Source organism: Pseudomonas sp. KH_017, from assembly GCF_057840285.1.
In genome coordinates, this window is sequence record NZ_CM174509.1 from 2,029,555 (window position 1) to 2,259,101 (window position 229,547).

The window sequence follows — 229,547 nt, forward strand, 5'->3', positions numbered from 1 at the left end:
AACACCTGGTTGATAAAGTCCTTGGACATGAACGCCGTATGGTCCTTGAACACCACCGGCACCGTCAGCTCGATACGCTTGCCGTTGAGCATCGCCACTTTGCTGTCGGGCTTGACCTTGAGGTAGACCCCGTCCTTGGCAATGGTGAACAGATTGGCGTAGTCGTCCCATTTCACCGTGGCGCCAAATTCCTCAAGACCCGCTTGCAGCGGCACCATGTCGGCGTGACCGCCATGGGCCTGGGCAGTGTTCGCCCAGAAAGGCAGGCCGAGGGTGCTCAAGGTGATGGCCAGGGCCAGGCGGGCAAGCGGAGTTCTTTTGGGCGACGCTTTGGGGCTGAACATGGGTGAATTCCTGGGGAAAAGCCGGGTACGGGCATTCCTGCACTTTGTTACAACCCGTCAATGGATGCTTTTGAATGCCTGCCAGATTTCTTTGGTTGCGTGCCGCAATCCAGCTTTCCTGACGAAATGCACCATGGCAAGGGGATAAAGTGCCCGATGTGGCGGCCGCAAACCATTGCTTCAAGTTAATAGGAAGCATTACTATTCACGCCCCGTCTCCACAGCACACCGCAATGACCCTCAAGCTGCCCCGCAGACACGGCTTTTTCGAGCATTACGAAGAGTTGGTTGGCACCTGGACCCGTCGCCTGAGAAATCGTCAGCAGGCCGAGGACCTGGCCCACGACACCTTCGTGCGGGTGCTTGAGTCCGATTCGGCGGTGGTGCAACAGCCCCGGGCGTATTTGCACCAGACCGCGCGCAACATCGCCGTGGATGGTTATCGGCGTGAGGACCGGCGGGGTGCCATGGAGTCCGAGGCGATTGATCTCAGTGAGTCGCCGACCGGCGACCCGGAGCATTTCATGCACGCGATCCAGTTGGCGGATTCCATCGAACGGGCGCTCACCGAGCTGCCGGTCAACTGCCGCAAGGTGTTTGTCTGGCAGAAAATCGAGGGTCTGACCCAGGCAGAAATCGCCGAACGCCTGGGGCTGTCCAAGAACATGGTGGAAAAGTATATGATCCGCACGCTTCGGCACCTGCGTGATCGCCTGGACGGGTTGCAGTCATGACCGACCGCGTCTTCTCCTCCCCAGCCAAACAGGAACTTCCATGATGGATACTCGTGATTGCGCGTGCGGGCAGACTGCGGTTCGCGATGACGCGGCGCAGTGGTTTGTGCGTTTGCAGGAGCCTGTTGCGGATGTCGAAATGCGGCGCCAGTTCCAGCTCTGGCTGGACCAGCACCCTCAACACCGAAACGAATTCGAAGTGCTCCAGGGTTTGTGGAGCGCCGCCGACCTGATGCCGGCGGCGCGTTTGCGTGCCCTGTGTGAAACCCCGCCAGCCCTGAAAAAGCGTCGTCCGGTGCTGCGTTACACGGTGGCCGCCAGCGTGCTCGCGGTAGCGCTTGGCCTGGGCCTGTTCAGCGGCTTCAATCATCCGGCGCCTTACACCGCCGAGTTTTCAACAGCCCTGAATGAGCGCCGCCATGTGGCGTTGCCGGACGGCTCGGTGGTGGATCTGGACAGCCGCAGCCGGATCCAGGTGCGCTTTGAAAAGGGCCAGCGCCACGTTGAGCTGAGCGAAGGCGAAGCGATGTTCAGCGTCGAGCACGACACCAGCCGACCATTCGTGGTCGCAGCGGGCAATGGCAAGGTCACGGTCACCGGCACCCGATTCGATGTACGCCATGGCGCCAGCGAAACCCGCGTGGTGGTGGAGCAAGGCACCGTCAAGGTTCAAGGACGCGATGCCGCCGATAACGATTTCATCAATTTGACGGCAGGCCTTGGTACCCACGTCGATGCCCAGGGCAAAGTTGCCGCCGCCTATGCCGTCAACCCGGCGGAAATGACTGCCTGGCGCAGCGGCAAACTGGTGTTCAACAACGCCAGCCTGGCCGATGTCGCCGAGCAGGTCTCGCGTTATCGCGAGAAGCCGCTAAAGGTCGCCAGCGCAGCGGTGGGCGATCTGCGCCTGACCAGCGTGTTCAAATCCGGCAACACCGATGCGCTGCTCAAGGCCTTGCCGAGCATCCTGCCGGTGGCCGTGCGCACCCTTGGCGATGGCAGCCAGGAAATAATTTCAAAATAAAATTCAGGTTTTTTTCGAGTTCATCGTCTTCCTGTTCAACTGCAACTGGTTTGCATTAACAAGCGCACACTCTTGCGATCCACAGGATTACGTTCGACGTGAAAAACTCCACCGCTAAAAACAACAAACTCCCCTGGTTGCCGCTGGCCCTCGCGCTGGCGGTCAATATTGCGCTGCCCCAGGCCTTCGCTGCCGACGGCATCCGCATCCCGGCGCAACCCTTGGGACAAGCCCTGAGTCAGTTGGGCCAGCAAACCTCGCTTCAGGTGTTCTTCAGCCCTGAACTGGTTGCCGGCAAGCAGGCCCCGGCGGTGGATGGCAACCTTTCTCCGGAAGACGCGCTGCGCCAGTTGCTGCAAGGCAGCGGCCTGCAATACCAGATCGATGAAGGTTCGGTGACGTTGATGCCGGCGCCCGCTTCGGCGGCCAACGGCCCATTGGAACTGGGCGTGACTGACATCAAGGTGGTCGGCGACTGGCTCGGTGATGCCGATGCCGCTGTGGTGCAGAACCACCCTGGCGCGCGGACGGTGGTGCGCCGCGAAGCCATGGTCGAGCAGGGCGCGATGAACGTCGGCGAGGTACTCAAACGTGTCCCGGGCGTGCAAGTGCAGGACGCCAACGGCACCGGGGGCAGCGACATTTCCCTCAACGTTGGCGTGCGCGGCCTGACTTCGCGCCTGTCGCCTCGCTCCACCGTGCTGATCGACGGCATCCCGGCGGCTTTCGCGCCTTACGGCCAGCCGCAACTGTCCATGGCGCCGATTTCCTCCGGCAACCTCGACAGCATCGACGTGGTACGCGGTGCCGGCTCCGTGCGTTACGGACCACAAAACGTCGGCGGCGTGATCAACTTCGTGACCCGCGCGATCCCGGAAAAAGCCTCGGCTGAAATCGGCACCACCCTGGAAACTTCGCAGCACGGTGGCTGGAAGCACATCGACACCGCGTTCATGGGCGGCACCGCTGACAACGGCATGGGCGTGGCGCTGTTGTACTCCGGAGTGAACGGCAACGGTTACCGTGAAAGCAACAACGGCAACGACATCGACGACGTGATCCTCAAGACCCATTGGGCGCCGACCGATGTCGACGATTTCAGCCTCAACTTCCACTACTACGACGCCAAGGCCGACATGCCCGGCGGCCTGACCCAGGCGCAGTACGACGCCGACCCGTTCCAGTCGGTGCGCGACCACGACAACTTCAGCGGCCGCCGCAAGGATGTGTCGTTCAAGTGGGCGCGGCAGATCGACGATCGCACACAGGCCGAAGTGCTGACCTACTACACCGACAGTTTCCGTGGCAGCACCATTGCCTCTCGTGACCTGAAGACACTCAATTCCTATCCGCGCAGCTACTACACCTACGGTATCGAACCACGGGTGTCCCACGTCTTCGATGTCGGCCCGACTACCCAGGAAGTCAGCGTCGGTTATCGCTACCTGAAAGAGGCCATGCACGAAGAGGCCAGTCGTGTGGCGCTGGTCAACAACGAGCCAGTGGTGCGTCCGGGGGCGGACGGCCATGTCTATCAGGACCGCACCGGTGGAACCGAGGCCAATTCGGTCTACGTCGACAACAAGATCGACGTTGGCAACTGGACCGTTACCCCGGGTATTCGCTTCGAGCACATCAGCACCGATTGGCACGACCGCCCGGTACTCGACACGGCCGGTAAACGGGTGCCGGAGAAAAAACGCAGCATCGAAAGCAACGAACCGCTGCCGGCCTTGAGCGTGATGTATCACATGTCCGATGCCTGGAAATTGTTCGCCAACTACGAAACCTCGTTCGGCGCGCTGCAGTATTTCCAGCTGGGGCAGGGCGGTATCGGTGATGAGCCCGCCAACGGCCTGGAGCCGGAAAAGGCCAAGACCTACGAAATCGGTACGCGCTACAACGATGACGTGTGGGGCGGGGAAGTGACGCTGTTCTACATCGACTTCGACGACGAACTGCAATACATCAGCAACGATGTGGGCTGGACCAACCTCGGCGCGACCAAGCACCAGGGTATCGAAACCTCTGTGCATTACGACATGGCCGCGCTGAACCCGATACTGGACGGCCTGACCGCCAACGCCGGCTTCACCTACACCCGTGCCACCTACGAAGGTGAGATCCCGGGCTTCAAGGGCCGTGACCTGCCGTTCTACTCCCGTCAGGTGGCCACCGCCGGCCTGCGTTACGACGTCAACCGCTGGACTTACAACCTCGATGCGTTCGCCCAGTCCAAGCAGCGTTCGCCGGGCACCGGCGTGAACGCCGATGGCAGCTTCAACGGCAACTACATCACCGAAGGCACCGCTGACGGCCAGTTCGGTGATATCCCGGGTTACGTGCTCTGGAACGCACGTGCCGGCTATGACTTCGGTCCGCAGGTGTCGAACCTGAAACTGGGGGCGGGGGTGAAGAACATCTTCGACAAGCAGTACTTCACCCGTTCCAGCGACAACAACTCGGGCATGTACGTCGGTGCGCCGCGCACGTTCTTTGTGCAGGCCAGTGTCGGGTTCTGATAGACCGAGACATTCGGCGTCCTGAGCGTTCCCGCAGATCTTTCGTTCATCTGCGGGACCTGTTGTGCCTTTACTCCGGGAGTTGGAATTCGGCAACGGGGGAAGGATTACCTGCCAGGTCTTCAGTTTTCAGACAAACCTTCATCGGGCCGCCTTTGACGTTAACCTTAAATACTCCAATTGACGGCTGCACTTCTTTGTATCCCCGTTCGTCGAGGCAGTCGGTTTCCCCGCTTGGACCTGCTTTGTATTGATATTTATAGGCGTCCAGATACGGATTGATCGGAAAGGCTCTGATCGCGTAGATGAATGGGGTGTTCGGATTCTGCCAGAAGGAATAAACAGGAATGACCTCGTTCGGTTCCTCCATCATCCACCGCCAGTGAATCCTGGCGTTACGCGCGTCCAATGGCCCCGGCACAACTGACTTCTGGTCTTGCCCCATGATGCACAACAGGTACATGCCCGCACCGTCTCGCAGCTCTTGACGCCACTCGTTCTGGCCATTCGTATTGCTTTTGAGTGCTTCGCTGTAGCCACTGGTTACCGCACATTCCTCGAGCGTGCGGGTGAACTTGTATCGGTAAAATGGGCGATCTACCTCGAACGTCTGGGTCCATAGCCACGGGATGACCTGCCCGGAAGAGTCACGTTCAAGCTTGATATGCCAGTTCGCAAGCGCAGTGGTGGCGAAAGTGAAGGCCGGGCCCAGGGGGCATGCTGCGTTTTGGCGATCGAATTGACCCTCGTCAAAGCACTCCAGCAATCCAATGGCCTGCGTCGCGTAGTTGGTGTCCGGCTTTTTGTTCACCTGGCCTTCGACCACTTCACAAGGGGCGCCACTACTGCAACGTGATTGCCCACTGCCTCGCGTCGTCGTGCCGATCACAGCCAGTATTTCGTTGTTGTAACGCCCCAGTAGCGGTGAACCTGAGATACCACTCACAACATCCAGGCAGCGGGAAACAATCTGGTCATGCCATGCCCAGGAACCTTCGATGATGCTTGCCGATTTTTCCTGTGGGCAGGCCATTCGTTGAACGTGGCTTGACTGGGGAGCACCGACGATCAATACATCGTCCTCTGCGGGCAGTTTACTTGCCAACTTCAATGGTCGTACACCATCACTTATCAGTTGGCCGATAGTCTGGTCTAGTTGGAGGATTGAAATATCCTGTCCGCGGATGGTACTCCAGTTAATTCGAATCACTTGATAGGGCTTGCTGGTTTCAATGGTGTCTTGAAAGTAATTGAAGATAACTTGTCCCGTAGTGTCGACGTTTTCCAGAACTTTGTTGGGATTAAGGTTCGTGCAGTGTCCGGAGGTCAGTACATAGGCCGGAGTGTCCAGCTCTTCGGCTGTCTGGCGGGTATCAATCAATGTGCCTGAGCAGGTCATACCGTAGTCGGTTACGACGCGGCCAATCGATTGCCAGTGATCGTACCGGCCTTTGTCATTGTTCAAGAGTTGCGCGTTTGAAAAATTTGGTGTGCCCTCACCCCAATCCGTATTGTTTTCCATAGAGCCAGTTGCCGAAGTGCTGGTGCTGGCAAGGGCGAAGATTAAGAAGAGTGTAGATTTATTGTTTTTCGGGTATTTCATATTGTTCATCCTGAGTTGGGTTTTTCAAACTCAGAGTGAACCAAAGTTGCTCGCGCCGTATACTTTGAAACTGTCAGGAGTTTTGTATTTTTCCAATCAATTAGTACTGGCTTGAAACCTTGGCGTGTTCAGACCTTCAACACCTTCCCGCCAATCGCCACCGCCACCAGCAACAGCGCCATCAAGGCAAAGGCAAAGCTCAAGCTGCTGCCATGGGCGACGAAGCCGATGACGGCGGGGCCTGCCAGGATGCCCGCATAACCCAAGGTGGTAATGGCCGGCACGGCGATGCTTTCGGGCATGACCGTCTGCTTGCCGACCGCGGTGTACAGCACCGGCACAATGTTCGAGCAACCGGCCCCCAGCAGCGCATAACCCACCAGCGCTGCCTCCCAACTTGGCGTGAACGTCGCCAGAAACAAGCCTGTGGCGGCTGTCAGCCCGCCGAACACAATCACCCGCGTCGCGCCCAGGCGTCGCACGATTTTGTCACCGGTCAAACGCCCGGCCGTCATGGTCAGGGCAAACGCCGCATAACCGAGCCCCGCATACGCCGTGTCGATACCACGTTCCTGCGTCAGGAACACCGCGCTCCAGTCCAGCGCCGCGCCTTCGGCGAGGAACACGATGAAGCACATGCCGCCGATGAACAGGACGATGCCATGGGGCACCGCAAAGGCCGGCCCCGAACTCTCGCTGCCGTAGGGCAACAGATGCGGTACGGCCTTGACCAGTGCGATCAGCAGCAACACGATCACCACCAGCGTGGCCCCCAGGGGTGAAATCCCCAGGCCAAGCAACCCGCTGACACCCGCCGCACCGACAATCCCGCCCAGGCTGAACAGGCCATGGAAACCCGACATCATGTTTTTGCCGCTGGCGCGCTCGACGATCACCGCTTGCAGGTTGACCGTCGAATCCACGGTGCCGAGCCCCGCGCCGAACATGAACAACGCGGCGATCAGCGCCGGAATCGACGACACCGTCGCCAACAGCGGCAGGGCGGTACAGATCAGCAGGGTCCCGCCGGCCGTCACCCTCCGGCAGCCGAAACGTGTGGACAGGATCCCGGCCAATGGCATCGCCAGGATCGAACCCACCCCCAGGCACAGCAGCAGCAAACCTAGGGTGCCTTCATCCAGTCCGGCCCGGGCCTTGGCGTAGGGCACCAGCGGCGCCCACGCGGCGATGCCGACCCCGGCGATGAAAAAGGCGATGCGCGTGGACATCTGTTCCAGGCGGCCGGGAACGAAGGTGGTCTGGCTGTTGAGGCTGGTCATAACAATCCTTGGCAAAAAACGTCGCGTCCTCAACGGACAGTGATCGGCCGGTGAGGGTTCGATCAGTGGCCGGAAAGTTTTACGGTCAAACAGGGCGACATCCTTGCACAGTGCCGCTGTTTTTCGCGATATGTTGAGCCATTCCAATGACACGCGGAGGGCGCCATGGCGCAGCGGTACGATGCACGGGGCAATATTTACATCGTGGTAGCGCCCGAAGAACTGCGCTGCCAGGGTATCGACTTGCCCGATCAGGCCAGCCAGGCAGCGCAAACCCTTGAAGCCTGGGCGCTAACCGCGATCGAGGCTTGCTGCAGCTGGGCTCCAGGCACTCAACCGTCCGGCAGCAAGGATCATCGCAGCGACGGTTTGCTGGTCGGGCCGTTTCAGTCGTCGCCTCCCTTTGATCTGTTGATCGTCAACACCGATGGCACCCTGGCCGAGCGCAGTGGCAACGGGCTGACGATTTTTTCCCAGGCCCTCAGCGATCAAGGGCTGTTGCCGAAGGATGAAGCCTGTCTGCTCAGGGTTCATCACGACAAGGCTGATACGCCTTCGCCGGGGCAGACTTCGGTTAAGGCCGCACAAGTCGAGGGCGTAATGGGTTTCTGGCTCGACCTGGGACAGCCCGGGTTCGGGCCGTCGGCGGTCAGTGCTGTCGGCGTTGAAACGATGCTGTTGAATGGTCGCGAACTCAGCCACGTTAAACAGTTGTCAGCACTCAATGGCGCATGGTCGCGCAGCCAGTTCGTGCGGGTCGGGAATCCCCATTGCGTGACGCTGGTGGAAAGCGCCGGGGATCTGCCAAGCAACGAGCAGATGCGCGAGCCGGCGCTGGGTGAGGGGCTGACGCGAATCGCCTACGCCATGCCGGTCGGTGCAGGCAAACCTTGTCCGGCGGGAATCAATCTGCAATGGGCAATGCGCTTGTCCGAAGGGCACATCGCCGCGCGGGTATTCGAGCGGGGCGAGGGGCCGACGGCATCGTCGGGGACCAGCGCCAGCGCGGTGGCCTGTGCGGCGTGGCGGGCAGGTTGGGTCAGCGCCGGGGAGGTGAAGGTGACGATGCCGGGTGGCACGGCGCCGATCTTGCTGGAAGAGGAGTTGGGGGAATTGAGTCGGGTCAGCCTGTTTGGTACGGCTCGGTTAATCGATTGACTTCAAAATAGCCTTCGCGAGCAAGCCCGCTCCCACATTTAACCGCGTTTGTCTGGACAACTCGGTCAATTGTGGGAGCGGGCTTGCTCGCGAAGAGGCCTGCCCCGTCAACACCAGACTCAGCTCAGCTCACTGAACTCCACCACCGGCATCGTCCGCTTCATCAACACCTTGCCATCGCGCACCGAGTACAGCGGCAACCCCTGGCTGCGGATCACCTCGTAATCACTCTCTGCCGACAGAATCAGCAGGTTCGCCGGCCGCCCGCGCTCCAGGCCATAGCGGTCGCCGAGGTTCATGGCTTTGGCGCTATTGTCCGTCACCAGGTCCAGCGCACTTTGCAGGTTGCGATAACCGAGCATGTGGCAGATGTGCAGGCCGGCTTCGAGCACCCGCAGAATGTTGCCATTGCCCAGCGGATACCACGGATCGACGATCGAATCCTGGCCGAAGCACACGTTCATGCCCGCCTCCAGCAACTCGTTGACCCGGGTCACGCCACGGCGTTTCGGGAAACTGTCGAAGCGACCTTGCAGGTGGATGCTTTCGGTGGGGCAGGAGACAAAGCTGATCCCCGAATGCCCGAGCAAGCGAAACAGTTTGGCGCAGTAGGCGTTGTCGTAGGAGCCCATGGCCGTGGTGTGGCTGGCCGTGACCCGCGAACCCATGTCGCGGCTGCGGGCCTCTTCGGCGAGCACTTCGAGGAAGCGTGAATGCGGGTCGTCGGTTTCGTCGCAATGCACGTCCACCAGGCAACCGCTGCGTTCGGCCAGGTCCATGAGGAACTTCACCGAGCTGACGCCCTGATCGCGGGTGTATTCGAAATGCGGAATGCCGCCTACCACGTCGGCGCCCATGCGGATGGCTTCTTCCATCAATTCGCGACCATTGCGGTAGGATTCGATGCCTTCCTGAGGGAATGCGACGATTTGCAGGTCGACCAGGTGCCGGCTTTCCTCGCGCACTTCGAGCATGGCCTTGAGCGCGGTCAGTTGCGGGTCGGTGACGTCGACGTGGGTGCGCACATGCTGGATGCCGTGGGCGGCGAGGGTCTGGATGGTTTTTTTCGCCCGGGCCTTGGTGTCTTCGTGGGTAATGGTCGCCTTGCGTTCGCCCCAGCACTCGATGCCTTCGAACAGCGTGCCGCTCATGTTCCAGCGCGGCTCGCCGGCGGTCAGGGTGGCGTCGAGGTGGATGTGCGGCTCGACAAAGGGCGGCACCACCAGTTTGCCGCCGGCATCCAGATCGCCAGGGCCCAGGGTCGGGGCTTCGATCTGACGGCCGATGCTGCTGATCAGGCCGTTTTCCAGGTACAACTCATGCAGGCCTTCCTGGTTGCGCAGACGGGCATTGATGATGTGCATCGGGCGAGTCCTTTTGGTGAATCGTGTAGGCAATATCCTTACGTTAGCTCGCCTGCGGCGAATCCCGCCAGTGACATTGATCACCACCGTTCAAATGTGGGAGCGGCGGTGCGGCGATCCGACTTGCTCGCGAAGGCGGTGTGACTGTCAGCATTGATGGTGACTGACACGGCCTCTTCGCGAGCAAGCCCGCTCCCACAGGGGATTGGGTTTGTTCAGGTAGATTGTTGCAGGGGTAAAAACCGCATAAGAGCGGCGACTACCGCTTCGGGCGCGTCTTCCTGAACCAGGTGACCGGCGTTGGGTATCGGATAAAACTGCGATCCGGGAATCATCTGCTGCAAGGTCCGCCCGCGTTCGATGGGAATCCACTGGTCGTCTTCACCCCAGAGAGTCTGCACCGGGCAGCGAATCGTCGGGTACAGGCCCTCGGCCTCGCAGGTATAGCGCTCGTCCATCTGTGCGATCTGCCGGTAGAACGCCGCTTGCCCCGGCTCCCCCAGCCACGGCTTCACGTACGGCGCGAGTTCGTGGTCCGGGATTTCCCGCTTGATCGCCCCGCGAATATAGGTCGGCACGATGGCGCGCTGGATGTAATCGGGCAGTCCGCTGAACGCCGCTTCATGCTGGCGCACATGCTGCACGAACGGCGAACCCCACGGCGTCAACGCCACCGGGTCGATCAGTGTCAGGCTGCGGTAATCCTTGCCATTGAGCAGGTGCGCGCGCAGCGCTGTGGCGCCGCCGAAGTCGTGGGCCACCACGTCGGGGCGATCCAGGCACCAGTGCTCCAGCAACTGCGCCAACAACCGGTTTTGCACACCCAGCGAGACATCGTCGTCGGGTTGTGCGGACTGCCCATAGCCCAGCAGATCGAAGTAGTAGACGCGGTGAGTGGCCGTGAAATACGGCGCGATCCGGTGCCACACGAAAGAAGAAAAGGGCGTGCCATGCACGAACACCAGCGGCGGGCCGTCGCCGCGCACGGCGTAGCGTACCTGATGTCCGTTGAAGTCGAAGACCTGATCCAGCGGCCAGTCAGTCATGGGCTTGTCCTCTTGGCGGGGGGAAGAGGCAAAAAGCATAGGCATAAAAAACCACCTATGAAGGTGGCTTACTTGATCGACTGACGAAACGCATTCCCTTGTGGGAGCGGGCTTGCTCGCGAAGGCGGTTTTTCTGGCACCTTGATGGTGACTGTGCCGACGCCTTCGCGAGCAAGCCCGCTCCCACAGGACGGCGGTTTATTCGCCGCGATAGATGCAACCGCTGGTGCAGGTCTCGTGGATACGGATCGCGCTGAGTTCCGGCAGCAGAGGCTTCAATTCCTGCCAGATAAACTTGGCCAACACTTCGCTGGTCGGGTTTTCCAGGCCGGGAATGTCGTTCAGGTAGTTGTGGTCCAGGCGCTCGTACAGCGGCTTGAAGATCGCCTTGATTTCCGAGAAGTCGCGGATCCAGCCGGTGTGCGGGTCGAGGTCGCCGCTCAGGTGGATTGCCACTTTGAACGAGTGACCGTGCAGACGCCCGCACTTGTGGCCGTCCGGTACGTGGGGCAGGCGGTGGGCGGATTCGAAAGTAAATTCCTTGAAGATTTCCACAGTGATTTCAGCTCTGTTCAGGTGGCGTTCGCCGCAGCGATTCGGGCAGGCGGCGAGTTTACCAGTTTGTCCTGACTAAAGGGTCAGCAAGCGCTCGCCGAGGCGACCGTTGGCGGCCAGTTCGAGGAATTCGTCGCCCAGGCGGCGGCTTTCGTCCATGGTCGTGCGCCAGTATTTCTGCCGGCTCGGGGCATCGCCCATGAAGCGCTTGAAGTCGTTACGGTCCGGCAGTTTACCGTAGGGCAGGCGCGCCAGGTATTCCTTCGACGGTGCCAGCAACAGCACATTCTGCAAGCGAGCCGGGCAGGCGCGGCGCCACGGCAGGGTCTTGTCGAACCAGCCGGGGATCACCCGGTCGGTGAAGTGCGGGTACAGCACGATGTCGTTGCCGCTGTAGGGCAGGTCCAGGTGGTAATCCAGCAGACCGCCGTCGCGGAAGGTGCCGGCGCCGGCGCCCGGCAGGTCACGCACGCCTTCCATCACCATCGGGATCGAGCCCGAAGCCAGCAGAGCCTGGCGCAAATTGCCGGCATTGAGGGCGACGAAGCGCGACGGGAAGTCATTCAAGGCATTGACCGGTGGCGCCAGGCGCGGGTCGTGGATGATCAGGCGTTCGAAGTGCCGTGCCAGCCGCGCCCGGCCGCGCAGGTTGTCGGCGATGACCGATGACAGGCCCAGCCCGAGGCGGCCGCGATGATCGTCGGCCAGCAGGCCGTGGCTTTTGACCACCATGATGTTCAGGCGGTAATCGTTGTTACTGAGGATCGAGGCATCGCGACCGTCGAGCAGATCATCGAGCATGCGCTGTGAGCTCTGGCTGATCTGCGCCATGGTCACGCCCTTGGCAAAGTGTTGCTCGGTGTACAGCTGCCCGAGACGCCGGATGCCCTCGGCGGCGTCCGGCAGGCAGGCGCTGGCGAAGCGCCAGGAACCTACTGATGCGCCAATCAGCGAGCGCTCCCGCGGTGCTGCCGGCAGCCACTCGCCGAACAGCGCCAGGTCCAGACCCTGAATCCCCAGCGCCTTCGGACCGCCGGCAGCGCCAGGCAGGGTGCCGACGTCGGCGGCGTTCAAGCCGTTGTCACGGATGCGCGCAAAGGCTCGTGGACCGGCCTTGAGGGTCAGGGAAGGGAACTTGATGTGGATGGCGGTCATTGCGCTCTCGATGTATGGCAAGCGGGGATTATGTGGGAGCGGGCTTGCTCGCGAAAGCGGCCTGACATTCAACAGAGATAGTGACTGGTAGGGCCCCTTCGCGGGCAAGTCGGATCGCCGCACCGCCGCTCCCACAGGGGGCTGGGGTGTCAGCAATGATGGCAATTCAGTTTCAATTAAGTTCAGCGGGTTAGGGTGGCTCGCCTGGACCCCGACACAACGCTGGAATAGCGCGACGCTGGTACCATTATGGCTTTCGAGAAGTTCACACCACTCGCACTGGGCATGGAATTAGACCCGGTCAGCGGGCAGTGACTCAAGGATCATCAGGATTGGTAATGAAGGTGTTTCTACTCAATCGATGTGTCGCACGCCGGATGGCGCTGCTGCTTCTGGCATTTTGCTCGGCAGTGATGGCCCGCGACCTGGATCAGGATGAAGCCCTGCGCCTGCGTCAACAGGGTGTGATCCTGCCGCTGGAGCAACTGCTGCTGCAGGCGATGGATCGCTACCCCGGTGCGAAACTGCTGGAAGCCGAGCTCGAAGAAAAACACGACGTCTACATTTATGAAGTCGAGTTGCTGACCCCTGAAGGCGTGGTCCGAGAATTGGGCATCGACGCCACCACCGGCCGTTTACTCAAAGACAAGGAAGACTGATCCATGCGTTTGCTGCTGGTGGAAGACCATGTGCCCCTGGCCGACGAACTGCTGGCCGGCCTCAACCGCCAGGGTTATGCGGTGGACTGGCTGGCCGATGGTCGCGATGCGGTGTATCAGGGCAGTACTGAACCTTACGACCTGATCATCCTCGACCTCGGTCTGCCGGGCGTGCCGGGGCTTGAGGTGCTGGCGCAATGGCGCGCGGCGGGTCTGGCCACGCCGGTGCTGATCCTGACGGCCCGGGATTCCTGGGCCGAACGCATCGAGGGCCTCAAGGCCGGCGCCGACGATTACCTGACCAAGCCATTCCATCCCGAAGAGCTGTTTTTGCGCATCCAGGCGTTGCTGCGCCGCTCCCATGGCCAGGTCAACCAGCCAACGCTCAAGGCCGCCGGGCTGCATCTGGACGAAGGTCGCCAGTGCGTTGTCCGCGACGGTGCAGACATTCAGCTGACCGCCGCGGAGTTTCGCCTGTTGCGTTATTTCATGCTGCACCCCGAGCAGATCCTCTCCAAAAGCCACCTCGCCGAACACCTCTACGACGGTGAAACCGAGCGCGATTCCAATGTGCTGGAAGTCCACGTCAACCACTTGCGCCGCAAGCTCGGCAAAAGTGTGATTGAAACCCGTCGCGGCCAGGGCTACCTGTTCGGCGGGCAAGCCCGGTGAGATCGATCCAGCGCCGCTTGAGCCTGGGCCTGATCAGCGTGATGGTGGTCGTTGGCCTGGTGCTGGCGCAAACCAGCCTGTGGCTGTTTGAAATGGGGTTGCAGCGCTACCTCGAAGCCGGGTTGCGCAATGACAGCGAGAACCTGCTGGCGGCACTGGTGCGCGGGCCGCAAGGCTTGCAACTGGATGAGCGACGTCTGTCACCGGCCTATCAGCGGCCGTTCTCCGGGCATTATTTCCGCATCGACTTCACCGACGGCCATTGGCGTTCCCGCTCCTTATGGGATCAGGAACTGCCGGCGCTCGATCACCCCGGTCTGCACGGCAACCTGCAACTGGGGCCGGAAGGGCAACAGTTGCTGGTGCTGCGCACGGACTATCGACGTTCGGGGTTGCCGATCTCCATCAGTGTTGCCGAGGATTACACGCCGATTCGTGAAAGCTTCCGGCGCATGCAACAGCTCGGGTTGGGCCTCGGTTTGACAGCGCTGTTGCTGGTTCTGCTGCTGCAACGGATCACCGTGCGCCGCGCCTTGCGTCCGCTGGAACAGGCCCGCGAGCAGATCGCGCAGTTGCAACAGGGCCAGCGCTCGCAACTCGATGATCAGGTGCCGGTGGAACTGGAGCCACTGGTGGCGCAGATCAATCACTTGCTGGCCCACACCGAGGACAGCCTCAAGCGCTCACGCAATGCCCTGGGCAACCTCGGCCACGCCTTGAAAACCCCGCTGGCGGTGCTGTTGAGCCTGGCTTCAAGCGAGCAACTCGACGCGCACCCGCAACTGCGCAAGACCCTCAAGGAACAACTGCAACAGGTCGAGCAACGGCTCAATCGCGAACTCAATCGTGCGCGGTTGTCCGGCGATGCGTTGCCGGGCGCACTGTTTGATTGCGATGGCGAACTCCCCGGGTTGCTGGCCACCCTGAACATGATCCATGGCGAACACCTTGCGCTGAGCTATCGCGCACCGGCCGGCCTGCAGTTGCCCTGGGATCGTGAAGACCTGCTGGAGCTGTTGGGCAACCTGCTGGATAACGCCTGTAAATGGGCGGATGCCGAAGTTCGCCTGAGTGTGGCTGAGACTGCAGAGGGCTTTGAACTCAGCGTGGAAGATGACGGCCCGGGCATTCCCGAAGAACGTCGCGATCAGGTGTTTGGCCGAGGTACGCGGCTGGATGAGCAAACCCATGGGCATGGTTTGGGGCTGGGTATCGTGCGTGACATCGTCGATAGCTGGGGCGGCAAACTGTCGTTGCTGGAAAGCGAGTGGGGCGGGTTGAAGGTTGTCATCGAGTTGCCTAAACACTGAGATCCACTGTGGGAGCGGCGGTGCGGCGATCCGACTTGCTCGCGAAGGCGTAGTGTCAGCCGATACTGTCATCGACTGATACACCGCCTTCGCGAGCAAGCCCGCTCCCACATAGAACCTCCCCCTGCTCAGGTGTGATGAATCTCCCGATCCTTGGTTTCCGGCAGGAAGAACGTGCCGAGAGCGGCCGTCATCACTGCGATGACAATGGGATACCACAGCCCGTAGTAGATATCCCCCGTGGCCGCCACCATGGCAAACGCCACCGTCGGCAGGAAGCCGCCAAACCAGCCGTTGCCGATGTGATAGGGCAGTGACATCGAGGTGTAGCGGATGCGCGCCGGGAACAGTTCCACCAGCCAGGCGGCAATGGGCCCGTAGACCATGGTCACGTAGATCACCAGGATGGTCAGGAGCAACAGCACCATCGGGTAGTTGGTCTTGGCCGGGTCGGCCTTCTCGGGGTAGCCGGCGTCCTTGAGGGCGGTGACGAGGGTGGCGGTAAAGGCGTCGTTTTTGGCCTTGAAGTCGGCGGCCGGCATGCCGGTGCCCTCGAAGCTCTCGATCACTTTCTCGCCGATGCGCACCTGCGCAACGGCGCCCGGCTCGGCGCTCACGTTCTTGTAGGGGATGGCCTTTTTGGCCAGCACGGTCTTGGCCAGGTCACAGGAACTGGTGAATTTGGCCTTGCCCACCGGGTCGAACTGGAACGAGCACTGGCCGGGATTGGCAACTACCGTGACCGGATTCTTCTCCTGCGCAATGAACACGTCCGGGCTACCGTACTGGGTCAACGCATGGAAGATCGGGAAATAGGTCACGGCCGCAAGGATGCAGCCAGCCATGATGATGCCTTTGCGCCCGATACGGTCGGACAGACTGCCGAAAATGACGAAGAACGGCGTACCGATCAGCAGCGAGCCAGCAATCAGTAGGTTGGCGGTCTGCGGGTCGATCTTCAACGTCTGCAACAGGAAGAACAGCGCATAGAACTGCCCGGTGTACCAGACCACCGCCTGGCCGGCGGTGCCGCCGAGCAGGGCCATGATCACGATCTTCAGGTTCTCCCAGCGTGCGAAGGATTCAGTCAGCGGCGCCTTGGAAGACTTGCCTTCGGCCTTCATTTTCACGAACACCGGCGACTCGTTGAGCTGCAGGCGGATGTACACCGAGATAATCAGCAGCAGGATCGACAGCAGGAATGGAATCCGCCAGCCCCAGGCCTCGAAGGCTTCGGTGCCCAGGGCGGTGCGGCAGGCGAGGATCACCAGCAGTGAAAGAAACAGGCCGAGGGTTGCTGTCGTCTGGATCCACGAGGTGAAAAAGCCGCGTTTGCCCTTGGGTGCATGTTCGGCCACGTAGGTCGCTGCGCCGCCGTACTCACCGCCCAGTGCCAGGCCCTGCAACAGGCGCAGGCTGATCAGAATGATCGGCGCGGCGACGCCGATGCTCGCATAGCCGGGCAGCAAACCCACCACAGCCGTGGAGATACCCATGATCACGATGGTGATGAGGAACGTGTGTTTGCGCCCGATCATGTCGCCCAGCCGACCGAACACGATGGCGCCGAAGGGCCGCACGGCGAAGCCTGCGGCGAAGGCGAGCAAGGCGAAGATGAAGGAGGTCGTCTCGTTGACGCCGGCGAAGAAGTGCTTGGCGATGATCGCCGCGAGGGAGCCGTACAGGTAGAAGTCATACCATTCGAACACGGTGCCCAGGGACGACGCGAAAATGACCTTGCGCTCCTCCCGGGTGAGGCCGCGGTTGGACGTGCTGCCCGTGGTTGCATTGTCGATTGCTGCCATGAGTATTCTCCGTCTTGCTCTTGTTGTAGGCCGGAGTTCCCACCAACACTTACCGTACCCAGGCCCTGGGGCTGATGTCGTCGGATTACGGGGCTTGCATTCAGGTTGACGCCAGAAAACGCTGCAAGGTTCCGTGAAGCATAATCACCTTGCGGTAGATATCCACTCGCGATCATTTGATTGAGCGGCGCGCAGAAACAAATGTGGGAGCGGGCTTGCTCGCGAATGCGGTGGGTCAGTCAGCAAAGATTGCGCCTGACACACCGCATTCGCGAGCAAGCCCGCTCCCACATGGGGATTTTGCAAGGCTTAAACGCGGAACTGATCCATCAAACTCTGCTGCTGGTTCGCCAGGCTGTTGATCTCCTCGGCCACGCGCTTTGCTCTTCGGCAGCACTGGAGATCGCAATCCACTGCACACTCAGAGTCCCCACGAGCTTTGACACCGAGCCGACTCTGCGGCAAAGTGCGCGCCCTCTAATAAAACCCATTCCTTTTATCCGCTGGCGGCTTTCGCAGACTGCCGGACGGACTCTTTCCGTTTGTCACGAGGTAACGAAATGAATGCAGTCATTGCCGCGGTCGGCATCATGCTGATCCTCAGCCTGTCCCGCGTGCATGTGGTGATCGCCCTGATCGTCGGTGCGCTGGTCGGTGGTTTGACCGGTGGCCTGGGGATCGAGGCGACGCTCAAGGCTTTCAACAGCGGCCTCGGTGGCGGGGCGACGGTGGCGTTGTCCTACGCCTTGCTCGGTGCTTTCGCCGTGGCCATTGCCAAGTCCGGCATGGCCCATGCGCTGGCCGACAAGGCCCTGGCGATGGTCGATCGCCAGCACGCCAGCGGCGGTGGCCAGGTCAAATGGCTGCTGATCGGCCTGCTCTGGGTCGTGGCCATCGCCTCGCAGAACATCTTGCCGATCCATATCGCGTTCATTCCGTTGCTGGTGCCGCCGCTTCTCTACGTGTTGACCAAGCTGCAACTGGACCGTCGCCTGATCGCCTGTGTCATGACCTTCGGTTTGATCACGCCCTACATGTTCCTGCCGGTGGGCTTCGGCAACATCTTCCTCAATGAGATCCTGCTGGCCAACGTCGCCCGCAGCGGTGTGGACATCAGCGGCATAAACGTGACCCACGCCATGGGCATTCCGGCCCTGGGCATGGTGGCGGGCCTGCTGATCGCGTTTGTCAGCTACCGCAAGAAGCGTGTCTACGACCTGGCGAAGATCGAACAAGTCGAGCAAGTGGCGGTGCAATACAACCCGCTGAGCCTGATGGTGGCCGGCGTGGCCATCGCGGCGGCGTTCATCATTCAGTTGTTGCTCGATTCGATGATCATCGGTGCACTGGTCGGCTTCCTGATCTTCTCGGTGTCGGGCATCGTCAAATGGCGCGACACCGACGACCTGTTCACCGAAGGCATGAAAATGATGGCGATGATCGGCTTCATCATGATCGCTGCCTCCGGGTTTGCCGAAGTGATGAAGGCCACCGGCGAGGTGCAGACGCTGGTCGAGTCGTCGGCGTCGTACATCGACCACAGCAAAGGCATTGGCGCCTTGCTGATGTTGCTGGTGGGGTTGCTGGTGACCATGGGCATCGGCTCGTCGTTTTCCACCGTGCCGATCCTGGCGGCGATCTTCGTGCCGCTGTGCGTGCAACTGGGCTTCAGCCCGCTGGCGATCGTGTGCATCGTCGGCACGGCCGGTGCCCTGGGCGACGCCGGTTCGCCGGCTTCGGACTCGACCCTGGGCCCGACCTCCGGCCTGAACATCGACGGCCAGCACCATCACATCTGGGACACCGTGGTCCCGACCTTCCTGCACTACAACCTGCCGCTGCTGGCGTTCGGCTGGGTGGCCGCGATGGTCCTGTAACCCCCGAAGCCCCTGTGGGAGCGGGCTTGCTCGCGAAGAGGGCGTGTCAGTCACTATAAATGTTGTCTGACACACCGCTTTCGCGAGCAAGCCCGCTCCCACAAGGGATCTTCTGCGGACCTGACGGCCGCGTTCAACTTTTGACCCGGCGTGCCGTTAAAGCTTTTAACCACGCCAACAAAATCAAAAGAGTGAACGTCATGCGCATGAGCCTCAAGGCCAAAGTCCTGTCCCTTGCCGTCCTCCCGGTGTTGCTGTTTGCGCTGGTCATCAGCCTGACCACGCTGTTCATTCTTCAGGATCAGGCGCGCAAGGAAGTCGAGCAGACCCGCGAGCGCCTGCTCGGCGATGCCAAGGCGACCCTGCAAAGCTACGTGGCCGTGGCCATGACCACGATCAAACCGCTCTACGACGCGGCCCCCCCTGGCGATGAGGCGGCGCGGGCCCAGGTGATCAAGCTGCTGTCGAGCATCACCTATGGCAAGGACGGCTACTTCTTCGGCTACGACTCCAACACCGTGCGCCTGTTCAAGGCCAACAGCCCCGAAGGCGTGGGCCAGAGCTTCAAGGACAACCGCGACCCGAACGGTGTCTACGTCAACCGCGACCTGGTGAAAGTCGCCAGGGACGGTACGCACTACCTGCAATACAGCTCGACATTGCCCGGCAATACCCAGGTGCTGGTGCCAAAGCTCGGTTACACCGAATACCTGCCGAAGTGGGACATGGCGGTCGGCACCTCGGTCAACCTCGACGGCATCGAAGCACAGGTGGCCGTGGTCGAGGCCAAGGTCCAGGAGCGCATGCAAGGCATGGTGCTGAGCATCGTCGGCGTGGCAGTCGTGGTGCTGTTGGTGATCGCTGCCGCCGGGATGTTGCTGGCCAACACCATTCTGCGTCCGCTGCATTTGATGAAAGCCAACCTCGACGACATCGCGGCGGGCGAGGGCGACCTGACCCGTCGCCTGACCATCACCAGCCAGGACGAACTCGGTGAACTGGCCGGCTCGTTCAACCGTTTCGTCGACAAGATCCACGGTTTGGTACGGCAGATCACCGAAATGACCTCGCAACTGACCGGGCTGGTGAATCAGGTGTCCGACCAGGCCAATCGCTCGGATCAGGCGATGGAACGTCAGCGCCATGAGACCGATCAGGTGGCCACGGCGATCAACCAAATGTCGGCGGCGGCCCAGGAAGTGGCCAAGAGCGCGCAGAACGCCGCGGTGGCAGCCCAGCAGACCGACGAAGAAGGGCAGGCGGCCAAGCGCGTGGTGGCCGGCAGCATCGAGAAGATCCATGCCCTGGTGGACGACATCCGCAGCAGCGGCGTGTCCCTCGACAGTCTGCAAAAAGACGTGTCGTCGATTGTCAGCGTGCTTGGGGTGATCCGCTCGATTGCCGAGCAGACCAACCTGCTGGCGCTCAACGCGGCCATCGAAGCCGCCCGCGCCGGGGAGGCCGGGCGCGGCTTTGCGGTGGTGGCCGATGAAGTGCGGGCGCTGGCCAGTCGCACGCAAATCAGCACCCAGGAAATCCAGGGCATGATCGACCGCTTGCAGGCCGGCACCCGGTCGGCGGTGGAGGCGATGCGTCGCTCCAGCGAGGCCGGCGACGGCACCTCGGCCCAGGCCAACGAGGCGGGGGCTTCGCTGGACGCAATGGCGCAGCTGATCGCGACCATCAATTCGATGAACGCGCAGATCGCCAGCGCCGCCGAAGAACAGACCGCCGTGGCCGAAGAGATCAACCGCAGCGTGCATCAGATTGCCGTGGCGGTGGACAGCGTCGCCGACGAAACCCAACTCGGCGCGCAGACTTCACGTAGCCTGGCCGACCTCGGTCAGCGTCTGGGCAGTCTGGTTGGACAGTTCCGTATCTGACGGTACAAATACGAAACCTGTGCTAGCTTGCTCGCGAAGAGAGAGTTGCGGTCGACAGTAATGTGACTGATACATCTTTCTCGTGAGCAGGCTCACTTCCCTACGGGGGTACGGCGTTCAATCCATGTTCTGTCCCGACAGGGCACTACGCCAAAGCATTCAACAAAAGAGTCGATCACCGTTTGTCTCCCCCCATACAGAACCCCAACTTGGCCACACCTTGTTGGTATCAGGTTCACCCTCAATGATGTCATCTGCCCCAATCCCGAGTTGAGTCTGGGCTCTTGAACGATTGCCCTGAAAGAAACTTTCTCGGGTAAAGGCCCTTGGATTTCTTTACTGCGCAGCTATGTTTTCAAGTGTTAAGTGCTCTGGTTGTTATAGCCAAATAGTATTGAATGGCTGTCAGATCTGACAGTTGTTGGAGTTGGCCGATTGGGTTTTTACTTTACAGGCGTAGAGAGGTAGCTGAAAAAATCTTTAGAAAAAAAACAGGGAGCTGACTATGAGGTTTTCTCGACTCTCATGTTTCATCCTGGTTGGCTGCTGTGTTGTTATTGTGGCACAGGCGCTAGATATACCAAGTTCAGTGGATTGGCGTACCAAGGGAGCTGTCACCAGAGTGAAGCAACTAGGGAGTTGTGGCTCTGGCTATGCTTTTTCAGCCGTGGGTGCCTTGGAGGGGGCATTGTTTTTGCAAACTGAAAAACTGGTTGAACTCTCTGAGCAGCAAATACTGGATTGTAGTGGTGAGCAAGGTAATCAGGGTTGTGATGGGGGGCTGATGGATTACACCTATGACTATGTTAAGAAAAACGGTATTCAGTCAGAGGAGTATTACCCTTACACAGGGGACGGTGGACGTTGTGATGCTGGCGTAATCAAGGCTGTTGCAGCAAATACGGTTACCTATTCGAATATACCTCAGGGCGACGAGGAGGCATTACGCCAGGCTGTAGCCAAAGGGCCCGTATCGGCGGCGATTGACGCTTCTGACAACTTTCAAAATTACGCTGGTGGAGTATTGGATGATGATAGTTGCGGTGAAGATGATTTGAATTACGCCGTGCTTGTTGTTGGTTATGGTACCGAAGATGGAGAGGATTATTGGCTGGTGAAAAACAGTAGGGGGCCAGATTGGGGGGAGGGCGGGTATATAAAGATGTCCAGAAACAAAGATAATCAGTGTGGCATTGCCTCTTACGCGTCATTCCCTGTCCTTGAAAAGCGGATAATTTATCAAGGACTCAAGTAGTGAACGAATAGGTAGCCAATCAGTTCCTGCAGTCGCGCTGCGCTTGCGCTGAGCGGCGTGACGATGATCGCGGCGTGGCAGTCGACCCCTTTAGCGAGATGTACGCGACATCCTTGCCAACTCCTACACTGAAAAGCACGGGCTGTATTTCATCGCCTTCCGACGACTACCTATTCAGGAGCAAACCCATGACTGACCGCATCTGTGATTGTCCAAAATGTAACTGCAAACTCGGTGAACATCCGATCGTGCGTCACGGCAAGCACTATTGCTGTGAAGCCTGTGCCAAGCATCACGAGCACGGCGAGGAGTGCGCTTCTCAAGGCTGCAAGTGTGCCCACTGAAAACCACGGCACACGCAAAAGTGGAGCCTAGTCTGGCTCCACTTCCAGCCTGAGACTGTCATCCTCCAGACGTTCGCTGTGGCGCACGGTGCCCTGCAAGCGCCGCCCTTCGACCCGCAGCACCAGGGTCCTGGCTTGCTCCAGATCTTCCGGCAGTGGCGCCGGGACGCGAATGGCGAAGCAGAATGGGTCATTTTCGACCTGTTCCAGCCCGATCCGGCACTCGGTGCTTTTGGTGATGCGGCCGGTCGGCGTGTCCAGACCGTAGTCCAGCTGCGCAGGGCTGTAGACGGGTGTTGCGCTCATGTCCCTTCCCCCCGAACCTGATGGTCAACGGATATTAGTTCGCCGGCCGCCACTTGACGTTTTCCACGCCGAATTTTTCAGCCATCGGCTTGCTGGTCTTTTGCACCTTCTCGCGTCCGAATCGGGGGATTCGCCCCACCCCCGCATCACAGCTCGCCCAATGCCAGGCTTCTGCGTTATCCAATTTTTCCAGGCGGATGATGAATGATTTCTGAGCGCCGTGGAGGGTGTACTCGATGACGAATAATTTTGCACTGTTCATAAAGCCCCGATTCCTCCCTGTTGTACATAAAAGGATCGCGTGCCATCAGGAAAATTCACTCGGATTGTCGGAAAGCGGTGGTTGCTGGCGACAAGTTCGACGCCCCGTTACCATGGAACCATCCCGCACCCCAATGAACATTGACCATGGCCCTCGCAGCCCCTCCCAACTTGAGTGATATCGATGTGCCGGTGCAACCGCTGGCTCGCACCTATCCGCGCGGGTTGTACATCGGGCCCCTTGAGCACGTCTGGGGCCAGTTGCTGTATGCGATGAACGGGGTGATGTGGGTCGAAACGTCCCATGAGGCACTGGTGGTGCCGCCGCAGCGGGCGGTGTGGTTGCCACCCGGTGTGCCCCACGGGATTCGCGTGGTGTCCGATCTGCAAATGCGCAATATCTACCTGCGACCTACTTTGGCGGCGACTCTGGATGACAGCGTTGAGGTGATCGAGGTCGGCGGCTTGCTGCGTGAATTGATCGTCGGCCTACTACCTCGTGTCACTGGCCATCGGTCTGGGCGTCGGTCTGCTCTACGGCGCCCTGGATTTTCGTTCCCCCGCACCCCCGGCCATCGCGCTGGTGGGCCTGCTCGGCATGCTCGCCGGCGAAAAGCTCTGGCCGATGGGGCGGGGGCTGGTGGCTGGCTGGATCTCCTGAACCCTTTTCGACTCGATGGATACGCCCATGAAAGCTCTGCAATTCGATAAAACCGGTGATCTCTCGGCCCTGCGCTACGTCGAGGTGCCTACGCCTGTGCCCGGCGCCGATGAAGTGCTGGTCCAGATCAAGGCCGCCGGCCTCAACCCCAGCGATGTGAAGAACGTGCTGGGGCGTTTTCCCTACACCACCTTGCCGCGGATTCCCGGTCGTGACTTTGCCGGGGTTGTCGTGGCCGGCCCGCAGGCGCTGATCGGTCAGGAAGTCTGGGGCACGGGCAAGGAACTGGGCTTTTTCGCCGACGGCTCCCACGCGCAATTCGTCAAGCTGCCAGCCAACGGCGTGGCGCTCAAACCCACGCATTTGAGCTTCGCCCAGGCCGCCAGCCTCGGCGTGCCGTACACCACGGCGTGGGATGCGCTGGAGCGCAGCCTGGTGACGGCCGAAACCCGATTGCTGGTCATCGGTGGCGGAGCGGTCGGCAGTGCCGCGCTGGCCTTGGCCAGGGTGCGCGGTGCCCGGGTGCTGGCGGCCGCGCGGCGTCCGGAGCAGGTCAAGGACTTGCAGGATCAGGGTTATCAGACCCTGCAACTGGATATACCCGAAGACCTCGGGGCTCAGGTCAACGCCGTGTATGCCGGCGGCGCCGACGTGATTTTCGACACCACCGGTTTCTGGCTGTCGGCCTCGGTACCCGCCCTGGCCGCGTTCGGCCGCATCGCGATCATTGCAGCACCCGTGGACGGACACGTGCAGTTGCCGGCCCTGGCGTTGTATCGCAAGGGTGGCTCGGTGGTGGGAATCAACTCGCTGCTGTACGGGGTGCAGGCGTGTGCGGCGATGCTCGAGCAGTTCGGCCGGTTCTTCGATCAGGACCTGTTGCCGTTGCCGCAGGGACTGTTCGAATCACCATTGGCTGAAGGACTGGAGCGCTATGCCGAAGTGAATCAAGGCAGCGGTGACAAGGTGATTCTGCTACCTTAACCCACCCCCTGTGGGAGCGGGCTTGCTCGCGAAGGCGTCGGCACTGTCAACATCCATGTGACAGGAATACCGCCTTCGCGAGCAAGCCCGCTCCCACAAAGTCCGTGGCTGTGCAACGCCTTGTGCGTGCCTCGCTCTGCTAGAATCGGCCCCATTGACCCAATGAGGTACCCCCTATGAGCGAGCCGATTCGCCTGACCCAATACAGCCACGGCGCCGGTTGCGGTTGCAAGATTTCCCCCCAGGTGTTGGAAGTGATCCTGGCCGGCAGCGGGGCGCAGAACCTCGACCCGAAGCTTTGGGTCGGCAACGCCTCGCGCGATGACGCGGCGGTGTATGCCATCGATGAGGAACGCGGCGTGGTCTCGACCACGGACTTTTTCATGCCGATCGTCGACGATCCCTTCGATTTCGGCCGAATTGCCGCCACCAACGCCATCAGCGACATCTACGCCATGGGCGGCGATCCCTTGATGGCGATTGCGATTCTGGGCTGGCCGGTGAACGTGCTGGCGCCGGAAGTTGCCCGGGAAGTGATACGCGGCGGGCGTTCGGTGTGTGACGCGGCGGGCATCCCGCTGGCAGGCGGGCACTCCATCGACGCACCAGAACCGATCTTTGGCCTGGCCGTCACCGGCCTGGTGGAAAAGCGCCACATGAAGCGCAACGACACCGCCACCGCCGGTTGCCTGCTGTATCTCACCAAGCCACTGGGTATCGGCATCCTTACCACCGCCGAGAAAAAGGGCAAGTTGCGTCATGCCGACATCGGCCTGGCCCGGGACTGGATGTGCACCCTGAACAAACCTGGTAGCCGTTTCGGCAAGCTCGACGGCGTGACCGCGATGACCGACGTCACCGGTTTCGGCCTGCTCGGGCACCTGGTGGAAATGGCCGACGGCAGCCAGCTCACGGCGCGCATTGAATATGACCGCGTACCGCGCCTGCCGGGGGTCGAGTATTACCTGGAACAGGGCTGCGTACCGGGCGGGACGCTGCGCAATTTCGACAGCTACGCCAGCAAGCTCGGACGCCTTCAGGAACTGCACAAACGCGTGCTCTGCGACCCGCAGACCAGCGGCGGCCTGCTGATTGCCGTGACGCCTGAAGGCAACGAGCAATTCCTCTCGGTGGCCGCCGAACTGGGCCTGAGCCTGGAACCGATCGGTGAACTGGTCGAGCGACAGAGCAACGCAGTCGAGGTGTTTTGATGTTCGTCGACTGCACTGATTACCGCGACATCTTCCTCAACGACCGGCCAATGATGGACGCCCGCGCGCCCGTCGAATTCAACAAAGGCGCGTTTCCCGGCGTGATCAACCTGCCGTTGATGAATGACCATGAACGCCAGCGGGTCGGCACCTGCTACAAGCAGCACGGCCAGCAAGCGGCCATCGTGCTGGGGCATCAACTGGTGTCGGGCGCGGTCAAGGCCGAACGCATCCAGGCCTGGGCCGATTTTGCCCGGGCGCATCCGGATGGCCTGCTGTATTGCTTTCGCGGCGGCCTGCGCTCGCAGATAGTCCAGCAATGGCTCAAGGACGAGGCCGGCATCGACTATCCACGGGTGGGCGGCGGCTACAAGGCCATGCGCACCTTCCTGCTGGACACCCTCGATCAAGCCGTGACCCAGTGCGATTTCGTCCTGTTGGGCGGGATGACCGGCACCGGCAAAACCGAGGTGCTCACGCAACTGGGCAACGCCGTGGACCTTGAAGGTCATGCCAACCATCGCGGCTCCAGTTTCGGTAAACGCGCCACGGGCCAACCCTCGAATATCGACTTCGAAAACCGCTTGGCCGTAGACGTGCTGAAAAAACGCGCCCGGGGCATCGAGCAGTTCGTATTGGAAGACGAAAGCCGTGCGGTGGGCAGTTGTGCGCTGCCGTTGCCGTTGTACCAGGGCATGCAGCAATTTCCGATGGTCTGGCTGGAAGACAGTCTGGAAGGGCGGGTCGAGCGGATCCTGCGCGATTACGTGGTGGATCTGTGCGCCGAATTCATCGACGTGCATGGCGATGACGGCTTTGCGTTGTTTTCCGAGCGCTTGCTGGCGAGCCTGAACAATGTGCAGAAACGCCTGGGCGGTGAACGTCATCGGCGCATGCTGGTTTTGATGGAGGATGCGTTGGCCGAGCAAGCCCGCAGTGGCGCGGTGGATCTGCACCGGGGCTGGATCGAAGGGCTGCTGAGTGAGTATTACGATCCGATGTACGCGTTTCAGCGGGAAAAGAAAGACGCACGGATCGAGTTTGCCGGGGAGCGGGGGGCGGTTCTCGAGTATCTGCGCGAGCGGGTGAATCAGAAGGGTTGAAGGTGCTTTTGCCGGCCCCTTCGTCGGAACGCCGCCCGGAGCAAGCCCGCTCCCACATTTAATCAGCGCTGGTCACAAAATTTGTGTTCGCTGGAGATCGAATGTGGGAGCGGGCTTGCTCGCGAAGAGGCCCGATCAAGTAACGCAAAACCTCAGGTCGGGCAGGTTTCAGCGCCATTATCCAGACCTTGCTTGTACACATGGCTCTGCAAACTGGCCTTGCCGTTGTGCCAGGTCAGGGTCAGCACATACAGCGAGTCGTAGTCGCTGGACTCCCAGTCATCGGTAATGGTCACTTTCTTGCCGGTGGCGTCGCCGGCCACCTTGTTGATCAGCTCCGGCAAGTAGCCGTGGGACCAGGCCGTGTAGATGACCGCGTTGTGATACTTGTCGTGGATCAGTTCATTCGCCAGGTCACTGGTGTCATTGGCGGAAAAATTGATGTTCACCGGCAGGCCCAGCTTGATGGCACTGGGGCTGATGGTCATCAGGGGGCGGATGTAACTGTAGGAATTGTCGAACTCGCCTTCCTCGACGTTACGGGTCGGGTTCGCCGCGAACACATAGTTGGCCTTGCCGAACTTTTCCGGCAGTAGCGTGGCCAGGTCGATGGCGCGGTTCAGTCCCTGGCAATTGAGCTGGCCCAGACCACCGTCGGGTTTTTCCCCGTGGCGCAGGAAAACCAGCGTCTGGGTGCCATCCATTGGGTGGGCGCGACTCAGGCCGGATTCCAGCGACAGGAACAACGCGCTGACCACCAAGAGGGCGGGCAATAAAAGGTAAGCGCGATGTTTGAAGCGTTTGGCAAAATTGAACAGATTCATGAGTAAAGGTGTCTTCAGCGCAATTCGGTTAAGGCTGACAAACCTTTACACCACGATTGTCCTGCGTCGGGTGTTTTCCATGTCATTGAAGCCGGTCCGTTTTCAAAGGGGTGGTGCTCAGAGTCCCCTGAACCCGTTTGGTTCGATTCCGGCCGAGTGCGCGGCAATTTACCGGTAACCTTCATGGGTTTGCAGCGAAGGTTATCGACAGGATGTTGCACAATTGTGGACACCCTACACCGGATGGCGTTGAAACAGTCGTGATCTCTTTTGATCTCGCCTATCAGCCAGATTAATGGCGTCAAGGGCTCGCTGACCCGATATCTACATTATGATCGTCGCTCTCAATGTCTTCGTGGATCCCGCCCATGACCGATCTGTCCGCATTCCCCATCACCCGCAAATGGCCTGCCCAGTACCCGGAGTGGATTCAGCTGTACTCCTTGCCGACCCCCAATGGCGTCAAGGTCTCGATCATGCTCGAAGAGATCGGCCTGCCGTATGAACCTCACCGGGTAGGTTTCGACACCAACGACCAGATGTCCCCGGAATTTCTTTCCCTCAATCCCAACAACAAGATCCCGGCGATCCTCGACCCCCACGGTCCGGACGACCAGCCGCTCGCGCTGTTCGAATCCGGAGCGATTCTGATCTACCTGGCCGACAAGAGCGGGCAACTGCTGGCCCAGGAATCGGCAGCGCGCTACGAAACGATCCAGTGGCTGATGTTCCAGATGGGCGGTATCGGTCCGATGTTCGGCCAGCTCGGGTTTTTCAACAAATTCGCCGGCAAGGACTACGAAGACAAGCGTCCCCGTGACCGCTACGTCGAGGAAAGCAAACGCCTGCTCAAGGTGCTGGATGGTCGCCTGCAAGGGCGCGACTGGATCATGGGCGAACGCTATACCATCGCCGACATCGCCACTTTCCCGTGGGTGCGCAACCTGATCGGTTTCTACGAGGCTGGCGATCTGGTAGGCATCCAGAACTTCCCTAACGTCACGCGGGTGCTGGAGCGTTTCCTGGCGCGGCCGGCGGTGGTGCGCGGGTTGCAGATTCCAAGTCCCGTTTCAGGTTGAACCCCATCCCCTGTGGGAGCGGGCTTGCTCGCGAAGGCGTAGTGTCAGGCGACATCTACAGTGACTGACACACCGCTTTCGCGAGCAAGCCCGCTCCCACAGTGGATCTGTGTTGCATGCAGGAATTGTTGCCCAGCCTGCAAGAGTTTGTTGATCACCCAGGGTTTGTGTCCCGCGCCGCGCAGGGCATAAGCTTCGCCTACCTGCGACTTTCGTCTCGTCCTCTGAAATTCAGGAATGCCCATGTCCAGTCAGTTCCCCGAAGCACGCCCACGCCGTCTGCGCCGCAATGCGAGCCTGCGCAGCCTGTTCCAGGAGACCGAGTTCAGCCTGAACGACCTGGTGCTGCCAATTTTCGTCGAAGAAGAAATCGACGAATTCGTGCCGATCAAAAGCATGCCGGGCGTGATGCGCATTCCCGAGTCGAAACTGGCTGGCGAGATCGAGCGCTACGCCCGTGCCGGGATCAAGTCGGTGATGACCTTCGGCGTGTCTCATCACCTGGACAGCAGCGGCAGCGACACCTGGCGCGATGACGGCCTGGTCTCGCGCATGTCGCGCATCGCCAAGGACGCGGTGCCGGAAATGATCGTGATGTCCGACACCTGTTTTTGCGAGTACACCGACCACGGCCATTGCGGCGTGCTGCACAACCATGAAGTCGACAACGACCAGACCCTGATCAACCTCGGCAGGCAAGCCGTCGCGGCGGCCCGTGCCGGTGCCGACGTGATCGCCCCGTCGGCGGCGATGGACGGGCAGGTCCAGGCGATTCGTCGGGCGCTCGACGCCGCCGGGTTTAGCCAGACGGCGATCATGGCCTATTCGACCAAATTCGCCTCGGCGCTCTATGGCCCGTTCCGCGAGGCGGGCGGCAGTGCGCTCAAGGGCGACCGTAAAAGCTACCAGATGAACCCGATGAACCGCCGCGAAGCGGTGCGCGAGTCGTTGCTCGACGAACAGGAAGGCGCCGATGCGCTGATGGTCAAGCCGGCCGGTGCGTACCTGGACATCATCCGCGACATCCGCGAAGCCTCGCGCCTGCCGCTGTCGGCCTATCAGGTGAGCGGTGAGTACGCGATGATCAAGTTTGCCGCCCAGGCCGGGGCCATCGATGAAGACCGTGTGGTGCGCGAGAGCCTGGGGGCGATCAAGCGGGCCGGGGCGGACCTGATCTTTACGTACTTTGCGATGGATCTGGCCTTGGCCGGGATCTAAGGACCACCGCATACCCCCTGTGGGAGCGGGCTTGCTCGCGAAAGCGGAGTGTCAGTGATAGATGCATTGACTGACACTCCGCTTTCGCGAGCAAGCCCGCTCCCACAAGGGATCTGTGTTGAATCAGGTCGCGCCAAAAAACGGCCGGATCCCGTGATCACGGAAATACCGTTCGATCACTTTCGGGTCCGAGCAGGTTTCGGCAATCGCCACATAGGTATCGGGCCGCAACAGATAAAATCCGTTGCGCCCCAGGCCCGCCGCTTCGAACGCCGGTCGCCAGTCGAACACATGCAGTGGCAGGTGGTGCTCGTGGCACCAGGCGATCATCTCGTCGCTGCTGTCGCCATAGACATGCACCTGCCAGGTCAGGCACTTGAGCGACTCGAAATTATCCCCCTCACCGTCATGGGCCCAGGGCAGGCGATCGCCACCATGCACGTGCCCGGCAACGCCCGTGCTCAGCGGCATTCCACGATAATTCAGGGTGATCTGCGACACCGTGCGAAACAGGAACTGGCGGGAGGTTTCGAACGAGGTCATTTTCGGTAACAAGAACGGGGCCAGGCGCGTACGCAGCAAATCGGCAATCGGTCCGTCGGCGGTGACGAAAGTGAAGACCCGGTCGGTGGTGGCCACCAGTTTGCGCGCAAACGCGATGCGCTCGGTTTCATAGGTGTCGAGCAGCCTGGCCTCGGCACCGCCGCTCAACACGGCCGCCAGTTTCCAGGCCAGGTTGATGGCGTCGCCAATCCCGGTGTTCATGCCCTGGCCGCCCGCCGGGCTGTGCACATGGGCGGCATCACCGAGCAAAAACGCCCGGTCCTTGCGGAAGTGATCCGCCACCCGGTGATGTACGCGGTAGGTCGAGAACCAGTTCAGTTGCTCGATCTGCACCTTCATATGTTCGATCGCCCGACTGCTGACGTCCTCGAAGCGCAGGGTCTCGGCGTGTTCGGCGCGCTCGTCCCGCACTGTGCCGATCAAGCGCGCGCGACCACTGCTGGCCAACGGGAATACGGCGAGGAAGTCTGCCTCGTCGAGATCCACATGCAGTTCGCCATTGAATGTCGGGCCGCTGGCCTGCACGTCGGCGACGTAGAAAATCTGCTGGTAGGTCCCGCCGGGAAATCCGGTATCCAGGATCTTGCGCACAATCGACCGGGCACCGTCGCACCCAGCCAGGTAACAGGCCTGGCAGATTTCCTGCTGGCCGTCGGGCAGGTGCAGCGTGGCCGTGATGCCGTCTGCGGTTTGCTCGAAGCCTGCCAGTTCAGTGTTGCGTTCCACCGTGATGCCGAAGGTTTCCAGGCGATCGATCAGCAGCCGTTCGTGTTCGTCCTGCGGGAAGATCTCGAGAAACGAGTAGGGCGTCAGGCCCTCACCGATCTGGGACAGGGGCAGGTGCGCCACGGGCTCACCCTTGACCCAGAAGTTGCCGGCCTTTACTTGATGGCCGTGTTGCACCACGGCGTCGTCCAGCCCGAGCTGGCGATACAACTCCAGCGTCCGTGCCTGGACGGCCAGTGCCCGGGACGTGGTGCCAGGGGCGGAGGTTTTGTCGACGATCCGCACGCGCACGCCCAGTTTGCTCAGCCACAACGCCAGGACCAGCCCGGTCGGGCCGGCGCCGATGATCAACACGTCGCTGCGGTGCATGAGCCTGTCCTCCTCCTCGCTGTGTGAATCAAGTATGGTCCAGTCGGGGAGGGCGGCAACCGTCGGACTGCCACGGACGTAGCCGCTGACCTGCCATTGGTCGTATGGTTGGCCCGGACAAACGGACTAGATGGAACGACATGCAAATCAGATTGATCACAAGCGTCGGCGTGTTGCTGGTATTGGCCGGTTGCGGCAGCCAGCGGACCCAGGAACCGGTGGCGCGCAGCCCGGCCGAAGTGAAGGCCGAGATTGTGCGTTTGCTGCCGGCCAAGGCTGCCGATCCCCAGGGTTGGGCCAGGGACATCCAGGTGGCGTTTATCGCGCAAGACATCTCGCCGACCACGCAAAACCTGTGCTCGGTGCTGGCGGTGACTGAACAGGAGTCGACCTTTCAGGTCAATCCGGGCGTACCGGGCCTGGGCAAGATCGCCCGCGACGAGATCGACCGTCGCGCCGCCAAGGCACACATTCCCGGCCTGCTGGTGAGCAGTGCGTTAAAGCTCGATTCGCCCAACGGCAAAAGCTACAGCAACCGCCTGAATGCCGCGCGCAGTGAAAAGGAGCTGAGCGCCATTTTCGACGACTTCATCGACATGGTACCGATGGGAAAAAAACTGTTCGGCGGCTTCAATCCGGTGCATACCGGCGGGCCGATGCAGGTCGGCATCGATTTTGCCGAGCAGCAGGCCAAGGGCTATCCGTACCCGGTGAAGGGCTCGATTCGCCATGAAGTGTTCACCCGGCGCGGCGGCATGTATTTCGGCATCGCGCATTTGCTCGGGTATCCGGTGAGTTACCCACAGCCGTTGTACCGCTTTGCGGACTTCAACGCGGGTTGGTACGCCAGCCGTAACGCCGCGTTCCAGAACGCAGTGAGCCGGGCTTCCGGTATCCCGTTGGCGCTGGATGGCGACCTGGTGCGCTACGGTTCGATCATGCCCGGTACCACGGAACTGGCCGTGCGTACCCTCGGCAAGCAACTGGACATGCGCAATCCGACGATCCGCGAGCAACTGGAAGAGGGGAAAACCCTGGCGTTCGAAGACAGCAAACTCTATCGACGGGTTTTCGAACTGGCCGAACGGGCCGAGGGCCGGCCGTTGCCCCGTGAAGTGTTGCCCGGGATCGTGCTGCAAAGCCCGAAAATCACCCGCAAACTCACCACCGCGTGGTTCGCCAAGCGGGTCGATGAGCGTTACCAGCGCTGCATGGTGCGGGCAGGGAAGTAATCGCGGTGCAAAAAAAAAGCATAAAAAACCCGGCGGGTGAGGCCGGGTTTTCCTTGAGTCCTGCGGTAAAGCACTGCATTCAGACAGCGCGGCTTTCGATCAGACGGTCCGAGCCACCTTCAGCGACGCGGTTTTGCAGCAGCTTGTCGGAACCACCTTCAGCAACACGTTTTTCCAGCAGGCGATCCGAACCACCTTCAGCCACACGATTCTCGATCAGGCGATCCGAACCACCTTCGGCCACACGGCTTTCAATCAGACGATCCGAGCCGCCTTCAGCGACCACAGGTTGAGCAGACGTAGCGGCGAAAGCGTTAACTGCGAAAACCGAGAAAGCGATGCTGAGGAGGGTCTGGCGTTTCATGATGGTGTGCTCCGGGGTGCTTATGGGTGGGTATGGAGCAGATGTTACGCCGGGGATTTTTTAAGAGAACTTCATTGACGTGATGGTGAACATCGACGGCAATGATAGGACCGACGACACACCCCTTGTGAGCGTGATGGGGCGATCGTCGGATGGCCGTGGTGTGGCGGGTGGCGGCTTCTACACTGGATAGCTGGCGCGTTCCTCTGCCGGGACGATTGATGAGGCACTGCAGAGATCGCGGTGTGCAAGGAGACGTTTATGTACCAGCTCTACGGTTATCAGAACTCTGGGGCGGCGGCCATCGAAGCCGCCCTTGAACTCTGTGATATTCCTTATCGCTTCATCGATGTCGAGGCATCCGCGGAGGCGGCCCAGGCGCTGGAGAAGCTCAATCCGCTCAAACAGATCCCGACCTTGCAGCTACCCGATGGCGGCACCCTGACCGAGAGTGCGGCGATCCTGATCCACCTCGGGCTGACCTTTTCCGCATCGGGATTGTTGCCGCAGGATCCCGCCGAGCGGGCCCAGGCCATTCGCGGCATGGCGTACATCGTCAGCAATTGCTATGCGGCCATCGGCATCATTGATTACCCCGAGCGCTGGCTGGCCGAGGCGGATGAGTCGTCCAGGCAGAACCTCATGGAGGGCGCCCGCCGGCGCCTGCACTGGAGTTGGGAGGTGTTTGCCGATCAGTTCTCGGGCGAGTTGTACCTGGGCAGCGAGAAGCCAGGGGCCCTGGATGTGCTGGCGGCGGTGATCTCGCGATGGGCGGGCAGCCGGGAACATTTGCGCAATGCCCGGCCGGGTTTTTTCGCCTGGCTGGAACGCATCGACCGCCACCCGGCACTGGCACCGGTGTTCGCCCGGCATTGGCCGGCCTGAATACACTACTCACCCTGTGGGAGCGGGCTTGCTCGCGAAGACGTAGTGTCAGTCAACATTAATGCTGCCTGACACTACGTCTTCGCGAGCAAGCCCGCTCCCACAGGGGATCCACGGCGTGTCGACTTATTCCCCGCGAATGTACTGTTCCAGCTGCTTGATCAGTTCCGCCTGTTCGGCAATGGCTTCCTTGACCAGGTCGCCGATCGACAGCAGGCCGATCAATTTGCCGCCTTCGACCACCGGCAAGTGACGCAGGCGTCTATCGGACATGATGCCCAGGCAGGTCTCCACGGTTTGATGGGTGTCAACGGTAATCACCGGCGATACCATGATGTCGCGCACCGGCGTGCCCACCGAAGAGCGGCCGTGCAGCACCAGTTTGCGCGCATAGTCCCGTTCGCTGATGATGCCCAGCACTTCATCATTCTCCACCACCAGCAAGGCGCCGACGTTTTTCTCGGCCATCTTCATCAGTGCTTCGAGCACCATGTGGTCGGGTTTGATCTGGTGCACTTCCTGGTTTTTCTGATCTTTGAGCTTGAGCAGTTGGGCGACGGTTTTCATGGTGGTTACTCGGGTGTTGTCGTTGTTCTTGAAGAATCGTAGACGCGAGCGTTCAGGGCAAGGGCGAATGCGGCAGATAACACGCAAAAAACGTCATTTGGCGGTTTTTCTTGGGTAAACCTCTCATTTAAGGCCAGCAAGCTACCTGTGGGAGCGGGCTTGCTCGCGAAAGCGGACTGTCAGCCAACAAGGATGTTGAATGTGCTGGCCCCTTCGCGAGCAAGTCGGATCGCCGCACCGCCGCTCCCACAGGGTCGGTGTCTGCCTGATAGACCGGCGACGAACGCGCTATCGCGACTGATGACGGGTAGAATCACCCTCTGAATCAGTTTCGAGGTTTGCAGTGGTGGATCTACAGCAGGGCTTCGTCCTGACCCGGCATTGGCGCGACACCCCGGCCGGTACGGAAGTCGAATTCTGGCTGGCGACCGACAGCGGTCCCCGGCGTATCCGCCTGCCTCATCAACCGTCGGTGGCATTCATCCCCGCCGTGCAGCGTCAGGCGGCCGAAAGCGTTTTGCATGACGAGAAGAACGTCGAACTCAGGCCCCTGGCCCTGCAGGACTTCGAACATCGCCCGGTCCTCGGTCTTTACTGCCAGCAACACGGCCAGTTGATGCGCCTGGAAACCGCGCTGCGCCGGGCCGGTGTCGAGGTGTTTGAAGCCGACGTGCGCCCGCCGGAACGCTACATGATGGAACGCTTCATCACCGCGCCGGTGCGCTTCAGTGGCACGCCGAATGCCGAGGGCCTGCTGCTCGACGCGCAGATGAAACCCGATCCGGACTACCGGCCGAGCCTGAAACTGGTGTCCCTGGACATCGAGACCACCGCTCAGGGCGAGTTGTATTCCATCGCCCTGGAAGGTTGCGGCGAGCGTCAGGTGTACATGCTCGGTCCACCCAATGGCGACGCTAGCCAGGTGGACTTCCAGCTCGAATACTGCGAGTCGCGGACCCTGTTGCTGAAAAAGCTCAACGAATGGTTTGCCCGGTTCGACCCCGACGCGATCATCGGCTGGAACGTCGTGCAGTTCGACTTGCGAGTGCTTCACGAACACGCCCGGCGCTTGGCGGTACCGTTGAAACTGGGGCGTGGCGGCGAGGAAATGCAGTGGCGTGAACACGGCAGCGGCAACCATTACTTCGCGTCAGCCGCTGGCCGCTTGATCATCGACGGTATCGAGGCCCTGCGTTCGGCGACCTGGAGTTTCCCCTCGTTCAGCCTGGAAAACGTCGCGCAAACCTTGCTCGGCGAGGGCAAGTCCATCGACACCCCGTACCAGCGCATGGACGAAATCAATCGCATGTTCGCCGAGGACAAACCGGCGCTGGCCAAATACAACCTCAAGGACTGCGAACTGGTCACGCGAATTTTCGCCAGGACCGAGCTACTCACCTTCCTGCTGGAGCGAGCCAGCGTCACCGGTTTGCCGGCCGATCGCATGGGTGGTTCGGTGGCGGCGTTCACGCACCTGTACATGCCGCTGATGCACCGTCAGGGTTTCGTAGCGCCGAACCTCGGTGGCAAGCCACCCGAAGCCAGCCCCGGCGGTTTTGTCATGGATTCGCAACCGGGACTCTACGAATCGGTGCTGGTGCTCGACTACAAAAGCCTCTATCCGTCGATCATCCGCACCTTCCTGATCGATCCCGTGGGGCTGATTGAAGGGCTCAAGCACCCGGACGACAGTGAGTCGGTGTCGGGTTTTCGTGGCGCGCGCTTTTCTCGCACCCGGCATTGCCTGCCATCCATCGTCGCCCGGGTGGCCGAAGGCCGGGAAACCGCCAAGCGCGAACACAACGCGCCGCTGTCCCAGGCGCTGAAGATCATCATGAACGCGTTCTACGGTGTGCTCGGCTCCAGCGGTTGTCGCTTCTTCGACACGCGCCTGGCGTCGTCCATCACCTTGCGCGGGCACGAAATCATGCTGCGCACCCGCCAGTTGATCGAGGCCCAGGGGCACGCGGTGATTTACGGTGACACCGATTCGACCTTCGTCTGGCTGCGTCGCGCCCATGGCCAGCAGGAAGCGGCGCAGATCGGCCAGGCGCTGGTGGCGCACGTCAATCAGTGGTGGCGTGAGCACGTGCAGCAGGAGTACGGCCTGCAAAGCGTTCTCGAATTGCAGTTCGAAACCCACTACAAGCGCTTTTTGATGCCGACCATTCGCGGCGCCGAAGAAGGCAGCAAAAAGCGCTACGCCGGACTGGTCACCCGTGACGATGGCCGCGACGAAATGGTCTACAAAGGCCTGGAAACCGTGCGCACCGACTGGTCGCTGCTGGCCCGGCAATTCCAGCAGGAGCTGTATTCGCGGATCTTCCTGCGCAAGCCCTACCAGGATTATGTGCGTGACTACGTGCGCAAGACCCTGGCCGGTGAGTTCGATGACCGGCTGATCTACCGCAAACGCCTGCGCCGCACCCTCGACGACTATCAGCGCAACGTACCACCCCATGTGCGCGCGGCGCGCCTGGCCGACGAGTACAACGACCGGCAGGGGCGCCCGCGCCAGTACCAGAATGGCGGCTGGATCAGCTACGTGATCACCGTTGCCGGCCCTGAGCCGCTGGAAGTGCGCAGCGCGCCCATCGACTACGACCACTACATCACCCGGCAGCTGCAACCGGTGGCGGACGCGATACTGCCGTTTGTCGACGACGACTTCTCAACCCTGGTTGGTGGGCAACTGGGCCTGTTTTGAGTCCATCAGCGACAGGGTCCAGTCATCCAGGATGCCGTGGAAGTACTGGTTCAGGGCTTGCTGGAAAAGGCTGTCGGCGTCGGTGACCTGGGAAAACAGGGTCATCGAGGAATGAAACTTCAGGTCGTCGGGATGGCCGAAAATCCCTGCCACCGAGCTCTCCCGGATGTTCAGCACTTCCTGGGTGCAGGTGCGTAGCCGGGCGCCCAGCAACGGATGCTCAAGGTAGGCCAGGGCTTCCTCCCGCGAGCGGATGGCAAAGCGGCGTGACATCTCGCTGTCGCCGAGCCCGGCAAACTGCGGAAAAATGAACCACATCCAGTGACTGCGCTTGTGTCCGTTGTTCAGCTCGTTTTGAACCCGGTCGAATACCGGGTCCTGAGCCTGGAGAAAGCGTTGCAGATTGAACGGGTCCAGGTGGTCGGTGCTTCTCATGGCGAAGCTCCCTGACAGACTGCGTTGACTCAGACCATGGCCAACGGCTGTTTGCGTTGTGGCGCGCGAAACACTTGGTCCAGCGCCTCCAGATCCCCGGGTTCAAGCTGCAATGTTGCGGCTTGGGTATTGAGCCGCACATGCTCGGGTTGGACCGCTTTGGGGATGGCGATCACTCCTTCCTGACGCAGTATCCATGCCAGTGCCACCTGTGCCGGTGCGACGCCGTGACGGACGGCCACCTGCTTGAGCGTGACGTCGAAGAGCATTTTACCGCCTTGGCCAATCGGGCAGTACGCCATGATCGGCAACTGTTGCTGTTGGCTCCAGGGTAATAAATCAAATTCTATGCCCCGTTGTGCCAGGTTGTAGAGCACCTGATTGGTGGCACAGGCCGGGGCGTCCAGTTCCAGCAAGTCGTCGAGGTCGAAATTGGACACGCCCCAACGACCGATCTTGCCGTCTTCGCGCAGGCGCTCGAAGGCTTCGACGGTTTCCTCCAGTGGATACTGGCCGCGCCAATGCAGCAGATACAGATCGATGTAATCGGTGCCAAGCCTGCGCAGGCTTCGCTCGCACGCCTGGGGAATGCCCTGGCGGCTGGCATTGTGCGGGTACACCTTGCTGACCAGAAAGACGCTGTCACGCTGGCCGGCGATGGCATCGCGGACCACTTCCTCGGCGCCGCCTTCGGCGTACATTTCCGCGGTGTCGATCAGGCTCATGCCCAGTTCGATGCCCTGGCGCAGTGCCGCGACTTCTTCCGTGTGCCGTGAACGGTCTTCGCCCATCTGCCAGGTCCCCTGGCCGATGACCGGGACCCTGGCGCCAGCCAGTTCAAGCGTGCGCATGCAAACCTCCTTTATGAATGCCGATGGTTGTTTCAGTGGGCAGCAGAATAGTCCATCGGTTCCGCCGCAGGCGGTGATCTCTTGAGCTGCAGCCTGCCGGTGATCGATTGCTCTGTGCCGATACTGCACTTTTTCGAAATGTCCGGCTCTATCCATGGCAGCCTGCGGCGATCCCCACCGCCGGCCCATGCCCAAGTCCAAGAACCCATGGCTCGAGTTTCACCCGCAATCACCACAAAAATCCGCCGTCATTGCCTGCTGCTGGCAGGTCTGTCGATGTTCTTCGTCACCGGATGCAGCCAACAGCAGGGCGGCGACATCATCAACCAGATGCGCGAAGGCAAACCCCAGGAGTTCCTGCAAACCAGCGTCGACCGCATGGCCACGCTGACCATGCGCGACAACCTCGACAGCCTTTACCTGCTGATGAGCAAGCTCTACCTGCGTAACCCCGATGAGCTGAAAAAATCCGGTTTCCTCGATGCCCGTACCGCCGGCAAGCAAGTGCGTATGGCCATTGAGATGCAGGAGCCATTACCGACCCTGGGCGGCAAAAAGGACCTCGCGGCCCTGCGCTTTGCCATGAGCCCGGAGTTTCTCGGCGACCGGGTCGGGGCGTTCATCTATGCCATCGGCAGCATGCTGGTGACCGCCCATGGCAATCGCCTGGAGTTCTACATGACCGATACGATCAACCCGGTATTCGTCAGCAATGCCGCGCGCAACATCGAGATCGCCACCTGGATCCTCAGCCAGCGACAGAACAAAGAAGGCCAGCCCTTGCTGTTCTCCAACGAAATCTCGGAGGAGGGCAGCAACCTGAGCTTTGCCGTCGAGTTCGGCAAGATCGTCGCCCGGCTGGACCTGCTGACCCAGATGCTCGACGAACGCTACCGGCGCATCGGCCTGAACTATGCGCAGAGCCTGCTGTTCCTGAATTTCCTGCCGGTGCAGTGAATCCAGTACGAAACCCTGTGGGAGCGGGCTTGCTCGCGAAAGCGGTGTATCAGCCACACAAATAGTGACTGACACGACGCCTTCGCGAGCAAGCCCGCTCCCACAGGGTGGCATGACACTTCAGGGCATAAAGATAGATCGCATCGATATAACTTGTTATAAGAAATATCGCTATGCTGCGGTCCAGATTTCCCCTGCGATCTTTGTGGAAGTATTCATGGATTTAGTGAACATCGGATTGGTCGTTGCCGGGCTGGTCGTCGGCTTCATCGTCGGTATGACTGGCGTGGGTGGCGGGTCGCTCATGACGCCGATCCTGTTAGGGTTCGGCATCAACCCGGCGACGGCGGTCGGTACCGATCTGCTGTACGCCGCCATCACCAAATCCAGCGGTGTACTGGTTCACCGCAAGAACAACAACATCGACTGGGCGATTACCGGCTGGCTGACCTTGGGCAGCGTGCCGGCGGTGGTGTTGACGCTGTGGTTCCTCAGTACCCTGCACAGCGCCCCCGAGGCGATGAACGCGATCATCAAGCAGGCCCTCGGTTTTGTGTTGTTTGCCACGGCACTGGCGATCCTGTTCAAGAAGCGCCTGCTCGACTTCGCCCACAAACGTGCGGGCGGCAACTACAACCCCAGCGGATTGCGCTTGAACGTGATGACGGTCATCACCGGGCTGGTCCTTGGCACCATGGTCGCGCTGACGTCCATCGGCGCCGGCGCACTGGGCACCGTGGCACTGTTCATTCTCTATCCGATGCTGCCGACCCGCCGCCTGGTGGGGACTGAAATCGCCCACGCCGTGCCGCTCACCCTGGTCGCGGGCCTTGGCCATGCCAGCATGGGCAACATGGATTGGCACGTCCTGGGTTACTTGCTGGTGGGCTCGTTGCCGGGGATTTACCTGGGCAGCCACCTGACCGGGCGCATCTCCGACGAACTGCTGCGCCCTTGCCTGGCGACCATGCTGTTGTTGATCGGCTACAAACTGGCGTTCTGATTCAAGCCGCCACGCCAGCTTCATTCGCGGGTGAATATTTCCAGCAGATGCCCGTCCGGGTCATCGAAATACACCCGCCGTCCTCCCGCGAAATCATTGATCTCCCTCAGTCGCTGCTTGCCCGGGTCGGCCCACCATGGCTGACCGTTGGCTTGCAGGCGTGCGAAGGCTGCATCGAAATCCTCGTCGCCCATCAAGAATGCGTAGTGCTGAGACGCTATCGGCGGGTCGTTGTCGTAGAAATCCAGTGACACGCCGTTATCCAGTTTGACGATCAGCATGGGCCCGAAGGGCTGCGGCGCGGGCAGGCCAAGGAGGCAGGCCAGGAAATTCGCCGAAACCTGCTTGTCCCGGCACCAGACGATGGTGTGGTTCAACTGAGTGCTCATGGGCCAGTCCTCACGACGGATCAGGCAGGTTGTCATGAGTCTTCAGATTAGCCCAGCCTGTTGCGCAATGACCGCCCTGACCTAAGCTTGGGGCAAGGCGAAAAATATTTGCGGTACGTCACCCGGAACGATCGCCGCGATGCGCAATCATTAGAGCGTGGATATCAAAAGGAGATGCGCATGCTCATCAGGTCACTGACCCTGGCTACTTTGCTGGCGATTGCCGGCACCTCGTTCGCCGCTGATGGCGACTCACCGCTGGACATGGACAAGGGCAGGGCCCGGCCACTGATCGTCATCGCGCCGAGCACGGTTGATCCGATCTGGGTCAGCCTGAAAAAGTCGCTGGATGAGCCGGCCAATCGCAAGGGTTTCACCGACCGCAACATGGTGCTCTACACCGTACTCAACCTGATGGGCCAGCGCGACGGCAAAGACCTCGGGCCACAAGACACGGCGGCGCTGATCCGCTCGCTCAAGCTGGGTGCCGGCGCCAAGACCAAGGTGATTCTGGTCGGCAAGGACGGCGAAAAGAAACTTGAACAATCGGAGGCCATCAAACTGGACGAGATTTTCAGCGCTGTCGATCAGTTGCCGGCGGCCGAAAAAGAATTTACCGCGACCGTGGCCGCTCCCGTCGCTGAAGCCGAGCCGGCGGCCAAGGGCGCCAAAGGTACAAAACCTGGCAAACCGGCCAAGCCCGCCAAGCCGCCTGAAATGCCGGATGATTGAACCGACACTGAATTCTGGTGGTGAGCAGAGGAATCAGGTGCTATTGGGCAAGGGCACTCAGTATCTGATGAGCGATCCTGACCCGCTGCGCATTGGGATAATTCTTGTTGGCCAGCATCACAATACCGATGTCCTTCGATGGCACGTACGCCACATAAGCCCCAAAACCTCCGGTTGAACCTGTCTTGTTGATCAGCACGTCCTGCGGCTGCGCTTGTGGCGGGTTCAGCCACTGGACTTCATGGGCTTGCATGGCCATTGGCGTGGAGTTGCCGTCCAGCAAGCGATCCAGTGTGATCGGGTAGCGATACATCTCCCAGCCCAGGCCCTGGGTCATATCGCCAACGGTGTAGTAACCGCTATGGGTCAAGGCGATGGCTTGCTGCAATGGCTTTTCCAGAGACGCCGGTTTCATGTTCGCGGCGGCATAGCCCAGCAAATCCGCGGCGCTGGTTTTCACCCCGTACGCCTCTGAATCCAGCGCACCCGGAGTGACCCGTACCGGTTTGCCGTCCTTGTTGTAGCCCTGGGCGTACAGCGTCATCTGATCCTGCGGCACATGCACATAGGTGTGCTTGAGGCCCAGTTTCGGCAGCAGGGTTTTCTCCATCAGGTCATCGAACGGCTGGCCCATGCTTTGCGCCGCGAGGTAGCCGAACAGGCCCAGGCTGGGGTTCGAATACAGTCGGTGGCTGCCGGGGGCGTAGAGCGGTTTCCATTGTTTGTAGTAGCCGAGCATCTTGTCGGCAGAATCATATTCAGAGGGGAACTGCAGGGGCAGGCCGCCGGCGCTGTAGGTACCCAGTTGCAGCACGCTGATGTGGTCGAACGCACTGCCGCGCAAGGCCGGCAGGACCTGGCTGGCCTTGTCCGACAGCGACAGCTTGCCCGTGGCCTGGGCGTAGGCGGCGAGGGTGGCGGTGAAGGTTTTACTGACGGAGCCGATCTCGAACAGGGTGTCTTGGGTGACGGGGTTGCCGGTTTCTTTCGAGGCGACGCCATAGTTGAAGTAATGCGCCTGGCCGTTGACGGTGACCGCCACGGCCATGCCGTTGATACCCTCGGCTTGCATCACCGGTTGTACAGCGGCGTTCACCACTGTCTCGATTTGATCCTGTGCCACGCATTGGCCTGCGGCGACTATCGCCATGCAAGCGGCGATGGTTTTCAGCCTGTCCATGTTGGTTTCATCCGTCGTTGATTCAGTTGCGCGTCATTTTAGGGCGTGAAGCGCCATGCTCCGAGCGCTTTTTAAAATCGGCCGCCAACAGGCGGCCCGCGCAACCGTTGATTCAACGCACCAGGCACGGCCGCTTGTTATCGAACTTCCAGCCGGGAATCAGGAACTGCATCGCCACGCTGTCATCCCGGGCCCCCAGGCCCATGCCTTTGTAGAGTTCATGAGCTTTGGCGACCTGATCCATGTCCAGTTCCACCCCCAGCCCCGGTTTCTGTGGAACCTGCACGCAGCCGTCGACGATTTGCAGTGGGGCCTTGGTCAGGCGCTGGCCGTCCTGCCAGATCCAGTGGGTGTCGATGGCGGTGATCTCGCCCGGCGCGGCCGCCGCGACATGGGTGAACATGGCCAGGGAAATGTCGAAGTGGTTGTTGGAGTGCGAACCCCAGGTCAGGCCCCATTCGTGGCACATCTGCGCCACGCGCACCGAGCCCTGCATGGTCCAGAAGTGCGGGTCGGCCAGTGGAATGTCGACCGACTGCAACTGGATCGCGTGACCCACTTCCCGCCAGTCGGTGGCGATCATGTTGGTCGCGGTTTTCAGGCCCGTGGCCCGGCGGAACTCGGCCATGACTTCGCGTCCCGAGTAACCGTTTTCCGCCCCGCACGGGTCTTCGGCATAGGCCAGCACGCGGTGCTGATCGCGGCACAGGCGGATGGCTTCTTTCAGTGACCAGGCGCCATTCGGGTCGAGGGTGATGCGCGCATCGGGGAAGCGTTCGGCGAGGGCCGTGACCGCTTCGATTTCGGCGTCGCCGCTGAGCACGCCGCCCTTGAGCTTGAAATCCTTGAAGCCATAGCGAGCGTGGGCCGCCTCGGCCAGGCGCACCACCGTGTCGGCGGTCATGGCTTTCTCGTGCCGCACGCGGAACCAGTCGTTGTCGGCGTCCGGTTCGCTGCGGTAGGCGAGGTCGGTTTCGTTGCGATCGCCGACATAAAACAGATAGCCGAGCATTTTCACTTCATCGCGCTGCTGGCCTTCGCCGAGCAGGGCAGCCACCGGTACGTCCAGGTGCTGGCCGAGCAAGTCGAGCAATGCGGCTTCCAGGCCGGTGACGGCGTGAATGGTGATGCGCAGGTCGAAGGTCTGCAAACCGCGACCACCGGCATCGCGGTCGGCGAAGGTCTGGCGCACCTGATTGAGGATCTTCTGGTAGGTGCCGATTGGGCTGCCGACCACCAGGCTTCGCGCGTCTTCCAGGGTCTGGCGGATGCGCTCGCCCCCCGGCACTTCGCCGACACCGGTGTGCCCGGCGTTGTCCTTGAGGATCACGATGTTGCGGGTGAAAAACGGGCCGTGGGCACCGCTCAGGTTGAGCAGCATGCCGTCGTGGCCGGCCACCGGAACAATCTGCATGCTGGTGATGATCGGGGCCTTGGCGATTTCTTGTGCAGTCATTTTTTTATCCTTTCAGGCGTGACGTGGCGCAGCTTTGGCCGATTCGACGGCAGGCGCGGATTTGGGTTTGTTGCGGGCGGCAAACACGATGATGGCGGCGATGATCGAGGTCGCGGCCAGGCCGTACAGTCCGCCCTGAATGGAGCCGGTGCGTTCTTCCAGCAGACCGAATGTGGTCGGTGCAACGAAACCGCCGAGGTTGCCCACCGAATTGATCAGCGCGATGACGCCAGCGGCAATGCGCGCATCCAGGTAGGCCTGGGGAATCGGCCAGAACAGCGACGAGGCCGATTTGAAGCCCAGTGCGGCAAAGCAGATGGCGACAAAGGCGAAGATCGGCCCGCCGGTGGTGGACATGAACATCCCGGCCGCGGCGATCAGCAAGGCGGTGGCGACCCAGGCTTGCTGGTGTTTCCATTTGCCCGACAGGGAAGCGAAGGCGTACATGCCGACAATCGACAGCAACCACGGGATCGAGTTGAACAACCCGACCTGGACATCGCTCAGGTCGCCCATCTTCTTGATGATGCTCGGCAGCCAGAAGGTCGCGGCGTAGATGGTCAACTGGATGAAGAAGTAGATCAGGCAGAACAGGATGATCTGGCGATCCTTGAGCAATTTGCCCAGCGACGGTTTGATCGGCGTGGCGGCTTCCCGGGCCAATTGTTCGTCGTCGATGGCCTTGACCAGCGCGTCCTGCTCTTCGCGACTCAGCCATTTGGCGTCGTGGGGTCTGGAGTCCAGCCAGAACCAGACGAACACGCACAACCCGACCGAGAACATCCCCTCGATGAAGTACATCCATTGCCAGCCGTGCATGCCCAGGCCGTTGATTTGCAGGAGCAGCCCGGACAGCGGGCCGGAGATCAACGAGGCAATCGCCGAGCCACTGAGGAAGATGGCAATCGCCTTGCCGCGCTCCACGCCGGGCAACCAGCGGGTGAAGTAGTAGATCACCCCGGGAAAGAAACCGGCTTCGGCCACGCCCAGCAGAAAACGCAGGATGTAGAAGTGGGTTTCGTTCTGGATGAACGCCATGCCCGCGGCGACCAGGCCCCAGGTCAGCATGATCCGCGTCAGCCAGATGCGTGCGCCGACTTTCTGCAGAAGGATGTTGGAGGGCACTTCGAACAGTGCATAACCGATGAAGAACAGACCGGCACCCAGGCCGTAGGCGGCCGCGCCAATACCCAGGTCGTGTTCCATGTGGGTGCGGACGAAACCGATGTTCACGCGATCAATGTAATTGACGATGAACATGATGACGAACAGCGGCAAGACGTGACGTTTGACTTTGGCGATGGCGGACTTCAGCGCTGAATTGGCGTCGTCGTGCATCCCGGAGATGGATGTATTCACTGCGTTTTCTCCCACTCGTTATTTTTATGCGGGGTGAAGCTGGGTGTTGCGTTGTTGCTAGATATCATACAACTAGATTTTTTCATCGCGCAACCACGTTCGTCCAACAAAATAGCGCTTTTGCTGGGATTGTTTATTCTATTGGTGGTGCTGGATGGCCTTTCGGGTGGCTCAATATGGGCGTTTTGTTGAGTGTTGTCATACAAGTTTGGCGAGATTTTTCAGGATTCCCGCCCGGCGCGGTGCTACGATTCGATAGCCCTGATTTCGGACACGCCCATGCAAGAAGACCTCGAAGTACCCGCCCGCAAGCGCAGCCACAACCTGGCCCATGACCTGGTGGAGAAACTGACCCAGCGCATCCTGCTCGGCCAGATGTTGCCCGGCGACAAGTTGCCGTCGGAGAACACCATCGTTCAGGAACACGGGGTCAGTCGCACGGTGGTGCGAGAGGCGATCTCGAAGTTGCAGGCCTCGGGGCTAGTGGAGACCCGGCACGGCATTGGCACGTTCGTGATCGAGCGCGCACCGGAGCAGGGGCTGCGGCTGAATGTCGATACCGCGTTGGGGGTGCGCAGCATTCTGGAGTTGCGCATGGGCCTGGAAACCCAGGCGGCGGCGCTGGCGGCAACGCGCCGCACCGATCTGCAACTGGCGCAGATGCGTGAAGCGCTGGACGACTATCAAAGCCTGCTGGCCAACAACGACAGCTGTGTCGAAGCGGACCGGCGTTTTCATCTGCTGATCGCCGAAGCCACCGGCAACGTATGCTTCACCGAAATCATGCAGCACCTGGGCAGTGCGATGATCCCACGCACCCGGGTCAATGCCGCCGAGCGTGGCGCGGTGGACTTGAGCAAGCTCGGTCAGTTGGCCAACCTGGAGCACGAGGCGATTCTCAACGCCATCAAGCGCCAGGACCCGGACGCGGCGCGGGCGGCAATGTGGCTGCACCTGACTAACAGTCGTGACCGGTTTTCGGCTAGTTGAGGTTGGCTGTTTTTCAGTGACACCGAGTCATCGTTCTTCGCGAGCAAGCCCGCTCCCACAGGTTTTGAGTCGTGCTCAAGAACCGCGGCAAACATAAAACCCTGTGGGAGCGGGCTTGCTCGCGAAGGCGTCAGTCCAGGCAGCAAAATACATGGATCAGACCCGAGCAGCTTGAACAACCACAGCCCGCCGCTCCAGATTCAACGCCAGCACACTCACCAACACCACCAGTCCCCCGACCACGATCATCAATGTCGGCCGCTCGCCAAGCGCATAGGACGCAATGACCATCGCCGTTGGCGGCGTCAAATACAGGGTCATCGTCGCCCGGCTCAAATCGACATGCGCCAGCACATAGGCCCAGGCCAGGTACGCCAGGGCGCTGGGGAATATCCCCAGGGCAATCACCGCAAACTGCACGCGCATCGGCGCCACGGCGACTTGATCCATCAGGCCAGGCAAGAAAACCAGCAACAGCGCCGTGCCGGACCACACCGTGTAACACACCAGCGTCAAGCCGTCGTAACGCCCGGTGTGATGCTTTTGCAGGGCAAAGTAGAGACTCCAGGACACCGCCGCCAGCAGGATCAGCAAGCCGTGGGCGTCAATGCTGCCCAGGCCATGATCGCCGGCCACCACAATCACCACGCCCAACAACCCGAGCAGCACACAACCCCAGCGCCACAGGCTCACCTGATCCTTGAACACGAAGCGCGCGATCAGTGTGCTGAACAGCGGCGTGGTCTGCGCCAACACGCTCGAAGCACCTGCGCTGACACCCTGCTGTCCGAAGTTGATCGCCACGTGGTGCAGGCTTACCGCGAAGAAACCCAGGCCGAACATCAGCGGTAAATCTCGCAGGCTCGGCAGGCGAATGCCCTTGAACATCGCGACCACGGCCATGAACACAGAGGCCAGCAGGAAGCGCAAGAGCGCCAGATGCACGGGGTCGTAGGCCTGCAGGCCGATATGGATGCCGGTCGGGGAATAGCCCCAGCACGCCACGACAAACGCCATGGCCAGAATGATTTTCCAAGGTGAAACGGGGGAGGGTGTGAGCGGCTTCATGGTCGTGCACCTGTGGGCGGATGCACCGAGTATCAGAAAGCGGATCGTTCGCCACAACTGACTTATAATGCTCAAACCGTTCACTATTGGTGATGTATGGAGCTGGCACAGATTCGCATGTTCAAGACCGTCGCCGACGTCGGCAGCATCGCCCGCGCCGCCGAGCTGTTGCATTGCGTGCCGTCGAACATCACGGCCCGGATAAAGGCCCTGGAGGCCGAACTGGGTGTCGCGCTGTTTCTGCGTGAGGGCCGAGGGCTGCGCATCAGCCCGTCGGGGCAAACCTTCCTGGCCTACGCCTCGAAAATTCTTGCCCTCACTGCCGAGGCCAAGCGTGCGGTCGACCCTTTGGCCGAGCCCTCGGGGCCGTTGCGCATCGGGGCCATCGAGTCGTCGGCCACCGGGCGATTGCCGCGCCTGCTGGCGAAATTCCACAAGCGTTTCCCGCAGGTGGCGCTGGAGCTGACCACCGGCTCCTGGGGACAGTTGCTCGACGACACACTCAACCACAAGCTCGACGGCGCCATCGTGGCGGTGGATGTCGAGCGTTCGCACCTCAAGCGCACGCCGATGTACCGCGAAGAGCTGCTGCTGATCGCCTCGACCTCCCTGGGGCCGCTGCGGGACGTCAGCGATTTGCAGGACCAGACCGTGTTCATGTGGCCCCAGGGCTGTCCGTACCGGGCGGCGCTGGAGCATTGGCTGTTGCGACAGGGCCAGGCGCTGCCGATTGTCAGCCTGGCCAGTTATGGCGCGATTGTCGGTTGCGTCAGCGCCGGGGCCGGCGTGGCGCTGGTGCCCAAAGGCGTGTTCGACCAATACGCCAAAGGCGCGGGGTGCGCGGGGTTTGAATTCCCCGAACTGACCGCCGTCGACAACCTGTTTTACTGGCACGAAAACGCCGGGGTGCACCCGGCGCGTGAGGCGTTTGTGGCGATGCTTCGCGAAGAGTTTGCCTGACGCAGAACCTGTGGGAGAACCTGTGGGAGCGAGCTTGCTCGCGATGACGGAGTGTCAGTCGCTAACAATTTTGACTGATACACCGCTATCGCGAGCAAGCTCGCTCCCACAGGTGTTTTGTGTGTAGTTGAAGATCAGTTCGCGTTCACATCCCGCATCAACAACCCAAACTCCAGATCCACCGCATCCGGTATCGGCAAATACACCGTATGCCCATCCCCCGGCGCAACCTCGATCGCTTCGCCCTTGGCGTTTTGCAACTGATGCAGATCGAAGTGGAAGTTGCCCTTGGGCGTCATCAGCTCCATGTGATCGCCCAGGCCGAAACGGTTCTTCACCTTGACCTCGGCCAGTCGATCCCGGCGCTGGCCGGTCAACTCACCGACAAACTGCTGGCGCTCCGAGACCGAGCTACCGTTCTGGTAGTTCTGGTACTCGTCATGCACATGGCGGCGCAGGAAACCTTCGGTGTAGCCGCGCTGGGCGAGGGATTCCAGGTCGGTCATCAGGCCGCGGTCGAAGGCCCGGCCCGCCACCGCGTCGTCGATGGCGCGGCGATAAACCTGGGTGGTGCGCGCGCAGTAAAAATGGGATTTGGTCCGGCCTTCGATTTTCAGCGAGTGCACGCCCATGTGGGTCAGGCGTTCGACGTGCTGCACGGCGCGCAGGTCCTTGGCGTTCATGATGTAAGTGCCGTGTTCGTCTTCGAAGGCCGGCATCTGTTCGCCGGGACGATTGGCCTCCTGCAACAGGAACACCTGCCCGGTAGGCGCGCCGATACCCAGGGTCGGTTCGGGATCGAATGCCTGCACGATCTCGCCGAGCTGGTTTTCCGTGGCCGGTTGCGCTGAATATTTCCAGCGACAGGCATTGGTGCAACTGCCCTGATTGGCGTCACGCTTGTTCATGTAGCCCGACAGCAGGCAGCGCCCGGAATAGGCCATGCACAACGCGCCGTGCACGAACACTTCCAGTTCCATGGCCGGCACTTGCTCGCGGATCTCGGCGATTTCTTCCAGCGACAGCTCCCGGGACAGGATGATCCGGCTCAAGCCTTGCTGCTGCCAGAACTCTACGCTCGCCCAGTTCACCGTATTGGCCTGCACCGAAAGGTGCACCGGCATCTGCGGGTAATGCCGGCGCACCAGCATGATCAGGCCGGGGTCGGACATGATCAACGCATCCGGCGCCATGGCGATCACCGGTTCAAGGTCCTTGAGGAAGGTCTTGAGCTTGGCGTTGTGCGGCGCGATGTTCACCACCACGTAGAAGCGCTTGCCCTGAGCCTGGGCCTCGCGAATGCCAAGGGCCAGGTTGGCGTGGTCGAATTCGTTGTTGCGCACCCGCAGGCTGTAGCGCGGCTGGCCGGCGTACACGGCATCGGCGCCGTAGGCGAAGGCGTAACGCATGTTTTTCAGGGTGCCGGCGGGGGCGAGCAGTTCTGGCGCGGTGAGGTTCATGGCAGTGTCGGTCGCAAAAGCCGCACAGGGTAAATGCCCTGTGCCAAGGGTTTATTGACCTGGATCTATGCTTTATTCGCGAACGGAGGGCACTCGTGCGAGCCGTGGCGGCCTAAGCATCAGGACGTACCTTTTCGTCCGGGCAGACTGGCATGGATCGGATATGAACGAAGAAACCCTGAAAGACAGGTCGCTGACCGTCCTGCTGGCTCTGGTGAGCATTGCTTTCGTCTGGATTCTGCTGCCGTTCTACGGCGCTGTGTTCTGGGCGGTGATCCTCGGCATCCTCTTTGCTCCGCTGCAACGGCGGCTGCAACTGAAGTTCGGCTGGGAGCGCAACTTCACGTCGCTGCTCACCCTGAGCATCTGCCTGTTGATCGCGATCCTGCCGGTGATAGTCCTTAGCATCTTCCTGGTCCAGGAGGGGACCGCGCTCTACAAGAGCATCGAAAGCGGGGAGCTGGACATCGCGGGGTATGTGGCGCAGTTCAAGCACAGCCTGCCGGTGTATTTCCAACACCTGCTGGACCGCTTCGGCATGGGTGAATTGAACGGGCTACGTGAGAAAATCATCAAGAGTGCGATGACCGGCAACCAGTTCTTCGCCACCCAGGCGTTCAGTTTTGGCCAGGGCACGTTCGAGTTCATCGTCAGCTTTTTCATCATGCTGTACCTGCTGTTCTTCTTCCTGCGCGACGGTGCCGAACTGGCGCGCAAAGTGCGTGCAGCGGTGCCGTTGCAGGAACAGCAGAAACGCCGTTTGCAGCTCAAGTTCAATCGTGTGGTGCGGGCCACGGTGAAAGGCAACCTGCTGGTGGCGATCACCCAAGGCGCACTGGGCGGTCTGATCTTCTGGTTCCTGGACATTCCCAACGTATTGCTCTGGGCGGTGTTGATGGCGTTTCTGTCGCTGCTGCCGGCGGTGGGGGCGGGAATCGTCTGGGTGCCGGTGGCGGCGTTTTTCCTGTTCACCGGGGCGATCTGGCAGGGCGTGGTGCTGGGATTGTTTGGGGTCTTTGTGATCGGGCTGGTGGACAACCTGCTCAGGCCATTACTGGTGGGCAAGGACACCAAAATGCCGGACTACATGATCCTGGTCTCGACCCTCGGCGGACTGGCGATTTTCGGGCTGAACGGCTTTGTCATCGGCCCGTTGATCGCGGCCCTGTTCATGTCGAGCTGGGCCATTTTCATTGAAACCAAACCGCGGGTGCAGCTGCCTTAGGCGTTGAGCCTGCCGGACTGGCCGGTGCCGATGCGTTGCGACAGTTCCCGGGCGGCGGGCAGCGAAGTGAGCGGGCCGCTGATCTGCACCCCGTCCTGCACCAGATACCAGCAGGCGAGCATGCCCAGCTCTCTGAGCGGTGCGGGGACGGCGCTGCCGATAACGGACATGATCTGAACCTTGGACATGACAAGTACCTCCATCAATCTGTGGAGTTACTTTAAGGTCCGGGTGCCTTGAGGGGTAATCAACGCTTTCGATAGTGGTCATTGATGCCAGAGGGGGCAAACGACCGTTGGTCGGTCAGCTGACCACCTGGTCGAGCATATGAACCACTTCCTGCTCGTTGAGCAGGCCCTTGCGCACCAGGCTTTGGGTCAGCAGCGAGAGAAACTTGGCGCTGCGATGACCTTCCAGGTGCTTGAGTTCGGTCAGTGCGTTGTACACCTTGCTGGAGGTGCACAGACCGACGATGCGGTGCGGGTTTTGCGTTGGCATGTGGTCGTCCTTGTTGTTATCAACTTGTTTTCGACGGACAGCACTTAGCTTGCGGAACTGTCATGACAAAAATATGACCGTTTTTTTTCCGCAGGGCAGAAATCGGGTCGAGTCCATCTTGCCCATTTCTGCCGCGGGCACTGTCCCGATAGCGACCTTGGCGAGATTTATCCAGACCTGCACCGACAAACGGGCATAAAAAAGCCCCGCTGTTTCAGCGGGGCTGGATGAGTTCGTTACCAGCGGCCGTAGCGAGGGCCGTAGTAGCCACGGGGTGGACCGTAGTAACCACGGGGTGGGCCGTAGTAAACCGGGGCCGGGCGGTAGTAGATCGGTTGTTGCACGTAGACCGGGGCCGGCTGGTAGTAAACCGGAGGTGGTGGTGCGTAATAAACCGGCGCGGGCTGGTAGTAGACCGGTTGCGGCGCGACATAAACCGGGCGGTTGGCGTTGATCAGAGCCGAGCCGACGATGGCAGTACCGACGATCGCTCCGAATACCGCCGCATCATTACCACCACCACCATGGGCTTGCGCCTGTCCTGCGATAGCGAGGGCGCCGATCAGAAAGGCTACTGTGGAGACTTTACGGATCATGATAGTTCCTCGGTTCTTCAACCCGGTGCTTGTGTCTGCAATAGACCCAAGGATTGTCGCGGGGATACTTCTAAGACAGCGTTTTTTCGAAAAACAGCACGGCCGCGAGGTAAATTTTGTGTAAGGTCTGTAGCGACTTTTTTACCGACCCGTGTAAGCCGGCGCTAACACAATTACATGATCGATCAGAACCGGATGGAGGGCTAATCCCGTCCATCCGAAAGTGCACTTGAAGGAGCTTGCCCATGCAGATGAACCCCAACAAAGACACCCAGCTGTGCATGTCCCTTTCAGGACGTCCCGGGAACTTTGGCCTGCGTTTTCACAATCATCTGTATGAACAGCTGGGCCTGAACTTTTACTACAAGGCCTTTGCCAGCCAGGACCTGACGGGTGCCGTTGCCGGCATTCGCGCCCTGCGGATTCGTGGCTGTGGCGTGTCGATGCCGTTCAAGGAAGCCTGCATTGCCCTGGTGGATGAACTCGATGCATCGGCCGCCGCCATTCAATCGATCAACACCATCGTCAACACCGACGGTCATCTCAAGGCCTACAACACCGACTACATCGCCGTTGCCCAGCTGCTGGAAAAACACCAGGTGCCCAAGGACTCGACCTTTGCCTTGCGCGGCAGTGGTGGCATGGCCAAGGCCGTGGCGAGTGCCTTGCGCGATGGCGGCTATGAAAACGGCCTGATCGTAGCCCGCAATGAGCGCGCCGGGCAGGCGCTGGCGCAGTCTTTGGGGTATGAGTGGCAGGCCGAGCTGGGGAGTCGTCGCCCGCAGATGCTGGTCAATGTCACCCCGATCGGCATGACGGGAGGACCGGAGGCCGATCAACTGGCCTTTGAGCCGGACGTGATCGAAAAAGCGGAAACTGTCTTCGATGTGGTGGCGATTCCCTCGGAAACACCGCTGATCGTGCGTGCTCGTGCCGAAGGCAAGCGGGTCATCACCGGGCTGGAAGTGATCGCGATCCAGGCACTGGAGCAATTTGTGCTCTATACCGGTGTACGGCCGACAGACGAGCAATTCCAGAAGGCAGTGGCGTTCGCCCGAAGCTAGGAGGTGTCCATGCATCCGCCCATTCTCAATCTGGATTCGGTCGAACTTGAACCGCTGCCCGAAGCGTTTGCGCCGAGCGGTGAAACCGCCGGGCGCTATCAACAGCGCCTGGCCCGAGTCGGTCAGCAACTGGGGGCGCAAAAGCTGGGTTATCGCTTGTATGTGCTGGAGCCAGGCATGCGCGGCAGCCCGTTTCACAGTCATCGGGTCAATGAAGAAATGTTCTACGTCGTGGCCGGGGAAGGGCAAGTCCGCCTGGGATCCGAACGTTTTCCGATCCGTGCCGGTGATGTGATCGCCTGTCCACCGGGTGGGCCTGAAAAAGCGCACCAGATCATCAATACCAGCAACGGCGAGTTGCGGTACCTGGCCGTCAGCACCCAGCAATCACCGGAGATCTGTGAATACCCGGATTCCGGCAAATACGCCGTGATGGATGACTTCAAGGTGGATGCCGAGGGTAATGCTTCGGGTTTTGTTGCGGTGGCCCGGCAGGCGGACGGGGTGGATTACTGGGACGGCGAATAGTCGAAAACACCGCGAACCCCCTGTGGGAGCGGGCTTGCTCGCGAAGACGATGGTCGACTCAGCATTGATGTCACTGACAGTCCGCCATCGTCGGAACGCCGCCCGGAGCAAGCTCGCTCCCACAGGTTTTGTGTCGGTCACCAATGCCAAGCCAGTCCACGACCCACATTGGGATCTCTGCAGCCTGATTATTCGAGCCGAGCCAGCCTTTCTTCCAACGCCGCAATCCGTGCTTCCAGTTCTTCGATCCGTTCAACCGAAACCCCGTTGTTGCCACGTTCGGCCGGGTTGTTCCTTGCCGCCATGATCGCTTCGATATCCGCCGGGTCGCCAAGGGCGTGGGTGTATCGGTCTTCGCGCTGGCCAGCCTGACGCGGAATCAGCACGGCCAGGCCCCGGGCAATCAAGCGTTCGAGTTGATGCACTACCTGTTCGGCATCTTCGAACTCATGCATGCGGCCGCTGCGGGTCAGCAGTTCATTGACGGTCTGCGGGCCGCGCAGAAACATCAGCCCGGTGAGGATCACCTGCGCCGGCACCAGTTCCAGGGCCTTGTCGACCTTGTGTTCCCAGCGGTCGGCGCGGCTGCCCATCACCAGTCTGGCGAAGCCGCGTCCTTCAAGGGCGCGCAGGCTCTGGCCGACCTGGCCCGGTGTCAGGTTCATCACCGGCTCGCGGCTGGTTTTCTGGTTGCAGGCAATCACCAGGGCATTGAGGGTCAGGGGATAGGTTTCCGGGCTGGTGGCCTGTTTCTCGATCAACGAACCCAGAATGCGGATTTCCGTACTGTTGAGCCGCGGCTCGTCGAAAGTCGTCTCTTGCTCAGTGCTCATGGTTCTGCATCCTTAGCCGATTCATGTTTTTCACTTGCGTAAGCGCACTTTGACATCGCCCGTTCGGACTAGGCAAGGCTAACGATTCTGCCTTCTCCTGCCGGCGCCAAACTTCATGCTCAAAGGGGTGTTGCGCCACGCGTGCCCCGCCAAACGAGCAGAAGGCGCCGCGATGGAGTTTGCATTCAGCGACGAACAGGAAATGATCCGCGCATCGGCCGAGGGCTTCCTCGCCGATGTCTCGGATTCTGCCGCCGTGCGTGCGGCAATGGTCAGCGAACGGGGTTTCGACGAAGCCCTCTGGCAGCGTCTGTGCCAGGAAATGTACTGGCCGGCCATTCATATCCCCGAAACCTATGGTGGCCTGGGCCTCGGCTTTGTCGAGCTGACGATCCTGCTGGAACAGATGGGCCGGCGCTTGCTGTGCTCGCCGTTTTTCGCCACCGCCTGCATGGCCACCCCAGCGCTGTTGCTGGCCGCCAATGAAGAACAGAAGCAGCGCTGGTTGCCGTCGATTGCCGACGGCAGCGTGACCGCAACGCTGGCGTTCAGCAGTGCCAACGGCTGGTCAGCCGACGACGTCCAGGCAACGGTGGTGGCTGAAGGCGACGGGTTCGTCCTCGACGGCACCCTCAAGCATGTGCTCGACGGCCATGGCGCCGACCTGTTGATCATTGCCGCACGACAACCCGGAACCACTGGCGAAACGGGCATCAGCCTGTTTGCCGTGAGCGCTGTACGCGCAGGCATCGAACGACAAATGCTGCCGACCATGGACCAGACCCGGCGCCAGGCGCGGATCCAACTCAAGGGCCTGTACCTTGAAGCCGATTGCCTGCTGGGTGAGTTCGGTCACGGCTGGCCGCATCTTGAACGTGTCCTGCAACTGGCTTGCATCGGTCTGGCCGCCGAGCAGACCGGCGGCGCGCAGCAGGTGCTCGACCTCAGCGTGGCCTACATGCAGGAACGCCAGCAGTTCGGGCGCCCGATTGCCAGTTTCCAGGCCCTCAAACACCGTGCCGCCGACATGATGCTGCAAGTCGAATGCGCCCGTTCGGCCAGTTACTACGCCGCGTGCGTGGCCCAGGAAGTCCTCGACCCGCAGGGCGATGCGCAAGTCGCCGCAGAACTACCGCTGGCGGCGGCGCTGGCCAAGGCGCAGTGCTCCGAAACCTACTTCTATTGCGCGTCCGAATCGATCCAGTTGCATGGCGGCGTCGGTTTCACCTGGGAATACGACCCGCACCTCTACTTCAAGCGCGCCCGCGCCAGCGAAAGTTTCCTCGGGCTACCGGCCTGGCATCGCGAGCGGATTGCTTCGGTGATTCTTGGAGAGCAGTCATGAAAATCAGTTTCAGCGAGCAGGACGAACGCTTCCGCCAGGAAGTGGCCGACTGGATGAGTGCCAACCTCTGCGGCGAGTTCGAAGCCCTGCGTTTTCGCGGCGGCCCGGGCGACGAGCACATGTTTCCCGAAGAGCGCAAAGCCTGGGAGCGCAAACTCGCCGAAGGCGGCTGGACCTGCGTCGGCTGGGCGCCGGAGCACGGCGGGCGCGGCCTGTCGATCACCCAGCAGGTGATCTTCAACGAGGAGTACGCCCGCGCCGGCGGCCCAGGCCGCATGGGCCATATCGGCGAAGGGCTGGCCGGGCCGACCATTGCCGCGTTCGGCACGCTCGAACAGCAACAGCGCTTTTTGCCGGGGATCGTCAGCGGTACATCGTTCTGGTGTCAGGGCTACTCAGAGCCGGGCGCCGGTTCCGACCTGGCCAACGTCAAGACCCGAGCGACGCTGGATGAGGCGACCGGTCAATGGCTGATCAACGGGCAAAAAGTCTGGACGTCCCTGGCCCACGAATCGGACTGGTGTTTTGTCATCGCCCGCACCGAGCCGGGCAGCGTCGGCCATCGCGGTCTGTCGTTCTTGCTGGTGCCGATGGCCCAGGCAGAAATCACCGTACGACCGATCGAGCAACTGACCGGCACCTCGGAATTCAACGAAGTGTTCTTCGACGATGCCAGCACCGACGCCAGCAACATCATCGGTGCGCCGGGCGAAGGCTGGAAGATCGCCATGGCGCTGCTGGGTTTCGAGCGGGGTGTGTCGACCCTCGGCCAGCAGATGCAGTTCCAGAACGAACTCAACGAAATTATCGCCATCGCCAAAGCCAATGGCGCCGACCGCGACCCGATCCTGCGTCAGCGCCTGGCCGAGGCCTGGAGCGGGCTGCGGATCATGCGCTACAACTCGCTGCGCATGCTCTCGGGTAGCCAGGACGGTTCGCTGCGCAAGGAGGCGACCATCTACAAGCTGTTCTGGTCGACCTGGCACGCCAGCCTCGGCAAGTTGGCGATGGACGTCCTCGGCGCCGAAGCGGAGTTGCTCGAAGCCGCGCCTTACCAACTGACCCGTTTACAGTCGCTGTACCTGTTCAGCCGCGCCGATACCCTCTACGGCGGCAGCAACGAAATCCAGCGCAACATCATCGCCGAGCGTGCCTTGGGCATGCCCAAAGAGCCGCGTCCGCGCGCCTGAAAGGAGAGAGTTCATGTCTGTACCTCAATATGTTGAAGGTCGCGGCCTGCTGCGCGGCAAGTCGGTACTGATCACCGCCGCCGCAGGCGCCGGGATCGGTTTTTCCGCCGCCGTGCGTGCCGCCGAGGAAGGCTGCCGCGCGCTGATGATCAGCGATATCCATGAAGGCCGGTTGGCCGAAGCGGTGCTGAAGATTCGCGAAACCACCGGGCTGCAACAAGTGTTCGGCCAGGTCTGCAACGTCGCCGACGAAGCCCAGGTGCAGCAACTGATCGCCTGCGCCGAGCGTGACCTGCAAGGCGTCGATGTGCTGATCAACAACGCCGGGCTTGGCGGCTCGCGGTTGCTGGTGGACATGGCCGACGAAGAGTGGAATCGGGTCATCGACGTGACGCTCACCGGCACCATGCGCATGACCCGCGCCATGCTGCCGAAAATGATGGAGCGGCGTGCCGGGGTGATCGTCAACAACGCCTCGGTGCTGGGCTGGCGTGCGCAGAAAGAACAGGCGCACTACGCCGCCGCCAAGGCTGGCGTGATGGCGCTGACCCGCTGCGCAGCGGTCGAGGCCGCCGACTACGGCATCCGCATCAACGCGGTCAGCCCGAGCATCGCCCTGCACGACTTCCTGCGCAAATCCGCGCCCCAGGCGGTGCTCGATCAACTGGCCGCCAATGAAGCCTTCGGCCGCGCCGCCGAAGTCTGGGAAGTGGCCAACGTGATGATGTTCCTGGCCAGCGACTACAGCTCCTACATGACCGGCGAAGTGTTGTCGGTGTCCAGCCAGAGGGCGTGACCATGCCACGTATTTTCGACACGCCGATGGCCTTGTTCGACGCCGTGGGCGAATCACTCGGCGCCAGTGACTGGCTGTTGCTGGAACAGGACCGCATCGACCGGTTCGCCGACGCCACTGGCGATCACCAGTGGATTCACGTCGATCCGGTCAAGGCTGCCAGCGGCCCGTTTGGCATCTGCATTGCCCATGGCTACCTGAGCCTGTCGCTGGTCAATCTGTTCCTGCCGCAGATCGTCGAGGTCCGTGGCCTGGCGATGGGCGTCAATTACGGCTGTGAGCGGGTGCGCTTCCCCTCGGTGGTGCGCGTCGGCTCGCGGGTGCGCGGCAGTGCGCAATTGATAGCGGTCGAGGAGGTCAAGGGCGGCGTGCAGGCGACCATCCGTGTCAGCGTCGAAATCGACGGCGAGGAACGCCCCGGCTGCGTGGTCGACACCATCAGTCGCTATTACCCGGCCTGACCTTCAACAGCATTTTCGAGGAATCCAGCATGAAAGAAGCCGTCATCGTTTCGACCGCCCGCACTCCGATCGGCAAAGCCTTTCGCGGTGCGTTCAATGACACCGAAGCGCCGCAACTGGGCGGCCACGTGGTGCGAGAAGCCGTGCGCCGTGCCGGCATCGAGCCGGGTGAAGTGGACGACGTGATCATCGGTGCCGCGGCGCAGCAGGGCACGCAGTCCTATAACCTGGGCCGCCTGTGCGCGATTGCCGGCGGCTTGCCGGCATCGGTTGCCGGGATGGCCGTCGAGCGCCAGTGCTCGTCGGGCCTGATGAGTATCGCCATGGCCGCCAAAGGCATCATGTGCGACGAAATCGACATCGCCGTGGCCGGTGGCCTGGAGTCGATTTCCCTGGTGCAGAACAAGCACAAGAACCTGTATCGCAATCAGTCGGCTTCGGTGATCGAACTGGACCCGCACGCCTATATCCCGATGATCGAAACCGCCGAGATCGTCTCCGCGCGCTATGGCATCTCCCGCGACGAGCAGGACGAATACAGCTACCAGAGCCAGTTGCGTACCGCACAGGCCCAGAGCGCCGGGCGCTTCGACCGGGAACTGGCGCCGCTGGCCAGCCGCAAGGCACTGTTCGACAAGGCCTCTGGCGAAACCAGTTATGAAACCGTCACCTTGCTGCGCGACGAGTGCAACCGCATCGACACCACCCTCCAGAGCCTGAAGGCGCTGGAGCCGGTGTGGCCGGGCGGTCAGTGGAGCGACAAGGGTCGTTTCATCACCGCCGGTAATGCCTCGCAGTTGTCCGACGGTGCGTCGGCCTCGGTGTTGATGAGCGCGAAAATGGCCGAGAAACGTGGCCTGGAACCGCTGGGGATCTATCGCGGCATGGCCGTCGCCGGCTGCAATTCCGACGAGATGGGCATCGGCCCGGTGTACGCCATTCCCAAGCTGCTCAAGCGCCACGGCCTGACCATGGACCACATCGGCCTCTGGGAATTGAACGAAGCGTTCGCCTGTCAGGTGCTGTACTGCCGCGACACCCTGGGCATTCCGGCCGAGCGCCTGAACGTCAACGGCGGGGCGATCTCCATCGGCCATCCGTTCGGCATGTCCGGGGCGCGGATGGTTGGCCACGCATTGGTCGAAGGTCAGCGCCGCGGTTTGCGTTATGTGGTGGTGAGCATGTGCATCGGTGGCGGCATGGGCGCTGCTGCTTTGTTCGAGGTGGTCTGAATGATCAGCGCACAACATATCCAGACGACCATGGCACGTTATGTGGAGCTGGTGGATGCCAGCGACATCGACGGCATCCTCGCGCTCTACGCCAATGACGCCACCGTTGAAGACCCGGTCGGCCACGCGCCGTTGCAGGGCATCGACGCCATCGCGCGCTTTTACCGTGAAGGACTGGGGGCGATGAAGGTCTCGGCGACCCGGACCGGCCCGGTGCGCGCGACGCTCAACGGTTGCGGCGCGATGCCGTTCCGGGTCGATATGGAGTGGGGCGGGCAACCGTGCTCGCTGCATGTGATCGACGTGATGGAGTTCGATGCAGACGGCAAGATCCGCTCGATGAAAGCCTTCTGGAGTGAGGTCAACGTGACAGCGCGAGGTGCAGTATGAATCTGGAGCAGCGGATCGCCCGCCTGGAAGCGCTGGAGGATATCCGCCAGCTAAAGCATCGCTACTTCAACGCCTGCGATCTCAAGCAGGTCGAGGTGATTGCCGACTGCTTTGCCGAAGGTGAAGTGTTGATCGATTACGGTCCGTTGGGGGTCTTTCGTGAGCGCGACAGTTTTGTCGCGCTGTACCGCGAACTGGCTTGCCATGAGCGGGTGATCGACCTGCATCACGGCGCCAACCCGGAAATCGAGGTGCTAAGCGAGGATCAGGCCGAGGGCCGTTGGGCCCTGTGGTATTTCAACCTGGATGGCGAGAGCGGGGCGACGCGGCAGTTGGGTGGCTTCTATCAGGACCAATACCAGCGTATCGCCGGCCAGTGGAAGATTGTCGCCACCCGTTTTGCCGCTCACTCGGAAGTGGCGCGTTCCTGAAGGCGGGTTTCGATCCGGTCGCAGCACAGCAGAGGTGGGAGCGGGCTTGCTCGCGAACGCGGCATTTCAGGCAACATCAATGTTGAATGTGCCGGCCCCTTCGCGAGCAAGCCCGCTCCCACAGGTTTTATGGTGAACCTGGTATTTGCGCACACCCCAATCCCCCTGTGGGAGCGGGCTTGCCCGCGAAGGCTGCGTGTCAGGCGACATCAATGTTGGATGTGCTGACAGCCATATCCGGATTCTGCGTCCGGCCGGTTTCGTAGTAAGCCTTGAGGTTTTCGGCAATCTGCTGCACGACCTTGTTGAAGGCCTTGGCCAGCAACCTCTCAAACAGCCTGCCACCGCGCAGGCTGTATCTCATTTGCAGGGTAATGCGCGTCGCGTTGCCTTCAGCTTGCAAGGCATAACTGAAACTCGCCTGGCGAAATGGAAAGGGCGAGTCATTGCCGCCCTTGTGCAACCGCAGCACGAACCCCGTGCCTTCCCTCCACTGCACTACGCTTTCATCCAGATACTGACCGCCCTTGCGCAACACCCGGCGACTGGCGCCGAGGCCTTCCGTTGCGCCTGGATGAAACTGGCAACCGGTCAGGCCCGGCACATAGTGCGGGGCGAGGCTCAGATCGCGCAGTTTGGCCCAGGTGGCTTGTTGCGTGAGGTTCAGTACAACGCTATGGCTGGCTACGGGCATGTCGAAAGTCTTCTTATGAATGGGATTGGGCCGCGTCGAGAAACGCCGGGCGTTCGCCCGCGCCATGCACCGCGATATCCGTGCCGCTGACGTAACGGGCCAGTTTCGAGGCCAGGTACAGGCACGTGTCGCCAATGTCCTCCGGGGTTGCCAGTCGTTGCAACGGGATGGTCGCCGCCACCCGGGCAATGCCCGCGTCGTCACCATAATGCATGGCCGCCTGCTCGGTGAGAATCAGCCCGGCAGTGACGGCGTTGACCCGCACCTTCGGCGCCCATTCCACCGCCAGCGAAGTGGTCAGGTTCAGCAGACCGGCCTTGGCCGCGCCATATGCGGCGGTGCCCGGGGAAGGGCGGGTGGCGCTGACGCTGCAGATGTTGATGATCGCGCCGCCGTCAGCCTGCGCCTGCATCACCTGGTTGGCCTGCTGGCACAGATTCAGCGGTGCGATCAAGTTCAAACGGATGATTGCCTCGCTGAAGCGCGGCGAAGCCGTGGCCGCGTCGGCATTCGGTGAGCCGCCAGCGTTGTTGACCAGCACATCGAGGCGACCGAAACGCTCGACGATTTGTGCGATCAAACGCCCGGACTGCTCGACGTCCCGCAGGTCGCAGGGCAGGAACAGCGCCTCGCGTCCGCCGCTGGCGGGCAAGGTTGGCGGGGCTTCGCGACCGCAGATCACCACCTCGGCGCCGCAGTCGAGGAAGCGCTGGCTGATGCCGCGACCCACACCTTTGCCACCGCCGGTGACCAGTACCACTTTGCCGCGAAAGTCCATCGGATCAAGCATGGGAATTCTCTTTTTGTCGCTCGGGAATGCCGTCGATGCTAGGTCGACCGTCTTTGTAGGCCAACGTCCGATGAGACTAGAGACTGTAGGAGCGAGCTTGCTCGCGAAGAACGTCTGGACAACGCGTTCAATCAGGCTGGGCGCGTTTTCGTTGACGTCCATCGCGAGCAAGCTCGCTCCTACAGGGGCGTAGTCCTGTCGGACGATGTTGGCGACCCGACCCCTCGGAATAATCCCGCTACAACAACAGGCCGGGAGGACACCTTATGGGCGCTTCAGCGCAAGGGCACTTCGTTACGCTGCCGGATGGTTTGCAGCTGCACTACAAAGACACCGGTAACGGCGAGCCGGTGATTTTCATCCATGGCAGCGGGCCGGGCGCCAGCGGTCACAGCAACTTCAAGCAGAACTACCCGGTGTTCGCCGAAGCCGGTTACCGGGTGATCGTCCCGGATCTGCCGGGCTACGGCGCTTCGGACAAACCCGACACCCTCTACACCCTGGACTTCTTTGTCGCAGCGCTGAGCGGTTTGCTCGACGCCCTCGACATCCAGCGTTGCGTACTGGTCGGCAACTCCCTGGGCGGCGCGATCGCGATCAAACTGGCCCTCGACCAACCGCAGCGTGTCAGCCGCCTGGTGCTGATGGCGCCCGGAGGCCTGATGGAAAAGGAACAGTATTACCTGCAGATGGAAGGCATCCAGAAAATGGGCGCGGCCTTCGCCAAGGGTGAACTGAATGACGCCGCCGGGATGCGTCGCCTATTGGCGTTGCAACTGTTCGACGAAAGCCTGATCAGCGACGAGACGGTCAACGAGCGGGTGGCCGTGGTGCAACAGCAACCGGTGTGCGTGCTATCGACCATGCAGGTGCCGAACATGACGTCGCGCCTGGGCGAATTGCAGTGCCCGATCCTCGGCTTCTGGGGCATGAACGACAAGTTCTGCCCGTCCTCCGGTGCCCAGACCATGCTTGAAAACTGCTCCGGCATCCGCTTCGTGATGCTCAGCGAGTGCGGGCATTGGGTCCAGGTCGAGCACCGTGATCTGTTCAACCACCAGTGCCTGGCTTTTTTTCAGGAGGCCCGCAGATGAGCGTGCAATTGCGCCGTGAGTTCGGCGAAGAGCTTTATCAGGCGCTGCTCAGCGGCTCCACCCTGGCGCCGCTGACCGAGCGCTGGCCGTCGATCAGCATCGAAGACGCCTATCACATTTCCCTGTACGCCATTGAGCGTCGGGTGGCGGCTGGTGACCAGATCGTCGGCAAGAAAATCGGCGTGACCTCGGCGGCGGTGCAGCAGATGCTCAACGTGCATCAGCCGGATTTCGGCTTCATCACGCGGCAGATGTCGTTCGATGACGATGCGCGGATTTCCCTGTCCGCCAACAAACTGATCCAGCCTCGTGCCGAAGGCGAGATCGCCTTCAAGCTCAAGCATGATCTGGTCGGCCCCGGCATCACCGAAGCCGACGTGCTGGCCGCCACCGAATACGTGATGCCGTGCTTCGAGATCGTCGACTCGAGGATTCACGACTGGCGCATCCGCATCCAGGACACAGTCGCTGACAACGCCTCTTGCGGCGTGTTCGTGTTGGGTGACAGCAAGGTCGATCCCCGTAAACTGGACCTGCCCAACTTGCGCATGCGTGTGTTCAAGAACGGTGAACCCCTGAGCGAAGGCCTGGGTTCGGCGGTGCAGGGCAACCCGTTGACCGCCGTGGCCTGGCTGGCCAACACCCTCGGTGCGTTCGGCATTCCGTTCAAGGCCGGGGAAATCATCCTGTCCGGCTCTCTGGTACCACTGGAGCCGGCCCGTGCCGGCGACCGTTTTGAACTGACCATTGATGGCCTGGGCAGTGCCCGGGTGTCTTTCTGCGCCTGACTTTTGGAGTTTGACCCAATGAGCAAAAAACTCAGAGCGGCCATTATCGGCCCGGGCAACATCGGCACCGATCTGCTGATGAAAATGTGCCGATCGCAATGGATCGAGCCGGTGTGGATGGTGGGTGTCGACCCTGAATCCGAAGGCCTGAAACGTGCCCGGGAAATGGGCATCAAAACCACCGCCGGCGGTGTCGATGGCTTGCTGCCTCACGTACTCGACGATGACATTCGCATTGCCTTCGATGCCACCTCGGCTTACGTGCACGCGGAAAACAGCCGCAAGCTCAACGAGCTGGGGGTGATCATGATCGACCTCACGCCAGCGGCCATCGGCCCGTTCTGCGTGCCGCCGGTCAACCTCAAGGAGCACGCGTCGAGCCTGGCGATGAACGTCAACATGGTCACCTGCGGTGGCCAGGCGACCATCCCTATGGTGGCGGCGGTGTCGCGGGTGCAACCGGTGAGCTACGGCGAAATCGTCGCAACGGTTTCTTCCGGTTCGGTCGGCCCGGGCACGCGGCAGAACATCGACGAATTCACCCGCACCACCGCCGGTGCGGTGGAGAAGATCGGCGGCGCCCGTCGCGGCAAGGCGATCATCGTGATCAACCCGGCCGAGCCGCCGTTGATGATGCGCGACACCATCCACTGCCTGACCGATGACGAGCCGAACCAGGATGCGATCCGCACCTCGGTGCTGGAGATGGTCCGCGAAGTTCAGCGCTATGTGCCCGGCTACAAGCTGATCAACGGGCCGGTGTTCGACGGGCGCAAGGTGTCGATTTTCATCGAGGTCGAAGGCCTCGGCGATTTCCTGCCCAAGTCCGCCGGCAACCTCGACATCATGACCGCCGCCGGATTGCGCACCGCCGAGATGTTCGCTGAAGAAGCCCACAAGGGCACCCTGCAACTGCCTGTCCGTTGAGTGGAGAATCCCGATGAATTTGCAAGGTAAGAGCGTCCGTCTGCATGACATGAGCCTACGCGACGGCATGCACGCCAAACAGCACCAGATCAGCATTGAACAAATGGTCTCGGTGGCCACCGGCCTCGATGCGGCCGGTGTGCCGCTGATCGAAATCACCCACGGCGATGGCCTGGGTGGTGCGTCGCTGAACTACGGTTTCCCCGCCCACAGTGACGAGGAGTATTTCGCCGCGGTGATCCCGCAGATGAAACAGGCCAAGGTCTCGGCGCTGTTGTTGCCGGGGATCGGCACCCTCGACCACCTGAAGATGGCCCACGAACACGGCGTGTCGACCATTCGCGTCGCCACTCACTGCACCGAGGCAGACGTGTCCGGCCAGCACATCGGCATGTCGGCGAAGATGGGCCTGGACACCGTCGGCTTCCTGATGATGGCGCACATGGTCAGCCCGGAGAAATTGCTGGAGCAGGCGCGGCTGATGGAAAGCTACGGCGCCAATTGCATCTACTGCACCGACTCGGCCGGCTACATGCTGCCCGATGAAGTGACGCAAAAGATCGGAGCCCTGCGTGCCGGACTGAACGCCGGGACCGAAGTCGGTTTCCACGGCCACCACAACATGGGCATGGCCATCGCCAACTCCCTGGCCGCCATCGAGGCCGGTGCTGCGCGGATCGACGGTTCGGTCGCGGGCCTTGGCGCGGGGGCGGGCAATACGCCGCTGGAAGTGTTTGTCGCGGTGCTGGAGCGGATGGGCGTCAACAGCGGCGTCGACCTGTACAAGATCATGGACGTGGCCGAAGACCTGGTGGTGCCGATGATGGACCAGCCGATCCGCCTCGACCGCGATGCGCTGACGTTGGGTTATGCAGGGGTCTATAGCTCGTTCCTGTTGTTCGCCAAGCGGGCTGAGCAGAAGTACGGGATTGCTGCTCGTGAGCTGCTGGTGGAACTGGGGCGGCGTGGCACGGTGGGGGGGCAGGAAGACATGATTGAAGACCTGGCGTTGACCCTGTCGCGGGCCAGGGGTGTACTGCCGACCTGATTATTGCGGCAACGAAAAAACCACCGATCCGGTGGTTTTTTTATGGCCGGTGGAAACCGCGCTCAAGGCATCAGATTACGCACCACGGGCGGATAACAGTTGATGGCCGAGCTCGAACAGCTGAAGTAGGCTGTGGTCGGTCGGTAGGCTTCATTCTTGAACAATTCACACAGGCTGGCGGTGCTGCCGGCACAGACGATGATGAACAGGGCGCAGGTGGCTTTTCGCATGGCGAGCCTCGAAACGGATTTTTGTTGTTGTAGCGATACGTTATGACGGCGTGCGGAGCGTGACTTCGTCCGAATGGACTAGGCGATGGCTTGAAAGCGCTGCAGGCCCCTGTGGGAGCGGGCTTGCTCGCGAAGGCGGTGGGTCAGACGCCATGGATGTTGGATGTGCCGGCCTCTTCGCGGGCAAGCCCGCTCCCACAAGGTGATTTGGCGTTCCCGGGATTTGTGTCTGGCGGTGATCCCCTGTGGGAGCGGGCTTGCTCGCGAAGGCGGTGTGTCAGGCGATGTGGATGTTGGATGTACCGGCCTCTTCGCGGGCAAGCCCGCTCCCACAAGGTGATTTGGCGTTCCCGGGATTTGTGTCTGGCCTTGATCCGCTGTGGGAGCGGGCTTGCTCGCGATGGCGGTGTGTCAGGCGATGTGGATGTTGGATGTACCGGCCTCTTCGCGGGCAAGCCCGCTCCCACAAGGTGATTTGGCGTTCCCGGGATTTGCGTCTGGCGGTGATCCGCTGTGGGAGCGGGCTTGCTCGCGAAGGCGGTATGTCAGGTGATATGGATGTTGGATGTACCGGCCTCTTCGCGAGCAAGCCCGCTCCCACAGTTTTTTTGTGTTGTGTCAAACGCGTTGGGCGAGGGCGCCAATTGCCATGAACAGCGCCGCAATCGCCCGGGCCTCGTGCAGTTCGCCACGGGCCACCAGTTCGGGGATTTGTGCCAGTGGGATGCGCAGACATTCCAGGGGTTCGGGTTCGTCGCCTTGCAGTTGGCAGGGGCTCAGTTGTTCGGCCAGTACCACCCGGTAGCGATGGCACAAATGCCCTGGTGCCAAGGTCAGCTCGCCCAGCTCGGTGAGGCGTGCTGCGCGCATTCCGACTTCTTCGCTCAGCTCGCGCTGCGCCGCCTGCAAATAGTCTTCATCGGGCTCGGCGCCGCCCTTGGGCAGGCCAAGAATGGTTTTTTCCACTCCGACCGCGTATTCGCGCACCAGCAGCACATGCTCTGGATCGGGCATCGCCACCAGCATCACCGAGCGATAACCGGTGCCGCGCAGGCGTTCGTAGACCCGCTGCTGGCCGTTGCTGAATTGCAGGTGCAGGGCTTCGATCTGAAAGTGGCCGCTTTGCGCCAGCAGTTCAGTCTTGAGGATGGTTGGGCAGTTGCGCATGGGGTAGTCCCCTGTTTGGGATAAAGACACTGTGCGCTGTGCAACGGGGGCCGCCATCGTCCGAGCGGACGAGGGCGGCAATGAGGGTCAGCCGAGGGTCGCCACGCTGCGCAGAATCAGGCGCACCAGCATGGTCTGGCGGGTCACGCCGGTCTTGGAGAAGGTCGAGCGCAGGTGTGCCCGCGAGGTGTTGCGGCTGATGCCCAGCTCCTCCGACGCTTCGTCGAGGGTCAAGCCGTTGGCCAGCAACATCGCCAGCTGGGTTTCCGCCGGGGTGAAGTCGAACAGTGCGCGAACGATTTCCTGCGGTGCGGTGGACTGTTGTTCCGGGTCGCTGATGAAAATCACCACGGTGGGGCACTGCTTGCCTTCGCTCCAGTCGGTCAATGGCACCGAGCGCACGATGATCCCCAGGTCCGCTTTGCCGGACGGCCGCTGCACGCGCAGGGCTTCGACCACCGACGGGTTGCTGCTCTTTTGCGACAGCAGCGACTGTTTGACCAGTCGGCGGAACTCCTGGGTGTCCCGGGCCGTACCGACCTGCAGGCCATCGTTGACCAGTTTGATGCCGTCCTTTTCCTGGATCAGCCGGTCGGCGACCTGGTTGGTCTGCAGGACCTTGCCGGACTCATCGAGGATGATCGTTCCGACTGCCATCTGGTTCACCGCGCCGGCGTACAGGTTGCGCTCGGCTTCAATGCGGTTGAGTTGCATGTGGATCTTGATCGAACGTTCCAGGTGCGGGATGAAATGCGTGAGCATGGCCTTTTCTTCATTGCCGAAAGGCTTGTCGTCACGTCCGCGGCTGATGCGAATGCGGCACTGGGCGCCGTCGACGGTGTTGATGTCGGCGCCGAGGATGTGGAACACGTCAACCGGTTCAAGGAAGTTCTTGTAGAACTCGGAATTCTGCCAGTCGTCGTTGGAGACGAACTCGGCGAGGGTCACGACCTGGCGGTTGGGCAGGTCGACAAACGGGTCAAGACTGAAAAAGTGTTTGTTGTACGACGCGGTCGCCTCGGTCGAGGTGCCGGTGGTGTTGACCATCAGGCCGTCCACGTGGGCGCTGGGCGGACGCAGGATGAAGGTCACGTACTTGCTGTTCAGATGCACGTTGAGCTGATTGAGAAAGGTGGCCCAGGGAATGGTTTCCAGCGGACCCTGATAGAGGTTGCCGATCAAATCACTGAACGTATCGAGGCTGAGGCTCTGCTGCATGGGGAAAAACCGTTTTTATTATTAGCATTGGCGGTGGCCGAGAATAAGCGCCGGTATCGACTCCTTGCAACGCTTGGGCTCAGGGCCTGACAGGCGGCTGCCGGTCAGGCCCGGGGCGGGCGAAAAGCCGCTGGCGTCAGACCCGTTCGCTGGCGCGCACGACAAACTTCTTGTGTTCGGCAACGTCGGCCGACAGTGCTTCCACATCGGTGTAGAACTGCTCGTACCAACGACGCAACTGGTAGACCGGACCGTCGCCGTCACATAGCAGCGGGTTGTCGACGCGGGTCTTGCTATGCCAGATGGCCACGTCTTCGTAGAAGGCTGCCTGCGCCTGCGCCACGTAGGCCTTGGCCATCGCCTGGTTCTGCTCTTCGCTGAGCCCCGGGATCTTTTTCACCAGCACGCCGTAGCGCAGGGTGAAGCTGTCCAGATCGATCGGCACGTGGCAGTTGAGCAGGATCGAATGGATCGGCTGGCCGTTCATGGCGCCGTTCATTTCGGTGATCTGATAGGCCGGGCCGAAATAAGTGGCTTCGGTGGCCAGCACACTGTCGCCGGACAGGCGCTCACTGCGGGCGCGCATGATCTGGGTGGCCAGGTGGCCCTGGAAAATGTTGATGAACTCTTCGACCGGCGCGCCGTGCACGGTGCCGAAGTGCGCCATGTCGGCGATGTTGTCGATCAGTTCGCGGCAGTTGGTGCCAATCTGCAATTCGGCGACTTCCCACGCCGCCCATTCGTCGCTGTAGCAGGCGTCGATGCGCGGAATGCGTTGTTCCGGCAGCGGCGGGTTGCCTTCGGGGTCATTCCAGACGAACAGCAGCTGGTTCTCTTCCATGATCGGCCAGCTTTTGATCCTGGCCCGTGGCGGAATGCGCTTGGCATATGGGATGTCATCGCATACGCCATCGGCGCCCCAGCGCCAGGCGTGGAACGGGCAGCGGATCGAGTTGCCTTCAACGCAACCGGTGCTCAGGTCGGCACCCATGTGCGGGCAGTAGCCATCAAGAATATGCAGTTCGCCGTCTTCACCCTGGAACGCCACCAGGCGGGTGCCGAACACCTCCAGGCGATGGGCCTTGCCATCGCGGTATTGCGAGGCCAGGCCCAGGCAATGCCAGCCGCGGGCGTAACGGTCTTCCAGCAGTTTGGCTTCGATGCGGTGCAGGGTACTCATCTTATTATTCTCCCAAGGGATCACGGGTTTGGCGCATGTAACGGATTCTGCCGCCCCTGTAAAAGCGGGCATCGTCTGAATGGACGATGGCTGCTTCAAGTAGGCCGGCTCTACTGGCGACATTGGACCCATGGCAGGAGTAGGCGATGAGTAATGAACAAGGGCTGGTAGCGGTGATTACCGGAGCCGCCAGTGGTATTGGCCGAGGCCTGGCTGAACACGCGGCGACGCTGGGCATGCGCCTGGTGCTGGCGGATCGGGATGCAGCGGGCCTGCAAGCCCTGTGCGACGAATTGAAGGCCCGCGGTGTGCAAGCGATTGCCTGCGTCACCGATGTCGGTGAAGTGAAGCAGGTCGAGCGCTTGCGTGACCAGGCTGTCGAGCACTTTGGCGGGGTCGACCTGCTGTTCAACAACGCTGGGGTGATGCAAACCGGCTTCAGCTGGGAAATCACCGAGGCGCAATGGCAGCGCATACTGAACGTCAACCTCAACGGCGTGATCAACGGCATTCGCAGCTTTGTGCCGCTGCTGCTCAGTCAGGGCCGGGTAGCCCATGTGATCAACACGGCGTCCCTTGCCGGGCTGGTCAGCAGTCCGTTGATGGCACCGTACAACGTGACCAAGCAGGCCGTGGTCGCGCTCTCGGAAACCCTGCATTACGAACTCGCCATGCTGGGTGCACCGGTGTCGGTTTCGGTGCTGTGCCCGGGGCCGGTGGCCAGTGAAATCATGGCGTCGAACCAGATGGTGGGCACCGCCGGATCCGACTTCAGTCAACTGCTCGACAGCACCGTTCGCCAGGGCATGACCCCGGCGGAGCTGGCTGCGCAAGTGTTCGCCGCCGTCGCGCAAAAGCGTTTCTGGATCCTGCCCCACAAGAGTTTCAAACCGGCCCTTGAACGCCGTCTGCAAAGCATCCTGGGAGAAACCAATCCGCAGTTTCAAATGACTGACGTAGAGGATGATGCCCATGCCGCTCGATAAGCAGATCGCTGGAGTACTCCAGCAGTTTCGCGACATCCCGGAGCCCGACTTCAGTCAGGTCGATCCCGCACAGTACCGGCAGTTCTCCGACAACCTGCTGCCGGCCATCCCCGGCGATCCGATGAGCGAGGTGCGGAACTTGCGGGTGGCCGGCGCGGACGGTGATCTGGACGCACGGCTGTACCGGCCATCGGAAGAACCCAACCTGCCGTTACTGGTGTTTTTCCATGGCGGCGGATTTGTCATGGGCAATCTCGATACCCACGACAATCTCTGCCGTTCATTGGCCCGTCAGACCGAGGCGGTGGTGGTGTCGGTCGCCTACCGACTGGCTCCGGAAAACAAGTTCCCGGCTGCACCGCTCGATTGTTACGCGGCCACCTGCTGGCTGGTTGAGCACGCAGCTGAACTGCGCGTCGATGGCAGCCGGCTGGCCGTGGCCGGGGACAGTGCCGGGGGCAATCTGGCGCTGGCTGTCAGTCAGTTGGCGGCACGACGCCAGGGGCCGAAGATCAGTTATCAGTGCCTGTTCTATCCCGTTACCGACGCAGGTTGCGACTCTCGGTCCTTCGAAGACTTTGCCGAGAGTTATCTGCTTTCCGCCGGGATGATGCGCTGGTTCTGGCAGCAATATCTGCAAGACGTTGGGCAGGCGGATGATCCTTTGGCCTCGCCACTGCGCGCCGAGAGCCTGGCGGGATTGCCGCCAACGACCCTGATTACCGCCGAATTCGACCCGTTGCGCGATGAAGGCGAGGCAATGGCCGAGTGCCTGCGCGAGGCCGGTGTGCCTGTGCGCGTCCAGCGTTGTGACGGCATGATCCACGGCTTTATCAGCATGGCGCCCTTTGTCGAAGGGGCGGCACGTGCCTTGTCCGATGCGGCGGCCGACCTGCGCGGGGCACTCCAGTGAACGGCCTGGCTTTCAACACGGTGCCGCAACTGATCGAGGCCATCGGTGCCGGTCGGATGGTGGTGATCACAGACGACGAACACAACGGCGAAGGCTCGTTGCTGATAGCCGCCGAACAGGCCGGGGCCGAGGCCGTCACCTTCATGGCGGTGCAGGCGCGCGGGCTGATTTGCCTGGCCCTGACCGAGCAGCGCTGCCGCGCGCTGGGCCTGGACCTGATGGTGCCCAACTCCCGGGCGCAACATGGCGTGGGTTTTACCCGCTCGATCGAAGCCGCCACCGGGGTGTCCACGGGTATCTCGGCGGCAGACCGGGCGCGGTCGATCCAGGTGGCGGTCGACCCGGCCAGCGTTCCGGCAGACCTGGTGCAGCCGGGGCACATTTTCCCGGTGCAGGCGTTGCCCGGTGGCGTGATGCAGCGGGCCGGTCATGTCGAGGCCGCTTGCGACCTGACGCGACTGGCGGGGCTGCAACCGGCGGCAACGCTGGTGGGCATTCTCAACGAGGACGGCGAACTGGCCCGTGGCGCCGAGTTGCATGACTTCGCCCAGCGGCATGGCTTGCGGATCGGCACCATTGCCGACCTGATTCACTATCGCATCCTGCATGAAGGCACGATCGAGCGCGGCGGCGAATATCCGTTGCATACCCGCCATGGCGAGTTCCAGGTGACCACCTATCAGGACACCTACCAGGGCTCGTTGCACATGGCGCTGGTCAAGGGCCGGATCGACAGCACGCAACCGGTGCTGGTGCGGGTGCAAAGCATCGAGACGTTGCGTGACGTGCTGGGGTGTGAACGCGAAGGCGGGCCGCAACAGTGGACCCTGGAGCGTTCGCTGGCCAGTATCGCGGCGGCCGGTAGCGGTGTGCTGGTGCTGCTGGCGCAAAAGGAAACCGCCGAGGGCGTGCTCGAACAACTGCGTCAGCGCAACGCAGGCAAGCACCTGGCGTCACAGTTTCCGCAACGGACCCTGGGCATCGGCGCGCAGATCCTGCGTGACCAGAACGTACGCAAATTGCGCCTGATGAGCTCGCCGGTGCCGTACAAGGCCGTGTCCGGGTTTGATCTGGAAGTGACGGAGTTCGTGCCGTTCCAGCCGGCTATCTAAAGCCAACACCTAAATCTGTGGGAGCGGGCTTGCCCGCGATGGCGGAGTGTCAGTCAACATCTATTTTGAATGTGCTGACCTCATCGCGAGCAAGCTCGCTCCCACAGGGTTAATGGGTGTATGCAATATCTGCGAGCAGCCGAAATCATTGTGGGAGCGAGCTTGCTCGCGATAGCTATCGATTGGTCACATCCAGTCAAAAGCTTACCCAACGCTCAAGCATCCACCGGTCTAGCCTTCCTCCTGAATTCACCATGGAGAGGGCAAAGGAATGCCGGATTTACCCGCTTCACATCGCCTGCGCACAGGCCGCTATCCTGAACCCAACAGGATCTACCTGCTGACGAGCAACACACTGGGCCGAGAACCGGTTTTCAAGGAGTTCGGTTTGGGCAGGCTGGTCGTCACGCAATTTCAATATGCACAGGAACAATACTGGGCGAACTCTTTAGCCTGGGTCGTCATGCCTGATCATTTTCATTGGTTGATCGAGTTGCAGCAGTGCTCACTCAGTCAACTGATGCAAAAAACCAAATCATTGAGTACGCGGGCTGTGAACATGACCTCTGGTCGTAGCGGCAGTCTTTGGCAGCAGGGTTATCATGATCGGGCGCTGCGGCGGGATGAGGATCTGGTAAAGCTTGCTCGATATGTCGTCGCCAACCCGTTACGTGCTGGGTTGGTGGAGAAGCTGGGTGATTATCCGTTGTGGGACGCTATCTGGGTTTGATCCGTAACCGCGTTGCCACCATCGCGAGCAGGCTCGCTTGTATGCTAGGACTTGAAGGGAGGAGGAGGGACAAGGCTCGATTCTGACTGTTAGCGCAGTACAGATCCGTGGGAGATTTCGCCCCTCCTCCTTTCACCCAAGCGCCGATAAAGAATGCATCTGGCTAGACCGACGATAGGAACAAGCCTGCGCCTCTGGGTGAGCCCTTCAAGTGCTCAAAACCATATCTCGGGGGATGTTCAATGGCAATGCCGGTTTCTGCTATCAAACCAATCGTGGGCGTGGATGTCGCCAAGAATGAATTGATGATCTATCAGGCCGAACTGGATCTGCTTGAGACGCTTCCCAATAACAAGCCAGCCATCAAGAAATGGCTGAAAGCCTTGCCGGCACCGGTCGATGTCGCGATTGAGTCGACCAATATCTATCACCTGGAGTTCGCCGACCTGGCCCATGAGGCCGGTTGCACCATTTACATGGTCGGCGGCTATGAACTGAGTCACTACCGCAAAGGTGTGAAGGTTCGCGCCAAAACGGACGCACTGGATGCAAAGTTGCTCGCTCGTTATCTGAAGAACGAGTATGAAGAGCTCCATCCATGGATTCCGCCATCGCCGCTGTACCGCTGCCTCTTGAGCCTTTTCCGCCGGCGCGCGGCGCTGGTTCAGGCGCGGGTTGGCCTGGTGCAGAGCTGGACAAATGAACCGCTGCTCAAAGCCGCTTTTGCCGAGCAAGTGGCCTCCATGCAGAGGCTTGAAGGGCTGGTCGAGAAAATGATCAACGACCGCCTGAAAGAGGCCGGCTTGCTTGCCCAGTTGAAGCGTTGCATGAAAGTTGAAGGTATTGGTTTTCTGACTGGCGCCCGCTTGATCGCGGCCTTTCAGCGAGGCGATTTCAGAAATGCAGATGCCTTCATCGCGTTTTTGGGGATGGATTTGCGGGTATCGCAGTCAGGACAAAAAGACGGTCGCCGCAGCCTGACAAAGCGAGGCGATCCGGAGGCGCGTCGGCTTTTGCACAACGCTGCCATGTCGGCCAGCCGCACAGCCGCCTGGAAAGGTTTTTACCAAGAACAAAGAGCTAAAGGGTTCAGTACTACGCAGGCACTGGTGATCTTGGCCCGTAAACTGGCCCGGATCGTATTTGCACTGCTGAAAGGGCAAGGTGAATACCAACCGAAAGCAGGTTGAGGGCTTCCCCTCAACCATAGAATCTCCCACAATGATTTTTTGGATACCCGCAGATATTGCGTACACCCGCTAACCCTGTGGGAGCGAGCTTGCTCGCGATGGCGGAGTGTCAGTCGACAACTGTTTTGAATGTGCCGGCCTCATCGCGAGCAGGCTCGGTCCCACACTGGTTTTTGGTTATCCGCAGATATTGCGTACACCTGCAATCCTGTGGGAGCGAGCTTGCTCGCGATGGCGGAGTGTCAGTCGACAACTGTTTTGAATGTGCCGGCCTCATCGCGAGCAGGCTCGGTCCCACACTGGTTTTTGGTTATCCGCAGATATTGCGTACACCTGCAATCCTGTGGGAGCGAGCTTGCTCGCGATGGCGGAGTGTCAGTCGACAACTGTTTTGAATGTGCCGACCTCATCGCGAGCAGGCTCGGTCCCACACTGGTTTTTGGTTATCCGCAGATATTGCGTACACCCGCTAAATCCTGTGGGAGCGAGCTTGCTCGCGATGGCGGAGTGTCAGTCGACAACTGTTTTGAATGTGCCGGCCTCATCGCGAGCAGGCTCGGTCCCACACTGGTTTTTGGTTATCCGCAGATATTGCGTACACCTGCTAATCCTGTGGGAGCGAGCTTGCTCGCGATGGCGGAGTGTCTGGCGACATCCATGTTGAATGTGCCGGCCTCATCGCGAGCAAGCTCGCTCCCACAATGGTTTTTGGTTACCCGCAGATGTTGCGTACACCTGACAACCCTGTGGGAGCGAGCTTGCTCGCGATGGCGGAGTGTCTGGCGACATCCATGTTGAATGTGCGGGCCTCATCGCGAGCAAGCTCGCTCCCACAATGATTTTTGGTTACCCGCAGATATTGCGTACACCCGGTAACCCTGTGGGAGCGAGCTTGCTCGCGATGGCGGAGTGTCTGGCGACATCGATGTTGAAAGTGCCGGCCTCATCGCGAGCAAGCTCGCTCCCACAATGGTTTTGTGATGAACACCGTTCCGCGCTGGCTTAAGGCTTGATCCCGTGCAACATCTTCTTCGCCTGGTCCTGCAGCGCCTGCGGCGCGGCCATGTTGCCGTCGATCACGGTGATCACCGCATGGCCTTGCCACAGTTGATAGGCATCGGCCTTTTGCTGGACTTCGGTCGGTGTCGACGGCGGGGCCAGGTTGACGTGGACCACGCCGTCGGCGCCGCGCTGCGAGGTGAAGTTCACGCGATCCCAGTTGCCGATCGGCGCAAAGCTCACGCCTTTGACTTCATCGGGTTTCAGGGGCGGGTAGTTGAGGTTCAGACCGCTGACACCCGGCAGGCCGAGCACGTTCAAATCACACTGATGTTTGTTCCTGGCGCAGGCTTGTCTGGCTTCTGTACCGGCCAGGCTCGCCTGTTCGATGACCTTCACGGCAAAGCGCGCCGTGTCGTCCATGGCGCCGAGGGTCTTGCGGTAGCCGGCCTGCTGGTCGCGGATGATCAGGTCCATGTCGATGGCCGTGGACACCGCCACCGCCGGAATCCCCTTGAACATCGCCCGCACCGCAGCGTTGAGGGTGCCGGACATCTGGGTCAGCGGGCCGACGTTTTCGCCAAAGTTGCTGCCTGACACCACCAGGTCTGGCCGGTTGTCCTTTAGGATCACGTCGAGGCCGACATTCACCGCATCCACCGGCGTGCCGATGGCAGAGGTCTTGCCGGCAGGCGGGGTGTAGCCCTCCGGCGGCCCGACGCAAAATTTGCCCGGCGACAGTTCGGTCACCGCCAGCGCTTGGCCGGGCACGACCACGCTGGCAGCACTGATGCCACTGCTGTCGTTCAACGGGCCAACGAGGGTGACCTTGTGCCCGGCGGCGGTCAGGGCGCGGTACATCGCATCGATGCCGGGTGCGCGGCAGCCATCGTCGTTGGTCAGCAAAATGTTCAGGGCGTTGGCTTGCATCGACAGGCCAACGCTGGCCATGGCGATGATGCCGGTAAGGAGTTTGTTCATGGGGGAGTCTTCCGTGGGAGGAGCGGATTTGACAGAGCATGACGCCCCGACCAAATGAATCGGTCGGAGCGTCAGAGGTTTAGCGGGTGCCGAGCTTGCGCAGGTTGCCGGCGGTGAAATCGTCGTCGACGAAATTGCTGGCATTGAGCTTGGCAGGCTTTTGATCGACCAGCATGCGGTCAACCAGGTAGGAGCCTGCGATCAGGTCGTGGTAGATGCCCAGACGGGAGTGGAAACGCTCGATGTGATAGGCGTAGATCGAGGTTTGCATGTTGGTGCGCCACAGTTGCCCACGGCTGTCGTAGTTGTCTGCCAGGGCAGCCTGCCAGCTGTCCTCGTCCAGGTAGAGCACACGCTTGGCATAGAGGTGCCGTGCGTTTGGCTTGAGCGTGGCCTGCACGATCCACACGCGGTGTTTCTCGTAGCGCATGATATCCGGGTTGATGTGACCGGTGGTGGACAGGATCTGTTCGATGTTTACGTCAGGCTGGTCGATCTTGTAGTTGTTGTACGGAATGTAGATCTCTTTTTTACCGACGATGGACCAGTTGTAGCGATCCGGGGCGCCGTTGAACAAGCGATCTTCATCATAGACCCGGAAGCCGCCCGCACCGCTAGGCGAGTCGTAGCCGACGGTCGGCGCGCGGCGCACGCGGCGTTGACCCGGGGAGTATTGCCAGGCTTGCCGAGGTTCGGCGGTGGCATTGATGAACTCGTGACCGACGACGATCTCACCCTTCTTGCGCACGGGTTCCAGGGTGGTGAGCAAAAAGTGCGTGAGGATGCCACCGGATGTGTCCAGGGTCTTTTTGGGGTCGGCCCACACCGAAAAGATCTTGTAGTCGACCTTCTCCGTCACCCGATTTTTGTCGGGATAGATCACTGCCTGTTGGTAGACGGCCTCTTCGGTGAAGGACCGCCCTGACATGGTGTGGTTGAGGATCAGTTCGTTGCCGTTCTTCGGAATCGGGAAAGGCGAGGCACCGAAGGCATTGCTGGTGTCGTTGCCGTCGTTTGAGAGCTCCGCGTTCAGGGCGTTTTTCTTGATGCCGTCTTCGGTGAGCTGATCGACACGGAAGTCGCGATGGCTCGGGTACACCGGCATCTTGAAAGAGTCCGGGTAGCGCTTGAACAACGCTTTCTGGCCGTCGGTGAGGTTGGCGGCGTACTTGTCCATGTTCTTCGAATCGATCACGAACAGTGGTTTTTCCGCGGCGTACGGGTCCGGGTACGGCGTGCCTGTACCACCGAATGTGAGACCCGGCGGCAGACCGCGCCATTTGCCGGACCAGGCCGGGATGCTGCCGTCGGCGTTGCCGGCTTTTTCGGCGCCCATCGGGGTCAGGTCCTGGCCCAGGCGGGCGGCTTCTTCGGGGCTGACCTTGGCGTAGGCCAGGCCACTGCCGAGCAGGCCGACGGTCAGCGCGGTGCTCAATAATGTTTGGGTGAATCTGGACATGCTGTGCTCCTCCGACAGGGGAATCAGAACCGGTACTTGAAGTTGAGTGCGACGTTGTCGCGGTCGGCCAACGGGCTGTTGTTGGCACTGGCGAGGTAGGCGTTGTAGCGGGCCTCGACGGTGAAGTTGCCCAGGTAGCGCCACGAACTGCCGATGCTGGCGCGGTTATCGTTCTGGCCGGCGTTGATCGAGCCGACCATCGAGCTGTCGCCGTGGGCGGCGGCGCTGAAGGTGACAGGCACCGACATGTCCCATCCGTTGAACACGTTGTTGTAGTCAAAGTTCGCCTGCACCGTGTAGCCCCAGGCATCGCGGTCATAGACCAGGCTGTCGGTTCCCGGCAGCGCGAAGCCAGGGGCCAGGGTCACTGGCTGCGACTTGTCGTTGCTGACCACGGTGTTGTAGACCACCTCGCCGGTCAGGGTGGTGTTGTCGGCGAAAGAAGTCGGGCCGAGCACGTAGATCATCGACGTTTGCGCTTGCACGGTCTTGCCGCGCACGGGGCTGGAGAAACCGTTGTCGACCATCACCGGCGTACCGTCGCGGTAGCTGACTTCACCGGCCCAGCTGACGTCGCCCAGCACCGTGGCGAAACTCGCGCCGAACAGGTCGATGTTGTCGAAGTAGCGCACCTGATAGCGGCCCAGGGTCGATGCGAAGTCCAGCGACGGGGTCTTGTCGTGATAACGCGAGTAGTAGATGCCGAACTCGGTGTTTTTCAGCGACTCGGCGGCGTAGGTGAAGGCCAGACCGTACTGGCCGCTGTCGCTCGGTTTGTCGTCCTTCAGGCGGGTTATGAAACCGGAGGCGTCGTTGAAGCCGCCCTCATCGATGAAGTCGGTGGTGGAGAAGTAGCTACCCACGCCGAACAGCTCGGTTTTCTCCCACTTGTATTGGTAGTAGGCCTGGATACCCAGGCTTTCGGTCAGGGCGAACTGGGTGAACAATTGGCCGACCGGCAGCAGGATTTCCTTGACCTCGACGCCCGGGGTGGTCGCCTTGGTCGCGTCCACCGGGCTCTGGGCCGCGGAAATACCCGGATAGAACAGACTTTCACCCCAGCTCACCACCTGGTTACCCAGGCGCGCGTTGAGGGCGTGGCCGCTCACGTCCCAGGTGCCATAGGCGTAGTAATCGAGCATGCGCAGTTCATTGCGGTGCTGGTCGATGGTGTCCTGGGAGAAACGGTCGGGTTTGCTGCAATGGCCGCCAGCGAAGCAGTTCGAGGTGCCGGTGGTGTTGTCGTTGTCCTGATCGTAAACGTTGTCGTAGAAGCCCGTTGCCCGGACGAACACGCCGTAGTCGTCCTGCCACTTGATGTTGGCTTCGGTGAGAAAGCCGCTGCGGTTGTTGATCAGGCTGCCTTTGTCGAACGCGTTGTCGCCATCGTTGCCGTTAGCGTTGGCGGTCAGTTTGTGATCGCGAGCCTCGGTCCGCCAGGCGAGGCTGTACGTCAGTGTGGTGTCCCAGTCGATGCTCAAGTCTTCGCTTGGCTGAAAGCTCATGGCGTTAACGTGAGCGCTAAGTCCGCCAGCCAGCATCAATAGAACAAGCTGTACGCGAGGGTGCTGTGTTGGTGGGGCGATTATTGTTTTTATCATGTCGTCCTCATGGCCCAGGTCAGACCTGCCCGACCTGCATTTCAGGGGGTGATTGGTGCTGTGGGCGACTATGGAGTCACCAATTGTGCGCAACATCGTCCAAGCGGACTAAGCGATTTGTACAGGGCAGTTGCAGTTCTGGCCTTAGTCTTATCGGACGATGAACACCCGGCGCGCGCGGCGAACAATCCCGAGACCGACTGCACCGGGCGAAGATCCGGCGGTGGCGGTTTCTGCCTGATGGGCGCTGAACAAGGGTGATCGCATGAACGCTGCCGGGATCAAATGGGACGAGTGCTGTGATGTATTGGTGATTGGCTCGGGAGCCGGGGGCATGACCGCTGCGCTGCGCGCCCACGACCTGGGGTTGAATGCGCTGCTGATCGAAAAGAGCGGCGAGTACGGCGGCACCTCGGCGGTGTCCGGCGGCGGCATCTGGATCCCCAACAACCACCGGATCAATGCGATTGGCGGCAGCGATTCGGCAGCCGAAGCGATTGCCTACATCCGCGCCGTGACCCATGGCGAGATCGACGACGGGCGCATCGAAGCCTATGTCGAGCACGGCCGGGAGATGGTCGAGTACCTGGAAAAACACACCCGCGTGCGCTTCGAGGCGCAACCGCGCTACGCCGATTACTACCCGGAGGTCGAGGGCGGCAAACCGGGCTATCGCTCGATGGATCCGCAACCGTTCGATGCCGCCGAACTCGGTGAAGAATTTTTGCGCATGCGCGCACCGTCCCCCGGCACCCTGATGATGGGGCGCATGGCGATGACCATGAAAGAAGCGCAAGTGTTGCTGTGCCGCGGCCCCGGCTGGTTGCGCCTGACCCTGCGGGTGATGTGGCGCTACTGGCGTGATCGCGAGGGGCGGCGCTTGTCCCGTCGCGACCGTTTCCTGACCCTGGGCAATGCCTTGATCGGTGCCTTGCGCTGTTCGTTGCAGGATCGCGGCAAGTCGCTGTGGCTCAACTGTGCGCTGGAAGAGCTGCTGCTGGTCGACGACCGGGTCGGCGGGGCGCGGGTCAATCGCAACGGTCAGCTGCTCAACGTCAAGGCGCGCTACGGGGTGATCATCGCCGCCGGTGGTTTCGAGCGTAACCAGGCGATGCGCGAGCAGTACCTGCCGCAGCCGTCCCGGGCGAACTGGAGTGCCACGCCGCCGAACAATACCGGCGACGGCATTCGCGCCGGTCAGGCCATCGGCGCGCGGACCGCGTTGATGGAACATAGCTGGTGGGCGCCGACCACTTACGTCAAGGGCGAAGAAAAACAGCGTGCGCTGTTCGTTGAACGCACCTTGCCGGGGTGCGTGATGGTCAACGCAGCGGGGGAGCGTTTCGTCAACGAAGCTGCGCCCTATACCGATATCGTTTACGCGATGTACGCCAACAACCGCGAAGGCGCCGAGAGCGTGCCGTGCTGGATGGTGTTCGACGCCGAGTTCCGCCGCAAATACCCGTGCGGTGCCTTGCTGCCGGGTTATGCCCAGCGCGACTGGCAATTGCCCGAGCACCTGCGCGACTACTTCCACAAGGCGTCGAGCCTGGAAGAGCTGGCGGCGAAAATCGGCGTCGACGCGGGCGGGTTGGTGCGCACCGTGCAGCGTTTCAACGGCATGGCCGTGCAGGGTGTCGACGAGGATTTCCACAAGGGTGAATCGCTGTTCGATCGCTACTACGGCGACCCCAACGTGCAACCCAATCCGTGCCTGGCGCCGTTGCTCAAAGGGCCGTTCTATGCCGTGCGAATCGACGCCGGCGACATCGGCACCAAGGGTGGCCTGCTGACCGACGTGCACGCCCGTGTGTTGCATGAAGACGGCGAACCGATCAGCGGTCTGTACGCCATCGGCAACAGCGCCGCCTCGATGATGGGCCGCACCTATCCGGGCGCCGGTTCGACCATCGGCCCGGCCATGACCTTCGGTTACCTGGCGGCCAATCACATCAAGCGCCAGAGCGAAACCGCTTCGGCGAAAACCTTGTTCGGGAGTGTCGAATGAATCACCCACGTCAACAGATCGCTGTCGTTACCGGCGCCAGTCGCGGAGTGGGCCAGGGCATCGCCTTGGCCCTTGGGGCGGCCGGCATGACCGTGTACGTCACTGGTCGCGCCCCGACGCAGGGCGGATCGAATTTGTACGGGCATGCCTTGCACGGCTCGCTGGAGGACACCGCCGTCGCGATCACCGCCGCCGGCGGGCGCGGTATCGCGGTGGTCTGTGATCACGCCGATGACGCGCAGGTTCGGGCGTTGTTTGCCCGCGTAGAAGAAGAGTGCGGACATCTGGATTTGCTGGTGAACAACGCTGCGTTCATCCATGACCAGTTGATCGAACCAGGACCGTTCTGGGCCAAGCCGCTGGAGCTGGTGCGCATTCTCGACGTCGGTCTGCGCTCGGCCTACATCGCCAGCTACTACGCCGCGCCGCTGTTGCTGAAAAGTGCCCAAGGGCTGATTTGCTTTACCTCGTCGTTCGGTGCCGGGTGCTACATGCATGGCCCGGCGTACGGCGCGCAAAAGGCTGGAGTCGACAAACTGGCGGCGGACATGGCGATCGATTTCGAAGGGCAGGGCGTGGCGGCGTTGTCGCTGTGGCTCGGCCCGCAACTGACCGAACGCACCAGGATTGCCGGCGAGCAGCATGGCGAGCAGTACCAGGCGTTTCTGGCCCACGCCGAAACCCCGCAATTCAACGGGCGGGTGATTCATGCCTTGCTCAATGATCCGCAGTTGATGGCGTTGTCCGGGCAGACCCTGATCACCGCCGAAATCGCCCCTGGCTACGGCATCACCGAAGCCGAAGGCCGCCAGCCACCGTCCCATCGCGCTATGCTCGGCGACCCGCGCCAGCAGCATCCGGCGCGGGTGGTCTGACGCCGTCCTCACGGCACACGCACGACACCTGTGGGAGCGGGCTTGCTCGCGATGACGGAGTGTCAGCCAACGTCTATGTTGACTGACCTGACGCTATCGCGAGCAAGCTCGCTCCCACAGGTGATCTGTGTCGAACGCGAAGTCTGAGGACACCCTCGAACACTGTGGGAGCGAGCTTGCTCGCGATGACGGAGTGTCAGCCAGCGTCTATGTTGACTGACCTGACGCTATCGCGAGCAAGCTCGCTCCCACAGGTGATCTGTGTCGGACGCGAAGTCTGAGGACACCCTCGAACACTGTGGGAGCGGGCTTGCTCGCGATGACGGAGTGTCAGCCAACGTCTATGTTGACTGACCTGACGCTATCGCGAGCAAGCTCGCTCCCACAGGTGATCTGTGTCGGACGCGAAGTCTGAGGACACCCTCGAACACTGTGGGAGCGAGCTTGCTCGCGATGACGGAGTGTCAGCCAGCGTCTATGTTGACTGACCTGACGCTATCGCGAGCAAGCTCGCTCCCACAGGTGATCTGTGTCGGACGCGAAGTCTGAGGACACCCTCGAACACTGTGGGAGCGAGCTTGCTCGCGATGACGGAGTGTCAGCCAGCGTCTATGTTGACTGACCTGACGCTATCGCGAGCAAGCTCGCTCCCACAGGTGATCTGTGTCGGACGCGAAGTCTGAGGACACCCTCGAACACTGTGGGAGCGAGCTTGCTCGCGATGACGGAGTGTCAGCCAGCGTCTATGTTGACTGACCTGATGCTATCGCGAGCAGGCTCGCTCCCACAGGTGATCTGTGTCGGACGCGAAGTCTGAGGACACCCTCGAACACTGTGGGAGCGAGCTTGCTCCCACAGGGATTGCGATTAACCGACTGGTTGCAGTGCCCACTCGCGCAACACATTCTTGGTCACTTTCCCCGCCGCATTGATCGGCATCTTCTGCAGCACCTGCACCCGGCGTGGAACCTTGTAGTTGGCCATCTGCTCACGGCACCAGGCGAGGAACCGCGCCTGTTCGATTTCCATACCCGGCGCGGGCAGCAGGAACGCCATCGCCACTTCACCCAGGCGCTCGTCAGGAATGCCGATCACCGCTGCCTGGGCCACGCCCGGATAGGTCAGCAAACACTGTTCGATCTCCGCCGGATACACATTGAAGCCGCCGGTGATGAACATGTCCTTGAGGCGATCGGTGATGCGCAGGTAACCCTGTTCGTCGAGCATGCCGATGTCGCCGGTGTGCAGCCAGCCGTCGGCGTCGAGAATCTCCTGGCTGGCTTCGGGGTTGTTGAGATAACCCTGCATCAGGTTGTAGCCGCGAATCTGCACTTCACCGGGGATGTTGGCCGGCTGGCTGCGACCGCTGTTGCCGACACAGCGCACTTGCACCCCCGGCATCGCCCGGCCGCTGGTGTTGGCGACCAGTTCCGCGGAGTCGCCGGAGCGGCAGATCGTGGCGAAACCGCAGACTTCCGTCAGGCCATACGCGGTGACGATGGTGGCGAATCCGAGTTCGTCGCGCATGCGGTGGATCATCTCCACCGGGATCGCCGCCGCCCCGGTCACCGCCACGCGCAAGGAGCTCAGGTCGAATTCACCGCGTTGCGGATGGGCCAGCAACGATTGATACAGCGTCGGCGGCCCGGGCAACACGGTGATGCGTTCGCGTTGCACGCATTCGAGCGCGGCCTGCACGTCGAACACTTGCTGCGGCAGGAGGGTGCAGCCACGCATCAATGCGGCCAGCCACCCGGCCTTATAGCCGAAGGAATGGAAGAACGGATTGACGATCAGGTAGCGATCGCTCTCGCGCAAACCGACGATATCGCTCCAGTCGCGCACGATGCGCAGGTTCTGGCCGTGGCTGGTCATCACACCTTTGGGCTTGCCGGTGGTGCCCGAAGTAAACAGCACGTCGGACAGGGCCTGCGGGCCAACGCTCTGTTCGCGGGTGCGCAAGGCCAGGTGCGGCACGTCGGCCGCCAGGTCCATAAACCGTTCCCAAGCCAGGGTGCCCGAGTTGGCGCCGCGCACGCTGACGATGTGGCGCAGCTCAGGCAGGTCTTCCGACGCCAGCATGCCGGGGTAGTCCGCGCCGAGGAATTCACCGATGGCAAACAGCACGCAGGTGCCGCTTTTGCGCAGGATGTAGCCGGCCTCGCTGCCCTTCATCCGGGTATTGAGCGGCACCAGGGCGGCACCGACGCTTTGCAGGGCGCCAGCCGCAACGATCCATTCCCACACGTTGGGCGCCCAGATCGCCACGCGGTCCCCGACCTGTACGTCGAGGGCCAGCAGTGCGCGGGCAGCCTGGCGGCGCAGTTGGTCCAGTTGTCGGTAGCTGATGGTGTGGCCCGCGTCCTCGATGGCCGGGCGGTCGCCGTAGGCCTGGGCAGCGTTGGCGAACAGTTGAGCAATGGTCAGTGCGGTGGCGACAGGCGGCATGGGGCCTCCCCGGTTAGAAGACAAGTACGAGAAAGGGAGTAGGCCGGGCAGGGCGCCCGGCTGGATAACGAATTACTGCGCGGGCGGGGCGAAACGGCGGCCGGCGGAGAAACCACCGTCCACGGCGATCATCTGGCCGCTGACAAAGGACGCTTCGTCGGACGCCAGGAACAGCGCGACGTTGGCCACTTCTTCCGGTTGCCCGGAGCGGCTGAGCATGTGTTGCGAGGCGAAAAACGCGTGGACCGCCTCATTTTCGCGGACCATGCTGGTCATCGGCGTTTCGATCAGGCCCGGGCACAGGCCGTTGACGCGAATGTTGGCATAGCCGTAGTCGATGGCCATCGAGCGGGTCAACTGGTTGATGCCGCCCTTGGACACGTTATAGGCGACGTTGCCGTCGCAGCCTTGCAGGCCGAAGATCGAACCGACGTTGATGATCGAGCCGCCGCGTTGCGACACCATCGATTCCAGCGCGTATTTGCTGGTGAGCATGCTGCCGGTCAGGTTGATGTCCATCACCCGTTGCCAGGCGGCGGTGGTGGTCTGGGTCACGCTGCCCTGGTCGGCGACGCCGGCGGCGTTGACCAGCACGTCGATGCGCCCGAAGCGGCTGACGACTTCTTGCATGACTTGCTGCACCTGCGCTTCGTCGCGCACGTCCAGGGTCATGAACAGGCCGGGAAAGTCTGCCGGTGCGCTACCGATGTCCAGCCCGACCACTTGCGCGCCTTCGGCGGCGAAACGGCGCACGCAGGCCAGACCGATCCCCGAAGCACCGCCGGTGACCACCGCAACCTTATTCTGCAAACGAGCCATAACTGCACCTCTTTATTGTTGTGGGCTAATGCTGTGGCCGAGTCTAACTGCAGACCGGGCCTGAGTGATCGTCCGTTGAGACTAAGGCGATGGCGCGCCTCAGTCGGGGAATGCTGTTCACTGTAGGAGCGAGCTTGCTCGCGAAAAACGTCTAGGCACCGCGTTCATGCCGGCAGGACGCGTTATCGTTGACGTCCATCGCGAGCAAGCTCGCTCCTACAGGGATATGCGTATCTTCAATCCGGGAATTTCAGGCGTACTTTCGCCCCGGTCGGACGGCTCTGGCAGGCCAGGGTCCAGCCGTCGGCCAGTTCCTTGGGCGTCAGCACATCGTTGCGTGCCAACTGAACCTCGCCTTCCTCGACCACGCACATGCAGGCCCCGCAGAAACCTTCTTCACAGGACGACGGCACGTCGAGGCCAGCGGCTTTGCAACTTTGCAGCAAGGTATCGCCGGGCTGGCAGGCGATTTCGTGTTGCTGGCCATCGAGCTCGACGATCAGCGCTTCGCACTGCGACCCCATCGCTGCCTCGCGGGCAAGGGCCTCTTCGGCCAACAGTTCATCGGGATCCGGCGGCGAGACGAAGCGTTCGACATGAATCCGCTCGGCCGCTTCGCCCAGTGCCAGCAGCGTGCGCTCCACGGTGTCCATGAACGGTCCCGGCCCGCAGATGAAGTAGTCGCCGCCGGCCGATCCGCGCAGCAGATGACGGACCTGATGGTCCGTCAGGAACCCCTGCACCGAATCGAGGACGTGCACCACGTGCAGTTGATCAGGATGCGCCTTGATCAACTGGCACAGCTCGTCCTTGAAAATCACCGACGCCTCATCGCGGTTGGCGTAGATCAACTTGATCGGCCGCCGGCTGCTGTGCAGCACCGATTTGAGAATGGAAAACACCGGGGTGATGCCCGAACCGCCCCCGAACAGGACCAGGGGCTTTTCGGTGTCCGCCTGCGGGTCCAGGCAGAAATGTCCGGCCGGTGGCAGCACTTCCAGCCAGTCGCCGACCTGCACTTCGTTCATCCAGTTCGACACCCGGCCACCGTCGACCCGTTTCACCGTGACTTTGGGCAGCGCGTCCGCGAAGGGCGAGCTGGCCATGGAATAGCAGCGGGTCAACAGTTTGCCGGCGAAGGGCACGCGAAAACTCAGGAACTGGCCCGGTTTGTAGCGAAAGCGCTCACGCAGGGTTGGCGGTACGTCCAGCACCAGCGAGCGCGCGTCAGCGGTCTCGTCGATCACCGCGCACACTTGCAATGAGACGCTTGCCGTCGTGTGTTCGGCCGGGGTCAGGTTCTGTTGTTGCGTGCCCATGTTCACCTCGGCCTCAGAGCCCGCTGATCAGTTGGGCGTTGTCGACGCGGATCTCGGCACCGTTGACGAATCGCGACTCGTCGGCGGCCAGGAACAGCACCACGTTGGCAATGTCCCGTGGCGCGGCCATGCGGTTCATCGGGTCCTGGTCCAGCGCTTCCTGCGGGATTGGCTGACCACCAGCCAGGGCCTGGGTCATCGGCGTGTTCACGCCATCCGGGTGCACGCTGTTGCAGCGAATGCGGTAGCCCTGCTGCTTGCAGTGCAGCGCAATGGAACGGGTCATCGCCGCCACCGCGCCTTTGGACGCCGAGTAGGCGCAGAACATCGGCATCGCGCCCAAGGCCGCCACCGACGACATGTTGATGATCGAACCGCCACCGGTTTCCTTCATGGCCTGGATCGCGTACTTGCAGCCGAGGAAGTAGCCTTCGCCGTTGATCTTCTGCACCTTCTGCCACAGCTCCAGGGTGGTGTCTTCGATGCTACCCAGCGCCAGGATCGCGGCGTTGTTGACCAGTACGTCGAGACGGCCGAAGTGTTCGACGGTGGTCTTGACCACGTGTTGCCAGTCGCTTTCGCTGGCGATGTCATGGCGGATGAACAGCGCGTTGGCGCCGATTTCTGCAGCCACCTGGCGACCGGCCTCTTCATTGAGGTCGGTCAGTACCACTTTGGCGCCTTCGCGGGCCAGCAGCAGGGCGTCTTCGCGACCGATGCCGCTGGCGGCGCCGGTGATGATGCAGACTTTGCCTTCTACACGTTGCATTGTTGTTCTCCTGATCGTGCGGTTTGAAGTGCGAATTGGTCGGCCACATGGGCGGCAGCCCGGCGACCGGAATAAATGCAGTCGGCCAGTGACAGGCCGGAGACATACAGGTTGGAAGCGACCCCGACCGCATTGCGGCCGGCGCTGTACAGGCCGCTTATTGGCTGGCCGGCGTGGTCCAGCACCCGACCGCTGTCTTCGCAGACCTTCAGCCCGCCGAGTGTGATGACCGGGCAGGGGAAGAGTTTGCTGTCAAAGGACAGGTCGAGGGCGTACCACGGGCCTTGGTCGAGGTTGGTGAGCATTACGGCGGATTTGCCAAACTCGTCGGCGACCTCACCGCGTGCTGCTCGGGAGTAGCGTTCGACACTTTGGCGCAGCAGTTCGGGTGGCAGGTTGCAGCGTTTGGCCAACCCGGCCAGGCTGTTGCTGCGCTTGGCGTTGAACAGCAGATTGAGCAGCACCGGCAGGCGCTGGAAATTCCAGACTTTGCCGGGGCCGACCTGACGCAGCGCTTCGCGCACCAGCTCACGGTTGAGCACCAGGATGGCGCGGCCGTCCTGCTCTTCGACCATGGCGTGGCCTAGGGTCGCGCCGTAGATTTCTTCGTTGGCGTATCGCTGTCCGCGAGCATTGACGATCAGCCCGCGAGCCCAGGCCAGTGGCGGGTTGATGAAGCGCCAGGCGCTGATCTTGTCCATCCGCGCCACGCCGCCACCGGCGCTCTGGCCCAGGGCGATGCCGCTGCCATTGCACCCGGTGGCGCCCAGCGGCAGACCGGCCAGGTACTGCGGCGCGTGTTGGCGCACCAGATCGCGATTGAAGATAAAACCGCCGCTGCTCAGCAACACCGCCTGTTCGGCGCGAATCAATTGCCGAATGGCGCTGGTCTGTTCGATGCGACGCTGACGGGCGTGCAAGCGGTCGGCCAACGCCGGAGCGTACATATGAATGGCGGCGGCCCAGCGTGACAGACGCGCATGTTGTTTGGCGGCACGGCTACCCGACGGCAATTGCCAGGCTTCGACACCGAGGACCTTGTCGTCGAGGTCGAGCACCAGTCGCCGCACTTCGCACTGGCTGCGCAGGCGCGCGCCGTGACGCAAGGCGCTGGCCTTGAGCGGGGCGAACAGGCTGGCGCCGGACATGCCCGGGCCTTTGGTGCGGTGTCCACGGGGCGCCGGCTTGGCGCTGGCGGCGTAGGCCGGCACGGCTTCGTTGCCGGAGTAATAGAGGTAGTACTGGTCACTCGGGTATGAGGTTTTGTGCGGCGGCACGCTGGCCTCGAACGCCGCGCCCTGGCGCTCCAGCCAGGCCAGTTGCTCGCGGCTGCCGTCGCAGAAATTGCGCAATGTCTCGTGGCTGACCGCTTCGCCGATTTCCTGGCGCAGGTAATTGAACATGGCGTCGCTGGTGTCTTCATAGCCAGCCTGATGCTGATACGGCGTGCCACCGCCGGCATAGACCACGCCACCGCTCAGCGCCGTGGCGCCGCCGCCTTCGAAGCGATCCAGTGCGAGCACTGACAGGCCGCGAGTGCTGGCTTCGATGGCGGCACAGGCGCCGGCACCACCAAACCCGACGATCAGCAAGTCGCAGCGGTCATCCCATGGCAACTGGTCGGCGCTGTTCACTCGCAACGCCGTCAACCCGTTCACGCCGTCCATGTCCAGGCCTCAGCCGGCTACAGCGAAGGAAGGAGTGGGTTTGGCGGTGGTGGTGTAGCTGCCGTCGAGGTAGACCAGCGGGGTGATCGCATCGGTGGTGTGAATCTGCAGGATGCGTCCGATGAACACGGTGTGGGTGCCGTAGCTGAAGTGGCCGTCCTGGCGGCAGAGGATCGCCGACTGCGCGTCACCCAGGTAGGGAATGCCGCCGGGGCTGGTCAGCCAGTTGCCGCGGTCGAAGCGTGCTTCGCCCTTGATTGCGCCGCTGCACAGGTTGGCCAGGTCTTGTTGTTCGACGCCCAGGATGTTGACGCAGAAGTCGGCGCCGGTCGCCAGTGCGGCGTGGGGCGAGGCGGTCTTGTTGACGCAGATCAGCAGCGATGGTGGTTCGGTGCTCAGGGAGTCGACCGCGGTGGCGGCCATGGCGAAGCGTTCGGAGCCGTTGCTGGTGCTGATTATGGTGACTGACTTGGCCAGGCGGCGCATGGCCTGGAGCATGTCGGCTTTGAGATTGACGTCGTTCATCGCACTGGGCCTTTTTGTTGGTTGGGGAGTGCGATGGATTCTTGCTCTGACGTCCAGTCGTCACATCGTCCGAGGGGACTAGGCCTTGGCGGCCTCTGAGCCGACCAAGCTCTTGGGTGGTTGGGTGCATATCCGTTGCTGCGGTAACGGCGGCTTATGGTTTCGCCCTTACGGCGACTCACTTTTTTTAACAAGCGCCTCAAAAAAAGTAAGCAAAAAAAGCGCTCGCCCCGAACGTCCGGCCCCTCGCTAAGGCTCGGGGTTCCTTCGCTCCGGCATTCATCCGGGGGCATCGCCTCCGGTCGGCTTCGCGCGACCTCCTCTCGATGTGTTCGGCTGCGCCGAACGGCGCTGCGCGCCCACCCCCGGATGAACGCCTCCACTCAGCCTGCCGAGGGGGCGGGTGGATCAAGATCAAGAGCTGCAGGCGAGCTAACGCTCGGCCTGATGAGTGGTGAAGAGCGACGCGGTGGTGTGGGCTGCTGTGTTTTTGCTTTTCTGTGGGAGCGAGCTTGCTCGCGATGACGGCCTGCCAGCCGACCTGAAACTGTCGGATGTACCTCGCCCCTGTGGGAGTGAGCCTGCTCGCGATGGCGGCCTGCCAACCAACACATCCCTTTCAGATACACCCCCTGATACCTGTTCCCCCAAAACCATATGGTCCGTTTGAGGGATGTCCGCTCTGTTGCGCATTGCTTGAATGCCAGTGTAGGGGCGCTACACCCGCCCCGTTGCACGCGCGCCCCGGCGGATGGGGTGAACAAAGGAGAACAATAAAAATGCTCAACCAAGACCTGATTCGCCAGCGTCTGAGCCAACGTGCCCGGGAGTTGGTGCCGATCCTGCGTGAACGCGCCCTGAATGCCGCGCAAGCAGGCCAGTTGCCCGAAGAAACCCTGAAGGATTTCCAGGACGCCGGGTTCTTTCGCATCCTGCAACCATCTCGTTGGGAAGGCTATGAGCTGGAACCCAAGGATTTCTTCGACGTACAGATGACCCTTGCCGAAGGCTGCATGTCCTCGGCCTGGGTACTGGGGGTGGTGGCGATCCACAACTGGCAACTGGCACTGTTTGACGACCGCGCCGCGCAGGATGTCTGGGGCAACGATTCCAGCGTGCTGATCTCGTCTTCCTATATGCCGGTCGGCAAGGTCGAACGCGTCGACGGTGGCTTCAAGTTGAGCGGGCGCTGGGGCTTTTCTTCCGGCAGCAAGCATTGCGACTGGGCGTTCCTCGGTGCGCTGGTGCCGCCGGAAGAGGCGGGTGGGGCGCCGGATTACCGGACGTTCCTGGTGCCGCGCAGCGACTACCAGATTCTCGACAACTGGAACGTCATGGGCCTGGAAGCCACCGGTTCCCACGACATTCTGGTCGAGAACGCTTTCGTTCCCGAGTATCGCACTCATCGCTCCCTCGACGGTTTCATGCAGAACAGTCCGGGCAACGCGGTGAACACCGCGCCCTTGTTCCGCCTGCCATTCGGGCAGATTTTCGTGCGTGCGGTTTCGTCCTCGGCTATCGGTGCCCTGCAAGGCGCGGTGGATCAGTTTGTCGAGCACAACCGCGCCCGGGTCGGGGTCAATGACGGTCGCAAAATGGTTCAGGACCCGGCCGCGCAAGCGGCGCTGGCCAATGCCATGGTCTGCGTCGACGAGTGCAAGACCGCGCTGCATCGCAACTTCGCCCTGATGCTGGAGCGCGCGCAGAAGGGTGAGCCGTTGAGCATGCCCGAGCGGGTGAAGATGCGTTACGACTCGGCGCTGGTGGCCGACAAGTGCGCCAAGGCCGTTGGCGACCTGATGTTCAACAGCGGTGCTTCGACGATCTTCCGCAGCCATCCGATCAACCGTGCCTTCCGCGACATTCACACCGGTCGCGCCCATGTCGCCAACAGCCCGGCCAAGTACGCCTGGAACCTCGGCGGCGTGAGCATGGGGCAGGACAGCAACGACTTTTTCCTCTGATTTTTTAACCGAATCGGCTAGTCCGTTTGCGTGATTCGAGCGCCCTGCCAATACCTGAGCATGGGCGCAAGGCACAGGTCTCTGGCGCCGACTGCGCATCCAAATAAGCACAAGGATCAACCATGAAATTTTCCCTGATTTACGAAGCACAGACGGTGGATTCCAGCCGTGAAGGCGACCGCAAGATTTTTGAAGACACCGTTGAGCAGGCCGTGCTGGCCGACAAGCTGGGCTTCGACACCTTCTGGTGCGTGGAGCACACCGCGCTGAGCAACTACTCGCACATGTCCGCGCCGGAAACCATGCTGGCGTTCGTTGCCGGTAAAACCGAGCGCATCGGCATCGGCCACGGCGTGGTCTGCCTGCCTCCGGCGATGAACCACCCGGTGAAAGTCGCCGAGCGCATCGCCACCCTCGACCTGTTGTCCAAGGGCCGTGTGCACTTTGGCGTGGGCAAGGGCGGCACCCAGCAGGAAGCCGGCACCTTCGGCTACGACCTGGCGACCTTGCAGCCGCAGATCGACGAGATGATGTACCTGATCCCGAAAATGTTCGTGCAGGACGAGATCGAGCACAACGGCGACTTCGTGCAGATCCCCAAGCGTCCGATCCATCCAAAGCCGTATCAGGATCCACACCCGCCGATGTACCTGGCGTGCACCAACACCGAGTCGCTGAAAAATGCCGGTGGTCGCGGCATGGGCGCACTGGTGCTGGGCTTCGGTGGCCCGGAAGAGATCGCCAAGAAGGTCGAGGTGTATCACACGGCCTACGACAACCGCGATGAGAAGAAGCAAGTGGGCTTCCGTCCTAACCGCCACATCGCCGCGCTGTGCCCGGCCATCGTGCTGGACGACAACGCAGAAGCGCGCCGCATCGGTATCCGTGGCCAGCGCTACTTCATGGAATCCCTGGGCTACTGGTACGGCGGCGGTGAGCGTCCGGACCCGGAGAAGTGGAAAGACGACACCTACGTCGATGGCAACGGCCAGAGCGTGATCAAGTCGCGCTTCGCCTCGGAAGAAGTCAGCGTCGACTTCTCCGATCCGACCATGGCCATGATGAACCCGAACCACGCCTACGGCACCGTCGAGGATTGCATCGGCTACGTGCAGCGCCTGATCGATGCCGGCGCCGACGAAATCCTGTTCATCTGCCAGATGGGCACCGTGCCGCAGTGGGCGCAGCTGGAAACCCTGAAGAACATTGGCGAGAAGGTGATTCCGCACTTCCGCAAGGGTTGAAAGTTGACGCTAAAGGCGTGAACACAGCTTCACCATTGTGGGAGCGGGCTTGCTCGCGAAGAGGCCGGCACATTCAACATATATGTTGCCTGACACACCGCCTTCGCGAGCAAGCCCGCTCCCACAGTTGATCGCATTTCAGGCCTGGCACGGACGCCAGGCCAACTTTCCAACGGGTCCCCAAGGCCCGTTTTTTTATGCCTACACTAACCTTTACCGCCGCAAATCCCCTGTGGGAGCGGGCTTGCTCGCGAAGAGGCCGGCACATTCAACATTCATGTTGCCTGACACACCGCCTTCGCGAGCAAGCCCGCTCCCACAGGGGATTGGGGCCGCTCTCGCCACCGATGTGCTCTTCAATCAGCGCCTGTTTAACGGCTGTCAGTGTTACTCGATGAAAGCTACAACGCCTTGCGTCGTTGCCTACAGGTACGCCAGAATCCGCCGGCTTGTGCGCCTTGGGGCCCCTCGGTAACTTGATTCGCATCACTGCTCATCAGTGATCGGGTTTAGCAGCTCGGGTATAACCTAAGTCGTACGACGCTTCTATCAGTCAGGTTTTGTGCCTGTATTTTGATGGTGGCTGTACGCAGGGCGCCCTTGGGCGCGCCGGCTTCTTAGGTTCCCCGGTCTGCTAACCTGCGTGCAGCTGCCACCCTCTTCGTTTAGCAGCAGGAGGTTGGCACATCATTAGGAACCTGAGATATGTTCAAAGTCACACCAAACCCGCCGGACACCGATCCAGCATCCCCATACGAACCCGATTCCACAAAACTCAACGAGGCCGCCGAGCGAGCCCTCGCTTACCACTTCCCCTCGACAGCCGACATCAAAGCCACCCCTCGAACCATCAGCACGCTGTTCAGCGTCGACCCAGAGGCCACGACCGAAACCCTGGTGGTCTATCTGGTCGAGACCCTGGCCTCGGTGGATGTGATGGTGCATCAACTGGTGGATCATCTGGAGGGCGGTGATCGCAATGCCCTGCTGGGTATTTCCAATAGCGTCATGCTGGCCGAAATCACCGCGAACCGCGTGCTCGATCAAATCGAACCACCTGCATAAAGCCGCAACACCACTGACCCCTGTGGGAGCAACCTCAATCCCACAGGTACTGCGGCACGGTCAAAATTGCGTAATCACAGCGACTCTGCCTACAGGGATTTCTGCACCTTGACTGAGTGGTCTATAGGCTGTTTATTCTGCGACCCTCAACAAGGAAATCGGCGCCCACCAATGTTGTTGGAGTGCGTCGTTATTAAGGAGGATGGTTTATGTGGATGCGCCTTATTCATCAGCGAGACCGCGAGCGTCAAGGTATTGGTTTCAATCAAATCGAATCGCCATTCTTTGCCGTGTCCAGAGTGCGAGAGGCGCTTCTGAGCCGCCGTGACGAGTTCTTGGGGCTGAATGATTTTTTACTGGCTCATGGACGTTCGCGTGGTCAGCTGACGTACGACGTTATTGAACGAATACTGACTACGGTGAAAGACGGCGATTGGCTGTTGGTTTGCAGTGACCCTTTCAGCCCGCTGAGTGAAGACACAACAGGCAACTATTCACGCATTGGAGTGCGATGTCGTGTGGAGTCGTGGGATTATCCTCTTGTCGCTTCTGCCGACCAACGCAAGCCACCGTTGCCAAAAACCGAACTGGTCGCAAGCCCGCTACCTCAAGAACGCTCAAACATGGCTCAACAATTTGCTATCAAGGCGAAGGCGAGCGATGTCCTCTCCGACGAGCCAGCAACCCTTACTGCCATTACTGTCAACGATAGAGCTGCGATGAGAGAAGCAATCATTAGGCTCGCCCGAAAAAATGGTCGTGAATTTGTAGAAAGATCGTCCTGGGGAGCTCAAGAAGTAAAAGGCGAAATGGTCGACGACTGGGACTACTCGATGATCGCACTTCACCATGCGGGTAGAAGTGTGGGCTGTGGTTTCGGCGCAGGACAAATGCTTGCGATTCAGAGCGAGCATCAGGCCAAATTTGATGACATCGGTTACCACTACGGCATCGACTGTATGGGTAAAGTCTTTGAGGGACGGGACATCCGGTTCAAAGGCTCAAGTGTACATAACTACAACACAGGTGTTATTGGCATCGTATTGCTGGAAAACCTGACAACCGCGGAGGAAGGCGGCGATATGGTTGCTCTTGCCCGTCAGGCTCTTGAAACCATGAATGGCAATATGGACCAGAAAATCCCTGCCATACAAATCGATACCCTACTGAATCTGGTTCAAGCTCTGACCAGTGTTTTCAGGGTGACCACTTTGGGTGGGCACCGTGAGTTCCCCATGCAAGCCGGCGAAGGAAAAATATGCCCTGGCAACATTGGGATGAAACTGGTGAGAGACCTTCGAATCAAAACCAACCTGCAACCACCTTCATTATGAAGCCGCTACTTATCATTTTCCCGATCGCACTCCTCGCTTTCCTCTACATCGGCTTTTACGAAAAGATGGAAGACGCGTACCCGGAAAAAGTTTTTTTCATCAAGAAAAGTCCGACACTTCAGATGAAGTTTGAAAATATTTTCGCGTACGAATCAGATGACAAAAAATTGAGTGAGCTAAGCGATACGGAGCGGCAGTTGGTCATCCAGTACTGCAAGTATCGGTTAGGCGTAATTACGACTTTGAAAAGCCAAAACGAGCTTGAAGAATGTAAAAAAAGGTAGGTTTCATACCTCCGAACCCTCCTCAAACGGGCCTTTATGGCCCGTTTTTTATGCCTGCACCAATCAAATCCGCTAGTCCCATTGGACGATGTTGCCCCTCCCCGAACCCGCTTGAATAGGCCCTACATAAAGTCTCCCCCGGCAGTCGCCGAAGGGCGGCACCGCCTGAGTAAAACGAGGAGTGCATCCATGGATATCCGTGGTCTGGGTTACGTCACCCTGTTATCCAGCGACCTGGCGCAATGGCGCCATTACGCAAGCCAGGTGCTGGGCATGATGGTCATCGGCTCTGATGACGACGAGCACCTGTACCTGAAGATGGACGAGCGCCACTACCGCATCCTGGTGCAGAGGAACGCCGAGAACGGTTTCGGTGCCTGCGGCTGGGAAGTGGCCGGCAAGGCGGCGCTGGAACAGGCGGTCAGCGAGCTGCAACAGGCCGACGTGCAAGTGACCCGTGGCACAGCTACCGAGGCCGAGTTGCGCAAGGTCCAGGAACTGGTGCACTTCAGCGACCCGGATGGCAATCGCCACGAACTGTTCTGGGGGCCGTTGCAGGACTTCGCCCGTTTCGTCTCGCCAGTGGGCGTCAAAGGTTTCGTTACCAACGACCTCGGCATGGGCCACGTCGTATTGCCAGCCCCGGCCTTCGAACGCTGCCGCGACTTCTACGAACAAGTGATGGGTTTCGGCCTGTCGGACCTGATGAAAGTCCGCTTCACCCCGGACCCGGCCGAGCCGCAAAAGCGCATTCACTTCCTGCACTGCAACAACGGCCGCCACCACTCGCTGGCGATTTTCGAGTGCCCGATGCCCCACGGTTGCGTGCACATGATGGTCGAGGTCAATGCGCTGGACGAAGTCGGCCGTGCGCTGGACCGCGTTCACGCCAATGGCGTGAAGCTGTCGGCCACCCTCGGCCAGCACACCAACGACCAGATGATTTCTTTCTATATCAAGACCCCGTCCGGGTTTGACCTGGAATACGGCTGCGACGGCCTGGTGGTCGACTGGGACCGCCACACGCCGTTCGAAAGCACCGTAGTCAGCCACTGGGGCCACGACTTCAGTGTCGGTCGCCAATGAGGAACAAGACGATGGACAAGCAAATGACCACCGCCGAGATTGTCGGCCAACTGCGTGACGGCATGACCATCGGTATCGGTGGCTGGGGCCCGCGCCGCAAGCCGATGGCGCTGGTGCGCGAGATTCTGCGCTCGGACCTCAAGGACCTGACCGTGGTTGCCTACGGCGGGGCCGATGTCGGCATGCTCTGCGCGGCCGGCAAGATCAAGAAACTGGTGTTCGCCTTCGTGTCCCTGGATTTCATTCCGCTGGAGCCGTACTTCCGCAAGGCGCGCCAGGAAGCGGCGCTGGAAGTGATGGAGATCGACGAAGGCATGCTGCTGCTCGGCCTGCGGGCGGCGGCGATGAATGTGCCGTTCATTCCGACCGCCGTCGGCATGGGCACTGACGTGCTGCGCCACAACCGTCAGATCAAGTTGATCGCCTCGCCCTATGCCGACGGCAAGGACTGGGTGGCCATGCCGGCGCTTAAGCTCGACGCAGCGCTGGTCCACGTTGACCGTGCCGACAAACGCGGCGTGTGCCAGATCAGCGGTCCGGATCACTACATGGACGACCTGTTCGTGCGGGCTGCGACCCACGCCTACGTGACCTGCGATGAGCTGGTCGACAGCGAGTACTTCCATCAGGACGCCGCCCATGCGCATCAAGTGTTCTGGGAACGAAACCTGACCACCGCCGTGGCCCACGTGCCGGGTGGGGCGCATCCGTCTTCCTGTGCGCCGCTGTACGGTTTCGACGTCGCGCACTTCAAGGCCTACAACGCCACGGTCCAGGTGGCCGATGGCTGGCAGGGCTATGTCCGCGACTACGTCGACTGCACCCACGAACAGTATCTGGAAAAGGTCGGCGGCCTGGCTGCGATCCGTGAACTGCCGTTGCCGATTTTCTAAGGAGCCTTTTCGATGAGCACTACTGATTTCAGCCTCGCTGAGTTGATGATCTGCGCGGCCTCTGAAGCCTGGCGCGAAGACGGCGAAGTATTGGCCTCCGGTATCGGCGTGATTCCGCGTCTGGCCGCTTCGCTGGCCATGTTGACCAGCAACCCGCAACTGTTGATGACCGACTCCGAAGCCTACATGGTCGCCGAGCCGGTGCCTTTGGGTGCACGTAAGGGCTACGAGCCCAAGCGCGACAGCTGGATGGGTTTCTCGCGGATTTTCGACAACGTCTGGGGCGGCAAGCGCCACGCGCTGGTCGGCCCGACCCAGATCGACCGTTACGGTCAGGCGAACATTTCCTGCATCGGCGACTACGCCAAACCCAAGGCGCAGATGCTCGGCGTGCGCGGTTTCCCCGGTAACTCGATCAGCCACGCCAACTCGTTTTGCGTGCCGAGCCATAACCGTCGGGTGTTTGTCGAAGGCGAGGTCGATATGGTCGCCTCGGTTGGCTACAACCCGGCCCGCCTGGCGCGGGGCTGGTCGCTGGACGACATCGATATCCGCCTGATCATCACCGACCTCTGCGTCCTGGATTTCCAGGGCCCGCAACGGCAGATGCGCATCCGTTCGCTGCACCCCGGCGTGACGGCGGCGCAAGTCCAGGACAACACCGGCTTCGAGCTGCACGTGCCGGACGATCGCCCGACCACGGCAGCGCCGACGGCCGAGCAGTTGCAGCTGATCCAGCGTCTGGACCCGCACAACCTGCGCGCCCTGCAACTCAAAGACAACCCGCCAGGCCAACGCTGAGCAACGCGTTGCGGAGAAAAGTGATGGCTGAACATAACGATAAAAAACAGGCCGATGTGGTGCTCTACGAGGTGTGTGGCGCGGTGGCCCTGGTCACCATGAACCGCCCCGAGTTCCACAACGCGCAGAACTCGCAGATGACCTATGCGCTGGACGCGGCGTTTCGCCGGGCCTGCGATGACGATGAAGTGAAGGTCATCGTGCTGCGTGGTGCCGGCAAGCATTTCTCCGCCGGGCATGACATCGGCACCCCGGGCCGCGACGTCGACAAGACCTTCGACCGCGCCAGCCTGTGGTACGACCATGTGAACAAACCGGGCGGCGAGTTTCTTTATGCCAGGGAGCAGGAAGTCTATCTGGGCATGTGCCGTCGCTGGCGCGAGATGCCCAAGCCGACCATCGCCATGGTCCAAGGCGCGTGCATTGCCGGTGGGCTGATGCTGGCCTGGGTCTGCGACCTGATCGTCGCCAGCGAGGATGCGTATTTCGCCGATCCGGTGGTGCGCATGGGCATTCCCGGTGTGGAGTATTTCGCCCACGTGCATGAATTGAACCCGCGCATCGCCAAGGAATTTCTCTTTCTCGGCGAGCGCATGCCGGCGCCAAGGGCCTATCAGATGGGCATGCTCAATCGGGTGGTTGCTCGCGACGAACTGGAACAACAGACCCTCGACATCGCCGGGCGCATCGCGCAAATGCCGCGCCTGGGCCTGCAACTGAGCAAGCAAGCGGTGAACAACGCCGAAGACCTGATGGGCAAGCGCGCAACCATGGACATGGTGTTCGGCCTGCATCACTTCGCCCATGCCCACAACGAACTGGTGTCCGGCGACCGCCTCGGCGGCTACGACGCCAAAGCCATGGCCAGTTCCCAGCGCAAAACGGGCGAGGCGTGAACATGGCGATCTCGTTGAATACTCGTTTGACTGAACTGCTCGGTTGCCGCTACCCGATCATCCAGACCGCCATGGGCTGGGTCGCCGACCCGAAACTGGTGGCGGCCACGGGCAATGCCGGTGGCTTTGGTTTTCTCGCCGGGGCGACCATCGAACCGCAGCAGATGGAAGCGGCGATTATCGAAACCCGGCGCCTGACCGATCAGCCGTTCGGGGTGAATTTCCATATGTACCAGGCCAATGCCGGCGAGATCGTCGAGCTGGTGTTGCGCCACAAAGTCCGGGCGGTCAGCTACAGCCGTTCGCCGGGCAAGCAAATGATCAGCCGTCTGAAGGACGCCGGGGTGGTGTGCATTCCCACGGTGGGCGCGCTCAAGCATGCGCAGAAAGCCGTGGAAATGGGCGCCGATGCGGTGACCGTACAGGGCGGCGAGGGCGGGGGACACACCGGTTCCGTACCTACTTCGATGCTGCTTGATCAGGTGGTCAATGCCGTGTCGGTGCCCGTGGTGGCGGCCGGCGGATTCAAGGATGGCAAAGGGCTGGTTTCGGCCTTGGCCTACGGCGCCGAAGGCATCGCCATGGGCACTCGCTTTTTGATGTGCGCCGACAGCCCGGTGCCCCAGGCGACGCTTGCCCGTTACCTGGCGGTCAAGGACCCGGCGGCGATCATCATCAGTCGCGCCATCGACGGTATGCCGCAACGGATGATCCGCAACGAATTGCTCAACCAGCTGGAAAACAGCGGCGGCCTCAAGCGCCTGTTGCTGGCCTTGCAGAGTGGCCTGGCCTACCGCCGCCATACGGGCATGAGCCTGACCCAGTTGCTCACTAGCGCGCTGAAGATGCGCGGCAGCGGAGAGCTGACCGCCGCGCAAAGCATCATGGCCGCCAACGCGCCGATGGTGATCCAGAAAGCCATGGTCGACGGGCAACCGGCCGCGGGCGTGTTGCCCGCCGGGCAGATCGCCGCATCCATCGACAGCTTGCCCAGCTGCGCCCAATTGATTGAACAGATCGTCCGTGACGCCGAAGCGCGCCTGGGCGAGCTGTGTCGCCGTGTGTCGTGAAGGGGCCATGCATTGTGAAGGAAGGAAACCATGAAACCATTTAGCGTCAGCATCGAACACGGCATTGCCGAACTGGTCTTCAACCGACCACCGGTCAATGCCTTCAACTGCCAGGGCTGGGCCGATATCGCCAGCGAGATCGAGGGCCTGGGCCGCAACAGCGACGTGCGGGTGATCGTGATCCGTGCCGAAGGTCACGGCTTCTGCGCCGGGGTCGACATCAAGGAACTGGCCGCCGACGGCAACCTGATCGTCGCGGTGAACAAGGGCAACTACGACAGCTTCAAGGCCATTCACCGCAACCCGAAACCGGTGATCGTCGCCGTGCACGGCTTCGTGCTGGGCGGCGGCATCGGCATCTGCGGCGCCGCCGACATCATTGTCGCGTCCGAGTGCGCCACCTTCGGCGTGCCGGAAGTGGATCGCGGGGCCATGGGCGGCGGTGCGCATTTGCAGCGTTTGTTCCCGGTGCAGAAAGTCCGCCACATGTACTTCACCGGCGAGGCCATCGACGCCGCCGAGGCCTACCGCCTGGGCGCGGTGGAGCGGGTGGTCAAGCGCGAAGACTTGCGCGACGCCGCGTTGCAGATCGCCCGCACCATCGCCGCCAAGAGCCCCGGTATGATCAGCCTGGCCAAGGAAGCGCTGAGCGGCATCGAAGACGGCAATCTGGAAGACAAATACCGCTGGGAGCAGGGCTTCACCCTCGAAGCCTACCGCTCACTGGACTCTCAGGAAGCACGCGACTCGTTCGTCGAGAAACGCGATGCCCGATTCAACGGCTGAAGGCATATCCATGGACCTGACCTATACCCCGGCCCAGCAGGCCTTTCGCGTCGAGGCGCGGACCTGGCTGGCGGCCAATGTACCGAGTGAAGCGCTGCAATCGTTCGACACCGAGCCTGGCTTTGCCCAGCACCGCGCCTGGGAAGCCAAACTCAATGAAGGTCGTTGGGGCATGGTCACTTGGCCGACCGAACTCGGTGGGCGCGGCTGCGACCTGATCGAATGGCTGATTTTCGAAGAGGAATACTACCGTTCCGGGGCGCCGGCGCGGGTCAACCAGAACGGCATCTTCCTGCTCGGTCCAACCTTGATGGAGTACGGCAGCGAAGAGCAGAAAGCGCGATTCCTGCCGCGCATGGCCACAGGCGAGGACATCTGGGCCCAGGCCTGGTCCGAGCCGGGTGCCGGTTCCGACATGGCGGCGATCCGTTCCAAGGCTGAACGGGTGGGCGACCACTACGTGATCAACGGCCAGAAAACCTGGTCGACCCGTGCGGTGTGGGCGGATTGGGCGTTCGGTATTTTCCGTACCGACTCGCAGTCCCAGCGTCATCACGGGTTGACCTTCATCCTGCTGCCGCTGGACACGCCGGGCATCACCGTGCGGCCGATTCCGCAGCTCAACGGTTTGCCGGGCTTTGCCGAAATTTTCTTCGACGACGTCAAGGTGCCGGTGGAAAACGCCCTCGGTGGCGAAGGCATGGGCTGGCACGTGGCGATGTCCACCGCCGGTTTCGAGCGTGGTTTGTTGCTGCGTTCACCAGCACGCTTCCAGGAAACCGCCAAGCGTCTGGTGCAGTTGTACCTGGCCAACCGTGAGCACGCCGACCGAGACCCGGCCATTGGCGAGGCCGTGATGCGCGCCTGGCTGGATGCCGAGGCCTACACCCTGAGCACCTACATGACCGCCTCGAAACTGGTGCAGGGCGGCAAGATCGGGCCGGAATCGTCGACCAACAAAATCTACTGGTCGGAACTCGACCAGCGCATGCACGACACCGCCATGAGCATTCTCGGCCTGCGCGGCGAACTGCTGCCGCAAGCCCCGGCCGCCGGTGACGTCGGCCATTGGCTGGAAGGTTTCCTGTTTGCCCAGGCCGGGCCGATCTACGCCGGCACCAACGAGATCCAGCGCAACATCATTGCCGAACGCATGCTCGGCATGCCGCGTGCCTGAGGAATAGACCATGGACTTTAGTTTCAGCCGCGACCAACTGCTGTTTCAGGACAACGTCCGCAGCTTCCTGATCAACGAAGTCACCCCGGAACGCATTCGCGAACTGTGGCAGAGCGACAGCGGGCGCAGTGAGCAACTCTGGGCGCAACTGGTGGAGCTTGGCCTGACTGCCCTGACCGTGCCCGAGGCGCAGGATGGCATGGGCATGAATGAGCTGGATTTCGTGCTGATCGCTCAGGAATGCGGTTACGCCGGCCTGCCCGAGCCGCTGGTGGACACCATGCTGGTCGGCGTGCCGTTGCTCACCGACCTCGATGAGCAACACGCGCCGCTCAAACAAAAATGGCTGTCGCGAGTGGCCGAGGGCCGCGCGCGTCTCGCGGTTTCCGAGCCGGGTAATCCGCTGGTCAGCGATGCCCATGTCGCCGATCTGCTGTTGCTGGCCCATGGCGACGAGGTGCATGTGCTGGAGCGTGATGCCGTGCGCCTGACCCGCAACGAGTCGGTCGACCCGAGCCGCCAACTGTTTCAGGTCGAGTGGACGCCAACTCCCGCCACTTGTGTGGCCAGTGGTGAACAGGGACGGCGTTTGTGGGCAGCCGCCTTCAACCGTGGCGCCCTCGCCAGTGCCGCGCAATTGCTGGGGCTGGCCAAACGCATGGTCGACCTGGCGGTGGACTACACCTTCGAGCGCAAACAGTTCGGCAAGCCGGTCGGTTCGTTCCAGGCGGTCAAGCACTTGATGGCTAACGTCGCGGTGCAGATCGAGTTCGCCAAAGGCCCGCTGTACCGCGCCGCTTATGCGCTGGCCGAGCAGCAACCGGGGCAGGACGTGCTGGTGTCCCACGCCAAGCTGGCGACGGCGGAAGCGGCGATGCTCGCGGCGAAGAACACCATCCAGGCCCACGGCGCCATGGGTTACACCTGGGAAGTCGACTTGCATCTGTTCATGAAACGCGCCTGGGCCCTGGACAAGGTCTGGGGCGATCGCGGCCTGCACAAAGGGCGGATACGCGCGGCGTTACTGGACGGCAAGCCTGCGCTGGGTGCCGGCAGTACGTTCTAACCAGTCAGTAAGGGTGACGAACCCCCTGTGGGAGCGGCGGTGCGACGACTCGACTTGCTCGCGAAGGCGGCAGCACATTCAACATTTTTGTCGACTGAACTGACGCATTCGCGAGCAAGTCGAGTCGTCGCACCGCCGCTCCCACAGGTTATCGGCGCCTGATTTCAACTTTTATTGCGGGATACACCATGCCTGAAGCTTATATCGTCGACGCCCTGCGCACGCCCACCGGGCGGCGCAAGGGCGGTCTGAGCCAGATCCACGCCGCCGACCTGGGCGCCCATGTGTTGCGCGCGCTGGTCGAGCGCAATGCCATTCCCGACGAGGATTACGACGACGTGATCTTCGGCTGTGTCGACACCATTGGCCCGCTGGCCGGTGACATCGCCCGCACCAGTTGGCTGGCGGCCGGCCTGTCGCAATCGGTGCCGGGCACCACCATCGATCGCCAGTGCGGTTCGTCCCAGCAAGCGGTGCACTTTGCCGCCCAGGCGGTGATGAGCGGCACCCAGGACGTGGTCGTCGCCGGTGGCGTGCAGACCATGACCCAGATCCCGATTTCCTCGGCGATGATCGCCGCCGAACCCTTGGGTTTCACCGATCCGTTCAGCGGCTCCGAAGGCTGGGTACGGCGCTATGGCGCGCAACCGCCAACGCAGTTCCGTTCGGCGCAGATGATCGCGGAAAAGTGGGACCTGTCTCGGGCGCAGCTTGAAGCCTATTCGCTGGAGTCCCATCGACGTGCCTTGCAGGCCATCGAGCAAGGCCGCTTCAATCGCGAAATCGTGCCGCTGGCCGGTGTGCTGCATGACGAAACCCCGCGCCAGACCAGCCTGGAAAAAATGGCCGAGCTGGAATTCCTGTTCGGCTGCGACCGGGTGACCGCCGCGGTGTCGAGCCAGACCTGCGACGCGGCCAGCGCGATGCTGATCGTCTCGGAGGCGGCGCTCAAGCGTTACGGCCTGACGCCACGGGCACGCATTCATCACCTGAGCGTGCGCGCCGAAGACCCGATCTGGATGCTTACCGCGCCGATCCCGGCCACCGCCTACGCGCTCAAGCGTGCCGGCATGAAACTCGAAGACATCGACCGCGTGGAGATCAACGAAGCCTTCGCCTCGGTGGCCATGGCCTGGCTGAAAGAGACCGGTTATCCCCATGAACAGACCAACGTCAACGGCGGCGCGATTGCCCTCGGCCATCCGCTGGGCGCCACCGGAACCCGCTTGATGTGCACCTTGCTCCATGAACTGGAACGCAGCGGCGGACGCTTCGGCATGCAGACCATGTGCGAAGGCGGCGGCCAGGCCAACGTGACGATTATCGAACGCTTGTGATTTCAAGATGCCCACTGAACTTGTGGGAGCGGGCTTGCTCGCGAAAGCGGTGGGTCAGCCAACATTGATGTAGCTGACAGTCCGCCTTCGCGAGCAAGCCCGCTCCCACAGGGAGTTGCGGCGACCCGTGATGAATTTGAAGGATGAGCAATATGAAGATCTGTGAAAACCGCGTCGTGATCATCACCGGTGCCGGCGGTGGTCTGGGCCGCGCCTACGCGCTGGCCTTCGCTGCCGAAGGCGCGAAAGTGGTGGTCAACGACATCAACCGCGAAGCGGCGCTCGCCGTGGTCGGCGAAATCCTCGGCCAGGGCGGCAGCGCCGTGGCCAACAGCGACGACATCACCCGCTATGACTCGGCAGGGCTGATCGTGCGCCAGGCCATCGAAACCTTCGGCGACCTGAACGTGGTGGTCAATAACGCCGGCATTTGCCGCGACCGCATGTTCGCCAGCCTCAGCGAAGCCGACTGGGACGCCGTGGTAGCCGTGCACCTCAAGGGCCACTTCTGCATTTCCAGCCACGCCGTGAAGTACTGGCGCGAGCAGGCCAAGGGCGGTGCCAAGGTCGATGCGCGGATCATCAACACCAGCTCCGGCGCCGGGTTGCAGGGTTCCATCGGTCAGTCCAACTATGCAGCGGCCAAGGGCGGTATTGCCTCGCTGACGCTGGTGCAGGCGGCTGAACTGCGCCGCTACGGGATCACCGCCAACGCCCTGGCGCCGGCCGCGCGCACCGGAATGACCGAGCAAGTGTTCGCCGACACCATGAAAAAGCCTGAAGAAGGCTTCGATTACTTCGCCCCGGAAAACGTCGCGCCGCTGGTGGTGTGGCTGGGCTCCGAGGCTTCCGCCGAGGTGACCGGGCAGATGTTCGAAGTCGAGGGCGGCAAGTTGTCGATTGCCGACGGCTGGCGCCGTGGTCCGCAGCTGGATCGCCAGGGCCGTTGGGCGGTCGGCGAGATGGGTGAAGCCGTCGCTCAACTGATGACGCAAGCGGTTCCGGCGGCCAAAGTGTACGGCAGCTGAAAAAGTCCGGTCTCGGGAGGGCGGCGCGCGGCTATAATCGGCCGACGTTTCCCTCCGTCACCACACGAGACCTGCCATGACCATTTCCCTGTACGACGCTTCCGTGCCTGTTTTCCAGCAAATGCTCAACGCCCTGAGCGATGTACTGAAAAAGGCCGAGGCTCACGCCACCGAAAAAAACATCGACCCTAACGCCTTCCTGCAAGCGCGCCTGTTCCCGGACATGTTCCCGCTGGTGCGTCAGGTGCAGATCGCTGTTGATTTCAGCAAGGGTGTTACCGGTCGCCTGGCCGAAGTCGAATTGCCGAAGTACGACGACACAGAAACCACCTTCGCGGATTTGCAAGCGCTGATCGCCAAGGCCCTGGCTTTCATCGGCAGCATCAAGCCGGAGCAGATCAACGGCAAGGAAGGCATCGAGATCGTCACCCGCCCGGGCACGCCTAAAGAGAAGCGCTTCAGCGGCCAGTCCTACCTGCTGACCTACGGCCTGCCGCAGTTCTTCTTCCACATCACCACCACTTACGCACTGCTGCGCCACAACGGCGTGGAAGTGGGCAAGCGCGACTACATGGGCGCGTTCTAAACCGTCCGGGTACAAAAAAGCCCCCGGAGCCTTTGGCTGCGGGGGCTTTTTCATGTGTACGCGGTCTCCTGTGGGAGCGGGCTTGCTCGCGAAGGGGCCATCAGCTTCAACATCTTCATTAACTGACACACCGCTTTCGCGAGCAAGCCCGCTCCCACATGGGGCGGCGGTGTTACGCCAATCGTGCTGCTTTATCTTCTTCACCCAGGCAAGCCGCCGCGGTGAACAGCACATCGGTGGACGAGTTCAGCGCGGTTTCCGCCGAGTCCTGCAACACACCAATGATGAAACCAACCGCCACCACCTGCATGGCGATTTCGCTCGGGATGCCGAACAGGCTGCACGCCAGTGGAATCAGCAACAGCGAACCACCGGCCACACCCGAGGCGCCGCAGGCGCAGATCGCCGCGACGACGCTTAACAGGATCGCGGTAGGAATGTCCACGGCGATGCCCAGCGTGTGCACGGCCGCCAGGGTCAGTACGGTGATGGTGATCGCAGCACCCGCCATGTTGATGGTCGCGCCCAGCGGGATCGATACCGAGTAGGTGTCTTCGTGCAGGCCCAGACGCTTGCTCAACTCCAGGTTGACCGGAATGTTCGCCGCCGAGCTACGGGTGAAGAACGCCGTGATGCCGCTTTCGCGCAGGCAGGTCAGCACCAGCGGGTACGGGTTGCGACGCAGTTTCCAGAACACGATGAGCGGGTTCATCACCAGTGCCACGAACAGCATGCAGCCCAGCAGCACGGCCAGCAGGTGCGCGTAGCCGATCAAGGCACCGAAGCCGGAGGTGGCCAGGGTCGAGGCCACCAGGCCGAAGATGCCCAGCGGGGCGAAGCTGATCACCAGGCGCACGATCACCGTCACGCCGTTGGACAGGTCGCCCAGCACTTCACGGGTAGTGTCGCCGGCGTGGCGGATGGCAATGCCCATGCCGATGGCCCACGCCAGAATGCCGATGAAGTTGGCGTTCATCAGGGCGCTGACGGGATTATCGACCACGCTCAGCAACAGGCTTTGCAACACTTCGCCAATCCCGCCTGGCGCTGTGACCGCGACGTCCTGGGTCGACAGCACCAGGCTCGACGGGAACGTCATGCTGGCAACCACCGCGACCACGGCCGCGGCGAAAGTGCCCAGCAGATACAGGAACAGAATCGGCCGGATATGGGTTTCCTGGCCGTGCTTGTGGTTGGCAATCGACGCCATGACCAGCACGAACACCAGAATCGGCGCGACGGCTTTCAGCGCCGAGACAAACACTTTGCCGATGAACGCCGTGGACTTCGCCATGTCGGGGGCAATCAGCGCCAGGGCAATACCGGCTACCAGGCCGATCACGATCTGTGTGACCAGGCTCAAGCGTTTAAGGCGTTGCAATAGAGAAGGGGATGAAGCAGTCATAAAACGGCATCTCTGATTTTTTATAAGTGCATGGTTTCGCCGCAGTTGCAGCAACAAGCAGGGCAGGCCGCAGACGGGAAACCGAGAGGGGAACACGGGGCTAATGCCAGCGCTGATTCCTGTGGCGAGGGAGCAAGCTCCCTCGCCACAAGGGGCGCGGACTTTATCACAGCGTAGGAGCGATCTTTCAGACCTGTGACGAACTGCCACCCTGGCATTCAACGAGATAGGCAGGTTCGTGCAACCGCGTTCGGAAACACTCTGTTAAGATTCGCCATCCTCATTTTCATGTCTGCCAGTGGGCCTTCGGGCTATCGCTGGTGTCGTCGTTTTCTGGAGTTCTGCATGCTGTTGCCCATTCTTCTGTTGTCTGCCGCCGGCTTCACGGTGCTGACCACGGAATTCGTCATCGTTGGCCTGTTGCCGGCTATCGCCCGGGATCTGGAGGTCAGCATCCCGCAGGCCGGCCTGCTGGTGACCCTGTTCGCTTTCACCGTCGCCGCGTTCGGGCCGTTCCTGACGGCGTATTTCGCCCGCTTCGAGCGCCGCAAGCTGTTCATCTCGGTGCTGATCATGTTTGGCCTGGCCAACACGCTCGCGGCGCTGGCGCCGAACATCTGGGTCATGGCGTTTGCCCGATTGATCCCGGCATTGGGGCTGCCGGTGTTCTGGGCCTTGGCCAGCGAAACGGCGGTGGACATTGTCGGGCCGGATTACGCCGGTCGCGCCATCGCCAAGATCGGCTTCGGCATCGTCTGCGCCACGGTGTTCGGCATTCCCGTGGGCACGCTGATTTCCGATGCGTTCGGCTGGCGCAGTGCCTTCGCGATACTGGCGGTCATCGCCTTTGCCAAGGCGTTGCTGCTGTTTATCTATCTGCCCAAGACCAACCTGCACCAGCATCAGGTGAGCTTCCGGTCGCAGTTCAAGATCCTGCGCAGCCCGCTGATGCTCGGTCACGTGCTGTTGTCAGTGATTGTGTTCAGCGGCATGTTCACCGCCTACACCTATCTGGCGGACATTCTTGAGCGTCTGGCCGGCTTCAACGGTACCGTGGTCGGCTGGTGCCTGATGGGCTTCGGCGCGGTCGGGTTGATCGGCAACTCCCTGGGCGGGCGGGCAGTGGATCGTCATCCGCTGATGGCGTCGATGATGTTCTGTGCGTTCATGATTGCCGGCCTGGTGGCGCTGGTGCCGAACATCCATTCGCCGCTCGGTCTGGCGGCGGCGATGGGCATCTGGGGTGTGACCCAGGCGGCGTTGTTCCTGGTCAGCCATGTGCGCCTGATGAAAGCTGCGCCCGAAGCGCCGGCCTTCGCCGCGTCGTTGAACATCGCCGGGGCCAACCTCGGTATCGGACTGGGCGCGATGATCGGTGGTCGGGTGATCGACAGCGTCGGCCTGCAAGGCCTTGGCTTTGCAGCCGCCGCGTTCATTCTGGCTTCGATCCTGCTGGCCATCGCGCTGATGACCTTCAAGCCCCGGGAAGAAGTCACAGCGTTGTAAACAGCTCGCGTCGGGCACCTTCGGTTATGGCGACAATGCCGGGGTGCTTGACCTTGCGTTCCACTGAGATGGCATAGAACGACTCGCTCACCGCGTCAGTCTGGCCGATCACTTCCACGCCATATTGGCGTTGCACTTCATCGGCAATCACGCTCGGGCCGATGAAGATCCCGCTGCCGGATTGGCCGAAGGCCTGCATCAGGGCGCTGTCGTCGAACTCACCGACAATCTGCGGCTGGATCTGCTGCTCGGCGAACCAGCGTTGCAAACGGCTGCGCACCACGGTTTCCGGCCCGGGAATCAGCAGCGGCGCACCGTGCAGGTTGCGCGGGAAGTCCCGGCCGTAACGGGCCGCCAGCTCAGGGGTGGCGAAAAAGCTGATCCCGCACTCACCGAGTTTCTGGCTGTAGCCCTTGATGTCGAGGTGCGACGGCATCGGGCTGTCGGAGATCACCAGGTCCAGGCGCTGGATCGCCAGGTCGGCCAACAAACGCTCAAGCTTGTCTTCGCGGCACGTAATGCGCAGCGGTTCGCTCAGCTCCATGGTCGGTGCGATCAGGCGATAGACGATGGACTTGGGCACCACGTCGGCCACACCGACGCGAAACAGGATCTGCTGTTCATTGGGTTGTGCCCGCAGCATCAGTTCCAGTTCGCCACCGAGCTGGAACATTTGTTCGGCGTAGGGCAGGGCCTGGCGGCCGGCCTCGGTCAGTTCGAGTTGCCGTCCGACGCGCCGAAACAACTCGATGCCAAAGGTCTGTTCCAGCAATGAAATCTGCCCGCTGATGGTTTGTGGCGTGAGATTGAGCTGCTCGCAGGCGCGCACGATGCTGCCGGTCTTGGCCACCACCCAGAAGTAATGCAATTGCCGATAGTTGAGCATGGCGTCTAACACTTCGTAAAAATCGAAGTATAACCGCTGAAAATACGAATTTTCCTGAAGTATTCACTTCCCTAGAATGCATCGCTATCAACGGGCCATCGTTTAGGTCCCGTTCGTTCTATCGAGGAAAGCATCATGAAGCTTAAAGCCACGGCACTGTTGATTACGTCTTTACTGGTACTGGCCGGTTGCGACCAGGCCGAGAAAAGCGCGCAACAATTGATGGGCAAGGCTGCCGAAAGCGCCAAACAGGCGATTGACGATACCCACAAGGCCGCCGAGCAAGCACTCAGTGACGCCACCAGCGGGTTGATCAGCAAAAAAGAATCATCGGAAAAAGAATCGGAAAAAACCGAATCTTCCTCCCAGGAAATCTAAACCGTATTACAACGAGTCAGGACTGACCCATGGACTACCTTTTACAACTTGCCGCCAGCCCCACCGCCTGGGTCGCCCTTGCCACCCTGATTGTGATGGAGATCGTGCTCGGCATCGATAACCTGATCTTCATCTCGATCCTGACCAACAAGCTGCCCTTGCACAATCGACAGCGGGCACGGCGCATCGGTATCGGCATGGCGTTGATCCTGCGCCTTGGCTTGCTGAGCACCATCGCGTTCATCGTCCAGTTGACCAATCCGGTGATCGAGATTCTCGGCCACGCGCTTTCCTGGAAAGACATGATCCTGATTGCCGGTGGCCTGTTCCTGTTGTGGAAGGCGACCACCGAGATCCATCACAGCATGGACCCGGCACCGGAAGATCCGAAGTCGGCGACCTCGACCGTGACCCTGGGCTTCGCTGCCGCGATCGGTCAGATCCTGATGCTGGACATGGTGTTCTCCATCGACAGCATCATTACCGCTGTCGGCATGACCGAGCATTTGCCGATCATGGTCATCGCGGTGGTGGTGTCGGTCCTGGTGATGTTGCTGGCGGCTGATCCGCTGGCCAAGTTCATCAACGACAACCCGACAGTGGTGATGCTGGCCCTGGGCTTCCTGATCATGATCGGCATGACGCTGATCGCCGAAGGCTTCGGCGCCCATGTACCGAAAGGCTACGTCTATGCGGCCATGGCATTCTCGGCTTCGATCGAGGTTTTGAACATGATGTCCCGCCGGTCCAGGCAGAAGCGGGCAGCCACTGAGGCCTGACCCACGCTAAAGGAAACGGCCGCCTGAACTCGAAGGAGTGCAGGCGGCCGTTTTTGTTGGTCTCGGGTAAAGGTCTGGTCAGTGGGCGTTGGCGTGTTGGTTCGGCGTCTTGTCCGCTTCCGGCGCAGGAGCCGGCTGGACAGGGTGATGGTGGCGACGAGTAATGCGCAGCACGCCCCACAACATGGCGGCGGCTACCGCCAGCCAACCGCCAATCAACATCACAATGATCATGGTCAGGCTCATCTGTGCCTCCTCTTTGCCCTTCTGTGGGCACACGTGCTTCGCTGTCGTTCCTTCAGGGAACAGTCTAGCCGTTGCTGTATTTCAGGCTATTGACCGAAAGTCGGCAGTCACCAACCAGTTCGCTCTATCGAATGCACGCGACTACCGTTTAGAGCTATACCGTAGCGGCGCGGCGACCTATGATCGACGACCAAGCCGGGAATGGGATTGCCTGGCGTCTGAACCTGAAAAAGAGAGAGACGATGGTGCGGGTATTTTCTCGAATTTTGTCGGCCATGCTCATCGCCGGTTGCATGGCAGGCCTGGCGGGCTGTGCCGGTAGCGTTGCGCCCGAGATCAAGCGTTTGCCCGAGCGTGTCGAGCTCAGCGGCCGATTCTACCGGGGCGATGCGTATCAAAGCGGGCCGCAGGTGCTGGCCAGCATGCTGTCCCAGCAGGGCATCGTGATCACCCCGGGGTTGCTCGAAAAACCCTTGCATTTGCCGGGGGGCGAAGCCCAGTTGCAACAGAACATGCAGAACCTGGCCCGCGAGTACGGGATGGTGGTTTATCCCCTTGACAGCAACCTGCCGGCCCTGTTGGCGCAAGTCGCCGCCGGCTATCCGGTGATGGTGCGCTTTACTGAGGGCTCGGCCATGTGGGCCGAACCGCGTTACGCCATTCTGGCCGGCTACAACCGCCAGAAGCAGACAGTCCTGCTGCGGGCCGGGATGAATCACCGCGAACTGATGAGCTTCAGCTCCTTCGAGTCGGCGTTCAAGGACGCCGGCGGTTGGGCTGTGCTGATCCAGAATCCGACGCAAATCCCGGCCCAGGTCGATCAGCAGCGTTGGCTCAAGGCCGCCAGCGATCTGGCTCAGGCCGGTCAGGAGCAGGCCGCCGCCAAGGCAAAAAAAGCCTTGGCCAGCCAGTAAGTCCGTTGGTCACCCGCCGGGCACCTTCGCCCATCGCCAGCCTCTGATCTTTAAGGGCCCGGAACATTATTTCGGGCCGAGATCAGGAGGCGCCCATGGCTCATTCCACAACGCCCGTCGGTCCGCACTCGTCTGAACATTCCTCCGGTAATGAGTTGGGATTCGACCCGGATTCCCCGGACCTTGCCGATCCTCAGGTCGACCCGATCGGGCCCGCCAAGGCCCCGAGGGACGTGAAGCCGGGTGACAACCCCAAGGCTCCGGCCAAGCCCTACGATCCACTGGGTGACCTGAAGCCTTAGGTCCAATGGAGGTGCGTATGTCTACCGATTCCAGTTTCGACGACAAACGTCCGGAAACCGTCCCCACAACCCCCGAGCAAAGCACCGATCCGGTGATGGATCCCGACAGCCCGTTGAGGGATCCCCTGGCGCGGCCAACGGTAGTGCCCACTGAAAAGCCGAAGGGGTGGAGAGATCCAAGTGCCGGCGACGGTATTCCGGATGACGACCAGATGCCGCTGCCCAACGACTGAATGTCTGGCGAAAAAAAGCCCCGAATGTTCGGGGCTTTTTCATGCGTTTGCAGCAAGATTACTTCGACGCTTCAACCACGCCGCTCTGGCGCTGCTTGAGGTTCTTGTCTGCCTTGTACTGCAAGGCTACGGAAGGCACGTCCGCACTCTTTCCGCTCTCTACCCAATTACGCATGCGCGTGGCATCGGCAAAATGGGTGTACTTGCCATAGGCGTCAAGGATCACCAAGGCCACCGGGCGGTTACTCATTCGGGTCACCAGCACCAGGCAGTGACCTGCTTCGTTGGTGAAACCGGTTTTTGTCAGCTGGATGTCCCAGTCCGGCTTGCGGACCAAATGGTCGGTGTTGCGAAAACCCAGGCTGTAGTTGGGTTTGCGAAACGAAACGGTCTTTTCCTTGGTTGTACTCAGCTCCGTCAGCAGCGGGTGCTTGTGCGCGGCGATCAACAGTTTGCTCAAATCGCGAGCGGTCGAAACGTTGCGCGGCGAGAGACCTGTCGGTTCGACGAAATGGGTATTGGTCATGCCCAAGGCCCGGGCCTTGGCGTTCATTGCAGCAATGAACGCGACATAGCCACCCGGATAGTGGTGGGCCAGGCTTGCAGCGGCTCGGTTTTCAGATGACATCAGGGCAATCAGCAGCATCTCCCGGCGCGGCAGTTCGCTCTTGAGCTTGACCCGGGAGTACACACCTTTCATTTCCGGTGTGTCGCTGATGTTGATGTTGATGTATTCATCCATGTTTTGCCGGGCTTCAACCACGACCAGGCCGGTCATCAGTTTGCTGACGGATGCGATGGGGACGACGACGTCCGGATTGCTGGCATAGATGACTTTGTTGGTCTGCATATCCAGCAGTAAAGAGCTGCCGGAAGCGAGCTTGAGTTGCGAGGTATTTCGAGGCGCTGCGGTGGTTTCGCCAGCGCTGGCGATTGGCGTGATGAAAGTCCCTGTAACTGCAAAAAATAGGCTCAGGATGGAAAGACGGATTTTCACGCTGGCAGACTCATAAAGTATTGATAAGCCGTTTTGTAACGGGCTATTTCCCAAAAAGCGCGACATTCTGGAGTATGGCTGAATAACTGTCGATGGTTGATCAAGTAGCAGGTGAAAGTCCTGAGAAACATGAAAAAAAAGTCATTTTCCGGCGAGCGGTCGGTGTTTTTCGTGGGCAAAAAAAACCCCGCCAGGGCGGGGTTCCTTGTCACGCTGACAGCGTGGGCGTTGAAACTCAGCTGTGCAGGGTTTCAGCGGCGTACAGGGTGTTTTCCAGCAGGCAGGCACGGGTCATCGGGCCTACGCCGCCCGGTACCGGAGTGATCCAGCCGGCGCGGGGCAGGGCGGTTTCGTAGATCACGTCACCGACCAGCTTGCCGTCGTCCTGGCGGTTGATGCCGACATCGATCACGATCGCGCCTTCCTTGATCCATTCGCCCTTGACCAGTCCCGGCTTGCCGGCTGCGACGACGACCAGGTCCGCACGGCCGACATGGCCGGCCAGGTCCTTGGTAAAGCGGTGGGTGACCGTCACGGTGCAACCGGCCAGCAACAATTCCATGGCCATCGGGCGGCCAACGATATTGGACGCGCCGACAACCACGGCATTCATCCCGTAAAGGTCGACACCGGTGCTTTCCAGCAGGGTCATGATGCCTTTGGGGGTGCATGGGCGCAGCAGCGGGATACGCTGGGCCAGGCGACCGACATTATAAGGATGGAAACCGTCGACGTCTTTATCCGGACGAATGCGCTCCAGCAGCCTGGAGGCGTCCAGGTGTTCGGGAAGCGGAAGCTGAAGCAGAACGCCGTCGATTGCAGGATCGTCGTTCAGGCGATCGATCAGCTCGGTCAGCGCTTCTTGAGTGGTTTCGGAAGGCAGGTCATAGGCTTGGGATAGAAAGCCGACCTCTTCACAGTCTTTACGCTTGTGCGAGACATAAACCTGAGAGGCAGGATCGCTGCCGACCAGGATCACCGCAAGGCCGGGCGTGCGCAGGCCTTGCTGGCGACGCTCGGTGACACGTTGGGCGATCTGCTGGCGCAGGCTGGCGGCGATCGATTTGCCGTCGATAAGTTGTGCAGTCATTGCGCGTGATTAACCATCGAGAGGGGAAAAAAAGAGAACGCATTCTCGCATGTCATGCGGTGAGGGCAAAGGCGCTTGGTCTGCAAATTCCCCTAACTCCTTTAATTAAATGAATTTTTTTTAAAAAGGATTTGACGACCTTCGGGTGGCTCTATACTATTCGTCGCACTTGTCGGGCACAGCCTAGCACTGGTTAGGAAGGTTGAGCGGGATTACGATTCTGCAAGACTGGAAAGCACTTAGTTTGTAGTCCTCCAAGGTTACAGCTAACAAGGCGCCCGTAGCTCAGCTGGATAGAGCATCCGCCTTCTAAGCGGATGGTCGCAGGTTCGAGTCCTGCCGGGTGCGCCATTAGGCAGCTTTGGCACAAGTAACGCGATATGGTGGGCGTAGCTCAGTTGGTAGAGCACGGGATTGTGACTCCCGTTGTCGTGGGTTCGATCCCCATCGTCCACCCCATATTTCGAAAGGCGCCAGATTAACAGTCTGGCGCCTTTGCTTTAAAGGCTTCACCCGCGGATGTGGTGGAATTGGTAGACACACTGGATTTAGGTTCCAGCGCCGCGAGGCGTAAGAGTTCGAGTCTCTTCATCCGCACCAATTAAAGCTTCACTCAGGCACTTGGCCTGGCTGGAGCTTGATAAAGAAGTTTGTTTGGCTTCTTTAACAGGCAATATGGTGGGCGTAGCTCAGTTGGTAGAGCACGGGATTGTGACTCCCGTTGTCGTGGGTTCGATCCCCATCGTCCACCCCATATTTCGAAAGGCGCCAGATTGAAAAGTCTGGCGCCTTTTTTGTTTCGGCGGCCGCAGGTTCCGGGCCGCAAGGGCAGGGCGTTTCGTCGTATTTATGTTTCTCGATGATGCTGTGTTGTCCGCCGGCCTCGCTTGCGAGATCGGTCGTCAGGGAGATGGTTGGCGTCCTCCTCTATATATGGAAAGGTTGGCGCAGAGCCCTGGCGTGATTGGTTGTATTTGCCATCGGGGCGAGGTGCATTCGTGCATTCGCACCTATAAATTGCCTGCTGCGTTTTTACCCGTTTTCAGTAGGGTGACTTCTTGAGTTTGACCCACTAGAATGCATGCCCTTGATTCTGGGGTCGGAAACGGCCGGCTAACGTCTGTGCAACGAGGAATATCCATGCAAGTTTCTGTTGAAAATACTACTGCTCTTGAGCGCCGCATGAGCGTCACCGTGCCGGCTGAGCGCATCGAGAGCCAGGTCAACAAGCGTCTGCAGCAGACCGCCCAAAAGGCCAAGATTGCTGGCTTCCGTCCAGGCAAAGTGCCAATGAGCGAAATCAAGCGCCGTTTCGGTGCTGACGCTCGTCAGGAAGCTGTAGGCGACGTGATCCAGTCTTCCTTCTACGAAGCTGTGGTTGAGCAGAAGCTGAACCCGGCTGGTCAGCCTTCGATCGAGCCTAAATCCCTGGAAGCTGGCAAGGACCTGGAATACGTAGCCGTATTCGAAGTGTTCCCTGAGTTCACCGTTGCCGGTTTCGAAGGTATCACCGTAGAGCGCCTGAGCGCTGAGGTGACTGATGCCGATCTGGACAAGATGCTGGACATCCTGCGCAAGCAGAACACTCGTTTCGAAGTGGCCGATCGCGCCGCTCAAAACGAAGACCAGCTGAACATCGATTTCGTCGGCAAGGTCGACGGTGAAGTGTTCGCTGGCGGTTCCGCCAAGGGTACTCAGCTGGTTCTGGGTTCCGGCCGCATGATCCCTGGTTTCGAAGATGGCCTGGTTGGCGCGAAAGCCGGTGAAGAACGCGTTCTGAACCTGACTTTCCCAGAGGACTATCAGAACCTGGACCTGGCTGGCAAAACCGCCGAGTTCACCGTGACCGTCAACACCGTTTCCGAGCCAAAGCTGCCAGAACTGACCGAAGAGTTCTTCGCTCAATTCGGCATCAAGGAAACCGGTCTGGAAGGTTTCCGCGCCGAAGTTCGCAAGAACATGGAGCGCGAACTGCGTCAGGCGATCAAATCCAAGGTCAAGAATCAGGTAATGGACGGTCTGCTCGCCACCAACCCGATCGAAGTGCCAAAGGCCCTGCTGTCCAACGAAGTTGACCGTCTGCGCGTGCAGGCTGTTCAGCAGTTCGGCGGCAACATCAAGCCTGACCAACTGCCGGCCGAGCTGTTCGAAGAGCAAGCCAAGCGCCGCGTAGTGCTGGGCCTGATCGTGGCTGAAGTGGTCAAGCAATTCGACCTCAAGCCTGACGAAACCCGCGTTCGCGAGATGATTCAGGAAATGGCTTCGGCCTACCAGGAGCCTGAGCAAGTTGTGTCCTGGTACTACAAGAACGACCAGCAACTGAACGAAGTTCGCTCGGTTGTGCTGGAAGAGCAAGTTGTGGATACTGTTCTGCAGAAAGCTAGCGTGACCGACAAATCGGTCTCTTACGAAGAAGCGGTCAAGCCGGTAGAAGCTCCACAAGCCGACTGATTGTTTTTGCGGTAAGAAGCACACACCATAAGCCAGCCTTCGAGCTGGCTTATGCGTATTCAAGACATAACTATTTGGGAGTGACTGCAGAGCATGTTCCGTAATTCGTATATTCAGCAGAACTCTGATATCCAGGCCGCAGGCGGCCTGGTCCCGATGGTTGTCGAGCAGTCCGCTCGTGGCGAGCGCGCCTACGACATCTACTCGCGTCTCCTCAAGGAGCGGGTGATCTTTCTGGTTGGTCCGGTAGAGGACTACATGGCCAACCTGATCTGTGCGCAACTGCTGTTCCTTGAAGCGGAAAACCCGGACAAGGACATCCATCTCTACATCAACTCCCCGGGCGGTTCGGTGACGGCGGGCATGTCGATCTACGACACCATGCAGTTCATCAAGCCCAACGTGGCGACCACCTGTATTGGTCAGGCGTGCAGCATGGGGGCGTTCCTGCTGACGGCCGGTGCCCATGGCAAGCGTTACTGCCTGCCAAACTCGCGTGTGATGATTCACCAGCCACTGGGCGGTTTCCAGGGCCAGGCGTCGGATATCGAAATCCATGCCAAGGAAATCCTCTTTATTCGTGAGCGTCTCAACACGCTGATGGCCCAGCATAGCGGGCGCACTCTTGAAGAAATCGAGCGCGATACCAATCGCGACAATTTCATGAGTGCAGAAGCCGCGCGTGAGTACGGGTTGATCGACGAAGTGATCAGCCAGCGCCCTGCTTAAAATAAGCAGCTCAAAATAGGGTTGGTCGGCGGGTCCGACACCTGCGGGCTTGAAAAAGCCCGCAATAGCCTTCATCTTGTGTTGCAAGCCTATCGGATTTGGATCGAACGAATGACTGACACCCGCAACGGCGAGGACAACGGCAAGCTGCTCTATTGCTCCTTCTGTGGCAAAAGCCAGCATGAAGTACGCAAATTGATTGCCGGCCCCTCGGTCTTTATCTGCGACGAGTGCGTCGACCTGTGCAACGACATCATCCGCGAGGAGGTGCAGGAGGCACAGGCCGAAAGCAGCGCGCATAAATTGCCTTCGCCTAAAGAAATCAGCGGCATCCTTGATCAGTATGTGATTGGTCAGGAACGTGCGAAAAAGGTTCTGGCCGTAGCGGTGTACAACCACTACAAACGCCTGAACCAGCGTGACAAAAAGAATGACGACGTCGAACTCGGCAAGAGCAACATTTTGCTGATCGGCCCGACAGGCTCGGGTAAGACCCTGCTTGCCGAAACACTGGCCCGTTTGCTGAACGTTCCGTTCACCATCGCCGACGCAACCACCCTCACCGAGGCGGGTTACGTGGGTGAAGATGTCGAGAACATCATTCAGAAGCTGCTGCAGAAATGCGATTACGACGTGGAAAAAGCCCAGATGGGCATTGTCTACATCGATGAAATCGACAAGATTTCGCGCAAGTCTGACAACCCTTCGATTACCCGGGACGTTTCCGGTGAAGGCGTGCAGCAGGCCCTGCTCAAGTTGATCGAAGGCACGGTCGCTTCCGTTCCGCCTCAAGGTGGTCGCAAGCATCCGCAGCAGGAATTCCTGCAGGTCGACACCCGTAACATCCTGTTCATCTGCGGTGGTGCGTTCTCTGGTCTTGAGAAGGTCATTCAAAACCGTTCCACCAAGGGTGGCATTGGTTTCAACGCAGAAGTGCGCAGCAAGGAAGAAGGCAAGAAAGTCGGTGAATCCCTGCGTGAAGTCGAGCCTGACGATCTGGTCAAGTTCGGTCTGATCCCGGAATTCGTCGGTCGTCTGCCGGTACTTGCCACGCTGGACGAGCTTGACGAGGCTGCATTGATGCAGATCCTCACCGAGCCGAAAAATGCTCTGACCAAGCAGTATGCCAAGCTGTTCGAGATGGAAGGCGTGGATCTGGAATTCCGCAGCGACGCTCTGAAATCGGTCGCCAAGCGTGCCCTGGAGCGTAAAACCGGTGCCCGTGGCCTGCGTTCGATTCTTGAAGGTGTATTGCTCGACACTATGTATGAAATCCCCTCGCAATCGGAGGTGAGCAAAGTAGTGATCGATGAAAGCGTGATAGAAGGCAAGTCCAAGCCACTGTATATCTATGAAAACAGTGAGCCGACCGCCAAGGCCGCGCCAGACGCTTAAGCGTCACGCAGCTTGAATAAAGAAGGGGCCTTCGGGCCCCTTTGCTATTGTGGGACCTGGCCTGCAGGCGTTGATTTGCCAGCGATGGCGGTCCTTGAAGGCGTATCCGACGCATCGCAGCAGCTTTCGTAAGCTGCAATCTTTCAAGTGGACCTTTTATCCGCTTGTTTTTTTCCAAGGCAGCCCCCATCTTGGTTTCAAGCTTACTTCCATCTGTTTACGGCCTTGCGGCCGCCGTAGAGGCGAAATCATGAAGACAACCATCGAATTGCCTCTCCTGCCATTGCGTGATGTCGTGGTTTATCCGCACATGGTTATCCCGCTGTTCGTGGGGCGCGAGAAATCCATCGAAGCCCTCGAGGCTGCGATGACGGGTGACAAGCAGATTCTTCTGCTGGCCCAGAGAAACCCGGCTGACGACGATCCCGGTGAAGATGCCCTGTATCGCGTTGGTACGATTGCCACCGTTCTGCAGCTGCTGAAGCTGCCTGACGGAACGGTCAAGGTTCTGGTCGAGGGTGAGCAGCGGGGCGCTGTCGAGCGCTTCAGCGAAGTGGACGGCCACTGCCGTGCCGAAGTCTCCCTGATCGACGAAGTTGACGCCCCAGAGCGCGAGTCGGAAGTGTTCGTTCGCAGCCTGCTGTCCCAGTTCGAGCAATACGTGCAGTTGGGCAAGAAAGTCCCGGCTGAGGTCCTGTCGTCGCTCAACAGCATCGATGAGCCAGGTCGCCTGGTGGACACCATGGCCGCACACATGGCCCTGAAGATCGAACAGAAGCAGGAAATCCTCGAAATCATCGATTTGTCGGCCCGGGTCGAGCACGTTCTGGCGCTGCTGGATGCCGAGATCGATCTGCTGCAAGTCGAAAAACGCATTCGTGGCCGCGTCAAAAAACAAATGGAGCGCAGTCAACGCGAGTACTACCTGAATGAGCAGATGAAGGCCATTCAGAAAGAGCTCGGCGACAGCGACGAAGGTCACAACGAAGTCGAAGAGCTGAAAAAGCGTATCGATGCCGCCGGCCTGCCGAAAGACGCGCTGGCCAAGGCGACGGCCGAGCTGAACAAGCTCAAGCAGATGTCGCCGATGTCGGCGGAAGCGACCGTGGTGCGTTCGTACATCGACTGGCTGGTTCAGGTGCCGTGGAAGGCCCAGAGCAAGGTGCGCCTGGACCTGGCGCGTGCAGAAGACATTCTGGATGCCGACCACTATGGCCTGGAAGAGGTCAAGGAACGCATCCTCGAATACCTCGCCGTGCAAAAGCGCGTGAAAAAAATTCGTGGTCCGGTGTTGTGCCTGGTCGGTCCTCCAGGGGTGGGTAAAACGTCCCTGGCGGAGTCGATTGCTCACGCCACCAACCGCAAATTCGTGCGCATGGCCCTCGGCGGTGTGCGTGATGAGGCGGAAATTCGTGGTCATCGCCGTACTTACATCGGTTCGATGCCAGGAAGATTGATTCAAAAAATGACAAAGGTGGGGGTCCGCAACCCGCTGTTCCTGCTCGATGAAATCGACAAAATGGGCAGCGACATGCGTGGCGATCCGGCATCGGCGTTGCTGGAAGTGCTTGATCCCGAGCAGAACCACAACTTCAACGATCACTATCTGGAAGTCGATTACGACCTGTCCGATGTGATGTTCCTTTGCACCTCTAACTCGATGAACATCCCGCCAGCGTTGCTGGACCGGATGGAAGTGATCCGTCTGCCGGGCTACACCGAAGACGAGAAGATCAACATCGCCGTCAAATACCTTTCGCCGAAGCAGATCACGGCCAATGGCCTGAAGAAAGGCGAGCTGGAGTTTGACGCAGAAGCGATCCGCGACATCATCCGCTACTACACCCGTGAAGCCGGTGTGCGCGGGCTGGAGCGCCAGATTGCCAAGGTCTGCCGCAAGGCCGTCAAGGAGCATGCGCTGGAAAAACGCTTCTCGGTGAAGGTTACCGCAGACATGCTGGAGCACTTCCTGGGCGTGCGCAAATTCCGCTACGGCCTGGCCGAGCAGCAGGATCAGATCGGCCAGGTGACCGGGCTGGCATGGACGCAGGTGGGTGGCGAACTGCTGACTATCGAAGCGGCCGTCGTACCGGGCAAGGGCCAGTTGATCAAGACCGGTTCCCTGGGTGACGTGATGGTCGAATCGATCACCGCGGCCTTGACCGTTGTCCGCAGTCGGGCGAAGAGCCTGGGGATCCCCCTGGACTTCCATGAGAAGCGTGACACGCACATCCATATGCCGGAAGGGGCGACTCCAAAGGACGGCCCTAGCGCCGGCGTGGGCATGTGCACGGCCCTGGTATCGGCATTGACCGGCATTCCGGTACGCGCGGATGTCGCCATGACCGGCGAAATCACGTTGCGTGGCCAGGTACTGGCCATTGGCGGCTTGAAAGAAAAACTGCTGGCTGCCCATCGTGGCGGAATCAAGACCGTGATCATTCCTGAAGAGAATGTGCGCGATCTCAAAGAGATTCCGGACAATATCAAGCAGGATCTACAGATTAAACCGGTTAAATGGATTGACGAGGTCCTGCAAATTGCGTTGCAATACGCGCCGGAGCCCTTGCCGGACGTGGCTCCGGAGATAGTCGCGAAGGATGAGAAACGCGACGCAGATTCTAAGGAAAGAATTAGCACGCATTAGTACGTATTTGCCTGGGGGGCTTTCTTGACAGCTTTTTAGAGCCCTTGTTATAAAGCGGCTCTTAAGTGTCTGTAGGCCATTCAGCACTCGTTTTTGCTTTCACCAAAAAAACTTAGAATCATACTCAAATAGATATAAGGGGACTTAGAGTGAACAAGTCGGAACTGATTGATGCTATCGCTGCATCCGCTGATATCCCGAAAGCTGCTGCTGGCCGTGCGCTGGACGCTGTAATCGAATCCGTCACTGGCGCTCTCAAGGCTGGCGACTCTGTTGTTCTGGTTGGTTTCGGTACTTTCTCCGTAACTGATCGTCCAGCTCGCATTGGTCGTAACCCACAGACCGGTAAGACGCTGGAAATCGCAGCAGCCAAAAAACCAGGTTTCAAAGCCGGTAAAGCACTGAAAGAAGCTGTCAACTAAGTTCGATTCAGGTTTTTACCCATCCGGGTCGGGGTCAAGCCTGACTTGGCAGCGGAGCGGCAGTCCTGACTGCAGGTCGCCGGTTCAAGACACCGAGGGTCGCCAGTTCGAGCCCTCGATCCGCTCCGCCAGTTACGAGAAGGCGCATCCTCGGATGCGCCTTTCTTCTATTCGGATTCTACCCACGCTCCACGGTTGCCTAATTTTTGAAGTTCAACCGTTTCTGGGGGACGCATGCTGCAGAATATCAGGGACAATTCACAAGGCTGGATTGCCAAGACTATTATCGGGGTCATCGTTGCATTGATGGCTTTGACCGGTTTCGACGCCATTTTTCAGGCCACGACGACCAAGAATGAAGCGGCGAAGGTCAATGGTGAAGAAATCAGCCAGAACGAGCTGAACCAGGCGGTCGATATGCAACGCCGTCAGCTCATGCAACAGCTCGGCAAGGATTTCGACGCTTCCTTGCTCGATGAAAAAATGCTGCGCGAGTCGGCTCTCAAGGGTCTGATCGATCGCAAACTGCTGCTGCAAGGCGCAGAAAGTTCGAAATTCGCTTTTTCCGAAGCGGCTCTGGATCAGGTCATCCTGCAAACTCCTGAGTTTCAGGTGGATGGCAAGTTCAGCTCCGAGCGTTTCGACCAGGTGATTCGCCAACTCGGCTATAGCCGCATGCAATTCCGCCAGATGCTGGCTCAGGAAATGCTGATTGGTCAGCTGCGTGCCGGTCTGGCCGGTAGCGGTTTCGTAACCGATGCACAGGTGCTGGCGTTTGCCCGTCTGGAGAAACAGACCCGCGATTTCGCCTCCCTGAACATCAAGGCCGACCCGGCAGCGGTGAAGCTGACCGACGATGAGGTCAAAGCCTACTACGACGAGCACGCCAAGGAATTCATGACGCCGGATCAGGTGGTCATCGATTACCTCGAACTGAAGAAGGCTTCCTTCTTCGATCAGGTCAGCGTCAATGACGAAGACCTGCAGGCGGCCTATCAGAAAGAAATCGCGAACCTGTCCGAGCAACGCCAGGCGGCGCACATTCTGATTGAAGTGAACGACAAGACCACCGAGGCGCAAGCCAAGGCGAAGATCGAAGAGATCCAGGCCCGTCTGGCCAAGGGCGAGAAATTCGAGGCTCTGGCCAAGGAATTCTCCCAGGATCCGGGTTCGGCGAACAACGGCGGTGACCTGGGTTATGCCGGTCCTGGCGTCTACGACCCGGCGTTCGAGAAAGCCCTGTATTCGTTGGCCAAGGACCAGGTTTCCGCGCCGGTTCGCACCGATTTCGGCTTCCACCTGATCAAGCTGTTGGGCGTGGAAGCGCCTGAAGTACCGACATTCGCCAGCCTGAAAGACAAGCTGACCCGCGAATTGAAGACCCAGCAGGTCGAACAGCGTTTTGTCGAGGCGACCAAGCAACTGGAAGACGCCTCGTTCGAAGCCTCCGATCTGGCTCAGCCAGCGCAGGACCTGAAGCTGACCGTCCACACGTCCAAGCCGTTCGGCCGTGAAGGCGGTGAGGGTATTGCGGCCAACCGTGCCGTGATCACTGCCGCGTTCAGCCCGGAAGTCCTGGATGAGGGCGCGAACAGCACGGCCATCGAGCTCGATCCGGAAACCGTGGTCGTGTTGCGTGCCAAGGAGCACCTGAAGCCTTCGCAATTGCCGCTGGAAAGCGTCTCTGCTGCGATCCGTGTGCAATTGGCCAAGGAGCACGCCAGCGCCGATGCCAAGACCAAGGCTGACGCCCTGATTGCCAGCCTGCGCGATGGCAAGACCCCGCTGGATCAGGCGGTCGACGGCCAGGCCTGGAAAGTCACCGAGGCGGCGACTCGCGCTCAGGAAGGGGTCGACCCAGCGGTGCTGCAAGCGCTGTTCCGCATGGCGAAGCCAGCGGCCAAGGACAAGCCGACCTTCACCAGCGTGACGCTGGCTGATGGCAGCCTGATGATCGTGCGTCTCAATGGCGTGAACGAAGCCGCGGCGCCAACCGAAGAAGAGAAAGCACAGTATCGTCGCTACCTCGCTTCGCGCATCGGCCAGCAAGACTTCGCGGCTTATCGCAAGCAACTGGAAAGCCAGGCAGAGATCAAGCGTTACTGATGCCTGACCAGGTTTAGCGCTGCACAGAAGACCCCGGCCGGAAGGCCGGGGTCTTTTTTTGTTTTGCCGTACGTCATTTGCCGCGGTGACTTTTGCACAAAACCGGGGTCAATCAGCCTGTAACCGTTTTAAGACATGATCGATGCTCCGCTAAGCATCGATCTGTTGCACAATACGCCCCGAACCGTTTTTCTCAGGATGTTCAATGTTTAAATCACTTCCCATGCGGGTTGTCGGGTTGGCAGCCGTGTTTGCCACTGCGGCCGGTTGTTCATCGAACAAGACCGCCATCTATGAGCATGAGAATTTCGACGACTCCGGTACCTTTTCCCGCAACTATCCGGTCACCGATACCCAGAGTTGTGAAGCCGCCCGTCGCGCCTTGCTCAGCCAGGGATACATCATCACCAGTAACGATCCGAAGCTGGTCAGCGGTCACAAGAGCTTTCAGCAGACCGGCGAGAATCACATGGAGATCAGCTTCAGTGTGGTGTGTACCGATGACGGCAGCGAAGGGCATCACGCGACCGTATTCGCCAATGCCCTGCAGGATCGTTATGCGCTGAAGAAGACCAACAACTCCGCCAGTCTCGGTGTGGGTGTGTTGGGCTCGGTGTCGATGCCGATCGGCTCCTCCGATGACTCGATGGTCAAGGTCGCCAGCGAAACCGTATCGTCTGCCAAGTTCTACGAGCGTTTTTTCGCACTGGTCGAGCTGTTCCTGCCGCCGGAAGCGAAAAAGGCTGCGCACATCCCCGAAAAGCCGAAAACCGACCTGGGCATGCCTGAAGCCAAGGCGGCACCGGCACCGGCACCGGCACCTCTGGCACCTGCCCCGGCAGCAGCTCCCGCGGTAGAGCCTGTGGCACCTGCACCTGTTGAAGCGGTTCCAGCGGCCTCCGAGCCGCTTGCCCCGCCTCCTGAAGCGGCGCCGATTACCCCGGTTCAGAACACAGAACCGGCACCTTCGGCAGAAACCATCAAGCCACCGACAAACCCGACGGACATACCACCGCCGAGCGAGCCGATTCAGGCGATTCCTGTCTCTGGCCAGTGATCGATCGCGTTACGGGATCGGCCAACGAGTAACGATCCCGTAGCAGGCGCAAAGATTGACCCGCATCAAGCAAGTCCGCTGTTCTGTGCCCTCCCGCGAAAAAACCAATGATAAATTCCTGGCCAGCTGCTACGTTTTATTCAGTAGCGACAGAGTGTCGTGTCCGCGTCATTTTTCCTTCACGCGGGCACTTTATGCTCAAGGGATTGGTCATTTATTCAGACGTTTTTCAATAAGGGTTGGGGGATTCAAAAATGGACGATTATCAAGAAGAGCTGCTCGAGTACCAGGCATTCGAACTGGACCCACTGGAGCCAGCGGAAGACGCTACTGAGCTTTAAGGCTTCAACTTGTCGCTTGCAGCTAGAGGCTTTGGGCTGTTTTTCTATGGCTGCGGCGAAATTCGCCGGGTGTCTGCCCGTTCCAGCGTTTGAAAGCGCGTTGAAACGCTTCGGCTGAGGCAAAGCCCAGCAGGTAGGCGATCTCTCCGAACGCCAATTCGGTGTCGCGTATGTAAGTCATGGCCAGGTCGCGGCGGGTGTCGTTGAGAATCGCACGAAATTGTGTGCCTTCATCGGCGAGCTTGCGGCGCAAGGTCCAGGTGGGCAGCTTCAGGCGTGCCGCCACCTCTTGCAGGTCGGGCTCCCGACCACCATTGAGCAAGGGTCCCAGCAGCGCGATGATGCGTTCACGCAGGCTGCGGGTACGTGTCAGTTGTTCCAGTTCCCGCTCACACAGTTGCAGCAAATGCCGCCAGGTACTCGGGCAATGCTCGGGGTTGCGCTGGGCGAGACTTGCCAGGCTCAAGCGCAGTTGATTGCGCTCTGCGCCAAACTGCATCGGACAGTCACCCAACACGTCATAGGCCGCGCGGTAACCGGGCTCCTCGAATTCGATTTCGATGCGCTCGGCGCGCAGCGGGGCAGGGCTGACACTGGATAATTGCTGCAACCAGCCGGCGATGATCGAATCCACCACAAAGCGGTTATAGGCGTTATAGGGGCTGATCGAATAGAAGCGCAGCCAGGCGCCCTGGGCGTCTTCGTGAAAGCTTGATTGACCCCGATAATTGGAGCCATACAAGGCTTCGAATCGAATCAGGCAGCGCGCGGCTTCTCGTACCGTCGGTGCCTGCGCCGCGGTGATGCCAGCGAGGCCTGCCTGGCTCAGGCGACTGAGCTGACCCATGCGCAAGCCAAGGGCCGGGTTGCCGGTCAGTTGAATGGCGCCGTGGCCCAGGCGCATGTAGCGCGGTATCGACAGCCGGGCACCGGCTTCGCTCAGGCGCGCGGCATCAAGGCCGTATTGATCGAGCAGTGGCTGTGGATCGACGCCATGACTGCGCACGGCATCGGCCAGGCTATGAACAAAGCCCACTGACAGATCGCCAAGGCGCATCGGCTGCGGTTTCATGGCTTACAACCAGAGGTTCAGCAAACGCGCACCCTGGGCGTTGCCGTCGGCAAAGTGCTGGCCGTTGCTGCTGAGGAAGCTATGCCCGGCGCTGGCCTGATCCCAGAATTGACCCCGCAGGAACACACTCATGCCAGCAACGGCTTGACTGGCCGGCATCCGGGTCGTGAGGGTCAGGCGCTGCCAGGCCTGGCCTTCACTGATTTCTCCAGGCTTCAAGTTGACCGATGCCGGCGCCGACGAACCCCTGTAGCCGCGCCACGGTTGATCCCAGGTGCCACGGCCGGCAACAAAGGCCGGTACCGCAACCAGTTGTACGCTTTGGTCGTTGAGCTTGAGGTAGTTTTCCGGGTACCAGCTGTCGTGGCCAATCAATACGCCCAACCTTCCTGCGGGGGTATCAACGACGTTGAGCGAGTGCTCGCCGTTCGCCTTGATCCCGTTCTGTTCAGCGAAGAACGGGTGTATCTGACGCTGGGGCTGGCCGATCGGCAAACCCTCGCTGTTGAACACCACGCTGCTGTTGTACAGCGCGCCGCGGCCGATTTTCAAAATGCCGTCGATGATGCTCGGTTCGGGCAGCACGATGGAGCCCGCCACCAGCGTCACGTGGAATTCCCTGGCCAGCCCTCCGAACAATGCCTGGTAGTCCCTGGCCATCGCCTTGGCTTTCATGCGCAGGTGGGCATCGTCCAGACGGTTGCCGCCCTCGGCGTTGATCAACGCCTTGGCGAACTTCAGGGGATTGCTCACCGCCAGCCAGTTCATGGCCTCCTTGAGGCTGCTGGCCTGATACAGCTCATCCTTCTCGCCGCTGACCATCAGCCAGGTACCGACGTGCTCCGGCAATACGACGACGGTCTTGCTGTTCAACAAGCCTTGGTCCCGGGCTGCCTGCAAATAGGCCGCGAGCTTGCGGTGCAAGCGCTCGGGGCTTTGATAGTCGGTAGGAAACAGTTCGGGCTGGATGCCCAACAGATTGCCGCGGTCCGCAGGCGTACCCTGGTCGACAGCCAGGTTGATCCGCAGGTCCGAAAGGTAATGACCCACCGGCCGGTCCGCGGCCCATATCGCGTAGGCCGTGAGGGCGGCGAGCAACGCCATGGAAAATGTCAGGTACAAAAGTTTGCGCATGGGGAAACAGTTTACAGCCTGGAGCCGGGCGTGGCTTTTCATTAGGAACTGGATCGAGCATAAAGGGAATCAAGGGCTTAGTGGGCAAATTTCAGCGGTGACGGTTTTTTTTCGCTGGCGGTTGCCGTTCTGCGCCGAGATGCAGCAATGAATGACCGGGTTAAACGAGAGATGAATTGACGGGGTGGCGATCATGGAAGGGGAGCACCGGTCAGCCGTCATTTGGCTAGACCGGCTGGCAGGTGAACGTTATTTGGTGACCAGCAGTTCCGGGCCGAGGTAGTTGTTGATCTGGTCGATATCGTCGTCGCCCAGGTTGCCCACCGAAGAGGCCAGGCGCAGGCGTGACATCAAATAACGCAACTTGGCATCGAACAGATCGTGGCGCGCAACGAAGAGCAGCTCTTCGGCATTGAGGACGTCCGAGTTGGTGCTGGTGCCACCTTCCTTGAAGCCCTTGCGTGACGATGCCAGTGAGCGTTCGTTGGACGCTACGGCCTTCTCCAGCGCGCGAATGCGTTTGGCGCCGCTCAGTATGCCTTGAAACTCTCGGGTGGTTCCGGTGATGACTTCCTGTCGCGCGGCGTCGAGTTCGTCCGTGGCCTTATCGCTATTGGCACTGGCCTGGCGTGTCAGCGCGCTGACGCCGCCACCACTGAACAGCGGGACATTGACTTCCAGTCCGATCGAACCGTAGCGGTTGCGTTGATTCAGCTCGGAGAGTGATTGGCTCTCACCTGCGGTGTAGCCGGCAATGAAATCCAGGGTTGGCCAGTGGCCGGCCCTGGCGCGCTTCACTTCTTCTTCGGCGAGGTCGCGGCTATAGCGGCGCGCATGGAGCAGCGGGCTATCGGTCTGGGCTTTGACCAGCCAGTCCTGCAAGTTGCTCGGCAGCAGCGGTGGTGTATCGAAGCTCGGACGCAAGGTGGTCAGCGACTCGGGGGTTTCACCGATGTATTCCTCGAGCTTGCGGCGCGCGTTGACCAGGTTGTCTTGCGCTTCGATCAGCTCGGCTTCGGCGAGGTCGCGGCGAGCGGCCGACTCGTCGATGTCGGTGACGGTGCCGGCCCCCAATTCCATGCGCCGTTTCGCCGAGGCGAGTTGTTCTTCGAAGGCGTTCAGCTTGGACTTGGCCAGGGTGATGGTTTCGCTGGCCAGGAGCACATCGAAATAGCTTTCGGCCAGGCGCACCGCGGCGTCCTGGCTCTTGGCATCGAATACCGCGTTGCTGTAGTCGGCACGCTGCTGACCCTGGCGGTACTCGGCCATTTTCTGTTTGTTGAACAGTGGTTGGCGCAGGCGCACGTTTGCGCCCTTGGAGTCGTAGTCGAGGTCCCTTTCGATGCCGCTCTGGCGTTGTGTGCCATTGACCTTGTTGTCGTAGGCCGAGGCGTTGATCTGCGGTAGCAGGCCGGCCGTGCCGATGGCGCGGTTTTCCCCGCCGGCCTCTTTTTCATGCATGGCGGCCTGGTAGATAGGGCCCTGGAACTGCAACAGATCCCAGGCTTGCTTGAGGTCCATGGCGTCGGCCGGCAAGGCCAACCCCATCAGGCAGAAGAGCAGGCAATGACGGTCCATTTCATTGTTCCTTGAATGAGCTGTCCACACGTTCGAGCATTGGTTTAAGAAGATAGCTCAACATATTGCGTTCGCCGGTTTTGATGGTGACGCTGGCGGGCATGCCGGGGCGAATGTGATTGGTGCCAAGCAGGCTCATGCCATCGGCGGTCACTTCCACTTGGGCCAGATAGAACGGCTCCTTGCTTTCCTCGTCGAGCAGGCGGTCGGCGGAGATGGTCATCACGCGGCCGGGGATGTTTGGCGTCTGGGCATGGTTGAAGGCCGGAAAGGAAATGTCCACAGGCAGGCCGGGGAACATCTTGTCGATGGCCTGCACGGGAATCATCGCGTCGACCTGCAACGGTTCGTTGACCGGAACGATTTCCATGATCTTGAAGCCGGGCTGAATGATCCCGCCGACGGTGGCGATGCTCAGGGCCTGGACCATGCCGTCGATCGGCGAGCGGATCACCGTGTGGGTCACTTCATAGTCCAGCGCGCGTAAGCGGTCGGCCAGGGTGGTGTTTTCCTTGGCGGTGTCGGTCAACTGCGATTCGACTTCCTTCAGGTAATCGTGCTGGCGCTGCAGGATGCGCAGCTTGATTTCGGTGGTCTGGCTGCGCACGCGAGCGATGTTGTTGAGGTTCTCGGCCTGGCCGGCGGAGAGGTCGGCATTGCTGCGTTCCAGCTCAAGCAGGCGGTTGCGCGGCACATAGCCTTCGGCCGCCAGCACGCGGGTGCCTTGCAGTTCCTGGTTGAGGAAGCTGATCTGCGAGGCGCGGGCGCTATAGACCTGCTGCAGGCCCTTGAGCTGCACGGCCGACGCCGCCAGGTTCTCCTGCAGGATGCTGATTTCGCCAGCGAGACCGGCGCGCCGGGTGTCGAGCAGGCGCTGTTGCAGGTCCATGGCGGCTTCCAGGCGGTAGTCATCCTTGAAGCGCTTGAGCAGTTCAGGGTCGAATTTCACCACGTCGCGGTTGTCACGTTCCGCTTCCAGTCGGTTCTCCACCGTCTTGCTGACGATGTACTGAGCGCTGACCGCACCCTGTTCGGCAAGGGCACGCAACGAGTCGAGACGGACCACCTCCTGGCCTTTTGTCACCAGATCGCCTTCGCGAACGAGAATGGCGTCCACGGTACCGCCGCTCAGATGCTGCACGGCTTTGCGATTGCTGGTGACCTTGACCGTACCTGTCGCTACCACGCCGGCATCCAGCGGCGCCAACCAGGACCACAGGAGAAAGCCGCCGAAGCCGGCGATCACCAGCCAAATGCCTAACCGCGCGGGTTTACGGACATCCAGGTCGATCAGGCTCTTGGGATCGGAGGGAATCATTTCGGTGCGTTGGCTCATTTGCATGATCGGTCACTCCCGTGCTTTGACAGAGGCCAGCGGAGTTGACGCGCCTGCAGGGATCACACTGGCCTTGCGCAGCGCTGCGAATACTTCATCGCGCGTGCCGAGCATCTGCACGCCGCCGTCGCGCAGCATCAGCACCTTATCGACGGCACAGAGTACGTTGGGACGGTGAGAAATCAGAATGACGGTGGCGCCGCGGTCCTTGAGTTCGGCCAGCGCATCCACCAGGGCCTTTTCGCCGACGTCGTCGAGGTTGGCGTTCGGCTCATCCAGCACGATCAGATTGGGGTCGCCATACAGCGCGCGGGCCAAGGCGATGCGTTGCTTCTGACCACCGGAAAGCGGGCTGCCATCGGTGCCCAGGCGGGTGTCATAACCCTGCGGAAAACGCAGGATCATCTCGTGCACTCCAGAGCTCTTGGCGGCGCGGATGACCGCGTCACTGTCGACTTCGCCAAAGCGCGCAATGTTGTCGGCGATGGTGCCCTCGAACAGCTCCACATCCTGTGGCAGGTAGCCGAGCCAGGGGCCAAGTTCGCCCTTGTTCCAGGTGAACATGTCAGCGCCGTCCAGGCGCACCTTGCCTGCCTGCGCCGGCCAGACGCCGACCAGCAGGCGGGCGAGGGTGGATTTGCCCGAGGCGGACGGGCCGATAATGCCAAGGCTTTCGCCGGGGATAAGGCTTAAGCTCACCCCGCGCAGAATCGTGTTATTGGTACCGGGGGCACCGGCATATACATTCTCCACGGCCAGCATGCCCATTGGCCGCTGCAGCGACATGCTCGGTGGCCTGCGGGGATAGTCTTGCAGCATCTCGTTGAGCCGCCCCCAGGCCGAACGGCAGCCGAGCAGTTGCCTCCACGACGCGATGACCTGCTCCACCGGGCCCAGAGCACGGCCGGTGAGGATCGAGCAGGCAATCATCATCCCCGGTGTGATCTTGCCTTCGATCGCCAGCAGTGCGCCGGCGCCGAGGATCAGAGACTGCAAAGTGATCCGCACGAAGCGCCCGGTGCTGCTGATAATGGCGGCGCGGTCGGAGGCCAGGGTCTGCATTTCCAGAATACGCAAATGGCTTTGGTACCAGCGCTTGCTGATCGACGGCAGCATGCCCATGGCCTCGATGACCTCGGCATTGCGCAAGTTGTTGTTGGCGTATTGGGCTGAGGAGAGGGCGGCCTGGTTGGCTTCGGCCAACGGCTTCTGCGTCGCCTGCTCGGTGAGCCAGGCCAGGACCACCAGAATCAGCGAGCCGATCAGCGTGATCAGTCCGAGTATTGGGTGAATCAGGTAGGCGACCAGCAGGTAGATCGGCGTCCACGGTGCATCGAAGAAAGCGAACAGGGAGTTGCCGGTGACGAACTGACGAACCTGGGCGAGGTCCTGCAGGGCCTGGGCCGGATTACCTCCGGCGCGGCTCAGGTTGCGCTCGAATGCAGCGGTGAAAATGCGTCGGTTGAGGTCCATGTCGAGGCAGTTGCCGACCCGGATCAGTACGCGGGTGCGGACCATTTCCAGCGTGGACATCAGCAGGAACAGACCCACCACCAGGACCGTCAACATCGCCAGCGTCGTGACGTTGCGACTGACCAGGGCTCGATCATAGACCTGCAGCATATAAATAGCTGGCGTCAACATCATGACGTTTATGACGCCGCTGAACCCTGCCAGCAAGTAAAAGCTGCGGCGCAGACGAAAGAGCGCGTCGGCCAGTTCGGAACGGATGCTCGACTGCCTGGACATGTTGGTCCTCCCACTTCGAAAAGCCGGTTGCCCTTGTGGCGCAACAGCTAACGATAAATGTAGTTCCTTAAACAGCTTATGGACACGCAGGCTGGTCGCTCTATGGATGGCGAGTCTTCCGAAATCGCTGCGTTGCTCCTTATGCAGCAGCGTAGGTGGCAGCGTAACAGTCCGAAATAACATTTCGCTCTATACCTGCACTCAACTTTCTATATGTCTTTTAAAAACAGCTAGTTGTGAGGCTCAACACCAGTCGTCTGTTTTAGCGACGTAATATTGACAAAGATTTGCTATGGAACTTTAGTCTTAGTTATCGGGGGGGCCGCCCGCCTGAAGCCTGCCATCGTTTTGGCAACGCAAGGCGCGGTGATTTTCCCGGGAGGAGCAAAATCATGTCGATCATTTCGTTCTTTTGCAGAGGGAAGGGGCTTTCCAGGACGTTTGCCTTCACTTCCAGATTCCATGGCCCGCCCAGGGCTCGAATCCGCTCTGCCTGATCGCCCGGCGAGCAATTCATTTCGCGAATTCCAGGCGCGTATCCCGGGTCCCGGGTAACGCCAGATCTCTCGCTAAAAAACATAACCAACAAACTGCGCAAGCCAGCACTTGAATTGGCGCGGGAGGATTCTCTCGTCCCGTGCCTTTACCCAGACAGATCGAGGGCAATCCAAAATGGCCAATTTCAACAAGTCGGACCTGGAGTTCATCCTCAAGCAAATCTTCATCGCTGAAGCGAATGCCGCCGGCACCAGCCTCATTGATTTGCTTCCCAATACTCAGGTGCCATTCGGCCTGCGTACCGTCGATGGCAGCTTCAACAACCTGGTCACCGGCCAGAGTGATTTTGGCGCCGCGGACGCTGACTTCCCGCGCCTGCTCGATCCTTCCTTTCTTTCGGCGCAATACGCCGGAACAGGGACAGTGATCGATCCGCAACCACGGATTATCAGTAACCTGGTCGTCGACCAGACCGCCAACAACCCGGCGGCCTACGCCTCAGCGTTCGATCCGGGCCTGGACGGTGTGCTCAACTTCGGCACGGTGGGTAATGACGACGTACTCAAGGATGGCGTACAGATAGTCACCAGCCCCGGGCTGGATGGCGTGTTCGGCACGGCCGATGACAAGGATGTGTTCTTCTTTCCCAACGTGTCGCCGGACGTCGGCCTGACCGCCAGCTTCAACTCGTGGATGACCTTCTTTGGCCAGTTCTTCGACCACGGTCTCGACCTGGTCACCAAGGGCGCTACCGACGTCGTGTTCATTCCGCTGCAGGCGGACGATCCGTTGTTCGTCCCGGGCAGCCCGACCAACTTCATGGTGCTGTCACGCGCAGTGCATACCGCCGGCGCGGACGGAGTAGTCGGCACGGCCGATGATGGCCAGACCAATACCACCTCGCCGTTCGTCGACCAGAGCCAGACCTACAGCTCGCACCCGTCGCATCAGGTGTTCCTGCGCGAATACGTACTCAACGCGGCAGGCGATCCTGTTGCAACGGGACGCTTGATTACCAATCGCGACCTCGGCCCGGATGGCCGGTTCGGCACGGCCGATGATGGCGACGGCGAAAATGGCGGCATGGCGACCTGGGCAGTGGTCAAGGCCCAGGCCCGTGACATTCTGGGCATCAACCTGACTGACGCCGATGTACACAACGTGCCATTGCTGGCAACCGATGCGTACGGCAACTTCATCCGCGGGCCAAACGGCATGCCGCAGGTGGTGATTCGCATCAGTAACGGTGCTGACGGCATCGCCGGGACGGCTGATGACGTCACTCAACTGGTCGAAGGCAACCTGGCAGCTCCCATCAGTCTGGCCAGTGCCGTGAGCACCGGGCATGGTTTCCTCGACGACATCGCCCACAATGCCGCGCCGGTAGTCGTCGGCGGGGTTCTGCAGGCGGATGCTGACATCGCTATCGGCAATGCGCAGCCCGTTGGCCCTGGCGGCAACAACCTGACCTATGACAACGAACTGCTCGACGCCCACTACATTGCCGGCGACGGCCGGGTCAACGAGAACATCGGCCTGACCACCGTGCACCATGTGTTCCACTCCGAGCACAACCGTCTGGTCCAGCAATCCAAGGACACCATCATTGCCGCCGGCGATCTGGCCTTCCTCAATGAGTGGCTGGTGGACGATGTGGCCGCGATACCAACTACACCTGCCGGGATCGCGGCGTTGGTGTGGGACGGCGAACGCCTGTTCCAGGCCGCCAAGTTCGGCACCGAAATGCAGTACCAACACCTGGTGTTCGAAGAGTTCGGGCGGACCATTCAGCCGCAGATCGACGAATTCCTTGCACCCAGCGGGTATGACACTTCGATCAACCCGGCAATCCTCGCCGAATTCGCCCACGTGGTGTACCGCTTCGGTCACTCGATGTTGACCGAGACCGTCGATCGCTTCGACCCCGCGTTCAATCCGCTGCTCACTAACCCCGCCAACCCGGACTCGCAACTGGGTCTGATCGCGGCCTTCCTCAACCCGCTGGCGTTCGCCAGCAGCGGGTTGACTGCGGACCAGGCGGCAGGGGCGATCATTCGCGGTGTGACCCGCCAGGTCGGCAACGAACTCGATGAGTTCGTCACCGAAGCGTTGCGCAATAACCTGCTCGGTCTGCCGCTCGATTTGCCGACCCTGAACCTGGCGCGTGGTCGCGACACGGGCATCCCCACCTTGAATGAGGCGCGCCGTGAGTTCTTCGCATCCACCGGCGACAGCCAACTCAAGCCGTACATCAGCTGGGCTGACCTGGCGGACAGCCTCAAGCACCCTGAGTCGCTGGTCAACTTCATTGCGGCCTATGGCACGCATAGCACGATTACGGCGGCGACTACGCTGGCAGACAAACGCGCTGCAGCCCTGGCGCTGGTATTGGGTGGCGTGGGTTCGCCGGCTGACCGCCTGGACTTCCTCAACAGCACCGGTGCCTATGCCAACGTAACGCTGGCCGGCGCGGATGGGGTACTGGGTACTGCAGATGACCTGACCGGTGTGACGGTCACGGGCGTCGACGACATCGACTTCTGGGTCGGTGGCCTCGCCGAGCAGAAAATGCCGTTCGGCGGCATGCTCGGCTCGACCTTCAACTTCGTGTTTGAAACCCAGATGGAGGCGTTGCAGAACGGCGACCGCTTCTACTACCTGTCGCGTACCGCGGGCCTGAACTTCGGCACCGAGTTGGAAAACAACTCCTTTGCCAAGCTGATCATGCTCAACACCGATGTCACCCACCTGGCGAACACCGTGTTCCTCACGCCGACGTTCACCCTCGAAGTGAATCAGGCCGCTCAGTTCACCGGTCTTGGCGTGGACGGCCGCGCCGATCCGACGGGCGGCATCATGATCAACGGCGTGGAAATCGTGCCGCTGGTGATCCGCGACAACCCCGACACCGTGGGTCCAGACACCAATTATCTGCAGTACACCGGTGAAGACCATATCGTCATGGGCGGCACCGCCGGCAATGACATCATCATTTCCGGTGAAGGCGATGACACCCTTTACGGCGACGGCGGCAACGACCGCCTCGAAGGCGGTGCCGGGAACGATGCGGTACTGGGCGGCGCGGGTGATGACATCATCAGCGACTCGTTCGGTGACAACCGTCTGGAAGGTAACGACGGTAACGATGTGATCGTGGCCGGCAGCATGCTGGTTGGTGGCAACCTGATCCTGGGTGGCGATGGCCAGGACTTCATCATCACCACTGAAGACGTCTCCATGACCTTCGGCGGTCAGGGTGACGACTTCATCCTCGGTGCCAAGACCAACCTGCCGGCTACCGGTGGCGAAGGTGATGACTGGATCGAGAAGGGCACCCAGGACGGTGCACCTGGCGATAACGCCTCGCCGTTGCTCAATGACGATGTGATCGGCAACGACATCTTTACTGGTGGTGGCGGCTTCGACGAAATGATCGGCGAGGGCGGCGATGACATCTTTGTCGGCAGCGATGCCCAGGACAAGATGGAAGGCATGTCCGGTTTCGACTGGGTGACCTACAAAAATGACAGGGCCGGCGTGACCGCCGACCTGACCATGGCCGCGCTGGCACAGCCCCACGGCAATACACCAAGCCAGAATGCCGGCATATTCAATCCGGTCGGTGCCTCGCCAGCCTCGATTCTCGACCGTTTTGCCGAGGTCGAAGGCTTGTCCGGTTCGAGTTTCGGCGATGTGCTCAAAGGCGATAATGTCAATGCGGACACCATCATCAACCACGGCGGTACCACGGGCAGTGCGCTGACCAATGTGGCATTGATCCGCGGACTGGACCAGTTCCTCGCCGATGCCGGTCTGCCGGTCACCGGCTTTGCCACTGGCAATATCATCCTCGGCGGTGATGGCAGCGACCTGATCGAGGGCCGCGGTGGCGATGACCTGATCGATGGCGACAAATGGATCAATGTCAGAATTGCCGTTTATGACCCGGCTGATGTCAACCATGTCGGTCCCGAGATCGCCACTTTCGACAGCATGGTCGATATGATCCCGTTCATTCTGGACCGCACCATCAACCCTGGTCAGCTCCAGGCCGTGCGGGAAATCATGCCCGGCACCTCGACTGGCGGGGCCGCCTTCGACACTGCCATTTTCTCCGGGCTTGAGGCCGAGTATGCGGTGACTGTCGACGACCGTGGCACGGACGATGTGACGGACGATGTCTGGACAGTGGCCGATAGCGTAGTGGGTCGCGACGGTACCGATACCCTGCTGAATATCGAACGCCTGCAGTTCGCCGATAACCAGCAAGTGCTGGTGGCGGGGCTCAATGCTCAACCGGATGGCAGTCCGACTGTCGCGGATGGCAACGGCGGCGCGATCACCGTGGGCGATATACTGACTGTCAGCGTGGCCGGGGTGACCGATGACGACAACGTCGCGGCGGGTAATCCGCAGGGGTTGATCACCAACTCCTCGGTGTCCTACATCTGGCAGTTCGAGGCCGATCCAGGCACTGGTGTATTCGAGGACATCATCCTGTTGCCGGCTGGCGACCTGGCGTTCCAAAGCGCCGATGGTACCGCGTTCAAGGTCTCTCCTGATCTTGCCGGGTTGTCGTTGCGGGTCAAGGCGATCTATCAGGACGGTCACGGCACCACGGAGATCCTGTTCTCCACGCCGACGGCTGCCATCGTTGCCGGTGCACCGGTTACGCCAACGGCGCAGGTACCTGTAGTCGATGCCACCGCGGGTGGCGCGGGCCTGCACATGGTCCGCTCCGACCTCAACTTCATTCTTGACCAGATCAAGATTGCCGAGGCTGATGCAGCCGGTCAGGACATCCTCTCGCTGATCCCGAATATCCGCGCGCCGCTGGGCCTGCGTACGGTCGACGGGTCGAACAACAACCTGATGAACCTCAACGGCATTAACAACACCGAGTTCGGTGCCGCCGATAACCTCTTTCCGCGCGTGACCGATCCGGTCTTCAATCCGGCGGAAGGGGGAACGTCGTATGCGCAGAACAACGGCATTGTGACTGACTCGCAGCCACGCACCATCAGTAACCTGATCGTCGACCAGACGGCGAACAACCCGGCGGCCTATGCCACGGCTTTCGACCCGGGCCTGGACGGTGTGCTCAACTTCGGCGCAGTAGGCAACGACGACGTGCTCAAGGAAGGCGTACAGATTGTTGCCAGCCCCGGCCTGGATGGTCAGTTCGGTACGGCCGACGACCGCGATGTGTTCCTGATCGAGAACACCGCGCCGGACGCGGGATTGTCCGCGCCGTTCAACGCCTGGATGACCTTCTTCGGGCAGTTCTTCGATCATGGCCTGGACCTGGTCACCAAAGGTGGTTCGGGCACCGTCTTCATTCCGCTTCAGCCGGATGATCCGCTGTTTGTTCCAGGTAGCCCGACGAACTTCATGGTCCTGACCCGCGCGACCAACCAGCCAGGGGCGGATGGCGTTCTTGGCACGGCCGACGACATCCATGAGCACACCAATACCACCTCGCCGTTCGTGGACCAGAACCAGACCTATAGCTCGCATCCGTCGCACCAGGTGTTCCTGCGCGGGTATGAACTTACCGCCAGCGGCCCCATAGCGACCGGCAGGCTGATCACCAACCGTGATCTGGGTGTGGATGGCACGTTTGGTACCGCGGACGACGTCGAAATTGGTGGCATGGCGACCTGGAAGGTGGTCAAGGCACAGGCGCGCGACGTGCTCGGTATCAATCTTACCGACGCCGATATCGACAGCGGCCCGCTGCTGGCGACTGACGACTATGGCAACTTCATCAAAGGACCGAACGGTTTCCCGCAGGTTGTCATTCGGGTCAACAACGGGGCGGACGGCATTGCCGGCAACGCCGATGACGTCACTACGCTTGTCGAAGGCGATCCGGCCAATCCGGTAAGCCTCGTGAACGCAGTGCGCACCAGCCATGCCTTCCTCAACGACATCGCCCACAACGCCGTGCCGGTCGTTACCGGCGGGGTTCTGCAGGCGGATGCCGACACCCTTGTCGGCAATGCGCAGCCCGTTGGCCCGGGCGGCAATAACCTGACCTATGACAACGAACTGCTCGACGCTCACTACATCGCCGGCGACGGCCGGGTCAACGAGAACATCGGCCTGACTGCGGTGCATGCGATCTTCCACTCCGAGCACAATCGGCTGGTCGCGCAAACCAAGGACACCGTGCTCGATTCGGGTGACGTGGCTTTCCTCAACGAGTGGCTGCTCACTCCGGTGGCCGCATTGCCAACCACCCAGGCTGAGTTCGATGCGCTGCAGTGGAATGGCGAGCGCCTGTTCCAGGCGGCCAAATTCGGCACCGAGATGCAGTATCAGCACCTGGTGTTCGAGGAGTTTGCGCGGACCATCCAGCCCAACATCGACCTGTTCTTTGCACCGACCCAGGTCTACGACGTCGACCTCGATGCCTCGATCGTCGCCGAGTTCGCCCACACCGTGTACCGGTTTGGCCACTCTATGCTGACCGAGACCGTCAATCGCTTCGATATCGATTTCAACGTGGTAGGCGATCCGGCCAGTGCTAATCCCGATCAGCAACTGGGCTTGATCGCTGCGTTCCTCAACCCGTTGGCGTACGCCGCCAGTGGCGTGTCGCCAGAGGATGCGACCAGTGCGATCATACGTGGGGTGACCCGGCAAGCCGGTAACGAAATCGACGAGTTCGTCACCGAGGCGCTGCGCAATAACCTGCTCGGCCTGCCGCTCGACCTGCCGGCGATCAACATCGCCCGTGGCCGCGACGTGGGGATTCCCTCACTCAATGCGATCCGCCGCGACATCTACAGCCAAACCGGTGATACCCAACTCAAGCCGTACACCAGCTGGGTCGATCTGGTGCAGTACCTCAAACATCCGGAGTCGCTGATCAACTTCATCGCGGCCTATGGCACGCATGACACGATCACGGCGGCGACCACGCTGGAAGGCAAACGCGCTGCAGCCCTGGCGCTGGTCTTCGGTGGTGTGGGTGCGCCGGCTGACCGCCTGGACTTCCTCAACAGCACCGGTGCCTTTGCCAACGTAACGCTGCCCGGCACCGACGGCGTGCTGGGTACTGTCGACGACCTGAGGGGTGTGACGGTCACGGGCGTCGATGCCATCGACCTGTGGATCGGCGGCCTGGCCGAACAGAAAACCCCGTTCGGCGGCATGCTCGGCTCGACCTTCAACTTCGTGTTCGAGAACCAGCTGGAAAAACTGCAGGACGGCGATCGCTTCTACTATCTGGAACGTACCGCTGGCCTGACGATGAATGCCGAGCTTGAAAGCAACTCGTTCGCCAAGCTGATCATGGCCAACACCTCGGCCACTCACTTGCCGGGCCTGGTGTTCTCGGACCCGGGCTTCTACCTGGAAGTGGACCCAGGCAGGCAATTCAACGAAGGCCTGCTCGCGGCCGATCCGCTCGGCCCGAACGGCGAGCAGGTGGTGTTCCGCGACAACCCGCTGACCGTGGGGGCGGACACCAACTACATCAAGTACACAGGTGCCGAGCACATCGTGCTGGGTGGCACAGACAACGCAGACATCCTCATCTCCAGTGAAGGCGATGACACGGTCTGGGGTGATGGCGGCAACGATCGCATCGATGGCGGTGACGGCAACGACCAGCTGCGCGGTGGTGCCGGCGACGACATCATCACCGACACCGGCGGCGACGATAACCTCCAGGGTGGCGACGGCAACGACGTGCTGCACGGAGGCAACGGCGTCAACCTGCTCATTGGCGGGTTCGGCAACGACTTCATCATTACCGGTGAGGACGCCTCCGAGGCCATTGGTGGCCAGGGTAATGACTTCATCCTGGGCAGCAAAGCCAACGAACAGGACATGGGTAACGAAGGCGACGACTGGATCGAGAAGGGCACCTCGGACGGTGCGCCTGGCGACAACTTCGACCCGCTCGGCAACGACCCGGTCATCGGTCACGATGTCTACATCGGCGGCAGCGAGAACGATAAGTTCAACGGCGAAGGCGGTGACGACATCATGGTCGGCAGTCTCGGCTTCGGTGACCGCTATATCGGCGGCTCCGGCTATGACTGGGCGACCTTCAAGGGGCTCGCCCAAGGCGTGAGCATCGATTTCAGCGACCGCTTCTTCGATGTACCACCGATGCCGGGTTCGGGTGCCTCGGCGCTGGTACGCTTCGACATCATGGAAGGCCTGTCGGGTTCATCCCACGGTGACTTCCTGCGCGGTGACAGCACAGATGCGACATCGCTGCCCACCGCGGGTGCAACCGGCAGTGTGCTGACCAACATCAACCTGATCAACGGTCTGGCGGGTCTGTTGCCAGCCGGAGCGACGTTCTTCGACGGCGGCAACATCATCCTCGGTGGCAGCGGCAGCGACCTCATCGAAGGTCGCGGCGGTGACGACATCATCGATGGTGACAAGTGGTTGAACGTACGCATCAGCGTACGGGCAAACGCTGATGGCACCGGCGCGGAAATCGCCACGTTCGACAGCATGGAGCCGTTGGTGCCGCTCATGCTGAACGGTACCTACAACCCGGGCCAGCTGGTCATCGTGCGGGAGATTCTGACTGGCACTGACAGCTTCGACACTGCGGTGTACTCCGGTAATGCGTCGGAGTACACAGTCGCTGTCGATGGCAACGCTGTCGTTGTGACCGACCTGGTGGCGGGCCGTGATGGCGTCGATCGCCTGACGGGCATCGAGCGCCTGCAGTTCGCCGACCTGGCGCAGTCGTCCGGTGTTGGCACCGTCTTGAACAGCGGTCCCGTGGGGCGTCTGGCAATCCTCGATGCTGCCACCGGTGCGCGTAGCGATGCACCTGTCGCCGGCCAACTGTTGCGCGTCAGCTCTCAGTCGATACGCGACGCCAACAGCGCGAGTGCGGCCAATCCGACCGGCGTGATTTCCGGTCCGGTGTCTTACTACTGGCAGGTCGAAACCATTGCCGGTTCGGGCATCTATGACGACATCACCGTTCTTGCCGCCGGCGAGGCATCGCGGGTGACGGGCGCCACCTACCGCGTGGCGGACGATGTCGCCGGCCTGAACATCCGCGTTCGGGCGGTGTATCAGGATGGCAGCAGTACGCTGGAGATCGTCGACTCGTCGGGGAACAACGCACCGACCGCTGGGCCGGGCATCCTCGGGTTTGCGTTTCTGAACCAGGTGTTGACCGCCGACCTGTCGACCATCGTCGACGTCGATGGCCTCAGCAATCCGCAGTTCACCTTCCAGTGGCAGGAGACCAACGGGGTCACCTTCGTCGACATCGCCGGAGCCACCGGCAGCACGTTCACGCTTGGCCAGAATCAGGTCGGCGATCAAGTGCGCGTGGTGGTCAGTTACGTGGATGACTTCGGTGTGGCCGAAAGCATTGCGTCCGACGCCACGAACCCGGTGGCCGTCGGTGTAGTGTTTGTCGGTACCCCCGGTGTCGACATTTTTGTCGGCACGCAAGGCGACGACGTGGCCAGCGGAGGTGATGGCAACGACATCCTGAACGGGCTGGGCGGCAACGACATCCTCAATGGTGACGCGGGTGATGACATTCTCATCGGGGGGGCGGGTGCCGATACCATGGCTGGAGGTCTCGGTGACGATACCTTTGAAGTCACCGACCTTGGGGACGTGGTGACAGAGCTCGCCGGTGCCGGCATCGATACGGTCTGGACCTCGCTCGCGAGCTACACCCTGGGTGCCAACGTCGACAATCTGTATTTCGGCGGCAGCGGCAACTTCGCGGGCCGCGGTAACGCGCTCGCCAACACGCTCGTGGGTGGTGCGGGTAGTGACGTCCTTATCGGTGGCGCAGGTGCCGACACGATGGTCGGCGGTGTCGGCAGCGATATCTACGAAGTCACCGACCTTGGGGACGTGGTGAGCGAGCTCGCCGGTGCCGGCAGCGACACGGTCTGGACCTCGCTCGCGAGCTACACCCTGGGTGCCAACGTCGAAAATCTGTATTTCGGCGGCACCGGCAACTTTGCGGGCAGCGGCAACGCGCTCGACAATACGATCGTGGGTGGTGCGGGTAACGACGTCCTCAGCGGCGGCGCAGGTAACGACCTCATCATGGGTCGCGCAGGTGCCGACACGATGGCCGGCGGTGTCGGCAGCGATACCTATGAAGTTACCGAACTCGGGGACGTGGTGACCGAGCTCGCCGGTGCCGGCAGCGACTCGGTCTGGACCTCGCTTGCGAGCTACATCCTGGGTGCCAACGTCGAAAATCTGTTTTTCGGCGGCAGCGGCAACTTTGTGGGCAGCGGCAACGAGCTCGCCAACACGATCGCGGGGGGCGCCGGTAACGACGGCCTCAGCAGTGGCTCAGGTAACGACGTCATCATCGGTGGCGCAGGTGCCGACACGATGGCCGGCGGCGGTGGCGACGATATCTATGAAGTCGCCGACCTTGGGGACGTGGTGATCGAACTCGCCGGTGCCGGCAGCGACACGGTCTGGACCTCGCTTGCGAGCTACACCCTGGGTGCCGACGTCGAAAATCTGTTTTTCGGCGGCAGCGGCAACTTTGCGGGCAGCGGCAACGCGCTGGCCAACAGGATCGTGGGTGGTGCGGGTAACGACGTTCTCACCGGCGGTGGCGGTAACGACGTGATGAGTGGCGGCGTCGCCGGCAACGATACGTTCGTGTTTGCTGCCGCGGGTTTCGGCAACGATACGATCCTGAACTTCGGAGCCAATCCGGCCGGGCAGGACTTGCTCAATATCACGGCGCTGGGGATCAACAGCGCGACGTTCGCTGCCAACGTGACCATAACGGCTAACGGGGCGGACACGGTGGTAGGGATCGGGGCGGACTCGATTCACCTTGTTGGTGTCAACAGCGCGGCCGTCGATCAGACGGACTTCATTCTGGCCACTTGAGGTCCTGGTCAGTACTGTCGCAGGAGCGTGGACAGCGGAGGGGAGGGCAATGGATGCCCTCCCTTTCTCCTTCCATTCAATTGCCCATTGGCTATCGGGGTGCCAGCAGCGTACTGGAACTCATCAAAGCAGGTTGGAACCGAACTGCGAAATCAAAGAAACAATGGAAAAAGGAAACCCTGCCTTGAACATTTCAGCCATCTGCGTCTTGAGCAGTCTATTGGTTTCGGTTGCGGCTTTTGCTAGTGGGGTTACTCCACTCTTCGACCTGGATTTCACCAGATCAGCCACGGAAACACTGAAAAAACTGGACATAAACGACGCTTGTATCATCGCCGTCTCAAGTCCTGCTGCGTTTACCTTCTGCCGAAACGGATCGTCAACGCTCTGGAAGTATCAGGCGTTGGATCTAGAGCAACAGGCGGCGATCCAGATTGGTCAAAAGCGCTCTTCGGTGGATGATCAGCGAATTACCGTTGAGGAAGTCGATAGCGCTGCCTGCGAGCAGGATCACCTTGCGCTATTGGTTAATCCGGCTATTACGCGTGGACTTGTCCTTGGCCTGATCACCCTGTTTCTGGTGCTAGGCATCCGACACACTTACCGGGCAATCCTGTATTGCCGTTATGACCACACCGGACTTTCGAAGTTTGGCTGGCAGCGGTTGAGTGAATCCCGGTTACCACACAATTCAACGGTTATGGCATTGGCCGCGTGGGGTGTAGCTGCAACTATGGCGTTTGCTTACTTTGGGTTTTGGGCATGACCACAGTTGACGATTAAGTAACTTGATTCACGCCTTGATTGATTCAATTGATCCTGCGTTGCGGCCTGCTTGAAGTGGTGGCCGGATGATCGCGGGATACGCAGTTGAAGCTGGCTCTGGATGAGAGTCGCTCGCTATTGTGCATGTTATGCGATGTATAACAACTAGCGGATCCAATATGTAGTTGTAAAAGTGCATGTAGTCAAGCAGGCCAGTTGTGGTGGGGCATAGAGTGAAAGTTGGCCCATTACTGTCGCTTCAGGCGCACTTGCGCTACGCGCCGTTTGTCGGTGGTTTGCTCAAGAAGTGAACATTGGATCGTCTGTGGCCTCTGATTCCTAAGCACGTCAGTCATGACCTGCCCCTGCAATCGCAAAAAAAAGTGGAAGTTGAGTCTCAAATGCAGTGAATGCACATGGGGGTTTTTTATCTGAAACTCATGGAGGTGATAAACCAGCCGGTCATTGGTTTGCCAGACGAGTCAATGAGGTTAACAGTGCCGAGTCCATGATTTGGCTTATCTTTTAGAAGTAAGGTCGTACAGGGTTTTTAATAATTAAAGATTCTGTCAAGTGGTCGATCCGTACTCTCGAATAAGGTGGAGAAAATACCGTGGCGATAAATACCATTATGAGTCTGCTGGAAAATAAAGAATTCATGGAGTTTTTACGTCTGGGCGTTATTTACGTTCATTTGGTGGCGTGTTGTGTCGCCATTGGTTTGGTGTTGACCAGTGATGTCGCTATGGTTAAAGACCTGTTAAGGCGAAAAGTATTCGTTGAGCATGATAATGCTCACATGGAGAGTCTTCAAAGATCTGTCATTGTTGCACTGATAGCTCTGTGGGTAACGGGTGTCGCTGTCGTCGGTATTGATTACCTGGACAAAGGTCTCGATTACTTTATGAATCCAAAGCTTCAAGCCAAAGTCATTATTGTCGCGTTGCTGAGTTACAACGGCGTCCTGTTGCATCGCATGGTACTGCCAGCGCTGCAAAAGGCAGGCTCCTTGCTCAATCTCGGGTTCAGTGCACGGATGCTGGCGTTGGCCTGCGGCTCGTTATCGGCAGTGTCCTGGATGTATGCCGCCATGCTGGGTGTCGGACGTCCTTTGGCCTGGAAGTATTCCCTCTCCGAACTGTTGATGGCTTATCCGGTACTGATTGCGCTCGGGTTCCTGACAATGCTGGTGTTGACCCAGCGAGCGAAACAACAGGACGACTACGTTGCGCCTGCGCGGACAGTAGCAGGCGCATGTTAAGCCGGTTCTGCGCGTAAACCTTGCGGGCTTGTCCAGAGTCCGAAAGGTAGCGACCTTCCTGGAGCAGGTTTCAACCCGGACCTGCACCGGAAGGTCGTTTTAGTTTTGAGTGGTAGCTGCTCACTTCGATCATTAAGTTGTCAGTTACGGTCATTGAGCGACAGCGTCGTGACTCTTAGTCTGTCGAACATGACTGATGGGGGCCGTAGAGCTCCTGCACTTTCCGTGATCGCTCGATGTGGAGTTTCCGATGACCGCCGCTCAATACCCGCACTTGTTGGCTCCGCTGGACCTGGGGTTCACCACGCTGCGCAATCGCACCCTGATGGGGTCGATGCACACTGGCCTTGAAGAGAAACCGGGTGGCTTCGAGCGCATGGCGGCGTACTTTGCCGAGCGTGCCCGTGGCGGTGTCGGCCTGATGGTCACCGGTGGTATCGGCCCGAACGACGAGGGTGGCGTGTATTCCGGTGCGGCCAAGCTGACGACCGAAGAAGAGGCGCTCAAGCACCGTATCGTCACCCGTGCCGTGCATGACGCGGGCGGCAAGATCTGCATGCAGATCCTCCATGCCGGTCGTTATGCCTACAGCCCGAAACAGGTTGCGCCCAGCGCAATCCAGGCGCCAATCAACCCGTTCAAACCTAAAGAACTGGACGAGGAAGGCATCGAGAAGCAGATCAGCGATTTCGTCACCTGCTCGGTACTGGCACAAACCGCCGAGTACGACGGCGTGGAAATCATGGGCTCCGAAGGTTATTTCATTAACCAGTTCCTCGCCGCCCACACCAACCACCGCACCGACCGCTGGGGCGGCAGCTACGAAAACCGTATGCGCCTGCCGGTGGAGATCGTGCGTCGCGTGCGTGAAGCGGTGGGTCCGAACTTCATCATCATTTTCCGTCTGTCGATGCTCGACCTGGTCGAGGGCGGCAGTACCTGGGAAGAGATCGTGCAACTGGCCAAGGCTATCGAGCAGGCCGGTGCGACCATCATCAACACCGGCATCGGCTGGCACGAAGCGCGGATTCCGACCATCGCCACCAAAGTGCCGCGCGCGGCCTTCAGCAAGGTCACAGCCAAGCTGCGTGGTTCGGTCAATATTCCGCTGATCACCACCAACCGCATCAACACCCCGGAAGTGGCCGAGCAGATCCTGGCCGAAGGCGATGCCGACATGGTGTCCATGGCGCGGCCGTTCCTCGCCGACCCGGATTTCGTCAACAAGGCCGCTGAAGGTCGCGCCGATGAAATCAACACCTGCATCGGTTGCAACCAAGCCTGCCTCGATCACACCTTCGGCGGCAAGCTGACCAGTTGCCTGGTCAACCCGCGTGCCTGCCACGAAACCGAGCTCAACTATCTGCCGGTGCAGCAACTGAAGAAAATCGCCGTGGTCGGTGCCGGCCCGGCCGGTTTGTCTGCCGCGACCGTGGCCGCCGAGCGTGGCCATCAGGTGACGCTGTTCGATTCGGCCAGCGAAATCGGCGGTCAGTTCAATATCGCCAAGCGCGTTCCGGGCAAGGAAGAGTTCTACGAAACCATTCGTTACTTCAACCGCAAGTTGCAGACCACCAACGTCGAGGTGTGTCTGAACACCCGAGTCGACGTGGCCAAACTGATCGAAGGCGGCTACGACGAGATCATTCTGGCCACCGGCATTGCACCACGCGTGCCGGCCATTGCAGGGGTGGAAAACGCCAAGGTGCTGAGCTACCTGGACGTGATCCTGGGGCGTAAACCGGTCGGCAAGCGCGTCGCGGTGATTGGTGCCGGCGGTATCGGTTTCGACGTCTCCGAGTTCCTTGTGCATGAAGGCGTCGCCACCAGTCAGGATCGCGCCGCGTTCTGGAAAGAATGGGGCATCGATACGCACCTTGAAGCGCGCGGCGGTGTCGCGGGTATCAAGGCCGCGCCCCATGCCCCGGCCCGCGAGGTGTTCCTGCTGCAACGCAAGAAATCCAAGGTCGGTGATGGCCTGGGCAAGACCACCGGCTGGATTCATCGTACCGGCCTGAAGAACAAGCAGGTGCAGATGCTCAACAGCGTTGAATACCTGAAGATCGACGACGAAGGCCTGCACATCCGCATCGGCGACACCGGCGAGCCGCAGGTACTGCCAGTGGACAACATCGTGATTTGCGCCGGGCAGGACCCGCTGCGTGAATTGCATGAAGGCCTGGAGGCGGCGGGGCAGAGCGTGCACCTGATCGGCGGTGCGGATGTTGCGGCAGAACTGGATGCCAAGCGGGCGATCAATCAGGGTTCGCGGTTGGCGGCGCAGTTGTAATAGCAGGTTCAGCGTACCAATGGTTTTCGCGAGCAGGCTCGCTCCCACACTGAATCTGTGTCGTTCAGCAGATCGAAGGCGGGAGCGAGCCTGCTCGCGATGGCTGCCTTTGAGCGACTAGAATGTAATTTCTTTTTTAGCTCAATCAGGCGCCAATGCTTCTCCCTCCCTCCACTTGGCTACCCCAGGCCCCCCTCGAACCCCTTCACCTCGACTGGCTCACTCAAGCCAGCATCGAAGTGGCGGTCCTGCGCCTGGACCAGATCGACCCGCTGATCAGCGGCAACAAATGGTTCAAGCTCATCGAACACCTGAAAACTGCCGAGCGCTTGGGTGCCGAAGGCATTATCAGCCTGGGTGGCGCGCACTCCAATCACCTCCACGCGTTGGCGGCGGCGGGCAAGCGTTTCGGCTTTTCCACCGTCGGCCTGTTGCGCGGGCATCCTCAGGAAACCCCGACGGTCAAAGACTTGCAGGCGTTCGGCATGCAGTTGCACTGGCTGGGATATGCAGGCTATCGAGCGAGGCATGAAGAGGGCTTCTGGCAACCCTGGCAAACCCGCTATCCGACGTTGCATCCGGTGCCTGAAGGGGGCGGTGGATTACCCGGCGCTGAAGGTTGCATGCAATTGCGGGCCAGCGTTTGCGCGCAATTGGAGGGCTTGGGCTGGAACGACTACGACGGCTGGTGGCTGGCCTGCGGGACCGGCACGACGCTGGCCGGCCTGGTGCTGGGCGAGGCGGGGGATCATCCGGTGTACGGTGCCCTGGCGGTGCCTGACGATCATGGGGTGGCGCAGCAGGTCGAGAGGATCGTGCAGGAAGCGGGTGTGGTCGATGCGGTGTATGAGCTGTTCGAGGCCAGTCGCGGCGGGTTTGCCAAGGTTGATCCGCTGCTGCTCGACTTTATCGAACAGACCGGGCAGGTCAGCGGCATTCCCCTGGAACCGCTGTACACCGCTAAGGCACTCATGGCCCTCAAGCAACAAGTCGCGGCGAGCAAGTTCGCCCGTGGTACGCGGCTGATCTTCGTCCACACGGGCGGTTTGCAGGGGCGGCGGGGATTGAGTTCAAAAAACTGAGCGGTGCTGCGATCCAGTGTGGGAGCGGGCTTGCTCGCGAAGGCGGAGTATCAGTCGATTTTGTATAGCCTGACACACTGCCTTCGCGAGCAAGCCCGCTCCCACATTGGAGTTCATTGGTCTGAGAGATCGCGGTTCACCCGCTTGGGCATCATCCGCAGCAAGGTGTTATCGCCCACCACATAATGGTGATACAGCCCGGCCACGGCATGCAGGCCGATCAGCCAATAGCCGATAGTGCCGCCGAGCTCGTGCCAGTCCTGGAGTTGTTTGGCCAGGTCCTTGTTTTCCGCTACCAGCATCGGCAGGTCGACACCGTAGAACATCACCTGATTGCCTTTGGCGCTGGTGACCAGCCACCCGAGAATCGGCGTGACGATCATGAAAATGTACAGCGCCCAGTGCATCAGCCTGGCCAGCGTCGTTTGCCAGTGCGGCGAGGCCGGGAAGATCTGCGGCGCCGGGCCGAGGCTGCGGGCGAACAATCGCAGCCAGACCAGAACGAATACGGTCAGGCCGAGCATGAAGTGTGATTCGACGATCAGCGTGCGCCCGCCACTGCCCTTGGGAAAGAGCCCGCGAAACTCGATACAGGCGTAAACCAGCACCAGCAGGACCAGCATCAACCAATGCAGCGCGATCGATACGGTGCTGTAGCGCGACTCGGAGTTTTTCCACGGCATACGGTGTTCCTCAGAGGTCCGGTTTAAAGCCACCGTTCTTGTCCGACGGTGTGCTCTAACTGTAATCCTGTTTCACCGGGTTTGCCTGAGGCGATTGGCCGCTGGATGCTCTGGTTCGGGTAACGGACAGAGAAAAAACCTGTGGGAGCGAGCTTGCTCGCGATGGCGGCCTGACAGTCAGAACATCAGTGACTGTTTTACCGCCATCGCGAGCAAGTTCGCTCCCACAGGGGTAATACGGGGATTTATCAGCTCGACTGCGGCATTTCACCGTTGGCCAGTCGCTTGTTGATGTCGGCGATCACTTCCGGCAGATCAGTGATGGTGTCGATCATGTAGTGCGGGCGCGAACCTTCGAACATTGCGTGGATGCGCTTGCGCTCGCTGTCCAGTTGGTCGCAGCCCAAGGCGCGATAACCTTCGTAGTCCAGGCCCAGGGCGTTGCCCGAGCAGATCAGCGCCACGGTCCACATGCCGGCGCGGCGACCTTCGAGAATGCCCGGCACCGTGTCATCGATCTTCACGCACGCGGCGACATCGTCGATGCCCAGGGCGATGACGTTGGCCAGTGCCTGGGCGGGCCATGGGCGGCCATTTGGGACTTCGTCGGTGGCGACCACGTGATCGGCAACGTAGCCGTTGGTGGCGGCCAGTTCGACCACTTTGTCCATGACCTGTTTCGGGTAGCCGGAGCAGGAGCCGATCTTGATCCCTTGCTGGCGCAGGTTGGCGATGGTCTCCAGCGCCCCCGGAATCAGCGCCGAGTGCTCGGCGATTTTTTCGATCTGCAGCGGCATGAAGCGTTGGTAAATCGCCGTGACGTCATCGTCGGTCGGCGTGCGGCCGAACACGGCGCGATAGCGTTCGGCAACTTGCGGCTGATCGCACAGGGTGCGGATGTGGTCCCACTTGCCCATGCCCATCGGGCCACGGGCCTCTTCGATGGACACCTGGACGTCGAACTCGGCGAAGGCCTCGACGAAAATCTGCGTCGGGGCGAAGGAGCCGAAGTCGACCACGGTGCCGGCCCAGTCGAGGATGGCGGCTTGCAGTTTGGTTGGGTTGGAGTAGTTCATGGCAATAAAGTCCTGTGGCAACTGGCTAATAGGGGAGCTGCTTTTGGTGGGAGCGGCGGTGCGACGATTCGACTTGCTCGCGAAGGCGGTGTATCAGTCGACATAAATGTTGAATGCCAGACCCTCTTCGCGAGCAAGCCCGCTCCCACAAGGGGGATATGGTGCTGTTTAGATCTCTAGGACTTCCATCTCGCGCAACACTTCAGCAATCGCCGCCACCGCTTCGCGCATTTGCGCCGGGTTGACGTGGCCGATGCAGCCAACGCGGAAGGTTTCGACCTGGGTCAGTTTGCCGGGGTAGAGGATGTAACCCTTGGCCTTGACCCGCTCGTAGAATTCTTTGAACGCGTAGCGCGGATCTTTCGGGGCGTGGAAGGTGGCGATGATTGGTGCCTGGATAGCCGTCGGCAGGAAGCTGCGCAGCCCCAGTTTGCCCATCTCTTCCATCAATGCCTGGCAGTTGGCGGCGTAGCGTTCGTGCCGAGCGGGCAAGCCACCTTCTTCGTTGTATTGCAGCAGGGCTTCGTGCAGCGCGGCGACCACATGGGTCGGCGGGGTGAAGCGCCACTGGCCGGTCTTGGCCATGTAGGCGTGCTGGTCGTAAAGGTCCATCGCCAGTGAGTGCGAGTTACCGACGGCGCTGGCCAGGGACTCTTTGCGAGCGAAGACAAAGCCCATGCCCGGTACACCTTCCAGGCATTTGCCCGAGGCGGCGATCAGTGCGTCGAACGGCACTTGCTGCGCATCCACTGGCAGGGCGCCGAAGGAACTCATGGCGTCGATGATCAGGCGCTTGCCGTGTTGCGCAACGACCTGGGCAATCTCTGGCAGTGGATTGAGGATGCCGGTGCTGGTTTCGCAGTGAATCAGGGCAACGTGGGTGATGTCTTGATCGGCACGCAGCAGGCGGTCGACGTCGGCGGCGGTGGTCGGTTCGTCTTCGGCGGTTTCGAAAGTGCTGTAGGAGCGGCCCAGCACTTCGCAGATTTTCGCCAGGCGTTTGCCATAGGCGCCGTTGATCAGTACCAGAATCTTGCCGTCCCGAGGCACCAGCGTGCCGATCGCTGCCTCGACCGCGAAGGTGCCGCTGCCTTGCAGGGGCACGCAGTGGTGGGTGGCGGCGCCGTTGATGATTGCCAACAGTTGCTCGCAGAGGCTGGCGGTCAGTTGATTGAAGCGGTCATCCCATGAACCCCAGTCGATCATCATCGCCTGACGGGTGCGGGCCGACGTGGTCAACGGGCCGGGGGTGAGCAGGATGGGTTCGGCAGTACTCATTCTCGTGTCCTCGCAATCGATGGGATGAAGCGTTGGTGCCTAAATTGCAATTTGCCGTGTTATCAATCAAATTGTTTATTGTTATGCCAGCCATCAGTGAGGCTTATTCATGAACCTGTTCCAGCTCCGCGCCTTCGATGCCGTGGCCCGGGAAGGCAGCTTTACCCGGGCGGCGGCGCGGCTGTTCATCAGCCAGCCGGCGGTTACCGGGCACATCAAGGCCCTGGAGGAGCACTACCAGATCACCCTGCTGCGTCGCACCGCCCGACGCGTGGAACTGACGGAGGAGGGCACCAAGCTGGCGGCAATCACCCGGGCGATGTTCGGCCTGGCTGAAGAGGCGCAGGTGATGCTCGAAGCCAACCGGCAATTGCTGACCGGGCGCCTGGAGGTGGCGGCGGATGGTCCGCACATGGTCATGCCGATGCTCGCCAGCCTGCGCGCTCGCTATCCCGGGATCACGGTGAACCTGCGGTTGGGCAATGCCCAGGAAACACTGGCGGCGTTGTTGTCCGAACATGCCGATGTGGCGGTGCTGACCGAAGTCGAGCCGCGCAAGGGGCTGCATCTGCAGGCGCTGAACGAGTCACGGATTTGCGCGCTGGTGCCCGATGGGCATCCTTGGGCGCAGAAAACCAAAGGCGTGCAGCTCAAGGAACTGGATCAGGTGATCATGGTGCTGCGCGAACCGAGTTCGATTACCCGGCGCACGTTCGATGAGGCTTGCGCCCTGGCCAGGGTCAATCCACGGGTGTTGCTGGAACTGGACAGCCGCGAAGCGGTGACCGAGGCGGTGGCCGCCGAACTGGGGGTGGGGGTGGTGTCGTCGGTGGAGGTGAGCCATGACCCGCGGGTGGTGGCGGTACCGATCATAGGTGAGGGGTTGGTGAATCGGCACATGATTGGCTGTATGGAGCGGCGGCGGGATTTGCGCTTGATTCAGGCGTTTTTCGGGTTGGCACCCGTCAGGTAGACCGAGGCGCGGCCTTCGCGAGCAAGCCCGCTCCCACAGGGTTTTGTGTGCACCTCAGATCTACTGTGGGAGCGGGCTTGCTCGCGAATGGGCCGAACCTGCCTATACAAGGCTCTCACGCACCATCTCCAGAAAAGTCGCCACCACCCGCCGCGAACTCTGTTCGCGCAAACACACCAGGGTTTCAGTCAACCGTCGCTTGCAATCAGTAATCGGCAACGCACACACCCGCGAATCCGCACCAAACTCGGCAGCCGACACCACGCCCACCCCAATCCCGACCACCACCGCCTCCCTCGCGGCTTCGCGACCTTCAACCTGAATCGCCGGGCGAATGCGGAACCCGGCACCGGCCATTTCCTCCTCCAGCGTCTGCCGGGTCACCGAACCGATTTCCCGCAACACCAGCGGCGTGTCGTCGAGGTCGGCGAGGGTGATGGATTCGCGCTCGGCCCACGGATGATTGCGCGACACGAACGCCACCATCGGGTCGTTACGCAGGGGCAGGGAAATCAGGCGTTCATCGCTGACATCACGGCCCAGCAACGCCAGGTCGGCCTGATAGTTGAACAGTCGGAACAGCGATTCATCGGTGTTGCCGGTTTCGATCTTCACGCTGATCCCAGGGTAGCGTTCGCAGAACCGGGCGATTTGCGGCAGCACATGCACCGGCGCATCCACCGCCAGAATCAGGCTGCCGGTCTGCAAGGCCTGGGAGTCCTGCAACAGTTCCTGGGCCTCGGCTTCGATGACAAACAATTTCTGCGTCACGCCGAGCAGGCGCTCGCCCAGATCAGTCAGGCGCACGGAACGCTTGTTGCGGTGAAACAGCAAAACCCCGTAGCGCTCTTCGAGTTTGCGCACCTGGTCGGAAATCGCCGGTTGCGTCAGAAACAGGCGCTCGGCGGCCTTGGTAAAGCTTCCATGCACCGCCACGGCATGGAAAGCTTTGAGCTGGGCGTGGGACACCGACATGGGAATCTCCAGTAACAAGCTGAACTTATATTTGAAATACGATAAATCGATTTCACTTATTAATCAGTAATTGTTTTTATCCACCTCAGCCCCGCTGACTGGTCAGTCGAACAGCAGCGGGTGCCATGAGCCTGTGCGTGCAACTACAGGACTCATCTGACCGGTATCCGCCGTAGGGACAGGGCGATATCGCAGTGCTCAACAATAAAAACACAGGCGTTTTCTTCCAATTCTGCCGGCACACTCACACCCTGAGGTCAGAACCACAATGAACAAGCACATCGGCACCATCAAGCGTTGGCGCGTGCAGATCTTCGCGATCACCTGGCTCGCCTACGCCGCGTTCTACTTCACCCGCAAAGCATTTTCGGTCGCCAAGCTCGGTATTGGCGAAGACCCGACCTTCATGCTCGACAAAATGACCATGGCCAACCTCGACGCCATCTACCTGACGGCCTACGCCGTCGGTCAGTTCACCTGGGGCATCCTGGCCGACCGCTTCGGGCCGCGGGTGGTGGTGCTCGGCGGGTTGGTGATTTCCGCCGCCGCGGCGCTGGTGATGGGCAACTTTGCAACGATACCGATTTTCGCTACCTGCATGCTGATACAAGGCCTGGCGCAGTCCACCGGTTGGTCGGGGCTGTGCAAGAACCTCGGCAGCTTCTTTCCCTCCGAGCAACGTGGACGGGTATTGGGCCTGTGGAGTTCCTGCTACGCCTTTGGCGGTCTGGTAGCCTCGCCGTTTGCCGGTTGGTGGGCGTACACGCTCATCGGCAGCTGGCATGCGGCGTTCATTTCCAGTGCGGCGGTGGTTGGGCTGGTCGCCGTGCTGTTTTTTATTTTTCAACGCAACAAACCGGAAGACGTCGGCTTGCCGGCGGTGGAGCCGGAACCCGAGCTGACCGCCGAACAAGCCGACGCGCAAAGCAAAATCAGCATGTGGGAGCCGTTGAAGGAAATCCTGCGCAACCGCACCGTGCTGGTGCTGGGGTTGGCGTACTTCATGCTCAAGCCGGCGCGTTACGCGATTCTGCTGTGGGGGCCGGTGATCGTCTTCGAACAGATGCCTTCGGTGGGCAAGGTCGGCGCGGCGATCATTCCGACCGCCTTTGAACTAGCCGGGCTGCTCGGGCCGATCCTGATTGGCCTGGCCTCGGACAAACTGTTCGGCGCCCGGCGCATGCCGGCTTGCGTGATCAGCCTGTTGGCGCTGACGGTGTCCCTGGCGTTTTTCATGGGCGCCCTGCATACCGGCAGCGTGCTGCTGGTGGTGGCGCTGCTGTTCGTCATGGGCCTGACCCTCTACGGACCGGACTCGATGATCAGCGGCGCGGCGGCCATCGACTTCGGCACCGCCAAGGCTGGCGCCACGGCAGCCGGTTTCGTCAACGGCTGCGGCTCGGTCGGGGCGATTCTTGGCGGGTTGCTGCCGGGCTACTTCGACACCGTTACCGTGTTCATCGTCTTCGCCGGCTGCGCCATGTTCTCGGCGCTGGTGTTGATCCCGCACTGGAACAGCCGCCCCGGTGGCCTGGGTACTCACTTCGCCTACGTGCCCAATCAAGCGATGACCGTCAAACCCCTGCGTACCTGAATCCTGCCCCTCGTCGCCTGCTGCACCTGCGGCAGGCTGGCGTGTGGGCCACTGACCGGAGATTGACCCCATGAGACCCTTTTGGCTGGACCAGGCCTTGAAGGCTGATGCATCCGAAACCTGTCCGCCACTGGAAGGCGACAGCCGCGCCGACGTGTGCATCGTCGGCGGTGGTTACACCGGGTTGTGGACCGCGATCATGCTCAAGGAGCAGAACCCCGAGCTGGATGTGTTGCTGATCGAAGCAGACATCTGTGGTGCCGGTGCCAGTGGACGCAATGGCGGTTGTGCGTTGTCGTGGTCGGCCAAGTATTTCACCCTTGAGCGCTTGTTTGGCGTCGAAGAAGCCGTGCGCCTGGTCAAGGAGTCCGAGCGCAGCATCCATGCCATCGGCGCCTTCTGCGAACAGTATGGGGTGGACGCCGATTACCGTCTCGACGGTACGCTCTACACCGCGACCAATCGCGCTCAGGTCGGCTCGACCGACGCGGTGATCGCGGCGCTGGAGCGCAACGGCATCAACTCGTTCACCCAGCGGCCGGTGGCCGATGTGCAGCGCATGGCCGGTTCCAGCAAGCACCTGGAGGGCTGGTTTTCCCCGGCCGCGGCCAGTGTGCAGCCGGGCAAACTGGTGCGTGGCTTGCGCCGGGTAGCCCTGCAACTGGGGGTGAAGATTCATGAGAACACCGCCATGACCGGGCTGGAAGAGGGCAGGCCGGCGGGCATTCAAACCCCCAAGGGCACCGTTCGCGCCGACCGCGTGGTGCTGGCGATGAACGCCTGGATGGCCCGGGCGTTCCCGCAGTTCGAACGCAGTGTGGCGATCGTTTCCAGCGACATGCTGATCACCGAGCCGCGGCCGGATTTGCTCGACGAAATCGGCTTGACCAGCGGCGTCACGGTGCTCGATTCGCGGATTTTCGTGCACTACTACCACAACACCCCGGACGGCCGGATCATGCTTGGCAAGGGCGGCAATACCTTCGCTTATGGCGGGCGCATGCTGCCGGTGTTCGATCAGCCATCGCCTTACGCCGGTTTGTTGCAGAACAGCCTGGCGGATTTCTTCCCGGCGTTTGCCGACGTCAAGGTCGAAGCGACCTGGAATGGTCCGTCGGACCGTTCGGTGACCGGGTTGCCGTTTTTCGGGCAGATGAGCGCCAGTGGCAACGTGTTCTACGGTTTTGGCTACTCCGGCAGCGGTGTCGGGCCCTGCCACATGGGCGGGCAGATTCTGGCATCAATGGTTCAAGGCCTCGACAACCCCTGGACCCGTTCGCCGCTGGTCAATGGACCGCTGGGTTTTTTCCCGCCGGAGCCGATTCGCTACATCGGCTCGCTGATGGTGCGCAACGCCATCCGCCGCAAGGAGCGCGCGGAGGATCACGGGCGTCGGCCACGGCCTCTGGACGTGCGCCTGGCGAAGTTCGCCGCAGCGGCCGGCAAGGCTGACAAGGGCTGAGCGTCAGGGCGCAAGGTCCGAGCGAGTGAGCAGCCAGTCGAACAGCAGGCGGGTATCGCCACGGGGCTCATGCGGACGAGGGCGGCGAGGTTGTGGCCGAGGGCCCATGGCCGTACAGAGCACCGGGCGATCCGGGTCACTGTCGAGGAAAATCACCAGTACCTCGCTGCCAGCCACGGGCAAGCGGGCCGGATCGATCCAGTCCTCGGCGGTGGTCAGCGCCAGCGGCAACCACAGGCCGGTGGGCGCCTCTGCGGTTGATTGTGTGGCGGGCCAGAGGTTCACCTGAACCCTACCATCCTCGTCCACTGTCGCCGGTTGCCCGACCGGGCCGCACACCTGGCCGGGCTGATACCCGGGGATACTCGGCCTGGGTTGTTTGAGCGCGGGCCTGAACACGGTCGACCAGGGGATGGCGCTGAATTGATTGCGGTAACCCAAGGGCTTTCCCGCTGTGTCATCGAGCAGAATCGATGACTGACACCCCTGATGGCGGATTTCGGTAACCAACCATTGATCGTTGAAATTCGCCAGCGGATGCTCGGCCACCTGGAGGATCAGGCCACTGCGTAATACCCTCTGGTTACTTTGACCGTGGATCTGCAGGTGTCGGCAGCGCAAACGTTCCAGTTGTCGACGGCTGAGCTGGTCGCGATGTTGTTGCTCGCGAGCGCAAAAGTGCCTCGCAGTGGCGAACGAGTGGTTGGCTGCGCCGTCGCTGATGTCCGCTGCACCAGGATTCCTGGCGCCTGGGCGCACAGGGGAGAGCGGCGCATCATGACGCTGGAACAATTCGCTGATCACCGGTTCGTGGTGTTCGCGCAGAGCGCCGCTGCTCATCGACATGAGCAGCGGTTCCTGGGGAAAACTCAGGCTGTCATCGGCCAGCACCAGCACATGGCCGTCGCGTTGATGCTCGAAGTGGTAGTGGATGCCTTCTTCCTCGCACAGCCGTTGCAGCAACGCCAGGTCGGTTTCTTCGTACTGAATGCAAAAAGGACGCAGGGGATAGTGCCCGGTTGCCAGTTCAAAGCGATAGCTGCCGGCGGGCAACCCATTTTCCTCCAGCAACCGGCGCAGGATCATGGGTACGCTGGCGCACTGGAAAATACGTCGGCATCGTTGCTGATCCAGCGCCTGGACACGGGGCACCAGCACCAGCTTGTAAGCGACCCGGTGTCCGCTTCGATGTTCACAACTGGCGCTGTGCAGCACGCCATGAATGCCTTGATCGTGGCCAAATTCGAGCAGCGCCGGTTGGCGCAGCAATCGCTCAAGGTTCAGGGCCGGTGCCAGCCCGATAACCTCGATATCGAATCGATAGGGCTGGTTGAGTGCTTCATGACCACTGAACCGCACCACCTGGAAACTCAGGTCGTCGTCGAGAAGCGTCAGGGTGGTGGGACTTTCCTTGTCGTTGTGCATCGAACGCGCTACCGCCGTGGAGTAGGGTGCAAAGCGTACGAAACCCCAGAGCATTGCGGGCACGCTAAAGCGACATTTCCGAATCGCCCTACAACCGCTGGTGAAGATGTCGATGCAAGTCGGGATTTTTTGGTCGATTGCCAACTTTAGGCCGTATAAACTTGCGCAAAGCGTCGGCCAATAGATGTCTCGGCGCCACAGATGCCACAGATAAGAGAGTGAGAAATGGGCGCACAGTGGAAGGTTAAACACAAAGAAGCGGCAGCCAATGCCAAGGGCAAGATCTTCGGCAAACTGGTGAAAGAAATCACCATTGCTGCGCGCAACGGCGCTGATATTGCTACCAATGCGCACTTGCGCCTGGTGGTTGAACAGGCCAAGAAAGCTTCGATGCCAAAGGAAACACTGGATCGCGCCATCAAGAAGGGCGCGGGCCTGTTGGGCGAGACCGTGCAATACCATCGCGTGACCTATGAAGGGTTCGCCCCGCATCAGGTGCCGTTGATCGTTGAATGCGTGACCGACAACATCAACCGCACCGTCGCCGAGATCCGCGTGGCGTTCCGCAAGGGCCAGCTGGGCGCTTCCGGTTCGGTGGCCTGGGACTTCAACCACGTCGGCATGATCGAAGCGTCGCCGGACTCCCCGGACGCCGACCCGGAAATGGCTGCCATCGAAGCCGGTGCACAAGATTTCGAGCCGGGTGAAGAGGGTGCAACCCTGTTCCTGACCGAGCCGACCGACCTCGACGCGGTACAGAAAGCCCTGCCGGAACAAGGCTTCACCGTGCTGTCGGCCAAACTGGGCTACCAGCCGAAAAACCCGGTCAGCGGCCTGAGCGATGAGCAGATGGCGGAAGTCGAAGCGTTCCTCGAAGGCCTCGATAACCACGACGACGTGCAGGATATGTTTGTCGGGTTGGCAGGCTGACCTGATTCGCCAGTGACGCCGTCTTCGCGAGCAAGCCCGCTCCCACATTAGATCGCGCCTGACCGGGCAACTCGATTAACTGTGGGAGCGGGCTTGCTCGCGAAAATGACCGCGCAGCGGTCACAGATTTTTCAGTTGCTCCACGACTTCGCGAAACCCCGGCCGCTCCAGCACCTGCGGCTGACAGCAACGCCGCTCCAGATCTTTCAGCACCCTACGCAGTTCATCGCTCAACCCCGAATCAACCCGCTCCAGCAGTTCGCCTAGCAACACCCCGAACGCCCGCACCTCGATCCGCTGCAAGGCGCGGCTTTCAAGGCTGTCGGAAATCCCGTGGAACGACGCCGCGCCAAAATCCCCCAGCAAGCAGTCACCCTGTTCATTCCACAGAATATTGTGCCCGTAGAGATCGCCGTGGGTGATGCCATGGCTGTGCAGATGCTCGGCCACCGAGGCAATGCCCGAGGCAATGCGCAGCGCCACCGCCGCACTGAAACGCAAGCCACCGGCATAAATGTCGCGGCTGCACGACGCCAGGCTTGGCAGGCTGGCGAGGTTGCGAAAACTCGGCGGGATCAACTGCATGACCAGCCCGGCGGTTTGTTGCGGGTGATCGACAATCCGCCCTTCGACGCGAATCAGGTTCGGGTGCAGGCCGGCGGTGATGCAGGCGTTCATCTCGTGCAGCGGTGAGCCATCGCTGGTCATTTCACCTTTGTAGAGCTTCACCGCAACGGGCGTGGCCGGTTGGTCAGCCGGTTGCCAGACGGCCTGATGAATCACCCCGGACGCCCCTTCGCCGAGTTTTTTCTCCAGGTGCAATGCCGACCAGTCAATGCGCGGTGTGGCGTCGAGGGCGGCGGCATCGGCTTCGGTTTCCAGCGGGTTACCGGCGTAGGCCAGCCAGGTCAGGCTCGGCAGCGTCAGTAGCCATTGTGGCAAGTCGGTGAGCTGGTTGGCGGCGATGCGGATCAGCTCCAGCCGATGACAATTGCGCATCGACTCCGGCAACGCCTGCAGGCGGTTACCGGCAAGCATGAGCTTTTGCAGGTATGGCCGCTCTCCCAACTCGCTCGGCAGCGTCTCGATGCAATTGTCGGTCAGGATCAGCCAGCGCAGCAGCGGTGGCAGTGCCGCAGCGGGCACGTGAGCGATGCGGTTGGCCTTGAAGCCGATCATCGTCAGTGCAGCGCATTGGCCCAGGCAGGCCGGCAGCTCGGTGAAGCGATTGTCGGAACAGAACAGCACGCGCAAACGGGTCAGGCGATGCAAGTCCTCGGGCAGGGCGCTCAAGGCATTGCCGCTGAGGTTGAGCACTTGCAGCGAGTCCGCCAGATCGAAGATCTCCCGAGGGAATTCGGTGAGGCCGTCGACCAGATCCAGCCGCGTGATGCCCGACAACTCGCCGGCGCGCAATTGAGCAAGGGTGTGCATGAACAGATTCGCCATTGACCAAGGGGAGGGCGCGGGGCCCCGGAAATGTGCGACATGATAGCGGGAAAGATGTGACGACTGTCAGGCTGCCTTCGCGAGCAAGCCCGCTCCCACACAAATTCAGTGCCAGACACAAATCCAGTGTGGGAGTGGCGGTGCGACGATTCGACTTGCTCGCGAAGAGGCCCTTCAATACAACAAAAAGCTATCGGTCAGACCGGTTCGCTGACTTCGACCAGTTGCCCCAATCGACTGCGAGTACGCGCCAGATCAATGGCATCGCCGTCCAGGTTTTCGCGCAATGAGTGCTGCCCGAGCAGCGTCAGGTGCTTGTCCTGGTCGTAGAGCACGTCGATGAGGTTGATGAACCGCTGTTGAGCGGCAATCGAGCACTCACCGAGCGGCGGCAGGTCATCGATGATCCAGCGGTCAAAACGACGGCACAACTCCAGATAGTCCATCACGGCCGTGGGTTGGTCGCACAGGTCGGCGAAGGTAAAGCCGATGTCGCGTCCTTCGCAGAAACGGGCCTGGAAATGCCGGGTGCCGACGGGCAACGAAACAGGCGTGGCATTGCGCATGGGCAGGTTCAGCGATTGTCGCTGCGCCACGCTCGCCGGCCAGACGTAGTGACCTTGAGTGAACAACTGATGCGCATGGGTTCGGGCCTGGCTGCGATAGTCGTGGGGCCCGCCGACTTCCATCACCTGCATGCGCGCATTGATCAAGTCGATCACCGATTTGAAGCGTGCGTGGTACAGCGGATTGGGCAGCAGGCCTTCAGGCGGGTAATTGGAGGTCACCAGCAACAGGATGCCGCGCTGGAACAGTGCCTTGAACAGCCGGGTGATGAGCATCGCATCGCCGATGTCGTGCACATGAAACTCGTCGAAACACAGCACCCGACAATCGCTGAGCAATTCGTCGAGGGTGATCGCCAGGGCGTCGGCCTCTTCGCGGTGCTTGAACATGCCCTGGTGCAGTTGGGCGAAAAACTGATGGAAGTGCAGGCGTTGTTTTTGCGCGAGGGGAATGGCCCGGAAAAAACCGTCGAGCAGCCAGCTTTTGCCGCGCCCCACGGCGCCATGCAGGTAAAGACCCGGAAGGGGTTTCGCCGCAGCGCCCATCAGCATGCAGGCATGCCGGGTCATGCAGTCGATCACCCGCTGTTGGCTGTGGCTGAGGGTGTAGCCTTGGGCATGAGCCTGATGGCGAAAATAGTCGTGGATGACTTGGCCTGCCGCGGTGCTGCCAGCAGGAGGTGCCTTGCCGAGAAGGCGACGCAACGTTTGCCAGCGCGACTTGATTGGCGAACGGTTGGGCAGTCGAACGGCCACTGGGATATCACCTCTGGTGTGCGGGCAGGCTCTTTGTGCTGCGGCGGCATAGTGTAACCAGAGCAGGGAATTTGCTTCCAGTGGTGTCGGCCTATTCTGGGCTAACGTCACTGGGTTCTAAAGGAACACCGCGAAACCTGTGGGAGCGGGCTTGCCCGCGAAAGCGTCAGGTCAGTCAATATCGATGTTGAATGACACATCGCTATCGTCGGAACGCCGCCCGGAGCAAGCTCGTTCCCACAAGGTTATGCCAGTGTCCAGACCACTGCGCCTGGCCAGTGACCTAGCGCTCGATACTGCGGTTCCACCGCGCACTCCATGCCGGACGTTGTTCGTTGACCTGATCCCAATCCACGGCAATCGCCGTATTAAGGTACTGTTTCATGGCTTCGACCTGACCATGGGTTCGCTCGGTGGTCGGGGTGTTGGGGTTGGACGGAATCTGGTCGCCATCCTCGAGTGCGACGGCCTGGGCTTCGGGGGTCAGCAAGAAGGCGGCAAGTTTTTGCGCCAGCTCCGGTTGCGTGTTGTTGGCGATTGCGCATTCGGCGACGTTGAGCACCACGGCGCCTTCCTTCGGCTGTGCATATTCCACTGGCATGCCCTTGAGCTTCAGAGCCGTCACCTGGGTCGGCGTCAACGGGAACAGCGCCGCTTCGTCGGTCTGAAGCATTTCGGAGATCTTCGCCGAGCTCGGAATGTATTCCAGCACGTTACGCCCGACGGTGTTCGGCCAGGCCTTGAAACCAGGGTCGACATTGGTTTCAGTGCCGCCCTGGATCCGGTTGAACATCAGGAAACCGTGCAAGCCGAACGTCGAAGAGGCCATCGACTGGAACACCAGTTTGTCCTTGAAGCGCGGGTCGGCCATGTCCATCCACGAGGTCGGCGCGCTCCAGCCTTTTTCTTTGAACAACCGGGTGTTGTATGCCAGCCCGGTGACCCCGAGGCTGACCGCCACGGCCTGGTCCTTGATCCGTCCCTTGGCTGGAATCTGTTCCAGCGTCGGGCTGTCTTCGAGTTTGTCGCACAGGCCCATGGAGATAGCGCGGTACATGATGCCGTCGTCGAGGAACATCACGTGCATCTGCGGGTTGCCCTTGCTGGCCTGGACCTTGGCCAGGATATCGGCGGAGGTGCCCGGCACGATCACCACTTTGACGTTGTTGGCCTTCTCGAAAGCCGGCAGCACCTTGTCGGCATAGAGCCGTTCCATGGTCCCGCCGTTCATGCCCAGATAAAGTGTCGGCTCGGCCTGGGCCTGAGTGACCGTGAGCAGGGTGCCCACGCAAGAAAAACTGAGCCAAGAGAAACCGAGCAGTGCACTGCGTTTGACATTATTCATTGGCGCGACCTTCCTCTATCAAGCTACGGAGATGGAGTGAAACCGGGTGATGGAAAACGCATCCAGCGACGTCTTTGACGCGCCGCTACAGATGATTTCGGTGAGCGCCTGGCCCACCGCGGGACCGATCTGGAAACCGGCGCCGGCAAAGCCGAACGCGTGCAACAGACCGGGTTGGGTACCACTGTGGCCGATCACCGGTTGGCGATCGGGCAGATAACCTTCGGTGCCGCTCCAGGTACGAATCGCCTGGGCACCTTCCAGAAACGGGTAGAGCTCGACGGCCTGGCGGAGTATTTCCAGCACGGCGCTTTGACCGGGGCGGGCGCGGGCCTCGTCGAGGGCAAAGCCTTGGCCGCCGCCCAGTACGCAATTTCCCCGGGTAACCTGACGGGCATAAATGCCACCGCCCTCGACGCCGGTGCTGGCATCCATCACCAGCGGCAACGGTTCGGTGACCAGCATCGCCGGGTGACCTGAATGCATCGGCACCGGCTCGCCGAATTGCGTGGCCAGGCTGCCGGCCCAGGCTCCGGCGCAGTTCAACAGCCAGGGGGCACGCCATTCCAGGCCAGTTTGCGTACGCACACGAAATCGTTGTCCGTCATGTTCTACAGCGCTCACCGCGCATTGTTCGTAAACCTGCGCGCTCTGTTGCCGCGCCGCCCGAGCGAACGCCGGAGACACCAGACGCGGGTTGGCGTGGCCATCGTCCGGGCAATAGGACGCGCCTGTCGCCACGTCTCCAACCCACGGAAAACGTGCGCGCAATTGGGCTCGGTCGAGCACTTGCAGATCGAGACCGAACCCCCGACTGCTATCGGCGTAGTCCTGCAGGGCTTGCAGATCGTTGAGGCTGCGGGCCAGTTTGAGGTGACCGCTACGCTGGTATTCGCCGTCGATGCCGATCAGTTGTGGCAACTGCGCCCAGATTTCGTGGGCCTTTTGCGACAGCGGCAATTGCGCCAGGGGACGACCCTGACGCCGCACGCCGCCGTAGTTCACGCCGCTGGAATGCGAGCCGCAAAAATCCCGTTCCAGCAGCGCCACGCGCCGGCCGGCCCGACTGAGAAACAGGGCGGCGCTTGCACCGACAATGCCACCGCCAATGATGACTGCATCGACTTCGTTCAAAGCTCGATCTCCAGGCCAAACGGCAGTGGTTTGATCGGTGCCTGGGCGCGCAACCGGCCGATATCGGACACGGCGCGCTGGCTCTGGCAGGCAATGATTTCTGCTGCTGCGGCACCGCACATCCGCCCCTGGCAACGCCCCATGCCGACACGACAATGAGCCTTTACCCGGTTGATTTCCCAATGACCTTCGCGCACCACGTCGCGAATATCCCCGGCGCGTACTTCTTCACAGCGACAGACCATCACGTCATTGGCGAGACCAGCGGCCCAGTTGTCGGGAAATGTAAAGGCGCGTTCGAGACCCTGGCGAAATTCGCCAATGCGTTCCAGGCGTTGTTCCAACTGGGCAGGGCGCTGCGGCGGAATCCGATGACCCATGTCTTCGAGCACCGCCAATGCGGCGCGTTCACCGGCCATTTCCGCCGCGTCCGCACCCATGATGCCGGCGCCGTCGCCCGCCAGATAAACCTCGGCGACACTGCTGCGGCCCGCACGGTCACGCTTCGGTAACCAGGCGCGATTGAGCGGGTTCCAGGCGAATTCACAGCCGAGCAGATCGGCCAGTTGGGTTTCACTGCGCAGGCCGTGAGCGAAGGCCACCGCATCGCAGTCGAGTGAGTGGTTGCCCTTGGCGTTGGACCAGCGCAGCGATTGCACGCGTTGCTCGCCGTCGATGGTTGCCAGGGTCGCACCTTGATGCACAGGGATGCCGTGCGCGGTCAGCCAACTGCGGTAATAAATGCCTTTGGCCAACGTGGACGGTTGCGCCAGCAGGCCGGGCAGGGCTCGGGCCTGTGCGCTGAAGGGTGAGCTGTCGAGCACCGCGACCACGTTGGCCCCAGCCTTGGCGTATTGATAGGCGACCAGGTACAGCAACGGGCCGCTGCCGGCGAACACCACGCGTTCGCCGATGGCGCAGCCCTGGAACTTCAAGGCGATTTGCGCCGCGCCGAGGCTGTAGACCCCCGGCAATGTCCAGCCCGGTACGGGCAGAATCCGGTCGGTGGCGCCGGTGGCGACGATCACCCGGGAGAACTCCAAGCGTGCGGCGCGGCCGTTCTGCAAGGTGTCGAGGGCGCCGTCTTCGGCATTCCACACCAGGGTTTCGGGGCGGTAATCGATTTGTTCGCGCAGTGCGTCAATCGTCTGATGCAGCGCATTGGCTTTGCGTGCTTCGAAGCCATACAGCTTGACCGGCGATCGTTTGAAGTTGGCCGGTTGACGCCGATAAATCTGCCCGCCGCCGCGTGCGGCTTCGTCCAGCAGCACCGGACGCACGCCATGGGCAACCAGCGTTTGTGCCGCACGAATGCCCGCCGGACCGGCACCGACGATGATTACGGATTTCATGCGCACCTCATCGGTTGAATTCTGTCGGGAGCAGATTTGTCTGGGCAGCTTGTGGGGCATGTAAGGGCCCCTTCGCGAGCAAGCCCGCTCCCACATTCGATTGGGGCGACCCTATTCTCCGTGTCCGACGCAGATCCCCTGTGGGAGCGGCGGTGCGACGATTCGACTTGCCCGCGAAGACGGCAGCACAGACAACATCACTGGCGGCTGGAAGATTGCGTTCGCGAGCAAGCCCGCCTCCACAGAGAAACTGAGTTTTGCAGGTGAAATTCGTGTTCATGCCAAACGCCCCGGTTCACGGCAAACCTGCTGCCCGGCTTCGAGCAGCGTCGAGCAGGCGCGCACCCGGCGGCCATCGCCCAGTCGCACCCAGCAATCCTGACAGGCCCCCATCAGGCAGAAGCCGGCGCGGGGTTCGGCGCTGAAGTCGCTGCCGCGCAGGTGTTCGCTGCAAGTCAGCACGGCGGTCAGCACGGTATCGCCGAGCAAACCGCTGGCAGGATGGCCGTCGAGGGTAAAGTCCAGGGCCGGGCGGTCAGCTTCGGCCAGTCGTTTCAGCAGAGCCATGGCGCCCTCATTGTTTACCCACCAGCACCCGATCCAGGCCGTAGACCCGATCAAGCAGAATCATCGTCAGCGCGGTCAGCGCAATCACCAGTGCCGACACCGCCGCCATCATCGGATCGATGGATTCAGTGGCGTACACGTACATGCGCACCGGCAGGGTTTGTGTGGCCGGCGAGGTGACGAAAATCGACAGCGTGACTTCGTCGAAACTGTTGATGAACGCCAGCAACCAGCCACCGGCCACCCCCGGCAGAATCATCGGCAGGGTGATCTGGCGGAACAGCGTGAAGCGCCCGGCGCCCAGGGATTGCGCGGCGTGTTCGGCGCTGCGATCCAGGCCAATGGCCGAGGCCAGCACCAGACGCAGCACATACGGTGTAATCACCAGTACGTGGGCGAAGATCAGCCAGACGAAGCTGCCATTGACACCCAGCAACGCAAACAGGCGCAGCAACGCCACACCGAGTACCAGGTGCGGAATGATGATCGGCGACAGAAACAGACCGTTGAGAAAGTCTCGACCGGGAAACTCGAATCGGGTGATCGCCAGCGCGGCGGGCACAGCGATCAGCGTCGCCAGGGTGGCGGCACTGAACGCCAGGATCAGGCTGTTGTAGAACGCATCGACAAAGTCGGCACGCTCGAACACCGCGCGAAACCAGCGTAGAGAGAACTCCGTGGTTGGCAGGCTCAGGGTGTTTTCCGGGGTGAAGGCCACGAGGCAAACCACCACCAGCGGCGCCATCATGAACAACACCACCAGGGTATGAAACAGCAGGGCGAAAGGACCGTTCCTGGACATGACGAATTATCCCAATGACTTCTTGTAGCGGCCTTCGATCATGCGATTCCACGACAGCATGATCAGCAGGTTGATGAGCAGCAGAGCCACGGCAATAGTCGCGCCCATGGGCCAATTGAGTTCCGACAGGTACTGGTCGTAGATCAGCGTAGCAACCATCTTCAGCCGGCGACCGCCGAGCAGACCGGGAATCGCGAAAGAACTGGCGGCGAGGCCAAACACGATCAATGTGCCGGACAACACACCCGGCATGACCTGTGGCAGCACGACCTGGCGAATCACCGTGAAGTGACTGGCGCCCAGCGACTGCGCGGCTTGTTCGGCGGCGGGATCGAGTTTCTGCAGCGAGGTCCAGACCGGAATGATCATGAACGGCAGCATCACGTGGACCAGCGCAATCACCACCGCGAACGGCGTGTAGAGCAGCTTCATCGGCGAGCCGCCGAGGGCTTGCAGGGTCTGGTTGACCAGGCCGTCGGCGCCGAGCAACAGGCTCCAGCCGAAGGCGCGCACCACCACCGAAATCAGCAGCGGAGTGAGGATCAGAATCAGGAAAATCGAGCGCCAGGGGGTGCCCATGCGACTGAGGATGTAGGCCTCGGGCACGCCGATCAGCACGCAGAGCAAAGTGGTCAGGGCGCTGATCCACAGGGTGCGCAGAAAGATCTCGTAGAAATACGGATCGCCCAGCAGGTTGCTGTAGTGCTCGACGGTGTAGGCGTCGCCGTTGATCCCCGAGCTGTAGTCGAAAACGTTGAACGACAGCACCAGGGTCAATCCCAGCGGGATGATCAACAAGCAGAGGTACAAGGCCAGGGCCGGTGCAGACAGCCAATACCCCTGGCGTCCCTGGCGGGTGGCGGTGAGCGTACTCATGCTGGCACCTCGTCGACACTCAGCACTCGCAGCAGCGCCGCGTCCCAGTCCAGACCGACTGCAGTGCCTTCGTTCAAGGGTGCCGAGCCATCGTTGCGGCGCACCACGCAGAGTTCGCCCAGGCTTGTCTCGACGCCGTATAGCCATTGGCTGCCGAGGAAAAACCGACTGACGATCTTGCCTTGCAAACGACCGTGGCCAGCATCGCGCAGATCGATTTTTTCCGGCCGCAGGCTCAGGGTCAGATCGCCATTGCCAACACTGCACACCTGAACCATACCGGCACCATTGCGCTCGCCGGGCAGCAGATTGGCCTTGCCGACGAATCCGGATATGAACTCGGTGCGCGGGTGTTCGTAGAGGGTGTAGGGCGCGTCGATCTGGGTGATGCGCCCGGCCTGCATCACCACGACACGGTCGCTGATGGACAGCGCTTCCGACTGGTCGTGGGTGACCATCAGCGTGGTAATTGCAACTTCGCGCTGGATGCGGCGGATCTCGAATTGCATCTCTTCGCGCAGATTGGCGTCGAGATTGGACAGTGGTTCATCCAGCAAAAGCACCGGCGGCTGAATCACCAGGGCGCGGGCCAGGGCGACGCGCTGGCGCTGACCACCGGAAAGCTCCCGCGGGTAACGCTCGGCGTGCTGATTCAGGCGCACCAGTTTCAGTACCCTGTCGACTCGCTGCTGGATATCAGCGTTCGGCACCCTGCGCATGCGCAGGCCGAAGGCGACGTTGTCCTTGACGGTCATGTGCGGGAACAGCGCGTAGCTCTGGAACACCACCCCCAAACCGCGGCTGGCGGGTTTGGCGTGGGTGATGTCGCGGCCATCGAGCACGATGCGCCCGCTGGTGACTTCGACGAAACCGGCAATCATTTGCAGGGTGGTGGTCTTGCCGCACCCCGAGGGGCCGAGCAAGGACACGAATTCACCTTTCTCGACCGAGAGGTCGGTGGCGACGACGGCGTCGATTTCGCCGTAGCGTTTGCAGAGTTTTTCAAGTTGCACAAAAGCCATGACTGCGCTCCACCTGAGATTGTTATGCGTCACCCGCAGGCGCGCTTTTTTGTATGGGCAGATACGAAAAGATGTTGCCGGGGTGCGTGGCGCTCGACTTGAGTCGGCTGCCGCTGTTGTTCGAATCGCCCCTGTCTGGACGCAGAGTAGGACGAAGACTAGGATGGGCTCAATGGCCTATTTCACTGAGGCGATGACTATTTTAAGTTTTATTCGATCAGTAAATTAATGTACGGAAAATTAGATGCAAGATTCCATTGAGCGGAATGAAAACAAGAATGAAGTCGGTGTCGGCGCCGTTTCAAGATTGTTTGCGGTACTGCGAACACTGGGGGATACCGTCGAGGGCGGCGAGCGGGTGACGCAACTGGCGCAGCGCATCGGTTTATCGCAACCGACCACGCACCGGTTGCTGCGCAGCCTGATGGACGAGGGCATGGTCGAGCAGGATGCGCGCAGTAAACGCTATCGCCTGAGCCTGGATTTTTTCGCTCTGGCGGCTCGTGCGGGCAACACCGGAAACTTGCGCGAACTGGCACGGCCGGCGCTGCTGAGACTCTCGGCGTCGCTGGGTGATTCGTTGTTTTTGCTGGCGCGCTGCGGCTTTGATGCGATCTGTCTGGACCGCAGCGAAGGGCCGTTCCCGATCCGCACCTTTACTGGGGATATCGGCGGGCGTGTAGCGCTTGGCGTGGGGCAGGGCAGCCTGGCGATTCTGGCGTTCCTGCCGGAGGAGGAGCGCGACACCGTCATCCATTACAACTTGCCACGCCTGAAAGACTTCCACCTGTATGACGAGGTGTTCCTGCGCTCGGAAGTCGACAACGTGCGCGCCCTGGGGTACGCCGGGCGCAATACCGGCGTGCTGCAGGGCATGGCCGGGGTGGCCGTGCCAATTCTCGATCGTGAAGGTCGCGCGGTGGCGGCGTTGAGTGTGGCGACCGTGAGTGACCGATTGGGCCCGGATCGCCTGCCGACGGTGGTGGACATGCTCAAGCGCGAAGCGGCGCTGATCGGGCCGCGGATCAATCCGTTCGACCCGCTACTGCGCCGGCCTTCGCAGGTGTTTGGGCAGGGATGAAAAGATCGCAGCCTGCGGCAGCTCCTACAGGTTCATGTGTACATCTGCAGGAGCTGCCGCAGGCTGCGATCTTTTGATCTGTCAGAACTGGGTGGTCTGTTTGAGCATCCGTGCCGCCGCCGTGTCCGCCGGGCTGACCATCGCATAGTTGTAGCCGCCACCGGACCAGTATTCGGCCTGCAACTCGCCATCACTGCGACTGCCCCTCGGCAACATGTAGTTTTTCGGTCCAGGCGGGCGCAGATAGAAACTGACTTTCTGCCCGCCCTGGTTCTCGTAGACCACCATCGCCGCCGGGCCTTGCTCGGTGCTCAGCAGGCGCCCGCTGATCGGTTTGAAACCGGCATCCGAAAGGTCGGGCAGGCGATTGGCCTGAGTGAAGTAACGGTCGAGCCAGCCTTGCATATCGCCGTCCGCGCCGACTTTGTAATCGGCCGGCAGGATGCCTTGCTGGGCAATCAGACGATAGGCCTGCATAGCGTCGGCCATCGGTGCCGGGGCGCTGACCAGGGTCATTTCCCGTGCTTGCCAACCGCTGAAACCGCCGACGCTGACCGCGATCAACAGCACCGCCGCGCTGGCCAGATGCCGACGGGACTGGCGTTTCAGGTGTTGGCGAATCACGGCTGGATCGAGGTTCGGATTGACCGGTTGCTGCAAGGCGCCACTGAGGGCCGCGCGCAGTTGCTGGGCGTCCAGTTGCCAGGCGCGCACTTGCGCGGACATTTGCGGATTGCTCGCCAGAAAAGTCTCAACCAGGCGTCGGTCGGCGTCGCTTAGTTGGTGGTCGACGAAAGCGTGCAGGTCACGTTCGCTCGGGGGCATGCTGATCATTTGAGTCTCCGCAGGGAAGGGCGGTTGATTTCGCCATCACTGAGTTGGCGCAGGGCCTGGCGAGCCCGGGACAGGCGGGACATCACGGTGCCGATGGGGACGTCGAGAATCCCGGCGACCTCTTTGTAGCTCAGGCCTTCCACTGACACCCAGAGCAGCAGCGCGCGTTGCTCGGTGGGCAGTTGATCGAAAGCGCTGAGGGTCGATTGAGCGATAACGGTGCGCTCCACCGAGGGCTGGGCATCGTCACGCCCGGTGAAGAATTCGAGTATTCGCGCATAGCGCCGGGAGCGGCGGTGCGCATCGAGAAACTGCCGATAGACGATCGAGAACAGCCAGGCGCGCAAGTCGCCCTCGGCACGTTTACCGCTCCAACCCGACAATGCCCGCTCCAGGCTCGCCTGCACTAGGTCGTCAGCGCTGCTGGTGTTGCGCGTCAACGACACGGCAAACCGTCGCAATCGGGGAATGATTTCCCTCAGTTGTTCGTCGATATCGTTCATGAAGTTCTGACTAGTCGCTACGCTTGGGACTAGGAAGACGTCCGAAACCGGAGGTTATTCCACGTCAGAAAAAATAAACACCGCATGTGGGAATAAACCTGCGTGCGGTTCGTCTGCTTGATTCTTCTCACTTGTGGCCGATGGCCCTGGAGTCTTTCATGGTAGATCGATCATCACCGCCACCCCGACCACCCTTGAGTGCGGCGAGCGTGACATTGCGTCTGGCTGGCATTGCCGTGGTCGTTGCCGCAGTGGCTGGGGCATTTGCCTACGTCAACGGCACCCTGGACCCACAACGCCTGACCCCGAAAAAACTGATCAACGTGCTGGAAGCCAACAACGGCGTGCATCCGGGTTTCCGTCGCAACCATTCCAAAGGCGTGTGCGTGATCGGGCATTTCGAGAGCAGCCTTGAAGCGCGCAGCTATTCCACCGCTCAAGTGTTCAACGAAGCACGGACACCGGTGGTGGGGCGTTTCGCCTTGGGGGCCGGTAACCCAAACGCGCCGGACAGTGCCGCGCCGATCCGCAGCATGGCCTTGCGCTTCACTCAGGCCAACGGCCAGCAGTGGCGTACCGGGATGAACAGCATGCCGGTGTTCCCGGTGGGCACGCCCGAGGCGTTCTATCAATTGCAAAAAGCCCAGTCGCCAGACCCGGCCACCGGCAAACCGGACCCCAACACGGTATCGGCGTTTTTTGCTTCGCACCCGGAAGCCGCACCGTTCCGGGCCTGGATCAAAACCGCCAAGCCGTCGGCCAGTTACGTGACCGAAAACTACAACAGCGTCAATGCGTTCTACCTGGTCAACGCGGCCGGCCAACGCCAGGCCGTGCGCTGGAACATGGTGCCACTGGCCCAGGACGCACCGGGGGGCACGGTACCGGAGGGCAATGATTTCCTGGAGAAAGACCTGATTCAGCGAATCGCCGCCGGCCCGTTGCGCTGGCAGTTGAACATCACCCTGGCCAACCCCGGCGATCCGGTCAACGACGCCAGCAAGGCCTGGCCCGAAGGGCGCAAGGTGTTGAATGCTGGCACTCTGGTGCTTGAAAAGACTCAGCCGCAACTCAACGGCGAATGCCGTGACATCAATTACGATCCTCTGGTGTTGCCTGCAGGGATCGAAGGTTCCGAAGACCCGCTGCTCGCCGCTCGTTCAGCCGGTTACGCCAATTCCTACCTGCGTCGCACCAGCGAAGTCAGCCAGTTGCCCGCCGCCAAACAGGAGGCCCAGCAATGAGCACTCAACCGAACCACTTCGCCCCGCTGGCGCGCCTGCTGCACTGGCTGATGGCGCTGATGATTATCGCCATGCTGTTTATCGGCGCGGGTATGGTCGCCTCGGTGTCCGAACGGCATGAATGGCTGATTCATCTGCACAAACCCTTGGGCGTCGCGATCTTGCTGTTGGTGATCGTGCGCCTGGTGGTGCGTTTCTCCACCACGCAACCACCTCTGCCGGCGGACATGCCGGGTGTGCAAGTTCTCGCGGCCAAGGCCTCGCATGTCTTGTTGTATGCATTGATGCTGGTTTTGCCGCTGCTGGGCTGGGCGATGATTTCGGCCTCTGGCGAACCGGTGATGCTCAGCAGCTCGCTGCAATTACCGTCGATTGTGCCGGCCAATGCACAGGTGTTTGCGTTTTTGCGCAAGGCGCATGGGTATCTGGCGTATTTGCTGTTTCTGACCGTGTTGCTGCATTTGGCGGCCGCGTTGTTTCACGGCTGGGTGCGCCGCGATGAGGTGCTGGACAGCATGTTGCGGGGTAAGGATCGAGAGTGATCTCGCTGGATTGCGATTTGGCTTTTGTCACACAGCGATCATCTATCCACCTGTCAACTCTGACAGTTTCGCTGATCTGAAAAAGCACGTTCAATGCTCAAAGACTGCAGTGGTCCCGAGCGGGGCCAGTCGAACAGCACTGATCGTGCCATTCAGGGAGACGAACCATGTTCAAGACTGCAGGTGTGGGTTCCATGCGACGCGCTTTTTCCGGGCTGTCGTTAGTGTGTTTGGCTGTGTTACTCGGTGCTTGTGCACATCCACCGACGACTGATTCCGTGGAACCGAAAAGCCGGGTTGTCGAGAATGTTGCGAGTAAATCGACTGCAGAGTTGTATGCGGATTTGATTGCGCCGGCGGTTTTCGAACGTTCGAGTTCCAAGGTCATTGGTGGTTACACCGTTGAGAGCGGTAAGTTGCGGATGCCGGATAAGTCCGAGGGTTCGCTGGTAACGGTGCGTTCGTCTGATGGAAGCTTGATGGCATTGATTAATAGGCCGGGACTATTCGGTTCTTTACACGTTGATAGTAAGGGTGCAAGTAATTTCACTCCTGAGCCTGGGGTTAATACCGATATAGAGGACGCTGTCCCCAATCCGAATGAAAAAAACGCCACCGAACCTGTGGGTTCAACCAAAGCAGAACACTATGTTGTCGATGTGTTGATGGGGTATTCCAAGGCAGGGGTTATTAGAGCGGGGGGAGATGCGCATGCTGATGCGTTGGCCAAGATAGAGTTGGTCAATATTATGTTGCGCAACTCCTTGGTGGACAACGTTTCATTGAGACTGGTTGGTATTCAGATAGTTGAAGATGATTACCCCATTACAACTGAAACCCTCGGGAAAATACGTACAATTTTTGCCGAGGGTATGGCCAAGTTTGAGCCAGACGTTACGTACGGCAATTTTGCTTATATTGTGCCAGGAGGGGCAATCGGATGGGGATGGACGCCTGGTGGTTCTGCTATCGGTGTATCTAGTAGCGCTTCGACATTCGCTCATGAGATTGGCCACAATGCGGGCAGTAATCACTGCAACGTTAACGGCGTGAATAACTATCGTTTTGGATATTTTAATGGAAAATCGCGAAGTATCTTATGTAGTGGCCCAAATTCACTTTACTATTCGACACCGGCCGTCATCGATCAGTATGGTTTGCCGTTAGGGAATGCTGTAACCGCCGATACAGCGCGTGTCTGGCGCGAAAATGCTGTGCGACTATCCTCTTACGCTCCACCCCAATCCCCACCAACCGCGCCAGAAAACCTTGCCAAAGTGGGCTCAACCACTAGCACGATTACCTTTAGCTGGAGCGCATCGCCTAAAGCAGTTCGATATGAAATATACAGCGTGAAAAGTATTGGGAGCCCGCTGCCAAAAAAAATTGGAGACAGTACGGCGTTAACGTTTACCGCAACCAATATTTCAGGGGAGGCACTGTACTTCGTTAAGGCTGTCAGCTTTGTTGAATTGGTTTCACCGCCGAGCAATTCCGTCGTTACAACGCCGTAAAGCTCAGGAGGGTGACATGACCTTGTCAGTTCATGTCACCGTTAAACCAACTAGCGTAAGCTCGCTACGACATCCGCCACTGTTGTCAACACATCCTTCCCCAACTGCTTCGACCGCTTGCCCGACCACCCGGTCAACGGATTCGGATGATCGTCGTGATCCTTGAACGGCATTTCCAGGGTCAGCGACAGGCAGTCGTACTTCTGACCCACGCTGTTGCAGGCCAGCGTCATGTTGGCCTGGCCCGGCTCGTCGCGGGTGTAGCCGTACTTGGTCTGGAAGTCTTTGGTGGTGTGCTTCAGGTGGCTGCGGAAGTGCTCTTCAAGCTTTTCGATCCGTGGCGTGTAGCCTGGATTACCTTCGCAACCAGCGGTGAACACGTGAGGAATTTCCTCATCACCGTGAGCATCGAGGAACATATCGACGCCGTACTTTTCCATCTGCTGCTGTACGAAAAGGACTTCCGGGCTGGTCTCCTGGCTGGCGTTCTGCCAGGCGCGGTTCAGGTCCTGGCCCATGGCGTTGGTGCGCAGGTGACCGTGGAAAGCGCCATCCGGGTTCATGTTCGGCACCAGGTACAGGTCAGCGCTGGCCAGCAGTTTGTTCAGCACCGGGTCGTCGTGCTTTTCCAGGCGCTCGATCACGCCTTCCATGAACCACTCGGCCATGTGTTCACCCGGATGTTGCTGGGCGATGATCCACACTTTGCGCTGGCCTTCGGCGCCGGTACCTTTGCGCAGTAACTGGATGTCGCGACCTTCGACACTCTTGCCGGTGGCCAGCAGTTCGGTGCCGGCCTTGGTCAGCGCCTGCTCGACCAGCCAGTCGTGGCGGCCACGGCTGTAGGGTTCGAAGTAGGCGAACCAGGCATGGGTCTGCTCGGCTTCGAGGCTGAAACGCAGGCAGTCGCCTTCGAAAATGGTGGGTACGCGGAACCAGTTGACGTGATCGTAGGACGCCACCGCCTGATAACCGGTCCAGGCCTTGTTATAGGAGGATTGGCTGGCATTGTTCAGGCGAAACCAGTGCTCCTGGCCGACATGCAGGCCGCTGGCCTTGAAGTGAAACCACTGGAAATGGGCACTGCGGGTGTCCGGGCGAATGGCCAGAAGCGGTTTGAGCGGATCGCTGATGTCGATGACTTGGATGTTGCCGCTGTCGAAGTTGGCACTGATGTCGAAAGAGGATTTAGCCACGGCCATAATCGGATCCTGAATATGATTTTTTATGGCGGCTACTTTACACGCAAGAGTGGGGTGAAACCGAGGGAAATTGCGGGGTGCAGAGGTGGGGGGCGTCCTCCTTGACGCCGTCGCAGCTTAGAGACTGTGCGATTGATTCTCAAGTGCTATCTGTCGCTGGTTTCAACCCATGATGCCGGGCTTCTCTTGCCAATCGGCATTCTTTTGATATCATCCGCGCGCATCGAATTTGCGACCCCCAAAGACTTCATTAGCCTGAAGCCAAAGCCAGAAAACGGGCAAAAAAAAGACCCGGCAAAAAGCCGGGTCAAAAACCGTGATTAGCCTGATGAGGAGATAGTCCGGGAGACCGACCTAAGGTCACCTGGTCCATCGACTGATCTCGCGATCAGTTGATGCAATAATAATCATTCTCGTTTGCGGGTCAAGCGTTTTTACCTGCACGACAGGAAAATTCTTTCCTGTCCTCTCGATTTGCCTTCTCATCTCAACCGTTTTCATACTTCTCCAGTGATCGATCGACCATCGCCTTGGCCATGTCGATCATGTGCACCGTCGAAAACGCCAGGTCGCGATTGGCGCCTTGCAGGTGATTGGCTGACTCGTACGCAGTGGCGGCAGCACAGCGCAACAGGTCCAAAGCATGGACCAGCGCCTCTTCGCCGCTGATATTGCGGTTCACATCAAAAAAACGCGGCTCGGCCACTTCCTCCGAAATAGCTGGTTTCAAGTAATAGTCCAGCGCGCGTTGTGCCGCCGCTGAGCCCAGGGGCGAAGTGAAAGTGGTGTCGATTTGCATGTCCGGCAGGTCATTGGTGGGTTGGTTCATGGCGATGGCAAGCTCCGTGTTAGATTCAGATCCGTGAATCGATCCTAATACGAACTGTATTTGTGACGATAATTTAAATACTACATTTTGTGTTTTGCTGGCCGGAGTCGCCCACGTATCGTGCCGCACATGGATAAATGGATTGAATTGGTCAAGGCCAAGATGAGTGAACTCAAAATCACTCAAGAGATACTCGCCGAGCGCCTCGGGATGTCCCAGGGCGGCATTGGCCACTGGCTCAATAAACGTCGTGAACCCGGCATCGAAGACATGAACCGTGTGCTGCGGGCGCTGGGCCTCGAGTTTCTCGAAGTGGCGCTGGTGATCCGGGAACCGCAGGCGTCAACGGATGACGAAATCCCCCTGACACAGAAGTACAACCCGTACTTTCGCTACCCGGTCAGTGACTGGCGCGAACCTGCCGAAGTGCGCGACGGCGAGGTTGCGGTGTATGGAAAAGGGCACTTTGAACTGTCCGATTACCACGCCCGGGGGCCGGCATTCTGGTTGAGAGTGGCAGGCGATGCGATGACCGCACCCAATGGCATCAGCATCCCGGAAGGCATGCTGATCCTGGTGGACCCGGCGGTGGACGCCGAGCCTGGCAAACTGGTCATTGCCCAGTGGCCGGACAGCGCCGAAGCCACGTTCCGTAAGCTCATCGAAGAGGGCGGGCAGCGTTATCTGGTCCCGCTCAATCCGACGTATCCGAAAGCCTTGTACACCGAAGAATGTCGAATAATCGGTGTAGTGGTTCAGGCAACAGCCAGGTTCTGATCGGATCGGTCCTCGCGATGCGTAGGACCGATCTTCATTTCACGCTTCTTCCAGTTCGACCAGCGCACTGCCTTCGCTGACCATCTCGCCTTCCTGGCAATACAGCGCCTTGATCACCCCGGCATGGGGCGCGCGGATGCTGTGCTCCATCTTCATCGCTTCAAGTACCACCAATTGCGCCCCGGCTTCGACCGATTGCCCGGCCTCCACCAACACGCGGACGATGCTGCCGTTCATGGGGGCGGTCAGTCCGCCGTGATGGCTGTGGCTGGCTTCAACGGCGGTGATCGGGTCGTAGGACTCGATGCGGCGCAGTTCACCTTCCCATTGCAGGTAGACAAAATCACCACGGCGAATCGCCCGATGCTGGCGTCGCACGCCGTCGTGCTCGGTCAGTAGCTGTTCGCCCTTGAGTTGGGCGTCGCGGGCCTTGGGATCGCCCAGGGTCAATGCGCGATCCTGGCCTTCGCAACTCAGGTGCAGGGTAATCTCTCTCGGCAAACCAGCACGCAGCCCGTTAACCGTCGCCCACGGCGAGCTCGGGTCATCGGCGCGGGTTGCAGGCGGCTGGCTCTGGGCAAACGCCTGGGCGGCGGCCTGCCAGAAATCATCGCTGAGTTCCGCAGGCGCCGGCAGTAACTGTTCCTGATAGCGCGGAATGAAGCCGGTATCCAGTTCGGCTGCGGCAAATGCCGGATGGCCGATGATGCGCCGCAGGAAATTGATGTTGGTCTTCAACCCGCCAATGGCGAATTCGTCGAGCATGCTCAGCAGGCGCAAACGCGCCTGTTCACGATCCTCGCCCCAGGCAATCAACTTGCCGAGCATCGGGTCGTAGAACGGCGAGATCTCGTCGCCTTCTTCAACGCCACTGTCCACTCGACGCCCCGGCCCTTGGGCGGATTCGCGATACAGCTCCAGACGACCGGTCGCCGGCAGGAAATCATTGCCCGGGTCTTCGGCATACAGCCGCACTTCGATCGCGTGGCCCACCAGCGGGACCTGGTCCTGAGTCATCGGCAACGCTTCGCCGCGTGCCACGCGAATCTGCCAGGCCACCAGGTCGAGGCCGGTGATGGCTTCGGTGACCGGGTGTTCGACCTGCAGGCGGGTGTTCATCTCCATGAAGAAGAATTCGCCGCGCGCATCCAGCAGAAACTCCACGGTGCCGGCACCGACATAACCGATGGCCTGGGCCGAACGCACGGCGGCTTCACCCATGGCACGCCGCAACTCCGGGCTCAGGCCTGGCGCCGGGGCTTCTTCGACGACTTTCTGATGGCGGCGCTGAATCGAGCAGTCACGTTCGTTGAGGTACAGGCAGTTGCCGTGTTGGTCGGCGAACACCTGGATTTCCACATGACGTGGCTTGAGCAGGTATTTCTCCACCAGCATCCGCGAGTCGCCGAACGACGATTGCGCCTCACGCTGGGCCGAGGCCAGGGCTTCGGCCAGTTGGCTGACGTCCTCGACCACTTTCATGCCTTTGCCGCCACCACCCGCGGTGGCCTTGAGCAGCACCGGGTAGCCGATGCGTTCGCAGGCGGTGCGGAAGGTTTCCAGGTCCTGGGCTTCGCCGTGATAACCGGGCACCAGTGGCACGCCAGCGGTTTCCATCAAGGCCTTGGCGGCGGATTTACTGCCCATGGCGTCGATGGCCGAGGCGGGTGGGCCGAGGAATATCAGGCCGGCGTTTTCGATGGCGCGGGCGAACCCGGCGTTCTCGGATAAAAAGCCATAGCCGGGGTGAATCGCCTGGGCGCCGCTGGCCTTGGCGGCGGCGATCAGTTTGTCGATCTGCAGATAGCTGTCGGCGGCTTTGCTGCCACCGAGGTCGACCCGAATGTCAGCTTCGCGGCTGTGCCGGGCGTCACGGTCGGTGGCGCTGTGCACGGCCACGGTGGTCAGGCCCAGGGCCTTGGCGGTACGCATCACCCGGCAAGCGATTTCGCCACGGTTGGCCACCAGCAGGGTGGTGAGGACAGGTGCGCTCATCAACGGGGCTCCTTGGTGGTTTGTGCTTGCCAGTTCGGCGGACGTTTTTGCAGGAAGGCGCGCAGGCCTTCCTGGCCTTCGGGGCTGACACGGATGCGGGCGATGGCGTTTTCGGTGTAGCGGCGCAATGCCGGGGTCAGTGAGCCGTCGCCGACTTCGCGCAACAGGTCCTTGCTGGCGCGCATTGCCGCCGGACTATTGAGCAGCAGATTGTCGATCCACTGTTCGATTTTTTGCTCCAGCTCAGCGAGTGGATAGCTCTCGGACAACAAACCGATTTCCCGTGCCCGTTGCCCGCCGAAGCGCTCGGCGGTCAAGGCATAACGACGGGTCGCGCGCTCGCCGATGGCTTGCACCACGAACGGGCTGATGACCGCCGGCGCCAGGCCGATGCGCACTTCCGACAGGCAGAACTGTGCGTCATCGGCGCCGATGGCCATGTCGCAGCAACTGATCAGGCCCAGCGCGCCACCAAAGGCTGCGCCTTGCACCACCGCCAGGGTCGGAACTTTCAGTTTGGCCAGGTTGTACATCAACTCCGCCAGTTCCCGGGCGTCATCGAGGTTGGTGGCGTAATCGAGCTCGGCCGATTGCTGCATCCAGGCCAGGTCGGCGCCGGCGCTGAAATGCTTGCCGCGACCGCGCACGATCAGAAACCGCAGGCTAGCGTCACTCGCGACTTTGTCGAGGGCGAGGATCAGTTCGCGGATCATCTCGGCATTGAAGGCGTTGTTCTTTTCTTCACGGCTGAGCCACAGCGTGGCAAAACCACGGGGGTCGGTCAGCAGTTCGAGGGTGTTGAAGTCGCTCATGTTCGTCCGTCTCCACGGTCCTTGTGTAGGAGCGAGCTTGCTCGCGATGGATTACAGGGCAGCGCGTTTATTCAGAAAGCGCGCATTATCGTTAACGTCCATCGCGAGCAAGCTCGCTCCTACAAAAAAATCACATCCGGAACACGCCGAAGCGGCTCGGTTCGATTGGCGCGTTCAACGACGCGGACAAGGCCAGGGCCAGTACGTCGCGGGTCTGGGCCGGGTCGATGACACCGTCGTCCCACAGGCGCGCGCTGGAATAGTAGGGGTGACCCTGTTCTTCGTACTGGTCGAGGATCGGTTGCTTGATCTCGGCTTCCTGCTCGGCACTGAAACCATGACCACCGCGTTCGGCCTGTTCGCGCTTGACCTGCACCAGCACGCCGGCCGCCTGTTCGGCGCCCATCACGCCGATGCGCGCATTCGGCCACATCCACAGAAAACGCGGATCGTAGGCGCGACCGCACATGCCGTAGTTACCGGCGCCGAAGCTGCCGCCGATGATCACGGTGAACTTCGGCACCTTGGCGCAGGCCACCGCCGTCACCAGTTTTGCACCGTGCTTGGCGATGCCGCCAGCCTCGTACTTCTGGCCGACCATGAAGCCGGTGATGTTCTGCAGGAACAGCAGCGGGATGCCGCGCTGGCACGCCAGTTCGATGAAGTGCGCGCCTTTCTGCGCCGCTTCAGCGAACAGAATGCCGTTGTTGGCGAGGATCGCGATCGGGTAACCGTGCAGGTAAGCAAAACCGCAGACCAGCGTGGTCCCGAACAGCGCCTTGAACTCGTCGAATACCGATCCGTCCACCAACCGCGCAATCACTTCGCGCACGTCAAACGGTTGCTTGGCGTCGGCCGGGACCACGCCGTACAACTCGTCGCTGCTGTAGAGCGGGGCGATGGGTGTGCGTTGCTGAACCTCACCTTGCTTGCGCCAGTTGAGGTTGGCGACGCTGCGGCGTGCCAGTGCCAGGGCGTGTTCATCGCTCTCGGCGTAATGGTCGGCCACACCGGAAATTTTGCAGTGCACATCGGCCCCACCGAGGTCCTCGGCACTGACCACTTCACCGGTCGCGGCTTTCACCAGCGGCGGACCGGCGAGGAAGATGGTCGCTTGCTCGCGGACCATGATCGCTTCGTCGGCCATCGCCGGTACATAGGCTCCGCCAGCGGTGCAGGAGCCCATGACCACGGCAATCTGCGGAATGCCCATGGCGCTCATGTTGGCCTGGTTGAAGAAGATCCGCCCGAAGTGCTCGCGGTCCGGAAACACTTCATCCTGGCGCGGCAGGTTGGCGCCGCCAGAGTCCACCAGGTAGATGCACGGCAGGCGGTTCTGTTGGGCGATGGTCTGGGCGCGCAGGTGCTTTTTCACGGTCAGCGGGTAATACGAGCCACCTTTCACGGTGGCGTCGTTGGCGACGATCATGCATTCGACGCCTTCCACACGGCCGATCCCGGCAATCACGCCAGCGGCGGGGACGTCTTCGCCATACACCTCGTACGCCGCCAGTTGGCTGATCTCCAAAAATGGCGAACCCGGATCGAGCAAGCGGTTGATGCGCTCGCGCGGCAGCAGTTTGCCCCGCGAGGTATGGCGTTCCTGAGCCTTCGGGCCGCCACCTTGCGCCACTTGGGCGAGCAGGGTGTGCAACGCGTCGACCTGCTTGAGCATCGCCGCGCTGTTGGTGGCGAACTCCGCTGAACGGGGGTTGAGCTGGGTATGCAGGGTAGCCATGGACAGCTCCGTTTAGCGGGTTTCGTTGAACAGTTCGCGACCGATCAGCATGCGACGGATCTCACTGGTGCCAGCGCCGATTTCGTACAGCTTGGCGTCACGCAACAGACGACCGGCCGGGAATTCATTGATGTAGCCGTTGCCGCCGAGAATCTGGATCGCGTCGAGAGCCATTTGCGTGGCGCGTTCGGCGCTGTAGAGGATCACGCCGGCGGCGTCCTTGCGCGTGGTTTCGCCGCGCTCGCAAGCCTGGGCCACGGCGTACAGGTAGGCGCGGCTGGCGTTGAGTTGGGTGTACATGTCGGCGACCTTGCCCTGGATCAGCTGGAATTCGCCGATGCTTTGGCCGAACTGCTTGCGGTCGTGGATGTACGGCACGATCAGGTCCATGCACGCCTGCATGATCCCGGTCGGGCCACCGGACAGAACGACGCGCTCGTAGTCGAGGCCGCTCATCAGCACTTTCACACCGCCGTTGAGCACACCGAGGATGTTTTCTTCCGGCACTTCGACGTCATCGAAGAACAGCTCGCAGGTGTTCGAACCGCGCATGCCGAGCTTGTCGAACTTGTTGCTGCGGCTGAAGCCTTTCCAGTCGCGCTCGACGATGAAGGCGGTGATGCCGTGGGGGCCTTTTTCCAGGTCGGTCTTGGCGTAGATCACGTAGGTGTTGGCGTCCGGACCATTGGTGATCCAGGTCTTGCTGCCGTTGAGCACGTACTTGTCGCCGCGTTTGTCGGCGCGCAGTTTCATCGACACCACGTCGGAACCGGCATTCGGCTCGCTCATGGCCAGGGCGCCGATGTGTTCGCCGCTGATCAGCTTGGGCAGGTACTTGGATTTCTGTTCGTGGTTGCCGTTGCGGTTGATCTGGTTGACGCAGAGGTTGGAGTGAGCGCCGTAGGACAACGCCACCGAAGCCGAACCACGGCTGATTTCTTCCATGGTCACCACGTGGGCCAGATAGCCCAGGCCGGCACCGCCGTACTCTTCCGCCACGGTAATGCCCAGCAGGCCCATGTCGCCGAATTTGCGCCACAGGTCGGCGGGGAACAGGTTGTCGATGTCGATCTGAGCGGCGCGCGGGGCGATCTCCTTGGCGACGAAGGACTGGACCTGATCGCGCAGCATGTCGATGGTTTCACCGAGGGCAAAGTTCAGGGATGGATAGCTCATGGGTCACCTTTTGGCTTTTTTGTCGGTTGGTGAGACTGTCAATGGGTTCTCACCTTTACGTTAACGTAAGCCTGTGACGAATGGCTGTCAATCACCCTTTACGTTAACGTCAACTTGAGCGAGAGTAGAGGCAGTTCAAGATAGAACGCGGACCTACCCTGTGGGAGCGGGCTTGCTCGCGAAAGCGTCCTGTCAGTCGACATTCATGTTGTCTGATACACCGCTTTCGCGAGCAAGCCCGCTCCCACAAGAGACCGCCGGTAGCCCATAAATAAAGACAATAGGGGTCGTCATGGATCAACCCAGTGCAAGCCCGCAACGTAGTTACACCCGTGGTTCCCAGGACAAAGCCTTGCTGGCGATGACCATTGGCCAGGCGTTCGACAACACGGTTGCGCAGTACCCGGACGGGGAGGCGCTGGTGGTGCGCCATCAACAGCTGCGTTACACCTGGCGCCAATTGGCCGAGGCCGCGGACCTCCACGCCAGGGCACTGCTGGCGCTGGGGCTGCAAGCCGGGGACCGCCTCGGCATCTGGGCGCCGAACTGTGCGCAGTGGTGCATCAGCCAGATTGCCACCGCGAAAATCGGCGTGATCCTGGTCAACATCAACCCCGCGTATCGCAGTTCCGAACTCGAATACGTGTTGAAGCAATCCGGCTGCCAATGGCTGGTGTGTGCCGGGGCCTTCAAGACCTCGGACTATCACGCGATGCTGCAGGGCCTGGTGCCGGAGTTGGCCGGGCAATCCATCGGCAAGTTGCAGAGTGAGCGGTTGCCGGAGTTGCGTGGCGTCATCAGCCTGGATGCGCAGCCGCCGAGCGGTTTCCTGCCATGGTCGCAACTGACCGATATGGCGGGCAGCGTGACGGTCGAGCAACTGTATGAGCGCCAGGACAGCCTGCATTTCGATCAGCCGGTGAATATCCAGTACACCTCCGGCACCACCGGTTTCCCCAAGGGCGCGACCCTCAGTCACTACAATATTCTCAACAACGGTTACATGGTCGGCGAAAGCCTCGGCCTGACCGCCGCGGATCGCCTGGTGATCCCGGTGCCGCTGTATCACTGCTTCGGCATGGTCATGGGCAATCTTGGCTGCATTACCCATGGCAGCACGATGATTTACCCGAACGACGCGTTCGATCCGTTACTGACCCTCGGTACCGTGGCCGAAGAAAAGGCCACTGCGCTGTACGGCGTGCCGACCATGTTCATCGCCATGCTTGACCAACCACAACGCGCCCAGTTCGACCTGTCGAGCCTGCGCACCGGGATCATGGCGGGCGCAACCTGTCCTATCGAGGTGATGCGCCGGGTTATCAGCGAGATGCACATGAGCGAAGTGCAGATTGCCTACGGCATGACGGAAACCAGTCCGGTGTCGTTGCAGACCGGTCCTGCAGACGACCTGGAACTGCGCGTGACCACCGTCGGCCGCACGCAGCCGCAACTGGAAAGCAAGATCATCGACGAGGCGGGCAACCTGGTGCCACGTGGCACCATCGGCGAGCTGTGCACCCGCGGTTACAGCGTGATGCTGGGTTACTGGAACAACCCTGAAGGCACGGCGGAAGCCATCGACCAGGCCGGCTGGATGCACACCGGCGACCTGGCGAGCATGAACGATGAGGGCTACGTGTGCATTGCCGGGCGCAACAAGGACATGATCATCCGCGGCGGTGAGAATATTTACCCGCGGGAGCTGGAGGAATTTTTCTTCACTCACCCGGCCATTGCGGATGTGCAGGTGATCGGCATTCCTTGCTCGCGCTACGGCGAAGAAATCGTCGCCTGGATCAAGTTCCACCCCGGCCACAGCGCCACCGAGCAAGAACTGCAAACCTGGTGCAAGGAGCGCATCGCGCATTTCAAGACACCGCGTTACTTCAAGTTCGTCGAGGAGTTTCCGATGACGGTGACTGGCAAGATCCAGAAATTCCGCATGCGTGAGATCAGTATCGAGGAGTTGCGTAGCAAGCAGGTCTGACGAAGGCCGACTGTAGGAGCGAGCTTGCTCGCGAAGAACGTCAACGATAACGCGTGCAGTCTGGAAATACGCGGTGCCCTTGTGTTCTTCGCGAGCGAGCTCGCTCCTACAAAGGGCTGCGGAAATCTCAAACGCCAGACAGCACAAAGGGGAGCCGAAGCTCCCCTTTAATTTCGTTGCGCGTGCTCTTTTTTTATTATTGAGGGTCGGTCTGTTGTTGTTTTTGGCAACCGTTGCCCTTTACCGCTGTTTTTGGCGATCCCCATCCGGGATCAAGAGCAAACGTATTTTTTTGAGCGCTGATCTACTTTCTCGCTGAGCGATCCAACCAGTACGGGAGCTACCTGAAGGTAGTTTTATTATTCTTTGTCCGGTTGCGGGTAACTCCGAAAAGCACCCTGAAAAGCACATCTTCTCCAAAAAAATCTGTTAGCTGCGTCTCTGCCGTGTTGTTTTTGTTATGTCAGAGTCGTTACGTCTTGTTTTTATTAGGTTTGCCGCAATTTTTTTATTCTTGTTGTGCGATAGATATAGCAGGAGGCGTGCCAACTTTATAAAAGCCTTTAAAATCAATGCTTTGCAGATTTGTAGGGTTTTGCGCCTCAAGCAAAACCCTACATTTTGTTTCCGTGTTACTCGCTTGCGCCCACGTTTCAGACACAGCGGTAACACCCGGACACACTCAGCGCACTCACTGTGCGCTGCGGGCCTTGGCCACGCGGGAGCCGGTAGGGCGACCCAGTACGGTACAAATCTGCTGACCGGCGAGCATCAAGGCGTCGAGGTCGATTCCGGTGTCGATGCCCAGGCCGTTGAGCAGGTAAACCACGTCTTCGGTGGCGACGTTACCGCTGGCGCCCTTGGCATAGGGGCAGCCGCCCAGACCTGCGATGGAACTGTCGAACACCGAGATGCCTTCCAGCAGGCTGGCATAGATGTTGGCCACAGCCTGGCCGTAGGTGTCGTGGAAGTGCCCTGCGAGTTTCTCCCGGGGCACGTCCTTCGATACCACTTCAAACATCCTGCGGGTGGCGCCAGCGGTGCCGGTGCCGATGGTGTCCCCCAGCGAGACCTCATAGCAGCCCATGGCATAGAGCTCGCGGGCGACCACAGCGACCTGCTCCGGGGCGACGTTACCTTCATAGGGGCAGCCCAGCACACAGGACACATACCCGCGCACGGTCACACCATGTTGTCTGGCGGCCTCCATGATCGGCCCGAAACGCTCCAGGCTTTCGCTGATCGAGCAATTGATATTGCGCTGGGAAAACGCTTCGGATGCCGCCGCGAACACGGCCACTTCCTTGACCCCGGCGGCGAGGGCATCTTCGAAGCCGCGCAGGTTGGGGGCGAGCGCGCCGTAGACCACGCCCGGTTTACGCTGGATCTGCGCGAAGACCTCGGCGGAGCCAGCCATCTGTGGCACCCACTTGGGCGACACGAAACTGCCGACTTCTATATAGCCGAGCCCGGCTGCGGTCAGCGCATCGACCAGTTGCACCTTGTCGGTAACACTGATGGGTTGGGCTTCATTTTGCAGGCCATCGCGGGGGCCGACTTCGACAATGCGTACGTGGGTGGGGAGGGGCATGGGGTTCACCTGAAGTAATGGGTGAGTGGTGATCTACTGTGGGAGCGGGCTTGCTCGCGAATGCAATAGTTCATTCAACGCTTGTGTTGACTGACCCAACGCCTTCGCGAGCAAGCCCGCTCCCACATATGATTTGCTTATTTTATTGAACCGATTCCTGGCTTTTGAGCGTCTGCTCCAGCGCCTGCACGCAGCGCTCTTCGGCAGTATCGAGTTCCAGTTTCATCTGTTCGATGTCCAGCAACTGCTGTTCAAGCTGCTCCCGACGCTCGCTGATTTTCGCCAGCATGCTGTGCAACTGTTTTGTGTTACCGCTGGACGGGTCGTAGAGCTCGATCAGCTCGCGGCATTCAGCCAGGGAGAAACCGATGCGCTTGCCCCGCAGGATCAGTTTCAGGCTGACCTTGTCGCGGGGCGAGTAAATGCGTTCCTGGCCACGGCGCTCGGGGCTGAGCAGGCCTTGCTCTTCATAAAAGCGAATGGCGCGGGTGGTGATGTCGAGCTCGCGGGCGAGATCGGAAATGCTGTAGGTCTGGCTGCTCATGGGCGCGCTCGCAAAAGGTCATGGCGCTAAGCTAATGGCAGGTTGACGTTTACGTCAAGGGGCGTGAGATTTCAGTGTTCTTGCGGGCCTCTTCGCGAGCAAGCCCGCTCCCACAGGGATCTGTGTAGGGCACAAGTATTGTGTCCACTGAAGATCCAATGTGGGAGCGGGCTTGCTCGCGAAGAAGTCACCTCGGTATCAAGCCCTACACCTTCTCGAGCTTTTTCTCCTGCGCCGTCACCTGCTGACACAACTCGATCATCTGCTCGCGCATCCAGCGGTTCGCCGGGTCCTGGTCGGTGCTTTCGTGCCAGTAAAGATGGGTTTCCACCGGCGGTACATCGTTGACCGGCAGATAAAAGGCGTGCAGGTCGTTACGGCGGGCGAAGCGTTCCGGCACGGTCATGACCATGTCGGTCTGCTGCAACACTTGCGAGGCCATCAGGTAATGCTGGGAGCGCAGGGCGATCTTGCGCTGGATGCCCATCTTGCCCAGCGCCAGGTCGACATAGCCGAGGCCGCTGCGACGGCTGGAAATATGGATGTGGGTCAGGCCCAGGTAATCATCCAGCGTGAATTTCTCCTTGCCCGCCAGCGGATGCCCCTTGCGCATGGCGCACACGTAGCGGTCCTCCATCAACTTGACGTGACGCACCTGCGGGTCGGTGTTGAGCGGCGCATCCACCGCAAAGTCGAGGCGACCGGCCGCCAGTTCCTTGGTGGTTTCGCGGCGTTTGGACAGGAAGCTTTCGATGATCACCGCCGGCGCCAGGCGACGCAGGCGCTGGAACAATAGCGGCAGGATCACCGCTTCGGTGAGGTCGGTCATGCTGATGCGGTAAGTCTTGACGGCTTGCTGCGGGTTGAAAATGCGGCTTTCCTGCACTGACACGCGCAGCAGCGAGAGCGCGTTGCGCACCGGGCCGATGATGTTCTGGGCCATAGGAGTGGGCACCATGCCCTGGGCGGTGCGCACGAACAGCGGGTCGTTGAAGGTCTCGCGCAACCGGGCCAGAGCGTTCGATACCGCTGGCTGGGTAATGCCCACAATCTGCCCGGCACGGGTCAGGTTGGCTTCGGTGTAGATCGCGTCGAAGACGATGAAAAGGTTGAGGTCGACCTTGCTCAGATTCATTACGCGGCTCTCTTATTGTGTGGGCGGGCTGACCGTGACGATCAGTCGATCATATATCGGTGATGAATGTTTATACACGCCGAGAATAGGCTAGGTAAATTATCAATGCTGTTCTAGCATCGATTGCATGACCTAAACAACCTCCCCCAAGAAGGTATCTCGCTCATGGATTTCGCTTATTCGCCCAAGGTTCAGGAACTGCGTGAGCGCGTAACAGCGTTCATGGACACCTACGTTTATCCCGCCGAAGCCGTGTTCGAGCGCCAGGTCGCCGAGGGCGATCGCTGGCAGCCGACCGCGATCATGGAAGAACTCAAACTCAAGGCCAAGGCCGAGGGTCTGTGGAATTTGTTTCTGCCTGAGTCCGAACTGGGTGCCGGGCTGACCAACCTCGAATACGCGCCGCTGGCGGAAATCATGGGCCGCTCGCTGCTGGGACCAGAGCCGTTCAACTGCTCGGCACCCGACACCGGCAACATGGAAGTGCTGGTGCGTTATGCCAATGAAGAGCAGAAACAGCGCTGGCTCGAACCCTTGCTGCGCGGCGAGATCCGCTCGGCATTCGCCATGACCGAACCGGATGTCGCATCCTCCGACGCCACCAACATGGCCGCCCGTGCAGTACGTGATGGCGACGAGTGGGTGATCAACGGCAAGAAGTGGTGGACGTCGGGTGCTTGCGACCCGCGCTGCAAGATCCTGATCTTCATGGGCCTGAGCAATCCGGACGCGCCACGTCACGCCCAGCACTCGATGATTCTGGTGCCGGTGGATGCGCCTGGTGTGAAGATCGTGCGTCCGCTGCCGGTGTTCGGTTATGACGATGCACCTCATGGGCACGCCGAAGTGCACTTTGAAAACGTGCGAGTGCCGTACGAAAACGTCCTGCTGGGCGAAGGACGCGGCTTCGAAATTGCGCAAGGTCGCCTTGGCCCTGGCCGGATTCACCACTGCATGCGTTCGATCGGCATGGCCGAGCGCGCACTGGAACTGATGTGCAAACGCTCGGTGAACCGCACGGCGTTCGGCAAGCCTCTGGCACGCCTGGGTGGCAACATCGACAAGATCGCCGACTCGCGGATGGAAATCGACATGGCACGCCTGCTGACGTTGAAAGCGGCGTACATGATGGACACCGTCGGCAACAAAGTGGCGAAAAGCGAGATCGCGCAGATCAAGGTCGTCGCGCCGAACGTTGCGCTGCGGGTGATCGACCGGGCGATCCAGATCCATGGCGGGGCAGGGGTTTCCAACGATTTCCCGCTGGCCTACATGTACGCGATGCAACGCACCCTGCGCCTGGCCGACGGCCCGGACGAAGTGCACCGTGCGGCGATCGGCAAGTTCGAAATCGGCAAGTATGTGCCGAAGGAGATGATGCGCAGCGGGCATTAAGACCGCGGCGCCTGCCATTCGCGAGCAGGCCCGCTCCCACAGGGTTATCACTGGACCTGTGGGAGCGGGCTTGCTCGCGAAGGCGTCATTCCATTCAATGCACCAACATCAGGTTCAATACACCCAAACCTCAACCCGCCGATTCTTTATCCTTCCCTCATCGGCGCTATTGGCCGCCACCGGCATTTCGGCGCCGAATCCGCGAATCTCGCGAAACACCACGCCGCTCTTCACCAACTCCCGCCGTACCGCCATGGCCCGCAGCTTCGACAACAGATCGGCGCGTGCCGGGTCGCTCTTGGCATCGCCAAACCCCACCAACGTGACCTGACCATCGGTCTTGCCGTGCTGCTTTATATAGTCGAGCACTCGCGTCAGGTCTTGCCGCGCCTTGTTGTCCAGGCTGGCACTGCCTTCCTCGAAGCGAAAATTCACCGACAGCCGTTGAGCATGTCGACTCAGCGCCTGATAACCCTCAGGCATCAACGCATTGGGGGTAACGGCCATGGCCTGGACGGTTTGGGCAACAAAGCCGTTCGCTGCGACTATGGCCTGGCCGTTGCTGCTTTGGGCAAAGGCCACCAGAGCGTCAGCCCAGGGATTTTTCCCGTTGGGTGGCAGGTAGAAGAACAACCGACGGGACAGCGGATAATCTTCCGTGGCAATCAGGCTGTTGAGCGGCAGCATGGCTTGTGATTGACCGTCGACAATGGCCACGGCCTTGGCCTGGCGCACATAGGGCAAACCGATAAAACCGATGCCTTGCGGGTCTGCGCTGACCGCATCAGAGAGTTGTTCGCTGGACTCGAAGCGTTTCGCCGCGCTGCCGAGGGTTTTCCCTCGGCCGCTGAGGACCAGTTCCTTGAAGGTGTCGTAGGTCCCGGACTGATCATCCCGCGCATATAGATGAATCGGCCCGCCGCGACCGCCGATGTCTTCCCAGGATTTCACCTCACCACTGAAAATACGCGCCAGTTGCAGGGTGTCGAGCTGGATCAGCGGATTGTCCGGGTGAAGGATGATCGCCAGGCCGTCGATGGCAATGACCTGTTCGGCGCTCGGGCTTTTCAGGTCACCGAGCGATTGCAGGCTGGCCAGTTCGCTGTCCTTGATCGGGCGTGACGAGGCGGCAAGATCGGCGCTGCCTGCTTTGAGTGCGGTGAAACCGGTGCTGGAACCATGGGCCGCCACCTCCACCACAACCCGATGGCCCTCAGCGGTTTCGCCGACGATGCGCAGTTCGTTGGCGGTGTCCCGGGTTTCGCGGTGGATCCTGCGCAGGCCCTGTTCACTCAGCAGACCCTCGACCAGCGCCGGTCCCAATGCCGCGCCTATGGTGTTGGAGCCCTGAATCCGCAGCACCGGGCCGTGTTCGGGTGTCGGCAAGTCGCCGGCCGAGACCGCCTGCGGCCAGCCCGTGCACAGCATCAACAGGAACAACACGCGCAGCATCATGTCGGCACCTTACATAGCCAAAGGAGGTGCCGGGAGATTAAGTCAGTAACGTTTCCGAAAAATGACACTTTCTGATGTGGGAGCGGGCTTGCTCGCGAAAGCGGTGTATCAGTCAGCACAAATAGTGACTGACACTCCGCTTTCGCGAGCAAGCCCGCTCCCACAGGGGGGTGATGCAGCCTTCAGGGATCAGCTCAACTCAAGCCAGATCGGCGCATGGTCCGAAGGTTTTTCCATGCCACGCAGTTCGTAGTCCACACCGGCGGCCTTCACCCGTGGCAGCAAGCCGTGGGAGGCGAGGATCAGGTCGATGCGCAGGCCACGCTTGGGTTCGTCCTCGAAGCCACGGCTGCGGTAGTCGAACCAGCTGAAGGTGTCGGTCACGTCCGGGTTCAGGTGGCGGAAACTGTCGACCAGGCCCCAGTTCTTCAGGCGGGCCATCCACTCGCGCTCTTCCGGCAGGAAGCTGCATTTGCCGGTTTTCAGCCAGCGCTTCATGTTGTCCGGGCCGATGCCGATGTCGCAGTCTTCCGGGGAAATGTTCACATCGCCCATCACCACCAGCGGCTGGTCGTTCTTGAACTGGCTTTCCAGCAATTGCTGCAAGTCGCCGTAAAAACGTTCCTTGGCCGGGAACTTGGTCGGGTGGTCGCGGCTTTCGCCCTGTGGGAAATAACCGTTCATGATGGTCACCGGCACGCCGTTGGCGTCGGCGAAGGTGCCCCAGATGAAGCGCCGCTGGGCGTCTTCTTCGTCGGTGGCGAAACCCTTGTGCAGGGCCAGCGGCTCCTGGCGCGAGAGCAGGGCGACGCCGTAATGGCCTTTTTGCCCGTGGAAGTACACGTGGTAGCCCAGTGCTCTGACTTCATCGAGGGGAAACTGGTCGTCGTGGACCTTGGTTTCCTGCAAGCCGATCACATCGGGTTGGTGCTTTTCGATCAGCGCCGCCAGCTGATGGGGACGGGCGCGCAGCCCGTTGATGTTGAAGGAGACGATCTTCATGGTCGGCAGTCCTGGCAAAAGGGCGATGCTAGCTGACATGTGGGAATCGGGCCAGTGTGGGGTGAGGGGATTCGGTTTTGCCAGTCAGTTGTGCATGGGCAGTGATGGCCCTTTCGCGAGCAAGCCCGCTCCCACAAAAGCAAGGCCGGCTCATCACCTGTGGGAGCGGGCTTGCTCCGGGCGGCGTTCCGACGAAGGCGATTTCATTGCCTACACTCATTGCGGATCTGTAAGGAACTGTGTCAGCGCCGACAGGCTCGTAACAACAAGAGCGCAGCCACCCGAGCTGTGCCGGGGAGATCAACCGTCATGCCCGAAACCGCCATCGCCGATATTCACATGCTCGACAGCGGCTACGCCCGCGAAGCGCGTTCGCTGCTGTACCAGGCTTATCGACACGAGCCGACCTTCGGCTATCTGTTCGAAGCCGAGCGCCCCGGCTATGAACAGCGGGTTCGCGCCACCGTGCGCGAACTGGTGAACCAGCATTTTCTCCAGGACCTGCCGGCCATCGGCCTGCTGGTCAACGACCGCTTGATTGGCATCGCCCTGATCGCACCGCCGCAACGCCGCCTCGGCGTCACCGAAAGTTGGGCCTGGCGCCTGCGAATGGTGCTCAGCACGGGATTTCGCTGCACCCGTCGCTACCTCGAATATCACGCTGCCGTGGAGGCCTGCGTGCCGAATGACTCGGTGCACGTCCTGCCGTTGCTGGGGGTTCATCCGCAGTTCCAGGGCAAACATTTCGGCGAGCAACTGTTGCAAGCCGTGCACAACTGGTGCGCCGTGGATGAGAACTCACAGGGCGTGATCCTCGATACCGGGAATCCTCGCTATCTGGAGTTCTATAAGCGCCAGGGCTATGAGGAAATCGGTGAAGTTGCCGTAGGACCGATTCGCGAGCACGTGTTTTTTCACCCCAATCCCCAGGTGTTACAAACAGCAACGGCTTGAGCGGCGAACTTTCCGGGCATGTCAGGCTCTATCACGCTCTCAAGCTCGTGATAGCATCCGCGCCTATGAAGTTTCCAGGAAGAATTACCAGCGGCGTACTGATGCTGATTACCAGCTGTGCGGCGCTGGCACAAAGTGAATTGGATGTACGGATCAAGCCGTCCAATGATGAGCTGAAAGCCAATATCGAAGGCTATATCGGCAGCCTCGGCGATCGCGATGAAGAAGCGTTGCTGCGCTTCAGCCGTGGCGCCGAAGAACAGGCGCGCAAGGCCGCGCAGGCCTTGGGCTATTACCAGCCGCACATCGATAGCGAGGTGAAGGGTGGCGACAAGCCGCGCCTGGTGCTGAAGGTCGACCCTGGCGAGCCGGTGCACTTGCGTAACGTCACGGTGCGTGTCGACGGTCCGGCAGCCTCCCTCAAGTCTTTTCGAATCCCCAAGAGCGACGCGCTCAAGCCCGGCGCCGTGCTCAATCATGGGCATTACGAGGACGCCAAGCGCCTGATCCAGAATCAGGCTTCGCGTTATGGCTTTTTCAGTGGCCGGTTCACCCGTTCAAAGTTGTCGGTCGACCCGCGTGCCGGTGTCGCCGATATCGAACTGATCTATGAAAGCGGTCCGCGCTATACCTTGGGCAAGGTCAGTTTCGAAGGCGATACACCGTTCGACAACGAGCTGCTGCAACGCATGGTGCCGTTCAAGACCGGCACGCCGTATGACTCGGAGCTGATCGCCGAACTCAATCAGAACCTGCAATCGAGCGGCTACTTCGAAGGCGTGCGCGTGGACGCGGCGCCCGCGGCGTCCAAGGACGATGCGATCCCGGTGGACGTCAAGCTCGAAACCCGCAAGCCCCGGACCATGGGCCTGGGCCTGGGTTTCTCCACCGACGTCGGTCCACGGGCCAAGGCCAACTGGACCCGGCACTGGGTCAACGCGCAAGGGCACAGTTATGGCTGGGAAACCGAAGTCTCGGCACCTCGGCAAAACGTCGGGCTGTTCTACGACATTCCGCTGGACCCGCCACTGACCGACAAACTGCGTTTTGCCGGTGGCTACCAGAATGAAGAAATCGCCGATAAGGAAAGCCACAGCAAGCTGCTGACCCTCGGCCCCGAGTGGCACAGCAAACTGCCCAGCGGCTGGCAACGGGTGGTGTCGCTGAAGTGGCAGCGCGAGGACTACCAACTGGGCGACGACTCGGGACTGAGTACCTTGCTGATGCCCGGTGTGAGCTATTCGTACCTCAAAAGCGACAACCGCATCGACCCGCACAACGGCTATCGCCTGCAATTCGAATCCAAAGTGGCCAAGGAAGGTTTGGGTTCCGACAGCAACCTGCTCTACGGCACGGCATTGGTCAAAGGCCTGACCACGGTGTTCGATAAACACCGCCTCCTCGGGCGGGTGCAGGTCGGCGGCAGTGCCACCAACGGCTTCAAATCGGTGCCGCCATCGCTGCGCTTCTTCGCCGGTGGCGATCAGAGCGTGCGCGGTTACGACTATCAGAGCCTGTCCCCGGAAAACTCCGACGGCGACCGCATCGGTGGTCGCTACATGGTGGCCGCCAGTGCGGAGTATCAGTATTCCGTCGCCGAAAAATGGCGGATCGCGACCTTTGTCGATCAGGGCAACTCCTTCAACACGCTCGAACTGCCGAACCTCAAGACCGGGGTCGGTATTGGCGTGCGCTGGGTCTCGCCGGTGGGGCCGATCCGCCTCGACCTGGCCCACGCGCTGGACGACGATGGCGGCATTCGACTGCACTTTTCCATGGGGCCTGAGCTGTGAAGCGTGGTTTGAAAGCAACACTGCTGACGATCGCGGCGCTGGTGGCAGTGGTTGTCCTGACGCTGTCTACGGTGCTGGGCACGGCGACCGGCAGCCGCTGGGCATTGGGTTTCGTACCGGGTTTGACCCTGGAAAACTTCCACGGCCGGCTGGGCGGGCAGTGGAGTGCCGAGCGGGTGCTGTGGCAGCAGGACAGCAACCGGGTTGAACTGAGCAAGGTGATTTTTGCCTGGTCGCCGTTGTGCCTGACGCGCATGACCCTGTGCATCGAGCAATTGCAGGCCGATCAGGTCAACCTGACGTTCCCGCCGGGTGCCGAAGAGCCAGACAGCGGCCCGATCACGCTCCCGGAGCTCAAGTTACCGTTGGCCATCGAACTGGGGGATATCAAGGTCGGCAGCCTGTTGTTCAACGGCAGCGAAGAACTCAAGGGTTTGCAACTGGCGGCGCACTGGACGACGAACGGTTTGAAGATCGACGCGGTGTCGATACAGCGCGATGACCTGAGCCTGAACCTGTCCGGACTGCTGCAACCCTCCGGCAACTGGCCCCTCAGCGCCTCCGGCAAGCTGACCCTGTTGTCGACGCCTGAGCCCCTGGCGCTGGCGCTGAAGGTCGACGGTGACCTGCTCAAGACCCTGAACCTGAAAGCCGACAGCAGCGGTTACCTCAACGGGCAACTGACCGGCGAACTGCAACCGCTGGTGGAAAACCTGCCGGCCAAGGTGCGGATCACCGCCGATGGCTTCAAGCCCAGTGCCGATCTGCCGGACACCCTGCAACTCAATCAGCTTGAACTCACCGGCACTGGCGACTTGAAGAACGGCTACGCGCTGCTCGGCAAAGCCACGCTGCCCGCCGAGCAAGGGCCAGTCGCCCTGACGCTGCAAGGCAAGGTCGACGCCAAGGGCGCACAGATCGCCGCGCTGGACCTGACCGCCAACGACAAGCAAAGCCTCAAGCTCACCGGACAGCTGGATTGGAGCAAGGGCCTGAGCGCCGAGGCGAAGATCGACTGGCTGGACTTCCCGTGGCACAGGCTCTATCCGCTCATCGACGAACCGCAGGTAGCGCTTCGCACGTTCACCGGCGAAGTCTCTTACACCGACGGCAAGTACCTCGGTCATTTCGACGCCGCGGCGGACGGTCCGGCCGGCGCCTTTACCCTGGCCAGCCCGTTCGCCGGCGACCTGACGAAAATCTACCTGCAACAGATTCAACTCCAGGCCGGGCAGGGCAAGGCTGAAGGGCACCTGAACCTGCAATTCGCCGATGGCATTGCCTGGGACACCGCGCTGGACCTGTCGGCGATCAACCCGGCGTACTGGGTCGCGGAGCTGCCGGGCACACTGGCCGGGCCGTTGCGCAGCACCGGCGAAATGAAGAATGACACGCTCAGCCTCAATGCCGACCTGGACCTCAAGGGCAAACTGCGCGGGCAACCGGCGGTGATCCAGGCCAAGGCCGATGGCCGTGGCGAGCAATGGAACCTCAACGCCCTGCAAGTTCGCCTCGGCGATAACAGCATCAGCGGCAAAGGCAGCCTGCAACAGAAACTCGCCGGCCAGATCGATCTCAAGCTGCCGCGCCTGGCCCAGCTCTGGCCGCAACTGCGCGGCCAGCTCAATGGCCGCGTGGATGTCGCCGGCACACTCAAGGCGCCCCAAGGCAAGCTTGACCTGCAAGGCTCGCAACTGGCTTTCCAGGACCATCGCCTGCAAAGCCTGAACCTGGACGCCACGCTGGACAGTGCGCAACGGGCGAAAATCGACCTCAAGGGCAGCGGCATCCGGGCGGGCGACACTTCACTGGGAACGCTGACCGCCAGCGGCCAGGGCGACATCAAGAACCAGAAGTTGAGCCTCGATCTGCAAGGGCCGAAGCTGAAACTGGCGCTGGGGCTGGACGGTGCGCTGGACAAAGGCAATTGGCGCGGACGCCTGGCCAGTGGCGATATCCAGGCCGGTGGCCAGGACTGGAAGCTGCAAGGGCCGGCGAAACTCGAACGCCTGGCGGACGGCAAAATCAACTTTGGCGCCCATTGCTGGGCATCCGGCCAGGCCAGCCTGTGCGGTGAAGACTCGCGCCTGATGCCCGAGCCGAAGCTGCGTTATCACCTCAAGCAATTCCCGATCGACAGCCTGGCGCAGTGGTTGCCGAAGGATTTTGCCTGGCAGGGCCGGCTCAACGCCGACCTGCAACTGGACCTGCCGGCCAGTGGCCCGAACGGCCAGGTCAGCGTCGATGCCGGCGGCGGAACGTTGCGCATCAAGGACAAGGACCAGTGGCTGGACTTCCCGTACCAGACCCTGAAACTCACCAGCAAACTCACGCCCAAGCGCATCGATACCGAGCTCAACTTCGTCGGCGGCAAACTCGGCGAGCTGATGGTGCAAGCGCAGCTCAATCCGTTGCCAAAGAACAAACCGTTGAGCGGCTCGTTCCGCTTGAGCGGGCTGGACCTGTCGGTGGCGCGACCGTTCGTGCCGATGGTCGAGAAACTGACCGGGCGCTTGAATGGCAGCGGCACGATTTCCGGTGGGCTGCTGGCGCCGCAGGTCAACGGCAGTCTGCAACTCAGCGACGGTCAGATTTCCGGGCCTGAATTGCCGATGGAGCTGAAAAACCTGCACGTTCAAGCGCTCATCGCCGGTGAAAGCGTAGAACTGAACGGCGGCTGGAACAGCGGCAAGGCCGGGCAGGGCAGCCTGAACGGCAACATCGCTTGGGGCCAGGCGCTGGTGGTGGACCTGGCGCTCAAGGGGTCGCAGTTGCCGGTCACCGTCGAGCCTTACGCCAAGCTTGAAGTCGCACCGGACCTGAAAATCTCGATGAAAGGCGACGAGTTGGCCATCGCTGGCAAAGTGCTGGTGCCCAGGGGCGAGATCACCATTCGCGAGTTGCCGCCATCGACGGTCAAGGTCTCCGATGACACGGTGATCATCGGTCAGCAAACCGAGGAGGGCAAACCGCCGCTGGCAATGAAGATGGACATCGAAGTGCTGGTCGGCGAGGACAAGCTGAGCTTTGCAGGATTTGGCCTGACCGCGAATGTGCAGGGGCATGTGCACATCGGCGACAACATGGACACCCGCGGCGAGCTGTGGCTCAACGACGGGCGCTATCGCGCCTACGGCCAGCGGCTTTCGGTGCGTCGGGCGCGCTTGCTGTTTGCCGGGCCCATCGATCAGCCGTACCTGGACATCGAGGCCATTCGCAAGACCGACGACATCATCGCCGGCATTCGTTTGAGTGGCAGCGCCGAGCAGCCGACTACACAGATCTTCTCCGAACCGGCCATGAGCCAGGAGCAGGCCTTGTCCTATCTGGTGCTCGGGCGTCCGCTGAGCAGCAATGGCGAAGACAACAACATGCTCGCCCAGGCGGCCCTCGGGTTGGGCTTGATGGGCAGCTCCGGGGTGACCAGTGGCATCGCCAAGAACCTGGGCATCCAGGACTTCCAGCTCGACACCCAGGGCAGTGGCGACGCCACCAGTGTGGTGGCCAGCGGCAATATTTCCGAGAAGCTCAGCCTGCGCTATGGCGTTGGCGTGTTCGAACCGGCCAACACCATTGCCTTGCGCTACAAGCTGAGTAAAAAGGTCTACCTCGAAGCCGCCGGCGGCGTGGCCAGTTCGCTGGACATCTTCTACAAGCGGGATTTTTAGACCCGCATTTCCTACAAAAGACCGAGTCGCCCCATTCGCGAGCAAGCCCGCTCCCACAGGTTCAGCGTGATCCCTGTGGGAGCGGGCTTGCTCGCGAAAGCGGTGGATCAGTCAATACAGATGTCGACTGACACACTGTCTTCGCAAGCAAGCTCGCTCCCACAGGGTTATCTGTTTGGCTTTAGTTGGCGGGTGCGGCGAGTTGCGGTGGCGGAGTGAAATCGAACGGCGCCAGCGCAAACCCTTGCTCATCCACCTGCAACGCCCACCCTTGACGATCCCAATCCCCCAGCACAATACGCCTGGCCGCTTGCTCGCCAAGCTGCAACTTGTGAATCGCGGGACGGTGGGTGTGCCCGTGGATCAAGGTATTCACGCCGTATTCCTGCATGATCCGCGGAATCTCTTCAGGCGTGACATCGACGATGTCGTTGGCCTTCATCCGCGTTTGCGCACGGCTTTCACTGCGCAGCTTGCGCGCCAGCTTGTGCCGGGTGTGCAGCGGCAGATGCCGCAGGATGAACAGGGTGATCGGGTGGCGCAGGTAGCGACGCAGCTTCATATAGGCTTCGTCGCGGGTGCAGAGGCTGTCGCCGTGCATCAGCAGCACCGGCTCGCCGTTGAGTTGCACGACACTCGGATCCCTCAACAAGGTGCAGCCGGCTGCTTTGCAGAAGGCCTTGCCCAGCATGAAGTCACGATTGCCGTGCATCAGGAAAATGGCCGTGCCGCTGTCGCTGAGGTCGCGCAGGGCCTGGCAGATGGAGCGCTGGAAGGGCGTCATGGCATCGTCGCCAATCCACACCTCGAAGAAGTCGCCCAGAATGTACAACGCACTCGCCGAACGGGCGCGTCCGGCGAGTAAATCCAGAAACGCCCGGGTAATGTCCGGGCGCTCCTCTTCCAGATGTAAATCTGAAATCAGCAGTATCACTCAATGATCTCGGCTTTCTCGATGATCACGTCGTCTGCTGGTACGTCCTGGTGGCCGGACTTGGAAGTGGTGGCCACGCCTTTGATCTTGTCGACAACGTCGGTGCCGGCGGTCACTTTACCGAATACCGCGTAGCCCCAGCCCTGAACGTTCTTGCCGCTGTGGTTCAGGAAGCTGTTGTCAGCCACGTTGATGAAGAACTGCGCGGAAGCCGAATGCGGCTCCATGGTGCGGGCCATGGCGACGGTGTACTTGTCGTTGGAAAGACCGTTGTCAGCTTCGTTCTGGATGCTTGGGCGCTTGTCTTTCTTTTCTTTCATGCCTGGCTCGAAACCGCCGCCCTGGATCATGAAGTTACCGATGACACGGTGGAAAACGGTGTTTTCGTAGTGACCGGCTTTAACGTACTCAACGAAGTTGGCCACGGTGATCGGGGCTTTGTCGGCGTTCAGTTCGAGGACGATGTCGCCATGGTTGGTAGTCAGTTTGACTTGGGTCATGATCGGTACTCTTTAGAGTTGAAGCATACTTAAGGAATTCGTGGTGTTGGAACATAGCGTTCCGCCACCGGTTCAGCCTTTTTGGCCAAGGTGCGCAGTTTAGCGTGCCAGACGCGAATTTCGAGGCTGTTTTTTCATTTACGGCCTATTAAATGCGACGGTTTACAGAGTGCGCTCTGTCAGGTACTTGACGGCATCGGCTATGATAGCGGCTTTGTTTTGTCCGGCCTTCATTACGGCCACGCACTTGTACGTTCAAGGATCCTATGAGCAAGCCCACTGTCGACCCTACCTCGAATGCCAAGACCGGCCCTGCCGTGCCGGTCAACTTCCTGCGGCCGATCATCCAGGCAGACCTGGACTCGGGCAAGCACACGCAGATCGTCACCCGTTTCCCGCCTGAACCCAACGGCTACCTGCACATCGGCCACGCCAAGTCGATCTGCGTGAACTTCGGCCTGGCCCAGGAGTTCGGCGGCGTCACGCACCTGCGTTTCGACGACACCAACCCGGCCAAGGAAGACCAGGAGTACATCGACGCGATCGAAAGCGACGTCAAATGGCTGGGCTTCGAATGGTCCGGCGAAGTGCGCTACGCCTCGCAGTATTTCGACCAGTTGCATGACTGGGCGGTGGAGTTGATCAAATCCGGCAATGCCTACGTCGACGACCTGACCCCGGAGCAAGCCAAGGAATACCGTGGCAGCCTGACCGAGCCGGGCAAGAACAGCCCGTTCCGCGACCGCAGCGTCGAAGAGAACCTGGACCTGTTCGCCCGCATGAAAGCCGGCGAGTTCAAGGACGGCGCACGGGTGCTGCGGGCCAAGATCGACATGGCCTCGCCGAACATGAACCTGCGTGACCCGATCATGTATCGCATCCGCCACGCTCACCACCACCAGACCGGTGACAAGTGGTGCATCTACCCGAACTACGACTTCACCCACGGTCAGTCGGACGCCATCGAAGGCATCACCCATTCGATCTGCACCCTGGAGTTCGAAAGCCACCGTCCGCTGTACGACTGGTTCCTCGACAACCTGCCAGTGCCGGCGCACCCGCGCCAGTACGAGTTCAGCCGCCTGAACCTGAACTACACCATCACCAGCAAGCGCAAGCTCAAGCAGCTGGTCGATGAAAAGCACGTCAACGGCTGGGACGACCCGCGCATGTCCACACTGTCGGGCTTCCGCCGCCGTGGCTACACGCCGAAATCGATCCGCAACTTCTGCGAAATGATCGGCACCAACCGTTCCGACGGCGTGGTCGACTTCGGCATGCTCGAATTCAGCATCCGTGACGACCTCGACCACAGCGCCCCGCGCGCCATGTGCGTACTGCGTCCGCTGAAAGTCGTGATCACCAACTACCCGGAAGGCCAGGTCGAGAACCTCGAACTGCCGTGCCACCCGAAAGAAGACATGGGCGTGCGCGCGTTGCCATTTGCCCGTGAAATCTACATCGACCGTGACGACTTCATGGAAGAGCCGCCGAAGGGCTACAAGCGCCTGGAGCCGGCCGGTGAAGTGCGCCTGCGCGGCAGCTACGTGATCCGTGCCGACGAAGCGATCAAGGACGCCGATGGCAACATCGTCGAACTGCGCTGCTCGTACGATCCGGACACCCTGGGCAAGAACCCTGAAGGCCGCAAGGTCAAAGGCGTGGTCCACTGGGTACCGGCTGCGGCCAGCGTCGAGTGCGAAGTGCGTCTGTACGATCGTCTGTTCCGTTCGGCCAACCCGGAGAAAGCCGAAGACAGCGCCAGTTTCCTGGACAACATCAACCCTGACTCGCTGCAGGTACTCACCGGTTGTCGTGCTGAGCCTTCGCTGGGCAATGCACAGCCGGAAGACCGTTTCCAGTTCGAGCGCGAAGGCTACTTCGTCGCCGATCTCAAGGACTCGAAACCAGGTCAGCCGGTATTCAACCGTACCGTGACCCTGCGTGATTCGTGGGGCCAGTGATTTAGCGTCAAGGAATAAACGTGCTTACGATCTACAACACGCTCACCAAGAGCAAAGAAGTCTTCAAGCCGCTCGATGGCAACAAGGTGCGCATGTACGTGTGCGGCATGACCGTGTACGACTACTGCCACCTGGGCCACGGCCGCAGCATGGTCGCGTTCGACCTGGTGACCCGCTGGCTGCGCTTCAGCGGTTACGACCTGACCTACGTGCGTAACATCACCGACATCGACGACAAGATCATCAACCGGGCCAACGAGAACGGTGAGTCGTTCGAAGCGTTGACCGAGCGCATGATCGCGGCGATGCACGAAGATGAAGCGCGCCTGAACATCAAGAAGCCGGACATGGAGCCGCGTGCCACCGATCACATCCCGGGCATGCACGCGATGATCCAGACCCTGATCGACAAGGGCTACGCCTACGCCCCGGGTAATGGCGACGTGTACTACCGCGTCGGCAAGTTCATGGGCTACGGCAAGTTGTCGCGCAAGAAGATCGAAGACCTGCGCATCGGCGCGCGCATCGAAGTCGACGAGTCCAAGCAGGACCCGCTGGACTTCGTGCTGTGGAAAGCCGCCAAGCCGGGCGAGCCGAGCTGGGAATCGCCGTGGGGCGCCGGGCGTCCGGGCTGGCACATCGAATGCTCGGTGATGTCCACCTGCTGCCTGGGCGAGACCTTCGACATTCATGGCGGCGGCAGCGACCTCGAGTTCCCGCACCATGAAAACGAAATCGCCCAGAGCGAAGCGGCCACCGGCAAGACCTACGCCAACGCGTGGATGCATTGCGGCATGATCCGAATCAATGGCGAGAAGATGTCCAAGTCCTTGAACAACTTCTTCACCATCCGCGACGTGCTCGACAAGTACCACCCGGAAGTCGTGCGTTACCTGCTGGTGTCGAGCCACTACCGCAGCGCCATCAACTACTCGGAAGACAACCTCAAGGACGCCAAGGGCGCCCTGGAGCGGTTCTACCACGCGTTGAAAGGCCTGCCGAACGTGGCACCGGCTGGCGGCGAAGCCTTCGTCGAGCGTTTCACCCAGGTGATGAACGACGACTTCGGCACGCCCGAAGCCTGCGCGGTGCTGTTCGAGATGGTCCGCGAGATCAACCGCCTGCGCGAGAGCGATCTGAACGCGGCGGCTGGTCTGGCAGCCCGTTTGAAAGAACTGGCCAGCGTGCTGGGTGTGTTGCAGCTCGAAGCTGATGACTTCCTGCAAGCCGGCGCCGAAGGGCGTGTCGATGCAGCCGAAGTCGAGGCGCTGATCGCTGCGCGCCTGGCAGCTCGGGCCGGTAAAGACTGGGCCGAATCCGACCGCATCCGCGACCAGCTCACCGCCATGGGCGTGGTGCTGGAAGACGGCAAGGGCGGCACGACCTGGCGTCTGGCTGACTGATAGATGTAATGCTTAAAAACAAAACCCGCCTTGTGCGGGTTTTTGTTTTTTGTGTCGCCTCGGGATTTTGTGGTGACAGGTCTAACGCTTTCGCGAGCAAGCCCGCTCCCACAGTTGATCTGTGGTGTGTTTGAGTTCCATGTACGACGCAATTCCCCTGTGGGAGCGGGCTTGCTCCGGGCGGCGTTCCGACGAAGGGGCCCGTTTGGCCAACCGGTCATTCAGTCTGGCGCAACCGCTTGTAAAGGGTATTGCGGCTGACCCCCAACCGCCGGGCCAGATATGAAATATTCCCCCCGGCCGCCTGCAATTGCCGGTTCAAATCCTCGGCATCATTCAGATCCACGGCCAACGGTTCCGGCGTATCGACCGGCTCCATTTCCAGGTCGACAAAAAAATCATCCGGCAAATGCTCCGGCTTTATCGGTTGTTCCTCGGCCATCGCCAGCGCTACCTGCATCACACTGCTGACCTGGCGCAGATTCCCCGGCCACGGGTGGCGGTCGAACAGTTCCAGTACCTCGCGGCTCAGTCCGGCCCATTGGCTGGGTTCGCGGTGCTGCTCCCACAATCGTTTGAACAGCGCCTCTTTATCGCTGCGTTCTCTTAACGGCGGCAGTTCCAGGGTCAGGCCGCCGATGCGGTAATACAGGTCTTCACGAAACCGCCCCAGTTGTACCTGTTCGCGCAACGAGCGATTGGTCGCGGAAATGATGCGCAAGTCCACGGGAAACAACTCGCTGCTGCCTACCGGCTGCACACAACGCTCCTGCAACACCCGCAACAGGCGTGCCTGGGTCGGCAGTGGCATGTCACCGATTTCATCAAGGAACAGCGTGCCTTTGTCAGCCTTGCGGATTAGCCCGATGCTGCCTTTCTGGTTGGCGCCGGTGAACGCGCCTTTCTCATAACCGAACAACTCGGACTCCACCAGTTCGGCGGGAATCGCTGCACAGTTGACGGCGATGAACGCTTGTTTGCTGCGTGAGCTGGCCTGGTGCAGGGCTTTGACGAACACTTCCTTGCCGACCCCGGTTTCACCGTGGATCAGCAATGGAATGTCTTTTTCCAGCAAACGTTCGGCCTGACGCACGGCTTTTTCCACGCGGCTGTCGCCGAAATGCAGGGTGTTGAGGTTGATGGCCACGGGTGCAGCTACAACCGGCTCGGCGAACACTCGGGGTTGAATTGATGCCTGTTTCGGCCGCTTCAACAGGCACTGGAAGCGGTTGCGCCCCGAGGTTTGCAGGGCGAAGGGCAGGCCGTCGGGCTGGTTCAGCAACTCCAGTAGCGAGACCTTGAACAGGCTTTCGACACTGACCCGCGACAGGCTGATGCCCAGCAGATTGTCGGCCCGGCGATTGGCCGACAGCACCTGGCCGGTCTCATCGAAGATCAGTAACCCGGCCCATTGGCTGTCGAGGTTGTTCAGCCCGGTGTTGAACGTCAGCTGGAAATGCTGGCCATGGAACAGGTTGAGGATCAGCCGGTTTTCCACGGTCTGGCTCATCATCTTGACCATGCCCAGGGTGTGGGAGGGCGGCAGGTAGCTGTCGCTGGAAACGTCCAGCACCGCGATCACCTTGCGCTCGGCATCGAAAATCGGCGCGGCGGAACCGGTCATGAAGCGGTTGGCCTTGAGGAAGTGTTCGTCGTGCTCGATATGCACCGCTTGTTCGCAGGCCAGGGCGGTGCCGATGGCGTTGGTGCCGGTGCAGCGCTCCATCCAACTGGCGCCGGCGCTGAAACCCCGGGCCAGTTTCGGTTCGATAAAGCGCTGGGTGCCCCAGGACGTGAGCACCTGGCCCTGGTGGTCGGCGAGCATGATCAGGCAATTGGAATTGCTCAGGATGTTCTCGTAGTAGGGCAGTACTTCCTGATGGGTGGTTTGCACCAGTGAATGCTGGCTCTCCAGCAGTTGCGCGATGCCCGCGGCCGGCAATTGGTCGAATGCCGGTGTGCTCTGATGACTGAGGCCGAACGCGCGGCAACGGGACCAGGAGTCCTGGATGATGGCGTCGTGGGACAACGGCGATGCGGGTGCGGCCATGGCAGTCAGTCTCTGAATCAGTATTTTTATTGTTGTTATGGGTAGCTCGGTATTACACCGAACTCCATGTGGGAGCGGGCTTGCTCGCGAAGGCGGTGTGTCAGACAGATCATCACTGAATGACACACCGCCTTCGCGAGCAAGCCCGCTCCCACAGGTTTTGCATTTATTTCAAGTTCTGGGAGAGGCAAAAAGCATCCGTAGAGTGTTGTTCACTATTGTTCACTGTCAATGGGTGAACTGTTCAATTGTTCATTTCCGATTGTTCATTTGTGTTCAGCAACGAACGCGGTTTTGCCGTCTTGTTCTGAAATTTCAAGCTGAATCAACAGCTTGAATTTTTTGGCACGGATGTCGCTATGTAGCTCCGGTCGCTTGACTCCAATAATAAAAAGGCCGAGCCATGTCACTCACCCTGGAGCACGTCAGCCGCACCGTCGAGGGCCAGACCTGGATCGACGATGCCAACCTGAGTTTTGAACCCGGATCGTTCAACGTTTTGCTGGGGCGCACCTTGTCCGGCAAAACCAGCCTGATGCGCCTGATGGCCGGCCTGGACAAGCCCGACAGCGGCCGCATCCTGATGAACGGCGTCGACGTCACCCAACGCCCCGTGCGTTTGCGCAATGTGTCGATGGTCTATCAGCAGTTCATCAATTACCCGACCATGACGGTGTTCGACAACATCGCCTCGCCGCTGCGTCAGGCCGGTGTATCCAGCGAAGTGATCCAGAGCAAGGTGCTGGAAACCGCGAAGATGCTGCGCATCGAGAAGTTTCTCAAGCGCTATCCGCTGGAGCTTTCCGGCGGTCAGCAACAACGCACGGCCATGGCCCGGGCGCTGGTCAAGGATGCCGAACTGATCCTGTTCGATGAGCCGCTGGTCAACCTCGACTACAAGTTGCGCGAAGAGCTGCGCCAGGAAATGCGCGAACTGTTCAAGGCGCGCCACACCATCGCGATCTACGCCACCACTGAGCCCAACGAGGCCCTGGCCCTGGGCGGCACCACCACCATTCTTCACGAAGGCCGGGTGATCCAGAGCGGCCAGTCGGCCTCGGTCTATCACCAGCCGCAAACGGTGCTGGCGGCGGAGCTGTTCTCCGAGCCGCCGATCAACCTGATGCCGGGACGCATTGCCGGCAACGAGGTGAGTTTCGCCAACTTCGTGCACTTTCCGCTGAACGTCGATCTGCGCCCGGTGGGCGAGGGCGAGTTCCGTTTCGGCGTGCGGCCCAGCCATATCTCGCTGGTGCCGAGCAACGACGATGACCTCGAATTGGCGGTGACCGTCGAAGTCGCGGAAATCAGCGGCTCGGAAACCTTCCTGCACGTGCGCAACGAGCATTTCCTGCTGGTGCTGCACTTGCCGGGTGTCCACGAATACGACGTCGATGCGCCGATCCGCATCTACATCCCGACCCATAAACTGTTTGTATTCGATACGCAGGGGCGGCTGGTCCAGGCGCCGGGCCGGCGTGTCACGAGGGTTGCCTGATGGCCGAAATCCGTTTGCAGAACCTCGCCCACAGCTACACCAAGACCCCGGCGGGACCAGAGGACTACGCGATCCGCGAGATGGACCACATCTGGGAGCAGGGCGGTGCCTACGCGTTGCTCGGTCCATCGGGCTGCGGCAAATCGACCTTGCTCAATATCATTTCCGGACTGCTCAGCCCGTCCCAAGGCCACGTGCTGTTCGACGGTAAAGCGGTCAACAACCTGACCCCGGAAAAGCGCAACATCGCCCAGGTTTTCCAGTTCCCGGTGGTCTACGACACCATGACGGTGTTCGACAACCTGGCCTTCCCGCTGCGCAATCAGGGCATGGCCGAGGCCCGGGTGCATAGCAAGGTGCAGGAAATCGCCGAAGTCCTCGACCTGCAGAACCTGCTGAGCAAAAAGGCGCGCAACCTCACCGCCGACGAAAAACAGAAAGTTTCCATGGGCCGCGGGCTGGTGCGCGACGACGTGTCGGCGATCCTGTTCGACGAGCCGCTGACGGTGATCGACCCGCACCTGAAGTGGAAACTGCGGCGCAAGCTCAAGCAGATCCACGAGCAGTTCAACATCACCATGGTCTACGTCACCCACGATCAACTGGAGGCCTCGACCTTCGCCGACAAGATTGCGGTGATGTACGGCGGGCAGATCGTGCAGTTCGGCACGCCAAGGGAATTGTTCGAGCGCCCGAGCCACACCTTTGTCGGCTACTTCATTGGCAGCCCCGGGATGAACCTGATCGAAGTGCAGCCGCAACCGGGCGGTGTCGGTTTCGCCTCGACTCACCTGCCGCTGTCCGAGGCCATGCAGCAGCGTATTGCTGAATCGGAGTGGAAAAACCTGAAGGTCGGCATTCGTCCGGAGTTCGTCCATGTGTGGGACGAAGCCTTTGATGACGCGCTGCAGGCAAAGGTCATACACGTCGAAGACCTGGGCACCTACAAGATCATGAGCCTCGACCTCGATGGCGCGCCCCTGAAGGTGCGCCTGGCCGAAGACAAACCGGTGCCGCAAGGCACGGCCTACATCAGTTTTCCAGCGCAGTGGCTGATGGTCTACGCCGATGAATTCCTGCTCGAAGCCAATGCCAACCAAGAGGCGCAGCCATGAACAAGGTGCAGAACAACAAGGCCTGGTGGCTGGTGCTGCCGGTGTTCCTGCTGGTGGCGTTCAGTGCGGTGATCCCGATGATGACCGTGGTCAACTATTCGGTGCAGGACATCTTCGACCAGTCCAGCCGCTACTTCGTCGGCGCCGACTGGTACAAGCAGGTGCTGCTCGATCCGCGCCTGCACGACTCGTTGCTGCGCCAGTTCATCTACTCGGCCTGCGTGCTGCTGATCGAAATCCCCTTGGGGATTGCGATCGCCCTGACCATGCCGACCAAGGGCCGCTGGTCGTCGGTGGTGCTGATCATCCTGGCGATTCCGTTGCTGATTCCGTGGAACGTGGTCGGCACCATCTGGCAGATCTTCGGCCGCGCCGATATCGGCCTGCTGGGGGCGAGTCTCAAGGCCATGGGCATCAGCTACAACTATGCGGCGAACACCATGGACGCCTGGGTCACCGTGCTGGTGATGGACGTCTGGCACTGGACCTCGCTGGTGGCGCTGTTGTGCTTCTCCGGCCTGCGGGCGATTCCGGATGTGTATTACCAGGCGGCGCGGATCGACCGGGCCTCGGCCTGGGCGGTGTTCCGGCACATCCAGTTGCCCAAGCTCAAGAGTGTGCTGCTGATCGCCGTGATGCTGCGCTTCATGGACAGTTTCATGATCTACACCGAGCCGTTCGTGCTCACGGGCGGCGGTCCGGGCAACTCCACGACCTTCTTGAGCCAGACCCTGACGCAAATGGCGATCGGGCAGTTCGACCTGGGGCCGGCCGCCGCATTCTCGCTGGTGTACTTCCTGATCATCCTGTTGGTGTCCTGGCTGTTCTACACCGCCATGACTCACTCCGACGCCAACCGCTGAGGCCATCATGAGCAAGAGAAAGCTGATTCCACTGCTGCTCTACATCCTGTTCCTGCTGGTGCCGATCTACTGGCTGCTGAACATGTCGTTCAAGAGCAACTCCGAAATCCTTGGCGGCCTGACGTTGTTCCCCCAGGACTTCACCTTCCACAACTACAAGGTGATCTTCACCGACCCGAGCTGGTACACCGGTTACCTCAACTCGCTGTACTACGTGAGCCTGAATACGGTGATTTCCCTGAGCGTGGCGCTGCCGGCGGCCTATGCGTTCTCGCGCTACCGCTTCCTCGGCGACAAGCACCTGTTCTTCTGGCTGCTGACCAACCGCATGGCGCCGCCGGCGGTGTTCCTGTTGCCGTTCTTCCAGCTGTATTCCTCGATCGGCTTGTTCGATACCCACATCGCCGTGGCCCTGGCCCATTGCCTGTTCAACGTGCCGCTGGCGGTGTGGATTCTCGAAGGCTTCATGTCCGGCGTGCCCAAGGAAATCGACGAAACCGCCTACATCGATGGCTACAGCTTTCCCAAGTTTTTCGTGAAGATTTTCATCCCGCTGATCGGCTCCGGCATCGGCGTGACGGCGTTCTTCTGCTTCATGTTTTCCTGGGTCGAACTGTTGCTGGCGCGAACCCTCACCTCGGTCAACGCCAAGCCGATTGCAGCGGTAATGACCCGTACCGTCTCGGCATCCGGCATTGACTGGGGCGTGCTGGCGGCGGCGGGGGTGTTGACCATCCTGCCGGGCATGCTGGTGATCTGGTTTGTTCGCAACCACGTGGCCAAGGGCTTTGCCCTGGGCCGGGTATGAGGAACTGATGATGGAATGGATGAGTTGGACCGTCCCGACGGCTGCATTCTTCAGCGTGATTGCCCTGATCCTGGTGGTCATGACCACTTGGGAATTGCGTTCGCCGAGCATCCTTCGGCGTGGTTTTCTGCCGATTGCCACCACCCGTGGCGATCGCTTGTTCATCGGTCTTCTCGGCAGCGCCTACCTGCACTTGCTGGTAATCGGCGTCACCGACTGGAGCATCTGGGTCGCCTTCGCGATGTCCCTGGTGTGGCTGTTGGCTGTGATGCGTTGGGGCTAGTCGAATCGCTCGGCAATGTTGCTCCGAAACTTAAACAGGAGGTCTCTATGTTCGACAAAAACAATAAGCTGCGACATAGCATTTCATTGGCAGCCATGCTGGCACTCAGCGGTTTGAGCGCGTCTGCCTGGGCCGATGCCTATGAAGACGCCGCGAAGAAATGGATCGGCAGTGAATTCAAGCCATCCACCCTGACGGCCGATCAACAACTCGAAGAGCTGAAGTGGTTCATCAAGGCGGCCGAGCCGTTTCGCGGGATGAGCATCAAAGTGGTCTCGGAAACCATCGCCACCCACGAGTACGAATCCAAGGTGCTGGCCAAGGCCTTCACCGAGATCACCGGGATCAAGCTGACCCACGACCTGCTGCAGGAAGGCGACGTGGTGGAAAAGCTGCAGACCCAGATGCAATCGGACAAGAACATCTATGACGGCTGGGTCAACGACTCGGACCTGATCGGTACGCACTTGCGCTACGGCAAGACCGAATCGATCACCGACCTGATGGCCAACGAGGGCAAGAACTTCACCTCGCCGACCCTCGACATCAAGGACTTCATCGGCATCTCCTTCACCACCGCGCCGGACGGCAAGATCTATCAGTTGCCCGACCAGCAGTTCGCCAACCTGTACTGGTTCCGCGCCGACTGGTTCGAGCGTGCGGACCTGAAGGCCAAGTTCAAGGAAAAGTACGGCTACGAGTTGGGCGTACCGGTGAACTGGTCGGCCTATGAAGACATCGCCAAGTTCTTCAGCGAAGACGTCAAGGAAATCGACGGCAAACGCGTCTACGGGCACATGGACTACGGCAAGAAAGACCCGTCGCTGGGTTGGCGTTTCACCGATGCCTGGTTCTCCATGGCCGGCGCTGGCGATAAAGGCATACCCAACGGCTTGCCGGTGGACGAGTGGGGGATCCGCGTCGAGGATTGTCATCCGGTCGGCTCCAGCGTGACCCGCGGTGGCGACACCAACGGCCCGGCAGCCGTGTATGCGACCACCAAGTACGTTGACTGGATGAAAAAATACGCGCCACCGGAAGCGGCGGGTATGACTTTCTCCGAATCAGGTCCCGTGCCATCCCAGGGCAACATCGCCCAGCAGATCTTCTGGTACACCGCGTTCACTGCCGACATGACCAAACCGGGCCTGCCGGTGATGAATGCCGACGGCACGCCGAAATGGCGCATGGCGCCTTCGCCGAAAGGTCCGTATTGGGAGGAGGGCATGAAGCTCGGTTATCAGGACGCTGGTTCCTGGACGTTCATGAAGTCCACACCTGAGAAGCAAAAACTCGCGGCCTGGCTCTACGCGCAGTTCGTGACCTCGAAAACCGTGTCGCTGAAGAAAACCATCGTCGGCCTGACGCCGATCCGCGAATCGGACATCAACTCGCAAGCCATGACCGACCTGGCGCCGAAACTCGGTGGCCTGGTGGAGTTCTACCGCAGCCCGGCCCGCGTGCAATGGACCCCGACCGGGACCAACGTGCCTGATTATCCTCGCCTGGCGCAGTTGTGGTGGAGCCACATCGCCGAAGCCGCCAGCGGCGAGAAAACCCCGCAACAGGCGCTGGACGGCCTGGCCAAGGATCAGGACGCAATCATGACCCGCCTGGAACGCTCGAAGGCACAAGCCACCTGCGCCCCGAAAATGAACCCCGAGCGCGATGCGCAGTACTGGTTCGACCAGCCGGGCGCACCGAAGCCGAAACTGGCGAACGAGAAGCCGAAAGGCGAGACCGTGAGCTACAGCGAACTGCTGAAATCGTGGGAGGCGGCGCGTAAGTAAAGTGATTGGACTGTAAAAGGCGAACGGCACCGGAAGGTGCCGTTCGCGTATGTGCCTGTTCCGCCGCTATCGCGGGCAAGCTCGCTCCCACAGTTATTTGCAGGTGTTCACAATTTGTGTGCCCACAGAAGATCCCTGTGGGCGAGCCTGCTCGCGATAGCGGACTGGCATTCAACACTGATGTCGGCTGGTTCGACGCCTTCGCGGGCAAGCCCGCTCCCACAGGTTTTGTGTCGTACACAAAATCTGAGGCTATCCTCGGTCAGTGTGGGAGCGGGCTTGCCCGCGAAGAGGCCATTGAGGACAGTAGGGCTCTCTGAACAGCATTACTTCTCAAAAACAATGACCCGTGGCGAGGGAGCAAGCTCCCTCGCCACAAAAAACGGCACCCGAAGGTGCCGTTTCTGTTTTCTACTCAGTGTCGCTCAGGCGATCAACCCGCCAACCCCGATTGTTGAACCAGGTTCAACAGCGGCTGCGGATACAGCCCGAGGAAAAACGCCAGTACCGCAATCGCCAGCAGCATCACGCCGCCCGCACGTTGTTCCCAATGCAGTTGGGCGTCGACGCGACGCAGGTTTGGCTCGATCAGGAACAGGGTGACCATCACGCGAAGGTAGTAGAAGACGCCGATGGCGCTGCCCAGTACCAGGGAACCGACCAGCCACCATTGGTGCGACTCGACACCGGTGGCGATGATGTAGAACTTGCCGATGAAGCCCGCGGTCAGCGGGATACCGGCCAGGGACAGCATCATCACGGTCAGTACGGCGGTCAGGTACGGACGGCGCCAGAACAGGCCGCGGTATTCGTACAGGGCGTCTGCGTCACGGCCTTTGTACGGCGAGGACATCAGGGTGATCACACCGAAGGCGCCGAGGCTGGTGATGACGTAGGTGACCAGGTACACGCCGATGGCTTCCACGGCCAGACCCTTGCTCGCCACCAGGGCGATCAGCAGGTAGCCGAAGTGAGCGATGGACGAGTAACCCAGCAGACGCTTGAGGTTGCTCTGGGTCAGTGCCAGCAGGTTTCCGAACAGGATCGACGCGATGGCGATGATGGTCAGCACGTTGCTCAGCACGCCGCTGCTCGCCACTGGCGAGATCTGGAACAGGCGCACCATCACCGCGAACACCGCAACTTTGGAGGCGGTAGCCAGGAACGCTGCCACCGGCGCCGGAGCACCTTCGTAAACGTCTGGAGTCCAGAGGTGGAACGGCACCAGCGACAGCTTGAACGCCAGGCCGATCAGCATCATGCCCAGGCCCAGTTGAGCCAGCGAGCTTGGCATGCCGGTGGCCGCCAGCGCCTGACCGATGCCGACGAAGCTCAGGGAGCCGGAGTCAGCGTAGAGCAGGGCCATACCGAACAACAGGAACGCGGAACCGGCCGCCGACAGCACCATGTACTTGATACCGGCTTCCAGCGAGCGCTTGTTGAAGAAGGCATAAGCCACCAGACCGTAGACCGGTACCGAGAGCAGTTCCAGACCGACGAACAACCCGGCCAGGTGCTGCGCGCTGACCAACACCAGGCCACCGGCAGCGGCCATCAGGATCAGCAGGTAAAGCTCTTCACGGTTGCCCGGGTAACCTGTGCCGCCATCGCCGAGGTAGGCGTGGGCGAGGGTCACACAGGCGAGGGTGGCGACCAGGATCAGCGCCATGTACAGGCAGGCGAAGCTGTCGATCTGCAACAATGGAGTCACGGCCAGGGGCGCGACTTTCAAGGCAGGCAGGATCGACAGCAATGCCAGGTTCAGACCCGCCACCGACAGCAGGAAGGTCTGGGAGTGGTTGCGGCGCCAGGCAATCGCCAGCATCACCACGATGATCGTGGCGCTGGTGATCAACAACGGCGCAAGCGCGATAAAGTGTTGAGTCGTGAATTCCATAGCGCTCTTACCGGGCCGAAGCGAGTTGAGTGAAGGCGGTGCCGATCCACTGCTGCACGCCATGCATCGTAGCGGCAGAGGTGTCGAGGAACGGTTGCGGGTAAACACCGATGTAGATCACCAACGCCGCAAGACCGGCTACCATGATCAGTTCGCGACCGTCCATGCCATGCAGCACCGCGTCCGATTTGGACGGGCCGAAGAAGGCACGGTGGATCATGATCAGCGAGTAGACCGAACCGAACACCAGGCCGGACGTCGCGATCACGGTGACCCATGGGGCACTGGCAAAGGTGCCGATCAGGATCAGGAACTCTCCGACGAAGTTACCGGTCGCCGGCAAGCCCAGCGACGCGGCGGCGAAGAACAGGCTGAGGGCTGGCAGGTAAGCGATCTTCGACCACAGGCCACCCATTTCACGCATGTCGCGAGTGTGGGTGCGTTCGTACAACTGGCCGCTCAAGATAAAGAGTGCCGCGGCCGACAGGCCGTGGGCCAGCATCTGCATCACTGCACCCTGCAGCGCCAGTTGGCTGCCGGAGTAGATGCCGATCAGTACGAAGCCCATGTGGGAAACGGACGAGAAGGCAATCAGACGCTTGATGTCAGTTTGCGCGAAGGCCAGGAACGCACCGTAGAAGATCCCGATCAGACCCAGGGTCATGGCGATCGGCGCAAACTCGGCCGACGCATTCGGGAACAGCGGCAGGGCGAAACGCAGCAGACCGTACGCAGCAGTCTTCAGCAAGATACCGGCGAGGTCGACGGAACCTGCGGTCGGCGCCTGGGCGTGAGCGTCAGGCAGCCAGGAGTGGAACGGTACGACCGGCAACTTGACCGCGAAGGCGATGAAGAAGCCGAGCATCAGGATGTACTCGGTGGTCAGCGACATCTTGGTTTTCAACAGATCGGCGTAGTTGAAGGTAATCACGCCGGTGTCGTTGAAGTTGACCAGTACCAGGCCCAGGATCGCCACCAGCATGATCAGGCCGGAAGCCTGAGTGAAGATGAAGAACTTGGTCGCCGCGTAGATCCGGGTTTTCTTGCCGTCCGAAGAACTGTGACCCCAGAGCGCGATGAGGAAGTACATCGGCACCAGCATCATTTCCCAGAAGAAGAAGAACATGAACAGGTCGAGGGCGAGGAACACGCCGACGACGCCGCCCAGGATCCACATCAGGTTCAGGTGGAAGAAGCCCACGTGACGCTGGATCTCTTTCCACGAGCAGAGTACCGAGAGGACACCCAGCAGACCGGTCAGCAGGATCATCAACAGCGACAGGCCGTCGAGGGCCAGGTGCACATTGATGCCGAAACGCTGGATCCAGACGTGTTTGAACTCAATCACCCAGGTCGGATCGGCGCCTGGCGCCGGGGCAAATGAATAGTCACCGTTGGCCCACAGCCAGAGGCCGAGGGAGAGCAGCAGGGACATGGTGATCAGCGCAATCCAGCGCGGGAGGGTGGCGCCGAAGCGCTCACCCATCCAGCACAGCAGGCCGCCGATGAAGGGGATCAGGATTAGCCAGGGCAGAATCATGACGGGCTCGTTTCCTTTCGCAAATTCGCAAGGTTCATATCAGACCGCTACCAGCACGACGGCGCCAATGACCAGCACGGCACCAGCAGCCATCGAGGCGGCATACCAACGCAGTTGACCGGTCTCGGTACGGCTCAGGGCGGTGTGACCGCCTTTGGCCATGCGCGGGATCAGACCGATGGTCTGGTCGAGCGGGTCTTTGCGCAGTACATGGATGATCGCAAGGTAAGGCTTGACGAACAGTTTGTCGTAGATCCAGTCGAAGCCCCAGGCAGCGAACCACCAGGCCGAAAGGAGGCGGCCGATGCCGCTGTTGGCGACGGCAGTGACGAAGCGACGCTTGCCGAGGAACAGCAGTGCGGCCAGCAGGATACCGGCCAGGGCGATGGCGCCCGAAGCGATTTCCAGGCTGTGCTTGGCTTCGCCGCCAGCATGGCCGACGCTTTCCGGCAGTACGCCGTGCAGCGGTGGAACGATCATCGCGCCGATGGCGGTGGACAATACAATCAGCACCGACAGTGGCAGCCAGTGGGCAATGCCGTGACCGGCGTGGGCTTCGGTCTTGGCTTCACCGTGGAACGCGATGAAGATCAGGCGGAAGGTGTAGAGCGAAGTCATGAACGCGCCGACCAGACCTGCATAGAGCAGACCGTTGTTGCCGCTGGCGAACGCTTCCCAGAGGATTTCGTCCTTGGAGTAGAAGCCCGCAGTCACCAGAGGCAGGGCCGCCAGGGCCGCGCCGCCGACGATGAAGCTGGCGTAGGCCAGTGGCAGTTTCTTCCACAGACCGCCCATCTTGAAGATGTTCTGTTCGTGGTGGCAGGCAACGATCACCGAACCGGACGCAAGGAACAGCAGGGCCTTGAAGAAGGCGTGGGTCATCAGGTGGAAGATCGCGCCGTCCCAGGCACCAACGCCCAGGGCCAGGAACATGTAGCCGATCTGGCTCATGGTCGAGTAGGCGAGGATACGCTTGATGTCGGTCTGGACCAAGGCTGCAAAGCCTGCGAGAACCAGGGTCACGCCACCGACGATTCCTACTAGATGCAGGATTTCCGGCGCCAGGGTGAACAGGCCGTGGGTACGGGCAATCAGGTAGACACCAGCGGTTACCATGGTTGCGGCGTGGATCAGTGCCGAAACCGGAGTCGGGCCGGCCATTGCGTCCGCCAGCCAGGTTTGCAGCGGCAGTTGCGCGGATTTACCGACAGCGCCGCCCAGCAGCATCAAGGTGGCCATGACCATCCAGAAGTCGCCGGACTGGAATTTCTGCGGGGCCAGCACCAGCAGTTCCTGAACGTTCAGCGTGCCCAGTTGGGCAAACAGAATGAACAGGCCGATGGCCATGAACACGTCACCGATACGGGTCACGATGAAGGCCTTGAGCGCGGCGTTACCGTTGTTGCGGTTGCTGTAGTAGAAACCGATCAACAGGTACGAGCACAGGCCCACGCCTTCCCAGCCGAAGTACAGGAACAACAGGTTATCGCCCAGTACCAGGAACAGCATGCTGGCGATAAACAGGTTGGTGTAGGCGAAGAAGCGCGAGTAACCGGCTTCACCGCGCATGTACCAGGAGGCGAACAGGTGGATCAGGAAGCCGACGCCAACCACCACACCGAGCATGGTCAGCGACAGGCCGTCCAGGTACAGGGCGAAGTTCGGCGTGAAGCCTTCCACCGCCATCCACTGCCACAACACCAGGGTGTAGTGACCGCCTTCCGGCGGGGCGACGTTGAACTGCCAGATCACATAGGCCGCGACGATCGCCGACAGGCCAATGGAGCCAACGCCGATCAGCGCCGAGAGGTTTTCCGAGAGGCGTCCCCGGGAGAACGCCAGCAGCACAAAACCGATCAGAGGGAACAGGAAAGTCAGATAGAGAAGGTTCATCCGCGCATCTCACTGGCAGCGTCGATATCGAGCGTGTGGAAGCGGCGATACAGTTGCAGCAGGATCGCCAGGCCAATACTGGCCTCGGCGGCTGCCAGGCTGATCACCAGGATGAACATGATCTGTCCATCCGGCTGCGCCCAGCGGCTACCGGCAACGATGAACGCCAAGGCGGAGGCATTCATCATGACCTCCAGGCTCATCAGCACGAAGAGAATGTTGCGGCGGACCATCAGGCCGACCAGACCGAGGCAGAACAGGATGCCGGCGACCGCCAGACCATGCTCCATGGGGATAGCAGGCATCGTCATTGCTCCTTGGCTTCGTTGCGGCCCAAGTGGAACGCCGTGACGGCTGCGGCGAGCAGCAGCATCGAGGCGAGTTCGACCACCAGCAGGTAAGGACCGAACAGGCTGATGCCCACGGCCTTGGCGTCTACGGTGGTGTGGCCGATGGCTTCAACGGTCTGGTGGGAGAACAGCACATACAGCAGTTCCACCAGCAGCAGCGCGGCGAGGAGGACCGGGCCGCCCCAGATACCGGGCTTGAGCCAGGCGCGCTCTTGCTGAGCCGAGGCAGGACCCAGGTTCAGCATCATCACCACGAACACGAACAGCACCATGATGGCGCCAGCGTAGGCGATCACTTCCAGGACACCGGCAAACGGTGCGCCGAGGGCGAAGAACGTCATGGCCACGGCGATCAGCGAAATGATCAGGTAGAGCAGGGCGTGCACAGGGTTGGTGTTGGTGATCACGCGAAGCGTGGACACCACAGCGATACCCGATGCGAAATAGAAAGCGAATTCCATCTTTCTTCCTTAAGGCAGCAAGCTCTTCACGTTGATCGGTTCGGCTTCATTCTGCGCGGAGCCTTTCGGCTTCCCGGCAATCGCCATACCTGCAACACGATAGAAGTTGTAATCAGGGTTTTTGCCGGGGCCGGAGATCAGCAGATCTTCTTTCTCGTACACCAGGTCCTGACGTTTGAACTCGGCCATTTCGAAATCCGGTGTCAACTGGATCGCGGTGGTCGGGCAGGCTTCCTCGCAGAGGCCGCAGAAAATGCAGCGCGAGAAGTTGATGCGAAAGAACTCCGGGTACCAGCGACCGTCTTCGGTTTCAGCTTTCTGCAGCGAGATGCAACCGACCGGGCACGCCACGGCGCACAGGTTGCAGGCTACACAACGCTCTTCGCCGTCGGGGTCACGGGTCAGGACGATACGCCCACGAAAGCGCGGCGGCAGGTACACCGCCTCTTCCGGATACTGCAGCGTGTCGCGCTTGCGGAAGGCATGGCTGAAGATCATCACCAGGCTGCGAAGCTGGGTGTAGAAGCCATGCACGATGTCAAATATGTACTTCATGATTCTCTATCCTCACTGAGCCGCGACGGCGGGCGTGTTGAGCAACACGATCGCAGCGGTCACCAGCATGTTGACGAGGGTCAGCGGCAAGCAGAACTTCCAGCTGAAATCCATCACTTGGTCATACCGTGGGCGCGGAATCGAGGCGCGCAGCAGAATGAAGAACATGATGAAGAACGCGGTTTTCAGTGCGAACCAGATGAACGGGATCTGCGGCAGGATGCCGAACGGACCGTGCCAGCCACCGAAGAACAGGGTCACCAGCAGCGCCGAGATCAGCACGATGCCGATGTACTCACCGACGAAGAACATGCCCCATTTCATGCCGGCGTATTCAATGTGGTAACCGTCGGCCAGTTCCTGTTCCGCTTCCGGCTGGTCGAACGGGTGACGGTGAGTCACGGCGACGCCAGCGATGAAGAAGGTCAGGAAACCGAAGATCTGCGGAATGACGAACCACAGGTTCTGCGCTTGATATTCAACGATGTCGCGCATGTTGAACGAGCCGACCTGGATCACGATGCCCATCAGCGACAGGCCCATGAACACTTCGTACGACACGGTTTGTGCCGAGGCCCGCAAGCTGCCCAACAGGGCGAACTTGTTGTTGCTCGACCAGCCGGCGAACAGCACCGCGTAGACCGACAGGCCCGCCATGGCGAAGAAGAACAGGATGCCGATGTTGATGTCCGCGACACCCCAGGTCGGGGTGATCGGGATGATTGCGAAGGCAATCAGCAAGGCGCTCATGGCCACGACCGGCGCCAAAGTGAAGATCACTTTGTCGGCGAACGGCGGAGTCCAGTCTTCCTTGAAGAACATCTTGATCATGTCGGCCGCGATCTGGAACGCGCCGAACGGACCGACGCGGTTCGGACCGTAACGGTCCTGCCAGAGGGCGAGCAGACGACGCTCGACCCAGCTCAGCAGAGCACCGCAAACCACTACGGCGAGCAGAATCACCACGGCCTTGAGGACCGCGATGATCACGTCGATCACTTCAGGAGTGAACAAGGTCATTGAGCTGCCTCCTGCAGACCGTCAACGGATTTGCCAAAGATGGCTGGCGGAATGCCGGCGATGCCCGCAGGCAATGCCACCAGACCGGCGCCCAGCTCTTCATTGATACGCAGTGGCAGACGCAGGGTCTGACCAGCGACGTTCAGACTCAGCATGGCGCCGTCGTTGACACCCAGGCGGTCGGCTTCGGACTTGGCCAGAGCAACATAGGCAGCCGGAATGCGTTCCTGAACCGGAGCGGCTTTCGAAGAGTTCTCTTCGCTGCCGAACAGGTGGAAGAACGGCACAACCTGCCAGGTGCCCTGGGCCGGGTTGAACGCGCGCGGAACACTGGCGAACCAGTTCAGCGAGTCACCAGTGCTTTCGATCAGGCGAGTGCCCGGGTCGCCAGCGCGGATGTGACCGCCGACTTCGTCCTGGAACTTGTTCCAGGCTTGCGGCGAGTTCCAGCCCGGAGACCAGGCGAATGGCACTTGCTGACGCGGCTCGGCCGAGCCCGAGTAACCTTCCATGGAGAAGGCGAACGCGGTGTCCTTGTCCTGCGGGGTACGTGGCTCGTGCACGCTGATGTCGGCGCGCATGGCGGTACGACCGGAGTAACGCAGCGGTTCACGGGCCAGCTTCATGCCCTTGATGCGGAACGCGGCGGACGGTGCGGCATCGACGATACGGTTCAGGATCGAGGTGCTGGAAGCGACGGCGGCGGTGGCGTGGTCCAGTTGGGTCCAGTCAATTGGCTGGTTCAACAGGGTCGCGCGCAGGGCATGCAGCCAGCGCCAGCCTTCGTGAACCAGGATGCTCGCGTCCATGTACTTCGGATCGAAGACCTGGAAGAAGCGCTGGGCGCGGCCTTCCTGGCTGACCAGGGTGCCGTCGCCTTCAGCGAAGCTGGCGGCTGGCAGAACCAGGTGCGCGCGATCGCTGGTGGCAGTCTTCTGATGGTCGGCGACGATCAGCACTTTCGCAGCGCTCAGGGCAGCATCGACACGGGCCTTGTCGGTACGGGTGTACAGATCGTTTTCCAGCACGACGATGGCGTCGGCTTTACCGTCGATCACCGCTTGCAGCGCGGCGTCGACCGATTCGCCACCGAGCATGGCCAGGCCGAGGCTGTTGGCCTCTGGCACGATCAGGCTGATGGAACCGTTCTTCTCGCGCAGCTTCAGAGCCTTGGCGATGTTCGCGGCGGCTTCGATCAAGGCTTTGGAGCCGAGGGAAGTACCGGCGATGATCAGTGGGCGCTTGGCTGCGAGCAGGGCGTCGGCGATGCGCTTGGCCAGTGCGAGGGCTTCAGCGTCCAGGCCTTGAACGGCTGGAGCGCTGGCGTCGAGGGCGTGAGCCACGGCGAAACCGATGCGTGCCAGGTCGTCTGGAGCGGCGTGAACACATTCTTCGGCGATGTCGTCGAGCTTGGTTTCAGCCAGGCTGGCGATGAACAGCGGGTTCAGCGCGTGCTGGCCGATGTTCTTCACGGCGGCGTCGAGCCAAGGCTGGACGCGCATGGCGTCGGCCATGTCTTCGGCCTTGCCCTTGACCGATTGACGCAGGGACAGGGCCATGCGCGCAGCAGTCTGGGTCAGGTCTTCACCGAGGACGAACACGGCGTCGTGGTCTTCGATGTCGCGCATGTTCGGCACTGGCAGCGGGCTGTCTTTGAGCACTTGCAGGACCAGGCGGATGCGCTCCAGTTCGGCAGCTTCGATACCCGAGTAGAAGTGCTCGGCACCGACCAGTTCGCGCAACGCGTAGTTGCTTTCGAGGCTGGCGCGGGGCGAACCGATACCGACGATGTTGCGACCGCGCAGCAGGTCAGCGGCTTTATCCAGCGCTTCGTCGAGGCTCAGTTTGGCGCCGTTGGCCAGCAAAGGCTGACGCGGGCGATCTTCGCGGTTGACGTAGCCATAGCCGAAACGGCCACGGTCACACAGGAAGTACTGGTTCACCGAACCGTTGAAACGGTTTTCGATGCGACGCAGTTCGCCGTAACGCTCGCCCGGGGAGATGTTGCAACCGCTGGAGCAGCCATGGCAGATGCTCGGCGAGAACTGCATGTCCCACTTGCGGTTGTAGCGCTCGGAGTGAGTCTTGTCGGTGAACACACCGGTCGGGCAGACCTCGGTGAGGTTGCCGGAGAACTCGCTTTCCAGGGTGCCGTCTTCAACGCGACCGAAGTACACGTTGTCGTGTGCGCCGTATACACCTAAGTCGGTGCCGCCGGCGTAGTCTTTATAGAAGCGCACGCAGCGATAGCAGGCGATGCAGCGGTTCATCTCGTGGGAAATGAACGGGCCCAGTTGCTGGTTCTGGTGGGTACGCTTGGTGAAGCGGTAACGGCGCTCGTTGTGGCCGGTCATTACCGTCATGTCTTGCAGGTGGCAGTGACCGCCTTCTTCACAGACCGGGCAGTCGTGAGGGTGGTTGGTCATCAACCATTCGACAACACTGGCACGGAAGGCCTTGGATTCTTCATCTTCGATGGAGATCCAGGTGCCGTCGGTGGCAGGGGTCATGCAGGACATGACGATACGACCACGGGTGTCGTTCTCGTCGGTGTACTGCTTGACCGCGCACTGGCGGCAAGCGCCAACGCTGCCAAGGGCAGGGTGCCAGCAGAAATAAGGGATATCGAGGCCTAGCGACAGACATGCCTGTAACAGGTTGTCTGCCCCGTCGACTTCGAGCTCTTTGCCGTCTACGTGGATAGTGGCCATGGTTCAAAGTTCTTCGTTGGCCCGGTGTCAGCGGGCGTGGCTAATGGAATCTTGTTATCCGCGTGAATCAACACAGCCGTTAAAGGCGTCATCACACGAAAAGCGAAGGGCACGGACCCTTCGCCTTTTTTAAGCGTTTACGCGCCGACCAGGATCGGCCTTGCCAGAGGCGGGACGGCGGCGCTGACAGGCGCGATACCGGCTTCGAACTCTGGACGGAAGTATTTGATTGCGCTGCCCAACGGCTCCACGGCGCCCGGTGCGTGAGCACAGAAGGTCTTGCCAGGGCCGAGGAAACCGACCAGACCCAGCAGGGTCTCGATGTCGCCTGGCTGGCCTTCACCGTTCTCGATGGCCATCAGGAGCTTGACGCTCCATGGCAAGCCATCGCGGCACGGGGTGCAGAAACCACAGGATTCGCGGGCGAAGAACTGCTCCATGTTGCGCAGCAGGGACACCATGTTGACGCTGTCGTCCACCGCCATGGCCAGGCCGGTACCCATGCGGGTGCCCACTTTGGCGATGCCGCCGGCGTACATTTGTGCGTCCAGGTGTTCTGGCAACAGGAAACCGGTACCGGCGCCGCCTGGCTGCCAGCACTTGAGCTTGTAACCGTCGCGCATGCCGCCGGCGTAGTCTTCGAACAACTCGCGACCGGTGACGCCGAACGGCAGTTCCCACAGGCCCGGGTTCTTGACCTTGCCGGAGAAGCCCATGAGCTTGGTGCCCATGTCTTCGCTGCCTTCGCGAGCCAACGATTTGTACCAGTCCACGCCGTCGGCGATGATCGCCGGCACGTTGCACAGGGTCTCGACGTTGTTCACGCAAGTCGGCTTGCCCCACACGCCAACGGCGGCAGGGAAGGGCGGCTTGGAGCGCGGGTTGGCGCGGCGGCCTTCGAGGGAGTTGATCAGTGCGGTTTCTTCACCGCAGATGTAACGCCCGGCGCCGGTGTGGACGAACAGCTCGAAATCAAAACCCGAACCCAGGATGTTCTTGCCCAAAAGGCCTGCTGCCTTGGCTTCTTCCACGGCACGGTTCAAGTGCTTGGCGGCGGTGGTGTACTCGCCACGCAGGAAGATGTAGCCACGGTAGGTTTTCAGTGCGCGGGCACTGATCAGCATGCCTTCGATCAGCAGATGGGGCAGTTGCTCCATCAGCATGCGGTCTTTCCAGGTGTTGGGCTCCATTTCATCCGCGTTGCACAGCAGGTAGCGGATGTTGATGGATTCGTCCTTGGGCATCAGGCCCCACTTCACGCCAGTGGGGAAGCCCGCACCGCCGCGACCCTTGAGGCCGGAATCTTTCACGGTCTGGACGATGTCGTCCTGAGCCATGTCGGCGAAGGCCTTGCGCGCAGCGGCGTAACCGTTCTTGGCCTGGTACTCGTCGAGCCAGACAGCTTCGCCGTCGTCACGCAGGCGCCAGGTCAGCGGATGAGTCTCGGCCGAACGCTTGATGAGGTTGGCCGGACCGAAGGAAGTCAGGGTCATACGTAGCCCTCGAGCAATTTGGCAACGCCTGCTGGCTGCACATCACCGAAAGTGTCGTCGTCGATCATCAACGCCGGCGCCTTGTCGCAGTTGCCGAGGCAGCAGACCGGCAGCAGGGTGAAACGACCGTCGGCGGTGGTCTGACCCAGGCCGATGCCCAGCTTGCTCTGGATTTCGCTGACCACGGACTCGTGGCCGCCGATGTAGCAGACCATGCTGTCGCAGACGCGAATGATGTGACGGCCCACTGGCTGACGGAAGATCTGGCTATAGAAAGTCGCCACGCCTTCAACGTCGCTGGCCGGGATACCGAGGATCTCGCCGATGGCGTACAAAGCGCCGTCGGGCACCCAGCCACGTTCCTTCTGGACGATCTTCAGGGCTTCGATCGACGCCGCGCGCGGGTCTTCGTAGTGATGCAACTCGTGCTCGATGGCCGAGCGCTCGGTTTCACTCAAAGTGAAACGGTCTGTCTGGATAAGCGTGCTGTTCATGCTTAGCGGTCCACGTCGGCCATAACGAAATCGATACTACCCAGGTACGCAATCAAGTCCGCGACCATGCTGCCTTTGATCACCGAAGGGATCTGCTGCAGGTGCGGGAAGCTTGGGGTACGAATCCGGGTGCGGTAGCTCATGGTGCCGCCATCGCTCGTCAGGTAATAACTGTTGATGCCCTTGGTCGCTTCGATCATCTGGAAGGATTCGTTGGCCGGCATGACCGGACCCCACGAAACCTGCAGGAAGTGCGTGATCAAGGTTTCGATGTGCTGCAGAGTGCGCTCTTTCGGCGGCGGTGTGGTCAGCGGGTGATCCGCCTTGTACGGTCCTTCCGGCATGTTGCGCAGGCACTGGTCGATGATCTTGATGCTCTGGCGCATCTCTTCGACGCGCACGATGCAGCGGTCGTAGGCATCGCCATTGGCCGCCAGCGGCACTTCGAACTCGAAGTTCTCGTAGCCGGAGTACGGGCGCGCCTTACGCAGGTCGAAATCGCAACCAGTGGCGCGCAGGCCGGAACCGGTGACGCCCCATTCCAGGGCCTCTTTGGTGTTGTAATCGGCGACGCCGATGGTCCGGCCGCGCAGGATGCTGTTGTCCAGTGCGGCTTTCTGGTATTCGTCCAGACGCTTGGGCATCCACTCGACGAAATCCTTGACCAGTTTTTCCCAACCGCGCGGCAGGTCGTGGGCGACGCCACCGATGCGGTACCAGGCCGGGTGCAGACGGAAACCGGTAATGGCTTCGATCACCGTGTACGCCTTCTGGCGGTCGGTGAAGGTGAAGAACACCGGGGTCATGGCGCCGACGTCCTGGATGTAGGTACCCAGGAACAGCAGGTGGCTGGTGATCCGGAAGAACTCGGCCATCATGATGCGGATGACGTCGACCTTCTCGGGCACCTTGATGCCGGCCAGCTTCTCGACCGAGAGCACGTACGGCAGGTTGTTCATCACGCCGCCGAGGTAGTCGATACGGTCGGTGTACGGGATGAAGCTATGCCAGGACTGACGCTCGGCCATCTTCTCGGCACCACGGTGGTGGTAACCAACGTCCGGTACGCAGTCGACGATCTCTTCACCGTCCAGCTGCAGGATGATGCGGAACGCACCGTGCGCGGACGGGTGGTTCGGGCCGAGGTTGAGGAACATGTAGTCCTCGTTCGGGCCGGAACGCTTCATGCCCCAGTCTTCAGGCTTGAAGCGCGCGGCTTCTTCCTCGAGCTGTTGCTTGGCCAGGGTCAGGCTGAACGGATCGAACTCGGTGGCACGGGCCGGGAAGTCTTTGCGCAGCGGGTGACCTTCCCAGGTCGGCGGCATCATGATGCGCGACAGGTGAGGGTGGCCTTTGAAGTCGATGCCGAACATGTCCCAGACTTCACGCTCGTACCAGTTGGCGTTCGGCCAGATGCTGGTGACGGTCGGCAAGCTGAGGTCGCTCTCGGACAAGGCGACTTTGATCATGACGTCACTATTACGTTCGATCGACATCAAGTGATAGAACACGGAGAAGTCGACGCCGTTCGGCAGCCCTTGACGCTTGGTGCGCAGGCGCTCGTCCACGCCGTGCAGGTCATAGAGCATGACGTACGGCTTGGGCAGGTTACGCAGGAAGCCCAAGACTTCGACGAGTTTGGCGCGGGCAACCCAAAGCACCGGCATGCCGGTGCGGGTAGCCTGGGCGGTGAACGCCTCCGGGCCAAAACGGTTATTCAGTTCGACGACCACATCCTGGTCGTCTGCCTTGTAAGGCGGGATGTACAGAGCACTGCCTGTAGTCATGGTTATTTTATCGCTTTCGGTCAACGTAAAGAATGAAGCCAGTTTCTCGTTCTATTAAAGAAGCAGATCTGGATCAGACTTCGTCGGGGCTGCGCAGGTTGGTGACTGCGATTCGCTGTTCGCGGCGCTTTTCCTTTTCGGAAGGCATCTCGGCGCGATACACGCCTTGATCGCCAACGACCCAGGAAAGTGGGCGACGCTCCTGGCCAATCGACTCCTGCAACAGCATCAAGCCTTGCAGAAAAGCTTCAGGACGGGGCGGGCAGCCAGGCACGTAGACGTCCACGGGCAGGAACTTGTCCACCCCTTGAACGACGGAGTAGATGTCGTACATGCCACCGGAGTTGGCGCACGAACCCATGGAGATGACCCATTTAGGCTCGAGCATTTGCTCGTAGAGACGCTGAATGATCGGCGCCATCTTGATGAAGCAGGTACCGGCGATAACCATGAAATCCGCCTGGCGCGGCGATGCCCGGATAACCTCGGCGCCAAAGCGCGCGATGTCGTGGGGCGCCGTGAAGGCGGTGGTCATTTCCACGTAGCAGCACGAAAGACCGAAGTTATACGGCCACAGGGAGTTCTTGCGCCCCCAGTTGATCGTGCCGTTAAGCACGTCTTCGAGCTTGCCCATGAAAATGTTTTTGTGGACTTGATCTTCTAACGGATCGGAAACGGTTTCCCGCTGGCCAATCGGATACTGCTCGTTAGGAGCATCGGGGTCGATCCTGGTGAGATTGTATTGCATTGCCAAAGCCTCATTGTTTCAGCTTCGCTTGCCGCTTGCGCCGAGCTTCCGGAGCCCAGTCAAGGGCGCCCACTCGGAATAGGTAGACAAGGCCTGCCAACAGAATTGCTATGAAAACGAGAGCTTCGACGAATCCGGTCCAGCCGCTTTCGCGGACGGACACAGACCATGCAAAGAGAAAGAGGGCTTCGATATCGAAGATCACGAAGAGCATCGCAACCAGATAGAATTTGGCTGAGAGCCGCAAGCGGGCGCCACCTGTAGGTAGCATGCCGGACTCGAACGGTTCGTTTTTGCTGCGGCCCCAGGCTTTTGACCCGAGGAGGCTGGAAACACCGAGCATGAAGGCGCAGAGGCCGACAACGCCTAGAAGGAAAATGGCAAAGCCCCAGTTGTGGGCCATGAGTCCTGTCGCTTCGGGCATGCTGGTAATCCTTAACAGAGAGCAAAGGTCTCTGAGCTTGAAAAGAAACAAAAGCAGTGACGATATGTCGCAGCAATCAATCCCGCTGATTTTATGGCTAAACACCCGGCAAGTAAAATTCCTATAGCGAAATTTATTATAGGAATAAGGACATAGCGCGCTTCAAAAG

General features: G+C 60.7%; 194 protein-coding genes, 4 tRNA genes and 3 pseudogenes (1 of these 201 running past the window's edge). 107 read left to right on the forward strand and 94 right to left on the reverse strand.

Features of this window, described 5'->3' with window-relative positions:
* Positions 1–344: the start of a primary-amine oxidase gene (gene tynA / locus AC3IT6_RS09220; protein WP_489354961.1), read on the reverse strand. Its footprint begins 1,945 nt before the window's first position; only the first 344 of its 2,289 coding nucleotides appear in the window; the start codon lies at positions 342–344; its stop codon lies off the left edge, out of view.
* Positions 345–577: 233 nt separating this feature from the next.
* Between tynA and AC3IT6_RS09225 the strand changes: the two genes are divergently transcribed.
* The 3 genes from AC3IT6_RS09225 to AC3IT6_RS09235 all read left to right on the forward strand — a co-directional run bounded on the left by AC3IT6_RS09225 (position 578) and on the right by AC3IT6_RS09235 (position 4,624).
* Positions 578–1,078 carry a sigma-70 family RNA polymerase sigma factor gene (locus tag AC3IT6_RS09225; protein WP_057713991.1) on the forward strand — a complete coding sequence of 167 codons (501 nt, stop codon included), beginning with the start codon at positions 578–580 and terminating at the stop codon, positions 1,076–1,078.
* 40 nt (positions 1,079–1,118) lie between these two features.
* Positions 1,119–2,102, forward strand: coding sequence for a FecR family protein (locus tag AC3IT6_RS09230; RefSeq protein WP_489354962.1), 984 nt, complete (start codon positions 1,119–1,121; stop codon positions 2,100–2,102).
* 98 nt (positions 2,103–2,200) lie between these two features.
* Positions 2,201–4,624, forward strand: coding sequence for a TonB-dependent siderophore receptor (locus AC3IT6_RS09235; RefSeq protein WP_489354963.1), 2,424 nt, complete (start codon positions 2,201–2,203; stop codon positions 4,622–4,624).
* 70 nt (positions 4,625–4,694) lie between these two features.
* Here AC3IT6_RS09235 and AC3IT6_RS09240 read toward each other — a convergent pair whose 3' ends face one another.
* Together AC3IT6_RS09240 and AC3IT6_RS09245 are read right to left on the reverse strand one after the other, a co-directional pair.
* Entirely contained in the window at positions 4,695–6,227 is a 1,533-nt protein-coding gene (locus AC3IT6_RS09240; RefSeq protein WP_489354964.1) for a trypsin-like serine peptidase, read from the reverse strand.
* Between the two features lie 128 nt (positions 6,228–6,355).
* Complete coding sequence (locus AC3IT6_RS09245) at positions 6,356–7,507, reverse strand: MFS transporter (RefSeq protein ID WP_489354965.1); 1,152 nt, start codon at positions 7,505–7,507, stop codon at positions 6,356–6,358.
* A 165-nt stretch (positions 7,508–7,672) separates the two neighbouring features.
* Between AC3IT6_RS09245 and AC3IT6_RS09250 the strand changes: the two genes are divergently transcribed.
* On the forward strand, positions 7,673–8,665 hold the full coding sequence (locus tag AC3IT6_RS09250; protein ID WP_489354966.1) for a diaminopimelate epimerase: 993 nt from the start codon (positions 7,673–7,675) through the stop codon (positions 8,663–8,665).
* A 119-nt stretch (positions 8,666–8,784) separates the two neighbouring features.
* Here the strand turns inward: AC3IT6_RS09250 and codA are convergent, their stop codons facing one another.
* The 4 genes from codA to AC3IT6_RS09270 all read right to left on the reverse strand — a co-directional run bounded on the left by codA (position 8,785) and on the right by AC3IT6_RS09270 (position 12,785).
* Positions 8,785–10,029, reverse strand: a complete 1,245-nt coding sequence (gene codA, locus AC3IT6_RS09255) for a cytosine deaminase (protein ID WP_489354967.1) — start codon at positions 10,027–10,029, stop codon at positions 8,785–8,787.
* Between the two features lie 215 nt (positions 10,030–10,244).
* Positions 10,245–11,075, reverse strand: a complete 831-nt coding sequence (locus tag AC3IT6_RS09260; RefSeq protein WP_489354968.1) for an alpha/beta fold hydrolase — start codon at positions 11,073–11,075, stop codon at positions 10,245–10,247.
* Between the two features lie 198 nt (positions 11,076–11,273).
* Positions 11,274–11,630 carry a 6-carboxytetrahydropterin synthase QueD gene (queD, locus tag AC3IT6_RS09265; RefSeq protein ID WP_046042818.1) on the reverse strand — a complete coding sequence of 119 codons (357 nt, stop codon included), beginning with the start codon at positions 11,628–11,630 and terminating at the stop codon, positions 11,274–11,276.
* A 75-nt stretch (positions 11,631–11,705) separates the two neighbouring features.
* The gene (locus tag AC3IT6_RS09270; RefSeq protein WP_489354969.1) at positions 11,706–12,785 is read right to left on the reverse strand and encodes a patatin-like phospholipase family protein; all 1,080 of its coding nucleotides are present in this window, start codon (positions 12,783–12,785) and stop codon (positions 11,706–11,708) included.
* Positions 12,786–13,123: 338 nt separating this feature from the next.
* On the opposite strand from AC3IT6_RS09270, the gene AC3IT6_RS09275 reads away from it, so the two are divergent.
* Genes AC3IT6_RS09275 through AC3IT6_RS09285 form a run of 3 tightly spaced genes read left to right on the forward strand, consistent with a single transcriptional unit; the run spans position 13,124 to position 15,426 of the window.
* Complete coding sequence (locus AC3IT6_RS09275) at positions 13,124–13,444, forward strand: PepSY domain-containing protein (protein WP_150725789.1); 321 nt, start codon at positions 13,124–13,126, stop codon at positions 13,442–13,444.
* A 3-nt stretch (positions 13,445–13,447) separates the two neighbouring features.
* Positions 13,448–14,116 carry a response regulator transcription factor gene (locus AC3IT6_RS09280; RefSeq protein WP_150725790.1) on the forward strand — a complete coding sequence of 223 codons (669 nt, stop codon included), beginning with the start codon at positions 13,448–13,450 and terminating at the stop codon, positions 14,114–14,116.
* Positions 14,113–15,426, forward strand: coding sequence for a sensor histidine kinase (locus tag AC3IT6_RS09285; RefSeq protein ID WP_489354970.1), 1,314 nt, complete (start codon positions 14,113–14,115; stop codon positions 15,424–15,426). The genes AC3IT6_RS09280 and AC3IT6_RS09285 overlap by 4 nt, the downstream gene beginning before the upstream one ends.
* A 128-nt stretch (positions 15,427–15,554) precedes the next feature.
* Here AC3IT6_RS09285 and AC3IT6_RS09290 read toward each other — a convergent pair whose 3' ends face one another.
* Positions 15,555–17,231, reverse strand: coding sequence for an MFS transporter (locus AC3IT6_RS09290; RefSeq protein ID WP_489354971.1), 1,677 nt, complete (start codon positions 17,229–17,231; stop codon positions 15,555–15,557).
* A 560-nt stretch (positions 17,232–17,791) separates the two neighbouring features.
* On the opposite strand from AC3IT6_RS09290, the gene AC3IT6_RS09295 reads away from it, so the two are divergent.
* The 5 genes and pseudogenes from AC3IT6_RS09295 (at position 17,792) to AC3IT6_RS09315 (ending at position 22,590) form a co-directional block, all read left to right on the forward strand.
* On the forward strand, positions 17,792–19,108 hold the full coding sequence (locus AC3IT6_RS09295) for a Na+/H+ antiporter family protein (RefSeq protein WP_056722503.1): 1,317 nt from the start codon (positions 17,792–17,794) through the stop codon (positions 19,106–19,108).
* Positions 19,109–19,314: 206 nt separating this feature from the next.
* Positions 19,315–20,085 (forward strand): annotated as a pseudogene (locus tag AC3IT6_RS09300) (cache domain-containing protein); the annotation flags it as partial.
* A 315-nt stretch (positions 20,086–20,400) separates the two neighbouring features.
* Positions 20,401–20,991, forward strand: a pseudogene (locus AC3IT6_RS09305) (methyl-accepting chemotaxis protein); the annotation flags it as partial.
* Positions 20,992–21,496: 505 nt separating this feature from the next.
* Entirely contained in the window at positions 21,497–22,246 is a 750-nt protein-coding gene (locus AC3IT6_RS09310) for a C1 family peptidase (RefSeq protein ID WP_489354972.1), read from the forward strand.
* Positions 22,247–22,434: 188 nt separating this feature from the next.
* Entirely contained in the window at positions 22,435–22,590 is a 156-nt protein-coding gene (locus tag AC3IT6_RS09315) for a metallothionein (protein ID WP_489354973.1), read from the forward strand.
* Between the two features lie 27 nt (positions 22,591–22,617).
* Here the strand turns inward: AC3IT6_RS09315 and AC3IT6_RS09320 are convergent, their stop codons facing one another.
* Together AC3IT6_RS09320 and AC3IT6_RS09325 are read right to left on the reverse strand one after the other, a co-directional pair.
* The gene (locus AC3IT6_RS09320; protein ID WP_223449302.1) at positions 22,618–22,896 is read right to left on the reverse strand and encodes a hypothetical protein; all 279 of its coding nucleotides are present in this window, start codon (positions 22,894–22,896) and stop codon (positions 22,618–22,620) included.
* Positions 22,897–22,930: 34 nt separating this feature from the next.
* On the reverse strand, positions 22,931–23,158 hold the full coding sequence (locus AC3IT6_RS09325) for a DUF6555 family protein (protein WP_150725797.1): 228 nt from the start codon (positions 23,156–23,158) through the stop codon (positions 22,931–22,933).
* 146 nt (positions 23,159–23,304) lie between these two features.
* Here AC3IT6_RS09325 and AC3IT6_RS09330 point away from each other — a divergent pair.
* The 5 genes and pseudogenes from AC3IT6_RS09330 to mnmH all read left to right on the forward strand — a co-directional run.
* Positions 23,305–23,652: pseudogene (locus tag AC3IT6_RS09330) on the forward strand (AraC family ligand binding domain-containing protein); the annotation flags it as partial.
* 4 nt (positions 23,653–23,656) lie between these two features.
* Positions 23,657–23,818 (forward strand): DUF1427 family protein, encoded by a 162-nt coding sequence (locus AC3IT6_RS09335; protein ID WP_489356507.1) that lies wholly within the window; start codon positions 23,657–23,659, stop codon positions 23,816–23,818.
* Positions 23,819–23,845: 27 nt separating this feature from the next.
* Entirely contained in the window at positions 23,846–24,802 is a 957-nt protein-coding gene (locus AC3IT6_RS09340) for a quinone oxidoreductase family protein (RefSeq protein ID WP_489354974.1), read from the forward strand.
* Positions 24,803–24,978: 176 nt separating this feature from the next.
* On the forward strand, positions 24,979–26,013 hold the full coding sequence (selD, locus tag AC3IT6_RS09345) for a selenide, water dikinase SelD (RefSeq protein ID WP_489354975.1): 1,035 nt from the start codon (positions 24,979–24,981) through the stop codon (positions 26,011–26,013).
* A complete protein-coding gene (gene mnmH / locus AC3IT6_RS09350) occupies positions 26,013–27,116 on the forward strand; it encodes a tRNA 2-selenouridine(34) synthase MnmH (protein ID WP_150753146.1) in 1,104 nt (367 codons plus the stop codon). Before selD ends, mnmH begins: the two co-directional genes overlap by 1 nt.
* A gap of 152 nt (positions 27,117–27,268) precedes the next feature.
* On the opposite strand, the gene AC3IT6_RS09355 is transcribed toward mnmH, so the two are convergent.
* Positions 27,269–27,940 (reverse strand): histidine phosphatase family protein, encoded by a 672-nt coding sequence (locus tag AC3IT6_RS09355; RefSeq protein WP_489354976.1) that lies wholly within the window; start codon positions 27,938–27,940, stop codon positions 27,269–27,271.
* Between the two features lie 368 nt (positions 27,941–28,308).
* Here AC3IT6_RS09355 and AC3IT6_RS09360 point away from each other — a divergent pair, with 368 nt between their 5' ends.
* Positions 28,309–29,019, forward strand: coding sequence for a glutathione S-transferase family protein (locus AC3IT6_RS09360; RefSeq protein ID WP_056722490.1), 711 nt, complete (start codon positions 28,309–28,311; stop codon positions 29,017–29,019).
* 243 nt (positions 29,020–29,262) lie between these two features.
* The gene (hemB, locus tag AC3IT6_RS09365) at positions 29,263–30,237 is read left to right on the forward strand and encodes a porphobilinogen synthase (RefSeq protein WP_489354977.1); all 975 of its coding nucleotides are present in this window, start codon (positions 29,263–29,265) and stop codon (positions 30,235–30,237) included.
* Between the two features lie 123 nt (positions 30,238–30,360).
* Here hemB and AC3IT6_RS09370 read toward each other — a convergent pair whose 3' ends face one another.
* Positions 30,361–31,896 carry an FAD-dependent oxidoreductase gene (locus tag AC3IT6_RS09370; protein WP_489354978.1) on the reverse strand — a complete coding sequence of 512 codons (1,536 nt, stop codon included), beginning with the start codon at positions 31,894–31,896 and terminating at the stop codon, positions 30,361–30,363.
* A gap of 140 nt (positions 31,897–32,036) precedes the next feature.
* Here AC3IT6_RS09370 and AC3IT6_RS09375 point away from each other — a divergent pair, with 140 nt between their 5' ends.
* Positions 32,037–33,128: a DUF1615 domain-containing protein gene (locus tag AC3IT6_RS09375; protein ID WP_489354980.1), complete on the forward strand. Its 1,092-nt coding sequence runs from the start codon at positions 32,037–32,039 to the stop codon at positions 33,126–33,128.
* Between the two features lie 79 nt (positions 33,129–33,207).
* Here the strand turns inward: AC3IT6_RS09375 and AC3IT6_RS09380 are convergent, their stop codons facing one another.
* Entirely contained in the window at positions 33,208–33,492 is a 285-nt protein-coding gene (locus tag AC3IT6_RS09380; RefSeq protein WP_413704388.1) for a hypothetical protein, read from the reverse strand.
* 261 nt (positions 33,493–33,753) lie between these two features.
* Between AC3IT6_RS09380 and AC3IT6_RS09385 the strand changes: the two genes are divergently transcribed.
* Positions 33,754–34,377, forward strand: a complete 624-nt coding sequence (locus AC3IT6_RS09385) for a glutathione S-transferase N-terminal domain-containing protein (protein WP_489354982.1) — start codon at positions 33,754–33,756, stop codon at positions 34,375–34,377.
* 126 nt (positions 34,378–34,503) lie between these two features.
* On the opposite strand, the gene AC3IT6_RS09390 is transcribed toward AC3IT6_RS09385, so the two are convergent.
* Positions 34,504–34,944 carry a CBS domain-containing protein gene (locus AC3IT6_RS09390; protein ID WP_007987990.1) on the reverse strand — a complete coding sequence of 147 codons (441 nt, stop codon included), beginning with the start codon at positions 34,942–34,944 and terminating at the stop codon, positions 34,504–34,506.
* Between the two features lie 346 nt (positions 34,945–35,290).
* On the opposite strand from AC3IT6_RS09390, the gene AC3IT6_RS09395 reads away from it, so the two are divergent.
* Complete coding sequence (locus AC3IT6_RS09395; RefSeq protein WP_489354984.1) at positions 35,291–37,651, forward strand: DNA polymerase II; 2,361 nt, start codon at positions 35,291–35,293, stop codon at positions 37,649–37,651.
* Here AC3IT6_RS09395 and AC3IT6_RS09400 read toward each other — a convergent pair.
* On the reverse strand, positions 37,616–38,086 hold the full coding sequence (locus AC3IT6_RS09400; RefSeq protein ID WP_489354986.1) for a DUF1810 domain-containing protein: 471 nt from the start codon (positions 38,084–38,086) through the stop codon (positions 37,616–37,618). The genes AC3IT6_RS09395 and AC3IT6_RS09400 overlap by 36 nt on opposite strands.
* 29 nt (positions 38,087–38,115) lie before the next feature.
* Positions 38,116–38,937: an aldo/keto reductase gene (locus tag AC3IT6_RS09405; RefSeq protein ID WP_489354988.1), complete on the reverse strand. Its 822-nt coding sequence runs from the start codon at positions 38,935–38,937 to the stop codon at positions 38,116–38,118.
* 207 nt (positions 38,938–39,144) lie between these two features.
* Between AC3IT6_RS09405 and AC3IT6_RS09410 the strand changes: the two genes are divergently transcribed.
* Positions 39,145–39,894, forward strand: a complete 750-nt coding sequence (locus tag AC3IT6_RS09410) for a hypothetical protein (RefSeq protein ID WP_489270818.1) — start codon at positions 39,145–39,147, stop codon at positions 39,892–39,894.
* Between the two features lie 217 nt (positions 39,895–40,111).
* On the forward strand, positions 40,112–40,897 hold the full coding sequence (locus tag AC3IT6_RS09415) for a sulfite exporter TauE/SafE family protein (protein ID WP_150725814.1): 786 nt from the start codon (positions 40,112–40,114) through the stop codon (positions 40,895–40,897).
* A gap of 20 nt (positions 40,898–40,917) precedes the next feature.
* On the opposite strand, the gene AC3IT6_RS09420 is transcribed toward AC3IT6_RS09415, so the two are convergent.
* Positions 40,918–41,286 (reverse strand): VOC family protein, encoded by a 369-nt coding sequence (locus AC3IT6_RS09420; RefSeq protein WP_489354990.1) that lies wholly within the window; start codon positions 41,284–41,286, stop codon positions 40,918–40,920.
* 180 nt (positions 41,287–41,466) lie between these two features.
* Here AC3IT6_RS09420 and AC3IT6_RS09425 point away from each other — a divergent pair, with 180 nt between their 5' ends.
* Positions 41,467–42,018, forward strand: coding sequence for a DUF4174 domain-containing protein (locus AC3IT6_RS09425; RefSeq protein WP_489354992.1), 552 nt, complete (start codon positions 41,467–41,469; stop codon positions 42,016–42,018).
* Positions 42,019–42,058: 40 nt separating this feature from the next.
* On the opposite strand, the gene ampC is transcribed toward AC3IT6_RS09425, so the two are convergent.
* From ampC to AC3IT6_RS09440, 3 genes are all read right to left on the reverse strand, one after another.
* The gene (ampC, locus tag AC3IT6_RS09430) at positions 42,059–43,168 is read right to left on the reverse strand and encodes a class C beta-lactamase (protein WP_489356509.1); all 1,110 of its coding nucleotides are present in this window, start codon (positions 43,166–43,168) and stop codon (positions 42,059–42,061) included.
* 142 nt (positions 43,169–43,310) lie between these two features.
* Positions 43,311–44,654 (reverse strand): glucarate dehydratase, encoded by a 1,344-nt coding sequence (gudD, locus tag AC3IT6_RS09435; RefSeq protein ID WP_489354994.1) that lies wholly within the window; start codon positions 44,652–44,654, stop codon positions 43,311–43,313.
* Positions 44,655–44,666: 12 nt separating this feature from the next.
* Positions 44,667–46,013, reverse strand: coding sequence for an MFS transporter (locus AC3IT6_RS09440; protein ID WP_489354996.1), 1,347 nt, complete (start codon positions 46,011–46,013; stop codon positions 44,667–44,669).
* 279 nt (positions 46,014–46,292) lie between these two features.
* On the opposite strand from AC3IT6_RS09440, the gene AC3IT6_RS09445 reads away from it, so the two are divergent.
* Positions 46,293–47,003 carry a FadR/GntR family transcriptional regulator gene (locus AC3IT6_RS09445; RefSeq protein WP_056722458.1) on the forward strand — a complete coding sequence of 237 codons (711 nt, stop codon included), beginning with the start codon at positions 46,293–46,295 and terminating at the stop codon, positions 47,001–47,003.
* Positions 47,004–47,159: 156 nt separating this feature from the next.
* Here AC3IT6_RS09445 and AC3IT6_RS09450 read toward each other — a convergent pair whose 3' ends face one another.
* Positions 47,160–48,071: a DMT family transporter gene (locus tag AC3IT6_RS09450; protein WP_489354998.1), complete on the reverse strand. Its 912-nt coding sequence runs from the start codon at positions 48,069–48,071 to the stop codon at positions 47,160–47,162.
* 96 nt (positions 48,072–48,167) lie between these two features.
* On the opposite strand from AC3IT6_RS09450, the gene AC3IT6_RS09455 reads away from it, so the two are divergent.
* Complete coding sequence (locus AC3IT6_RS09455) at positions 48,168–49,031, forward strand: LysR substrate-binding domain-containing protein (RefSeq protein ID WP_489355000.1); 864 nt, start codon at positions 48,168–48,170, stop codon at positions 49,029–49,031.
* Between the two features lie 134 nt (positions 49,032–49,165).
* Here AC3IT6_RS09455 and trhP read toward each other — a convergent pair whose 3' ends face one another.
* Entirely contained in the window at positions 49,166–50,491 is a 1,326-nt protein-coding gene (trhP, locus tag AC3IT6_RS09460; protein ID WP_489355002.1) for a prephenate-dependent tRNA uridine(34) hydroxylase TrhP, read from the reverse strand.
* A 163-nt stretch (positions 50,492–50,654) separates the two neighbouring features.
* Here trhP and AC3IT6_RS09465 point away from each other — a divergent pair, with 163 nt between their 5' ends.
* Complete coding sequence (locus tag AC3IT6_RS09465; protein WP_489355004.1) at positions 50,655–51,716, forward strand: AI-2E family transporter; 1,062 nt, start codon at positions 50,655–50,657, stop codon at positions 51,714–51,716.
* Here the strand turns inward: AC3IT6_RS09465 and AC3IT6_RS09470 are convergent.
* The 3 genes from AC3IT6_RS09470 to AC3IT6_RS09480 all read right to left on the reverse strand — a co-directional run bounded on the left by AC3IT6_RS09470 (position 51,713) and on the right by AC3IT6_RS09480 (position 52,810).
* Entirely contained in the window at positions 51,713–51,904 is a 192-nt protein-coding gene (locus AC3IT6_RS09470) for a hypothetical protein (protein WP_223449263.1), read from the reverse strand. The two genes, AC3IT6_RS09465 and AC3IT6_RS09470, sit on opposite strands and share 4 nt — an antisense overlap.
* Before the next feature lie 115 nt (positions 51,905–52,019).
* Entirely contained in the window at positions 52,020–52,214 is a 195-nt protein-coding gene (locus AC3IT6_RS09475) for a hypothetical protein (protein ID WP_008052996.1), read from the reverse strand.
* 236 nt (positions 52,215–52,450) lie between these two features.
* Entirely contained in the window at positions 52,451–52,810 is a 360-nt protein-coding gene (locus AC3IT6_RS09480) for a hypothetical protein (RefSeq protein ID WP_489355007.1), read from the reverse strand.
* A 245-nt stretch (positions 52,811–53,055) separates the two neighbouring features.
* Between AC3IT6_RS09480 and AC3IT6_RS09485 the strand changes: the two genes are divergently transcribed.
* Both AC3IT6_RS09485 and AC3IT6_RS09490 read left to right on the forward strand, forming a co-directional pair.
* The gene (locus AC3IT6_RS09485) at positions 53,056–53,874 is read left to right on the forward strand and encodes a shikimate 5-dehydrogenase (RefSeq protein ID WP_489355009.1); all 819 of its coding nucleotides are present in this window, start codon (positions 53,056–53,058) and stop codon (positions 53,872–53,874) included.
* A gap of 9 nt (positions 53,875–53,883) precedes the next feature.
* Positions 53,884–54,402 carry a cupin domain-containing protein gene (locus tag AC3IT6_RS09490; protein WP_489355011.1) on the forward strand — a complete coding sequence of 173 codons (519 nt, stop codon included), beginning with the start codon at positions 53,884–53,886 and terminating at the stop codon, positions 54,400–54,402.
* Between the two features lie 188 nt (positions 54,403–54,590).
* Here the strand turns inward: AC3IT6_RS09490 and AC3IT6_RS09495 are convergent, their stop codons facing one another.
* Positions 54,591–55,235: a YceH family protein gene (locus AC3IT6_RS09495; RefSeq protein WP_223449255.1), complete on the reverse strand. Its 645-nt coding sequence runs from the start codon at positions 55,233–55,235 to the stop codon at positions 54,591–54,593.
* Positions 55,236–55,407: 172 nt separating this feature from the next.
* Between AC3IT6_RS09495 and AC3IT6_RS09500 the strand changes: the two genes are divergently transcribed.
* Genes AC3IT6_RS09500 through AC3IT6_RS09530 form a run of 7 tightly spaced genes read left to right on the forward strand, consistent with a single transcriptional unit; the run spans position 55,408 to position 61,080 of the window.
* Positions 55,408–56,580 carry an acyl-CoA dehydrogenase family protein gene (locus AC3IT6_RS09500; RefSeq protein WP_489355013.1) on the forward strand — a complete coding sequence of 391 codons (1,173 nt, stop codon included), beginning with the start codon at positions 55,408–55,410 and terminating at the stop codon, positions 56,578–56,580.
* On the forward strand, positions 56,577–57,770 hold the full coding sequence (locus AC3IT6_RS09505; RefSeq protein WP_489355015.1) for an acyl-CoA dehydrogenase family protein: 1,194 nt from the start codon (positions 56,577–56,579) through the stop codon (positions 57,768–57,770). The genes AC3IT6_RS09500 and AC3IT6_RS09505 overlap by 4 nt, the downstream gene beginning before the upstream one ends.
* A gap of 13 nt (positions 57,771–57,783) precedes the next feature.
* A complete protein-coding gene (locus AC3IT6_RS09510) occupies positions 57,784–58,566 on the forward strand; it encodes an SDR family oxidoreductase (protein WP_046042769.1) in 783 nt (260 codons plus the stop codon).
* Positions 58,567–58,568: 2 nt separating this feature from the next.
* Positions 58,569–59,027: a MaoC family dehydratase gene (locus AC3IT6_RS09515; protein ID WP_489355017.1), complete on the forward strand. Its 459-nt coding sequence runs from the start codon at positions 58,569–58,571 to the stop codon at positions 59,025–59,027.
* Between the two features lie 29 nt (positions 59,028–59,056).
* Positions 59,057–60,259, forward strand: a complete 1,203-nt coding sequence (locus tag AC3IT6_RS09520; protein ID WP_489355019.1) for an acetyl-CoA C-acyltransferase — start codon at positions 59,057–59,059, stop codon at positions 60,257–60,259.
* Entirely contained in the window at positions 60,260–60,649 is a 390-nt protein-coding gene (locus AC3IT6_RS09525; RefSeq protein ID WP_489355021.1) for a steroid Delta-isomerase, read from the forward strand.
* A complete protein-coding gene (locus AC3IT6_RS09530) occupies positions 60,646–61,080 on the forward strand; it encodes a nuclear transport factor 2 family protein (protein WP_489355023.1) in 435 nt (144 codons plus the stop codon). The genes AC3IT6_RS09525 and AC3IT6_RS09530 overlap by 4 nt, the downstream gene beginning before the upstream one ends.
* Before the next feature lie 199 nt (positions 61,081–61,279).
* Here the strand turns inward: AC3IT6_RS09530 and AC3IT6_RS09535 are convergent, their stop codons facing one another.
* The gene (locus AC3IT6_RS09535; protein ID WP_489355025.1) at positions 61,280–61,774 is read right to left on the reverse strand and encodes an SRPBCC family protein; all 495 of its coding nucleotides are present in this window, start codon (positions 61,772–61,774) and stop codon (positions 61,280–61,282) included.
* A 13-nt stretch (positions 61,775–61,787) separates the two neighbouring features.
* Entirely contained in the window at positions 61,788–62,564 is a 777-nt protein-coding gene (locus AC3IT6_RS09540) for an SDR family oxidoreductase (protein ID WP_489355027.1), read from the reverse strand.
* 266 nt (positions 62,565–62,830) lie between these two features.
* Between AC3IT6_RS09540 and AC3IT6_RS09545 the strand changes: the two genes are divergently transcribed.
* Genes AC3IT6_RS09545 through dmpG form a run of 4 tightly spaced genes read left to right on the forward strand, consistent with a single transcriptional unit; the run spans position 62,831 to position 66,421 of the window.
* Positions 62,831–63,658 carry an alpha/beta fold hydrolase gene (locus tag AC3IT6_RS09545; RefSeq protein WP_489355029.1) on the forward strand — a complete coding sequence of 276 codons (828 nt, stop codon included), beginning with the start codon at positions 62,831–62,833 and terminating at the stop codon, positions 63,656–63,658.
* Positions 63,655–64,446, forward strand: coding sequence for a fumarylacetoacetate hydrolase family protein (locus AC3IT6_RS09550; protein WP_489355031.1), 792 nt, complete (start codon positions 63,655–63,657; stop codon positions 64,444–64,446). Before AC3IT6_RS09545 ends, AC3IT6_RS09550 begins: the two co-directional genes overlap by 4 nt.
* 18 nt (positions 64,447–64,464) lie before the next feature.
* Positions 64,465–65,373, forward strand: a complete 909-nt coding sequence (locus AC3IT6_RS09555) for an acetaldehyde dehydrogenase (acetylating) (protein ID WP_095944326.1) — start codon at positions 64,465–64,467, stop codon at positions 65,371–65,373.
* 13 nt (positions 65,374–65,386) lie between these two features.
* Positions 65,387–66,421 carry a 4-hydroxy-2-oxovalerate aldolase gene (gene dmpG, locus AC3IT6_RS09560; RefSeq protein ID WP_102702278.1) on the forward strand — a complete coding sequence of 345 codons (1,035 nt, stop codon included), beginning with the start codon at positions 65,387–65,389 and terminating at the stop codon, positions 66,419–66,421.
* Positions 66,422–66,483: 62 nt separating this feature from the next.
* Here the strand turns inward: dmpG and AC3IT6_RS09565 are convergent, their stop codons facing one another.
* From AC3IT6_RS09565 to AC3IT6_RS09580, 4 genes are all read right to left on the reverse strand, one after another.
* Complete coding sequence (locus AC3IT6_RS09565; protein ID WP_489355033.1) at positions 66,484–66,651, reverse strand: hypothetical protein; 168 nt, start codon at positions 66,649–66,651, stop codon at positions 66,484–66,486.
* Positions 66,652–67,269: 618 nt separating this feature from the next.
* Positions 67,270–67,818 (reverse strand): ADP compounds hydrolase NudE, encoded by a 549-nt coding sequence (gene nudE / locus AC3IT6_RS09570; RefSeq protein ID WP_489355035.1) that lies wholly within the window; start codon positions 67,816–67,818, stop codon positions 67,270–67,272.
* Positions 67,819–67,905: 87 nt separating this feature from the next.
* Positions 67,906–69,036, reverse strand: coding sequence for a helix-turn-helix transcriptional regulator (locus AC3IT6_RS09575; protein WP_095967425.1), 1,131 nt, complete (start codon positions 69,034–69,036; stop codon positions 67,906–67,908).
* Positions 69,037–69,172: 136 nt separating this feature from the next.
* Positions 69,173–70,216 carry a 3-ketosteroid-9-alpha-monooxygenase, oxygenase component gene (locus AC3IT6_RS09580; protein WP_489355036.1) on the reverse strand — a complete coding sequence of 348 codons (1,044 nt, stop codon included), beginning with the start codon at positions 70,214–70,216 and terminating at the stop codon, positions 69,173–69,175.
* Between the two features lie 146 nt (positions 70,217–70,362).
* Between AC3IT6_RS09580 and AC3IT6_RS09585 the strand changes: the two genes are divergently transcribed.
* The 5 genes from AC3IT6_RS09585 to AC3IT6_RS09605 all read left to right on the forward strand — a co-directional run bounded on the left by AC3IT6_RS09585 (position 70,363) and on the right by AC3IT6_RS09605 (position 75,147).
* Complete coding sequence (locus tag AC3IT6_RS09585) at positions 70,363–71,202, forward strand: SDR family NAD(P)-dependent oxidoreductase (protein WP_489355038.1); 840 nt, start codon at positions 70,363–70,365, stop codon at positions 71,200–71,202.
* Positions 71,189–72,115 carry an alpha/beta hydrolase gene (locus AC3IT6_RS09590; protein WP_489355040.1) on the forward strand — a complete coding sequence of 309 codons (927 nt, stop codon included), beginning with the start codon at positions 71,189–71,191 and terminating at the stop codon, positions 72,113–72,115. The genes AC3IT6_RS09585 and AC3IT6_RS09590 overlap by 14 nt, the downstream gene beginning before the upstream one ends.
* On the forward strand, positions 72,112–73,227 hold the full coding sequence (locus tag AC3IT6_RS09595; protein ID WP_489355042.1) for a 3,4-dihydroxy-2-butanone-4-phosphate synthase: 1,116 nt from the start codon (positions 72,112–72,114) through the stop codon (positions 73,225–73,227). Before AC3IT6_RS09590 ends, AC3IT6_RS09595 begins: the two co-directional genes overlap by 4 nt.
* 271 nt (positions 73,228–73,498) lie before the next feature.
* Positions 73,499–73,957, forward strand: a complete 459-nt coding sequence (locus AC3IT6_RS09600; protein WP_223449212.1) for an REP-associated tyrosine transposase — start codon at positions 73,499–73,501, stop codon at positions 73,955–73,957.
* A gap of 242 nt (positions 73,958–74,199) precedes the next feature.
* Positions 74,200–75,147 (forward strand): IS110 family RNA-guided transposase, encoded by a 948-nt coding sequence (locus AC3IT6_RS09605; protein WP_489352329.1) that lies wholly within the window; start codon positions 74,200–74,202, stop codon positions 75,145–75,147.
* 1,002 nt (positions 75,148–76,149) lie between these two features.
* On the opposite strand, the gene surE is transcribed toward AC3IT6_RS09605, so the two are convergent.
* The 3 genes from surE to AC3IT6_RS09620 all read right to left on the reverse strand — a co-directional run bounded on the left by surE (position 76,150) and on the right by AC3IT6_RS09620 (position 80,091).
* Positions 76,150–77,127 (reverse strand): 5'/3'-nucleotidase SurE, encoded by a 978-nt coding sequence (gene surE / locus AC3IT6_RS09610; RefSeq protein WP_489355045.1) that lies wholly within the window; start codon positions 77,125–77,127, stop codon positions 76,150–76,152.
* A gap of 79 nt (positions 77,128–77,206) precedes the next feature.
* Positions 77,207–78,586: a DUF1329 domain-containing protein gene (locus tag AC3IT6_RS09615; protein ID WP_489355047.1), complete on the reverse strand. Its 1,380-nt coding sequence runs from the start codon at positions 78,584–78,586 to the stop codon at positions 77,207–77,209.
* Between the two features lie 23 nt (positions 78,587–78,609).
* Complete coding sequence (locus AC3IT6_RS09620) at positions 78,610–80,091, reverse strand: DUF1302 domain-containing protein (protein ID WP_489355049.1); 1,482 nt, start codon at positions 80,089–80,091, stop codon at positions 78,610–78,612.
* 361 nt (positions 80,092–80,452) lie between these two features.
* Here AC3IT6_RS09620 and AC3IT6_RS09625 point away from each other — a divergent pair, with 361 nt between their 5' ends.
* Both AC3IT6_RS09625 and AC3IT6_RS09630 read left to right on the forward strand, forming a co-directional pair.
* Complete coding sequence (locus AC3IT6_RS09625) at positions 80,453–82,195, forward strand: FAD-binding protein (protein WP_489355051.1); 1,743 nt, start codon at positions 80,453–80,455, stop codon at positions 82,193–82,195.
* Positions 82,192–83,070 (forward strand): SDR family NAD(P)-dependent oxidoreductase, encoded by an 879-nt coding sequence (locus tag AC3IT6_RS09630; protein WP_489355053.1) that lies wholly within the window; start codon positions 82,192–82,194, stop codon positions 83,068–83,070. Before AC3IT6_RS09625 ends, AC3IT6_RS09630 begins: the two co-directional genes overlap by 4 nt.
* Positions 83,071–83,937: 867 nt before the next feature.
* On the opposite strand, the gene AC3IT6_RS09635 is transcribed toward AC3IT6_RS09630, so the two are convergent.
* From AC3IT6_RS09635 to AC3IT6_RS09660, 6 genes are all read right to left on the reverse strand, one after another.
* Positions 83,938–85,518, reverse strand: a complete 1,581-nt coding sequence (locus tag AC3IT6_RS09635) for a FadD3 family acyl-CoA ligase (protein ID WP_489355055.1) — start codon at positions 85,516–85,518, stop codon at positions 83,938–83,940.
* Between the two features lie 72 nt (positions 85,519–85,590).
* Positions 85,591–86,337, reverse strand: a complete 747-nt coding sequence (locus AC3IT6_RS09640; RefSeq protein ID WP_150759513.1) for an SDR family NAD(P)-dependent oxidoreductase — start codon at positions 86,335–86,337, stop codon at positions 85,591–85,593.
* A 236-nt stretch (positions 86,338–86,573) separates the two neighbouring features.
* On the reverse strand, positions 86,574–87,656 hold the full coding sequence (locus AC3IT6_RS09645; protein ID WP_489355057.1) for a 2Fe-2S iron-sulfur cluster-binding protein: 1,083 nt from the start codon (positions 87,654–87,656) through the stop codon (positions 86,574–86,576).
* A gap of 13 nt (positions 87,657–87,669) precedes the next feature.
* Positions 87,670–88,425 carry a glucose 1-dehydrogenase gene (locus AC3IT6_RS09650; RefSeq protein ID WP_056722377.1) on the reverse strand — a complete coding sequence of 252 codons (756 nt, stop codon included), beginning with the start codon at positions 88,423–88,425 and terminating at the stop codon, positions 87,670–87,672.
* Positions 88,413–90,092, reverse strand: a complete 1,680-nt coding sequence (locus AC3IT6_RS09655; protein ID WP_489355060.1) for an FAD-binding protein — start codon at positions 90,090–90,092, stop codon at positions 88,413–88,415. Before AC3IT6_RS09655 ends, AC3IT6_RS09650 begins: the two co-directional genes overlap by 13 nt.
* A 9-nt stretch (positions 90,093–90,101) precedes the next feature.
* The gene (locus tag AC3IT6_RS09660) at positions 90,102–90,617 is read right to left on the reverse strand and encodes a flavin reductase family protein (protein WP_223449199.1); all 516 of its coding nucleotides are present in this window, start codon (positions 90,615–90,617) and stop codon (positions 90,102–90,104) included.
* A 779-nt stretch (positions 90,618–91,396) separates the two neighbouring features.
* On the opposite strand from AC3IT6_RS09660, the gene AC3IT6_RS09665 reads away from it, so the two are divergent.
* The 15 genes from AC3IT6_RS09665 to AC3IT6_RS09735 all read left to right on the forward strand — a co-directional run bounded on the left by AC3IT6_RS09665 (position 91,397) and on the right by AC3IT6_RS09735 (position 107,234).
* Complete coding sequence (locus AC3IT6_RS09665; RefSeq protein ID WP_489355062.1) at positions 91,397–92,581, forward strand: acyl-CoA dehydrogenase family protein; 1,185 nt, start codon at positions 91,397–91,399, stop codon at positions 92,579–92,581.
* A 122-nt stretch (positions 92,582–92,703) separates the two neighbouring features.
* Positions 92,704–93,825, forward strand: coding sequence for an LLM class flavin-dependent oxidoreductase (locus tag AC3IT6_RS09670; protein ID WP_056722369.1), 1,122 nt, complete (start codon positions 92,704–92,706; stop codon positions 93,823–93,825).
* A gap of 705 nt (positions 93,826–94,530) precedes the next feature.
* Entirely contained in the window at positions 94,531–94,890 is a 360-nt protein-coding gene (locus AC3IT6_RS09675) for a DUF6124 family protein (RefSeq protein WP_489355064.1), read from the forward strand.
* Between the two features lie 209 nt (positions 94,891–95,099).
* Positions 95,100–96,224, forward strand: a complete 1,125-nt coding sequence (locus AC3IT6_RS09680; RefSeq protein WP_489355066.1) for a peptidoglycan recognition protein family protein — start codon at positions 95,100–95,102, stop codon at positions 96,222–96,224.
* Positions 96,225–96,697: 473 nt separating this feature from the next.
* A complete protein-coding gene (locus tag AC3IT6_RS09685; protein ID WP_489355068.1) occupies positions 96,698–97,594 on the forward strand; it encodes a VOC family protein in 897 nt (298 codons plus the stop codon).
* Between the two features lie 11 nt (positions 97,595–97,605).
* Entirely contained in the window at positions 97,606–98,487 is an 882-nt protein-coding gene (locus tag AC3IT6_RS09690) for a CoA transferase subunit A (protein ID WP_489355070.1), read from the forward strand.
* 12 nt (positions 98,488–98,499) lie between these two features.
* Entirely contained in the window at positions 98,500–99,288 is a 789-nt protein-coding gene (locus AC3IT6_RS09695) for a CoA-transferase subunit beta (RefSeq protein ID WP_489355072.1), read from the forward strand.
* Between the two features lie 23 nt (positions 99,289–99,311).
* Positions 99,312–100,184 carry an enoyl-CoA hydratase gene (locus AC3IT6_RS09700; protein WP_489355074.1) on the forward strand — a complete coding sequence of 291 codons (873 nt, stop codon included), beginning with the start codon at positions 99,312–99,314 and terminating at the stop codon, positions 100,182–100,184.
* A 2-nt stretch (positions 100,185–100,186) separates the two neighbouring features.
* Complete coding sequence (locus tag AC3IT6_RS09705) at positions 100,187–101,254, forward strand: NAD(P)H-dependent flavin oxidoreductase (RefSeq protein ID WP_110662092.1); 1,068 nt, start codon at positions 100,187–100,189, stop codon at positions 101,252–101,254.
* Positions 101,255–101,284: 30 nt separating this feature from the next.
* Positions 101,285–102,040: an enoyl-CoA hydratase family protein gene (locus AC3IT6_RS09710; protein ID WP_489355076.1), complete on the forward strand. Its 756-nt coding sequence runs from the start codon at positions 101,285–101,287 to the stop codon at positions 102,038–102,040.
* Between the two features lie 10 nt (positions 102,041–102,050).
* Entirely contained in the window at positions 102,051–103,217 is a 1,167-nt protein-coding gene (locus AC3IT6_RS09715) for an acyl-CoA dehydrogenase family protein (RefSeq protein WP_489356511.1), read from the forward strand.
* A gap of 10 nt (positions 103,218–103,227) precedes the next feature.
* Positions 103,228–104,283 carry an acyl-CoA dehydrogenase family protein gene (locus AC3IT6_RS09720; RefSeq protein WP_489355078.1) on the forward strand — a complete coding sequence of 352 codons (1,056 nt, stop codon included), beginning with the start codon at positions 103,228–103,230 and terminating at the stop codon, positions 104,281–104,283.
* Between the two features lie 188 nt (positions 104,284–104,471).
* On the forward strand, positions 104,472–105,620 hold the full coding sequence (locus AC3IT6_RS09725) for an acetyl-CoA C-acetyltransferase (RefSeq protein WP_477777493.1): 1,149 nt from the start codon (positions 104,472–104,474) through the stop codon (positions 105,618–105,620).
* Between the two features lie 152 nt (positions 105,621–105,772).
* Complete coding sequence (locus AC3IT6_RS09730; RefSeq protein WP_489355080.1) at positions 105,773–106,648, forward strand: SDR family oxidoreductase; 876 nt, start codon at positions 105,773–105,775, stop codon at positions 106,646–106,648.
* 76 nt (positions 106,649–106,724) lie between these two features.
* Entirely contained in the window at positions 106,725–107,234 is a 510-nt protein-coding gene (locus AC3IT6_RS09735; RefSeq protein WP_489355082.1) for a DUF1993 domain-containing protein, read from the forward strand.
* A 172-nt stretch (positions 107,235–107,406) separates the two neighbouring features.
* Here AC3IT6_RS09735 and sstT read toward each other — a convergent pair whose 3' ends face one another.
* Positions 107,407–108,639 (reverse strand): serine/threonine transporter SstT, encoded by a 1,233-nt coding sequence (gene sstT / locus AC3IT6_RS09740; RefSeq protein WP_489355084.1) that lies wholly within the window; start codon positions 108,637–108,639, stop codon positions 107,407–107,409.
* 345 nt (positions 108,640–108,984) lie between these two features.
* Between sstT and AC3IT6_RS09745 the strand changes: the two genes are divergently transcribed.
* Positions 108,985–110,145, forward strand: coding sequence for an MFS transporter (locus tag AC3IT6_RS09745; RefSeq protein ID WP_150725872.1), 1,161 nt, complete (start codon positions 108,985–108,987; stop codon positions 110,143–110,145).
* Here the strand turns inward: AC3IT6_RS09745 and nhaR are convergent.
* A complete protein-coding gene (nhaR, locus tag AC3IT6_RS09750) occupies positions 110,132–111,031 on the reverse strand; it encodes a transcriptional activator NhaR (RefSeq protein ID WP_489355087.1) in 900 nt (299 codons plus the stop codon). The two genes, AC3IT6_RS09745 and nhaR, sit on opposite strands and share 14 nt — an antisense overlap.
* A gap of 135 nt (positions 111,032–111,166) precedes the next feature.
* Here nhaR and AC3IT6_RS09755 point away from each other — a divergent pair, with 135 nt between their 5' ends.
* Complete coding sequence (locus AC3IT6_RS09755) at positions 111,167–111,409, forward strand: hypothetical protein (protein WP_008048837.1); 243 nt, start codon at positions 111,167–111,169, stop codon at positions 111,407–111,409.
* Between the two features lie 29 nt (positions 111,410–111,438).
* Positions 111,439–112,188 (forward strand): TerC family protein, encoded by a 750-nt coding sequence (locus AC3IT6_RS09760; RefSeq protein WP_223449183.1) that lies wholly within the window; start codon positions 111,439–111,441, stop codon positions 112,186–112,188.
* 78 nt (positions 112,189–112,266) lie between these two features.
* Here the strand turns inward: AC3IT6_RS09760 and AC3IT6_RS09765 are convergent, their stop codons facing one another.
* Complete coding sequence (locus AC3IT6_RS09765; protein WP_191628037.1) at positions 112,267–112,434, reverse strand: hypothetical protein; 168 nt, start codon at positions 112,432–112,434, stop codon at positions 112,267–112,269.
* 179 nt (positions 112,435–112,613) lie between these two features.
* Between AC3IT6_RS09765 and AC3IT6_RS09770 the strand changes: the two genes are divergently transcribed.
* From AC3IT6_RS09770 to AC3IT6_RS09780, 3 genes are all read left to right on the forward strand, one after another.
* Positions 112,614–113,348: a C39 family peptidase gene (locus tag AC3IT6_RS09770; protein WP_489355090.1), complete on the forward strand. Its 735-nt coding sequence runs from the start codon at positions 112,614–112,616 to the stop codon at positions 113,346–113,348.
* Between the two features lie 95 nt (positions 113,349–113,443).
* A complete protein-coding gene (locus AC3IT6_RS09775) occupies positions 113,444–113,650 on the forward strand; it encodes a DUF6021 family protein (RefSeq protein ID WP_057714089.1) in 207 nt (68 codons plus the stop codon).
* Between the two features lie 17 nt (positions 113,651–113,667).
* Positions 113,668–113,883, forward strand: a complete 216-nt coding sequence (locus AC3IT6_RS09780) for a hypothetical protein (RefSeq protein WP_150753039.1) — start codon at positions 113,668–113,670, stop codon at positions 113,881–113,883.
* A gap of 58 nt (positions 113,884–113,941) precedes the next feature.
* Here AC3IT6_RS09780 and pbpG read toward each other — a convergent pair whose 3' ends face one another.
* Together pbpG and folD are read right to left on the reverse strand one after the other, a co-directional pair.
* On the reverse strand, positions 113,942–114,880 hold the full coding sequence (pbpG, locus tag AC3IT6_RS09785; RefSeq protein WP_223449181.1) for a D-alanyl-D-alanine endopeptidase: 939 nt from the start codon (positions 114,878–114,880) through the stop codon (positions 113,942–113,944).
* A gap of 235 nt (positions 114,881–115,115) precedes the next feature.
* Positions 115,116–115,970: a bifunctional methylenetetrahydrofolate dehydrogenase/methenyltetrahydrofolate cyclohydrolase FolD gene (folD, locus tag AC3IT6_RS09790; protein ID WP_008001570.1), complete on the reverse strand. Its 855-nt coding sequence runs from the start codon at positions 115,968–115,970 to the stop codon at positions 115,116–115,118.
* Positions 115,971–116,244: 274 nt separating this feature from the next.
* Between folD and AC3IT6_RS09795 the strand changes: the two genes are divergently transcribed.
* From AC3IT6_RS09795 to AC3IT6_RS09845, 11 genes are all read left to right on the forward strand, one after another.
* Positions 116,245–116,321, forward strand: a tRNA-Arg gene (locus AC3IT6_RS09795).
* A gap of 32 nt (positions 116,322–116,353) precedes the next feature.
* Positions 116,354–116,429: transfer RNA gene (locus AC3IT6_RS09800), tRNA-His, on the forward strand.
* A gap of 56 nt (positions 116,430–116,485) precedes the next feature.
* Positions 116,486–116,570 (forward strand) — tRNA-Leu (locus AC3IT6_RS09805).
* 78 nt (positions 116,571–116,648) lie between these two features.
* A tRNA-His gene (locus tag AC3IT6_RS09810) sits at positions 116,649–116,724 on the forward strand.
* Positions 116,725–117,110: 386 nt separating this feature from the next.
* Complete coding sequence (gene tig / locus AC3IT6_RS09815) at positions 117,111–118,421, forward strand: trigger factor (RefSeq protein ID WP_489355093.1); 1,311 nt, start codon at positions 117,111–117,113, stop codon at positions 118,419–118,421.
* Between the two features lie 93 nt (positions 118,422–118,514).
* Complete coding sequence (clpP, locus tag AC3IT6_RS09820; protein ID WP_223449179.1) at positions 118,515–119,150, forward strand: ATP-dependent Clp endopeptidase proteolytic subunit ClpP; 636 nt, start codon at positions 118,515–118,517, stop codon at positions 119,148–119,150.
* A gap of 111 nt (positions 119,151–119,261) precedes the next feature.
* Positions 119,262–120,545 (forward strand): ATP-dependent Clp protease ATP-binding subunit ClpX, encoded by a 1,284-nt coding sequence (clpX, locus tag AC3IT6_RS09825; protein ID WP_007982210.1) that lies wholly within the window; start codon positions 119,262–119,264, stop codon positions 120,543–120,545.
* A gap of 250 nt (positions 120,546–120,795) precedes the next feature.
* Entirely contained in the window at positions 120,796–123,192 is a 2,397-nt protein-coding gene (gene lon / locus AC3IT6_RS09830) for an endopeptidase La (RefSeq protein ID WP_104447853.1), read from the forward strand.
* Positions 123,193–123,341: 149 nt separating this feature from the next.
* Positions 123,342–123,614, forward strand: a complete 273-nt coding sequence (locus AC3IT6_RS09835; RefSeq protein WP_002552737.1) for an HU family DNA-binding protein — start codon at positions 123,342–123,344, stop codon at positions 123,612–123,614.
* A 234-nt stretch (positions 123,615–123,848) separates the two neighbouring features.
* Complete coding sequence (locus tag AC3IT6_RS09840; protein ID WP_489355096.1) at positions 123,849–125,720, forward strand: SurA N-terminal domain-containing protein; 1,872 nt, start codon at positions 123,849–123,851, stop codon at positions 125,718–125,720.
* Positions 125,721–125,925: 205 nt separating this feature from the next.
* Complete coding sequence (locus AC3IT6_RS09845; RefSeq protein ID WP_489355098.1) at positions 125,926–126,777, forward strand: DUF2242 domain-containing protein; 852 nt, start codon at positions 125,926–125,928, stop codon at positions 126,775–126,777.
* A gap of 363 nt (positions 126,778–127,140) precedes the next feature.
* On the opposite strand, the gene AC3IT6_RS09850 is transcribed toward AC3IT6_RS09845, so the two are convergent.
* From AC3IT6_RS09850 to AC3IT6_RS09870, 5 genes are all read right to left on the reverse strand, one after another.
* On the reverse strand, positions 127,141–128,190 hold the full coding sequence (locus AC3IT6_RS09850; RefSeq protein ID WP_223449176.1) for an AraC family transcriptional regulator: 1,050 nt from the start codon (positions 128,188–128,190) through the stop codon (positions 127,141–127,143).
* Between the two features lie 3 nt (positions 128,191–128,193).
* Positions 128,194–129,324 carry a nitrilase-related carbon-nitrogen hydrolase gene (locus AC3IT6_RS09855; RefSeq protein WP_489355100.1) on the reverse strand — a complete coding sequence of 377 codons (1,131 nt, stop codon included), beginning with the start codon at positions 129,322–129,324 and terminating at the stop codon, positions 128,194–128,196.
* Between the two features lie 249 nt (positions 129,325–129,573).
* Positions 129,574–130,902, reverse strand: coding sequence for a TolC family outer membrane protein (locus tag AC3IT6_RS09860; RefSeq protein ID WP_489355102.1), 1,329 nt, complete (start codon positions 130,900–130,902; stop codon positions 129,574–129,576).
* Position 130,903: 1 nt separating this feature from the next.
* Positions 130,904–132,244, reverse strand: a complete 1,341-nt coding sequence (locus AC3IT6_RS09865; RefSeq protein ID WP_489355105.1) for an HlyD family type I secretion periplasmic adaptor subunit — start codon at positions 132,242–132,244, stop codon at positions 130,904–130,906.
* A 6-nt stretch (positions 132,245–132,250) separates the two neighbouring features.
* Complete coding sequence (locus AC3IT6_RS09870; RefSeq protein WP_489355107.1) at positions 132,251–133,987, reverse strand: type I secretion system permease/ATPase; 1,737 nt, start codon at positions 133,985–133,987, stop codon at positions 132,251–132,253.
* 672 nt (positions 133,988–134,659) lie between these two features.
* On the opposite strand from AC3IT6_RS09870, the gene AC3IT6_RS09875 reads away from it, so the two are divergent.
* The 5 genes from AC3IT6_RS09875 to AC3IT6_RS09895 all read left to right on the forward strand — a co-directional run bounded on the left by AC3IT6_RS09875 (position 134,660) and on the right by AC3IT6_RS09895 (position 150,758).
* Positions 134,660–145,360, forward strand: coding sequence for a peroxidase family protein (locus AC3IT6_RS09875; protein ID WP_489355109.1), 10,701 nt, complete (start codon positions 134,660–134,662; stop codon positions 145,358–145,360).
* A gap of 49 nt (positions 145,361–145,409) precedes the next feature.
* Positions 145,410–146,126 carry a hypothetical protein gene (locus AC3IT6_RS09880; protein WP_489355111.1) on the forward strand — a complete coding sequence of 239 codons (717 nt, stop codon included), beginning with the start codon at positions 145,410–145,412 and terminating at the stop codon, positions 146,124–146,126.
* A gap of 612 nt (positions 146,127–146,738) precedes the next feature.
* A complete protein-coding gene (locus AC3IT6_RS09885; protein WP_489355113.1) occupies positions 146,739–147,386 on the forward strand; it encodes a hypothetical protein in 648 nt (215 codons plus the stop codon).
* Between the two features lie 250 nt (positions 147,387–147,636).
* Positions 147,637–149,676, forward strand: coding sequence for an oxidoreductase (locus AC3IT6_RS09890; protein WP_489355115.1), 2,040 nt, complete (start codon positions 147,637–147,639; stop codon positions 149,674–149,676).
* A gap of 155 nt (positions 149,677–149,831) precedes the next feature.
* Positions 149,832–150,758 carry a 1-aminocyclopropane-1-carboxylate deaminase/D-cysteine desulfhydrase gene (locus AC3IT6_RS09895; protein WP_489355117.1) on the forward strand — a complete coding sequence of 309 codons (927 nt, stop codon included), beginning with the start codon at positions 149,832–149,834 and terminating at the stop codon, positions 150,756–150,758.
* Positions 150,759–150,871: 113 nt separating this feature from the next.
* On the opposite strand, the gene AC3IT6_RS09900 is transcribed toward AC3IT6_RS09895, so the two are convergent.
* The 3 genes from AC3IT6_RS09900 to AC3IT6_RS09910 all read right to left on the reverse strand — a co-directional run bounded on the left by AC3IT6_RS09900 (position 150,872) and on the right by AC3IT6_RS09910 (position 153,795).
* Positions 150,872–151,441 carry a cytochrome b gene (locus tag AC3IT6_RS09900; RefSeq protein ID WP_489355119.1) on the reverse strand — a complete coding sequence of 190 codons (570 nt, stop codon included), beginning with the start codon at positions 151,439–151,441 and terminating at the stop codon, positions 150,872–150,874.
* A gap of 248 nt (positions 151,442–151,689) precedes the next feature.
* Positions 151,690–152,517 (reverse strand): phosphonoacetaldehyde hydrolase, encoded by an 828-nt coding sequence (phnX, locus tag AC3IT6_RS09905; protein ID WP_489355121.1) that lies wholly within the window; start codon positions 152,515–152,517, stop codon positions 151,690–151,692.
* Between the two features lie 168 nt (positions 152,518–152,685).
* The gene (locus AC3IT6_RS09910; protein WP_489355123.1) at positions 152,686–153,795 is read right to left on the reverse strand and encodes a 2-aminoethylphosphonate--pyruvate transaminase; all 1,110 of its coding nucleotides are present in this window, start codon (positions 153,793–153,795) and stop codon (positions 152,686–152,688) included.
* Positions 153,796–153,904: 109 nt separating this feature from the next.
* Here AC3IT6_RS09910 and AC3IT6_RS09915 point away from each other — a divergent pair, with 109 nt between their 5' ends.
* Positions 153,905–154,768 carry a LysR substrate-binding domain-containing protein gene (locus AC3IT6_RS09915; protein WP_489355125.1) on the forward strand — a complete coding sequence of 288 codons (864 nt, stop codon included), beginning with the start codon at positions 153,905–153,907 and terminating at the stop codon, positions 154,766–154,768.
* A 102-nt stretch (positions 154,769–154,870) separates the two neighbouring features.
* On the opposite strand, the gene AC3IT6_RS09920 is transcribed toward AC3IT6_RS09915, so the two are convergent.
* Complete coding sequence (locus tag AC3IT6_RS09920; RefSeq protein ID WP_095943340.1) at positions 154,871–155,743, reverse strand: LysR family transcriptional regulator; 873 nt, start codon at positions 155,741–155,743, stop codon at positions 154,871–154,873.
* A 268-nt stretch (positions 155,744–156,011) separates the two neighbouring features.
* Between AC3IT6_RS09920 and AC3IT6_RS09925 the strand changes: the two genes are divergently transcribed.
* Entirely contained in the window at positions 156,012–157,337 is a 1,326-nt protein-coding gene (locus tag AC3IT6_RS09925) for an MFS transporter (RefSeq protein WP_489355127.1), read from the forward strand.
* A gap of 70 nt (positions 157,338–157,407) precedes the next feature.
* Positions 157,408–158,799, forward strand: coding sequence for an FAD-dependent oxidoreductase (locus tag AC3IT6_RS09930; RefSeq protein ID WP_489355129.1), 1,392 nt, complete (start codon positions 157,408–157,410; stop codon positions 158,797–158,799).
* A 3-nt stretch (positions 158,800–158,802) separates the two neighbouring features.
* Here AC3IT6_RS09930 and AC3IT6_RS09935 read toward each other — a convergent pair whose 3' ends face one another.
* Positions 158,803–160,224 (reverse strand): type VI secretion system Vgr family protein, encoded by a 1,422-nt coding sequence (locus AC3IT6_RS09935; protein ID WP_489356513.1) that lies wholly within the window; start codon positions 160,222–160,224, stop codon positions 158,803–158,805.
* A gap of 225 nt (positions 160,225–160,449) precedes the next feature.
* Here AC3IT6_RS09935 and AC3IT6_RS09940 point away from each other — a divergent pair, with 225 nt between their 5' ends.
* Positions 160,450–161,154: a YebC/PmpR family DNA-binding transcriptional regulator gene (locus tag AC3IT6_RS09940; protein WP_223459948.1), complete on the forward strand. Its 705-nt coding sequence runs from the start codon at positions 160,450–160,452 to the stop codon at positions 161,152–161,154.
* 120 nt (positions 161,155–161,274) lie between these two features.
* On the opposite strand, the gene AC3IT6_RS09945 is transcribed toward AC3IT6_RS09940, so the two are convergent.
* From AC3IT6_RS09945 to AC3IT6_RS09985, 9 genes are all read right to left on the reverse strand, one after another.
* Positions 161,275–162,588: a leucine-rich repeat-containing protein kinase family protein gene (locus AC3IT6_RS09945; RefSeq protein ID WP_489355132.1), complete on the reverse strand. Its 1,314-nt coding sequence runs from the start codon at positions 162,586–162,588 to the stop codon at positions 161,275–161,277.
* Positions 162,589–162,800: 212 nt separating this feature from the next.
* Positions 162,801–163,925: a cell division protein ZapE gene (gene zapE, locus AC3IT6_RS09950; protein ID WP_489355134.1), complete on the reverse strand. Its 1,125-nt coding sequence runs from the start codon at positions 163,923–163,925 to the stop codon at positions 162,801–162,803.
* Between the two features lie 283 nt (positions 163,926–164,208).
* Positions 164,209–165,270 carry an ABC transporter substrate-binding protein gene (locus tag AC3IT6_RS09955; RefSeq protein WP_223444656.1) on the reverse strand — a complete coding sequence of 354 codons (1,062 nt, stop codon included), beginning with the start codon at positions 165,268–165,270 and terminating at the stop codon, positions 164,209–164,211.
* An 18-nt stretch (positions 165,271–165,288) separates the two neighbouring features.
* Positions 165,289–166,404 (reverse strand): NAD(P)/FAD-dependent oxidoreductase, encoded by a 1,116-nt coding sequence (locus AC3IT6_RS09960; RefSeq protein WP_489355137.1) that lies wholly within the window; start codon positions 166,402–166,404, stop codon positions 165,289–165,291.
* Positions 166,401–167,756, reverse strand: a complete 1,356-nt coding sequence (locus tag AC3IT6_RS09965) for an FAD/NAD(P)-dependent oxidoreductase (RefSeq protein ID WP_489355139.1) — start codon at positions 167,754–167,756, stop codon at positions 166,401–166,403. Before AC3IT6_RS09965 ends, AC3IT6_RS09960 begins: the two co-directional genes overlap by 4 nt.
* A gap of 276 nt (positions 167,757–168,032) precedes the next feature.
* A complete protein-coding gene (locus tag AC3IT6_RS09970) occupies positions 168,033–168,323 on the reverse strand; it encodes a (2Fe-2S)-binding protein (protein WP_458371014.1) in 291 nt (96 codons plus the stop codon).
* Positions 168,324–168,330: 7 nt separating this feature from the next.
* On the reverse strand, positions 168,331–169,125 hold the full coding sequence (locus AC3IT6_RS09975; protein WP_108219103.1) for an ABC transporter permease: 795 nt from the start codon (positions 169,123–169,125) through the stop codon (positions 168,331–168,333).
* Positions 169,126–169,131: 6 nt separating this feature from the next.
* A complete protein-coding gene (locus AC3IT6_RS09980) occupies positions 169,132–170,001 on the reverse strand; it encodes an ABC transporter permease (RefSeq protein ID WP_489355142.1) in 870 nt (289 codons plus the stop codon).
* Positions 169,998–171,023 (reverse strand): ABC transporter ATP-binding protein, encoded by a 1,026-nt coding sequence (locus AC3IT6_RS09985; protein ID WP_489355144.1) that lies wholly within the window; start codon positions 171,021–171,023, stop codon positions 169,998–170,000. The genes AC3IT6_RS09980 and AC3IT6_RS09985 overlap by 4 nt, the downstream gene beginning before the upstream one ends.
* Positions 171,024–171,267: 244 nt before the next feature.
* Here AC3IT6_RS09985 and AC3IT6_RS09990 point away from each other — a divergent pair, with 244 nt between their 5' ends.
* Entirely contained in the window at positions 171,268–172,104 is an 837-nt protein-coding gene (locus tag AC3IT6_RS09990) for an IclR family transcriptional regulator (RefSeq protein ID WP_108219100.1), read from the forward strand.
* An 81-nt stretch (positions 172,105–172,185) separates the two neighbouring features.
* On the opposite strand, the gene AC3IT6_RS09995 is transcribed toward AC3IT6_RS09990, so the two are convergent.
* Together AC3IT6_RS09995 and AC3IT6_RS10000 are read right to left on the reverse strand one after the other, a co-directional pair.
* Positions 172,186–172,938, reverse strand: a complete 753-nt coding sequence (locus tag AC3IT6_RS09995; protein WP_489355147.1) for an anti-sigma factor family protein — start codon at positions 172,936–172,938, stop codon at positions 172,186–172,188.
* Positions 172,935–173,441, reverse strand: coding sequence for an RNA polymerase sigma factor (locus AC3IT6_RS10000; protein WP_489355149.1), 507 nt, complete (start codon positions 173,439–173,441; stop codon positions 172,935–172,937). Before AC3IT6_RS10000 ends, AC3IT6_RS09995 begins: the two co-directional genes overlap by 4 nt.
* 158 nt (positions 173,442–173,599) lie before the next feature.
* Between AC3IT6_RS10000 and AC3IT6_RS10005 the strand changes: the two genes are divergently transcribed.
* The 3 genes from AC3IT6_RS10005 to AC3IT6_RS10015 all read left to right on the forward strand — a co-directional run bounded on the left by AC3IT6_RS10005 (position 173,600) and on the right by AC3IT6_RS10015 (position 176,741).
* Positions 173,600–174,685, forward strand: a complete 1,086-nt coding sequence (locus AC3IT6_RS10005) for a catalase family peroxidase (protein WP_489355151.1) — start codon at positions 173,600–173,602, stop codon at positions 174,683–174,685.
* Positions 174,682–175,227, forward strand: coding sequence for a cytochrome b (locus tag AC3IT6_RS10010; protein WP_489355153.1), 546 nt, complete (start codon positions 174,682–174,684; stop codon positions 175,225–175,227). The genes AC3IT6_RS10005 and AC3IT6_RS10010 overlap by 4 nt, the downstream gene beginning before the upstream one ends.
* Positions 175,228–175,394: 167 nt before the next feature.
* Complete coding sequence (locus tag AC3IT6_RS10015) at positions 175,395–176,741, forward strand: hypothetical protein (protein ID WP_489355155.1); 1,347 nt, start codon at positions 175,395–175,397, stop codon at positions 176,739–176,741.
* A 50-nt stretch (positions 176,742–176,791) separates the two neighbouring features.
* On the opposite strand, the gene AC3IT6_RS10020 is transcribed toward AC3IT6_RS10015, so the two are convergent.
* Positions 176,792–177,943: a M14 family metallopeptidase gene (locus AC3IT6_RS10020; RefSeq protein WP_489355157.1), complete on the reverse strand. Its 1,152-nt coding sequence runs from the start codon at positions 177,941–177,943 to the stop codon at positions 176,792–176,794.
* A 487-nt stretch (positions 177,944–178,430) separates the two neighbouring features.
* Positions 178,431–178,772, reverse strand: a complete 342-nt coding sequence (locus AC3IT6_RS10025; protein WP_150725904.1) for a DUF6124 family protein — start codon at positions 178,770–178,772, stop codon at positions 178,431–178,433.
* Positions 178,773–178,901: 129 nt separating this feature from the next.
* Between AC3IT6_RS10025 and AC3IT6_RS10030 the strand changes: the two genes are divergently transcribed.
* Complete coding sequence (locus tag AC3IT6_RS10030; protein ID WP_489355160.1) at positions 178,902–179,549, forward strand: LexA family protein; 648 nt, start codon at positions 178,902–178,904, stop codon at positions 179,547–179,549.
* Positions 179,550–179,588: 39 nt separating this feature from the next.
* On the opposite strand, the gene AC3IT6_RS10035 is transcribed toward AC3IT6_RS10030, so the two are convergent.
* The 4 genes from AC3IT6_RS10035 to AC3IT6_RS10050 all read right to left on the reverse strand — a co-directional run bounded on the left by AC3IT6_RS10035 (position 179,589) and on the right by AC3IT6_RS10050 (position 185,270).
* A complete protein-coding gene (locus AC3IT6_RS10035; protein ID WP_489355162.1) occupies positions 179,589–181,544 on the reverse strand; it encodes an acetyl/propionyl/methylcrotonyl-CoA carboxylase subunit alpha in 1,956 nt (651 codons plus the stop codon).
* Entirely contained in the window at positions 181,544–182,356 is an 813-nt protein-coding gene (locus tag AC3IT6_RS10040; RefSeq protein WP_489355164.1) for a gamma-carboxygeranoyl-CoA hydratase, read from the reverse strand. Before AC3IT6_RS10040 ends, AC3IT6_RS10035 begins: the two co-directional genes overlap by 1 nt.
* Positions 182,357–182,486: 130 nt before the next feature.
* Positions 182,487–184,094, reverse strand: coding sequence for a carboxyl transferase domain-containing protein (locus AC3IT6_RS10045; RefSeq protein ID WP_150671715.1), 1,608 nt, complete (start codon positions 184,092–184,094; stop codon positions 182,487–182,489).
* 12 nt (positions 184,095–184,106) lie between these two features.
* Positions 184,107–185,270 (reverse strand): isovaleryl-CoA dehydrogenase, encoded by a 1,164-nt coding sequence (locus AC3IT6_RS10050; RefSeq protein ID WP_489355167.1) that lies wholly within the window; start codon positions 185,268–185,270, stop codon positions 184,107–184,109.
* A 292-nt stretch (positions 185,271–185,562) separates the two neighbouring features.
* Here AC3IT6_RS10050 and AC3IT6_RS10055 point away from each other — a divergent pair, with 292 nt between their 5' ends.
* A complete protein-coding gene (locus AC3IT6_RS10055; RefSeq protein WP_489355169.1) occupies positions 185,563–187,260 on the forward strand; it encodes an AMP-binding protein in 1,698 nt (565 codons plus the stop codon).
* A 691-nt stretch (positions 187,261–187,951) separates the two neighbouring features.
* On the opposite strand, the gene AC3IT6_RS10060 is transcribed toward AC3IT6_RS10055, so the two are convergent.
* The 3 genes from AC3IT6_RS10060 to AC3IT6_RS10070 form a co-directional block, all read right to left on the reverse strand.
* Positions 187,952–188,851 (reverse strand): hydroxymethylglutaryl-CoA lyase, encoded by a 900-nt coding sequence (locus AC3IT6_RS10060; RefSeq protein WP_150725910.1) that lies wholly within the window; start codon positions 188,849–188,851, stop codon positions 187,952–187,954.
* Between the two features lie 142 nt (positions 188,852–188,993).
* Complete coding sequence (locus AC3IT6_RS10065) at positions 188,994–189,395, reverse strand: MerR family transcriptional regulator (protein WP_007992801.1); 402 nt, start codon at positions 189,393–189,395, stop codon at positions 188,994–188,996.
* Positions 189,396–189,600: 205 nt separating this feature from the next.
* A complete protein-coding gene (locus AC3IT6_RS10070; RefSeq protein ID WP_223444704.1) occupies positions 189,601–190,530 on the reverse strand; it encodes a LysR family transcriptional regulator in 930 nt (309 codons plus the stop codon).
* 165 nt (positions 190,531–190,695) lie between these two features.
* Here AC3IT6_RS10070 and AC3IT6_RS10075 point away from each other — a divergent pair, with 165 nt between their 5' ends.
* Entirely contained in the window at positions 190,696–191,925 is a 1,230-nt protein-coding gene (locus AC3IT6_RS10075) for an acyl-CoA dehydrogenase (protein WP_095059574.1), read from the forward strand.
* Positions 191,926–192,039: 114 nt separating this feature from the next.
* Here the strand turns inward: AC3IT6_RS10075 and AC3IT6_RS10080 are convergent, their stop codons facing one another.
* Both AC3IT6_RS10080 and xthA read right to left on the reverse strand, forming a co-directional pair.
* Positions 192,040–193,380: a substrate-binding domain-containing protein gene (locus AC3IT6_RS10080; protein ID WP_489355172.1), complete on the reverse strand. Its 1,341-nt coding sequence runs from the start codon at positions 193,378–193,380 to the stop codon at positions 192,040–192,042.
* A gap of 189 nt (positions 193,381–193,569) precedes the next feature.
* Complete coding sequence (xthA, locus tag AC3IT6_RS10085; protein ID WP_223444710.1) at positions 193,570–194,382, reverse strand: exodeoxyribonuclease III; 813 nt, start codon at positions 194,380–194,382, stop codon at positions 193,570–193,572.
* A gap of 309 nt (positions 194,383–194,691) precedes the next feature.
* On the opposite strand from xthA, the gene AC3IT6_RS10090 reads away from it, so the two are divergent.
* The 3 genes from AC3IT6_RS10090 (at position 194,692) to AC3IT6_RS10100 (ending at position 200,797) form a co-directional block, all read left to right on the forward strand.
* Entirely contained in the window at positions 194,692–195,336 is a 645-nt protein-coding gene (locus AC3IT6_RS10090; protein WP_489355175.1) for a GNAT family N-acetyltransferase, read from the forward strand.
* A gap of 65 nt (positions 195,337–195,401) precedes the next feature.
* Entirely contained in the window at positions 195,402–197,129 is a 1,728-nt protein-coding gene (locus tag AC3IT6_RS10095; protein ID WP_489355177.1) for an autotransporter assembly complex protein TamA, read from the forward strand.
* Entirely contained in the window at positions 197,126–200,797 is a 3,672-nt protein-coding gene (locus AC3IT6_RS10100) for a translocation/assembly module TamB domain-containing protein (protein WP_489355179.1), read from the forward strand. The genes AC3IT6_RS10095 and AC3IT6_RS10100 overlap by 4 nt, the downstream gene beginning before the upstream one ends.
* Positions 200,798–200,978: 181 nt before the next feature.
* Here the strand turns inward: AC3IT6_RS10100 and lpxH are convergent, their stop codons facing one another.
* Together lpxH and AC3IT6_RS10110 are read right to left on the reverse strand one after the other, a co-directional pair.
* Positions 200,979–201,731: a UDP-2,3-diacylglucosamine diphosphatase gene (gene lpxH / locus AC3IT6_RS10105; RefSeq protein WP_489355181.1), complete on the reverse strand. Its 753-nt coding sequence runs from the start codon at positions 201,729–201,731 to the stop codon at positions 200,979–200,981.
* The gene (locus tag AC3IT6_RS10110; RefSeq protein ID WP_046037821.1) at positions 201,728–202,231 is read right to left on the reverse strand and encodes a peptidylprolyl isomerase; all 504 of its coding nucleotides are present in this window, start codon (positions 202,229–202,231) and stop codon (positions 201,728–201,730) included. The genes lpxH and AC3IT6_RS10110 overlap by 4 nt, the downstream gene beginning before the upstream one ends.
* 266 nt (positions 202,232–202,497) lie before the next feature.
* Here AC3IT6_RS10110 and AC3IT6_RS10115 point away from each other — a divergent pair, with 266 nt between their 5' ends.
* Together AC3IT6_RS10115 and cysS are read left to right on the forward strand one after the other, a co-directional pair.
* Positions 202,498–204,195, forward strand: coding sequence for a glutamine--tRNA ligase/YqeY domain fusion protein (locus AC3IT6_RS10115; RefSeq protein WP_489355183.1), 1,698 nt, complete (start codon positions 202,498–202,500; stop codon positions 204,193–204,195).
* A 20-nt stretch (positions 204,196–204,215) separates the two neighbouring features.
* A complete protein-coding gene (gene cysS, locus AC3IT6_RS10120; RefSeq protein ID WP_007970481.1) occupies positions 204,216–205,598 on the forward strand; it encodes a cysteine--tRNA ligase in 1,383 nt (460 codons plus the stop codon).
* A 217-nt stretch (positions 205,599–205,815) separates the two neighbouring features.
* Here cysS and AC3IT6_RS10125 read toward each other — a convergent pair whose 3' ends face one another.
* The gene (locus AC3IT6_RS10125; protein ID WP_489355185.1) at positions 205,816–207,648 is read right to left on the reverse strand and encodes a sigma-54-dependent Fis family transcriptional regulator; all 1,833 of its coding nucleotides are present in this window, start codon (positions 207,646–207,648) and stop codon (positions 205,816–205,818) included.
* 403 nt (positions 207,649–208,051) lie between these two features.
* On the opposite strand from AC3IT6_RS10125, the gene AC3IT6_RS10130 reads away from it, so the two are divergent.
* The 6 genes from AC3IT6_RS10130 to AC3IT6_RS10155 are packed head-to-tail and all read left to right on the forward strand — an operon-like array spanning position 208,052 to position 214,005.
* Entirely contained in the window at positions 208,052–209,146 is a 1,095-nt protein-coding gene (locus AC3IT6_RS10130; protein WP_489355187.1) for an ABC transporter ATP-binding protein, read from the forward strand.
* Positions 209,146–210,261, forward strand: coding sequence for an ABC transporter ATP-binding protein (locus tag AC3IT6_RS10135; RefSeq protein WP_489355189.1), 1,116 nt, complete (start codon positions 209,146–209,148; stop codon positions 210,259–210,261). The genes AC3IT6_RS10130 and AC3IT6_RS10135 overlap by 1 nt, the downstream gene beginning before the upstream one ends.
* Positions 210,258–211,124: a carbohydrate ABC transporter permease gene (locus AC3IT6_RS10140; RefSeq protein WP_008046507.1), complete on the forward strand. Its 867-nt coding sequence runs from the start codon at positions 210,258–210,260 to the stop codon at positions 211,122–211,124. Before AC3IT6_RS10135 ends, AC3IT6_RS10140 begins: the two co-directional genes overlap by 4 nt.
* Positions 211,125–211,131: 7 nt before the next feature.
* A complete protein-coding gene (locus AC3IT6_RS10145) occupies positions 211,132–211,932 on the forward strand; it encodes a carbohydrate ABC transporter permease (protein ID WP_489355191.1) in 801 nt (266 codons plus the stop codon).
* 10 nt (positions 211,933–211,942) lie between these two features.
* Entirely contained in the window at positions 211,943–212,215 is a 273-nt protein-coding gene (locus tag AC3IT6_RS10150; protein ID WP_095943787.1) for a DUF2160 domain-containing protein, read from the forward strand.
* Positions 212,216–212,262: 47 nt separating this feature from the next.
* Positions 212,263–214,005 (forward strand): ABC transporter substrate-binding protein, encoded by a 1,743-nt coding sequence (locus tag AC3IT6_RS10155; protein ID WP_489355193.1) that lies wholly within the window; start codon positions 212,263–212,265, stop codon positions 214,003–214,005.
* Positions 214,006–214,438: 433 nt separating this feature from the next.
* On the opposite strand, the gene nuoN is transcribed toward AC3IT6_RS10155, so the two are convergent.
* From nuoN to AC3IT6_RS10220, 13 genes are all read right to left on the reverse strand, one after another.
* Complete coding sequence (gene nuoN, locus AC3IT6_RS10160; RefSeq protein WP_458371031.1) at positions 214,439–215,902, reverse strand: NADH-quinone oxidoreductase subunit NuoN; 1,464 nt, start codon at positions 215,900–215,902, stop codon at positions 214,439–214,441.
* 7 nt (positions 215,903–215,909) lie between these two features.
* Complete coding sequence (gene nuoM, locus AC3IT6_RS10165) at positions 215,910–217,442, reverse strand: NADH-quinone oxidoreductase subunit M (RefSeq protein ID WP_150725929.1); 1,533 nt, start codon at positions 217,440–217,442, stop codon at positions 215,910–215,912.
* A 39-nt stretch (positions 217,443–217,481) separates the two neighbouring features.
* Positions 217,482–219,335 carry an NADH-quinone oxidoreductase subunit L gene (nuoL, locus tag AC3IT6_RS10170; RefSeq protein ID WP_150725930.1) on the reverse strand — a complete coding sequence of 618 codons (1,854 nt, stop codon included), beginning with the start codon at positions 219,333–219,335 and terminating at the stop codon, positions 217,482–217,484.
* A complete protein-coding gene (nuoK, locus tag AC3IT6_RS10175; protein ID WP_007946416.1) occupies positions 219,332–219,640 on the reverse strand; it encodes an NADH-quinone oxidoreductase subunit NuoK in 309 nt (102 codons plus the stop codon). Before nuoK ends, nuoL begins: the two co-directional genes overlap by 4 nt.
* 2 nt (positions 219,641–219,642) lie before the next feature.
* The gene (gene nuoJ / locus AC3IT6_RS10180) at positions 219,643–220,146 is read right to left on the reverse strand and encodes an NADH-quinone oxidoreductase subunit J (protein ID WP_489355196.1); all 504 of its coding nucleotides are present in this window, start codon (positions 220,144–220,146) and stop codon (positions 219,643–219,645) included.
* Positions 220,147–220,155: 9 nt separating this feature from the next.
* Positions 220,156–220,701: an NADH-quinone oxidoreductase subunit NuoI gene (gene nuoI / locus AC3IT6_RS10185; RefSeq protein WP_219098071.1), complete on the reverse strand. Its 546-nt coding sequence runs from the start codon at positions 220,699–220,701 to the stop codon at positions 220,156–220,158.
* A gap of 12 nt (positions 220,702–220,713) precedes the next feature.
* Positions 220,714–221,721 (reverse strand): NADH-quinone oxidoreductase subunit NuoH, encoded by a 1,008-nt coding sequence (gene nuoH / locus AC3IT6_RS10190; protein WP_095943714.1) that lies wholly within the window; start codon positions 221,719–221,721, stop codon positions 220,714–220,716.
* Entirely contained in the window at positions 221,718–224,432 is a 2,715-nt protein-coding gene (gene nuoG / locus AC3IT6_RS10195; RefSeq protein ID WP_489355199.1) for an NADH-quinone oxidoreductase subunit NuoG, read from the reverse strand. The genes nuoH and nuoG overlap by 4 nt, the downstream gene beginning before the upstream one ends.
* A gap of 137 nt (positions 224,433–224,569) precedes the next feature.
* The gene (gene nuoF, locus AC3IT6_RS10200) at positions 224,570–225,925 is read right to left on the reverse strand and encodes an NADH-quinone oxidoreductase subunit NuoF (protein WP_150725934.1); all 1,356 of its coding nucleotides are present in this window, start codon (positions 225,923–225,925) and stop codon (positions 224,570–224,572) included.
* Positions 225,922–226,419, reverse strand: a complete 498-nt coding sequence (gene nuoE, locus AC3IT6_RS10205; protein ID WP_008020715.1) for an NADH-quinone oxidoreductase subunit NuoE — start codon at positions 226,417–226,419, stop codon at positions 225,922–225,924. The genes nuoF and nuoE overlap by 4 nt, the downstream gene beginning before the upstream one ends.
* A 2-nt stretch (positions 226,420–226,421) precedes the next feature.
* Positions 226,422–228,206 carry an NADH-quinone oxidoreductase subunit C/D gene (nuoC, locus tag AC3IT6_RS10210; RefSeq protein ID WP_223444752.1) on the reverse strand — a complete coding sequence of 595 codons (1,785 nt, stop codon included), beginning with the start codon at positions 228,204–228,206 and terminating at the stop codon, positions 226,422–226,424.
* Positions 228,207–228,279: 73 nt separating this feature from the next.
* On the reverse strand, positions 228,280–228,954 hold the full coding sequence (locus AC3IT6_RS10215) for a NuoB/complex I 20 kDa subunit family protein (RefSeq protein WP_046037844.1): 675 nt from the start codon (positions 228,952–228,954) through the stop codon (positions 228,280–228,282).
* A 10-nt stretch (positions 228,955–228,964) separates the two neighbouring features.
* Positions 228,965–229,378 (reverse strand): NADH-quinone oxidoreductase subunit A, encoded by a 414-nt coding sequence (locus AC3IT6_RS10220; RefSeq protein ID WP_003223812.1) that lies wholly within the window; start codon positions 229,376–229,378, stop codon positions 228,965–228,967.
* Positions 229,379–229,547: the final 169 nt, after the last annotated feature.

What these genes read in the sequence shown, in the direction of transcription:
- AC3IT6_RS09380 (WP_413704388.1), bottom strand. Translation starts at nt 33,492, where the DNA reads ATGAAACGCCAGACCCTCCTCAGCATCGCTTTCTCGGTTTTCGCAGTT.
- AC3IT6_RS09765 (WP_191628037.1), bottom strand. Translation starts at nt 112,434, where the DNA reads ATGAGCCTGACCATGATCATTGTGATGTTGATTGGCGGTTGGCTGGCG.
- selD (WP_489354975.1), top strand. Translation starts at nt 24,979, where the DNA reads ATGAGCGAGCCGATTCGCCTGACCCAATACAGCCACGGCGCCGGTTGC.
- AC3IT6_RS09880 (WP_489355111.1), top strand. Translation starts at nt 145,410, where the DNA reads ATGGATGCCCTCCCTTTCTCCTTCCATTCAATTGCCCATTGGCTATCG.
- AC3IT6_RS09240 (WP_489354964.1), bottom strand. Translation starts at nt 6,227, where the DNA reads ATGAAATACCCGAAAAACAATAAATCTACACTCTTCTTAATCTTCGCC.
- AC3IT6_RS09760 (WP_223449183.1), top strand. Translation starts at nt 111,439, where the DNA reads ATGGACTACCTTTTACAACTTGCCGCCAGCCCCACCGCCTGGGTCGCC.
- clpP (WP_223449179.1), top strand. Translation starts at nt 118,515, where the DNA reads ATGTTCCGTAATTCGTATATTCAGCAGAACTCTGATATCCAGGCCGCA.
- AC3IT6_RS09870 (WP_489355107.1), bottom strand. Translation starts at nt 133,987, where the DNA reads ATGTCCAGGCAGTCGAGCATCCGTTCCGAACTGGCCGACGCGCTCTTT.
- AC3IT6_RS09485 (WP_489355009.1), top strand. Translation starts at nt 53,056, where the DNA reads ATGCAGATGAACCCCAACAAAGACACCCAGCTGTGCATGTCCCTTTCA.
- AC3IT6_RS09490 (WP_489355011.1), top strand. Translation starts at nt 53,884, where the DNA reads ATGCATCCGCCCATTCTCAATCTGGATTCGGTCGAACTTGAACCGCTG.
- AC3IT6_RS09320 (WP_223449302.1), bottom strand. Translation starts at nt 22,896, where the DNA reads ATGAGCGCAACACCCGTCTACAGCCCTGCGCAGCTGGACTACGGTCTG.
- AC3IT6_RS09400 (WP_489354986.1), bottom strand. Translation starts at nt 38,086, where the DNA reads ATGAGAAGCACCGACCACCTGGACCCGTTCAATCTGCAACGCTTTCTC.
- AC3IT6_RS09445 (WP_056722458.1), top strand. Translation starts at nt 46,293, where the DNA reads ATGCAAGAAGACCTCGAAGTACCCGCCCGCAAGCGCAGCCACAACCTG.
- AC3IT6_RS09975 (WP_108219103.1), bottom strand. Translation starts at nt 169,125, where the DNA reads ATGTCCAGGAACGGTCCTTTCGCCCTGCTGTTTCATACCCTGGTGGTG.
- AC3IT6_RS09645 (WP_489355057.1), bottom strand. Translation starts at nt 87,656, where the DNA reads ATGGGCACGCAACAACAGAACCTGACCCCGGCCGAACACACGACGGCA.
- AC3IT6_RS10125 (WP_489355185.1), bottom strand. Translation starts at nt 207,648, where the DNA reads ATGGCCGCACCCGCATCGCCGTTGTCCCACGACGCCATCATCCAGGAC.
- AC3IT6_RS09915 (WP_489355125.1), top strand. Translation starts at nt 153,905, where the DNA reads ATGAACCTGTTCCAGCTCCGCGCCTTCGATGCCGTGGCCCGGGAAGGC.
- AC3IT6_RS09935 (WP_489356513.1), bottom strand. Translation starts at nt 160,224, where the DNA reads ATGCACAACGACAAGGAAAGTCCCACCACCCTGACGCTTCTCGACGAC.
- AC3IT6_RS09310 (WP_489354972.1), top strand. Translation starts at nt 21,497, where the DNA reads ATGAGGTTTTCTCGACTCTCATGTTTCATCCTGGTTGGCTGCTGTGTT.
- AC3IT6_RS09930 (WP_489355129.1), top strand. Translation starts at nt 157,408, where the DNA reads ATGAGACCCTTTTGGCTGGACCAGGCCTTGAAGGCTGATGCATCCGAA.
- nudE (WP_489355035.1), bottom strand. Translation starts at nt 67,818, where the DNA reads ATGCGCAACTGCCCAACCATCCTCAAGACTGAACTGCTGGCGCAAAGC.
- AC3IT6_RS10220 (WP_003223812.1), bottom strand. Translation starts at nt 229,378, where the DNA reads ATGCCCGAAGCGACAGGACTCATGGCCCACAACTGGGGCTTTGCCATT.
- AC3IT6_RS09290 (WP_489354971.1), bottom strand. Translation starts at nt 17,231, where the DNA reads ATGGCAGCAATCGACAATGCAACCACGGGCAGCACGTCCAACCGCGGC.
- AC3IT6_RS09985 (WP_489355144.1), bottom strand. Translation starts at nt 171,023, where the DNA reads ATGGCTTTTGTGCAACTTGAAAAACTCTGCAAACGCTACGGCGAAATC.
- AC3IT6_RS10055 (WP_489355169.1), top strand. Translation starts at nt 185,563, where the DNA reads ATGGATCAACCCAGTGCAAGCCCGCAACGTAGTTACACCCGTGGTTCC.
- AC3IT6_RS09630 (WP_489355053.1), top strand. Translation starts at nt 82,192, where the DNA reads ATGAATCACCCACGTCAACAGATCGCTGTCGTTACCGGCGCCAGTCGC.
- AC3IT6_RS09450 (WP_489354998.1), bottom strand. Translation starts at nt 48,071, where the DNA reads ATGAAGCCGCTCACACCCTCCCCCGTTTCACCTTGGAAAATCATTCTG.
- AC3IT6_RS10070 (WP_223444704.1), bottom strand. Translation starts at nt 190,530, where the DNA reads ATGAATCTGAGCAAGGTCGACCTCAACCTTTTCATCGTCTTCGACGCG.
- AC3IT6_RS09600 (WP_223449212.1), top strand. Translation starts at nt 73,499, where the DNA reads ATGCCGGATTTACCCGCTTCACATCGCCTGCGCACAGGCCGCTATCCT.
- AC3IT6_RS09480 (WP_489355007.1), bottom strand. Translation starts at nt 52,810, where the DNA reads ATGATCCGTAAAGTCTCCACAGTAGCCTTTCTGATCGGCGCCCTCGCT.
- AC3IT6_RS09690 (WP_489355070.1), top strand. Translation starts at nt 97,606, where the DNA reads ATGGACAAGCAAATGACCACCGCCGAGATTGTCGGCCAACTGCGTGAC.
- AC3IT6_RS09385 (WP_489354982.1), top strand. Translation starts at nt 33,754, where the DNA reads ATGTACCAGCTCTACGGTTATCAGAACTCTGGGGCGGCGGCCATCGAA.
- codA (WP_489354967.1), bottom strand. Translation starts at nt 10,029, where the DNA reads ATGCACATCATCAATGCCCGTCTGCGCAACCAGGAAGGCCTGCATGAG.
- nuoI (WP_219098071.1), bottom strand. Translation starts at nt 220,701, where the DNA reads ATGAAGTACATATTTGACATCGTGCATGGCTTCTACACCCAGCTTCGC.
- AC3IT6_RS10020 (WP_489355157.1), bottom strand. Translation starts at nt 177,943, where the DNA reads ATGGCCGTGGCTAAATCCTCTTTCGACATCAGTGCCAACTTCGACAGC.
- AC3IT6_RS09955 (WP_223444656.1), bottom strand. Translation starts at nt 165,270, where the DNA reads ATGAATAATGTCAAACGCAGTGCACTGCTCGGTTTCTCTTGGCTCAGT.
- AC3IT6_RS10110 (WP_046037821.1), bottom strand. Translation starts at nt 202,231, where the DNA reads ATGACCCAAGTCAAACTGACTACCAACCATGGCGACATCGTCCTCGAA.
- AC3IT6_RS09755 (WP_008048837.1), top strand. Translation starts at nt 111,167, where the DNA reads ATGAAGCTTAAAGCCACGGCACTGTTGATTACGTCTTTACTGGTACTG.
- AC3IT6_RS09670 (WP_056722369.1), top strand. Translation starts at nt 92,704, where the DNA reads ATGAAATTTTCCCTGATTTACGAAGCACAGACGGTGGATTCCAGCCGT.
- AC3IT6_RS09920 (WP_095943340.1), bottom strand. Translation starts at nt 155,743, where the DNA reads ATGTCGGTGTCCCACGCCCAGCTCAAAGCTTTCCATGCCGTGGCGGTG.
- AC3IT6_RS09590 (WP_489355040.1), top strand. Translation starts at nt 71,189, where the DNA reads ATGCCGCTCGATAAGCAGATCGCTGGAGTACTCCAGCAGTTTCGCGAC.
- AC3IT6_RS09315 (WP_489354973.1), top strand. Translation starts at nt 22,435, where the DNA reads ATGACTGACCGCATCTGTGATTGTCCAAAATGTAACTGCAAACTCGGT.
- AC3IT6_RS09995 (WP_489355147.1), bottom strand. Translation starts at nt 172,938, where the DNA reads ATGATCAGCATGCCCCCGAGCGAACGTGACCTGCACGCTTTCGTCGAC.
- AC3IT6_RS09970 (WP_458371014.1), bottom strand. Translation starts at nt 168,323, where the DNA reads ATGGCTCTGCTGAAACGACTGGCCGAAGCTGACCGCCCGGCCCTGGAC.
- AC3IT6_RS09500 (WP_489355013.1), top strand. Translation starts at nt 55,408, where the DNA reads ATGGAGTTTGCATTCAGCGACGAACAGGAAATGATCCGCGCATCGGCC.
- AC3IT6_RS10065 (WP_007992801.1), bottom strand. Translation starts at nt 189,395, where the DNA reads ATGAGCAGCCAGACCTACAGCATTTCCGATCTCGCCCGCGAGCTCGAC.
- AC3IT6_RS09715 (WP_489356511.1), top strand. Translation starts at nt 102,051, where the DNA reads ATGGACCTGACCTATACCCCGGCCCAGCAGGCCTTTCGCGTCGAGGCG.
- AC3IT6_RS09225 (WP_057713991.1), top strand. Translation starts at nt 578, where the DNA reads ATGACCCTCAAGCTGCCCCGCAGACACGGCTTTTTCGAGCATTACGAA.
- AC3IT6_RS09580 (WP_489355036.1), bottom strand. Translation starts at nt 70,216, where the DNA reads ATGAGTACCCTGCACCGCATCGAAGCCAAACTGCTGGAAGACCGTTAC.
- AC3IT6_RS09535 (WP_489355025.1), bottom strand. Translation starts at nt 61,774, where the DNA reads ATGCCCGTAGCCAGCCATAGCGTTGTACTGAACCTCACGCAACAAGCC.
- clpX (WP_007982210.1), top strand. Translation starts at nt 119,262, where the DNA reads ATGACTGACACCCGCAACGGCGAGGACAACGGCAAGCTGCTCTATTGC.
- AC3IT6_RS09410 (WP_489270818.1), top strand. Translation starts at nt 39,145, where the DNA reads ATGGCTCGAGTTTCACCCGCAATCACCACAAAAATCCGCCGTCATTGC.
- AC3IT6_RS09895 (WP_489355117.1), top strand. Translation starts at nt 149,832, where the DNA reads ATGCTTCTCCCTCCCTCCACTTGGCTACCCCAGGCCCCCCTCGAACCC.
- nuoC (WP_223444752.1), bottom strand. Translation starts at nt 228,206, where the DNA reads ATGACTACAGGCAGTGCTCTGTACATCCCGCCTTACAAGGCAGACGAC.
- AC3IT6_RS10040 (WP_489355164.1), bottom strand. Translation starts at nt 182,356, where the DNA reads ATGAGCGACTTCAACACCCTCGAACTGCTGACCGACCCCCGTGGTTTT.
- AC3IT6_RS10155 (WP_489355193.1), top strand. Translation starts at nt 212,263, where the DNA reads ATGTTCGACAAAAACAATAAGCTGCGACATAGCATTTCATTGGCAGCC.
- AC3IT6_RS10010 (WP_489355153.1), top strand. Translation starts at nt 174,682, where the DNA reads ATGAGCACTCAACCGAACCACTTCGCCCCGCTGGCGCGCCTGCTGCAC.
- AC3IT6_RS09555 (WP_095944326.1), top strand. Translation starts at nt 64,465, where the DNA reads ATGAGCAAAAAACTCAGAGCGGCCATTATCGGCCCGGGCAACATCGGC.
- AC3IT6_RS09910 (WP_489355123.1), bottom strand. Translation starts at nt 153,795, where the DNA reads ATGAGTACTGCCGAACCCATCCTGCTCACCCCCGGCCCGTTGACCACG.
- AC3IT6_RS09565 (WP_489355033.1), bottom strand. Translation starts at nt 66,651, where the DNA reads ATGCGAAAAGCCACCTGCGCCCTGTTCATCATCGTCTGTGCCGGCAGC.
- AC3IT6_RS09340 (WP_489354974.1), top strand. Translation starts at nt 23,846, where the DNA reads ATGAAAGCTCTGCAATTCGATAAAACCGGTGATCTCTCGGCCCTGCGC.
- AC3IT6_RS09685 (WP_489355068.1), top strand. Translation starts at nt 96,698, where the DNA reads ATGGATATCCGTGGTCTGGGTTACGTCACCCTGTTATCCAGCGACCTG.
- AC3IT6_RS10150 (WP_095943787.1), top strand. Translation starts at nt 211,943, where the DNA reads ATGGAATGGATGAGTTGGACCGTCCCGACGGCTGCATTCTTCAGCGTG.
- AC3IT6_RS10060 (WP_150725910.1), bottom strand. Translation starts at nt 188,851, where the DNA reads ATGCCCCTCCCCACCCACGTACGCATTGTCGAAGTCGGCCCCCGCGAT.
- AC3IT6_RS10090 (WP_489355175.1), top strand. Translation starts at nt 194,692, where the DNA reads ATGCCCGAAACCGCCATCGCCGATATTCACATGCTCGACAGCGGCTAC.
- AC3IT6_RS09325 (WP_150725797.1), bottom strand. Translation starts at nt 23,158, where the DNA reads ATGAACAGTGCAAAATTATTCGTCATCGAGTACACCCTCCACGGCGCT.
- AC3IT6_RS09455 (WP_489355000.1), top strand. Translation starts at nt 48,168, where the DNA reads ATGGAGCTGGCACAGATTCGCATGTTCAAGACCGTCGCCGACGTCGGC.
- AC3IT6_RS09700 (WP_489355074.1), top strand. Translation starts at nt 99,312, where the DNA reads ATGGCTGAACATAACGATAAAAAACAGGCCGATGTGGTGCTCTACGAG.
- AC3IT6_RS09420 (WP_489354990.1), bottom strand. Translation starts at nt 41,286, where the DNA reads ATGAGCACTCAGTTGAACCACACCATCGTCTGGTGCCGGGACAAGCAG.
- AC3IT6_RS09695 (WP_489355072.1), top strand. Translation starts at nt 98,500, where the DNA reads ATGAGCACTACTGATTTCAGCCTCGCTGAGTTGATGATCTGCGCGGCC.
- nuoG (WP_489355199.1), bottom strand. Translation starts at nt 224,432, where the DNA reads ATGGCCACTATCCACGTAGACGGCAAAGAGCTCGAAGTCGACGGGGCA.
- ampC (WP_489356509.1), bottom strand. Translation starts at nt 43,168, where the DNA reads ATGGCGATAGTCGCCGCAGGCCAATGCGTGGCACAGGATCAAATCGAG.
- nuoH (WP_095943714.1), bottom strand. Translation starts at nt 221,721, where the DNA reads ATGACCTTGTTCACTCCTGAAGTGATCGACGTGATCATCGCGGTCCTC.
- xthA (WP_223444710.1), bottom strand. Translation starts at nt 194,382, where the DNA reads ATGAAGATCGTCTCCTTCAACATCAACGGGCTGCGCGCCCGTCCCCAT.
- AC3IT6_RS09390 (WP_007987990.1), bottom strand. Translation starts at nt 34,944, where the DNA reads ATGAAAACCGTCGCCCAACTGCTCAAGCTCAAAGATCAGAAAAACCAG.
- AC3IT6_RS09250 (WP_489354966.1), top strand. Translation starts at nt 7,673, where the DNA reads ATGGCGCAGCGGTACGATGCACGGGGCAATATTTACATCGTGGTAGCG.
- AC3IT6_RS09370 (WP_489354978.1), bottom strand. Translation starts at nt 31,896, where the DNA reads ATGCACCGCAGCGACGTGTTGATCATCGGCGCCGGCCCGACCGGGCTG.
- AC3IT6_RS09890 (WP_489355115.1), top strand. Translation starts at nt 147,637, where the DNA reads ATGACCGCCGCTCAATACCCGCACTTGTTGGCTCCGCTGGACCTGGGG.
- AC3IT6_RS09735 (WP_489355082.1), top strand. Translation starts at nt 106,725, where the DNA reads ATGACCATTTCCCTGTACGACGCTTCCGTGCCTGTTTTCCAGCAAATG.
- AC3IT6_RS09425 (WP_489354992.1), top strand. Translation starts at nt 41,467, where the DNA reads ATGCTCATCAGGTCACTGACCCTGGCTACTTTGCTGGCGATTGCCGGC.
- AC3IT6_RS09620 (WP_489355049.1), bottom strand. Translation starts at nt 80,091, where the DNA reads ATGAGCTTTCAGCCAAGCGAAGACTTGAGCATCGACTGGGACACCACA.
- AC3IT6_RS09550 (WP_489355031.1), top strand. Translation starts at nt 63,655, where the DNA reads ATGAGCGTGCAATTGCGCCGTGAGTTCGGCGAAGAGCTTTATCAGGCG.
- trhP (WP_489355002.1), bottom strand. Translation starts at nt 50,491, where the DNA reads ATGAACCTCACCGCGCCAGAACTGCTCGCCCCCGCCGGCACCCTGAAA.
- AC3IT6_RS09245 (WP_489354965.1), bottom strand. Translation starts at nt 7,507, where the DNA reads ATGACCAGCCTCAACAGCCAGACCACCTTCGTTCCCGGCCGCCTGGAA.
- AC3IT6_RS09505 (WP_489355015.1), top strand. Translation starts at nt 56,577, where the DNA reads ATGAAAATCAGTTTCAGCGAGCAGGACGAACGCTTCCGCCAGGAAGTG.
- AC3IT6_RS09295 (WP_056722503.1), top strand. Translation starts at nt 17,792, where the DNA reads ATGAATGCAGTCATTGCCGCGGTCGGCATCATGCTGATCCTCAGCCTG.
- AC3IT6_RS10035 (WP_489355162.1), bottom strand. Translation starts at nt 181,544, where the DNA reads ATGAGCGCACCTGTCCTCACCACCCTGCTGGTGGCCAACCGTGGCGAA.
- AC3IT6_RS09965 (WP_489355139.1), bottom strand. Translation starts at nt 167,756, where the DNA reads ATGAAATCCGTAATCATCGTCGGTGCCGGTCCGGCGGGCATTCGTGCG.
- AC3IT6_RS09545 (WP_489355029.1), top strand. Translation starts at nt 62,831, where the DNA reads ATGGGCGCTTCAGCGCAAGGGCACTTCGTTACGCTGCCGGATGGTTTG.
- AC3IT6_RS10025 (WP_150725904.1), bottom strand. Translation starts at nt 178,772, where the DNA reads ATGAACCAACCCACCAATGACCTGCCGGACATGCAAATCGACACCACT.
- AC3IT6_RS09945 (WP_489355132.1), bottom strand. Translation starts at nt 162,588, where the DNA reads ATGCACACCCTTGCTCAATTGCGCGCCGGCGAGTTGTCGGGCATCACG.
- AC3IT6_RS10135 (WP_489355189.1), top strand. Translation starts at nt 209,146, where the DNA reads ATGGCCGAAATCCGTTTGCAGAACCTCGCCCACAGCTACACCAAGACC.
- AC3IT6_RS10050 (WP_489355167.1), bottom strand. Translation starts at nt 185,270, where the DNA reads ATGAGCTATCCATCCCTGAACTTTGCCCTCGGTGAAACCATCGACATG.
- sstT (WP_489355084.1), bottom strand. Translation starts at nt 108,639, where the DNA reads ATGACTGCTTCATCCCCTTCTCTATTGCAACGCCTTAAACGCTTGAGC.
- AC3IT6_RS09465 (WP_489355004.1), top strand. Translation starts at nt 50,655, where the DNA reads ATGAACGAAGAAACCCTGAAAGACAGGTCGCTGACCGTCCTGCTGGCT.
- AC3IT6_RS09625 (WP_489355051.1), top strand. Translation starts at nt 80,453, where the DNA reads ATGAACGCTGCCGGGATCAAATGGGACGAGTGCTGTGATGTATTGGTG.
- AC3IT6_RS09605 (WP_489352329.1), top strand. Translation starts at nt 74,200, where the DNA reads ATGGCAATGCCGGTTTCTGCTATCAAACCAATCGTGGGCGTGGATGTC.
- AC3IT6_RS09520 (WP_489355019.1), top strand. Translation starts at nt 59,057, where the DNA reads ATGAAAGAAGCCGTCATCGTTTCGACCGCCCGCACTCCGATCGGCAAA.
- AC3IT6_RS09655 (WP_489355060.1), bottom strand. Translation starts at nt 90,092, where the DNA reads ATGGACGGCGTGAACGGGTTGACGGCGTTGCGAGTGAACAGCGCCGAC.
- AC3IT6_RS10005 (WP_489355151.1), top strand. Translation starts at nt 173,600, where the DNA reads ATGGTAGATCGATCATCACCGCCACCCCGACCACCCTTGAGTGCGGCG.
- AC3IT6_RS09275 (WP_150725789.1), top strand. Translation starts at nt 13,124, where the DNA reads ATGAAGGTGTTTCTACTCAATCGATGTGTCGCACGCCGGATGGCGCTG.
- AC3IT6_RS09640 (WP_150759513.1), bottom strand. Translation starts at nt 86,337, where the DNA reads ATGGCTCGTTTGCAGAATAAGGTTGCGGTGGTCACCGGCGGTGCTTCG.
- AC3IT6_RS09405 (WP_489354988.1), bottom strand. Translation starts at nt 38,937, where the DNA reads ATGCGCACGCTTGAACTGGCTGGCGCCAGGGTCCCGGTCATCGGCCAG.
- nuoK (WP_007946416.1), bottom strand. Translation starts at nt 219,640, where the DNA reads ATGCCTGCTATCCCCATGGAGCATGGTCTGGCGGTCGCCGGCATCCTG.
- AC3IT6_RS10145 (WP_489355191.1), top strand. Translation starts at nt 211,132, where the DNA reads ATGAGCAAGAGAAAGCTGATTCCACTGCTGCTCTACATCCTGTTCCTG.
- AC3IT6_RS09530 (WP_489355023.1), top strand. Translation starts at nt 60,646, where the DNA reads ATGAATCTGGAGCAGCGGATCGCCCGCCTGGAAGCGCTGGAGGATATC.
- gudD (WP_489354994.1), bottom strand. Translation starts at nt 44,654, where the DNA reads ATGACTGCACAAGAAATCGCCAAGGCCCCGATCATCACCAGCATGCAG.
- surE (WP_489355045.1), bottom strand. Translation starts at nt 77,127, where the DNA reads ATGAACAAACTCCTTACCGGCATCATCGCCATGGCCAGCGTTGGCCTG.
- AC3IT6_RS09280 (WP_150725790.1), top strand. Translation starts at nt 13,448, where the DNA reads ATGCGTTTGCTGCTGGTGGAAGACCATGTGCCCCTGGCCGACGAACTG.
- AC3IT6_RS09495 (WP_223449255.1), bottom strand. Translation starts at nt 55,235, where the DNA reads ATGAGCACTGAGCAAGAGACGACTTTCGACGAGCCGCGGCTCAACAGT.
- AC3IT6_RS09680 (WP_489355066.1), top strand. Translation starts at nt 95,100, where the DNA reads ATGTGGATGCGCCTTATTCATCAGCGAGACCGCGAGCGTCAAGGTATT.
- AC3IT6_RS09775 (WP_057714089.1), top strand. Translation starts at nt 113,444, where the DNA reads ATGGCTCATTCCACAACGCCCGTCGGTCCGCACTCGTCTGAACATTCC.
- AC3IT6_RS09720 (WP_489355078.1), top strand. Translation starts at nt 103,228, where the DNA reads ATGGACTTTAGTTTCAGCCGCGACCAACTGCTGTTTCAGGACAACGTC.
- AC3IT6_RS09575 (WP_095967425.1), bottom strand. Translation starts at nt 69,036, where the DNA reads ATGCAGCAGAGCCTCAGCCTCGATACGTTCAGTGATTTGATCGGCAAC.
- AC3IT6_RS09650 (WP_056722377.1), bottom strand. Translation starts at nt 88,425, where the DNA reads ATGCAACGTGTAGAAGGCAAAGTCTGCATCATCACCGGCGCCGCCAGC.
- mnmH (WP_150753146.1), top strand. Translation starts at nt 26,013, where the DNA reads ATGTTCGTCGACTGCACTGATTACCGCGACATCTTCCTCAACGACCGG.
- folD (WP_008001570.1), bottom strand. Translation starts at nt 115,970, where the DNA reads ATGACTGCACAACTTATCGACGGCAAATCGATCGCCGCCAGCCTGCGC.
- tig (WP_489355093.1), top strand. Translation starts at nt 117,111, where the DNA reads ATGCAAGTTTCTGTTGAAAATACTACTGCTCTTGAGCGCCGCATGAGC.
- AC3IT6_RS09665 (WP_489355062.1), top strand. Translation starts at nt 91,397, where the DNA reads ATGCTCAACCAAGACCTGATTCGCCAGCGTCTGAGCCAACGTGCCCGG.
- AC3IT6_RS09855 (WP_489355100.1), bottom strand. Translation starts at nt 129,324, where the DNA reads ATGCGCAAACTTTTGTACCTGACATTTTCCATGGCGTTGCTCGCCGCC.
- AC3IT6_RS09230 (WP_489354962.1), top strand. Translation starts at nt 1,119, where the DNA reads ATGATGGATACTCGTGATTGCGCGTGCGGGCAGACTGCGGTTCGCGAT.
- AC3IT6_RS09875 (WP_489355109.1), top strand. Translation starts at nt 134,660, where the DNA reads ATGGCCAATTTCAACAAGTCGGACCTGGAGTTCATCCTCAAGCAAATC.
- AC3IT6_RS09850 (WP_223449176.1), bottom strand. Translation starts at nt 128,190, where the DNA reads ATGAAACCGCAGCCGATGCGCCTTGGCGATCTGTCAGTGGGCTTTGTT.
- AC3IT6_RS09375 (WP_489354980.1), top strand. Translation starts at nt 32,037, where the DNA reads ATGCAAATCAGATTGATCACAAGCGTCGGCGTGTTGCTGGTATTGGCC.
- AC3IT6_RS09475 (WP_008052996.1), bottom strand. Translation starts at nt 52,214, where the DNA reads ATGCCAACGCAAAACCCGCACCGCATCGTCGGTCTGTGCACCTCCAGC.
- AC3IT6_RS09705 (WP_110662092.1), top strand. Translation starts at nt 100,187, where the DNA reads ATGGCGATCTCGTTGAATACTCGTTTGACTGAACTGCTCGGTTGCCGC.
- AC3IT6_RS09260 (WP_489354968.1), bottom strand. Translation starts at nt 11,075, where the DNA reads ATGACTGACTGGCCGCTGGATCAGGTCTTCGACTTCAACGGACATCAG.
- AC3IT6_RS10140 (WP_008046507.1), top strand. Translation starts at nt 210,258, where the DNA reads ATGAACAAGGTGCAGAACAACAAGGCCTGGTGGCTGGTGCTGCCGGTG.
- AC3IT6_RS09470 (WP_223449263.1), bottom strand. Translation starts at nt 51,904, where the DNA reads ATGTCCAAGGTTCAGATCATGTCCGTTATCGGCAGCGCCGTCCCCGCA.
- nuoF (WP_150725934.1), bottom strand. Translation starts at nt 225,925, where the DNA reads ATGACCCTGACTTCCTTCGGTCCGGCCAACCTCATCAAGCGTTCGGCC.
- AC3IT6_RS10075 (WP_095059574.1), top strand. Translation starts at nt 190,696, where the DNA reads ATGGATTTCGCTTATTCGCCCAAGGTTCAGGAACTGCGTGAGCGCGTA.
- AC3IT6_RS09770 (WP_489355090.1), top strand. Translation starts at nt 112,614, where the DNA reads ATGATCGACGACCAAGCCGGGAATGGGATTGCCTGGCGTCTGAACCTG.
- AC3IT6_RS09660 (WP_223449199.1), bottom strand. Translation starts at nt 90,617, where the DNA reads ATGAACGACGTCAATCTCAAAGCCGACATGCTCCAGGCCATGCGCCGC.
- AC3IT6_RS10080 (WP_489355172.1), bottom strand. Translation starts at nt 193,380, where the DNA reads ATGATGCTGCGCGTGTTGTTCCTGTTGATGCTGTGCACGGGCTGGCCG.
- AC3IT6_RS09840 (WP_489355096.1), top strand. Translation starts at nt 123,849, where the DNA reads ATGCTGCAGAATATCAGGGACAATTCACAAGGCTGGATTGCCAAGACT.
- AC3IT6_RS10045 (WP_150671715.1), bottom strand. Translation starts at nt 184,094, where the DNA reads ATGGCTACCCTGCATACCCAGCTCAACCCCCGTTCAGCGGAGTTCGCC.
- AC3IT6_RS09415 (WP_150725814.1), top strand. Translation starts at nt 40,112, where the DNA reads ATGGATTTAGTGAACATCGGATTGGTCGTTGCCGGGCTGGTCGTCGGC.
- AC3IT6_RS09745 (WP_150725872.1), top strand. Translation starts at nt 108,985, where the DNA reads ATGCTGTTGCCCATTCTTCTGTTGTCTGCCGCCGGCTTCACGGTGCTG.
- AC3IT6_RS09615 (WP_489355047.1), bottom strand. Translation starts at nt 78,586, where the DNA reads ATGTCCAGATTCACCCAAACATTATTGAGCACCGCGCTGACCGTCGGC.
- AC3IT6_RS09980 (WP_489355142.1), bottom strand. Translation starts at nt 170,001, where the DNA reads ATGAGTACGCTCACCGCCACCCGCCAGGGACGCCAGGGGTATTGGCTG.
- AC3IT6_RS10095 (WP_489355177.1), top strand. Translation starts at nt 195,402, where the DNA reads ATGAAGTTTCCAGGAAGAATTACCAGCGGCGTACTGATGCTGATTACC.
- AC3IT6_RS09990 (WP_108219100.1), top strand. Translation starts at nt 171,268, where the DNA reads ATGCAAGATTCCATTGAGCGGAATGAAAACAAGAATGAAGTCGGTGTC.
- lon (WP_104447853.1), top strand. Translation starts at nt 120,796, where the DNA reads ATGAAGACAACCATCGAATTGCCTCTCCTGCCATTGCGTGATGTCGTG.
- AC3IT6_RS10000 (WP_489355149.1), bottom strand. Translation starts at nt 173,441, where the DNA reads ATGAACGATATCGACGAACAACTGAGGGAAATCATTCCCCGATTGCGA.
- AC3IT6_RS10115 (WP_489355183.1), top strand. Translation starts at nt 202,498, where the DNA reads ATGAGCAAGCCCACTGTCGACCCTACCTCGAATGCCAAGACCGGCCCT.
- AC3IT6_RS09635 (WP_489355055.1), bottom strand. Translation starts at nt 85,518, where the DNA reads ATGCCGCCTGTCGCCACCGCACTGACCATTGCTCAACTGTTCGCCAAC.
- AC3IT6_RS09515 (WP_489355017.1), top strand. Translation starts at nt 58,569, where the DNA reads ATGCCACGTATTTTCGACACGCCGATGGCCTTGTTCGACGCCGTGGGC.
- dmpG (WP_102702278.1), top strand. Translation starts at nt 65,387, where the DNA reads ATGAATTTGCAAGGTAAGAGCGTCCGTCTGCATGACATGAGCCTACGC.
- AC3IT6_RS09925 (WP_489355127.1), top strand. Translation starts at nt 156,012, where the DNA reads ATGAACAAGCACATCGGCACCATCAAGCGTTGGCGCGTGCAGATCTTC.
- AC3IT6_RS10215 (WP_046037844.1), bottom strand. Translation starts at nt 228,954, where the DNA reads ATGCAATACAATCTCACCAGGATCGACCCCGATGCTCCTAACGAGCAG.
- AC3IT6_RS09710 (WP_489355076.1), top strand. Translation starts at nt 101,285, where the DNA reads ATGAAACCATTTAGCGTCAGCATCGAACACGGCATTGCCGAACTGGTC.
- AC3IT6_RS09730 (WP_489355080.1), top strand. Translation starts at nt 105,773, where the DNA reads ATGAAGATCTGTGAAAACCGCGTCGTGATCATCACCGGTGCCGGCGGT.
- nuoE (WP_008020715.1), bottom strand. Translation starts at nt 226,419, where the DNA reads ATGAACAGCACGCTTATCCAGACAGACCGTTTCACTTTGAGTGAAACC.
- AC3IT6_RS10130 (WP_489355187.1), top strand. Translation starts at nt 208,052, where the DNA reads ATGTCACTCACCCTGGAGCACGTCAGCCGCACCGTCGAGGGCCAGACC.
- nuoM (WP_150725929.1), bottom strand. Translation starts at nt 217,442, where the DNA reads ATGATTCTGCCCTGGCTAATCCTGATCCCCTTCATCGGCGGCCTGCTG.
- nuoL (WP_150725930.1), bottom strand. Translation starts at nt 219,335, where the DNA reads ATGAACCTTCTCTATCTGACTTTCCTGTTCCCTCTGATCGGTTTTGTG.
- AC3IT6_RS09525 (WP_489355021.1), top strand. Translation starts at nt 60,260, where the DNA reads ATGATCAGCGCACAACATATCCAGACGACCATGGCACGTTATGTGGAG.
- AC3IT6_RS09860 (WP_489355102.1), bottom strand. Translation starts at nt 130,902, where the DNA reads ATGGACCGTCATTGCCTGCTCTTCTGCCTGATGGGGTTGGCCTTGCCG.
- nuoN (WP_458371031.1), bottom strand. Translation starts at nt 215,902, where the DNA reads ATGGAATTCACGACTCAACACTTTATCGCGCTTGCGCCGTTGTTGATC.
- AC3IT6_RS09585 (WP_489355038.1), top strand. Translation starts at nt 70,363, where the DNA reads ATGAGTAATGAACAAGGGCTGGTAGCGGTGATTACCGGAGCCGCCAGT.
- AC3IT6_RS09540 (WP_489355027.1), bottom strand. Translation starts at nt 62,564, where the DNA reads ATGCTTGATCCGATGGACTTTCGCGGCAAAGTGGTACTGGTCACCGGC.
- nhaR (WP_489355087.1), bottom strand. Translation starts at nt 111,031, where the DNA reads ATGCTCAACTATCGGCAATTGCATTACTTCTGGGTGGTGGCCAAGACC.
- AC3IT6_RS09510 (WP_046042769.1), top strand. Translation starts at nt 57,784, where the DNA reads ATGTCTGTACCTCAATATGTTGAAGGTCGCGGCCTGCTGCGCGGCAAG.
- AC3IT6_RS10030 (WP_489355160.1), top strand. Translation starts at nt 178,902, where the DNA reads ATGGATAAATGGATTGAATTGGTCAAGGCCAAGATGAGTGAACTCAAA.
- hemB (WP_489354977.1), top strand. Translation starts at nt 29,263, where the DNA reads ATGTCCAGTCAGTTCCCCGAAGCACGCCCACGCCGTCTGCGCCGCAAT.
- AC3IT6_RS09360 (WP_056722490.1), top strand. Translation starts at nt 28,309, where the DNA reads ATGACCGATCTGTCCGCATTCCCCATCACCCGCAAATGGCCTGCCCAG.
- AC3IT6_RS09845 (WP_489355098.1), top strand. Translation starts at nt 125,926, where the DNA reads ATGTTTAAATCACTTCCCATGCGGGTTGTCGGGTTGGCAGCCGTGTTT.
- AC3IT6_RS09940 (WP_223459948.1), top strand. Translation starts at nt 160,450, where the DNA reads ATGGGCGCACAGTGGAAGGTTAAACACAAAGAAGCGGCAGCCAATGCC.
- AC3IT6_RS09725 (WP_477777493.1), top strand. Translation starts at nt 104,472, where the DNA reads ATGCCTGAAGCTTATATCGTCGACGCCCTGCGCACGCCCACCGGGCGG.
- AC3IT6_RS09355 (WP_489354976.1), bottom strand. Translation starts at nt 27,940, where the DNA reads ATGAATCTGTTCAATTTTGCCAAACGCTTCAAACATCGCGCTTACCTT.
- nuoJ (WP_489355196.1), bottom strand. Translation starts at nt 220,146, where the DNA reads ATGGAATTCGCTTTCTATTTCGCATCGGGTATCGCTGTGGTGTCCACG.
- AC3IT6_RS09780 (WP_150753039.1), top strand. Translation starts at nt 113,668, where the DNA reads ATGTCTACCGATTCCAGTTTCGACGACAAACGTCCGGAAACCGTCCCC.
- AC3IT6_RS09270 (WP_489354969.1), bottom strand. Translation starts at nt 12,785, where the DNA reads ATGACCGCCATCCACATCAAGTTCCCTTCCCTGACCCTCAAGGCCGGT.
- AC3IT6_RS09865 (WP_489355105.1), bottom strand. Translation starts at nt 132,244, where the DNA reads ATGCAAATGAGCCAACGCACCGAAATGATTCCCTCCGATCCCAAGAGC.
- AC3IT6_RS09900 (WP_489355119.1), bottom strand. Translation starts at nt 151,441, where the DNA reads ATGCCGTGGAAAAACTCCGAGTCGCGCTACAGCACCGTATCGATCGCG.
- AC3IT6_RS09675 (WP_489355064.1), top strand. Translation starts at nt 94,531, where the DNA reads ATGTTCAAAGTCACACCAAACCCGCCGGACACCGATCCAGCATCCCCA.
- AC3IT6_RS10015 (WP_489355155.1), top strand. Translation starts at nt 175,395, where the DNA reads ATGTTCAAGACTGCAGGTGTGGGTTCCATGCGACGCGCTTTTTCCGGG.
- phnX (WP_489355121.1), bottom strand. Translation starts at nt 152,517, where the DNA reads ATGAACTACTCCAACCCAACCAAACTGCAAGCCGCCATCCTCGACTGG.